This is a genomic window from Curtobacterium sp. YC1 (assembly GCF_016267665.1).
Taxonomy (GTDB): Bacteria; Actinomycetota; Actinomycetes; order Actinomycetales; family Microbacteriaceae; genus Curtobacterium.
Map to the genome: position 1 here is coordinate 1,198,767 of NZ_CP066341.1, position 230,686 is coordinate 1,429,452.

At 71.5% G+C, this 230,686-nt stretch carries 209 protein-coding genes, 2 tRNA genes, 3 rRNA genes, 3 pseudogenes and 1 riboswitch (2 of these 218 only partly in view); of the genes and pseudogenes, 142 read left to right on the forward strand and 75 right to left on the reverse strand.

Annotation, left to right across the window (positions count from 1 at the left end; translation table 11 throughout):
* A protein-coding gene (locus I8920_RS05710) for an MFS transporter (RefSeq protein ID WP_198658176.1) crosses the window boundary here: on the reverse strand, positions 1-700 show its 5' portion. It extends 530 nt beyond the left edge of the window; 700 of the gene's 1,230 nt are visible here — the first part of the coding sequence; it begins with the start codon at positions 698-700; the stop codon falls past the left edge of the window.
* Positions 697-1,230: an ArsR/SmtB family transcription factor gene (locus I8920_RS05715; protein ID WP_198658177.1), complete on the reverse strand. Its 534-nt coding sequence runs from the start codon at positions 1,228-1,230 to the stop codon at positions 697-699. The genes I8920_RS05710 and I8920_RS05715 overlap by 4 nt, the downstream gene beginning before the upstream one ends.
* A 260-nt stretch (positions 1,231-1,490) precedes the next feature.
* Here I8920_RS05715 and I8920_RS05720 point away from each other — a divergent pair, with 260 nt between their 5' ends.
* The 3 genes from I8920_RS05720 (at position 1,491) to I8920_RS05730 (ending at position 3,844) form a co-directional block, all read left to right on the forward strand.
* A complete protein-coding gene (locus I8920_RS05720; protein WP_198658178.1) occupies positions 1,491-2,411 on the forward strand; it encodes an ABC transporter ATP-binding protein in 921 nt (306 codons plus the stop codon).
* Complete coding sequence (locus tag I8920_RS05725) at positions 2,408-3,271, forward strand: ABC transporter permease (RefSeq protein ID WP_198658179.1); 864 nt, start codon at positions 2,408-2,410, stop codon at positions 3,269-3,271. Before I8920_RS05720 ends, I8920_RS05725 begins: the two co-directional genes overlap by 4 nt.
* Before the next feature lie 93 nt (positions 3,272-3,364).
* Positions 3,365-3,844: a hypothetical protein gene (locus tag I8920_RS05730; RefSeq protein ID WP_198658180.1), complete on the forward strand. Its 480-nt coding sequence runs from the start codon at positions 3,365-3,367 to the stop codon at positions 3,842-3,844.
* Between the two features lie 10 nt (positions 3,845-3,854).
* Here the strand turns inward: I8920_RS05730 and I8920_RS05735 are convergent, their stop codons facing one another.
* Positions 3,855-4,460: a dihydrofolate reductase family protein gene (locus I8920_RS05735; RefSeq protein ID WP_198658181.1), complete on the reverse strand. Its 606-nt coding sequence runs from the start codon at positions 4,458-4,460 to the stop codon at positions 3,855-3,857.
* Positions 4,461-4,606: 146 nt separating this feature from the next.
* Between I8920_RS05735 and I8920_RS05740 the strand changes: the two genes are divergently transcribed.
* From I8920_RS05740 to I8920_RS05750, 3 genes are all read left to right on the forward strand, one after another.
* Positions 4,607-6,529 carry a family 43 glycosylhydrolase gene (locus I8920_RS05740; protein ID WP_198658182.1) on the forward strand — a complete coding sequence of 641 codons (1,923 nt, stop codon included), beginning with the start codon at positions 4,607-4,609 and terminating at the stop codon, positions 6,527-6,529.
* 144 nt (positions 6,530-6,673) lie between these two features.
* Entirely contained in the window at positions 6,674-8,092 is a 1,419-nt protein-coding gene (locus I8920_RS05745; RefSeq protein ID WP_198658183.1) for a protein kinase domain-containing protein, read from the forward strand.
* Positions 8,093-8,421: 329 nt separating this feature from the next.
* Positions 8,422-8,643, forward strand: a complete 222-nt coding sequence (locus tag I8920_RS05750; RefSeq protein ID WP_198658184.1) for a PLDc N-terminal domain-containing protein — start codon at positions 8,422-8,424, stop codon at positions 8,641-8,643.
* A 6-nt stretch (positions 8,644-8,649) separates the two neighbouring features.
* Here the strand turns inward: I8920_RS05750 and I8920_RS05755 are convergent, their stop codons facing one another.
* Genes I8920_RS05755 through I8920_RS05765 form a run of 3 tightly spaced genes read right to left on the reverse strand, consistent with a single transcriptional unit; the run spans position 8,650 to position 10,635 of the window.
* Positions 8,650-9,135 (reverse strand): tetratricopeptide repeat protein, encoded by a 486-nt coding sequence (locus I8920_RS05755; RefSeq protein ID WP_198658185.1) that lies wholly within the window; start codon positions 9,133-9,135, stop codon positions 8,650-8,652.
* Positions 9,132-9,941 carry a PmoA family protein gene (locus tag I8920_RS05760; protein ID WP_198658186.1) on the reverse strand — a complete coding sequence of 270 codons (810 nt, stop codon included), beginning with the start codon at positions 9,939-9,941 and terminating at the stop codon, positions 9,132-9,134. Before I8920_RS05760 ends, I8920_RS05755 begins: the two co-directional genes overlap by 4 nt.
* Positions 9,942-9,951: 10 nt before the next feature.
* On the reverse strand, positions 9,952-10,635 hold the full coding sequence (locus tag I8920_RS05765; RefSeq protein WP_198658187.1) for a class I SAM-dependent methyltransferase: 684 nt from the start codon (positions 10,633-10,635) through the stop codon (positions 9,952-9,954).
* 200 nt (positions 10,636-10,835) lie between these two features.
* Here I8920_RS05765 and I8920_RS05770 point away from each other — a divergent pair, with 200 nt between their 5' ends.
* The 6 genes from I8920_RS05770 to rrf all read left to right on the forward strand — a co-directional run bounded on the left by I8920_RS05770 (position 10,836) and on the right by rrf (position 19,408).
* Positions 10,836-11,030 (forward strand): hypothetical protein, encoded by a 195-nt coding sequence (locus I8920_RS05770; RefSeq protein ID WP_198658188.1) that lies wholly within the window; start codon positions 10,836-10,838, stop codon positions 11,028-11,030.
* Positions 11,031-11,223: 193 nt separating this feature from the next.
* Positions 11,224-12,114, forward strand: coding sequence for a C40 family peptidase (locus tag I8920_RS05775; protein WP_198658189.1), 891 nt, complete (start codon positions 11,224-11,226; stop codon positions 12,112-12,114).
* 92 nt (positions 12,115-12,206) lie between these two features.
* Positions 12,207-13,439 carry a 23S rRNA (adenine(2503)-C(2))-methyltransferase RlmN gene (rlmN, locus tag I8920_RS05780; protein ID WP_198658190.1) on the forward strand — a complete coding sequence of 411 codons (1,233 nt, stop codon included), beginning with the start codon at positions 12,207-12,209 and terminating at the stop codon, positions 13,437-13,439.
* Between the two features lie 621 nt (positions 13,440-14,060).
* A 16S ribosomal RNA gene (locus tag I8920_RS05785) occupies positions 14,061-15,582 on the forward strand.
* 427 nt (positions 15,583-16,009) lie between these two features.
* Positions 16,010-19,135: ribosomal RNA gene (locus I8920_RS05790) — 23S ribosomal RNA — on the forward strand.
* A gap of 156 nt (positions 19,136-19,291) precedes the next feature.
* Positions 19,292-19,408: ribosomal RNA gene (gene rrf, locus I8920_RS05795) — 5S ribosomal RNA — on the forward strand.
* The 16S, 23S and 5S rRNA genes sit together here, the layout of an rRNA operon.
* Positions 19,409-19,514: 106 nt before the next feature.
* Here the strand turns inward: rrf and I8920_RS05800 are convergent.
* From I8920_RS05800 to I8920_RS05820, 5 genes are all read right to left on the reverse strand, one after another.
* Positions 19,515-20,150 carry a response regulator transcription factor gene (locus tag I8920_RS05800; RefSeq protein WP_198658191.1) on the reverse strand — a complete coding sequence of 212 codons (636 nt, stop codon included), beginning with the start codon at positions 20,148-20,150 and terminating at the stop codon, positions 19,515-19,517.
* Positions 20,147-21,352 (reverse strand): sensor histidine kinase, encoded by a 1,206-nt coding sequence (locus I8920_RS05805; RefSeq protein ID WP_198658192.1) that lies wholly within the window; start codon positions 21,350-21,352, stop codon positions 20,147-20,149. Before I8920_RS05805 ends, I8920_RS05800 begins: the two co-directional genes overlap by 4 nt.
* A gap of 53 nt (positions 21,353-21,405) precedes the next feature.
* Positions 21,406-22,215 (reverse strand): ABC transporter permease, encoded by an 810-nt coding sequence (locus tag I8920_RS05810; protein WP_198658193.1) that lies wholly within the window; start codon positions 22,213-22,215, stop codon positions 21,406-21,408.
* A complete protein-coding gene (locus I8920_RS05815) occupies positions 22,212-23,051 on the reverse strand; it encodes an ABC transporter ATP-binding protein (protein ID WP_198658194.1) in 840 nt (279 codons plus the stop codon). Before I8920_RS05815 ends, I8920_RS05810 begins: the two co-directional genes overlap by 4 nt.
* A 163-nt stretch (positions 23,052-23,214) precedes the next feature.
* Positions 23,215-23,787 (reverse strand): hypothetical protein, encoded by a 573-nt coding sequence (locus tag I8920_RS05820; protein WP_198658195.1) that lies wholly within the window; start codon positions 23,785-23,787, stop codon positions 23,215-23,217.
* Positions 23,788-23,924: 137 nt separating this feature from the next.
* Between I8920_RS05820 and I8920_RS05825 the strand changes: the two genes are divergently transcribed.
* Positions 23,925-24,857, forward strand: coding sequence for an NADP-dependent oxidoreductase (locus I8920_RS05825; RefSeq protein ID WP_198658196.1), 933 nt, complete (start codon positions 23,925-23,927; stop codon positions 24,855-24,857).
* A 193-nt stretch (positions 24,858-25,050) separates the two neighbouring features.
* Here the strand turns inward: I8920_RS05825 and I8920_RS05830 are convergent, their stop codons facing one another.
* Positions 25,051-26,070 carry a hypothetical protein gene (locus tag I8920_RS05830; RefSeq protein ID WP_198658197.1) on the reverse strand — a complete coding sequence of 340 codons (1,020 nt, stop codon included), beginning with the start codon at positions 26,068-26,070 and terminating at the stop codon, positions 25,051-25,053.
* 71 nt (positions 26,071-26,141) lie between these two features.
* On the opposite strand from I8920_RS05830, the gene I8920_RS05835 reads away from it, so the two are divergent.
* Entirely contained in the window at positions 26,142-27,056 is a 915-nt protein-coding gene (locus I8920_RS05835; RefSeq protein WP_198658198.1) for a hypothetical protein, read from the forward strand.
* A 213-nt stretch (positions 27,057-27,269) separates the two neighbouring features.
* Here I8920_RS05835 and I8920_RS05840 read toward each other — a convergent pair.
* The 8 genes and pseudogenes from I8920_RS05840 to I8920_RS05875 all read right to left on the reverse strand — a co-directional run.
* Positions 27,270-27,446, reverse strand: a pseudogene (locus I8920_RS05840) (NUDIX domain-containing protein); the annotation flags it as partial.
* Between the two features lie 70 nt (positions 27,447-27,516).
* Positions 27,517-28,131: a hypothetical protein gene (locus I8920_RS05845; protein WP_198658199.1), complete on the reverse strand. Its 615-nt coding sequence runs from the start codon at positions 28,129-28,131 to the stop codon at positions 27,517-27,519.
* On the reverse strand, positions 28,128-28,727 hold the full coding sequence (locus I8920_RS05850) for a hypothetical protein (RefSeq protein ID WP_198658200.1): 600 nt from the start codon (positions 28,725-28,727) through the stop codon (positions 28,128-28,130). The genes I8920_RS05845 and I8920_RS05850 overlap by 4 nt, the downstream gene beginning before the upstream one ends.
* 103 nt (positions 28,728-28,830) lie before the next feature.
* A complete protein-coding gene (locus tag I8920_RS05855; RefSeq protein ID WP_198658201.1) occupies positions 28,831-29,310 on the reverse strand; it encodes a DUF4395 domain-containing protein in 480 nt (159 codons plus the stop codon).
* Positions 29,307-29,771 (reverse strand): thioredoxin family protein, encoded by a 465-nt coding sequence (locus I8920_RS05860; protein WP_198658202.1) that lies wholly within the window; start codon positions 29,769-29,771, stop codon positions 29,307-29,309. Before I8920_RS05860 ends, I8920_RS05855 begins: the two co-directional genes overlap by 4 nt.
* 63 nt (positions 29,772-29,834) lie before the next feature.
* Positions 29,835-30,278 carry a DNA mismatch endonuclease Vsr gene (gene vsr / locus I8920_RS05865; RefSeq protein WP_198658203.1) on the reverse strand — a complete coding sequence of 148 codons (444 nt, stop codon included), beginning with the start codon at positions 30,276-30,278 and terminating at the stop codon, positions 29,835-29,837.
* A 161-nt stretch (positions 30,279-30,439) separates the two neighbouring features.
* Positions 30,440-30,958, reverse strand: a complete 519-nt coding sequence (locus I8920_RS05870) for a hypothetical protein (protein ID WP_198658204.1) — start codon at positions 30,956-30,958, stop codon at positions 30,440-30,442.
* A gap of 102 nt (positions 30,959-31,060) precedes the next feature.
* Positions 31,061-31,693, reverse strand: coding sequence for a hypothetical protein (locus I8920_RS05875; RefSeq protein WP_198658205.1), 633 nt, complete (start codon positions 31,691-31,693; stop codon positions 31,061-31,063).
* On the opposite strand from I8920_RS05875, the gene I8920_RS05880 reads away from it, so the two are divergent.
* From I8920_RS05880 to I8920_RS05890, 3 genes are all read left to right on the forward strand, one after another.
* The gene (locus I8920_RS05880; protein ID WP_198658206.1) at positions 31,677-31,895 is read left to right on the forward strand and encodes a DUF1653 domain-containing protein; all 219 of its coding nucleotides are present in this window, start codon (positions 31,677-31,679) and stop codon (positions 31,893-31,895) included. The genes I8920_RS05875 and I8920_RS05880 overlap by 17 nt on opposite strands.
* Positions 31,896-31,963: 68 nt before the next feature.
* Positions 31,964-35,458 carry a TM0106 family RecB-like putative nuclease gene (locus tag I8920_RS05885; RefSeq protein ID WP_198658207.1) on the forward strand — a complete coding sequence of 1,165 codons (3,495 nt, stop codon included), beginning with the start codon at positions 31,964-31,966 and terminating at the stop codon, positions 35,456-35,458.
* A gap of 207 nt (positions 35,459-35,665) precedes the next feature.
* Positions 35,666-36,523: a nuclease-related domain-containing protein gene (locus I8920_RS05890; RefSeq protein WP_198658208.1), complete on the forward strand. Its 858-nt coding sequence runs from the start codon at positions 35,666-35,668 to the stop codon at positions 36,521-36,523.
* A 32-nt stretch (positions 36,524-36,555) separates the two neighbouring features.
* On the opposite strand, the gene I8920_RS05895 is transcribed toward I8920_RS05890, so the two are convergent.
* The 3 genes from I8920_RS05895 to I8920_RS05905 form a co-directional block, all read right to left on the reverse strand.
* A complete protein-coding gene (locus tag I8920_RS05895) occupies positions 36,556-36,972 on the reverse strand; it encodes an SseB family protein (protein ID WP_198658209.1) in 417 nt (138 codons plus the stop codon).
* A gap of 91 nt (positions 36,973-37,063) precedes the next feature.
* A complete protein-coding gene (locus I8920_RS05900; RefSeq protein WP_198658210.1) occupies positions 37,064-37,834 on the reverse strand; it encodes an HNH endonuclease family protein in 771 nt (256 codons plus the stop codon).
* Positions 37,835-37,894: 60 nt separating this feature from the next.
* Positions 37,895-41,341, reverse strand: coding sequence for a DEAD/DEAH box helicase (locus I8920_RS05905; RefSeq protein ID WP_198658211.1), 3,447 nt, complete (start codon positions 41,339-41,341; stop codon positions 37,895-37,897).
* A gap of 123 nt (positions 41,342-41,464) precedes the next feature.
* Here I8920_RS05905 and I8920_RS05910 point away from each other — a divergent pair, with 123 nt between their 5' ends.
* A complete protein-coding gene (locus I8920_RS05910) occupies positions 41,465-41,662 on the forward strand; it encodes a hypothetical protein (protein WP_198658212.1) in 198 nt (65 codons plus the stop codon).
* Between the two features lie 106 nt (positions 41,663-41,768).
* Complete coding sequence (locus I8920_RS05915) at positions 41,769-42,755, forward strand: AraC family transcriptional regulator (protein ID WP_198658213.1); 987 nt, start codon at positions 41,769-41,771, stop codon at positions 42,753-42,755.
* A 43-nt stretch (positions 42,756-42,798) separates the two neighbouring features.
* On the opposite strand, the gene I8920_RS05920 is transcribed toward I8920_RS05915, so the two are convergent.
* A complete protein-coding gene (locus I8920_RS05920; protein ID WP_198658214.1) occupies positions 42,799-44,211 on the reverse strand; it encodes an amino acid permease in 1,413 nt (470 codons plus the stop codon).
* A gap of 123 nt (positions 44,212-44,334) precedes the next feature.
* Here I8920_RS05920 and I8920_RS05925 point away from each other — a divergent pair, with 123 nt between their 5' ends.
* Entirely contained in the window at positions 44,335-44,835 is a 501-nt protein-coding gene (locus I8920_RS05925; protein ID WP_198658215.1) for a DUF427 domain-containing protein, read from the forward strand.
* A 6-nt stretch (positions 44,836-44,841) separates the two neighbouring features.
* On the opposite strand, the gene I8920_RS05930 is transcribed toward I8920_RS05925, so the two are convergent.
* The gene (locus I8920_RS05930) at positions 44,842-45,174 is read right to left on the reverse strand and encodes a hypothetical protein (RefSeq protein WP_198658216.1); all 333 of its coding nucleotides are present in this window, start codon (positions 45,172-45,174) and stop codon (positions 44,842-44,844) included.
* Positions 45,175-45,264: 90 nt separating this feature from the next.
* Between I8920_RS05930 and I8920_RS05935 the strand changes: the two genes are divergently transcribed.
* From I8920_RS05935 to I8920_RS05945, 3 genes are all read left to right on the forward strand, one after another.
* Positions 45,265-45,645, forward strand: coding sequence for a DoxX family protein (locus I8920_RS05935; RefSeq protein WP_198658217.1), 381 nt, complete (start codon positions 45,265-45,267; stop codon positions 45,643-45,645).
* Entirely contained in the window at positions 45,645-46,091 is a 447-nt protein-coding gene (locus I8920_RS05940; RefSeq protein ID WP_198658218.1) for a DUF6264 family protein, read from the forward strand. Before I8920_RS05935 ends, I8920_RS05940 begins: the two co-directional genes overlap by 1 nt.
* A 96-nt stretch (positions 46,092-46,187) precedes the next feature.
* On the forward strand, positions 46,188-46,622 hold the full coding sequence (locus tag I8920_RS05945; protein ID WP_198658219.1) for a hypothetical protein: 435 nt from the start codon (positions 46,188-46,190) through the stop codon (positions 46,620-46,622).
* 4 nt (positions 46,623-46,626) lie between these two features.
* Here the strand turns inward: I8920_RS05945 and I8920_RS05950 are convergent, their stop codons facing one another.
* A complete protein-coding gene (locus I8920_RS05950) occupies positions 46,627-47,247 on the reverse strand; it encodes a hypothetical protein (RefSeq protein ID WP_198658220.1) in 621 nt (206 codons plus the stop codon).
* A gap of 389 nt (positions 47,248-47,636) precedes the next feature.
* The gene (locus tag I8920_RS05955) at positions 47,637-49,091 is read right to left on the reverse strand and encodes an APC family permease (protein ID WP_198658221.1); all 1,455 of its coding nucleotides are present in this window, start codon (positions 49,089-49,091) and stop codon (positions 47,637-47,639) included.
* Between the two features lie 98 nt (positions 49,092-49,189).
* Here I8920_RS05955 and I8920_RS05960 point away from each other — a divergent pair, with 98 nt between their 5' ends.
* The gene (locus I8920_RS05960) at positions 49,190-49,618 is read left to right on the forward strand and encodes a DUF6892 domain-containing protein (RefSeq protein WP_198658222.1); all 429 of its coding nucleotides are present in this window, start codon (positions 49,190-49,192) and stop codon (positions 49,616-49,618) included.
* A 13-nt stretch (positions 49,619-49,631) separates the two neighbouring features.
* Here the strand turns inward: I8920_RS05960 and I8920_RS05965 are convergent, their stop codons facing one another.
* Genes I8920_RS05965 through I8920_RS05975 form a run of 3 tightly spaced genes read right to left on the reverse strand, consistent with a single transcriptional unit; the run spans position 49,632 to position 52,294 of the window.
* A complete protein-coding gene (locus I8920_RS05965; protein WP_198658223.1) occupies positions 49,632-50,249 on the reverse strand; it encodes a uracil-DNA glycosylase in 618 nt (205 codons plus the stop codon).
* Positions 50,246-51,448: a glycosyltransferase gene (locus I8920_RS05970; protein WP_198658224.1), complete on the reverse strand. Its 1,203-nt coding sequence runs from the start codon at positions 51,446-51,448 to the stop codon at positions 50,246-50,248. Before I8920_RS05970 ends, I8920_RS05965 begins: the two co-directional genes overlap by 4 nt.
* A gap of 9 nt (positions 51,449-51,457) precedes the next feature.
* The gene (locus I8920_RS05975) at positions 51,458-52,294 is read right to left on the reverse strand and encodes a DUF429 domain-containing protein (RefSeq protein ID WP_198658225.1); all 837 of its coding nucleotides are present in this window, start codon (positions 52,292-52,294) and stop codon (positions 51,458-51,460) included.
* Between the two features lie 68 nt (positions 52,295-52,362).
* Between I8920_RS05975 and ligD the strand changes: the two genes are divergently transcribed.
* The gene (gene ligD / locus I8920_RS05980) at positions 52,363-53,385 is read left to right on the forward strand and encodes a non-homologous end-joining DNA ligase (protein WP_198658226.1); all 1,023 of its coding nucleotides are present in this window, start codon (positions 52,363-52,365) and stop codon (positions 53,383-53,385) included.
* Positions 53,386-53,388: 3 nt separating this feature from the next.
* Here the strand turns inward: ligD and I8920_RS05985 are convergent, their stop codons facing one another.
* The 3 genes from I8920_RS05985 to I8920_RS05995 form a co-directional block, all read right to left on the reverse strand.
* Positions 53,389-53,532 carry a hypothetical protein gene (locus I8920_RS05985; protein ID WP_198658227.1) on the reverse strand — a complete coding sequence of 48 codons (144 nt, stop codon included), beginning with the start codon at positions 53,530-53,532 and terminating at the stop codon, positions 53,389-53,391.
* Positions 53,529-53,690: a hypothetical protein gene (locus tag I8920_RS05990; protein ID WP_198658228.1), complete on the reverse strand. Its 162-nt coding sequence runs from the start codon at positions 53,688-53,690 to the stop codon at positions 53,529-53,531. The genes I8920_RS05985 and I8920_RS05990 overlap by 4 nt, the downstream gene beginning before the upstream one ends.
* A 138-nt stretch (positions 53,691-53,828) precedes the next feature.
* Entirely contained in the window at positions 53,829-54,872 is a 1,044-nt protein-coding gene (locus I8920_RS05995) for an ATP-dependent DNA ligase (protein WP_198658229.1), read from the reverse strand.
* A 78-nt stretch (positions 54,873-54,950) separates the two neighbouring features.
* On the opposite strand from I8920_RS05995, the gene I8920_RS06000 reads away from it, so the two are divergent.
* Entirely contained in the window at positions 54,951-55,994 is a 1,044-nt protein-coding gene (locus tag I8920_RS06000; protein WP_198658230.1) for an MBL fold metallo-hydrolase, read from the forward strand.
* 15 nt (positions 55,995-56,009) lie between these two features.
* Here the strand turns inward: I8920_RS06000 and I8920_RS06005 are convergent, their stop codons facing one another.
* The 4 genes from I8920_RS06005 to I8920_RS06020 form a co-directional block, all read right to left on the reverse strand.
* Positions 56,010-56,642, reverse strand: coding sequence for an FMN-dependent NADH-azoreductase (locus I8920_RS06005; RefSeq protein ID WP_198658231.1), 633 nt, complete (start codon positions 56,640-56,642; stop codon positions 56,010-56,012).
* 79 nt (positions 56,643-56,721) lie between these two features.
* Complete coding sequence (locus I8920_RS06010; protein ID WP_198658232.1) at positions 56,722-58,317, reverse strand: putative Ig domain-containing protein; 1,596 nt, start codon at positions 58,315-58,317, stop codon at positions 56,722-56,724.
* A 245-nt stretch (positions 58,318-58,562) separates the two neighbouring features.
* On the reverse strand, positions 58,563-60,416 hold the full coding sequence (locus I8920_RS06015; protein WP_198658233.1) for a hypothetical protein: 1,854 nt from the start codon (positions 60,414-60,416) through the stop codon (positions 58,563-58,565).
* A gap of 150 nt (positions 60,417-60,566) precedes the next feature.
* On the reverse strand, positions 60,567-61,469 hold the full coding sequence (locus tag I8920_RS06020; protein ID WP_198658234.1) for a LysR substrate-binding domain-containing protein: 903 nt from the start codon (positions 61,467-61,469) through the stop codon (positions 60,567-60,569).
* A 105-nt stretch (positions 61,470-61,574) separates the two neighbouring features.
* Between I8920_RS06020 and I8920_RS06025 the strand changes: the two genes are divergently transcribed.
* The 3 genes from I8920_RS06025 (at position 61,575) to I8920_RS06035 (ending at position 65,805) form a co-directional block, all read left to right on the forward strand.
* The gene (locus I8920_RS06025) at positions 61,575-65,033 is read left to right on the forward strand and encodes a proline dehydrogenase family protein (RefSeq protein ID WP_198658235.1); all 3,459 of its coding nucleotides are present in this window, start codon (positions 61,575-61,577) and stop codon (positions 65,031-65,033) included.
* Between the two features lie 149 nt (positions 65,034-65,182).
* Positions 65,183-65,623 (forward strand): VOC family protein, encoded by a 441-nt coding sequence (locus I8920_RS06030; RefSeq protein ID WP_198658236.1) that lies wholly within the window; start codon positions 65,183-65,185, stop codon positions 65,621-65,623.
* A 32-nt stretch (positions 65,624-65,655) separates the two neighbouring features.
* The gene (locus I8920_RS06035; protein ID WP_198658237.1) at positions 65,656-65,805 is read left to right on the forward strand and encodes a hypothetical protein; all 150 of its coding nucleotides are present in this window, start codon (positions 65,656-65,658) and stop codon (positions 65,803-65,805) included.
* Positions 65,806-65,959: 154 nt separating this feature from the next.
* Here the strand turns inward: I8920_RS06035 and I8920_RS06040 are convergent, their stop codons facing one another.
* Together I8920_RS06040 and I8920_RS06045 are read right to left on the reverse strand one after the other, a co-directional pair.
* On the reverse strand, positions 65,960-66,403 hold the full coding sequence (locus tag I8920_RS06040) for an acyl-CoA thioesterase (protein WP_198658238.1): 444 nt from the start codon (positions 66,401-66,403) through the stop codon (positions 65,960-65,962).
* Positions 66,400-67,008, reverse strand: coding sequence for a QsdR family transcriptional regulator (locus tag I8920_RS06045; protein ID WP_198658239.1), 609 nt, complete (start codon positions 67,006-67,008; stop codon positions 66,400-66,402). The genes I8920_RS06040 and I8920_RS06045 overlap by 4 nt, the downstream gene beginning before the upstream one ends.
* A 47-nt stretch (positions 67,009-67,055) precedes the next feature.
* On the opposite strand from I8920_RS06045, the gene I8920_RS06050 reads away from it, so the two are divergent.
* The gene (locus I8920_RS06050; RefSeq protein ID WP_198658240.1) at positions 67,056-68,249 is read left to right on the forward strand and encodes an acyl-CoA dehydrogenase family protein; all 1,194 of its coding nucleotides are present in this window, start codon (positions 67,056-67,058) and stop codon (positions 68,247-68,249) included.
* 115 nt (positions 68,250-68,364) lie between these two features.
* Here the strand turns inward: I8920_RS06050 and I8920_RS06055 are convergent, their stop codons facing one another.
* Complete coding sequence (locus tag I8920_RS06055; protein WP_198658241.1) at positions 68,365-69,840, reverse strand: phytoene desaturase family protein; 1,476 nt, start codon at positions 69,838-69,840, stop codon at positions 68,365-68,367.
* The gene (locus I8920_RS06060; RefSeq protein ID WP_232832839.1) at positions 69,837-70,733 is read right to left on the reverse strand and encodes a UbiA family prenyltransferase; all 897 of its coding nucleotides are present in this window, start codon (positions 70,731-70,733) and stop codon (positions 69,837-69,839) included. The genes I8920_RS06055 and I8920_RS06060 overlap by 4 nt, the downstream gene beginning before the upstream one ends.
* Positions 70,734-70,795: 62 nt before the next feature.
* Between I8920_RS06060 and I8920_RS06065 the strand changes: the two genes are divergently transcribed.
* Positions 70,796-72,001 carry a glycosyltransferase gene (locus tag I8920_RS06065; protein ID WP_198658242.1) on the forward strand — a complete coding sequence of 402 codons (1,206 nt, stop codon included), beginning with the start codon at positions 70,796-70,798 and terminating at the stop codon, positions 71,999-72,001.
* Between the two features lie 62 nt (positions 72,002-72,063).
* On the opposite strand, the gene I8920_RS06070 is transcribed toward I8920_RS06065, so the two are convergent.
* Together I8920_RS06070 and I8920_RS06075 are read right to left on the reverse strand one after the other, a co-directional pair.
* Entirely contained in the window at positions 72,064-74,139 is a 2,076-nt protein-coding gene (locus I8920_RS06070; RefSeq protein ID WP_198658243.1) for a S9 family peptidase, read from the reverse strand.
* Positions 74,136-75,032, reverse strand: coding sequence for a patatin-like phospholipase family protein (locus I8920_RS06075; protein ID WP_198658244.1), 897 nt, complete (start codon positions 75,030-75,032; stop codon positions 74,136-74,138). The genes I8920_RS06070 and I8920_RS06075 overlap by 4 nt, the downstream gene beginning before the upstream one ends.
* A gap of 113 nt (positions 75,033-75,145) precedes the next feature.
* Here I8920_RS06075 and I8920_RS06080 point away from each other — a divergent pair, with 113 nt between their 5' ends.
* Positions 75,146-75,955, forward strand: coding sequence for a GAF domain-containing protein (locus I8920_RS06080; protein WP_198658245.1), 810 nt, complete (start codon positions 75,146-75,148; stop codon positions 75,953-75,955).
* A 41-nt stretch (positions 75,956-75,996) separates the two neighbouring features.
* Positions 75,997-76,182, forward strand: coding sequence for a hypothetical protein (locus I8920_RS06085; RefSeq protein WP_111093138.1), 186 nt, complete (start codon positions 75,997-75,999; stop codon positions 76,180-76,182).
* An 84-nt stretch (positions 76,183-76,266) separates the two neighbouring features.
* Here the strand turns inward: I8920_RS06085 and I8920_RS06090 are convergent, their stop codons facing one another.
* Both I8920_RS06090 and I8920_RS06095 read right to left on the reverse strand, forming a co-directional pair.
* A complete protein-coding gene (locus I8920_RS06090; protein WP_198658246.1) occupies positions 76,267-77,298 on the reverse strand; it encodes an NADPH:quinone reductase in 1,032 nt (343 codons plus the stop codon).
* A gap of 194 nt (positions 77,299-77,492) precedes the next feature.
* Positions 77,493-77,855 (reverse strand): winged helix-turn-helix transcriptional regulator, encoded by a 363-nt coding sequence (locus tag I8920_RS06095; protein ID WP_198658247.1) that lies wholly within the window; start codon positions 77,853-77,855, stop codon positions 77,493-77,495.
* Between the two features lie 124 nt (positions 77,856-77,979).
* Here I8920_RS06095 and I8920_RS06100 point away from each other — a divergent pair, with 124 nt between their 5' ends.
* Positions 77,980-78,627 carry an NAD(P)-dependent oxidoreductase gene (locus I8920_RS06100; protein ID WP_198658248.1) on the forward strand — a complete coding sequence of 216 codons (648 nt, stop codon included), beginning with the start codon at positions 77,980-77,982 and terminating at the stop codon, positions 78,625-78,627.
* Positions 78,628-78,928: 301 nt separating this feature from the next.
* Here the strand turns inward: I8920_RS06100 and I8920_RS06105 are convergent, their stop codons facing one another.
* A complete protein-coding gene (locus tag I8920_RS06105; RefSeq protein WP_198658249.1) occupies positions 78,929-80,251 on the reverse strand; it encodes an MFS transporter in 1,323 nt (440 codons plus the stop codon).
* Between the two features lie 136 nt (positions 80,252-80,387).
* Between I8920_RS06105 and I8920_RS06110 the strand changes: the two genes are divergently transcribed.
* Positions 80,388-81,245 (forward strand): LysR substrate-binding domain-containing protein, encoded by an 858-nt coding sequence (locus tag I8920_RS06110; protein WP_198658250.1) that lies wholly within the window; start codon positions 80,388-80,390, stop codon positions 81,243-81,245.
* 340 nt (positions 81,246-81,585) lie between these two features.
* Here the strand turns inward: I8920_RS06110 and I8920_RS06115 are convergent, their stop codons facing one another.
* Positions 81,586-82,824: a hypothetical protein gene (locus I8920_RS06115; RefSeq protein ID WP_198658251.1), complete on the reverse strand. Its 1,239-nt coding sequence runs from the start codon at positions 82,822-82,824 to the stop codon at positions 81,586-81,588.
* 112 nt (positions 82,825-82,936) lie between these two features.
* On the opposite strand from I8920_RS06115, the gene I8920_RS06120 reads away from it, so the two are divergent.
* Entirely contained in the window at positions 82,937-83,911 is a 975-nt protein-coding gene (locus I8920_RS06120; protein ID WP_198658252.1) for an aldo/keto reductase, read from the forward strand.
* Positions 83,912-84,018: 107 nt separating this feature from the next.
* On the opposite strand, the gene I8920_RS06125 is transcribed toward I8920_RS06120, so the two are convergent.
* Positions 84,019-84,654 (reverse strand): NADPH-dependent F420 reductase, encoded by a 636-nt coding sequence (locus I8920_RS06125; protein ID WP_198658253.1) that lies wholly within the window; start codon positions 84,652-84,654, stop codon positions 84,019-84,021.
* 77 nt (positions 84,655-84,731) lie between these two features.
* Between I8920_RS06125 and I8920_RS06130 the strand changes: the two genes are divergently transcribed.
* The 4 genes from I8920_RS06130 to I8920_RS06145 all read left to right on the forward strand — a co-directional run bounded on the left by I8920_RS06130 (position 84,732) and on the right by I8920_RS06145 (position 86,572).
* Entirely contained in the window at positions 84,732-85,028 is a 297-nt protein-coding gene (locus tag I8920_RS06130; RefSeq protein WP_198658254.1) for a GNAT family N-acetyltransferase, read from the forward strand.
* 22 nt (positions 85,029-85,050) lie between these two features.
* Complete coding sequence (locus I8920_RS06135) at positions 85,051-85,512, forward strand: VOC family protein (protein ID WP_198658255.1); 462 nt, start codon at positions 85,051-85,053, stop codon at positions 85,510-85,512.
* A gap of 83 nt (positions 85,513-85,595) precedes the next feature.
* Positions 85,596-86,066, forward strand: a complete 471-nt coding sequence (locus I8920_RS06140) for a MarR family winged helix-turn-helix transcriptional regulator (protein ID WP_198658256.1) — start codon at positions 85,596-85,598, stop codon at positions 86,064-86,066.
* Positions 86,063-86,572 (forward strand): metallophosphoesterase family protein, encoded by a 510-nt coding sequence (locus tag I8920_RS06145; RefSeq protein WP_198658257.1) that lies wholly within the window; start codon positions 86,063-86,065, stop codon positions 86,570-86,572. Before I8920_RS06140 ends, I8920_RS06145 begins: the two co-directional genes overlap by 4 nt.
* Positions 86,573-86,651: 79 nt before the next feature.
* On the opposite strand, the gene I8920_RS06150 is transcribed toward I8920_RS06145, so the two are convergent.
* The 3 genes from I8920_RS06150 to thiM form a co-directional block, all read right to left on the reverse strand.
* Positions 86,652-88,310 carry a bifunctional hydroxymethylpyrimidine kinase/phosphomethylpyrimidine kinase gene (locus I8920_RS06150; protein ID WP_198658258.1) on the reverse strand — a complete coding sequence of 553 codons (1,659 nt, stop codon included), beginning with the start codon at positions 88,308-88,310 and terminating at the stop codon, positions 86,652-86,654.
* A complete protein-coding gene (gene thiE, locus I8920_RS06155) occupies positions 88,307-89,053 on the reverse strand; it encodes a thiamine phosphate synthase (protein ID WP_232832840.1) in 747 nt (248 codons plus the stop codon). Before thiE ends, I8920_RS06150 begins: the two co-directional genes overlap by 4 nt.
* A complete protein-coding gene (gene thiM, locus I8920_RS06160; protein ID WP_198658259.1) occupies positions 89,050-89,931 on the reverse strand; it encodes a hydroxyethylthiazole kinase in 882 nt (293 codons plus the stop codon). The genes thiE and thiM overlap by 4 nt, the downstream gene beginning before the upstream one ends.
* Positions 89,920-90,015, reverse strand: a riboswitch (TPP riboswitch). (Overlaps the previous gene by 12 nt.)
* A gap of 68 nt (positions 90,016-90,083) precedes the next feature.
* Here thiM and I8920_RS06165 point away from each other — a divergent pair.
* The 4 genes from I8920_RS06165 to I8920_RS06180 all read left to right on the forward strand — a co-directional run bounded on the left by I8920_RS06165 (position 90,084) and on the right by I8920_RS06180 (position 93,235).
* Positions 90,084-91,031 (forward strand): NUDIX domain-containing protein, encoded by a 948-nt coding sequence (locus tag I8920_RS06165; protein WP_198658260.1) that lies wholly within the window; start codon positions 90,084-90,086, stop codon positions 91,029-91,031.
* A 72-nt stretch (positions 91,032-91,103) separates the two neighbouring features.
* Positions 91,104-91,850: a phosphotransferase enzyme family protein gene (locus I8920_RS06170; protein ID WP_198658261.1), complete on the forward strand. Its 747-nt coding sequence runs from the start codon at positions 91,104-91,106 to the stop codon at positions 91,848-91,850.
* A gap of 72 nt (positions 91,851-91,922) precedes the next feature.
* Positions 91,923-92,870 (forward strand): J domain-containing protein, encoded by a 948-nt coding sequence (locus I8920_RS06175; RefSeq protein ID WP_198658262.1) that lies wholly within the window; start codon positions 91,923-91,925, stop codon positions 92,868-92,870.
* On the forward strand, positions 92,870-93,235 hold the full coding sequence (locus tag I8920_RS06180) for a hypothetical protein (RefSeq protein WP_198658263.1): 366 nt from the start codon (positions 92,870-92,872) through the stop codon (positions 93,233-93,235). The genes I8920_RS06175 and I8920_RS06180 overlap by 1 nt, the downstream gene beginning before the upstream one ends.
* 22 nt (positions 93,236-93,257) lie before the next feature.
* On the opposite strand, the gene I8920_RS06185 is transcribed toward I8920_RS06180, so the two are convergent.
* Positions 93,258-93,620 (reverse strand): RNA-binding S4 domain-containing protein, encoded by a 363-nt coding sequence (locus I8920_RS06185; protein ID WP_198658264.1) that lies wholly within the window; start codon positions 93,618-93,620, stop codon positions 93,258-93,260.
* Between the two features lie 77 nt (positions 93,621-93,697).
* Between I8920_RS06185 and I8920_RS06190 the strand changes: the two genes are divergently transcribed.
* Both I8920_RS06190 and I8920_RS06195 read left to right on the forward strand, forming a co-directional pair.
* A complete protein-coding gene (locus I8920_RS06190; protein WP_232832841.1) occupies positions 93,698-93,955 on the forward strand; it encodes a hypothetical protein in 258 nt (85 codons plus the stop codon).
* Positions 93,956-94,020: 65 nt separating this feature from the next.
* Positions 94,021-95,178 (forward strand): hypothetical protein, encoded by a 1,158-nt coding sequence (locus tag I8920_RS06195; RefSeq protein ID WP_198658265.1) that lies wholly within the window; start codon positions 94,021-94,023, stop codon positions 95,176-95,178.
* Positions 95,179-95,213: 35 nt separating this feature from the next.
* Here the strand turns inward: I8920_RS06195 and I8920_RS06200 are convergent, their stop codons facing one another.
* Complete coding sequence (locus I8920_RS06200) at positions 95,214-96,734, reverse strand: S1C family serine protease (RefSeq protein WP_198658266.1); 1,521 nt, start codon at positions 96,732-96,734, stop codon at positions 95,214-95,216.
* Between the two features lie 159 nt (positions 96,735-96,893).
* Between I8920_RS06200 and I8920_RS06205 the strand changes: the two genes are divergently transcribed.
* The 5 genes from I8920_RS06205 (at position 96,894) to I8920_RS06225 (ending at position 101,072) form a co-directional block, all read left to right on the forward strand.
* Positions 96,894-97,928: a FecCD family ABC transporter permease gene (locus I8920_RS06205; RefSeq protein WP_198658267.1), complete on the forward strand. Its 1,035-nt coding sequence runs from the start codon at positions 96,894-96,896 to the stop codon at positions 97,926-97,928.
* Positions 97,925-98,938, forward strand: coding sequence for a FecCD family ABC transporter permease (locus I8920_RS06210; protein ID WP_232832842.1), 1,014 nt, complete (start codon positions 97,925-97,927; stop codon positions 98,936-98,938). Before I8920_RS06205 ends, I8920_RS06210 begins: the two co-directional genes overlap by 4 nt.
* Before the next feature lie 205 nt (positions 98,939-99,143).
* Complete coding sequence (locus I8920_RS06215; protein ID WP_198658268.1) at positions 99,144-99,623, forward strand: FHA domain-containing protein; 480 nt, start codon at positions 99,144-99,146, stop codon at positions 99,621-99,623.
* Positions 99,623-100,327: a transcriptional regulator FtsR gene (gene ftsR, locus I8920_RS06220; RefSeq protein WP_198658269.1), complete on the forward strand. Its 705-nt coding sequence runs from the start codon at positions 99,623-99,625 to the stop codon at positions 100,325-100,327. Before I8920_RS06215 ends, ftsR begins: the two co-directional genes overlap by 1 nt.
* A gap of 184 nt (positions 100,328-100,511) precedes the next feature.
* The gene (locus tag I8920_RS06225; RefSeq protein ID WP_027465231.1) at positions 100,512-101,072 is read left to right on the forward strand and encodes a MerR family transcriptional regulator; all 561 of its coding nucleotides are present in this window, start codon (positions 100,512-100,514) and stop codon (positions 101,070-101,072) included.
* A gap of 445 nt (positions 101,073-101,517) precedes the next feature.
* On the opposite strand, the gene I8920_RS06230 is transcribed toward I8920_RS06225, so the two are convergent.
* A complete protein-coding gene (locus I8920_RS06230) occupies positions 101,518-102,330 on the reverse strand; it encodes a ParA family protein (protein ID WP_110892730.1) in 813 nt (270 codons plus the stop codon).
* Positions 102,331-102,390: 60 nt separating this feature from the next.
* Here I8920_RS06230 and I8920_RS06235 point away from each other — a divergent pair, with 60 nt between their 5' ends.
* The 3 genes from I8920_RS06235 (at position 102,391) to I8920_RS16280 (ending at position 106,589) form a co-directional block, all read left to right on the forward strand.
* A complete protein-coding gene (locus tag I8920_RS06235) occupies positions 102,391-105,801 on the forward strand; it encodes a pyruvate carboxylase (protein WP_198658270.1) in 3,411 nt (1,136 codons plus the stop codon).
* Position 105,802: 1 nt separating this feature from the next.
* Positions 105,803-106,306 (forward strand): peptide deformylase, encoded by a 504-nt coding sequence (locus I8920_RS06240; protein ID WP_198658271.1) that lies wholly within the window; start codon positions 105,803-105,805, stop codon positions 106,304-106,306.
* Positions 106,307-106,457: 151 nt separating this feature from the next.
* Complete coding sequence (locus I8920_RS16280) at positions 106,458-106,589, forward strand: hypothetical protein (RefSeq protein WP_263867599.1); 132 nt, start codon at positions 106,458-106,460, stop codon at positions 106,587-106,589.
* A 173-nt stretch (positions 106,590-106,762) separates the two neighbouring features.
* Here the strand turns inward: I8920_RS16280 and I8920_RS06245 are convergent, their stop codons facing one another.
* Positions 106,763-108,715, reverse strand: coding sequence for an AMP-dependent synthetase/ligase (locus I8920_RS06245; protein WP_198658272.1), 1,953 nt, complete (start codon positions 108,713-108,715; stop codon positions 106,763-106,765).
* Positions 108,716-108,836: 121 nt separating this feature from the next.
* On the opposite strand from I8920_RS06245, the gene I8920_RS06250 reads away from it, so the two are divergent.
* The 3 genes from I8920_RS06250 to I8920_RS06260 all read left to right on the forward strand — a co-directional run bounded on the left by I8920_RS06250 (position 108,837) and on the right by I8920_RS06260 (position 112,054).
* Complete coding sequence (locus tag I8920_RS06250; RefSeq protein ID WP_198658273.1) at positions 108,837-109,790, forward strand: ROK family glucokinase; 954 nt, start codon at positions 108,837-108,839, stop codon at positions 109,788-109,790.
* A gap of 64 nt (positions 109,791-109,854) precedes the next feature.
* The gene (locus I8920_RS06255) at positions 109,855-110,580 is read left to right on the forward strand and encodes a lysophospholipid acyltransferase family protein (protein ID WP_198658274.1); all 726 of its coding nucleotides are present in this window, start codon (positions 109,855-109,857) and stop codon (positions 110,578-110,580) included.
* Between the two features lie 88 nt (positions 110,581-110,668).
* Positions 110,669-112,054 (forward strand): class II 3-deoxy-7-phosphoheptulonate synthase, encoded by a 1,386-nt coding sequence (locus I8920_RS06260; RefSeq protein ID WP_198658275.1) that lies wholly within the window; start codon positions 110,669-110,671, stop codon positions 112,052-112,054.
* 171 nt (positions 112,055-112,225) lie between these two features.
* On the opposite strand, the gene pknB is transcribed toward I8920_RS06260, so the two are convergent.
* Both pknB and I8920_RS06270 read right to left on the reverse strand, forming a co-directional pair.
* Positions 112,226-114,277, reverse strand: a complete 2,052-nt coding sequence (gene pknB, locus I8920_RS06265; RefSeq protein WP_198658276.1) for a Stk1 family PASTA domain-containing Ser/Thr kinase — start codon at positions 114,275-114,277, stop codon at positions 112,226-112,228.
* A gap of 82 nt (positions 114,278-114,359) precedes the next feature.
* Positions 114,360-115,652, reverse strand: coding sequence for a LysM peptidoglycan-binding domain-containing protein (locus I8920_RS06270; RefSeq protein ID WP_232832843.1), 1,293 nt, complete (start codon positions 115,650-115,652; stop codon positions 114,360-114,362).
* Between the two features lie 172 nt (positions 115,653-115,824).
* Here I8920_RS06270 and I8920_RS06275 point away from each other — a divergent pair, with 172 nt between their 5' ends.
* Positions 115,825-116,181, forward strand: coding sequence for an Rv2175c family DNA-binding protein (locus tag I8920_RS06275; protein ID WP_198658277.1), 357 nt, complete (start codon positions 115,825-115,827; stop codon positions 116,179-116,181).
* Positions 116,182-116,256: 75 nt separating this feature from the next.
* Here I8920_RS06275 and I8920_RS06280 read toward each other — a convergent pair whose 3' ends face one another.
* Complete coding sequence (locus I8920_RS06280; RefSeq protein WP_198658278.1) at positions 116,257-117,375, reverse strand: polyprenyl synthetase family protein; 1,119 nt, start codon at positions 117,373-117,375, stop codon at positions 116,257-116,259.
* A 96-nt stretch (positions 117,376-117,471) separates the two neighbouring features.
* Between I8920_RS06280 and I8920_RS06285 the strand changes: the two genes are divergently transcribed.
* From I8920_RS06285 to I8920_RS06400, 24 genes are all read left to right on the forward strand, one after another.
* Positions 117,472-117,867 (forward strand): DUF3040 domain-containing protein, encoded by a 396-nt coding sequence (locus I8920_RS06285; RefSeq protein WP_198658279.1) that lies wholly within the window; start codon positions 117,472-117,474, stop codon positions 117,865-117,867.
* A gap of 1,140 nt (positions 117,868-119,007) precedes the next feature.
* On the forward strand, positions 119,008-119,439 hold the full coding sequence (mraZ, locus tag I8920_RS06290) for a division/cell wall cluster transcriptional repressor MraZ (RefSeq protein WP_198658280.1): 432 nt from the start codon (positions 119,008-119,010) through the stop codon (positions 119,437-119,439).
* A 106-nt stretch (positions 119,440-119,545) separates the two neighbouring features.
* Complete coding sequence (gene rsmH, locus I8920_RS06295; protein WP_198658281.1) at positions 119,546-120,505, forward strand: 16S rRNA (cytosine(1402)-N(4))-methyltransferase RsmH; 960 nt, start codon at positions 119,546-119,548, stop codon at positions 120,503-120,505.
* 1 nt (position 120,506) lies between these two features.
* Positions 120,507-121,229, forward strand: a complete 723-nt coding sequence (locus I8920_RS06300) for a hypothetical protein (protein WP_198658282.1) — start codon at positions 120,507-120,509, stop codon at positions 121,227-121,229.
* A 50-nt stretch (positions 121,230-121,279) separates the two neighbouring features.
* The gene (locus tag I8920_RS06305; protein ID WP_198658283.1) at positions 121,280-123,049 is read left to right on the forward strand and encodes a peptidoglycan D,D-transpeptidase FtsI family protein; all 1,770 of its coding nucleotides are present in this window, start codon (positions 121,280-121,282) and stop codon (positions 123,047-123,049) included.
* Between the two features lie 14 nt (positions 123,050-123,063).
* Positions 123,064-124,707 carry a Mur ligase family protein gene (locus tag I8920_RS06310; RefSeq protein WP_198658284.1) on the forward strand — a complete coding sequence of 548 codons (1,644 nt, stop codon included), beginning with the start codon at positions 123,064-123,066 and terminating at the stop codon, positions 124,705-124,707.
* The gene (locus tag I8920_RS06315; RefSeq protein WP_198658285.1) at positions 124,704-126,212 is read left to right on the forward strand and encodes a UDP-N-acetylmuramoyl-tripeptide--D-alanyl-D-alanine ligase; all 1,509 of its coding nucleotides are present in this window, start codon (positions 124,704-124,706) and stop codon (positions 126,210-126,212) included. Before I8920_RS06310 ends, I8920_RS06315 begins: the two co-directional genes overlap by 4 nt.
* A complete protein-coding gene (gene mraY, locus I8920_RS06320) occupies positions 126,209-127,312 on the forward strand; it encodes a phospho-N-acetylmuramoyl-pentapeptide-transferase (protein WP_198658286.1) in 1,104 nt (367 codons plus the stop codon). Before I8920_RS06315 ends, mraY begins: the two co-directional genes overlap by 4 nt.
* A gap of 4 nt (positions 127,313-127,316) precedes the next feature.
* Positions 127,317-128,852: a UDP-N-acetylmuramoyl-L-alanine--D-glutamate ligase gene (gene murD / locus I8920_RS06325; protein WP_198658287.1), complete on the forward strand. Its 1,536-nt coding sequence runs from the start codon at positions 127,317-127,319 to the stop codon at positions 128,850-128,852.
* The gene (gene ftsW, locus I8920_RS06330; RefSeq protein WP_198658288.1) at positions 128,815-130,074 is read left to right on the forward strand and encodes a putative lipid II flippase FtsW; all 1,260 of its coding nucleotides are present in this window, start codon (positions 128,815-128,817) and stop codon (positions 130,072-130,074) included. Before murD ends, ftsW begins: the two co-directional genes overlap by 38 nt.
* Positions 130,071-131,168, forward strand: a complete 1,098-nt coding sequence (gene murG / locus I8920_RS06335) for an undecaprenyldiphospho-muramoylpentapeptide beta-N-acetylglucosaminyltransferase (protein ID WP_198658289.1) — start codon at positions 130,071-130,073, stop codon at positions 131,166-131,168. Before ftsW ends, murG begins: the two co-directional genes overlap by 4 nt.
* Entirely contained in the window at positions 131,165-132,586 is a 1,422-nt protein-coding gene (murC, locus tag I8920_RS06340; RefSeq protein WP_198658290.1) for a UDP-N-acetylmuramate--L-alanine ligase, read from the forward strand. Before murG ends, murC begins: the two co-directional genes overlap by 4 nt.
* Positions 132,583-133,935 carry an FtsQ-type POTRA domain-containing protein gene (locus I8920_RS06345; protein ID WP_198658291.1) on the forward strand — a complete coding sequence of 451 codons (1,353 nt, stop codon included), beginning with the start codon at positions 132,583-132,585 and terminating at the stop codon, positions 133,933-133,935. The genes murC and I8920_RS06345 overlap by 4 nt, the downstream gene beginning before the upstream one ends.
* Positions 133,936-134,081: 146 nt before the next feature.
* Positions 134,082-135,245 (forward strand): cell division protein FtsZ, encoded by a 1,164-nt coding sequence (gene ftsZ, locus I8920_RS06350; RefSeq protein WP_198658292.1) that lies wholly within the window; start codon positions 134,082-134,084, stop codon positions 135,243-135,245.
* 7 nt (positions 135,246-135,252) lie between these two features.
* Complete coding sequence (locus I8920_RS06355) at positions 135,253-135,975, forward strand: YggS family pyridoxal phosphate-dependent enzyme (protein WP_198658293.1); 723 nt, start codon at positions 135,253-135,255, stop codon at positions 135,973-135,975.
* A 42-nt stretch (positions 135,976-136,017) separates the two neighbouring features.
* Entirely contained in the window at positions 136,018-136,605 is a 588-nt protein-coding gene (locus I8920_RS06360; protein WP_198658294.1) for a cell division protein SepF, read from the forward strand.
* Between the two features lie 70 nt (positions 136,606-136,675).
* Positions 136,676-136,972 (forward strand): YggT family protein, encoded by a 297-nt coding sequence (locus tag I8920_RS06365; protein WP_232832844.1) that lies wholly within the window; start codon positions 136,676-136,678, stop codon positions 136,970-136,972.
* Between the two features lie 186 nt (positions 136,973-137,158).
* Positions 137,159-137,845, forward strand: coding sequence for a DivIVA domain-containing protein (locus I8920_RS06370; protein WP_198658295.1), 687 nt, complete (start codon positions 137,159-137,161; stop codon positions 137,843-137,845).
* A 2-nt stretch (positions 137,846-137,847) separates the two neighbouring features.
* Positions 137,848-138,516, forward strand: a complete 669-nt coding sequence (lspA, locus tag I8920_RS06375; protein ID WP_232832845.1) for a signal peptidase II — start codon at positions 137,848-137,850, stop codon at positions 138,514-138,516.
* Entirely contained in the window at positions 138,513-139,442 is a 930-nt protein-coding gene (locus I8920_RS06380) for an RluA family pseudouridine synthase (RefSeq protein ID WP_198658296.1), read from the forward strand. Before lspA ends, I8920_RS06380 begins: the two co-directional genes overlap by 4 nt.
* Before the next feature lie 471 nt (positions 139,443-139,913).
* The gene (gene dnaE / locus I8920_RS06385; RefSeq protein WP_232832867.1) at positions 139,914-143,393 is read left to right on the forward strand and encodes a DNA polymerase III subunit alpha; all 3,480 of its coding nucleotides are present in this window, start codon (positions 139,914-139,916) and stop codon (positions 143,391-143,393) included.
* A 326-nt stretch (positions 143,394-143,719) separates the two neighbouring features.
* Positions 143,720-145,027 carry a histidinol dehydrogenase gene (hisD, locus tag I8920_RS06390; RefSeq protein WP_198658298.1) on the forward strand — a complete coding sequence of 436 codons (1,308 nt, stop codon included), beginning with the start codon at positions 143,720-143,722 and terminating at the stop codon, positions 145,025-145,027.
* 13 nt (positions 145,028-145,040) lie between these two features.
* Complete coding sequence (nrdR, locus tag I8920_RS06395; RefSeq protein ID WP_198658299.1) at positions 145,041-145,511, forward strand: transcriptional regulator NrdR; 471 nt, start codon at positions 145,041-145,043, stop codon at positions 145,509-145,511.
* A complete protein-coding gene (locus I8920_RS06400) occupies positions 145,508-146,584 on the forward strand; it encodes a quinone-dependent dihydroorotate dehydrogenase (RefSeq protein ID WP_198658300.1) in 1,077 nt (358 codons plus the stop codon). Before nrdR ends, I8920_RS06400 begins: the two co-directional genes overlap by 4 nt.
* Before the next feature lie 218 nt (positions 146,585-146,802).
* Here the strand turns inward: I8920_RS06400 and I8920_RS06405 are convergent, their stop codons facing one another.
* Positions 146,803-147,378, reverse strand: a complete 576-nt coding sequence (locus tag I8920_RS06405) for a DUF3043 domain-containing protein (RefSeq protein ID WP_225558499.1) — start codon at positions 147,376-147,378, stop codon at positions 146,803-146,805.
* 52 nt (positions 147,379-147,430) lie between these two features.
* On the opposite strand from I8920_RS06405, the gene I8920_RS06410 reads away from it, so the two are divergent.
* From I8920_RS06410 to I8920_RS06435, 6 genes are all read left to right on the forward strand, one after another.
* A complete protein-coding gene (locus I8920_RS06410; protein WP_198658302.1) occupies positions 147,431-148,882 on the forward strand; it encodes a dipeptidase in 1,452 nt (483 codons plus the stop codon).
* A 58-nt stretch (positions 148,883-148,940) separates the two neighbouring features.
* Positions 148,941-149,312 (forward strand): HesB/IscA family protein, encoded by a 372-nt coding sequence (locus I8920_RS06415; RefSeq protein ID WP_198658303.1) that lies wholly within the window; start codon positions 148,941-148,943, stop codon positions 149,310-149,312.
* Between the two features lie 292 nt (positions 149,313-149,604).
* Complete coding sequence (gene ctaC / locus I8920_RS06420; protein WP_198658304.1) at positions 149,605-150,507, forward strand: aa3-type cytochrome oxidase subunit II; 903 nt, start codon at positions 149,605-149,607, stop codon at positions 150,505-150,507.
* 11 nt (positions 150,508-150,518) lie between these two features.
* Positions 150,519-152,255 carry an aa3-type cytochrome oxidase subunit I gene (gene ctaD / locus I8920_RS06425; RefSeq protein ID WP_198658305.1) on the forward strand — a complete coding sequence of 579 codons (1,737 nt, stop codon included), beginning with the start codon at positions 150,519-150,521 and terminating at the stop codon, positions 152,253-152,255.
* Positions 152,256-152,259: 4 nt separating this feature from the next.
* Entirely contained in the window at positions 152,260-152,676 is a 417-nt protein-coding gene (locus tag I8920_RS06430) for a cytochrome c oxidase subunit 4 (RefSeq protein ID WP_198658306.1), read from the forward strand.
* A gap of 183 nt (positions 152,677-152,859) precedes the next feature.
* Positions 152,860-154,239, forward strand: coding sequence for a glucose-6-phosphate dehydrogenase (locus tag I8920_RS06435; protein ID WP_198658307.1), 1,380 nt, complete (start codon positions 152,860-152,862; stop codon positions 154,237-154,239).
* Positions 154,240-154,450: 211 nt separating this feature from the next.
* On the opposite strand, the gene I8920_RS06440 is transcribed toward I8920_RS06435, so the two are convergent.
* Positions 154,451-156,352, reverse strand: a complete 1,902-nt coding sequence (locus tag I8920_RS06440; protein ID WP_198658308.1) for a glycoside hydrolase family 15 protein — start codon at positions 156,350-156,352, stop codon at positions 154,451-154,453.
* A gap of 77 nt (positions 156,353-156,429) precedes the next feature.
* Positions 156,430-157,494, reverse strand: a complete 1,065-nt coding sequence (locus tag I8920_RS06445) for an App1 family protein (RefSeq protein ID WP_198658309.1) — start codon at positions 157,492-157,494, stop codon at positions 156,430-156,432.
* A gap of 136 nt (positions 157,495-157,630) precedes the next feature.
* On the opposite strand from I8920_RS06445, the gene I8920_RS06450 reads away from it, so the two are divergent.
* From I8920_RS06450 to holA, 13 genes and pseudogenes are all read left to right on the forward strand, one after another.
* A complete protein-coding gene (locus tag I8920_RS06450) occupies positions 157,631-158,278 on the forward strand; it encodes a TetR/AcrR family transcriptional regulator (RefSeq protein ID WP_198658310.1) in 648 nt (215 codons plus the stop codon).
* Positions 158,279-158,490: 212 nt separating this feature from the next.
* Entirely contained in the window at positions 158,491-159,417 is a 927-nt protein-coding gene (locus I8920_RS06455) for an ABC transporter ATP-binding protein (RefSeq protein WP_198658311.1), read from the forward strand.
* Positions 159,414-160,130, forward strand: a complete 717-nt coding sequence (locus I8920_RS06460) for an ABC transporter permease (protein ID WP_198658312.1) — start codon at positions 159,414-159,416, stop codon at positions 160,128-160,130. Before I8920_RS06455 ends, I8920_RS06460 begins: the two co-directional genes overlap by 4 nt.
* Positions 160,127-160,855, forward strand: coding sequence for an ABC transporter permease (locus I8920_RS06465; RefSeq protein WP_198658313.1), 729 nt, complete (start codon positions 160,127-160,129; stop codon positions 160,853-160,855). The genes I8920_RS06460 and I8920_RS06465 overlap by 4 nt, the downstream gene beginning before the upstream one ends.
* Complete coding sequence (locus I8920_RS06470) at positions 160,852-161,775, forward strand: ABC transporter substrate-binding protein (protein ID WP_198658314.1); 924 nt, start codon at positions 160,852-160,854, stop codon at positions 161,773-161,775. Before I8920_RS06465 ends, I8920_RS06470 begins: the two co-directional genes overlap by 4 nt.
* Positions 161,776-162,044: 269 nt before the next feature.
* Positions 162,045-163,457, forward strand: coding sequence for a cytochrome ubiquinol oxidase subunit I (locus I8920_RS06475; protein WP_198658315.1), 1,413 nt, complete (start codon positions 162,045-162,047; stop codon positions 163,455-163,457).
* Between the two features lie 15 nt (positions 163,458-163,472).
* Complete coding sequence (gene cydB, locus I8920_RS06480) at positions 163,473-164,477, forward strand: cytochrome d ubiquinol oxidase subunit II (protein ID WP_198658316.1); 1,005 nt, start codon at positions 163,473-163,475, stop codon at positions 164,475-164,477.
* Between the two features lie 10 nt (positions 164,478-164,487).
* Positions 164,488-166,143 (forward strand): thiol reductant ABC exporter subunit CydD, encoded by a 1,656-nt coding sequence (gene cydD, locus I8920_RS06485; RefSeq protein WP_198658317.1) that lies wholly within the window; start codon positions 164,488-164,490, stop codon positions 166,141-166,143.
* Positions 166,140-167,846, forward strand: coding sequence for a thiol reductant ABC exporter subunit CydC (cydC, locus tag I8920_RS06490; protein ID WP_198658318.1), 1,707 nt, complete (start codon positions 166,140-166,142; stop codon positions 167,844-167,846). The genes cydD and cydC overlap by 4 nt, the downstream gene beginning before the upstream one ends.
* Before the next feature lie 50 nt (positions 167,847-167,896).
* A complete protein-coding gene (leuS, locus tag I8920_RS06495; RefSeq protein ID WP_198658319.1) occupies positions 167,897-170,452 on the forward strand; it encodes a leucine--tRNA ligase in 2,556 nt (851 codons plus the stop codon).
* 136 nt (positions 170,453-170,588) lie between these two features.
* Positions 170,589-171,344 carry a ComEA family DNA-binding protein gene (locus tag I8920_RS06500; protein ID WP_198658320.1) on the forward strand — a complete coding sequence of 252 codons (756 nt, stop codon included), beginning with the start codon at positions 170,589-170,591 and terminating at the stop codon, positions 171,342-171,344.
* A gap of 620 nt (positions 171,345-171,964) precedes the next feature.
* A pseudogene (locus I8920_RS16365) lies at positions 171,965-173,473 on the forward strand (ComEC/Rec2 family competence protein); the annotation flags it as partial.
* A gap of 286 nt (positions 173,474-173,759) precedes the next feature.
* On the forward strand, positions 173,760-174,779 hold the full coding sequence (gene holA / locus I8920_RS06510) for a DNA polymerase III subunit delta (protein WP_198658321.1): 1,020 nt from the start codon (positions 173,760-173,762) through the stop codon (positions 174,777-174,779).
* A gap of 238 nt (positions 174,780-175,017) precedes the next feature.
* On the opposite strand, the gene rpsT is transcribed toward holA, so the two are convergent.
* On the reverse strand, positions 175,018-175,278 hold the full coding sequence (gene rpsT, locus I8920_RS06515; protein ID WP_017886662.1) for a 30S ribosomal protein S20: 261 nt from the start codon (positions 175,276-175,278) through the stop codon (positions 175,018-175,020).
* Positions 175,279-175,534: 256 nt separating this feature from the next.
* On the opposite strand from rpsT, the gene I8920_RS06520 reads away from it, so the two are divergent.
* On the forward strand, positions 175,535-176,701 hold the full coding sequence (locus tag I8920_RS06520; protein WP_198658322.1) for a pyridoxal phosphate-dependent aminotransferase: 1,167 nt from the start codon (positions 175,535-175,537) through the stop codon (positions 176,699-176,701).
* A gap of 155 nt (positions 176,702-176,856) precedes the next feature.
* Positions 176,857-178,704 (forward strand): translation elongation factor 4, encoded by a 1,848-nt coding sequence (gene lepA, locus I8920_RS06525; RefSeq protein ID WP_198658323.1) that lies wholly within the window; start codon positions 176,857-176,859, stop codon positions 178,702-178,704.
* Between the two features lie 94 nt (positions 178,705-178,798).
* On the opposite strand, the gene I8920_RS06530 is transcribed toward lepA, so the two are convergent.
* Positions 178,799-179,290, reverse strand: coding sequence for a hypothetical protein (locus tag I8920_RS06530; RefSeq protein ID WP_198658324.1), 492 nt, complete (start codon positions 179,288-179,290; stop codon positions 178,799-178,801).
* A 127-nt stretch (positions 179,291-179,417) separates the two neighbouring features.
* On the opposite strand from I8920_RS06530, the gene I8920_RS06535 reads away from it, so the two are divergent.
* On the forward strand, positions 179,418-180,065 hold the full coding sequence (locus I8920_RS06535) for a DUF1990 family protein (protein WP_198658325.1): 648 nt from the start codon (positions 179,418-179,420) through the stop codon (positions 180,063-180,065).
* Between the two features lie 65 nt (positions 180,066-180,130).
* Here the strand turns inward: I8920_RS06535 and I8920_RS06540 are convergent, their stop codons facing one another.
* A complete protein-coding gene (locus I8920_RS06540) occupies positions 180,131-180,823 on the reverse strand; it encodes an HAD family hydrolase (RefSeq protein WP_198658326.1) in 693 nt (230 codons plus the stop codon).
* A gap of 28 nt (positions 180,824-180,851) precedes the next feature.
* Here I8920_RS06540 and hemW point away from each other — a divergent pair, with 28 nt between their 5' ends.
* Complete coding sequence (hemW, locus tag I8920_RS06545) at positions 180,852-182,093, forward strand: radical SAM family heme chaperone HemW (RefSeq protein WP_198658327.1); 1,242 nt, start codon at positions 180,852-180,854, stop codon at positions 182,091-182,093.
* A 13-nt stretch (positions 182,094-182,106) separates the two neighbouring features.
* On the opposite strand, the gene I8920_RS06550 is transcribed toward hemW, so the two are convergent.
* A complete protein-coding gene (locus I8920_RS06550) occupies positions 182,107-182,514 on the reverse strand; it encodes a DUF4870 domain-containing protein (RefSeq protein WP_232832846.1) in 408 nt (135 codons plus the stop codon).
* Positions 182,515-182,603: 89 nt separating this feature from the next.
* Here I8920_RS06550 and hrcA point away from each other — a divergent pair, with 89 nt between their 5' ends.
* The 15 genes from hrcA (at position 182,604) to I8920_RS06625 (ending at position 198,227) form a co-directional block, all read left to right on the forward strand.
* A complete protein-coding gene (hrcA, locus tag I8920_RS06555; protein WP_198658328.1) occupies positions 182,604-183,623 on the forward strand; it encodes a heat-inducible transcriptional repressor HrcA in 1,020 nt (339 codons plus the stop codon).
* A 33-nt stretch (positions 183,624-183,656) separates the two neighbouring features.
* Positions 183,657-184,772 (forward strand): molecular chaperone DnaJ, encoded by a 1,116-nt coding sequence (gene dnaJ, locus I8920_RS06560; protein WP_198658329.1) that lies wholly within the window; start codon positions 183,657-183,659, stop codon positions 184,770-184,772.
* Positions 184,772-185,509, forward strand: a complete 738-nt coding sequence (locus tag I8920_RS06565; protein WP_198658330.1) for a 16S rRNA (uracil(1498)-N(3))-methyltransferase — start codon at positions 184,772-184,774, stop codon at positions 185,507-185,509. The genes dnaJ and I8920_RS06565 overlap by 1 nt, the downstream gene beginning before the upstream one ends.
* Before the next feature lie 38 nt (positions 185,510-185,547).
* Positions 185,548-185,901, forward strand: a complete 354-nt coding sequence (locus I8920_RS06570) for a histidine triad nucleotide-binding protein (RefSeq protein WP_198658331.1) — start codon at positions 185,548-185,550, stop codon at positions 185,899-185,901.
* The gene (locus I8920_RS06575) at positions 185,891-187,036 is read left to right on the forward strand and encodes a PhoH family protein (protein ID WP_198658332.1); all 1,146 of its coding nucleotides are present in this window, start codon (positions 185,891-185,893) and stop codon (positions 187,034-187,036) included. The genes I8920_RS06570 and I8920_RS06575 overlap by 11 nt, the downstream gene beginning before the upstream one ends.
* Complete coding sequence (ybeY, locus tag I8920_RS06580) at positions 187,033-187,494, forward strand: rRNA maturation RNase YbeY (protein WP_198658333.1); 462 nt, start codon at positions 187,033-187,035, stop codon at positions 187,492-187,494. Before I8920_RS06575 ends, ybeY begins: the two co-directional genes overlap by 4 nt.
* Before the next feature lie 3 nt (positions 187,495-187,497).
* Positions 187,498-188,820 (forward strand): hemolysin family protein, encoded by a 1,323-nt coding sequence (locus I8920_RS06585; protein WP_198658334.1) that lies wholly within the window; start codon positions 187,498-187,500, stop codon positions 188,818-188,820.
* Positions 188,817-189,755 (forward strand): GTPase Era, encoded by a 939-nt coding sequence (era, locus tag I8920_RS06590; RefSeq protein WP_198658335.1) that lies wholly within the window; start codon positions 188,817-188,819, stop codon positions 189,753-189,755. Before I8920_RS06585 ends, era begins: the two co-directional genes overlap by 4 nt.
* Positions 189,721-191,070, forward strand: a complete 1,350-nt coding sequence (locus I8920_RS06595; RefSeq protein WP_232832847.1) for a sensor histidine kinase — start codon at positions 189,721-189,723, stop codon at positions 191,068-191,070. Before era ends, I8920_RS06595 begins: the two co-directional genes overlap by 35 nt.
* A complete protein-coding gene (locus I8920_RS06600; protein ID WP_198658336.1) occupies positions 191,067-191,756 on the forward strand; it encodes a response regulator in 690 nt (229 codons plus the stop codon). Before I8920_RS06595 ends, I8920_RS06600 begins: the two co-directional genes overlap by 4 nt.
* A 143-nt stretch (positions 191,757-191,899) precedes the next feature.
* Positions 191,900-192,652, forward strand: coding sequence for an ABC transporter ATP-binding protein (locus I8920_RS06605; RefSeq protein ID WP_198658337.1), 753 nt, complete (start codon positions 191,900-191,902; stop codon positions 192,650-192,652).
* Positions 192,649-194,049 (forward strand): ABC transporter permease, encoded by a 1,401-nt coding sequence (locus I8920_RS06610; RefSeq protein WP_198658338.1) that lies wholly within the window; start codon positions 192,649-192,651, stop codon positions 194,047-194,049. The genes I8920_RS06605 and I8920_RS06610 overlap by 4 nt, the downstream gene beginning before the upstream one ends.
* A 522-nt stretch (positions 194,050-194,571) precedes the next feature.
* Positions 194,572-196,347: a 2-isopropylmalate synthase gene (gene leuA, locus I8920_RS06615; protein ID WP_198658339.1), complete on the forward strand. Its 1,776-nt coding sequence runs from the start codon at positions 194,572-194,574 to the stop codon at positions 196,345-196,347.
* A 237-nt stretch (positions 196,348-196,584) separates the two neighbouring features.
* On the forward strand, positions 196,585-197,433 hold the full coding sequence (gene recO / locus I8920_RS06620; RefSeq protein ID WP_198658340.1) for a DNA repair protein RecO: 849 nt from the start codon (positions 196,585-196,587) through the stop codon (positions 197,431-197,433).
* Positions 197,430-198,227: an isoprenyl transferase gene (locus I8920_RS06625; protein WP_198658341.1), complete on the forward strand. Its 798-nt coding sequence runs from the start codon at positions 197,430-197,432 to the stop codon at positions 198,225-198,227. Before recO ends, I8920_RS06625 begins: the two co-directional genes overlap by 4 nt.
* 17 nt (positions 198,228-198,244) lie before the next feature.
* Here the strand turns inward: I8920_RS06625 and I8920_RS06630 are convergent, their stop codons facing one another.
* Positions 198,245-199,225 carry a LysR family transcriptional regulator gene (locus I8920_RS06630; RefSeq protein ID WP_198658342.1) on the reverse strand — a complete coding sequence of 327 codons (981 nt, stop codon included), beginning with the start codon at positions 199,223-199,225 and terminating at the stop codon, positions 198,245-198,247.
* 70 nt (positions 199,226-199,295) lie between these two features.
* Here I8920_RS06630 and I8920_RS06635 point away from each other — a divergent pair, with 70 nt between their 5' ends.
* The 4 genes from I8920_RS06635 (at position 199,296) to I8920_RS06650 (ending at position 202,907) form a co-directional block, all read left to right on the forward strand.
* Positions 199,296-200,351 carry an aminotransferase class V-fold PLP-dependent enzyme gene (locus I8920_RS06635; protein WP_198658343.1) on the forward strand — a complete coding sequence of 352 codons (1,056 nt, stop codon included), beginning with the start codon at positions 199,296-199,298 and terminating at the stop codon, positions 200,349-200,351.
* Between the two features lie 108 nt (positions 200,352-200,459).
* Entirely contained in the window at positions 200,460-201,845 is a 1,386-nt protein-coding gene (locus I8920_RS06640; RefSeq protein ID WP_198658344.1) for a glycine--tRNA ligase, read from the forward strand.
* A 112-nt stretch (positions 201,846-201,957) separates the two neighbouring features.
* Complete coding sequence (locus tag I8920_RS06645; RefSeq protein ID WP_198658345.1) at positions 201,958-202,692, forward strand: DsbA family oxidoreductase; 735 nt, start codon at positions 201,958-201,960, stop codon at positions 202,690-202,692.
* Entirely contained in the window at positions 202,689-202,907 is a 219-nt protein-coding gene (locus I8920_RS06650) for a hypothetical protein (protein ID WP_198658346.1), read from the forward strand. Before I8920_RS06645 ends, I8920_RS06650 begins: the two co-directional genes overlap by 4 nt.
* A gap of 107 nt (positions 202,908-203,014) precedes the next feature.
* Here I8920_RS06650 and I8920_RS06655 read toward each other — a convergent pair whose 3' ends face one another.
* A complete protein-coding gene (locus tag I8920_RS06655; RefSeq protein ID WP_198658347.1) occupies positions 203,015-203,500 on the reverse strand; it encodes an aminoacyl-tRNA deacylase in 486 nt (161 codons plus the stop codon).
* A gap of 47 nt (positions 203,501-203,547) precedes the next feature.
* On the opposite strand from I8920_RS06655, the gene dusB reads away from it, so the two are divergent.
* From dusB to I8920_RS06705, 11 genes and pseudogenes are all read left to right on the forward strand, one after another.
* On the forward strand, positions 203,548-204,714 hold the full coding sequence (gene dusB, locus I8920_RS06660; protein ID WP_198658348.1) for a tRNA dihydrouridine synthase DusB: 1,167 nt from the start codon (positions 203,548-203,550) through the stop codon (positions 204,712-204,714).
* Positions 204,711-206,012 carry a deoxyguanosinetriphosphate triphosphohydrolase gene (locus tag I8920_RS06665; protein WP_198658349.1) on the forward strand — a complete coding sequence of 434 codons (1,302 nt, stop codon included), beginning with the start codon at positions 204,711-204,713 and terminating at the stop codon, positions 206,010-206,012. The genes dusB and I8920_RS06665 overlap by 4 nt, the downstream gene beginning before the upstream one ends.
* Positions 206,013-206,136: 124 nt before the next feature.
* Positions 206,137-208,056 (forward strand): DNA primase, encoded by a 1,920-nt coding sequence (gene dnaG, locus I8920_RS06670; RefSeq protein WP_198658350.1) that lies wholly within the window; start codon positions 206,137-206,139, stop codon positions 208,054-208,056.
* 1,043 nt (positions 208,057-209,099) lie between these two features.
* On the forward strand, positions 209,100-210,716 hold the full coding sequence (locus I8920_RS06675; protein WP_198658351.1) for an ABC transporter substrate-binding protein: 1,617 nt from the start codon (positions 209,100-209,102) through the stop codon (positions 210,714-210,716).
* A gap of 81 nt (positions 210,717-210,797) precedes the next feature.
* A pseudogene (locus I8920_RS16370) lies at positions 210,798-211,034 on the forward strand (ABC transporter permease); the annotation flags it as partial.
* Between the two features lie 183 nt (positions 211,035-211,217).
* Complete coding sequence (locus I8920_RS16375) at positions 211,218-211,883, forward strand: ABC transporter permease (protein WP_442873583.1); 666 nt, start codon at positions 211,218-211,220, stop codon at positions 211,881-211,883.
* Between the two features lie 2 nt (positions 211,884-211,885).
* Positions 211,886-212,881, forward strand: coding sequence for an ABC transporter permease (locus I8920_RS06685; protein ID WP_198658352.1), 996 nt, complete (start codon positions 211,886-211,888; stop codon positions 212,879-212,881).
* Positions 212,878-214,572: an ABC transporter ATP-binding protein gene (locus I8920_RS06690; protein ID WP_198658353.1), complete on the forward strand. Its 1,695-nt coding sequence runs from the start codon at positions 212,878-212,880 to the stop codon at positions 214,570-214,572. Before I8920_RS06685 ends, I8920_RS06690 begins: the two co-directional genes overlap by 4 nt.
* Before the next feature lie 148 nt (positions 214,573-214,720).
* Positions 214,721-215,650, forward strand: coding sequence for an ATP-binding cassette domain-containing protein (locus I8920_RS06695; RefSeq protein ID WP_198658354.1), 930 nt, complete (start codon positions 214,721-214,723; stop codon positions 215,648-215,650).
* On the forward strand, positions 215,647-216,645 hold the full coding sequence (locus I8920_RS06700) for a D-isomer specific 2-hydroxyacid dehydrogenase family protein (protein ID WP_198658355.1): 999 nt from the start codon (positions 215,647-215,649) through the stop codon (positions 216,643-216,645). Before I8920_RS06695 ends, I8920_RS06700 begins: the two co-directional genes overlap by 4 nt.
* 113 nt (positions 216,646-216,758) lie before the next feature.
* Positions 216,759-216,831: transfer RNA gene (locus tag I8920_RS06705), tRNA-Asn, on the forward strand.
* Between the two features lie 181 nt (positions 216,832-217,012).
* Here I8920_RS06705 and I8920_RS06710 read toward each other — a convergent pair.
* Positions 217,013-218,521, reverse strand: a complete 1,509-nt coding sequence (locus I8920_RS06710) for an ArnT family glycosyltransferase (RefSeq protein WP_198658356.1) — start codon at positions 218,519-218,521, stop codon at positions 217,013-217,015.
* A 55-nt stretch (positions 218,522-218,576) separates the two neighbouring features.
* Here I8920_RS06710 and I8920_RS06715 point away from each other — a divergent pair, with 55 nt between their 5' ends.
* On the forward strand, positions 218,577-219,065 hold the full coding sequence (locus tag I8920_RS06715; RefSeq protein WP_198658357.1) for a hypothetical protein: 489 nt from the start codon (positions 218,577-218,579) through the stop codon (positions 219,063-219,065).
* Between the two features lie 31 nt (positions 219,066-219,096).
* Here the strand turns inward: I8920_RS06715 and def are convergent, their stop codons facing one another.
* The gene (def, locus tag I8920_RS06720; RefSeq protein WP_198658358.1) at positions 219,097-219,672 is read right to left on the reverse strand and encodes a peptide deformylase; all 576 of its coding nucleotides are present in this window, start codon (positions 219,670-219,672) and stop codon (positions 219,097-219,099) included.
* A gap of 39 nt (positions 219,673-219,711) precedes the next feature.
* Between def and I8920_RS06725 the strand changes: the two genes are divergently transcribed.
* From I8920_RS06725 to I8920_RS06750, 6 genes are all read left to right on the forward strand, one after another.
* A complete protein-coding gene (locus I8920_RS06725) occupies positions 219,712-220,626 on the forward strand; it encodes a multidrug DMT transporter permease (RefSeq protein WP_198658359.1) in 915 nt (304 codons plus the stop codon).
* A gap of 158 nt (positions 220,627-220,784) precedes the next feature.
* On the forward strand, positions 220,785-221,996 hold the full coding sequence (locus I8920_RS06730; protein WP_198658360.1) for a glycosyltransferase: 1,212 nt from the start codon (positions 220,785-220,787) through the stop codon (positions 221,994-221,996).
* A 13-nt stretch (positions 221,997-222,009) separates the two neighbouring features.
* Positions 222,010-222,084: transfer RNA gene (locus I8920_RS06735), tRNA-Ile, on the forward strand.
* A gap of 7 nt (positions 222,085-222,091) precedes the next feature.
* Positions 222,092-223,216, forward strand: coding sequence for an AI-2E family transporter (locus tag I8920_RS06740; RefSeq protein ID WP_198658654.1), 1,125 nt, complete (start codon positions 222,092-222,094; stop codon positions 223,214-223,216).
* Positions 223,213-224,037 carry a DUF1684 domain-containing protein gene (locus I8920_RS06745; protein WP_198658361.1) on the forward strand — a complete coding sequence of 275 codons (825 nt, stop codon included), beginning with the start codon at positions 223,213-223,215 and terminating at the stop codon, positions 224,035-224,037. Before I8920_RS06740 ends, I8920_RS06745 begins: the two co-directional genes overlap by 4 nt.
* A 185-nt stretch (positions 224,038-224,222) precedes the next feature.
* Positions 224,223-224,723, forward strand: coding sequence for a DUF3145 domain-containing protein (locus tag I8920_RS06750; RefSeq protein ID WP_225558896.1), 501 nt, complete (start codon positions 224,223-224,225; stop codon positions 224,721-224,723).
* A 187-nt stretch (positions 224,724-224,910) separates the two neighbouring features.
* Here the strand turns inward: I8920_RS06750 and I8920_RS06755 are convergent, their stop codons facing one another.
* From I8920_RS06755 to aceE, 6 genes are all read right to left on the reverse strand, one after another.
* Complete coding sequence (locus tag I8920_RS06755) at positions 224,911-226,155, reverse strand: beta-ketoacyl-[acyl-carrier-protein] synthase family protein (RefSeq protein ID WP_198658362.1); 1,245 nt, start codon at positions 226,153-226,155, stop codon at positions 224,911-224,913.
* An 87-nt stretch (positions 226,156-226,242) separates the two neighbouring features.
* Complete coding sequence (locus tag I8920_RS06760; RefSeq protein WP_017886710.1) at positions 226,243-226,491, reverse strand: acyl carrier protein; 249 nt, start codon at positions 226,489-226,491, stop codon at positions 226,243-226,245.
* Positions 226,492-226,638: 147 nt separating this feature from the next.
* Positions 226,639-227,628, reverse strand: coding sequence for a beta-ketoacyl-ACP synthase III (locus tag I8920_RS06765; RefSeq protein ID WP_198658656.1), 990 nt, complete (start codon positions 227,626-227,628; stop codon positions 226,639-226,641).
* 62 nt (positions 227,629-227,690) lie between these two features.
* Complete coding sequence (locus I8920_RS06770) at positions 227,691-228,632, reverse strand: ACP S-malonyltransferase (RefSeq protein WP_198658363.1); 942 nt, start codon at positions 228,630-228,632, stop codon at positions 227,691-227,693.
* A 115-nt stretch (positions 228,633-228,747) separates the two neighbouring features.
* Complete coding sequence (locus tag I8920_RS06775) at positions 228,748-229,989, reverse strand: PucR family transcriptional regulator (protein ID WP_198658364.1); 1,242 nt, start codon at positions 229,987-229,989, stop codon at positions 228,748-228,750.
* Positions 229,990-229,996: 7 nt separating this feature from the next.
* Positions 229,997-230,686: the 3' end of a pyruvate dehydrogenase (acetyl-transferring), homodimeric type gene (aceE, locus tag I8920_RS06780; RefSeq protein WP_198658365.1), read on the reverse strand. Its footprint extends 2,055 nt past the window's final position; only the last 690 of its 2,745 coding nucleotides appear in the window; its start codon lies off the right edge, out of view; the stop codon is at positions 229,997-229,999.

The following is a 230,686-nucleotide window of genomic DNA, read 5'->3' on the forward strand; positions in this document are numbered from 1 at the left end:
GCACCGCGAACTGGGCGACCACCGTCCACACCCAGCGGCGTCCCGAGAACTCGACCCATCCCTCCCGGATGTCCGCGACCACCGACGGACGGGTGCCTCCGGGGGTCGCGGGTCGGCGCGGCAGCCGGATCCCGGCGTAGAGGGCGGCGGCGACGGCGAACCCGAGCGCGTCGACGGCCAGCCCCCAGCCTGCCCCGACGACCGCGACCAGGCCGGCGCCGGCGGATGCGCCGACGATCGTGCCGCCGTTGACGCCCAGCCGGATGACGGCGTTGGCTGGTCGGAGCAGGCTGTCGGGCACGGTCTCGGGCACCATGGCCGCCGTGGTCGGCAGGCTGACCGCGGCGACCGCACCGTTCAGCACGCTCAGGACGACGAGCAGCGGGATCGTGGCGGTGCCGGTCAACACGAGGGCTGCGACGGCGGCCTGCGTCAGCGCGGCGCCGATCGACGTCGCGACGAGCACCACGTCGCGGGGGAGACGGTCGGCGATCACCCCGCCGAACAGCAGGACGGCGACGTTCGCGACCGAGCGTGCCGCGACGACGAGGCCGAGGTCGACGGGGGAGCCGGTCAGGTCGAGCACGGCGAACGCCAGGGCGATGGGCGCGACGGCGTTGCCGACGATGCTCACCGTGCGGGCCGCGAGCAGCCAGCGGAACGGGGCGTGGCGGAGCACGCTGCGGGTCGACGTGCTCACGGTCGCCGCATCGGGAACATCGCGACGGTCATCGACACGGGGACGGTACCGGGCGTCCGCGGGCGCTGGGCGGCTGCGTGCAGCAGAGAGGAGGCCTGCCCGACGTGCTGCACCACGCGGCGCCACGTCTCGGGGTGCACCCACAGCTCGGCGTCCGTCGAGACGCCGGGGCCGGTCGTCCGCTGCTCCGATCGGCGTCGGAGTTCCTCGGCCAGGGCCTCGACGTACACGAGCTGGTCCTCGACGGAGACGTCGCCGGTGTCGGCCGCCGTCTGTGCTCCGACGTCGAACCGCAGCGCCGACGACTCGTGCCGGTACCGCTTCGCTTCGCCGCCACGGAGCCGGACGACCTCGACCACGGCGACCAGCCCGGCCCGTTCGAGCACGCGCAGGTGGTAGCTCGCGGTGGCCTGCGAGAGACCGAGCTCCCGTGCGGCCTCGGCGGCGCTCATCGCGGTGCTCGTCACCAGCGACAGCAGGCGGAGCCGGATCGGGTGGGCGGTGGCCCGGAGGGTCTGGAGGCTCGACATGCGCCCATGCTCGTGCGCCACGGTCTGCACCGTCAAACGGCCCTTTGGGGGTTGGCCGGGGTCGAGCTGCGCGACGGCCTTTCGCGCCCAGCGACACCTCACGGGCCGCGGCGCGCGTGAACTGTCGCCCAGCGCGAAACTCCGCGGGCCCAGCGCGAACCCCCGCGACGCCCAGCACCCCGCCCTCCTCCCGGAGACGACCGACATCTCCCCCCAGCGGCGGACGCGCCCACCGTCGGCCCGCCGGTAGCGTCGATGCCGTGATCGAAGTCGACCATCTCACCAAACAGTACGGTCCCAAGACCGCCGTGGACGACGTCTCCTTCGTCGTGCACCCCGGCAGTGTGACCGGCTTCCTCGGCCCCAACGGTGCCGGGAAGTCCACCACGATGCGCATGATCATGGGGCTCGACCGACCGACCTCGGGCACGGCCACCGTGAACGGGCAGCCCTACACGAGCTTCCGCGACCCGCTCCGTCAGGTCGGCGCCCTGCTCGAGGCGAAGGCGGTGCACTCCGGTCGCAGCGCCTACAACCACCTGCTGTCGCTCGCCGCGACGCACGGCATCCCGAAGTCCCGGGTGCACGAGGTCATCGACATGACCGGCCTGGAGTCCGTCGCGAAGAAGCGCGTCGGCGGGTTCTCGCTCGGCATGGGGCAGCGCCTGGGAATCGCTGCCGCACTGCTCGGCGACCCGAAGACCCTGATCCTCGACGAGCCCGTGAACGGCCTCGACCCCGATGGGGTGATCTGGGTCCGACAGCTCGCCCGCCGCATGGCCGCCGACGGTCGCACGGTGTTCCTCTCCAGCCACCTGATGAGCGAGATGGCACAGACCGCCGACCGCGTGGTCGTGCTCGGACGGGGCAAGGTCCTCGCCGACGCCCCGATCGCCGAGTTCGTCGCGGGCGGGGGAGCGAACGGCGGCGGCAGCCGTGTCGTCGTCCGCACCCCGGACCCACAGCGTCTGTTCGAGGCCATCGGTCCGAACGCCTCGGTGTCGCAGCGCGAGGACGGCTCCTTCCTGGTGGTCGGTCCCGACGCACCGACGGTCGGGAACATCGCCGCACAGGCCGGCGTCCCCCTGCACGAACTCACCCCGACCGGCGCGAGCCTGGAGGAGGCCTACATGGCCCTCACCCGCGACGACGTCGAGTACCGATCGGAGGGCGACCGATGAGCGCCACCACCTCGCCGACCACGCCGTCGACCCGGATGCACGGCTCGACCCACCTGTCGTTCCCGCACCTGGTGCGGAGCGAGTGGATCAAGCTGCGGAGCATCCGCTCCACGTTCTGGTGCTACGCGATCCTCGTGGTCGTGACCATCGGCATGGCCGCGCTGGTCGGTGCGAACACGAACACCGGCGGACAGGACATGCCGACGGACCTCGCCAACGGCACGGTCGTGAACGCGAACACCGTCGGCGTCCTGCTGTCCTCGCTCGTCGTCGGCGTGCTCGGCGTCCTCATCATCACGGGTGAGTACGGCACGGGCCAGGTCCGTTCGACGTTCACCGCCGACCCCCGTCGCACCGGCGTGATCCTGGCGAAGGCGACCGTCCTGGCCGTCACGACCTTCGTGGTCAGCGCCGTCGCCACCTGGATCGGCGTCCTCGTCTCGCTGCCGTTGCTCGGGGGCAACGGTGTCGACCCGGAGATCGGTGACCCCTCGGTCTTCATGCCGATCCTCGGCTCGTCGGTGTTCCTGACCCTGCTGGCGCTGCTCGCCTACGGCATCGGGCTGCTCGTCCGCTCGAGCGCCGGTGGCATCGCGATCACGCTCGGCCTCCTGCTGGTCGTGCCGACGGTGCTCGCGCTGATGAGCGGGCTCATGAACGTCGAGTGGCCGATGGACATCGCGACGTTCCTGCCGGACTCGGCCGGTGCCCAGCTCTACGCCTACTCGTACTCCGGCGCCAGCGATGCCGACACCGGCGGCGTCGAGCTGAACGGCTGGGGCGGCTTCGGAGTCCTCGCGGCCGAGGTGCTCGTCATCGGTGGCCTCGCCCTGACGGTCGCGCGCAGCCGCGACGTCTGACGCGACCACCCACGGCCGGGAGGCGCGGTGCCAGCCGGCACCGCGCCTCCCGTCGTTCGCGGCGCGGGTCCACCGCGTCACTAGGCTCAGCGCGTGCGTTCCGTCCCCGCCCTGCTCCTGCCCGCGATCGCGGGTGTGCTCCTGCTGGCCGGCTGCGCCGGCCCGCCCCCCGTCGACGAGGCCGCGCTGCACGCATGGGAGAAGCGGCAGATGGCCACTGAGTCGGACCACGAGCTCGGGGCGATGTACGCCCAGCAGTCCGCGGGGCAGGGGCCGACGGGCGATGACGACGAGCTCGACCGCGGCATCACGATCCGGTACGAGCATCCCGAGACGCTCGATCACCTGGAGTTCTCGTGCTTCGGGGACGGGCACATGAGCGGCTCGATCACGGTCGTGTCCGGTTCCACCTCGCGGAACCGCTGGATCGACCCGATGGCGTGCAGCGACGGGCAGCAGCGCATCGACCTGCACCGTGGCGAGCGTTCGGCCGTGGACAGTGTGTCCTTCAACGCGTTCGACAGCGACCGGGACAGCGCCTGGTCCGTCCGGGTGATCGGGCCCGGGGACTGACCCCGACGGCTCAGGACCGCCGGACGTCGTACCGGTGCAGGGTGACGCCGTTGTCGTAGCGCTGCTGCTCGACCAGGTCCAGCTGCACGAGCGGACGCCGCCCCGACACCGGCGGGTCGAACAGCGGCCGCCCGGCGCCGAGCACCGACGGGTGCGTGAAGAGCATCACCTCGTCGAGCAGTCCCGCGTCGAGCAGTTGACTCGCGATGCTCGGACCGGCCACGCCGACGTCGCCGTGTCCCGTCGCACGGATCGCGGCGAGCTCGGCCATGGCGTCACCGTCGCCGCCGATCACACGGGTGTCGTGATCGGCGGTCGTCCGGGTGCGGGAGACCAGGACCTTCGGCTGGTCGGTCCAGATCGCGCCGTACTCGCGCAGGTACGCCGGCATCGACTCGTCGTCGCGGGCGTCCGGCCAGAACGGGTCCATCAGGTCACGGACCACCCGACCCTCGACCGACAGGGTCATGGCGGCGGCCCGGCGGTTGAACTCCCGGTGCAGCGGTTCGTCGATCCGGATCCAGTCGGGGCCGTCCGGGCCGTCGTGCTCGCCGGGGGCCCGTTCGACGAACCCGTCGACGGAGACGTTGATCCAGTACACGAACCTCGCGGGCATGGCGGGACTCCTTCGTCGCACCGACCGGACGGAACCGGGCCGGACCGTGGCGGTCCGGTGCGGCCGAGCGTACGCTCGCGGACGTCGCCCGTCGACATCCGCAGTCCCTCCAGAGCACCTCCCTCAACGACGAGAGCAGGTCCGGCATGCGCCGATCGTCCACCGCACTCCTCGCCGTCGTGGCGTTCCTCGGCGTCGCGACCACGGGCCTCCAGGCCGTGCCAGCGGATGCGTCCGCCGTGCCGGGCGGGACGCCCGGGGCGACCACCACGTCGGCCGGGTCGTCCACCGGCGCCGACCGCCACGGCCGCGTCGCGCCGACCCACCGCAACCCGGTGGCCCTCGCGCTGCCGGACGGGCAGACGGCCGCGAGCTGCGCGGACCCGACGGTGATCCGCGGGGCCGGGCGCGACCGCAACTGGTACCTGTACTGCACCACCGACGCGCTCACCGCGACGGAGCAGAACCCGGACGGGTCGCTCGTGCAGCACGCGGTGCCGACGTACCGGTCCACCGACCTGACACACTGGACGTACGTGAACGACGCGTTCCCGACGAAGCCCGCGTGGGTCGGCGAGGCGAACGGGGTCTGGGCGCCGGACATCGTGTACCGGGCCGGCGAACGCGGGCGTCCCGGCACGTGGTTCCTGTACTACGCGGCGTCGGACACCCCGTCGGCGACGGGCCCCAACGGTGGCGGATCGGCCGTCGGCGTCGCGACGAGCTCGAGCCCGACGGGGCCGTGGAAGGACTCCGGAGGACCGGTCGTGGCGCCCCAGGCCGCACCGAACGGCGACGGGCAGCGGTGGGCATTCGACCCCGAGGTCATCACCGACCGCGGAGCGACCTACCTGTACTTCGGCAGCTACTTCGGCGGCGTGAACGTCCGTCGCCTCAGCGCCGACGGCCTGCGGTCCGACCCGGCGTCGGAGCGGCAGATCGCGATCGACAACCGCTACGAGGGCGCGTACCTGATGCGGCACGGCGGCTGGTGGTACTTCATGGGATCCGCCACCAACTGCTGCAACGGCGCGCTGACCGGGTACGGCGTCTTCGTCGCCCGGTCGCGCAGCCCCCTCGGACCCTTCGTCGACCGGGACGGCGTCGCGATCACCGCGACCCGGGTGGGAGGCACGCCCCTGCTCGCGCAGAACGGCAACCGGTGGGTGGGCACCGGCCACAACACCGTGGTCACCGACTTCGCCGGCCAGGACTGGATCATCTACCACGCGGCGGACCGCACCGACCCGACCTACGCGGGGCAGCCGACCTACACCAAGCGCCCCGCCCTGATCGACCCGCTCGACTGGCGCGGCGGCTGGCCGGTCGTCCGCGGCGGTGCCGGTCCGTCCGACTCGGTGCAGCCCGGCCCCGCCGCGCAGCCGGGGCAGCGTTCCGCGTACCGGCCGCGTCCGGTCCCGGACGACGTGCCCGGCCGGACCATCCGCAGCCTCTCCACCTCGTTCGACGGCACCACGCTGCCGCCGGCGCTCAGCTGGACGCGGGAGCCCGACGCCTCGACCTGGACCGTCGCCGACGGCACGTTCCGGTGGCAGACGCAGGACGCCGACATCCACCCGCCGCAGACGCCGCTCGCGTCGGTCCTGTCCGAACCGGCACCCCGCGGCGACTGGGTGGTCGAGACGACCGTCGGGGTCGACACTCCGGCGACGGGTGACGGCCGCAACTACGTGCAGGGCGGGCTGATCGTGTACGGGAGCGACGGCGACTACGTCCGGCTGACGTCGAACTCGATCTTCAACACCCGGCAGACCGAGTTCGGCAAGCAGGCGTCCGGGCAACCCGCCGGGGCGCCCAGCTACGGCAACATGGTCGTCGGTCCGGTCGGGGACACCACCACCCTGCGGATCGTGCACCGGGCCGTGGCGGGGGAGCACCGGTACACCGCGTACACCAGCCTGGACGGCCGGCACTTCGTCCGCGGTGGCACGTGGACGGCGGACCTCGGCAGCACTCCGCGGATCGGGCTCATCTCGCTCGGCGGGGCCGGGTTCACGAGCACCTTCGAGGACCTGCGCGTCAGCACGGTGGCCAACCACCGGCGCTGATCCCGCGCGGGCGGGCACCCGATCGCGGCGATCGGGTGCCCGCGTCCGGCACCCCCGCGCAGCCGCAGAACGACGGGTGCGTCCATCGTTCGCTCCGGGATGCGAAGATGCATCATTGCTGCCGGATCCGAGAACGAGGGTTGGATGACTCCGACGGAGGAACACGACGCGAGCGCGCCGCTGCTCGACGGGCGCTACCGCCTGGAACAGGCGATCGGTCAGGGCGGCATGTCCGTCGTGTACCGCGGCGTCGACGAGAGCCTGCACCGCCCCGTCGCGATCAAGGTGTTCCACGCCGGCATCGTCGACATCGCCCGGCAGGAAGCCGAGCTCGGCGTGCTCGCATCACTCGAGCACCACAACCTGGTCAGCCTGCTCGACGCCGGCGTCGTCCTGGGGGCCGACGGCAACCGGCAGCGGTACATCGTCATGGCCCTCGTCGTCGGGCAGGACCTCGAGGAACGCCTCGCCGTCGGCCCGCTGGCGTCGCGCCACATCGCCGAGATCGGCTACGACATGGCCGAGGCACTCGACTACATCCACGCCCACGGCGTCGTGCACCGCGACATCAAGCCGTCGAACATCCTGCTCGTCGACTACGGCAACGACTCGGACCGTGCCCGTGCGCGCCTGACCGACTTCGGCATCGCCCTCGCCGCCGGCGTCGAACGGCTCACCGCCGACGGCGTCACGACGGGCACCGCGGCCTACCTCAGCCCGGAACAGGCGCGCGGCGCCGACGTCGGACCGGCGAGCGACGTCTACTCACTCGGCCTCGTGCTGCTGCAGTGCTTCACCCGCCGCCGCGAGTTCCCCGGCTCGCTCGTCGAGTCCGCGGTGGCACGGCTGTCCCGCGACCCGGTGGTGCCCGAGCCGCTGCCCGACCACTGGAAGCAGCTGCTCCGGGCGATGACCGCGCAGGACCCCGCCGCCCGTCCGCTCGGAGCCGAGCTCGTGGCGCTGCTCCGCGACGTGGTGATCACCGAGACGGCCGCCGCCGACCACGTCGTCGACCCGTCCGCCGGTGCGGCGGCGGACGCCGCCACCGCGCGCGCCGACATCGAGCGGCCCGCAACACTCGACTCCCTGCCGGACGAGTCGCTGCAGCGCACGACCGCGATGGCCGCCCGCCTGTTCGACGCCCCGATCGCCCTGGTCGAGGTGCTCGACGAGGACCGCGAGTGGTCGCAGTCGTACATCGCCGAGGGCGTCGACGAAGCGGCGCGGAGCATCAGCTTCCGCAACGGGTTCGCACCGGTCCCCGTCCCCGTCGTGATCCCCGACGGCTCCGCCCACCCCGAGATGCGGAACAGCCCGCTCGTCACCGGTCCGCTCGGCATCCGGTTCTACGTGAGCGTCCCGCTCGTCAAGCACGACGGGTCGACGATCGGCACCCTGGCCGTGCTCGACACCCGTCCGCGTGAGGCCACCGAGGCCGACCTCGCCAACCTGCACGACCTCGCGGCGCTCGCCGTGTCCCAGCTCGAGATCCGGCAGGAGTCCCTCCGCACCACGAGCGACGCGCTGCCCCTCGCGCGTCCGGCGGGCGAGCGGACCGCCTGACGGGAGGCCCGGTGTCAGCCCGCACCGCGCCTCCCGTCCGGCGGTGGTCGCGCCCACCGCGCGCCGATGCCGTCCGCCGAGCGGTCACGGTCCGTCGCCCGGCGCGCTCCCGCGCGACGGCCTGTGGCCGCTCGACCACCTGCCGACGGTGTGTCCTGACCGCTCGCGGTGCCGTCGCCCGCTCCGCGGGGCGAGGTCGCGATCGCCTGACCCGTTCGCGAGCGCGACCGCCCGCGTCGTCAGTCGGACGGATGATGCGGACGGATCCGGGCTGGCCGTACTGTCGTCGATGTGGGCGACGACCGTCGCCGCGGAGAGGACTGCTCGTGTTGACGAACCTGTCGGGGGCACACACCGTGGTGCTCCTCGTGATGCTGGCGCTCGAGGCCGTGGCGCTGGTGCAGGTCTGGCGCGATCGACGGCGCACGCAGGTGGTCAAGGTGCTGTGGACGGTGCTCATCCTCGCGCTGCCCGTGGTCGGCGTGCTGGGCTGGGCCGTGAACTGGTTGCTCGGCAAGGCGGCGGACGCCCTGCAGCGCCGGAACGCCTGACGCGCGTCAGTCCTCCGTGAGGGCCGCAGCGTAGGCGCGGACGGACCGGTGGTAGCGGGGGAGCGTCGGCTCCAGGGCCTCGATCGCGACTCGGAGTGCCTCGGCGGACCGTCCCGCGCTGTGCAGGGCGAGCGCGAGGAACACCCGCGGTGCCGCTCCGGTGGCGGGGTGCTCCGGGGCGTCGCGGAGCATCGCGACGGCAGCGTCGGTCCGGCCCAGGTTCCGCAGCGTCGAGGCGTGCTGGACGACCATCCTGGCGGCGCGGTCCGGGTCGACGGAGTCCAGGCCGGCTGCGGTCGCAGCGGCGTACTGCACGTCGGCGTCGGCCTCGTGTCCGCCGGAGTCGAAGGCGCCGCCGAGCTCGAACGCGCCGAGTGCCGGGTGCGGGGCGTCGGCGGCGAGGTCGCGCATCAGCTCGATCCGCTGCTGGTCGTCGATCGTCTCGTCGTCCCACAGCGCCGCGACGCGTGACTCCCAGTCCCCGGTGCTCATCCGGCGAGGGTACCGCCGTCGGTGACCGTCGCGCGGAACGAACGGACCAGCGCTGCGCCGGGCTGCACGACGGCGGGGGAGTTCCACGCCAGGGCTGACCCGATCGCGGGGTACTCCTCGGCGCGGACGAACCAGGGGTCGTCGTGGTCGACGGCCTCGATCCGGATCGTCGCCGGGGCACCGCCGAACTCCGCCGACCAGGTGATCCAGGGCGCGACCGACCCGTGCACGGCGGCCTCGCCCTCGGCGTCGGCGGTCCGGACGACGACCGCGGTGCACTCGGGGAACCGCCAGAAGAAGCCGCCGTACCCCGCTCCGACCCGGCCGTTGCTGCCCGGACCCCCGAGGCGCACCGCGGTGTCGCCCGAGGTGCGGAACGATGACGACCAGGACAGCTCCCACCCGCCGGCGACCGCGCGCCACCGCAGCATGCGGTCCTCACGCAGGACGACCGCGCGGTCCGGGCCCAGCCAGACGAGCGCCTCGGCGGACGTCGTGCCGTGCCGCTCGGCGTGCACGACCTCGACCGAGCCGTGGTCGTCGCGCCGGACGTAGCCGAGCCCCTCGACGTAGGTCGGGCCGCCCCAGCAGTTCACGCCGTCGACGTCCGGGATCGCGACGCCGACGCCGCAGTGCCAGTCGTGGTCGGTCGGGTGGTGCGCGCTGACGACGGTGCCGGCGAGCGTCCGGACCGGGTGCAGGTACGGCCGAGGGGACGACGTCGCGGCCGAGCCGGATCCGTCACGCCCGACGGCGACCTCGACGCCGTCCACCACGAGTGCGAGTGTGCCGTCGTCGGTGCTCACGCCACCGACGCTACCCGCGCGTCAGTCGGGCGAGCACGACGCTGTCGAGCACCTCGTGCGGGTCACCCTCCGGCGTGGTCGCGGTGCGCGGCCGGACCTCGGCGACCAGCACGTCCCACCGGTCGTCGAGCTGCAGGGCGGCGAGGTCGTCGACGGGCGAGGGGAAGCGGTACTCGAGGAGCTCCGGCGGCAGGTCGTCGTGCGGGGGTGCGGCGTGCGCGGTGACGAGCAGGTGCCCACCGGCGGCGACGAACTCCGCTGCCCGGTGCAGGATGTCGGCTCGCGGGATCGCCACCGGCCACGACTGCAGGAACGACGCCGTCACCAGGTCGAACCGCGCGGCAGTGTCCCACCGTGCCAGGTCCGCGGCGACGAAGGCCACCCGGTCCTCCACCCCCGCGGCCACGGCGGCACGGGAGCCGCGTTCGAGCGCCGTCACCGACAGGTCGATCCCGGTGACGTCCCACCCCTGCTCGGCGAGCCACACCACGTCGCCGCCCTCACCGCAGCCCAGGTCGAGGGCCCGCCCCACCGGCAGCCCCCACGTCACCGAGGCGAGCACGGCGTTCACCCGCCCGGACCAGATGCCGTCGCGCTCGGCGTAGCGGGCCTCCCACCACTCGCGAGCGGACGGTGCGGAGGTGGGGTCGGTGGCGGCGGATCCGGCGGCCGTCCCGTCGTGATGGGTGTGCATGCACGTACTCCAGCGCACCTGCCGAGCCGCACCCAAGCGCTGTTGCCGACCCGGCAACAGGGCGCCGAGCGGCGCGGGCGCACGCCGAGCCTCCCGTCCGACCCGGCGAGCAGGATCCCGGCCGAGCCGAGCCCGCGCCGTTCGGCCACGGAACGCAGCTGCCCGTCCCTCAGCGCTCCGCACGCGTACCGTCCGGGGCGATGACCGATGCGCCCACCCCCAGCACCCCCTCGCACTACGAGTCCGCCGACGGCGTCGACCCGATGTCCGTGACGACCTACCGTCAGGTCCGCAAGGCCGTCCGCCGCGGGCACGCCCTGCCCACCGAGGAGGGCGAACCGTCCCTCACCGACCTCGTGAACGTACGGGGGAACAGGACCGACGAACAGCGCTGACGCCCGCGGCGGCAGGGTGCTCGTTCCTGTGACGAGCCGCAGGCAGACCCCGGCGCTGCCCAGCCGCCGGAGCCGCCGTGACCAATACGTTATCTTCCGGATCGCCGATCCTGACCCGGAAGGACCCATGGGACGCCACGCCCTGCCTGCAGCAGCCGAAGACCGTCAGCCCGCACGAGCGAACACGCACCCCGTGGCCGACACCGTGCCGCTGACGCCGGACGCGCAGCAGCTCCGTCCCCGTGGGCGCCGCGCAGCGTCCAGCCCCGCCGCTGACCGGTCGGCCGTCGACGAGCACTCGGCTCCGACACGTGCTCCGCGCACACAGCCGCAGCCGCGGCCCGTCCCGGTGCCCTCCGCCGGCGCCGCCGTCCTGACGCGGACCGCAACGCTGCGTGCCGAGCGCGCGACCGACCCCCGGCACGTCCGCCGTTCCGCCAACGCCAAGCGCGCGGCGATCCTGCTCGCACCGGCGCTCGCCGTCACCTCGAGCCTGACGCTCACCCTCCCCGCGAACGCCGACACCCTGCCGGCCGACACCCGGTCCGGCACGACCACGGCCCGGGCCGCGCAGACCTTCACGGTGGCGCACGACGTCCCGGTCCCCGTCGTCTCGACCGACGGCATGACGACCACTACCACCGTGGTGTCCTACCCGACGCTCGACCTGCGCTTCGGGGTCACCACGGCCCAGGCGCAGTCGGCGTTGTCCGCGGCGCTGTCCGCCGGCGGCGACCGCGCCACGATCGTGCAGACCGCCCTGCAGTACATGGGGGACCCGTACGTCGAGGGCGGCGCGAGCCACGACGGCATCGACTGCTCCGGACTCACGATGGTCGCGTACCAGGCCGTGGGGATCGAGCTCGCGCACTACGTGCCGACGCAGGACGCCACCGCGACGACGATCCCTGAGTCCGAAGCCCTGCCCGGTGACCTCGTCGTGTACGACGACGAGGACCACGTGGGCCTGTACCTCGGCCAGGGCCTCGTGCTCCAGGCACCGCACCCCGGCGAGGTCGTCGACATCGTGCCGATGTACTCGGCGGCGCACCACTTCGCCCGCGTCCTGCCCGCCGGCAGCTGACCGACGAACCGTCGCGCGGCCGTGACGGCGACCAGCAGGACCACCGGAACGGGGCGTTCCCACGCGCCACGGGCCTCCCGTATCCTGGAGTGATGGCTTCCGACACCCGCACCCCGTTCGAACAGCAGCAGTCTGCTCGTCCGCAGGTGCGCCCGCGCACCGAGGGCTGGAAGCAGGCGACGGACACCGACGGTCGTCCGCTCCTGCAGTTCGCGTCCCCGAAGCGGGGCAAGCCGCCCGTGCACCTGGCCGACCTGACGGCCGAGGAACGCGAGGCCCGCGTGAAGGAACTCGGCCTGCCCGGGTTCCGCGCCAAGCAGCTCGCGACCCACTACTTCCAGCACTACACGTCCGACCCGGCCAAGATGACCGACCTGCCCGCCGCCCAGCGCGAGCAGCTCGTCGCCGGGATGCTGCCGCCGCTGCTGACCGAGACGCGGCGACTGGCGACGGACAACGGCGACACGATCAAGTTCCTGTGGAAGCTGCACGACGGCGCCCTGGTCGAGTCGGTCCTCATGCGGTACCCGGGGCGGATCACCCTGTGCGTGTCGTCGCAGGCCGGGTGCGGCATGAACTGCCCGTTCTGCGCCACCGGCCAGGCGGGGCTGACGCGCAACATGTCCACCGCCGAGATCATCGAGCAGATCGTCCGGGCCAACGCCGCGATCGCCGCAGGTGAACTCGGGGGCGATCCCCGCAAGGGTGGCAAGGACCGCGTCGACGCCGAGCGGGTGACCAACATCGTGTTCATGGGCATGGGGGAGCCGCTCGCGAACTACAAGCGGGTGATGGACGCCGTGCGCCTGATGGTCGCGCCGCAGCCGATGGGCCTCGGGATGAGCGCGCGCGGGATCACCGTGTCGACCGTCGGACTCGTGCCGGCGATCAAGAAGCTGGCGGACGAGAACATCCCGCTCACCTTCGCGCTGTCCCTGCACGCACCCGACGATGAGCTCCGCGACGAGCTCATCCCGGTGAACTCACGCTGGAAGGCCGACGAGGCGATCGACGCCGCCCACGAGTACTACGTCAAGACGGGCCGTCGGGTCTCGATCGAGTACGCGCTCATCAAGGACATGAACGACCACGCCTGGCGTGCGGACCTGCTCGCCGAGAAGCTCAACAAGCGCGGCAAGGGCTGGGTGCACGTCAACCCGATCCCGCTGAACCCGACGCCGGGGTCCGTCTGGACCTCGTCGGAGGAGCACGTGCAGGACGAGTTCGTCCGTCGGCTCAACGCCGCCGGCATCCCGACGACCCTGCGCGACACCCGCGGCAAGGAGATCGACGGGGCGTGCGGCCAGTTGGCCGCAGCGGAGTAGGTCAGGACCGGGATCGCTCTCGATCCCGGTCGGGTCCGGTTCGTGTCCGGCTCGGTCGGGTGGGTCCGGTCCGGCGGTTCGTTCGTTCGTTCGTCCGGGAGGCACGGTGCGCGTTGGCACCGTGCCTTCCGTCGTTCCCGGGGCCGGTCGGGTGCCCGTGTGCGCCTCGATCCGCGTGTTTCCGGGGGAGTCGGGGTACGACACGCCCGGGATGTGGGCTGGCTTGGCGCTGGTGTTCACCTCTGCGTAAAGTAATCACTCGTTGCCGCTGAGGCGGAGAACGGAACGGCCGAGACGGTCACAGGGTTGAACCCCTGGGACGCAGTCCGGACGGGGTCCCGCTCAGGCAACCAACCCCTTGAACGGTCGGAGTGATTCGGCGTGTGTTCGGGTGGTGCAAGACGAATGCCTCTCTGGTGATGCTCGTGTTTCGGGTGGAGCGGGGAGTGCGTCTGGTCCTTGAGAACTCAACAGCGTGCACATTGTCAATGCCAATTTTATTGACCTCGTGCCTGGCCTTTGGGCTGGGTTTGAGACAATTCCTTTTGGATTGAAGATTGTCAGTAGACAGTCGACAGTCAGAATCAACTCGCTGACGCTTTCGGGTGTTGGTTGTAATTTTTTACGGAGAGTTTGATCCTGGCTCAGGACGAACGCTGGCGGCGTGCTTAACACATGCAAGTCGAACGATGATGCCCAGCTTGCTGGGTGGATTAGTGGCGAACGGGTGAGTAACACGTGAGTAACCTGCCCCTGACTCTGGGATAAGCGTTGGAAACGACGTCTAATACTGGATACGACTGCCGGCCGCATGGTCTGGTGGTGGAAAGATTTTTTGGTTGGGGATGGACTCGCGGCCTATCAGCTTGTTGGTGAGGTAATGGCTCACCAAGGCGACGACGGGTAGCCGGCCTGAGAGGGTGACCGGCCACACTGGGACTGAGACACGGCCCAGACTCCTACGGGAGGCAGCAGTGGGGAATATTGCACAATGGGCGAAAGCCTGATGCAGCAACGCCGCGTGAGGGATGACGGCCTTCGGGTTGTAAACCTCTTTTAGTAGGGAAGAAGCGAAAGTGACGGTACCTGCAGAAAAAGCACCGGCTAACTACGTGCCAGCAGCCGCGGTAATACGTAGGGTGCAAGCGTTGTCCGGAATTATTGGGCGTAAAGAGCTCGTAGGCGGTTTGTCGCGTCTGCTGTGAAATCCCGAGGCTCAACCTCGGGCTTGCAGTGGGTACGGGCAGACTAGAGTGCGGTAGGGGAGATTGGAATTCCTGGTGTAGCGGTGGAATGCGCAGATATCAGGAGGAACACCGATGGCGAAGGCAGATCTCTGGGCCGTAACTGACGCTGAGGAGCGAAAGCATGGGGAGCGAACAGGATTAGATACCCTGGTAGTCCATGCCGTAAACGTTGGGCGCTAGATGTAGGGACCTTTCCACGGTTTCTGTGTCGTAGCTAACGCATTAAGCGCCCCGCCTGGGGAGTACGGCCGCAAGGCTAAAACTCAAAGGAATTGACGGGGGCCCGCACAAGCGGCGGAGCATGCGGATTAATTCGATGCAACGCGAAGAACCTTACCAAGGCTTGACATACACCGGAAACGGCCAGAGATGGTCGCCCCCTTGTGGTCGGTGTACAGGTGGTGCATGGTTGTCGTCAGCTCGTGTCGTGAGATGTTGGGTTAAGTCCCGCAACGAGCGCAACCCTCGTTCTATGTTGCCAGCGGGTTATGCCGGGGACTCATAGGAGACTGCCGGGGTCAACTCGGAGGAAGGTGGGGATGACGTCAAATCATCATGCCCCTTATGTCTTGGGCTTCACGCATGCTACAATGGCCGGTACAAAGGGCTGCGATACCGTAAGGTGGAGCGAATCCCAAAAAGCCGGTCTCAGTTCGGATTGAGGTCTGCAACTCGACCTCATGAAGTCGGAGTCGCTAGTAATCGCAGATCAGCAACGCTGCGGTGAATACGTTCCCGGGCCTTGTACACACCGCCCGTCAAGTCATGAAAGTCGGTAACACCCGAAGCCGGTGGCCTAACCCTTGTGGAAGGAGCCGTCGAAGGTGGGATCGGTGATTAGGACTAAGTCGTAACAAGGTAGCCGTACCGGAAGGTGCGGCTGGATCACCTCCTTTCTAAGGAGCATCTGGCATCGCTTGCGGTGTCCAGGCGCCCGATTCGGACCGAACGTGTCCGACGGGTAGCTCATGGGTGGAACATTGACAGTGCAGTTGGGAGTGATGCTTCCGGTCTCAGTACGTCCTGCTTGCAGGGTTGGAACGGGTTGGGGTGGAGCTGCTGGCTGGTGCACGTTGTTGGGTCCTGAGGGACCAGGCTTCTCGGTCTGTGATGGACTGAGGGTTGAGCCGTGACTGGGACGGGTTCGTTCTGGTTGCTGGTTCTTCGTCGGGCCGGTGTGATCCTACCTGTGGGTGGGGGAGTGCTGGTGCCGATCGTATGTTGAGAACTACACAGTGGACGCGAGCATCTTTGATTCGCGTCATCCATGATCAGCCTTCGGGTTGTTGATTGGTGACGTTGGATCGCAATTTTAATCTTTGTGGTCAAGTTTCTAAGAGCAAACGGTGGATGCCTTGGCATCTGGAGCCGAAGAAGGACGTAGAAATCTGCGATAAGCCTCGGGGAGCTGATAATCGAGCTTTGATCCGAGGATTTCCGAATGGGGAAACCCCGCCAGGCGTTCTGCGACCTGGTGACTCCCGCCTGAATATATAGGGCGGGTAGAGGGAACGTGGGGAAGTGAAACATCTCAGTACCCACAGGAAGAGAAAACAACATGTGATTCCGTGAGTAGTGGCGAGCGAAAGCGGATGAGGCTAAACCGATCATGTGTGATAGCCGGCGGGCGTTGCATGGTCGGGGTTGTGGGACACGTCGCTCAGTTCTGCCGGACTGGGGCGGTTACAGCGCATCATAGTCGAACCGGTTTGAAAGCCGGGCCGTAGTGGGTGCCAGCCCCGTAGACGAAATGGTGTTATGGCCGGATGTGTATCCCAAGTAGCACGGGGCCCGAGAAATCCCGTGTGAATCTGTCAGGACCACCTGATAAGCCTAAATACTCCCAGATGACCGATAGCGGACAAGTACCGTGAGGGAAAGGTGAAAAGTACCCCGGGAGGGGAGTGAAATAGTACCTGAAACCGTTTGCTTACAAACCGTCGGAGCCTCCTTGTAGGGGTGACGGCGTGCCTTTTGAAGAATGAGCCTGCGAGTTAGTGATATGTGGCGAGGTTAACCCGTGTGGGGCAGCCGTAGCGAAAGCGAGTCTGAATAGGGCGTTTGAGTCGCATGTTCTAGACCCGAAGCGAAGTGATCTATCCATGGCCAGGTTGAAGCGACGGTAAGACGTCGTGGAGGACCGAACCCACTTCAGTTGAAAATGGAGGGGATGAGCTGTGGATAGGGGTGAAAGGCCAATCAAACTTCGTGATAGCTGGTTCTCTCCGAAATGCATTTAGGTGCAGCGTTGCGTGTTTCTCGCCGGAGGTAGAGCTACTGGATGGCCGATGGGCCTCAACAGGTTACTGACGTCAGCCAAACTCCGAATGCCGGTGAGTGAGAGCGCAGCAGTGAGACGGTGGGGGATAAGCTTCATCGTCGAGAGGGAAACAACCCAGACTACCAACTAAGGTCCCTAAGCGTGTGCTAAGTGGGAAAGGATGTGGAGTTGCACAGACAACCAGGAGGTTGGCTTAGAAGCAGCCACCCTTGAAAGAGTGCGTAATAGCTCACTGGTCAAGTGATTCCGCGCCGACAATGTAACGGGGCTCAAGCACACCACCGAAGTTGTAGATTTCGCACATTCGACAAGCCTTCGTGGTTCAGTCGTGCGGAGTGGTAGGAGAGCGTCGTGTGGCGAGTGAAGCGGCGGAGTGATCCAGCCGTGGACGCTACACGAGTGAGAATGCAGGCATGAGTAGCGAAAGACGGGTGAGAAACCCGTCCTCCGAAAGACCAAGGGTTCCAGGGCCAGGTTAATCCGCCCTGGGTAAGTCGGGACCTAAGGCGAGGCCGACAGGCGTAGTCGATGGACAACGGGTTGATATTCCCGTACCGGCGAACAACCGCCCAAGCTAATCCAGTGGTGCTAAGAGTCCTAACCCGGCTCACCGGATCCCTTCGGGGTGATGGTGTCCGGTCTAACGCTCGACCCCATGCTGGTGCGGTTAGCGTATGAACAGGTGTGACGCAGGAAGGTAGCTGAGCCAGGCGATGGTATCCGTAAGGTGATCCTGGTGTAAGGATGTAGGGCTGACGATAGGCAAATCCGTCGTCTGTGTGCCTGAGATCCGACGCGTACCCGTAAGGGGAAATCAGTGATCCTATGCTGCCGAGAAAAGCATCGACGCGAGGTTGCAGCCGCCCGTACCCGAAACCGACTCAGGTGGTCAGGTAGAGAATACCAAGGAGATCGAGAGAATCGTGGTTAAGGAACTCGGCAAAATGCCCCCGTAACTTCGGGAGAAGGGGGGCCGGACGCGTGACCGGACTTGCTCCGTGAGCGTTGAAGGCCGCAGAGACCAGTGGGAAGCGACTGTTTACTAAAAACACAGGTCCGTGCGAAGTCGCAAGACGATGTATACGGACTGACGCCTGCCCGGTGCTGGAAGGTTAAGAGGAAGGGTTAGCCTTTGGGCGAAGCTCTGAATTTAAGCCCCAGTAAACGGCGGTGGTAACTATAACCATCCTAAGGTAGCGAAATTCCTTGTCGGGTAAGTTCCGACCTGCACGAATGGCGTAACGACTTCCCAGCTGTCTCAACCGCGAACTCGGCGAAATTGCACTACGAGTAAAGATGCTCGTTACGCGCAGCAGGACGGAAAGACCCCGTGACCTTTACTACAGTTTGGTATTGGTGTTCGGAGTGGCTTGTGTAGGATAGGTGGGAGACTGTGAAGCGGGCACGCTAGTGTTCGTGGAGTCATTGTTGAAATACCACTCTGGTCACTTTGGATGTCTAACGTAGGACCCTGATCGGGTTCATGGACAGTGCCTGATGGGTAGTTTAACTGGGGCGGTTGCCTCCCAAAGAGTAACGGAGGCGCCCAAAGGTTCCCTCAACCTGGTTGGCAATCAGGTGGCGAGTGTAAGTGCACAAGGGAGCTTGACTGTGAGACTGACAGGTCGAGCAGGGACGAAAGTCGGGACTAGTGATCCGGCAGTGGCTTGTGGAAGCGCTGTCGCTCAACGGATAAAAGGTACCTCGGGGATAACAGGCTGATCTTGCCCAAGAGTCCATATCGACGGCATGGTTTGGCACCTCGATGTCGGCTCGTCGCATCCTGGGGCTGGAGTAGGTCCCAAGGGTTGGGCTGTTCGCCCATTAAAGCGGTACGCGAGCTGGGTTTAGAACGTCGTGAGACAGTTCGGTCCCTATCCGCTGCGCGCGTTGGAAATTTGAGAAGATCTATCCCTAGTACGAGAGGACCGGGATGGACGAACCTCTGGTGTGTCAGTTGTTCTGCCAAGGGCACCGCTGATTAGCTACGTTCGGACCGGATAACCGCTGAAAGCATCTAAGCGGGAAGCCGTCTTCGAGATGAGATTTCCATGCACCTTGAGTGTGAGAGGCTCCCAGAAGACTACTGGGTTGATAGGCCGGATGTGGAAGCGGGGACTAACGACCCGTGGAGCTGACCGGTACTAATAAGCCGAAGACTTGATAACACACTGATTTCCCGCACCTTGTGTGCGGGGCTCGCGTCCACTTTGTGGTTCCCGACAGACGATCGGGAATCAAACTGAATACACCGCTCCACCCACTTTTGTGTGGGTGGTAGCCGGGACAGCTTTGAGACCAGGCATCATCATGGTCGAGAGTGTTCCGGTGGTCATAGCGAGAGGGAAACGCCCGGTCACATTCCGAACCCGGAAGCTAAGCCTCTCAGCGCCGATGGTACTGCAAGGGGGACCTTGTGGGAGAGTAGGACGCCGCCGGACTTAACGTTGGAAACACCAGGGAACCCCTGACCAGTCATGGTCAGGGGTTTTCTGCGTTCCAGAGTGTTGATTGGAGCGCAGCTGCTCCTGATGCCCAGACTGCGGGTCAGCTGAGGAGGCCGAGCTCCATGGCACGGGTGACCGCGCGGGTGCGGTCGTTCACGCCGAGCTTCTCGAACACGTGACCGAGGTGCGTCTTCACCGTCGCTTCACTGAGGAACAGCGTGCGGCCGATCGCCGGGTTGCTGTTGCCCTGCGCCACGAGCCGGAGGACCTCGAACTCGCGCGGGGTCAGGGACGGGCCGGCCGGGGCTGCTGCTGAGGCTCCCGTTGCTCGGCGCACCAGGGCCGCTGCGGCTGAGGGGGCCAGTGCGGTCTCGCCTCGGGCAGTGGCGCGGACGCCGGCGAGGATCTCGGACTCCGGGGCAGCCTTGAGCAGGTAGCCCGTGGCCCCGGCCTCAATGGCGGCCAGGATCTGGTCGTCGGACTCGTAGGTCGTGAGTATCAGGACCCGGACACCGCGTTCCACCGCGAGGATTTCAGCCGTCGCCGCGTCACCGTCCAGCACGGGCATCCGGAGGTCCATGAGTACGACGTCGGGGCGCTCCCGCAGCGCCACCTCGACAGCGGTTCGACCGTCACTGGCTTGGCCGACGACCTCGATGTCGTCGGCGTCCTGCAGCAGGGCGACGATGCCCGAGCGGACGATCGGGTGGTCATCGGCGACGACGACGCGGATCACCGGGACACCGCCGACACGGAGTACGGCGAAGCGAGGAGCGCAGCGCCCGCTGCGGTGGGGAGGCTCGCGTCCATGACGGTGCCTCCGCCCGGGGTGCTCGTGATGGTGCAGGTGCCCCCAGAGAGCATGAGACGTTCACGGAGCCCTCGGAGTCCGTGCCCGGCAGTGGGGGCGCCGGTGTCGAAGCCGACGCCGTCGTCGGTCACGCGGACCCCGGTGCGTTCGAGGTCGTGGTCGTGGTGGAGGACGATCTGGACCGCGCTGGCGTTCGCGTGGGCCCGGATGTTCGCCAGGGACTCCTGGACGACGCGGAGCAGCACCACCTGGGCGTCACGGTCGAGCGGGACGTCGGTCGCATCGACCGTGGCCGGTGTTCCCGTCTCACGGGTGAAGCGTTCGGCGAGTCGGTGCAGGGACCCCGCGAGGCTCCCACTCGTCGCACCGGCCACGCCGGCGGCGATGAGGGAGCGGGAGTCTTCGAGGGCGGCGCGGGCCGATTCCTCGAGGACCGACAACCGCTCGTCGAGCGCCGCTCCGCGTCCGGAGGAGTGGTCCTTCCGGGCACGCTCGGTGAGCATGACGATGCCCGCCAGGTTCTGCGCGACGGTGTCGTGGATCTCACGGGCCAGTCGCTCCCGCTCGCTCGCGACGCCGGCGCGGCGGTGCGCCTCGGCGAGGGACTCCTGCGTGGCCCGGAGCTCGTCGATGAGCTGACGTCGATCCTCGGACAGGCGGGACACGCTCGAGATCCAGACGCCGATCGCGCAGGTGCCGACCAGGCTGATGCCCTCGACGAGCAGGGTGCTGACGAGGGCGTCCGGGCCGCCGGAGAATCTGCAGCCGATGCTGCTCGTGACAGCGACCGCGACCGACAGCAGAACCGCGGTGCGGACGCGCTCCGACTGCACCCACACGAGCGGGAACGCGATGCACTGCACGAAAGCCGTGTTCGGTGACACGGCGGGCAGCACGAGCGTGCCGAGGAGGACGAGCGGCAGGAACGCGGCTGCGGCCCGGGGCTCGTCGTAGCCGCGGTGCCCGTATGCGATGTACGCGACGACGAGGACCGCGACGACGACGTACGCCGGCCACCGCGTCGACCACGGTGACCATGCGAGCGCCGCGATGACCACGGTGAGGAGCATGGTGCCGGCGAAGAAGCCGTGCAGCCACCTGTTGCGCATCCACGCCTCACCGCTCATGAGCACAGCATCCCATCGATGCGGAGCCGCCGAGCGATTCTGCACAGGCCCCATCAGGAGTCCTTGCGGTTCCAGCGGAAGGTGAGGAGGCAGGCCACCGTGCCCAGGGCCAGCCATGCTGCCAACAGCAGGGCGCCGAGGCCGAGGTGCCACGCGCCTCCCGGCTCGCCCGAGGCGAACGTGTCGGGCAGGAAGACGGCGCGCATGCCGGACGCCATCCAGCGCAGCGGGAAGACGGAGGCGACGTCCTGCAGCCAGTCCGGCAGCTGCATGAAGGGCAGGTAGACGCCGGAGATGAACTGCAGCACCAGGACGACGGGGACGATCGTGGCCGTGGCGCGGCGGCCCTCGCGGGGGAGCGCGGAGATCGCGATGCCGAGGACACAACTGGTCGCGATGCTGAGGACCATAATGCCGGCGAAGACCCCCCACTTGTCGGCGTCGGTCGGCAGCTCGACGCCGAACACCAGGCTCGCCATCGCCAGCAGGAGCGCGGTCTGCACGACCGTCGTGACGAGCACCATGCCGATCTTGCCGACGAAGTACGACAGGACGGGGAGAGGTGTGCCGCCGAGGCGCTTCAGGGTGCCGTCGCTGCGTTCCCCGGCGATGTCCACGCCGAGCGACTGCGTGCCGGACAGCAGGATGCCCGTCGCGACCAAGCCGGGCAGGTAGTACGTGGCGTAGTCGACGTCGATCGGCCGGCCGTTCGCTGCGACGGCGCTGATCGGGTCGGCGTCGGCGAACGCGGCCGAGAACAGCGCCAGCATGACGACGGGGAACAGGAAGGTGAAGAAGACGGCGTCGGGGGCACGGAAGTACGAGCGGATCTCGTAGCCGATGCGGCTGGTCGCGGTCTTCATCGCTGGCCCACCATCCCGAGGTAGACGTCCTCGAGGGACGGGCGGATGACTTCGAGGTCGTGCATCGGCATGGTGCTGCTCCGGATCAGTGCGGTGGGGTCGGTCGTGCGTTCGTCGTGGTGGGTGCCGTCGTCGTCGTGCCAGCGGACCCGTGGTGTTCGGGCCTCGGTGCCGCCGATCTCGTCGATCGGGGCGAGGTCGAGGAGCTTCCCGTCGGCGATGACCGCTGCACGGTCGGCGAGCTGAGCGGCTTCGTCGAGGTAGTGCGTGGTGAGCAGGATCGTCGTGCCCTCGCGCTGCACCCGGTGGAGGAGGTCCCAGAACTGCCGGCGGGCCTCCGGGTCGAAGCCCGTGGTCGGCTCGTCGAGGAACAGGACCTCGGGCCGGCCGATGATCCCGAGGGCGACGTCGACGCGGCGGCGCTGGCCCCCGGACAGCTTGCTGACGCGGACGTTCCGTTGCTCGGTCAGCCCGGTTGCGTCGAGGAGTTCCTCGACGCTACGGTGCCGGGGGTAGAAGGTCGCGAAGTGGCGCAGTTGTTCGGCCACGGTGACGTTCGGGGACTCCGCGCTGGTCTGCAGCACGATGCCGATGCGTGCGTTGTGCCGGCGGTCGGGCCGGGCGGGATCGTGCCCGAGGACGCGGACCTCGCCGGCGGTGCGGGAGCGGTGGCCCTCGAGGATCTCGACCGTGGTGGACTTGCCGGCGCCGTTCGGACCGAGGATCGCGAAGGTCTCGCCGGGCTCGATCGTGAAGGACACGTCGTCGACGGCGACCGTGCCGGTGGCGTACTGCTTGCCGAGGTGGTGGACCTCGATGGCTGGGGTGTCGGGCATGGCTCCAGCCTGGCGGCTGGGTGCGATGCGGGGATCGACCGGTGCGGTGGTCTCGGCATCGTCCGATCGGGGGATGGTGCCGCCGGGGAAGGTGGTCCGGTTTCCGGCCCTGGCGGTTCTGGTTCGTGATCGTCGGGGATCGCGAACCGGAACCGTCACGACGTCAGTACTGCGGGCGGATCCGGTCGGACGGTGCCACGAAGCGCGCGCGGGGCAGGACCTCGTCGGGTTCGGCGGTCCGCACGCTCGTGACGAACGTGGCGCCACCGTGCTCGTAGGAACGGCGGGCGATGCCGTCGCGCTCGTCGATCACCAGCGTCGTGCGGAACGCCGGGTCCTCCTCGTGCTCGAAGGTCACCAGGATCGACTGCTCGCCGACGTGTTGCACGAGGACCGGGTGGAAGTCGTCCAGTGACCGACCCCAGCGGTGCATCAGGTCGGGCACGGCCATCCGGACCACGGGGGACGAGATCATGCTCCGGGCGAACGACACCTCGATCGGGCCGTCGTCGGGCTCGTGGAGCACGCCGCCGCGGTAGGAGACCGGCTTGGCGCGCTGACGGACGAGCGCCCAGGTCTGCGCGGCCTCGTCGACGTCGATGCGGAACTGCCAGTACTTCTGCCGGGACTCCTGGTGGAGGCCCTCGAGGACGTACCGGGCGGGACGGCGGAGGGCGGCGAGCTCCTCGGCGATCGCGGGACCGGCGGACCGGGTGAGGAGTTCGTCGAGACGCACGGTGCCAGCATGGCGCACCACGCGCCGTGGACGGGACTCCTGACGGGCTGGAGGCGCGGTGCGGGCTGGTGCCCGGCCTCCAGTCCGGGGGTGGCCGCGTCAGGTTGCGTCAAGCAACCGGCGCGTAGACCGGGATGATGCAGGTCATCGGAGTCGAAGAATTCGGAGGGCCCGAGGCCCTCGCCGTCCACGAGGTGCCGGAGCCGCACGCCGGCGCCGGATCCGTGCGGATCCGGGTGCAGGCGTTCGCCGTCAACCCCACCGACACGGGGGTGCGTGCCGGGCAGCGGGACAGCTCGCAGGCCTCGCCGCCGTACGTGCCGGGGATGGACGCGGCCGGCGTGATCGACGAGGTCGGACCCGACGTGTCCGGATGGGCCGTCGGTGACGAGGTCATGGCGATGGCGTTGCCGCTCAGCGCGCACGGGGGCGCCTACGTGCAGGAGCTCGTCGCGCCGGTGGGGTCGTTCACGCGGATCCCTCGCGGGACGTCTCTCCCGCTCGCCTCTACAGTGCCGATGAACGGGCTGACGGCGTTGCAGATCCTGTCGCACGCCTCGCTCGCGCCGGGGCAGACGCTCGCCGTGACCGGGGCTGCGGGGCTGCTCGGGAACTACGTGGTGCAGCTGGCGAAGGCCGCGGGGCTGACCGTGATCGCGGATGCAGCTGAGAAGGACGAGGCGCTGGTCCGGTCGCTCGGGCCGGACCACATCGTGCCTCGCGGTGATGAGTTCGCTGCCGCTGTCCGAGAACTCGTGCCGGACGGGGTCGATGCGCTCGCCGATGCTGCTGTGCAGCGGGCCTCGGTGGTGGACGCGGTCCGGGACGGTGGTGTGTTCTTCGACGTGCGGGGGTGGGAGGGCAACGGGGACCGGGGGATCGAGTTCGTGCAGGTGATGGTGTTCTCGGAGTACCGGTCGTTCGACAAGCTCGAGCAGCTGCGGCATGCGGTGGAGAGTGGGACGTTGACGCCGCGGGTGGCGGAAGTGCTGCCGGCTGCGCGGGCTGGGGAGGCGCATGAGCGGTTGGAGGCCGGGGGGACGCGGGGGCGGTTCGTGCTCTGTTGGTGAGTTGACGTCCGTGTGATGGACGGGAGGGGCGGTGCCGGTCGTCTACTCCGTCGACGCCCTCGATGTCCATGATCGTGTCGTCTGCGATGGTGTCGTCTGCGATCATGCCCTAGCGAGGTGGATGTTCGAACGATGGTCTCAGCGGTGTTCCGGCGGTTGACGGAGAGCACGTTCGGGCTGTGGATCGACGCGATTAGCTATGTCCGAAGCGCTCTCGATGCGCCGCGAAGTATCGACGAGACTCCGGGCGCGTTTGCCAGATGTCGACGACCCGCCCTCGCAGCTTCGCGCGCCAGTAGCTAAGCGCCTCCACGTCAGAGAGGTCCTTTGACTTCATCAATCGCCCTCGGTCGTCGACCCAGATCAGTCCGCGCTCGTAGAGTTCGTCGCACCCGAACTTGCAAGCAGCCATGGCGATCGCGGGGAGATCGTTCTTCTCGTCGTCGGAGCAATCTGAGCGCCGCTTGATGTGGGCTGCAACGAGGAACGAGGATGCCATGGACCTCCCGCACAGAGCGCAGACGCCCGAATCGCCTGGAAGAATCCACGTGCGCAGATACCGTTGTTCCAGCCGTCGCGTCGTCGTCACCTCAGCGTCGAGTTCGTCGAATCGACGGGCTATCGATGGATAATCGAACCCCCCGACGGGCCGGATGAGCGCTGCGGTGTCCTGATCGAGTAGTGCGAGGACCGGAACACTCACGTCCGTACCGTAGACATTGAACTCACGGGTGCCCAGGGCGCGCACTCGCGCTGACGCCTCGGCCATGTCGGCGTACGACAAACGCACTTCCACCGGATCAGTGAAGCTGAACATGAGCTCCCAGGGGCGCGCGTTCCCGTCTGCGCTGCGCTTCCGGGGCCAGAGTTCGTCAGCAAGGCTTTCACTGACCCATTTGTGGGTGATGGTCGCGGCGAGGTAGGCATGGTTCCCCCCGAGGAAGAAGATCGCGTCACCGTAACGGATCCGGTCCCACCGCGATCGCATCTGGCCTCGCTGTCCCGCCGTGGTGCCCCACATTGGTACTTGACCTGAGGGGTGGCTCCTCTCGAGCGAGCGCCGGTCGTCTGCGCCCAGGTGCGGCGCCCATCGAACGCGGTCGACCGGCTTGTACACGGTTCCATCCAGGTTCGTGCGTGCTGCTGGTCCGGCCGGCTGGAGAATCAGGTTTGCACGGTGAGTCGCGTCGAGGAGATCCGTGAGTTCTGGCATGAATACAGAATGTCTAAGAAATGTTCAGTTCGCCAACCGCACTCTCGTGTGACGGCGACGGTCGATTGCCGATGACGTGGAAGATCGAGGTCGGTCGGACGCTCCCGCGCCGGGAGCTCCACGAGATCGTGGGTGGAGGTAGTTGGCAGAACGGGATAGCGCCCGTTCGGTCGACGCCGGACATCCTTGTCTTCACCGACCCTGTCTCAGGTGCTGCTCACGGCTACGATCGCTTCGAAGGGTTGCGAGAGGATGGCACGTACGCGTACACCGGTGAAGGGCAGCGAGGCGATCAGCAGTTCGTCCGCGGCAATCGGATATTGCGAGATTCCGCTGAGGACGGCAGAGTGGTTCGGCTGTTCAGAACGTCAGGCCGAAACGCTACCTACGTCGGCCCGTTTACCTTGGGTGACCCTGCCTTTGACGTACGTCAGATACCGTCGTCGGACGGTCCGCTCCGTGCTGGAATAATTTTCAACTTGGCTCCCTTGGAAGACGCGGCTCTGGAACTCCTGCCGACCTATGGTCGCGAGGGCATCGCTCCGCTCGTCAGTGGGTGGTCAGCGCCTTCGTTCGATGACTACGCGGTCAGCCGGCAGCTGACTGGTGCAGAAACGCATGCATCGCGCGTCGAATTCGAGCTTCAAGCATCTTTCGGTCGATGGCTCACCTTTCGTGGAGACGAAGTCAAGCTCCTCGTGCTGGAAACTACCGACGGTGTCCTTCGACCTGATCTGTACAACGAGACCACTGGAGAAGTCATCGAAGCCAAGAAATCGGTAGCTCGGACCTACGTGCGCACCGCGATCGGGCAGGTGCTCGACTACGCTCATGTGGCACGCGCGAAGTCTTTGGATTTGGCACCCTCGATCCTTCTTCCGGGGCGCCCGGCGAACGACATCCTCGAACTCTGCCACTCGCTCGGGATCACCGTTTGGCACCCGGATACCATCGGCTTCGCGCGCCTTGAACCGTCTTGGTCCTGACGATGATGTGTTAGCCAGTCAGTCGTCGTCGTCGTTCAGAAGCGCATTGATCGCCCTCTGAGGTAGAGCCCAGTCCCTGTGGGCGAGCTCGCTACATCAACACCAGGCGATTTCATCGTGGTCGGTGCTCGAGGTAACGCTGAGTCGGCCATCGGAACTATTTGGCAGGTGAGGACGGTTGTCCCGTCGGAAGTGAGCGTTGTCCTGCGTCGATCATGTGCCCGATTTCGAGGTTGAGACCACGTTCTTCCAGAAGTTTCGCGCGGGTGCCTGTTCTGGGTTCTCGCCGTGCTGAGTTTTCCCTCCTGGGAGCTCCCAAAGGCCCGCAGCTGATCTGCTCGCAGCTCGGCGGCAAGCCGAATACCGCCCATCCGGGCGTCGGATGACGGCCGCTACGACTCGCGCCGCGGAGGTGCGTGGCGCAGTTGCGCTTTGTTGCTGCGCGCGGCGGCCTCCTCAATCAGCGCTGGCGAGCGGCTGCCTTGGTGGCCGCCTGTACGTAGCGTCGTGCAGCCCGCGACTGGCGGAGGAAGAGCGGGGTGAAGACGACGACCGCTACGAGGAGTGCGCCGCAGAGGATCCGACTGAAGACGCCGGAGAAGGGGTCGTTGCCGACGAGGTTCGGGAGCTGCGGGCCGATGATGCCGACGCCGAGCAGCAGGAACTGTCCGAGCGCGATCGGCTGGTAGGCGGCGCGGAGACGGGCGAGCTCGGACGCCCGTCGTGCGAGGTCGGAGTCGGCCGGTTCGATCGGGGCCCTGCTCGCGATCGCCTGCGCGAGCGTCTTCCGGCCGAATCGCGAGAGCCCATCGGTCGGCTTCTGCATCTGCGGAGTCAGGCGGAAGGTGGTGGCCAGGAGCGAAAACCCCCCGGCAAGTCCTCCGGCCGCCACGGTGCACCCGACGACCACGATGGGCCATTCCGGGCCCCGGCGCGCGTCTCCGAGCAGAGTTCCGACCACGACGCCCACCATCAGGCCGACGAGGGCTCCGGCCAAGATGATCCAGGCCGTCCAGCGCCAGGCGCGGCGGGCGATCGCCTCGGGCTTCTCTGCTGTCTCTGTGACGGTGGTCATGCGACGGAGACCGGAGCAGGCGCGCGGCGTTCGTTCTCGGCAGCGGTGGCTTCCGCGTAGCGCCGAGCTCGGCGGCCTCGGACGACCAGCAACGGCGCGACGAACACCACTTCGATGACGAAGAGTGCCAGGACGATCCGACTGAAGACCACGCCGCCGTCGCTGACCACACGAGCGAGTTGAGGAGCAGCGACCGTTGTGAAGAGCAGGAGGCCCTGCCCCAGGAAGATCCCGTTGAACATTGCGGTCCCGCGCGCGAGGGTGAGCGCGCGGTGCTGCAGTTCGGGGCCGGCGTCGTCCGCGAGCGGAACACCCGAGCGGATGGCGCTCGTGATGATCTTGCGACGGTCTCTCGTCAGGTCCTCGGTCGCCTGCGTGATGATCGACGACGCGCGTGCACTGGTTGGGAGCAACGAGAGCATCCCGGCCATGCCGACCAGCACGGCGACGCACGTGAAGATCGCCAGGGCGACGGTCCAACCGTCCTCGTGCCGCGAGGTTGCCCAACCTGCCACTACCCCCGCGACCGCGGCGATCGACACGACCAGGGCGGTACGACGCCACGCGCGCCGGATGATTCGTTCGTCTTCCCCCACCCGCTCACCCTACGGGGCGGGGCAGAGCCGTTTTCTGGAGCCGAGCACCCGTCGGACGCTCGCGGTGTTGTCGAGGTGCGGCGGGCCTCCAGGCCGGACGCCGTCAGGCGACGCCGCGCCGCGGACGGAAGACGCCCGCCCGCACCAGCCACACGTAGAGCAGGCAGCCGATGCAGACGTCGAAGACGGCGTTGAGGAACGCGGCGACCAGGGCGACCGCGGCTCCGATCGGCGCGGCGTACGGCACGCCGAGCAGCGCGAGGAGCAGGGCGACCGCGGTGACGAACAGGCCGACCTGCTGGGCGAAGGTCGGGGGTTCCGAAGCCTCGAGATCGGCGGGCGGGGCGAGGCGCGGGCGGACGAAGCGGCGGAAGAGGGCGCCGTAGGGATGGCGTCGGATGCCGGCGATGCCTCCGATGGCGAAGAGCACCACGATGACGGCGAGCAGGACGATGCCGACGGTGAACGTCTCGGGGACGAGGGTGAGGACGATCGTCGCGGCGAGCAGCACCGTGGTGATGGCGGCGCCGAAGCGTGGGGAGCGCGGGTCGATGCCGCGGGCGGGGTCGTTCGTGGTGGTCATCGGGACTCCTGGGGACCGGTGGTGCGTGTGACGAGGACGGTGTCGAGGGCTGCGGCGAGCTCGGGCGGGCGGGGTGGCCCGCCGAACCGCGTGTGGACGGATCTGTCGGCGGCGAGCAGCAGGACCGTCGGGGTCTGCAGGACGTTGAAGCGGGTCGCGAGATCGGGGCGTTCGGTGAGGTCGATCTCGAGTCGAGCGACGCCGTCGTGTCGGGCGGCGAGGGCGTCGAGGTGGCGGCGGGTGCCCGGGCAGCGGGCGCAGGTCGGGGTGGAGAACTGGACGAGGGTGGCGACGCTGCCGTAGTCGCTCTCCGGTGCGAGGCCGTCGGCACGTGGGACATCGGAGCTGATCTTGTGGCCAGCGGGTACAGCACGGCCGGTGCGTCGGCGCAGGAGCAGCCCAAGGACGGTCGCGAGTGCGAGGATCCCCACGAGGACGGCGACGGCGGTTCCGACGGTCATGCGGTGACGGTACGCCCGGCGGGTGACGACTCGGCGAACGTGACCGGATGTGACGCGAGCGCATCAGGGGCTGCTGCGGTCCTGGCAGGCGATGGAGGCCCAGCGATCGAGCTCGTGTTCGACGCGGTCGGCGACGGAGACGGCCTCGTCGTGTTCCCAGGACCGGATGACGCGCCAGCCCTCTGCGATGAGGATCGCCTGGTTGCGGAGATCACGCTGGCGGTTGGCGAGGAGCTTCCGACGCCACAGCTCGGCGTTCGCCTTCGGCAGGTGCGTGTGCTCCTCGCAGAGGTGCCAGAAGCAGCCGTCGATGAAGACCGCGATCCGGGCTCGGGGAAAGACGAGGTCCGGACGGACGCGGCACCGACGGCTCACCTGTCGGTCGACGAAGAACCGGCGGCCACGGCGGTGCAGCTCGCGCCGCACGGCGAGTTCCGGTGCGGTGTCACGTCGGCCGAACCGTGCCATGTGCAGTCGTCGCGCGTCGTCGGCAACCCAGGTCTCCATGTCACGACCATGCCGAGACACCGGTCGATGACGGCCGGGCGGCCCGGGGGCGGTGGACACCGTCGGCTCGGTCGTCGACTGTGGAGGAAGTTCCTGCGGTGCTGCTCGCGCTCGCCTGCCGCTCGACGGACCGTGTCGTCGCGAGCCACGGCGGGGCAGGCTTACTCGGGGATGCCGAGGCGCTCGCACTCCGCCCACTGTTCGGGTCGGCGCTCAGCGATCCACGCGGTGAACTCCTCGTACCCGCGGTAGATCGTGAAGACCATGAACTGCTTCTTCCTCCGGTCGTTCCACGCGGTGAGGCTGATGAACGTCGGTCCGCCGTTCGATTGGGATCCGTACCGCAGCGTGTGGATGTCGTCCACCTCGCGACGACGGAGACGGCCGAATCCGGACTTCACGTCGTAGTGCCGGTCGTACACGTCGATCCGGCCTGCGGCGAGTGCCTGTCCGAGCAGCCACATCGCCGCGCCGAGGCCGGCGAGGAAGCCGAACGCGGTGCTGTCGGCGCCCGGGGCAAACACCTGCTGCAGGACGATGCCGGGAACGCCGATGACGACCCCAGCCGCGCCGACGACGGTGAAGATCGCTCCCGGGAACCTCGGCCGCCGCACCACGAACAGCGGTGCCTCGTGCTCCTTCGTCGCGGTCCCGCCCCATGTGTTGATGCTGTCGCTCATCGTTCCCCCTCCGTCGGATACCGTACCGAACGGACGTCGCCCTTCCTCGGCCAGGACGGTGGAGGCGTCGGAGTGCGGCGCGGCTCAGCGTCAGAGTCAGAGTCAGCGCTCGCTGGATGCCGCGAGGTAGCGGCGGGCGCCTCGGATGTTCCGCCGGAACGAGATGCTGAAGCCGACGCACGCGACGATGATGGCGGCGACGAAGATGCGGCTGAAGCCGGCGCTCCAGGCATCGTCGCGGAGCAGGTTCAGGAGCTGTGGGCCCCCGATCCCGGCGAACAGCAACAGGGTTTGGGCGAGGGTGACCGGCAGGGTCGTGGATGCGACTCGCGCCGACTCGCGGGCCGGGAGCGCGAGATCGGAGTCCCGCGGTTCGATCGGGCGCCCCGAGTAGACGGCGCGGAGGATCGTGCGACGTTCGCGCTGGTTGAACGTCCGCCCTGGGGTCTGCATCTCGCGCCCGAGTCGAAAGGTCGTGGGCAGCAGGGAGAAGGCGCCGCCCAGTCCGCAGATGCTCAAGCCCATGCCGAGACTGGCAAGGATCCGTGTGGACGGCGGATCGCCGGTGGTCAGGAGCACGCCGGCGAGTGCGCCGATCACGAACCCGACGGTCGCGATCACGATGGTCCGGCGTCGTGCTCGTCGTACGGTGTCGTCCAGTTCCCTCACGCGGTCCACAGTACGGTGCGCCGGGTTTCCTGACCGTACGATCATGCGCATGAACAGCGATGTCACGCCCGGCCGGTACCGCCACTTCAAGGGCAACGACTACGAGGTGCTCCTGGTCGCCCGTGACGTCGAGACGGAGGAGCCGGTGGTCGTCTACCAGGCCCTGTACGGCGAGCACGGCCACTGGGTCCGCTCGCTCGCGGACTTCACGGCGCACGTGGCCCGTGACGGGTACGACGGGCCGCGCTTCGTGCCGGTCGGCGGCTGACAGCCCGAGCAACCGGTGTCGGCGCCCGCCCCTAGGCTTTCAGCGCACCGGAGAGCAAGGGGGAGCGCATGCAGATCGGCGTCAACGGGCACGTGCTGCTCAGCCCGAGTGACCTGAGCACGTGGGCGGCCTGCGAGTGGGCGTTCCTCCGCCGGCTCGACGCCAAGCTCGGTCGCGGCGGCCCCTTGCCCGACGAGCACGACGACATGCTCGAGCGCACCGCACGCCTGGGGGACCAGCACGAGCTCGACTACCTCGACATCCTCAAGCAGACCCGCGACGTCGTCGAGTTCGATCGCCCCACACCGCAGGACTACGCCCGAGCAGCCGCCGAAGCCAGAACGGCCTTCGAGACCGGCGCTGACGTCCTCTACCAACCGACCTTCCACGAGCCGCCCACGCCCGAGCACCCGGGGTTCATCGGGTTCGCCGACTTCATCATCCGCAACGACCGCGGCGAGTACGAGGTCTACGACACCAAGCTCGCCCGCCACGCGAAGATCAGCGCCCTGCTGCAGCTCGCCGCCTACGCCGAACAGATGCAGGCGCACGGCATCCCCACGGGCGAGCAGGTGCACCTGGTGCTCGGCGACCGGACGACGACCACGCACGAACTCGCCGACATCGCGCCGGTGTACCGGACGCAGCGCGCCGAGCTGCAGCGGGTCATCGCGGAGCGCCTCGGTGCCGACGAAGAACTCCACTGGGGCGACCCCCGCTACTCCAGCTGCGGCCGGTGCGCGATCTGCCAGACCCAGGTGCAGCAACACCGCGACCTGGTCCTCGTCGCCGGCATGCGCCTCGACCAGCGGACGAAGCTGATCCGGCAGGGGGTGCGGACGATCGACGACCTGGCGGAGCGCACCGCGGCCGTACCCGGCATGTCGCGGAGCACGCAAGATCGGCTGGTGCGTCAGGCGCGCCTCCAGACCGAGACCGAAGCCGATCTGGACGCGCACCGAGCGGTCGGACACCCGGCCATGCCGCGCTTCGAGGTCCTCGATCCGCGCGCGCTCGACGCGATCCCGGTGCCCGACGCCGGCGACGTCTTCTTCGACTTCGAGGGCGACCCGCTGCACACCGAGGACGGCGTGCACTGGGGCCTCGACTACCTGTTCGGCCTGGTGGACGACCAGGCCGCGTTCACGGCGTTCTGGGCGCACACCATCCGCGATGAGCGGGTCGCGCTCGAGCAGTTCCTCGCGTTCATCCAGGCGCGGCGCGAGCAGTACCCCGGGATGCACATCTACCACTACGCCCCGTACGAGCGGACGCACCTGCTGTCCCTCGCCGCCCGGCACGGCGTGGGCGAGGAAACCGTTGACGACCTGCTGCGGTCCGGGGTGCTGGTCGACCTGTACCCGATCGTCCGCAAGGCCCTGGTCGTCGGGAGCCGCAGCTACTCCATCAAGAAGCTCGAGCCGCTGTACATGGGGTCGGACCTGCGCGAGAGCGACGTCACGAACGCCGCCGACAGCATCACCGCATACGTGGACGCCATCGAGGAGCTCCGGAACGGCGATGCGGTGGAGGGGCAGCGGATGCTCGACCAGGTCGCCGACTACAACGCGTACGACTGCCGCTCGACGCTCCGGCTGCGCGACTGGCTGCTGTCGCTGCGGCCCCCGCGGCGCGAGGAGTCGAGCCAGCAGGACGATCTGCTGCCGCCGATCCCGGTCGAGCGCGAGCCGAACCCGGTGTCCACGGCGCTCGCCGCGGAACTCGACGACGTCGACGCCCTCGACCGCACGCCCGACCAGACCGCGTTGGCGCTCGCCGCCGCCGCGATCGACTACCACCGCCGCGAGGCCAAGACCTTCTGGCAGGACCACTTCGACCGCCTGCGCAACCCGGTCGACGACTGGGCCGACACCCGCGACGTGCTGGTCGTCGAGCGAGCGTCCGTCGAGCGCGACTGGGACACGCTGCCGCGTGCCCGGTCGCAGTCGCGAGAGCTCCGGTTGTCGGGGACGCTCGCGCCCGGTTCGCGGCTCCGGCCTGGAGGCACGCCCCACCTGGTCTACGACGACCCGCTTCCGCCGTCGGTCACCGCTCCGGCGCCGGGTTCGAAGGGTGCGTCGGCTCGCGCGGTCGTGCTGGACGCCTTCGACAACGGTCACGCGTTCGAGGTGATCGTGAAGGAGAGCCTGCCGGTCGGCGGTGGGGAGCCGCACCACGACGTCCCGGTCGCGCTCGCGCCGGCCGCCCCGCCGCGCGCGAAGCCCCAGCCCGAGGCGATCGCCGAGTGGGGGCAGGAGGTCCTCGACGCCCGGCCGTCGATGCTGCCCGACCCCGCGCTCGACCTGCTCCGCCGGGTGCCGCCGCGCGGTGCACTCGCTCCCGTGGCCGCCGACGACACCGTCTCCGCGGTGGTCACGACGCTGCTCGGGCTCGACCGCTCCTACCTGGCGATCCAGGGTCCTCCCGGGACGGGCAAGACGTACGTCGGCTCGAACGTCGTCGCGCGGCTCGTCCGTGAGCACGGCTGGCGGGTCGGTGTGGTCGGCCAGTCGCACGCGACGTCGGAGAACTTCCTGGCCTCGGTGGTCCGAGCGGGGGTGCCGGCCGACCGGGTGGTGAAGGTGCCGAAGTCCGGCGCGACCGAGGACGATCTCGAGGCCGCCGTGTGGACCCCCGTGAAGAACAACGCCGAGCTCGGTGCGTTCCTGTCCTCGTGTGCCGAGACGGGGACCGGGGGCGTGGTCGGTGGGACCGCGTGGACGTTCGCGAACGAGGGCACGGTCCCGCGGCGCTCCCTCGACCTGCTCGTCGTCGACGAGGCCGGGCAGTTCTCGCTCGCGCCGACCATCGCCTCCTCGGTCGCTGCGACGCGCCTGCTGCTGCTCGGCGACCCGCAGCAGCTCCCGCAGGTGTCGCAGGGGTCGCACCCCGAGCCGGTGGACCAGTCCGCGCTCGGGTGGCTGGCGGACGGCGAGCACGTGCTGCCGCCGGAGTTCGGCTACTTCCTCGCGCACACCCGCCGGATGGAGCCCGCGCTGACGGCGTCGGTGTCGGGGTTGTCCTACGACGGGCAGCTCAGTTCGATCGTCAGCGGGCGACACCTGGACGACCTCGACCCGGGCGTCCACCCGTTGCCGGTGGTGCACGCGGGGAACACGACGTCCTCGGCGGAGGAAGCCGCCCGGGTCGTCGAACTCGCACGGGGCCTGGTCGGTCGTCGGTGGGTCGACGGCGATGTGTCACGGGCGCTCACGGACGAGGACGTCATCGTCGTGGCGCCGTACAACGCGCAGGGGGCGCTCGTCCGCGAGGCCCTCGACCGCGCCGGACTCCGTGGGACGCAGGTGGGCACGGTCGACATGTTCCAGGGGCGCGAGGCCGTGGTGTCGATCACGTCACTGGCGGCGTCGAGCGCGGCGGACATCCCACGCGGACTCGACTTCCTGCTCATGCCGAACCGGTTGAACGTGGCGTTGTCGCGGGCGCAGTGGGCGGCGTACCTCGTCTACTCGCCGGCGCTCACCACGGGGCTGCCGCCGTCGATCGCGGGGCTGTCCCTGCTATCCCGCTTCATCGAGCTGGTCGAGCCGCCGGCAGCCTGACCGTCGTGGCGGTCGTCGTGGTCTCGGCCGGCGTCGTCCTCGGGGAGCAGGGCGGGTCTCCCCGAAGCGCCTGACGGTTCTGGTTCACAAACTCCGAGGATCGTGAACCAGAACCGTCAATGATCGGGAAACACGACCGCCCCCGCCGCGTCGTGACGCCAGAACGAGGGCTGGCCGGACGATCCACCGCCCTGGAACGGTGGAGGCATGGGGGAACACACGATCACCGCCGACCGGCAGCGCCCGAAGGGAACGGCCCCGCTGACCCTCCGCGCCCGGAAGCCCGGGTACGCCGTGATGCAGCAGTGTCTCGCGATCCAGGCCGAAGGCCCCCCGCGGACCGCCCGGCAGCGGTTCTGGGGCCACAACCCGCTCCGTCCCGAAGCCCGTTCCTGGTTCACGGGCGCGATCGGCGAGCGGCAGGTCGCGACGCAGCTGGAGCAACTCGGCCCGGACTTCACGGTCCTGCACGCCGTTCCGATCGGGACGGGCACCACGGACATCGATCACGTCGTGGTCGGTCCGACCGGCGTGTTCTCGATCAACACGAAGAACCACTCCGGTCACGCGGTCTGGGCGGGCGGACGCACGTTGATGGTGAACGGTCAGCGGACGCCGCACCTGCACCGCGCGCTGACCGAGGGGCAGCGCGCGACGTCCCTGCTGTCGGCGGCAGCAGGGGTTCCGATCCTCGTGCAGCCGATCCTGGTCGTCGCGGCCGCGGAGCTCCGGTTCGGCAAGAAGTCGCCCGCAGCAGTGATCCTCCAGCCCGAGCACGTGGGGAGGTGGGTCCGCGGTCTGCCGCGTGTGCACTCGGACGAAGCCGTGCGCTTCCTCTCGATGCTGGCCGAGGAACGGGGCACGTGGCACGTGGATGCCGTGGTCATCGACGACACCCTCCGCCACGTGCAGCGCTTCGAACGACTCGAACGCGAGATCGCCGACGCGCGCTCCCGTCGGAGCCTCATGCGCCGCGCTCGGGTCCTCGCGGTGCTGGCCGTTCCGGCGGGCGGTCTGCTCGGGTACTGGTGGGCGGTCGCCGCGACGGCGATGGCGGCTGCCTGACGACGGATGCTCCGAGCCGCAGACAGTCCGGGTCAGTCGTCGTCGGTCGGGACTCCGCCCTGCATCTGCGCCCGCATCTCGGCGAGGACGTCCGCGTGCAGGAAGTTCGCGTCGGCAGCACTCGTCGGGTCGACCACGATGCCGAACTCCTCGGGCAGTGCGGACACGAGCTCGGACATCGGCACCGGACGCCCCTCGTTGTCGGGCAGCCCGGCGGCGAGCTCGGCGGGGTCGGTGAAGACGGGCACGAACGGCTTGTCCCGGATGATCACGTGGGCGACGCTGCCGCCCTCCGGAATGCCCTCCGGCTTCCAGGGGACCCACGCCGCGCTGCGCAGGAAGCCCGCCGGCGAGGCGGCCATCCGCCGTCGGAGTTCGGCGGCCGCGCTCGGCGGCGCCTTGTCGACGCCGCGGCCGAAGGCTGATCCGTTCGTCTGATCGGTACTCACGCCAGCCATGCTGTCACGGTGAGCCAGCGGAGCAGGGTGAGCCGGGCCTCCAGGCCAGGACCCGCGCCCAGCAGTGACCGACCGCCCAGCGTCAGCAGGCGCCGAGCACCCGTACCATCGCGTCCCGCTCCGCCGGTGCGACCCACAGGCGGTACTTCGCCTTCACCGTGACCTGGTGCTCGACGTAGGTGCAGCGGAACGCCTTGTTCACGGGCAACCAGGTCGCGGCGTCGCCGGAGCCCTTCTGCGAGTTCGACCGCCCGTCGACCGCGAACAGGTTCATCGGGTCGTTCGCCAGCGCCTCGCGGGTGTCCTGCGACAGCTGCTGCCCGCCGGTGCGCCACGCGTTCTCGAGCGCGACGACGTGGTCGATCTGCACGAGCGTCGACGTCGTGTTGCCGCGGACGAAGTCGACGGTCGCGCCCGTGTACGGCGAGACGAGGATGCCGGTCAAGACCTTGCAGCGCCCCTCGCGCGTGATGCCGGTCAGGTCGCGGGCCAGCACGTCGTTGCGGGTGTCGCAGCCGTTGCGGTCGACGTCGAGCCAGGCGCTGCCGAACTGGCCGGTGCGGTCGTAGCCGGTGCCGGCCGCCTTGCCCTTGACGGGCAGGTCGGCGAGCAACGCGCGAGCGGCGGCTGCATCGGTGTCGGTGCCCCGGCTGACGGTCGGACTGGAGGCCCGGCTCGGCTCCGTCGATGCGCCCTGCGGTCGGCTCGTGGTCGTGTCCCGGGCGGCGGGCTCACCGGCGGCGTCGGGCCCCAGGGCGCCTGTGGCGTCGAGCGCGTACCCGCCGAGGGCGATGGCCAGGACGACGATGACGGAGGTCAGGGTGATGCGGCTGCGGCGTCGGCGGGACGTCATGCGGTGGGACTCCAGGTGGTGCGGGGCGGAACGTGGTGCGGCGTGGAACGGGCCGGCGGCTCAGGCCAGCAGGGAACGGATGTCGTCGGCGGTCAGGTCGTCGGCGAACAGGGCGTCGTCGTCGATCATCGTGGCGAACAGTTCGGCCTTCTTCGCGGCGAGGGCCAGCACCTTCTCTTCGATGGTGTCCTCGGCGATGAACCGCTGCACCGTGACCGACCGGGTCTGCCCGATGCGGTGCGTGCGGTCGACTGCCTGGGACTCGGCGGCGGGGTTCCACCACGGGTCGAGCACGAACACGGTGTCCGCCTCGGTCAGGGTGAGCCCGAACCCGCCGGACTTGAGCGAGATGAGGAACGCGGGCGCGGTGCCCTGCCGGAAGCGCTCGATGACCTCGGGGCGCTTGCGCGTGGAACCGTCGAGGTACTCGTACCCGATCGCTCGAGCGTCGAGGGCGTCCGACACCATGCGCAGGAACGAGGTGAACTGGCTGAACACCAGGGCGCGGCGACCCTCGGCGGCGAGCTGCTCGAGCTCGTCGAGCAGCAGGTCGAGCTTGGCCGAGGGGATCGGAGGTGCGGAGACGTCCGAGTCGCTCGGCGGCGACGACACCAGTGCCGGCGACAGCGCGAGCATGCGCAGCAGCGTCAGCGACCGGAAGACGATCATCCGGTTCTTCGACAGGTCGTCGATGAGGTCGAGGACCTTGAGCCGCTCCCGGTTCAACGTGCGCTCGTACAGCTCCCGGTGCGCGGGGTCGAGCGTGACGCGGACGACCTGTTCCTGCTTGGGCGGCAGGTCGGCGGCGACGGCCTCCTTCGTGCGCCGGAGCATGAGCGGCCGGATCCGTCGCCGCAGCCGCGCGGTGAGCTCCTGCCGGGCCTCGCCACGCAGGTCGGGGGAGGCGAGGGGCTTCACGTAGTCGTCGCCGAACCGGGTCCAGCTCGACAGCAGCCCGGGCGCGACGATGTGGAACAGTGCCCACAGGTCGGTCAGCCCGTTCTCGAGCGGGGTGCCGGTGATCGCGAACTTCACCGGTGCCTGCAGCTCCGACGCCACGCGGTGGGTCTGGGACTGCGGGTTCTTCACGAACTGCGCCTCGTCGAGCACGAGTGCCGACCACGGCAGGTCGGTCCACGCCTGGGCGTCGAGCCGCAGGAGCGCGTACGAGGTGACGACGACGTCGGCCTGCGACGCCGTCCGGGCGACGAGGCCCGGGTCCTTCAACGAGGTCGAGGTGACCGTGGCGACCCGCAGCGACGGCACGAACTTCGCCGCCTCGGCCGCCCAGTTGCCCACGACCGAGGTCGGCGCGACGACGAGGAACGGCGGCGCCGCGGGCTCGGCGGCACGACGGGCGGCGATCATCGCGAGCACCTGCAGCGTCTTGCCGAGCCCCATGTCGTCGGCGAGCACCCCGCCGATGCCGTGCGAGGCCAGGAACGACAACCAGGCGTACCCGGCGTGCTGGTACGGCCGCAGCTCGGCGTGCACGGTGTCCGGCACGGCGACGTCGCCCGGGGGAGTCGCCCCGAGCAGTCCGGCGGTGACGGCCTGCCAGCGTTCGTCGTGCGACGTCTCGTCGGCCAGCAGGTCGAACTCCGACCACAGTCCGGCGTGCAGCGGGGTCACGGCGATCGGCTGGTCCGGCTCCCACTCGTCCAGGTCGCGGGCTTCGTCGATGAGTTCCTTGAGCCGGTCGAACGCGGGGTCGGCGAGGGACAGGTACGAGTTGTCGACGAGCTTCAACCGTCGCTGCCGGCTCGCGAGCGCGGTGAGCAGCGGCGTGAACGGGATGTGCTTGCCGTTGACGCTGACGATGATGCCGAGGTCGAACCAGTCGTGCTTGTCCGACGGCATCGTCGTCACACGGATGTGCGGCCGTCCGCTCAACCGCTCGTAGTCGAGCCGCTCACCCTGCACCACCGTGCGGATGCCGAGCGCTGGGAGCTCCGGCAGCAGCTCGTTCGCGAACACCGCGACGTCGGCCCCGTCGATGGTGCCGTCCTGGAACCAGTCCAGTCCGCCACCCGGTCCCGTCGGCCGGTCGGGAGGCCCGGCCTGTGCCGCGTCGTCGGCCTGCGTCGCCGCCGTGGTCGGCTCCACCGCCGCGGCCGGGTCCGCCACGGGACCGGCGTCGGTGCCGGACGGAACGTCGGTGCCGGCCGGATCGTCGTCGTCCGCAGGATCGTCGGCGGCGCGGAGCACCGACAGGTCGGGGAGCGGTCCGTGCAGCGAGACCGGGTCCTTCCGACCGTCGACGTGCCAGCGCCAGTGCAGGTGCACCCGGTCGTCGGTGCGCGGCGCCCGGGCCGGTTCGAACGTCGCGGTGAGCACGAGTTCCGGCGGCGTGCGCTCGGGCAGCTCCACCGACCCGTCGGAGCTGACCAGGCCGAGGGCACCGCGCAGCCGGGGCGACCAGTCGGCCAGGAACTCGTCGACCTCGGCGTCCGGCACGGTGATGCGCGACCCCTCGAGCAGCATCCGGCGCTGGTCCGCCGGCACGGGCGCGGGTGTCGGAGCCAGGCCGACGGTGAAGTCGGGAGCCTCACGGAAGACGTAGACGCCGTGGTCGCCGATCATCCGCGCGGCTCCGGGCACGACGGGCCGGCCGTCGAGCACGGCGCTCGCCCCGATCACCACGGCGCCGTCGTGCCGCGCCACGTCGAGCAGCACCTGCGCCTGCTCGCCGAGGACCGCACCGCCCTCACGCTTGCCGGTGACGAACGCGATGTCGAGCGCCGCGGCCTGCCGGAGCAGCGGCCACAGCAGCGGGCTGCGGAAGTCGTCGAGGTGCAGCCAGTCGCTCTCGCCCGGCAGCCCAGCGAGCTGCCCGGCACGGTGCAGGGCCGCGAGCTGCAGGAACCAGGCGTGCTGGTCGGCACCGACGCCCAGGCGGTTCTGCGAGTAGGGGAGCGTGCCCCAGGTCAGCTGCCCTCGGACCCAGTTGCCGGCGTCGCTGCGGGTCACCGGGCGGACCCCGAGCCGGACGGAGCGCGACGGCGCCGGCAGCGCCCTGCCGGCCGCGCGAGCGCGGGAGGCGAGCCTGGCCGGGACCGCGTCACGCAACTCGAACTGCAGACCCATCCGCGTGCCCTGCGGGGTGACCGCCTGCTCGTCGTCACCGGCGAGGCGGGCGAGGTCGTGCCTCCAGTCCGACGGTGGCGGAGCCGGCGCTTCCGGGCGTGGGCCGGCGTTCGCGGCGAGTGCGCGGGCGTTGATGGTGAGCAGCGCGGCGGCCACGTGCTTGCAGTCGCCGCCGAGGGGACAGCTGCAGGTGCTCCGGACCGGGCGGACGAAGTCGCCACGGGCCGGGGTGGTGTCGATCCGCAACTCGTAGGGGTCGTCGGCGGTGCCGGAGACGGTCGCAGTGACCGTGCCGTCGTCGGTGTGCCAGGTGGCGTCGTCCACCAGGCCGGCCCGCACGACGTCGCGTGCACGGCCGAAGGTCTGCGGCCCGACGAAACGGATGACGTCGACGGCGTCGATCATCGGGGCTGCTGGCACGGACCCCATCGTGCCAGCCACCACCGACCATCCCGCACCGCCACCCGGGAGCCCTGTCAAGCGACAGGACTACCGTCCGGGGAGGACGCGACGACTGCGGTCCACGATGGATTGGACACGCTCATGCCGGACCGCCTGCACTGGGTGCACGACTCCGAGGACCACTGGAACGTGCTGCTCGACTCGGAGCTCGTCTGCGACGTCACGCGGAGCGCGCAGTACACCGTCGACTCGCCGGACCACTCGCTCGTCGGCGCGCACTCCTCGCTGGAGAGCGCCGCCGCCCAGGTGCACGGATGGGTGCGCTGGACCGGCCGTTAGGCCAGGGAACGAAGCTGGCTTGTCGGACGCGGTGACCCTCCCTAGCGTGGGGAGTACAGACCGCGTGCTCCCGCACCCTTCTGATCGAGCAGGGAGAGGAGTCCAGATGAGCGCCAACAGCACCGGGCCCGTCACACCCGCTCCCCGTGACACGCCTCCACGATCCCTCATCGCGGTCGCCGGGCAGGACACCGACTCCGCGATCAGTTCGCTCGCCGGCATGTACGCGGGCAAGGCCTGGTACTCCCGGCCCCTCGACCAGGACTACTGGTACAAGTACGTCGCCGTCGGTGACGACCAACTGAGCATCCGCCGCTCGCAGATGCACGGCTACCTGCGGGGCGACGTCGCCACCGAGGGCGAGGTCGTCGTGCAGTGGCTCGAGTCCGGGCAGGCCCGCGTCGACGTCGGCCGCGACGAGGTCCGCATGCGACCAGGGGTCCCCACGATGTTCCCCGTCGAGCGCCGCTTCGAGATGGAGTACCAGGACTGGGACCAGCGCCTGGTGCACCTGCGTCGGGACCTGGTGCTCGACGTCGCCGCCGAGGACCACCTTGTCGACGGCACCCTGACCTTCGACTGGCGGGCCGAGCCCGACGCGGCCGCGATCGGTGCGTGGCGGACGGCCGTGGCCGGTGCCGTCCGCGCCCTGCGCGAGGAGGGCGACCAGTCGCTCGCGTGGCACGAAGCGCAGCGAGGAGTCGCCCGCGCCCTGCTCCGGCTCTACCCGATGCAGGCCGAGCGCTTCCCCGCCGGGTACGGCACGCGGAGCGACGGCCGGCTGCGCGCGGCGGTCGAGTTCATCCAGGCGCACGCCCACGAGCCGCTGACCGTCGCGGACATCGCGACCGCCGCCGGGCTGAGCATCCGCGGGATCCAGGAGTCGTTCCAGCGCGCGTTCGAGCGCTCGCCGATGACGTACCTGCGCGAGGTCCGGCTGGGGCGGGTGCGCGACGAGCTCGTCGTGCTCGACCCGCACGCGACCTCGGTGGCCGACGTCGCGCGTCGGTGGGGGTTCGCGCACATGGGGCGGTTCGCGTCGGTGTACGCGGCGCGGTTCGGGGAGTACCCGCGGGAGACGTTGCGGCGCTGAGGGCCGGAGCGCGGCTGCGCCGCCGTCTCGCGCGGCGCTGTCGTCAGTCCTTCGCGGGCTTCGCCAACTCGCTGTGCCGCCGCGAGTAGCCGAAGTACACCCCGAGCCCGATCGCGAACCAGATCCCGAACCGCACCCACGTCTCCCACTGCAGGAACGTCACGAGCCACAGCGACGCGACGACACCGATGATCGGGATCACCGGCATGAACGGCAGCCGGAACTGGCGGTCCAGGTCGGGCTGCCGGTAGCGCAGCACGATCACGGCGGAGCAGACCACCACGAACGCCAGCAGGATGCCGATGTTCGTCAGCTCCGCGACGACGCCGATGGGCAGCACGCCGGCCAGGATCGCCGACGCGATGCCGAGGATCCACGTGACGCGGGTGGGGACGTGCCGCTTGGGGTCGGTCTTCGCGAACCACTTCGGCATGAGGCCGTCGCGGCTCATCGAGAACCAGACGCGCGAGGCACCGAGCATGAAGGTCACGAGGACGGTGACGATGCCGACGATGGCCCCGATCGCGATGACGTTCGCGACACCGCCGAGCCCGACGGACGCGAACGCCGACGAGAAGCCCGACGCCGGGTCGATGTCGGTGTACTTCTGCATCCCGGTGAGCACGAGCGTCGCCAGCACGTACAGCACCATCGAGATGCCCAGGGACAGCAGGATCGCCTTCGGCATGTGCTTGCGGGCGTCGGTGGACTCCTCGGCCGCGGTGGACATCGCGTCGTAGCCGAACACGGCGAAGAACACGGTCGCGGCGCCCGTCATCACGCCGCCGAACCCGAACGGGAAGTACGGGGAGTAGTTCGCGCTGTTGATGTGGAACACGCCGAGCACCACGATGAGCACGACCAGTGCGACCTTGATGCCGACGGCGACGAACTCGAACCGTGCGGCGCTGCGGATGCCGCGGGTGAGCACGAAGGCGGTGAGCAGGCACAGGATGATCGCGAAGACGTCGACGACGTGGCCGTCACCGGTGCCGGGCGCGCCGAGCATCCAGGCGGGCAGGTCGATGCCGAACTGACCGACCAGGAACCCGACGTAGCCGGAGATGCCGATCGCGACCACCGCCACGATCGCCGTGTACTCGAGCAGCAGGTCCCAACCGATGAACCAGCCGACGATCTCGCCGAGCACGGCGTAGCCGTACGTGTAGGCGCTGCCGGCCTTGGGGATGAGGCCCGCGAACTCGGCGTAGGACAGGGCCGCGGCAGCGCTGGCGACGCCCGCGACCAGGAAGCTGATGAGCACCGCGGGGCCGGCGACGCCGTTCGCCACGGTGCCGGCGAGCGTGAAGATGCCCGCGCCGATGATCCCGCCGATGCCGATCGCGGTGAGCTGCCAGAGGCCGAGGTGCCGTTTCAGGCCGCCCTCGCCCCCGGTCTCGTCGTCGATGGTGTCGATCGGCTTCCGTCGGAAGAGCGTTCGTGTCGTCGTCGTCACCCGCCCATGGTGCACCCGGCGGGCGATCGGCGCACGGTTCCATCGGACCGAGACGGGTCGGCACCGGAGCAGGACACGCCCGCCGTCCGGGCTGAGCGCAGGCAGAGGGCGTAGACGAGGTGCATGCGTCACCCGAAGCGGATCGAACCCGGCCCCGGACAGGAATCGGTCTGGGACTACCCCCGCCCGCCGGCCGTGCAGCCCGTGACCGACCGTGTGGTCGTCCGGCTCGGCGGCACGGTCGTGGCGGACACGACCGACGCCGTGCGGGTGCTCGAGACGTCGCACCCGCCGGTCTACTACCTGCCGGTCGCCGACATGGCCGAGGGCTCGCTCGTCCGCGCCGAGGGCTCGAGCATGTGCGAGTTCAAGGGCCGTGCGCGCTACTTCGACGTCGTCGGCGGTGACGGCACGGTCGCCAGCCGAGCCGCCTGGGACTACCCGACGCCCGAGCCCGGGTACGAGTCGCTGCGGGACCACGTGGCGATCTACCCGTCGGCGATGGACTCCTGCGAGGTCGGCGGCGAGGTCGTGCAGGCGCAGGAAGGTGACTTCTACGGCGGCTGGATCACGGCCGACATCGTCGGGCCGTTCAAGGGCGGGGCCGGCACCTTCGGCTGGTGACCCGCGTCAGCGGTGGGCGTACGGCGACCAGAACGGCGGCGGGAACGCACCACCCGTCACGATGACGAGCACCTGCCACACGAGCATCACCAGGCCGACGGTACCGATGACGATGCCCACCCACGCCCACACCCGCACCGCACGGCGACGCCCGGCGATCCGGAGCGCCCGCATCCCGCTCAGCACGCAGACCAGCCCGAACACCGCGCCGAGCAGCACGTGCCGCACCGTGGACTGCGCGGGGACGATGATGCCGAGGTAGAAGGCGAGCGGGGCGAGCAGCACCGCGACGGTCGCAGGTGCCGCCGGTGGTTCGTGGTCCCCTGCGGCAGCTCCCATGGGTCTGAATCTAGCGAGCAGACCGCGATCCGTACACGCCCGGGGAGCGTCGCGTGGGCGCACGGTCCGGCGAGCGGGCACCATGGAGGCATGCGCTCCTTCTTCCGCGTCCTGCTCGGCCTGGCACTGGTGTTCGCCGGCACCAGCCACCTCACGTTCGCGCGTCGGGAGTTCACCGCCCAGGTGCCCGACTTCGTCCCGCTCGACGAGGACACGACCGTGCTCGCGTCCGGGGTGGCGGAGATCACGCTCGGCTCGGCGCTCGTGCTCGCGCCGAAGCCGTCCCGTCGGCTGGTCGGCAACGTCGCCGCGCTGTTCTTCACGGTGATCTTCCCCGGCAACCTGTCGCAGTGGGTCAACCGTCGCGACGCGTTCGGTCTGGACACCGACGAGAAGCGCTTCGGCCGCCTGTTCGGCCAGCCGCTCCTCATCGCGCTCGCCCTCTGGTCGACGCGCGGCCGGCGTCCCTGATGGCTGGGTCGGCGGAGCGGACGGGGCCGTCGGCTGCGGCCGGCCCGGACCCGCTCGCGTCCGCTCCGGCGCGGTTCGGCCGGGAGGCCCGGCACCCCTTGGCCGGTCGTCGTCGCGTGGCCGACCTGGTCGCCTCCACGGCGCTGCTCGTCGTGCTCACGGTCGAGGCGCTGGCGGCGGGTTGGGGCATCAAGCTCCTGTCGCTGGCGTTCGTGTCGTGTGCGGCACCCGGGAACTCCTGCAACGCGGCGCTCGGTGACTCGGTCGTCGTCGCCGGTCCGATCCTGGTCGCGGTGCTGTTCGTGGCGACGCTCGTCGTGAGCGTGCTGCGGCTCGTCCGGCGCCGGCTGACGTGGCCGGTGGTGCTCGTCGGCATGGCGGCCGTCGTGGTGGTGTTCTTCGCGGCGATGCTCCTCGTCGACAGCTCGGTGTCGCGCGGCATCTGACCCGGCTCTCCTCCACAGGCAGCGCGGGTGCGGTGATCCGTCCACAGGAGTCCCGGCGCAGGTCATCGGCGGCGGCGGTCCGGCCACGCTGGGGGCATGCCTGACACCGACATGCTCGACCGTCTCATCCGAGAACCCGTCCGCACCGACGACGACGTCGTCCGACTCGTCACCGCCGTCATCGAACGGGCCATCCGACCACAGTGCTGGGTGCTCTTCCTCGACGACCGCGGGATGCCGATCCCGTTCCTGCTGCCGATCGCCGACCTGCCGGTCGAACCGGACGAGCACGTCGAGGACTTCGCGGCCCTGATCGCAGACGTCGTCACGCAGCTCGGTGCCGCCGACGTCGTGCTGGCGTGGGAACGCCCCGACGCCGACCGGCTCGCACCGGCCGACTGGGGGTGGATCGACGCGTGCGCGTGTGCCCTCGACGAGCAGTCCGTCCGGCTCCGCGCGCAGGTCGTCGTGCACACCGGGGGCACGGCGGTGATCGAGTTCGACGAGGGTGCGCGTGCGCTGGCCTCGTGACCGCTCAGCCCTGCGGGGCGATGTCCGGCACGGTCGCGCCGGTGAGTTCCTCGACGATCGCCTTCGCCTCGGGCCACGACTTCGCGTAGTGGTCCGGATCAGAGTTGACCTGCACCGCGTGCGCCATCTGTGTCGGGGTCATCGTCTTCCAGCCCGGGATCTTCACGAGCTTCGCGTAGAACATCGACGCCGCCGTGTACGGGTCCATCCGCTGTTCGTACGTGCCCCACGCACCGTTGTCGCGCTGCTGGAACAGGCCGCGGCTGTCCGGGCCGGCGGCGTCGCCGTGGTCCAGGTTCACCAGGCTCGACTCGCCGATCGCGGTCATCACCCCGACGGCCTGGGTGTGCGGCCCGATGCCCAGTGCCTGCGCCGCCCGGACGACGTGCGCGGCGTTCACCAGGCGGTCCTGGCAGAAGCCGCCGACGGGCCCGGCGGGCACGACCATGCCGCCCACGGTCTTCGCGGCGACGGCCGGGCACGCGGGCGTCGGGGTGGCGGCGCTCGACTTCGCGATGCCGGCGATCGAGTTGACCGCGATCACCACGAGGACGACCACGCCGATGCCGACCGCCACGACCCCGGCGCCGAACACCGAGGCGAGGGTGATGCCGACACGGCGCATGGCGGGACCTCTCGACGGGCTGGGCGGGTGCTGGACGGGCGGAGCAGGAAGAGCAGCACGAGCGTACGGGCACCTCCTGGGAACCGTGCGGCGGCCCGCCGTGGTCGCGGGGCGGGCGCCAGGGTGCGCCGGCGGTTGCTCGCCGCAGGGAGGGCAGATCCCCGACGACGAGTGACGGTCCTGGTGCACGAAGCGGGGGCTTCGCGAACCAGGACCGTCACGGGTCAGACGAGCGCGGCGATCAGCAGACGAGTCGGCCGTCGAGCGCGGGGATCAGCCGTCGCGTCGGTCGTCGCGGCGACGGCGAAGCAGGCGCCAGCCCCCGGCAGACAGCGACAGCACGGCGATCACCGCGATGACCACGGTCCAGATGACACTCGTCGCGTCCATCAGCCGTCGCGGCGGTCGTGCGGCGGCCGCTGCACCTTGGTCGGCTCGGTGACGAGGCCGGTCGGTGCCTTCTCGGCCTGCTTGCGGCCGTGCGTGAACCACGTGACGACCCAGAGCAGCACGCCCAGGGCCAGCAGCGCGCCGGCGATCTGGTACTGCTGCGGGTCACGTCCGGACGAGAACGGCAGCACCAGCCACAGGCACGTGATCACGCCGATCACGGGGATGATCACGCCGGCGCGGAAGTGCTTGTGGCCGACCCGGTCGCGCCGCAGCACCAGCACCGTGACGTTCACGACGGCGAACACGGTCAGCAGCAGCAGCGAGGTCGTGCCACCGAGCACGACGACGATGGGCGACTCCGGGTCGAGCGAGACCCAGCCGATCAGCGCGAGCGAGATGAGCGTGGTGAAGAAGATCGCGGTCGACGGGGTGCGGCGCGCGGGGGAGATGCGGGACAGGAAGCCCGGCAGCACACCCTGCTTGCTCATGCCGTACAGCAGTCGCGACGCCATCATCATGTTGATCAGGGCGGTGTTGGCGACGGCGAACATCGAGATGAACGGCAGCAGGTCGGCGATGGGGAAGTCCGGGGCGGCGGTCTGCACGACCGTCACGAGCGGGGTCTCGTTGCCGGCGAGCTCGCCGATCGGCACGACGGCCACGGCACAGATCGACACGAGCACGTAGATGACGGCCGTGATGCCGATGCCGGTGAGCATGACCTTGGGGAAGATGCGCGACGGGTCCTTCGTCTCCTCGGCCATGTTCACCGAGTCCTCGAAGCCGACCATCGCGAAGAAGGCCAACGAGGTCGCCGTGCTGATCGACAGCAGCAGGGACTTGTCCTCCGGCGTCTCGAACATGACCACGCGGGAGAAGTCCGCGTTGCCGCCGGCGATCGCCCAGAAGCCGATCAGGATCACCATGACGAGACCGGACAGCTCGACCAGCGTCAGCACGACGTTCGTCTTGACGCTCTCGCTCACGCCGCGGAAGTTGACGAGCATCACGGCGAGCATGAAGCCCATCGCGATGAGCATCACCACGCCGTTCGGCAGTTCGAGTCCGAACCCCGCGCCGAGGTTGGCCGCGAACGCTCGCGACGCCGTGGACGCCGAGGTGATGCCCGAGCACATGACGATGAACGTGACGATGAAGGTGACGAAGTGGATGCCGAACGCCTTGTGCACGTACAGGGCGGCACCGGCGGTCTGCGGGTACTTCGTCACGAGCTCCAGGTACGAGAACGCCGTCAGCAGCGCCACCGCGAAGGCGATGAGGAAGGGGAGCCACGCTGCTCCGCCGACCTCCGCCGCCACCTGCCCGGTGAGCGCGTAGACGCCGGTCCCCAGGATGTCGCCGATGATGAACAGCAGCAGGAGCTTGGGACCGAGGACCCTGCGGAGCTCGGGGGTCTCCGACTTCGGGTGGTCCGACTTGGTTGTGGCCATGCGTCACCCTTTCGTGTGCGATGCCTTGCTGTCCAGTCCCACAGGGAGGTTTCTCGCGATCGCAACACGGTGGTCCGGTGACGGATACGCTCCGGGCCATGGACCAGCAGTCGAACACCACCGAGGAGCCCATCGAGTTCGCGGACTTCAACGCGAAGCTCCTGGTGCTCGACGTCCTCTGCTACGACCTGGACGTCCTCGACCCCTACGACCCCGATGCCGAGGACGAGAGCGACGAGGACCTCGACGTCGACGGCCAGGACGACCGTGCCCGCGAGTACTACGACGACCTCGAACTCCTGCCGTCGCACCTGTCGTTGGTGACCGAGCTCACCGTCGACTCCGACCTCGAGGTGCTGCAGGACGTGCACCCGGGCTGGGACGGCTCCGACGACCGTTTCGACCCGCAGAACTGGGACGACCTGCTCGACCTGCCCGAACTCCGCACGGTGTACGCAGCGGCGCCGCTGCCGGCGCACGTCGCGGAACGCCTGGCGGCCAAGGGCGTCGAGGTCCGCTCCGCCTGACCGGCGCCGGGGATCACCGGGACAGCGCGTGCAGCTGCTCGGTGAACTGCCTGGCCCCGCCCTGCGCGGGGTGCCGCACCGCCACCGCGTCGATGCCGGCGAGGGCGAGCGCACCCTGCGCCTTCCGACCGACCGCGACGACCCGCACCCGATCGGCGCCGCCGAGGGCCTCCACGAGGGCGAGTGCGACCGGGGCGCCGGCCCGGACCTCGGCCGGTCGGGGCGTGCGGTTCGTCAGCCGGTCCGGGGCCACGAACGGGTGGTGCGGGAAGATCGCCCACGCCACGGGCAGCGGGCCGGTCCACCCCTGCAGGGCAGCGTGCACGACCCGTGACGACGCCTCCCACGGCGCGGTCGGCTCGGGCGGGACGCGGTACTCCGGCCCGAGCTCCCGCATGCTCGTGAAGGGGATCCCGGTGTTGGTCATGCCGCGCCAGCCCGGGGCCTCGGCCACCAGCACGGTGTCCGCCGTCGGTGCGAGCCGCTCGAGGTACCGCGACAGGTTCGTGCGGCGCAGGCGCCCCTCGTCCGAGCGCACGTCGTACAGGGCCTCGGCGTCGGGCTCGACCGGCACGGCGTCGAGCGCCTCCCAGAACCGGACGAACCGGTCGCGCCCGTCCGGATCGCTCACGAGCGACCGAGCACCCGGTGGTAGACGTCCTCGAGTCCGGCGGCGGACCGCTCCCAGCTCAGGCGCTCCGCGTGCTCCCGACCCGCCGCGGCCAGGGCAGCCGCGTAGGGGCCGTCGGTCAGGATCCGCTCGATCTCCGCGGCCCACACCCCGGGATCACGCGACTCGAGCACGACGCCCGTCTCGCCGTCGACCACGGCCTCACGCAGCCCCCCGGCAGCGGCGGCCACGACCGGCACCCCGGAAGCGGACCCCTCGAGCGCGACGAGTCCGTACGTCTCGGAGTGCGACGGCACGAGCACGGCTGCCGCGCCACGGAACAGGAACGCCAGGTCGGCGCGCGACTGCGGTCCGATGAAGGTGACGCGGTCGGCGATGCCGTGCGCGGCGGCGAGCCGACGCAGTTCGTCCACGTAGTCGCCCGCCTCGCTCGAGGCGTCACCCGCGATCACCAGGGTGGGGCGGGCCTCCAGGCTGATGCCGGCGATCGCCTCGATCGCCAGGTCCAGTCCCTTCAACGGCTGGACGCGGGCCGCCGCGACCACGTAGGGGGTGGCGGCGCGGCGCGCGCCAGCCGCAGCCGGGCGGAAGACGGACCCGTCGACACCCGGCGGCACGATCCAGGTGCGAGCGGTGTCGCCGCCGAGCCGGGTGCGGACGGTCGACGCCTCGGCCTCGGACACCGCGACGACGGCGTCCGACTCGCGGGCGAGCCGTTCCTCGCCCGCGATGCGACCGGCCGACTCGGGGCGCTCGCCCTCGGACAACGGCGTCGCGGGGTCAGCGGCGATCGAGTGGAAGGACTGCACGTGGGGGAGGCCCCGCTCGCGGGCGACCGGCAGGGCGGCAGCACCGGAGAACCAGTGGTGGGAGTGCAGGACGTCGAACGGGCCGAGCTGTTCGAGCCCCTGCCGGAACGGCTCGATGAACGCGTCGTGCTCGCCCTTCGGCACCGGCTCGGCCGGGCCCGCGGACAGGAACCGCAGGCACACGCCCGGCACGAGCGACACGGAGTCGGGCTGCGTCGGTGCGGAACGGCGCGTGATGATGTCGACGTGGTGGCCCCGGTCGGCCAGGGCCTCGGCCTGGTGCCGGACGACGACGTTCATGCCGCCGACCTCGCCCGACCCCGGTTCGTCGCCGGGGGAGGTGTGCAGCGACACCAGCCCGATGTGCAGGGGTTCGGTCGTGGCGCTCACCGCTCAACCCTAGCCGCGTGGCCCCCGCTGCGACGGGCGCGCCGGCGCCACGATGACGGGCCGGCGGCCCGTCTCGTCCAGCGTGTCGGTGTGGAGGTCCGGATCGCCTCCCAGGATCTGCACGCGCCCGTCGCCGTGTCGCTCCCAGAACGCGGCGGTCCAGGCGCACAGCGCGCCGTCGAGCAGGTCCTCGCGGTGCTTGTGCGTCGGGCCGTGCAGCACCGACGGGTCTGCGAGCGCGCGCGTCAGCGGGTGCGAGTCGAGCAGCAGCGGTGGGTCGAGCGGCGTCCCGCGCAGCCGCCGGACCAGCTCGTCGAAGGCCTCGGCACGGCGGGCCCGGGCCTCGGCCGCGGGGATCTTCAGGTCGAGGCGCTTGTAGCGGGGACGTTCGACGTCGTAGCCGAGCTCCTCGACGCCGACCAGGGTCGTGTACGGGTAGCACTCGAACATCGCCGGACCGGTGCGTTCCCGCATCGCCTCGGTGCTCGACACGTACCCGACGCCGTGTTCCGTGAGCGCGTCGAGCAGTCGGGCGCCGGCGCTCGCCGCGGACGCCAGGTTCGTCGGGTTGGCGGCGACCTTCCACCGGCCGTAGCGCTGCCCGACCTGGCGTTCGGCCTCGCGGATGCCGGTCGGGTTCGTCACGACGAGCGAGGCGTCGACGGCGACCAGGGTGCGCGGGCCCAGGTGCCCCACGATCCAGTCGGTCACCTCGGCGACCCCGCGGGCCCAGCCGGCGTCGGTGATCGTGCCGTCGTGGTCCATCGCGACGAGCCCGGTCTCGTTGGGCGCGCGGGTGGGGGAGCCGAGGCCCCACGCCAGGTCGATGCCGAGGTACGCGTTCACCACCTCATCCTGCCGCCCGACAGGGCGGGCCTGGGGCCTGCCGCGGTGACGCGTGTACGGTCCGTCGCATGGCGAGTGAAGCGACGGTGCTGACCGTGCCCGGCCCCGACGGCGACCGCGAGGTCCGGATCAGCAGCCCGTCGCGGGTGCTCTGGCCCGAGGCGGGGATCACCAAGCGCGACCTGGCCGAGTACCTCGTCACGGTGGGCGACGCCTTCGTCCGGGCGAACGGCGGCCGGCCGATCTCGCTGCAGCGGTTCCCCGGAGGGGTCGACGGCGAGCAGTTCTTCTCGAAGAACCCGCCGAAGGGCGCCCCCGACTACGTCCGCTCCGTCACCGTGACGTACCCGAGCGCCCGCTCCCACCCGCAGCTCGTGATCGACGAGCCGGCGGTGGCGGTGTGGGCAGCGCAGATGAACACCGTCGTGTTCCACCCGTGGGCGTCCCGTGCCGAGGACAGCGACCACCCGGACCAGCTCCGCATCGACCTCGATCCGCAGCCGGGCACGGACTTCTCGGACACGGTGCCGGTGGCGCAGGAACTCCGCAGGGTCCTCGACGAGGTCGGCCTGTCGACGTGGATCAAGACGAGCGGCAACCGTGGCCTGCACGTGTTCGCGCCGATCCGTCCCGAGTACGAGTTCCTGGACGTGCGGCACGCGGTGATCGCCGCGGCGCGGGAACTCGAGCGTCGGATGCCCGACCGGGTGACGACCGCGTGGTGGAAGGAGGAGCGGGGGCAGCGGGTCTTCGTCGACTTCAACCAGGCGAACCGTGACCGGACGATGGCGGGTGCCTACAGTCCGCGGGCACTCGCGCACGCGTCGGTGTCGACACCGATCACCTGGGACGAGCTGCCCGCCGCCGACCCGACGGCGTTCACGGTGCGGACCGTGCCCGAGCGCCTGCAGACGGTCGGCGACCCGTGGCAGGACATGCACGCGGAACCGGCGAGCATCGCCCCGTTGTTGGCGTGGTGGGAGCGCGACCTGACGAACGGCGCGGGGGAGCTGCCGTTCCCGCCCGACTTCCCGAAGATGCCGGGGGAGCCGCCGCGTGTGCAGCCGTCCCGGGCGAAGAAGACGAGCTGAGCGTCAGGAGGCGGTGCTGACGTCCCGCTGACGGTCCTGGTCCTCGACGCGCGTGGTGTGCGTCGGGAGACCGATGCTCGCGGTGTGCAGCCGGGTCAGCCGCGACCACGTGCCGCGGTGGACGTCGGTGATGCCGTCGACGATCACGAGCCGAGCCCGATCGTGACGAGGGCGAGTGCCGTGGCGGTGACGCCGGCGATGGCGCTCACGATCGCGCTGAGCTGCAGGGCGCGCTGGCGCCGTGCCTCGCGGACCTCCGTGAAGGGAGTCCGCCGATCGTGGCGGACAAGCGTGCTGGTGCTCATGTCGATCCCCTCCGATCCCTGGGCGTCCGGGTTGACGCCTGTGCTGCTGCGATCATCCTGGCACGACTTCGCTAGTTCGGCTAACTATGTTCCGTCGAGAGCGGCAATCGGACAGCCCTCCGCTGCCGGTCCCTCCCTTCAGGAGAGGACGTCGTGCAGGTCGTACGCCCTCGGCACCTCGAGCTGTTCGAAGCCGCACGACCCGGCGTCGCGGTCCGGCCGCCACCGCTCGAACTGCACCGTGTGCCGGAACCGGTCGCCCTCCATCTGGTCGTACCGCACCTCGAGCACCCGCTCCGGCGCCAGCCGGACGAAGGACGTGTCGCGACCCGACGAGAACCGGGACCGTTCACCGTCACCGGTGACGGGCCTCCCGTCCGCATCGCGGAGCACGACGGGGTCGAGCTCGTCGACCAACGCGGCCCGGCGCTTGTCCGAGAAGGCGGAGACGCCGCCGACCTGCCGGAGCTCGCCGTCCTCGTCGTAGAGCCCGACGAGCAGCGAGCCCACGCCGGAGCCGCTCTTGTGCACCCGGTACCCGATCGCCACGACGTCTGCGGTGCGGTGGTGCTTGACCTTGAGCATCGAGCGCTTGCCCGGTTCGTAGGGCCGCGCGCGGGGTTTCGCGACGACCCCGTCCAGGCCGGCGCCCTCGAAGGTGGTGAGCCACTCACGCGCGAGGTCGACGTCGAGCGTCGTCCGGGTGACGAAGAGCGGGTCCGTCATGTCGGCTCCGAGCTGCTCCAACCGCTCGCGCCGCTCGTCGAAGGGCAGGTCGACGAGGTCCTGGCCGTCGACGGCGAGCAGGTCGAACGCGACGAACTGCGCCGGGGTCTCAGCGCTGAGCTTCGCGATGCGCGAGGCCGCGGGGTGGATGCGCTGCGACAGGGCCTCCCAGTCGAGGCGTTCGGCACCCGGTGCGCCCGAGCGCAGGATGACCTCGCCGTCCAGCACCACGGGGTGGTCGCGTCCGCCGAACTGGGCGCGGAACGCCTCGACCAGCTCGGGGAAGTACCGGGTCAGCGGCTTCGCGCCGCGACTGCCGATCACGACGTCGTCGCCGTCGATGGTCACGATCCCGCGGAAGCCGTCCCACTTGGGTTCGTACCGCAGACCGCCCTTCGTGCTGTCCGGGTCGGGGACGGTGGCGACGGCCTTGGCGAGCATCGGTGCGATCTCCATGTCTCGTGTCTACTCGTCGGCGCGGTGCGGGATCGTGAGCAGCAGCCGTGCGGGACCCGCGTCGGTAGGGTGAGCAGCGTGACGACCGTGCCCCCACCGGCGACGCCGGCACCGGAATCGATCAGCCCCGTGCAGGCCGCAGCGCTCCGCGACGGTGTGCTGCCGCCCGTCGAGCAGGTCCGGCCGGGCATCTGGACCTTCGCGGTGCCGTTCCGCTCCGGCGTCCCGGACGCCACCCTGGTCTACGTGGTCGAGGGGTCGGACGGGTCACTCGCCGTGATCGACCCCGGGTGGACGGCCGACGGAGGACTGCGCGAACTGCGGGACGGGCTCGGCGCGATCGGCCGCTCCCTCGACGACGTGTCGCTCGTGGCCGTGACGCACCTGCACGCCGACCACCTCGGCGCCGCGGCAGCGATCCGCCGTGCCACGGGCGCCCGCGTCGCGATGCACGGGCTCGAGGTCGCCGCCCTCGAGCACGAACGCGCCGACGCGGAGCGCACCGATTCGGACATCGCGACGTGGGGCGTCCCCGAGCACCTGCTCGCGGGCGTGGTCGAGGCCTGGGGGAGCGGCCGACGGGTCGGGATGGGCCGGATCGAGGCGCCGTACGCCGACCTGCTCCTGGCCGACGGCGACCTGCTGCCGATCCCGGGTCGGACGATCCGCACGCTCTGGACCCCGGGCCACACCACCGGGCACGTGTGCTTCGTCGACGAGGCCGACGGGCTGCTCTTCACGGGCGACCTCGTGCTGCCCCGGATCAACTCCGGCATCGGGCTCGGCGGTCGGTCCGACACGAACCCGCTCCGCGACTACCTGGCGTCACTCACACGGCTCGAACCGTACGCCGACCTGGAGGTCTGCCCGGGGCACGAGTACCGCTTCCGTGACGTCGTGTCGCGCGCTCGGACGCTCGCTCGGCACCGCGAGGAGCGGTCACGGCACGTCGCCGCGGCGCTCGACGCGCTCGACCACCCGACGCTGTTCGACGTTGCGTCCCGCGTGCCGTTCAGCGGTGGGATCGAGTCGATGACCGGCTTCCTGCTGGCGAGTGCTCTGACGCAGACGGCCTTCCACGCCGACCTGCTCGGACGTGCCGACGAGGTCCGGCGCGTCTGACGGTCGCCGCCGGGGTCAGCCGAGGGTCGTGGCGAGCCGCTCGATCGTCGTCCGGGCGTCGGCGAACTCGGCCGCGGCGTGTCCGGCGAGCGGCGCGAGGTCGGGCAGGCGGTCGGCGAGCGTCGCACTGACGGTGACCGGGTAGAGCTTCATGCCGAGCGCGGTGCCGAGCACGATGTGCAGGACGGGGGAGCCGTGGTCCCAGTCCTCGGTGGGGGTGCCGGCGTCGTAGGTGCCACCACGGCTGACGACGGTGACGACCGGCTTGCCTGCCAGGGGCTGCACGCCGCCGGTGAGGACACCCGGGATGTGGACGCGGTCGATCCACGCCTTGAGGGTCGAGGGCACCGTGTAGTTGTAGAGCGGGGCCCCCACGACCACGACGTCGGCGGACAGCAGCTCGTCGATGACCTGCTGGCGGAGCGCCTCGGCCTCCGGCGCGACGGACTCCTCGGGCGTGCGGTCGGCGGCGGCCCAGTGCAGCGCCGACGTCTCCAGGTGGGGGAGCTGGTCGACGTGCAGGTCCCGGCGCACCACCGTGTACTCCGGTCCGCGAGCGCGCCAGGCGTCGGCGAAGGCCGCGGTCAGCGCACGCGAGCGCGAGTGGGACAGGTCGGCCGAGGAGTCGATGTGCAGCAGCGAGGGCATGCGGCCACGCTACCGGCGCGGACGCGGAACGGCCCCGCCGTCCCGAAGTGGGACGACGGGGCCGCTCGGTGTGCAGGTGTCAGCGCTGGGTGCGGCGACGACGTGCGAAGCGGGCGCCGATGAGGCCGGCACCGGCGACGAGCAGGCCGAGGGCCCACGGCAGGGCGTCGGTGGTGTCCGAGCCGGTGTAGGCGAGCTGGCCGCCGGTGTTCACCGGAGCGACCGGGGCCGCTGCCGGCGCGGCCGGGACCGGCGCGACGACGGCCGCCGCGGTCGGCCGGACGTCCACGGCGAACGACGTGTCGAAGTCGCCGGCGGTGACGGTCAGGTTGTGGATCGAAGCGTGCGGGAAGGTCACGTCGACGAAGCCGAAGTCACCGATCTCGGGGTCGACGGCGATGACGTCCGAGGCCACGTCGGAGGTGACGGTGGGCAGGATCGCCTCGTCGTCCTCATCCAGGATCTGGTTGCCGTAGCGGTCGACGAGCAAGCCGGTCACGACGAGCGTCCCGCCCTGCGCGATGGTCGGCCGACCACCCTCGACCTCGGTGCCGCTGTACCCGCCATCGCCGTCACTGGTCATGGTCGTCGTGTAGATCTTGCCGTCCGGGTCGATGACCCAGGTGGTGCGGGTGCTGGTGTCCTCCTCGTCGAAGTCGAACACGCCGGCGCGGTCGGTCGTGTAGACGAAGAGGCCCAGCGGTGCCGCGGCCTCGACGTTCAGCGAGACGTACTGCGTGGTCGTCTCGGTGCCGCTCGTCGCGGTGATCGCGAAGGTCCACTCCGAGGCGTCGGTGGTGACGCCGCTGAGCTCGCCGGTCGATGCGTCGAAGGTCAGGCCGTCGGGGAGCTGGTCCGCCGGCGTCATCCCGTCCTCGGGGAACTCCTCGGCGTACTCCGCGTCCTCCTCGGAGAACCAGTCGATGCTGTAGGTCGGCTCCGGGGAACCCTGCGCGCGGAAGGTGTGCGTGAAGGCCTCGCCTGCGCCGGTGAACAGCACGAGCGGGCTGTCCTGCGTCGCGCCGACCTTGGTGGGCTGGCCGTCCTCGCCGAGGAACGCCGGGGTCTGCGTGACGGCCGCGGTGGCCTGCGAGGTGACGGTGCTGGTCTCGGTCGCGCCGGGCAGCGTCCCCGTGACGGCGACGGTGATGGTCTTGCGCACGTCGGTGGCTGCGACGCGGTAGGTCGCGGTCTTCGACAGGACGGTGCCCGCCTGGTCGGTCCACATGTACTTGTAGCCCTGCTCGTCGTCGAAGCCGGTGACGACGGCGCTGAGGAGCGTGCCGACCTTCGCGGCGCCCTCGATGGTGACGGTGGCGTCCGCGGCGGCCACGGCGACGTCCGGCTTCGCGGTCTCGGTCGGCTTCGGGGCCTCGGCAGCCGGCGCAGCGGGCTCCGGCGCGACGGGCTCGTCGGTGACCTCCGGTGCCGGGGTCTCCTCGACGGGAGCCGGGGTCTCGGGCGTGGTCTCGGCGGGCGGGTCGGTCGGCGTCGGCGTCACGTCGCCGTCGGCCGGCATCGGCGTCTCGACTGCCGTGACCGGCTGCGTCGTGTCGACCGGCTCGGCGTTGGCGGCGGTCGCCGTCATGATGCCGAGGCCGGTGGTCAGGCCGACGAGTGCGACGGTCGTGCCGACGGCGCAGGCGCGACGGACGGTGGAGGTGCTGCGGTGCACGGGTTCCCCCCAGGGGTTCGGGTCCGGTCGGGTACCGGATCTTGTGAATCTGCCGAGAATGTCGGCGTTCTCGGATCGTAGCGGTGCCGGGTGGCGGCCCAGGGCTGGTTGGCCGGTTTGTGACCAGAGCTGGGGGTGCGTGCGGGAAGCCGCAGGATCGTTCGTCTCGCTGCGGGTCGCGCACGGACGGACGGGAGGCGCGGGGCGGGCCCGCCCCGTGCCTCCCGTCCGTCGGTGGTCGCGTCTCAGGCGCGACGGCGCAGGCGGTGGACCAGCAGGCCGACCCCGGCGGCGAGCAGGGCGAGGGCCCACGCGAGCGGGCCGGAGGTGTCCGCGCCGGTGTACGCGAGGTGTCCGCCGTCGGCCGTCGGGGTGGTGTCACCGACGGTCGCGATCGAGGGTCGCACGTCCACGTCGAACGTGGTCGCGACCTCGCCGAGGGCGACCGTGATGGTGTGCGGCGATGCGTGGGGGAACCCGACGCGGGGTTCCCAGTCCCCGTGGGGCAGGGTGACCTCGTCGCTGGCGACGCTGCTCGTGACGACGGGCTGCGCGCCGTCCGACTCCCGCGTGCTGTTCCCGAACGCGTCGAGGGCCCTCACCCGGACGACCATCGTCGACCCCTGGGCCACCGGGACGGCGTCGACCGGGATCGACTCCGAGCTCTCCGCGAAGACCTCGCGCAGGCCGTCGGCGTCGCGGAGCCACGCCTTCGGGGAGCCGATGGTCCCGACGAGGAGGCTGAGCTCCTCGGTGGCCGCCGGCCGGATGGACAGGTGGACGTACTGCGTGGCCGCGCGTGAGCCGTTCATCGCCATGACCTGGAAGTCGTACTCGCCGGCCACGGTCGGGGCGCCGCTCAGGACCCCGCTCGTGTCACCGACCTCGAGGCCGAGCGGAGCGGTCGGGTACTGGTTGTCCGGGACGGGGAACGCCGTCGGGCCGGTCAGCAGGACGTAGTGCAGCTCCTTCGACGACCCCGTCGCGGTGAAGGTGCGCTCGATCTCCTCGCCCGCTGTCGTCTCGATCCGGATCGGGGACTCCGGCGTCGAGGGCTCGGTGAACGTGATGGTGTCCGGCGCGGCGGGTTCGTCGGTGTCCTCGGCGCCGACCACGACCTCGAACGACGTGGACACGCCCCCTTCTGAGACCGTCAGGGTCCGGGTGCCGGGCCCGCCGAAGGTCACGGTGTTCGAGGAGTCCCCGTCGTTCCACACCGCCGCGTCGGCGTCGTCCGTGCTCGTGACCGTCGAGCGGGGGTACTCCGGACCCGGCGTGGTCCGGTTGCCCCACTCGTCGACTGCGAGTCCGGCGAGCTTCAGCGGGGTGTCCTCGGCGACGGGGACGCTCGGCACGATGCGGACGCGACCCTGACCGGCGGCCTGCTCCCAGATCGTGCCGTCGGTCTCGACCTGCCACATGCCCTCGTAGTACGGCGTGGCGACAGCGAAGGTGACGCCCACGGGGTCACCGGGGGCGACCGTCAACGCGACGTACTGCGTGACTTCGGTCGAGCCGCTCCGGGCGACGACCTGGAACCGGAAGGTGCCGGCCTCCTTCGGGTCGCCGCGCAGGACGCCGCTGTCGACGTCGACCCGGTAGTCGGAGGACGGGGCGTCCTGGATGGCGTAGTCGACGGTGCCGTCGCCGCCGGTCGTCCGGAACGCGTGCGTGAAGGGCGTACCGCTGGTGGCCGTGAGCTCGATCGGGTCCTCCGCGGTCGAGGACTCCGTGAAGGCGAGGTCGCTGCCGTCCTCAGCCCCGGCGGTCGGGTCGTCCGCGGGTGCCGCGGGTTCCGTGGGCGCGACGGGTGCCGCGGGCTCCGCGGGCGTGGTGGGCTCTGGAGCCGCGGTCTCGGGGCCGGCGGCCGGCGTCGGGTCGATGGTCGGGCCTCCCGACTGCTCGTCGGTGTCGACCGTCGTGACGGGCCCGGCGGGCGCAGCCGACGCACCGGGTGTCGCCGAACTCGTGGCCGCCGTGGGCTCGGCGGCCACGGCGGTCGTGGCGCCGATGCCGAAGGCCGACGACGCGGCGACGACGGCGACGGCGGCGCCGATCGCGGCGACCCGTCGCGTGGTGGAGGTGCAGGGCTGGTTCATGGGATCCCCCTCGGATGCCGGTCGGGGCACCGGGAGGCGCCCTCATCCAGGAGGTGTCGGCGGCGCCGCGATCCTGACGCTCGCCCAGGTCTCGATCCGGTCACGGCGTCGACACCACCGCCACCGCGACGGGCGGGTGGGCGCCGTAGATCAGTCGCCGACGGCTGCCGCCGCCCGTTCGAGCGCATCGCGGAGTGCCCGGACGGCCGGTGACGACGAACCGGCGGCACGGACCACCGTGAAGATCGTCCGGCGGGGGCGCTCCGGCAGGTCCAGCAGCCGGCAGGTCGTCGTCCGACCGGTCCACATCAGGTCCGGCATGAGGCTGACGGCGTTGCCCGACTCGACCAGGCGGATCTGCGTCTGCAGGTCGGCGGTCTCGTACCGCACGTCCGGCTCGAAGCCCCAGCGCCGGCACACCTGCTCGGCGAAGTGGCGCGACGCCGTGCCCCGCGGCTCCATGACCCACGGCATCGCTGCTGCATCGTCGAGCGAGGACACCGGCAGCAGCGCGGTCTCGAGCGGTGGCAGGGCCAAGCGGACGGCGTCGGTCGTCAGGTCGGAGCGGTCGAGCCCGGACAGGTGCGGTGCAGCGTGCGCGGGGTACTGCTCGGCGATGACCATGTCGAAGTCGCGCGCCCACGTCTCGTTGAGCGCGGTCTCCGGTTCACGCTGCACCATCTCGATCCGCACGTCCGGGTGCTGCGTCGCCATCTCGTGCAGGGCACTCGGCATGAGGGCGAGCGCCGCGGACTGGAACACCGCGACCCGAACCCGGCCCTGCACCGACGGCAGGGTCTCGGCCACCTGCGACTGCGCGTGCTCCAGCACGTCGAGCACCTGACCGGCGGCGGCGACCAGCACCTCGGCCTGCGGGGTGAGCTGCAGCCGCCGGCCGGCCCGCCGCAGGAGCTGCACGCCGGCCTCCCGCTCGAGGGCGCTCAGCTGCTGCGACACGGCCGACGGGGTGAAGTTCATCGCCTCGGCGACGGCCGCGATCGTGCCGCGGATGGACAGCTCGCGCAGGAGCACGAGGCGGCGGACGTCGAGCATGCTCCGACGCTAGCCGGGTCACGGCCGGAACGGTAGCGCAACTGAACGGTACCCATCAGGAACGCTCACTTCCGCTACCGCATCCCGGACCTCCACACTGATCCCATGACGACGTTGTACGAGCACCCCGCCACCGACCACGACGCGCTGGCGGACCAGTCCGTCGCACTCGTCCGCCAGTGGCTCGCCGAGGCCGAGTCGTACCCGGTCGACGGCTCCGCGAAGCAGCTCGCCGGCGTGCTCGCCGACCCCGCCGGCCTGGACTTCGCCGTCGGGTTCGTCGACGGCGTCGTCCGCCCCGAGGACCTGTCCGTCGCCGCCCGCAAGCTCCGGCAGATCGCGCCGGACGCCCCTGGGTTCCTGCCCGCCGCGCTGCGAGGACTCGTGCGCCTCGGCGGCGGCATGGCCCCGGTCCTGCCGACCGTCGTCGTGCCCATCGCCCGACGGGTCCTCCGGGACATGGTCGGACACCTCATCGTCGACGCGACCGACTCCAAGCTCGGCCCGGCCATCGCGAAGATCAAGCGCGACGGGGTCCGTCTCAACGTCAACCTGCTCGGCGAAGCCGTCCTGGGGGAGCGCGAAGCCGCCCGCCGCCTGGAGGGCACGCACAAGCTGCTGGCCCGCGACGACGTCGACTACGTGTCGATCAAGGTCTCGTCCACCGTGCACCCGCACTCCCCGTGGGCGTTCGACCACGCGGTCGACGACATCGTCGAGCAGCTCCGCCCGCTGTTCGCGCGCGCCGCGGCCGCCACCCCCGCGAAGTTCATCAACCTCGACATGGAGGAGTACAAGGACCTCGACCTCACCATCGCGGTCTTCACCAAGCTCCTGGACGAGCCCGCGTTCCTGCACCTCGAGGCCGGCATCGTCCTGCAGGCCTACCTGCCCGACGCGCTCGCCGCGATGCAGCACCTGCAGGAGTGGTCCGCGGCCCGCCGCGCCCGTGGCGGAGCGGGCATCAAGGTCCGCCTGGTCAAGGGCGCCAACCTGCCGATGGAGCAGGTCGAGGCGTCCGTCCACGGCTGGCCCCTCGCCACCTGGCACACCAAGCAGGACTCCGACACCAACTACAAGCGCGTGCTCGACTGGGCACTCACCCCCTCGCGCGTCGAGAACGTCCGGGTCGGCGTGGCCGGGCACAACCTGTTCGACGTCGCGCACGCCTGGCTGCTCGCCGGGGAGCGCGGGGTGCGGGACGGCATCGAGTTCGAGATGCTGCTCGGCATGGCGCAGGGCCAGGCGGCGGCCGTGAAGAACACCGTCGGCTCGCTGCTGCTCTACACGCCCGTCGTGCACCCCGGCGAGTTCGACGTCGCGATCGCGTACCTGATCCGCCGCCTGGAGGAAGGCGCCTCGCAGGACAACTTCATGTCCGCCGTGTTCTCCCTGGTGTCCTCGCCGCCGCTGTTCGCCCGCGAGGAAGCCCGCTTCCGCGCGTCGCTCGAGCCCCTCGCGCAGCCCGGCGGACTCGACGCGCCGCCGTCGCACCGCGTCGCCGACCGCTACGCCGCCGTCGGCCGCCCCGGCCCCGGTCACTTCGAGAACACCCCGGACAGCGACCCGTCGGTCGGTGACGTCCGCTCCTGGGGCGCCGCGATCACGGACCGGATCGCGTCCTCGACGCTGGGTGCGTCGGCCGTCCGGGAGGCCCGGGTCGATTCCGCCACACAGCTCACCTCGGTGCTCGAGCGTGTCCGCGCCGCCGGTGCGGTCTGGGGCAGCTGGTCCGGCGCAGCCCGCGGCGCCGTGCTGCACGCCGTCGGCGACGCACTCGAAGCGAACCGGGCAGCCCTGATCGAGGTGATGGCGTCCGAGACGGGCAAGACCATCGACCAGGCCGACCCCGAGGTGTCCGAGGCGATCGACTTCGCCCACTTCTACGGCTCGCTCGCCGCCTCGCTCGACGAGGTCGACGGTGCGACCTTCACGCCCGCGGCGCTGACCCTGGTCGCGCCGCCGTGGAACTTCCCGGTCGCGATCCCCGCCGGCTCGACCCTCGCCGCGCTGGCCGCGGGGTCGGCCGTCGTGCTCAAGCCCGCGCCGCCCGCAGGGCGCTCCGGCGCCGTGCTCGCCTCGGTGATCGAGACCGCACTCGACGCCATGGGTGCGCCGGCGGACGTGCTCGCCTTCGTGCAGGTGGCGGAGGACGAGCTCGGGCAGGAGCTCATCGCGTCGCCGATGGTCGACCAGGTCATCCTCACCGGCGCCTACGAGACCGCCGAGCTCTTCCGCTCGTTCCGCCCCGACCTGCCGCTGCTCGCCGAGACCTCCGGCAAGAACGCGATCATCGTCACCCCGTCGTCGGACCTCGACCTCGCCGTGAAGGACGTCGTCGCCTCGGCCTTCGGGCACGCCGGACAGAAGTGCTCGGCCGCGTCGCTCGTGGTCATGGTCGGCTCGGTCGCGAAGTCCAAGCGCTTCCGCAACCAGCTGCTCGACGCCGTGTCCTCGCTCACCGTCGGCTACCCGACCGACCCGTCGACCCAGATGGGCCCGGTCATCGAGCCGGCATCGGGCAAGCTGCTCAGCGGCCTGACGACGCTCGGCGCGGGGGAGTCCTGGGCCGTCGAACCGAAGCGCCTCGACGAGACCGGCAAGCTCTGGAGCCCGGGTGTCCGACAGGGCGTCCGCCGCGGCTCGGAGTTCCACCGCACCGAGTACTTCGGCCCGATCCTCGGCATGATGACCGCCGACACCCTCGACGAGGCCATCGACATCGTCAACGAGGTCGACTACGGCCTGACCTCGGGTCTGCACTCGCTCGACCCGGCCGAGATCGGCACGTGGCTCGCGCGCATCGAGGCGGGCAACCTCTACGTCAACCGCAGCATCACGGGCGCGATCGTCCGCCGCCAGCCGTTCGGCGGGTGGAAGAAGTCGGCGGTCGGTGCGGGCACCAAGGCCGGTGGGCTGAACTACCTGCTCGGGCTCGGGTCGTGGACGCCGGCTGTTGCGACCGGGGGCTCGGCCGTCTCGGCACCGGTCTCGGCGTTCGTCCGGGCCGCCGGGGTGACCTCGGACGTGCTTGACCGCTCGCTCGCGTCGGACGAGCAGGCGTGGTCGACGCTGTTCGGCACCGCGACGGACGTCTCGGCGCTGAGCGCGGAGCGGAACATCGCCCGCTACCTGCCGTTCCCCTCGGTGCAGGTGCGGCTGTCCTCCGTCGACGAGGACGCCGTCCCGGAGCTCGTCCGCGTCGTCGCGGCTGCGCTGCGTGCCGGCACGACGATCGACGTCTCGACGGCGGCGACGCTGCCGTCGTCCGTCGCGTCGGCGATCCGCTCGCTGCCGATCGTCCGGTCGCTGTCGCAGACCGTGTCCGACGAGTCCTTCGCGAGCTCGATCGCGTCGGGGCCGTCGACCCGGGTCCGGCTCGTCGGCGGGGACGCCTCGGCGCTGACCACCGCGATCGGTGGACGTCCGGACGTCGCGGTGTACGGCGGCCCGGTGACCGAGGCCGGGCGCCTCGAGATCCTGCCGTTCGTCCGGGAGCAGGCGGTGTCGATCACGGCGCACCGGTTCGGGACGCCGAACCACCTGACCGACGACCTGATCTAGCGGACTGCACAGTCCGGTCCCGCCGGCCTGTCCGGTCCCCGCACCGTGCGGGAGCGCTCCGAGGTGGCGGGGGTTGCGTCGGGTGCGCGCCGCGACCACGGCGCGCACCCGGCGCCCCTGCGTCGGGTCGATCGACGAGGAGCCCCAGCATGACCGAACCCTTCGCCCGCCCGACCGCGCTCGCCCACGTGCGGGTGACCGTGACCGACATCCACCGCAGCAAGGCGTTCTACCAGCAGCTGCTCGGCACCGAGCCGGCCATCGACTTCAGCGACCAGGTCGACGAGCCCGGCGTCCGCGAGGACCGCGAGCGCTTCTACGGCGGAGCGGTGTTCCGGCTCGGCGACCAGGTGTTCGGGCTCCGGCCGGTCGCCCCCGCGGGGCAGACCTTCGACCCGGACTCGGTCGGCCTCGACCACGTCAGCTTCGTCGTCGGGTCCGTCGACGAACTGCACGCGGCCGCCGCACGGCTCGACGCCGCCGGGGTCGAGCACGGCGAGGTGACCGACCTCGGCGACGCCGGCATGGTGATCCTGTCGGTGCAGGACCCGGACGACATCAACCTCGAGCTGGCGGCCCTGAAGGGTTGACGAACGACGCCGACGGCCTCCACGATGAGCGCATGCGCATCGTGGAGGTCATCGGGCGGGGGATCGGGTCCGTCCTGCGGACGATCGGGGCCGTGATCGGGACGCTGAACGGTGCGAAGCCCGCCGGCGACGACCTGGCGGCTCGGCTGCTCCGGCCCCGTCGGGACGACCACCGGCCCTGACCCGGTTCGGATCCGGCTTGCACAACCGAAGTGCTCCCGAACCGCACGATCGCCTGGTTCGGGAGCACGTTGGTTGTGCGGCGGCGCGGGCCGGCGCGGCGCAACGCGGGCCGGCGCGACGGATGGGGCGCAGGGCGGTGCGCTCGGCGGCGGGTCAGTCGGCGGCGGCGGGCTGCGACGCGACCATCGAGCCGGTCACGAGCTCGCGCAGCGACTCGGGCAGGGGGACCGGACGGCGGGCACCCTCGCGGTCGATGATGACGTGGACGAACTCACCCGTGGCGAGCAGGGCACCGTCGGACTGGCGGAACAGGCCGAACTCCCACGACAGGCTGGTGTTCCCGAGGTGCTTCGAGCGCATCCCGACCTCGATGACGTCCGGCCAGACCGCGGACTCGACGAAGTGGCAGCTCGACGACACCAGCACGGCGATCCACTCGGACGAGAACGGGTCGAGCCCGGCGACCTCGCGGAACCAGTACGTCGACGCGTTGTCCATCGCCGAGTAGTAGATCGTGTTGTTGACGTGCCCGAACATGTCGTTGTCGTTCCAACGGGTGGGGTAGTCGCGGCGGAACGGGTACTCGTCGATGGTCATCGGTCTCCGATCGGTGGTGCTGGTGTGGAGCGCGTCGTGTCGGGCCGCAGGACGTACTCGAAGGCCGCACGGGCTCGGGCGGGGTCGGGGGCCTCGCCCGAGATGAACTCGGCGTAGGTGAACGATTCGGAGATCCGGACGAGCAGTCGAGCGAGTTCCTCGGCCGACAGCGGCGCAGGGTCGAACGTACCGGACGACTCCTGCTCCTCGATGAGTGCGGTCACCCGGCCGACGAACCGGCCCTGCACGTCGCTGTCCGAGGTCGTCAGCAGGCGCATCGCCCGCGCCGGCTCGCGGGTCAGGAACGCTCGGAAGTAGGGCGCGTCGATCAGGTCGGCGGTGAAGCGGTCGAGCACGGCGACGAGCCGCTCGGCACCGGTCGACCCGGTGACGTCTGCGGCGCGGGTGGCACCGTCGAGCGTCGGCACGGCGAGGGACCACAGGATCTCGGACAGCAACCGGTCACGGTTGCCCACCCACCGGAACAGCGACGTCCGGTCCACGCCGAGCGCGGCAGCCAAGGCGCCCATGTCGATCCGGGAGCCGGCGATGAAGGTGTGACGGGCCTCCCGGAAGGCGCGCAGCGCAGAATCCGATGTGTACACGCGACCCTCCCTTGCAACGTTTTCGAGAATGATGCATCGTTGGTTCCATGTCAACGACGGCGCTCCCGACGACCCTGCTCGAATCGGACTTCTACGGCTTCCAGCAGCAGCTGACGGAGCCGGAGCGGGCGTCCATCGGACGGCTGCGCGAGTACCTCGAGCGCGAGGTCGCGCCCATCGCCGACGAGTACTGGGCGCGTGCCGAGTTCCCGACGCAGGTGATCGCGCCGCTGGCCGAGCTCGGCATGTACGGACCGGGTGTGCCGCTCGTCCGGCAGTTCGAGAACTCCGCCGTGTACCGCGGTTGGGCGGCGCTCGAGCTCGGGCGTGTCGACGCGAGCGTCGCGACCTTCATCGGCGTGCAGTCCGGCCTGGCGATGAACTCCATCGCGGTGGGCGGCAGCGACGAGCAGCAGCGCGAGTGGCTGCCGCGCATGGCCGCGGGCGAGGTGATCGGGGCCTTCGGGCTGACCGAACCGCTGTCCGGCAGCGACTCCGCACGTGGACTGCGCACGACGGCCCGGCGCGAGGGCGACGAGTGGGTGCTCGACGGTGAGAAGCGGTGGATCGGCAACGCCACCTTCGCCGACGTCGTCGTCATCTGGGCGAAGGACGTCGCCGACGAGCAGGTGAAGGGCTTCCTCGTCACCACGGACACCCCCGGGTTCACCGCGACCAAGATCGAGGACAAGATCGCGCTGCGCGGCGTGCAGAACGCCGACATCGTCATGCAGGGCGTCCGCGTGCCCGAGGCGCGGCGGTTGCAGCGGGCGACGTCGTTCCGCGCGACGGCCGAGGTGCTCCGCCTGACCCGCACCGAGGTTGCCTGGCAGGCGATCGGCATCGCGGTCGGGGCGTACGAGGCGGCGCTGTCCTACGCACGTGAGCGGATCCAGTTCGGCAAGCCGATCGCGTCGCACCAGCTCGTGCAGGACCTGCTCGTGAAGTCGCTCGCGAACATCACGGCGTCGATCGCCCTGTGCACGCAGGCCTCGGCGATGCAGGACAGCGGTGCCGGGGGCGACGAGCACTCGGCGATGGCCAAGGCGTTCGCCACGGCGAAGATGCGCGAGACCGTCGGGTGGTGCCGCGAGGTGCAGGGCGGCAACGGCATCGTGCTCGACAAGGGGGTCGCGCGGTTCTTCGCCGATGCCGAGGCGATCTACTCGTACGAGGGGACGCGGGAGGTCAACACCCTGATCGTCGGGCGGGCGATCACCGGGCAGGCCGCGTTCGTGTAGCGGTCGGCCGGGGGTTCGGTCGGGCCGGGGCCGAGCGGTCCGCTGGTCCGTGTCAGGCCGTGGTCGCGGTTCGCTGGTCCGTGTCAAGCCGGGGCGAGCGGTTCGCTGACCGCCGTCAGGCCGGTGTCGACTTGAGCAGCCGGTTCACCGCGATCATCGCGCCGCCGACCACCGCCGGGACGCCGCCGCCGGGGTGCACCGACGCACCGACCCGCCACAACCAGGGCCGCCAGGGGTCGTTGTACGAGGGCCGGTGGAACGGCCCGCTCAGCCACGGCGGCCGGGCAGCACCGTAGAGCGCACCGTGCGGCTCGCCGCCCTCGCCGTAGTACTGCGGGTCGAGCACGACCTGCTCGTCGAGCAGGTCGGTGAGGGGACCGTCGAGTCCCATCGCCCGGGAGACACGGTCGACCTCGCGCCGCACGAAGGGGTGCTCCGCCGTGTAGTGACCGCCGTCGGCGGGGGCGGTGAGCAGGATCCCGACGGTGCTGCGCGGGTTCGGGTACACCTCGCCCGCGCGGTACTGGTTGACGAACACCATGGTGTCCGCCGGCTCGTCGCCGGCCTCGAGGCTGCGGTGCAGCGCGGCGGGCTTGGTCGGGAGCATGACGCTGTGCGCGGCGAGGTGCGCCGGCAACTCCTGGCGCAGGACGCCGTACACCGCGACGGCCGAGCAGGACAGGGTGCGGGGGCGCAGGCGGGGGAGCGGCGGGATCCGCGACGGGCCCGTCAGCGTGGTGAGCCGATCGGCGTCCACGGCGCTGACGACGAGGTCGGCCGGGTACCGACCGGCTTCGGTGGTGACCCACCCGCGCTCGATGCGGGTGACGGTCTCGCCGGTGCGCACCTCGGCTCCGGCGGCCTCGGCCAGTCGACCCAGCGCGAGCACGATCTCGTAGATCCCGCCGCGTGGCACCCAGGCCCCGGTCTCGGCCATGATCGCCGGCATGCTCGCGTAGAGGGCGGGGGTGCGTGCGGGAGAGACGCCCGCGTTGAGGGTGTGGATCGCGATGATCTCGCGGAGCCCGTCCGGCAGCCACGGCAGGCCGTCCAGGTAGGCACGTGTCGTGAGGCGCGACCCGTAGACGGCCAGCAGCCGACGGAGCGCCGGGAGGGCCGCGCGGTCGAGGGGGTCGGCGAGCAGCAGCTCGGTCACGTCGTCGGCGAGGGGCGCGTGCAGGTCCGAGAACCGGCGCCAGGCGGGGTACCACGGGTGGTCGGGCGCGACCGGCAGCGAGGTCTCCTCACCGTCGTGGTAGTAGCGTCCCACCTCGGGCATCCGCACCAGGTCGAGGTGGCCGTCGTCGCGAGTGCGGTCGCCCGCTCCCGCACCCCCACCCACGCCGGCACCTGCGCCTGCGCCCGCGCTCTGGCTCTCGCCGAGTCGCCGCAGCAACTCGTCCCACACGGCGGGGAACGTCATCAGTGACGGGCCGGTGTCGATCCGGTCCGCACCCAGGTGGATGCGCCGGCTCTTGCCGCCGAGCTCGGTAGAGGATTCGAGCAGGGTGACCCGGTGGCCAGCGTGTGCGAGCAGCGCGGCGGCGGTCAGCCCGCCGATCCCGCCCCCGACCACGACGATGCGGCTCACGAGCGGCCTCCCAGCACGATCGACACCATGAGGAGCACCCCGACGAACGATCCCGCGATGTACGGGAAGGCGACCGACAGACGGTACAGGCGGTGACCGGTCTCCGGCGTCGGGTCGCGCAGCAGGGACACCACGAGGATGCCGGCGATGAGCAGGTTGACGGCGGCCACGGGCACGCTCACCACGGCGAAGAGTGCCGTGGACACGATCCACCAGGCCCCGCTCCACCACGCCGTCCCGCTCGCCCCGAGCCGGACCGCGGTGGTGGTGATGCCCGCATCGCGGTCCTCCACGATGTCCTGCACCGCGTCGAAGGCGTGCTTCGCCACACTCCACGCCATCAGGCCGACGGCGGCCGGCCACACCGGGGTGACCGAGAGTGCCGCGGGGACGATGACCAGCGGCAGTGCGTACGCGGCGTTGCTCAGCGAGTCGAGGAACGGTCGCGCCTTGAAGCGCAGCGGTGGTGCGGAGTAGAAGACGAAGACACCCGCGTAGAGCAGGATCACCGCGTTCGCGAGCGGCGGCAGTGCGATCGAGAAGTACACGAGGAACGGCACGTTGACGACCGCGACGGCCCAGGCGATGAGCCGCACCTCGGACTGCCGGATCCTGGCACCCTCGATGGATCCCTTGCGGGGGTTGGCAGCGTCGGTGTCCTGGTCGTAGATGTCGTTGACGCCGTAGATGAGCAGGTTGAACGGCAGCGTGAGCCACAGGATGAGCGGCAGCGCCCGGACGTCGAAGAGCGTGCCCGTGAGCCACACGGCGACGAGTCCGGAGCCGATGGTGTTGATCCACAGCACCGGGCGAGAGATCAGCAGGAGCCGGCGCACGGCCGGTCCGATCCTGGACGGCGCGGTGCGCGGCATCCGCTCGAGGCCGTCAGTCACCCGCCCGAGCGTACCCGGCCGACGGTGAGGCCGGACGCCGGCTTCCGCGCCACACTGGTCGGATGCGCATGATGCTGCTCACCGCCGGCACCCGTGGCGACGTCGAGCCCTTCGCCGCACTGGCGCGACACGCCCTGTCCCGCGGACACGAGGTCCGGCTGGCGCTTCCGGACGACGCGGTCGCGCCCGAGGGCGTCGACAGCGTGCGCCTCGGTCTGGACGCGCACCGGGTGCTGTTCCCCACCCGGCGCACCCCTCGGGCGCTCGCACACCACCTGCGCACCGAGGTGCGTCCCGCGATGCGGCGGATGCTCGCGGCCGCGGTGCGGGAGAGCGTCGCGTTCGACCCCGACGTCGTGGTGCACCACCCGCTGATCCTGAGCGCGCCGATGGCGGCGGACGCGCTCGGTGTTCCGCGCGTGCTGGTGGAGTTCGCGCCCGTGGCCACCCCGAGTCAGCGCTTCCCCGCCGCCGGCGGCCCGACGGCGACCCGGGACCTCGGCCCGCGCAACCGGTCCACCTACGCCGTCCCGCGCGCCGTCGCCCGTCTCTTCGACGCCGACGTGGCGCGCGCCGCCGCCGAGCTGCCGAGCGGTCGTCGTCCCGCCCGGCGGTCGCCGTCACGGGCGACGCTCATGGCCGTGAGTCCCGCGTTGCTCCCGCGGCCCGACGACTGGCCGGAGCGGGTGCACCAGACGGGGGCCTGGTACGAGGAGGAGCCGGCGGCGTCACCCGATCCCGAGGTGAGCGCGTTCCTGCGGGCCGGCCCCTCCATCGTCGCCTCGTTCGGATCCATGGCGACGGGGACGGCGCGGGACGCCTCGGCTCGAGGGTCCACGATCGTCACGGCGGCCCGCACGCACGGCCTCCGGGTGCTGCTCGTCACCGGCGCGGGCGGCCTCGCGCTGCCGGCCGAGCGCCGTGGCCCCGACGTGCTGACGGTGCGGTCGACGCCGTTCGACGCGGTGCTGCCGAGTGCGACGCTCGCCCTGCACCACGGCGGGGCCGGCACCGCGCACGCCGTCGCCCGGGCCGGCGTGCCCGCGGTCGTCGTGCCCGTCACCGCTGACCAGCCGTTCTGGGCCGCCCAGCTGCACCGACAGGGGGTGGCCGCCGCACCGGTCCCGCTGCGTCGCATGTCGGCGGGCACGCTCGAACCCGCGATGCGCGACGCCCTGACCCGCCGCGACCGTGCCGCCGACGTGGGGCGACGGATGCGCGGAGAGCACGGGGTGGAGCGGGCGCTCGACGTACTCGAGGCGCTCTGAGCCGTGCTCGCGGAGACGGGCCGGGAGCGTCGGCGGTTCCTCCTCCGGTTCGGGTCTGCCACTCAGCCGAGCAGCTCGGGTCGCTGCCAGTCCTCGTCGAGCACGTGCTGCCCGAGGAACGCGAACACCGTCTCGTACCAGACCGTCGCGTGCTGCGGGGAGAGCACCCAGTGGTTCTCGTCCGGGAAGTACAGGAACCGGTGCGGCATCGAACCGTCCGGCGCCGCGTGGTGCTCGGCCAGCTCGGACCAGAGCCGCAGCCCCTCGCCGATCGGCACGCGGTAGTCCTTGTCGCCGTGGATCACGAGCATCGGTGACGAGATGTCGGCGACGAACCGGTGCGGGTCGTTCGCCGCGATGCCGTCCGCGTCGAAGATCGACGACCAGTACTGCGACGAGTCGGTCGTGCCGTTGAACTGGTCGAGCGCCCACAGGCTCGCGTGGGTGACGATCGCCCGGAACCGGTCGGTGTGGCCGGCTACCCAGTTCGCCATGTAACCGCCGAACGACCCACCCATGGCAGCCGTGCGGGTCTCGTCGACGTCCGGCCGGGCCTCGACCGCGTCGGTGATCGCCATCAGATCGGTGTACGGCGCCTGCCCCCAGGCGTTCCACCCGCGGTTCACGAAGTCGAGTCCGTAGCCGGTCGACAGCGCGGGGTCCGGCAGCAGCACGGCGTACCCGCGGGCCGCGGCCAGCATCGGGTTCCACCGCCACGACCACTGGTTCCACGAGTTCAGGGGCCCGCCGTGGATCCAGAGCAGCAGCGGGTGTGGTCCGTCGCCGTCGGGCACGACCAGCCAGCCGCGCACGCGGGCGCCGTCGGCGACGGTCGTCTCGACTTCCTCCAGGTGCGCGGGGACGTCCGGCAGGGGCGCCGGCGTCGCCAGCGTGGCCACGGTGCCGTCCGATGCGATCCGCACCGGGTGCATCGGCGCCGCCCAGGAGGCCCGCAGCGCGACGACCACGCCCGTCGCCTCCGCCACGCGCAGGTTCGAGTACGCCCATTCGTCGTGCGTCAACTGCTCGACCGCGCCGCCGTCGAGGGGGATCCGGAAGACCGGCGCGCGGCCGTCCTGGTCGGCGACGGCGAGCAGTGCTCCGTCGCCGTGCTCGAACACGAGCTCGCTCGTCCAGCGGTCCCAGTCGGTGGCGACGCGGCGGGCGTCCGAGCCGTCGATGCCGGCGACCCAGACCTCCTGCTGGTTCGCGCCGGCGGGTGTCGACCGGACGGTCCGTACCCAGGCGATCGTCCGGCCGTCGTGGCTGAGCGCGGGCAGTTCGTGGTCGACGTCGACGTCGTCGAACAGCACCGTGCGGTCGCCGCTGGACAGGTCGATGGTGACCAGCGTCGAGCGGTCCCCACGGGCCTCCCGGACGCCCACGGCCGCGAGCAGCACCGATCCATCGGGGGTGAGTGCCCCGCTGACGTGGTCGAGCGACCTGCCGGGAGCCGGCGTGCGGTCGACCGGCTGCTCGGGCGCGACGGCGTCGGGCGTCGAGCCCGCCGCCGTGACGGGTCCGGGCACGAGTTCGAGGGTGAGGACGTGGGTCTGGTCCGGCCCGAGGTCGTGGTCCCAGTACCGCACCGGGTAGGTCTCGTGCAGGATCGCGCGGACCTTCTTGTCGGTGCGGGCCTTCCGGAGCTCGGCGTCGGCGTCGAGCACCGTCGCGGCGTCGGTGCCGGCGCCGGGGAGCAGGTCGGCGGTGAGCGCGACCACGTCGGCGGCCGCCGCGGTGGCGAGCACGCCACCCACGCCGCCGGCCAGACGGGTGAGCGGGCGGGCCTCGCCGCCGGTGGACGGCAGCACCCAGAGTTGGGCGGTCTCGAGCTCCGCAGCCCCGGCGTCGGGACGGGCGGAGACGAACAGCAGGTCGCCGGTGCGGGTGAAGGCGATGCCGCCCTCGCCCTTGGCGGAGCGGGTGAGGCGCACCGGGCGTCCTGCCGTGTCGCCGGTTCCGCCGCTGTCGCCGGTCGGTGTCGCGGGCACCTGCCAGATCGAGCGACGGTACCCGGTGCGGTCGTCGTCGAGCGTGCTGACGGTCAGGGCGACCCGCGTGCCGTCCGGGTCGATGGCGATCCCGTCGACGCGGGGGAGCGCGATGTACTGGTCGAGGTCCGAGAAGGGCGTGCTCATGCGTCCACCCCCACCAGGTCCTCGGCCCAGAACGCGGCGATCTGCTCCGCGACGGCGGCTCCCTGCGCGCGTCCGGCCTCGGCCGACGGCGCCTGCGTGGCGAGGGAGAGCGAGTTCGTGCCGAAGGCCTGCTGCGACGCGCTGTCCGCCACGACGACCTCGACCGACGAGCCGCCGGCGCGGAGGGCCTCCACGGCGACGTCGAGCCACGGCCCGCACGGCGACGGACCCTCGGGCCCGCACGCGATCACCAGGACGCGCTCGTGCCCCGCTGCCGCGTCGGCGTTGGTGCCGGAGCGCACCCCGCCGTCGACGTAGGGTCGGCCGTCGATCGTGACGGGGGTCCAGACGAAGGGCACCGAGCAGCTCGCGGCCACGGCCCGGGGGAGCGGGACGCCGTCCGCCGCGGTGAGGAGCCGGAAGGTGCCGTCGGTCGCGTCCACCGCGGTGACGGCCAGGGCCTTCGCTGGCCACTCGGTCGAGGGCAGGGTCTCGCCGAAGGTCGCGGTGCGTTCGTCGTCGCTCTGCCCGCCGACGACCTGCTGGGCTGCGCGTCCGAGTCGTGCTCGGGCGTCCTGTTCACCGGTCGCGCCCTGCAGTGCGGCACCGATGTGCTGCTGCACGGCTTCGACGTCGATGGGTGCGGGTTCGACGTACGTGGTCGGTGCCGGGGTGTGCTGCTGGTCGAAGGCCTGCTGCACGGCGCCGTTCCGGACGAACGCGCCCACGACGCTGCCGGCGCTCGTGCCGACGACCAGGTCTGCGGCGTCGAGGTCGACGCCGGCGTCCTGCAGCGCGGAGAGGACGCCGACTTCCCACGCGATCCCGGCGACACCTCCGCCACCGAGGACGAGGGCTCTGGATCCGGGAACGGGTGTGGTGACGTCGGTCATGCGTCCTGCTTACCAGTTGCGTGCGACGGGCCGGCGCAGGCCGTCAGGTCCTGTGGAGAGCCCACCTGTGGACAACCCCGTCCGCGTCGGTGGCGTGACCTAGCGTCGAGGGCATGGGGCAACAGCGTTCAGGACGGGTCGGCACGGTCGTGTGGCCGATCGTGGTGGCTGCTGCGCCCACCGCGGCGTTCCAGCTGCCCAACCTGTTCGTCACGCCGGCGGTCCGGCTGTCGCTCGTCGCGTTCGGACTCGTCGTGCTCGCCGCAGCCGTGACGGTGCAGGTGGTGCGGACGCGGCGCAGCGACGCTGCGCGGGCGGTGGCCGAGGACAACGCGACCGCGGCTGAGCTCGAGCAGTCGACGGCGGTCCGGTACGCGTTCGGCCAGATCGCCACCCGGCTCGTCCGGTTCGCCGAACTGCCCCGGTCCGAACGCCACGGCGAACTCTCCGTCGTCGCCGACCGCGTCGCCGTGGCCCTGGCCTTCTACCTGCTGCCGAAGGTGCCCGACGTCCGCGCCAACGTGTACCAGCTGTCCACCGATCTGCGCGCGCTCGAGCCGATCGGTCACGGGGGTACCGGCGACACCGCCGGGGTCTTCCGAGCGGGCACGCCCTACGGCGACCGCAACCTCGAGTGGGTGCTGGTCGGGGGATCACCCCGGATCGTCGGCGACCGCTCCGCCGACGTCGACGTCGACCAGGACCTGCCGGGCTTCGAACCGCGGTACACCTCGTACGTCTCGGTGGTGATCCGGTCCGACCAGTACTCGTTCGGCATGCTCACCGTCGACTCCCCGGTGCCCGACGCGTTCACCGACCTCGACGCCAAGGTCATCGCGATGATGGCGTCGTTCATGGCCGTCGCGTTCTCGTTGACCTACTCGTTCCCCGAGCGCGACCGCGATCTCAGGAAAGGCCCGTGATGCTCACACGCTCTGTCGGACGCTCGACGTACCATGCCCCCATGACGACCGTGAACCCTGCTCCGCCGTCGTTCGGGCGTGCCCGGATCTCATCACCGAACTGGAACGACACCACCACCGACGCCGACTACGAAGACCTCGACGTCATCGCCGCCAACATCGAGCGCGAGCGCGCTGCAGCCCGACTCCGGGTCACCGCAGCCATCGCTGCGCGTCTGGGTCGCTGACCCCTCCCGCATCGTCCACGACGAACGGCTCCCACACGTGTGTGGGAGCCGTTCGTCGTCCGTGCAGCGTGTGCCGGAGCCGGACTACGGCGCTTCGGTGACGTCGATGAGCACCTTGCCGACCGTGTCCTGCTCGACGGCGTCGTGTGCCGCGGCGGTCTGCTCGAGCGTGAACCGGGTGAGCGGCAGGCCGGCGTCCTCGCCGACGGGCAGGACCCCGTCGCGCAACGCGGCGGTGACGTCCTCCGCGGCGGCCGCCAGGGCCTCGTCGCCGATCGTGTAGAGCAGCAGGAACTGGTACCGGGCGTTCACGCTCATGTTCGGGCGGATCGGCAGGCTCGCCTCGTCGCCGCCGTTGTTCGCGTAGATCGAGACGACGCCGTGGTTCGCCAGGACGTCGGCGACCAGCGCGGCGTTCTGGGGGATCGACACCTCGACGACGATGTCGACACCGTCGGGCGCGACGGACCGGATGCGCTCGGCAGCGTCGTCCTGGTGGTAGTCGACGGTGTGGTGGGCGCCGGCTGCGGTCGCGAGCGCGGCCTTGGCGTCCGAGCTGATCGTCGTGATCACCGTCGCGCCGGCCCAGCGGGCGAGCTGGATGGCGGCGTGTCCGACGGCTCCGGCGCCTCCCGCGACGAGCACGGTGAAGCCGTCGAGGGCTCCTGGCTCGAGTCGGGCGGGGCCGTTCTCGTGGGTGGTGAGCGCCCGGTGCGCCGTCATCGCGGGGACGCCGAGCGAGGCGCCGACGTCGAACGAGACGCCGTCGGGCAGCGGGACCACCCGCGACTCGGGGACGACCGTGTACTCCTGCGCGGTGCCGGTGGGACGGGATGCCGCGGCCATGAACAGCCACACGCGGTCGCCGACGGCCAGGCCCTCGACGCCCGGGCCGACGGCGTCGACGACACCGGCGCCGTCCTGGTTCGGGGTGATCTCGGGGAAGGGGAGGCCGTCGCCGTACGTGCCGCCCGCACGGGCCTTCCAGTCGGTCGGGTTGACGCCGGAGACGACGACGCGGACCCGGACCTCGCCGGTGCCGGGTTCCGGGGTGTCCCGTTCGACGAGTTCGAGGACGCTGCTGTCACCGGGCTTCGAGTAGACGATCGATCGCATGCTCCCAGGCAACCACTCGGGGCCGTCGGGGATTCCGAGTGCGGGAGGTCGAGGTCCGTGCGGCACATCGTGAGCAGGAATGGTCGGGTGCGCGCCGCCGACCCGACCATTCCTGCTCACGAAGCGTCGCCGGCCCGCGCGGCCCGACCCGACCGACCCGCCCGCCAAGCCCGCGCCGTCCGCCCGCCCGCGCCTCAGCGCGAGTCGTACCCCTCGCGCGCCGTCGCCACGTCGGGCATGTGCGTCGTCGCCCAGTCCTCGAGCGGCACGAGCACGGTGCGCAGCGAGCGGCCCAGGTCGGTGAGCTCGTACTCGACGTGCGGCGGGATCTCGGGGAACACCGTCCGCGTCACCATGCCGTCGCGTTCCAGCGCCCGCAGGGTCTGCGTCAGCATCTTCTGCGAGACGCCCTGCACCCGGGCGGCGAGCGCCGAGTACCGTGCGGGACCGTCGGCGAGCGCACCGATGGTGAGCACGCTCCACCGGTCGCCGATGCGGTCGAGCAGCTGTCGACTGGGGCAGTCCGCCGCGTAGGGGCTGTACTCGAGAGCCGACATGGAGTCCTCCGTCACGCACTGTCAGGTGCCTACTTACTGATAGAGAGTAACTCTTGTACGGTGAGTGTCAACGCCCGGCCGGTACGAGCACTCGCACCGCCCACCGCTCCACGAAGGGAACACCATGACCAACATCGTCGTCTTCGGAGGCACCGGTTACGCCGGCTCCGCCATCACCCACGAGGCCCTCTCGCGTGGCATCACCGTCACCGCGGTCGCCCGCGACACGAGCAAGCTCGAGCCGGCCGACGGCCTGACCCTGGCGCAGGGTGACGCGTTCGACGCCGACTTCGTGTCCGAGGTCACGAAGGGCGCCGACGTCGTCGTCGTCTCGCTCCACGCCGTGCAGGCGGACGGCAGCGAGCTCAAGGACAAGTTCCAGCACTTCGTCGACGCCGCCGCTGCGACCGGTGCTCGGCTCGGCATCGTCGGCGGTGCCGGTTCCCTGCGCGTCGCCGAGGACGGGCCCCGCCTGTTCGACACCGACGGCTTCCCGGACGCGTTCAAGGGCGAGGCGAAGAGCCACGCGCAGATCCTCGACGCCCTCCGCGCCTCGGACACCGAGGTCGACTGGTTCTACGTGAGCCCCGCCGCGGCCTTCGGCGGCTACAACCCCGGCGAGCGTCGCGGCACCTACCGCACCACCGACGAGGTCCTGCTCACCGACGCCGAGGGCAACTCCGACATCTCCGGTGCCGACTACGCCATCGCCTTCGTCGACGAGATCGTCACCCCCGCGCACCACCAGACGCGGTTCGGCGTCGCCTACTGACGCAGTTCGGCTCCACTCCGCACAACCGAGGTCGCCCGGAACCACGCGAACGCGTGGTTCCGGGCGACTTCGGTCGTGCGCCGTTCCGCAACCCCGCCGCGCCGCCACCCCCCGGCGCGACCAGCGGGCGGACGGGAGGCACGGGGCGGGGCCGCCCCGTGCCTCCCGTCCGGTCCGTGCCGCGCCCGCGCCCCGTTGCGGGCGTCGCGCCCCCGTGTGTCGGGGCGCGACGCCCGCAACGGGGAGCGACGCGTCGGCCGCGACCCGCGCGCAACGCGCAGGCGGCGCCCGCGCCCGCCGCTCAGTGCGCGACGATCGCCGGCACCGGCAGGTGGTGGCGCATCCGGACCGACAGGTGCAGGCCTCCGCGGCGGGCCAGCACGACGGCGATCACGGCCGCAGCCGCAGCGGGGACGCCGCCGGCGACCATCATCCCGACGTGTGCGCCGAAGTGGTCGACGACCTGGCCCATGATCGGCCCGCCGATCGCCTGTCCGCCGAGCAGCACCAGGACGTAGAGCGACATCACGCGGCCACGGATCGCCACGTTCGACGACAGCTGCACGAGCGAGTTCGAGGCCGTCATGAACAGCAGCTGTGACATCCCCACGGCGACGAGCGCCACCGTGAACGGCGCGATGGCCGGGATCGACCCCGAGACGACGAGGAGCACGCCCGTCCAGAACACCCCGCCGACGATGGTCCGCAGCCGGACGACCGCTCGTCGGGTGGACAGCAGGGCCCCGGCCAGGGCGCCGACCGCGACGGCCGAGTTGAAGACCCCGTAGCCGCCGGCACCGACGTCGTAGACCTGTGACGCGAAGGCGGACAGCAGCACGGGCATCGTCAGCGCGAAGACCGAGAAGAACGCGACGAGGATCACCGGCACGATGATCGTCGGCTTCGCCACGGCGTAGCGCAGGCCCTCCACCAGCTGACCCTTGCCGCGTGGGGCCGGGGGTGTGCGGTGCAGTTCGGAGACCTTGAGGAACCCGAGGGTCACGACGACGGCGACGCACGCGATCGCGTTGACGCCGAACGACCACCCCGCGCCGACCGCCACGAGCAGGGCGCCGGACAGCGCGGGGCCGATCATGCCGCCCAGCTGGAACACCGACGAGTTCACGCTGATGGCGTTCCGCAGGTGCTGGTGCCCGACGATCTCGGTGACGAACACCTGCCGCGCCGGGTTGTCGACGACCGTGACCATGCCGACCAGGAACGCGATCACCCAGATGTGCCAGGCCTCGACCACGCCGGCGAGGGTCAGCACGGCCAGCAGCGCGGACAGCACCGCGAAGGCGCCCTGCGTGATCATCATGAGCGCACGCTTCGAGAACCGATCGACCAGCACGCCGCCGAGCAGCCCGAACAGCAGCATCGGCGCGAACTGGCACGCCACGGTGATGCCGACCTGCGCCACCGACCCGGTCAGCTGCAGCACGAGCCAGTCCTGTGCGATGCGCTGCATCCACCCGGCGGTCATCGCGACCAGGTTCGTCGCCGTGAACAGCCGGAAGTTCGGCACGGACAGGGCGATGAGCGTGTGGCGCCAGGGTGGCCGGGTGGTCTGGACGGGGAGCGGTTCGGTGGGCGGTGGGAGGGTCGTCGGTGACGCACTCACGGTGTGGGGTCCTCCGGACGTCGGCGTGGATCTGGTACCCCATCGAAACTACGTGGTCGCGCGTCATTCGACACCCCTATGGTGGCTATCACTCCATTGCGATGTCGAATGAGGTCGCACCGACGGAAGGCGCGACGTGCTCGATCCGGTCCTGTTGCAGACGTTCCTGGCCGTGGCGGAGACGGGCAGCTTCACGCAGGCGGGCGCCCGGCTCGGCATCAGCCAGCCGACGGTGTCGCAGCACGTGCGTCGGCTCGAGACGGCGGTGTCGCGCACCCTGGTCGCACGGGACACCCGCGGCGTCGCACTGACGGACAACGGTGATGCGATGGCCGGGTTCGCGCGGACGATCCTCGCCGCGCACGCCACAGCCGACGCCTACTTCTCCGGCGCCGCGACCCGCGGGCGGCTGCGGTTCGGGGCGGCCGACGACCTGGCCATCACGCAGCTGCCGCGGATCCTGCGGGACTTCCGTCGGCTGCACCCGCAGGTGAACCTCGAGCTCACGGTGAACCAGTCGGCTCCGTTGCTCCGCCGCGTGCACGCCGGACAGCTCGACCTGGTGTTCATCAAGCAGACCGCGGGGGAGTCCGCCGAGGGCACCCGGGTCGCCACCGACCAGATGGTGTGGATGGCGCAGGACGGCATCGCCCTCGAGCCCGGGGAGCCCGTGCCGCTCATCGCCTACCAGGCGCCGAGCATCAGTCGGCAGATGGCGATCGACGCGCTCGAGGCCGCCGGCCGCACCTGGCGCATCACCTGCAACACCCGCGACGTCAACGGGGTGCTCGCCGCGGTGCGCGCGGGCATCGGCGTGGCGGTGTTCCCGCACTCGCTCATCCCGGCGGACCTGGTGAAGGTGTCGCAGCGGCTCGCGCTGCCGGACCTGCCCGCGGTCGACTACGTCCTCATCGCGAACCCGACGGTGCAGCGCGAGCCGATCGACGCGCTGACGAACGCGATCCTGTCGCGCGGGGTCGTCCGCGCCGTCTGAGCCGCGGTCGGGTCGGGCGCCCACGTGGACGCGACGCGGGCGTGGGCACGGCGTGGGCGCGGGCGCGGGCGCGGGCACGGGCACGACGCCGGCGTGGTGCTTCGACGCCGCCGAGTCACCGAGTCACCGAGACGCCGCTGTTTCCGGAGGCGTCTCGACGGCGGGGCGGCGTGTTGCTGAGACGACGGCGTGTTGCCGAGACGCCGGCGTGGTGCTTCAGCGCCGCGGAGTCAGCGAGACGCCGCTGTTTCCGGAGGCGTCTCGACGGCCAAGCGGCGTGTTGCTGAGACGACGGCGTCTCGCGACAAGAGAGGGGACCTCGACGCCGCCGCCGCCTCCGCTACGGCGCGAGCGTCGGGGTCGTGCCGGTCCCGGTCAGGTCCGGCAGCGTCACGCCCGCGAGCGGCAGGAGCGCAGCGGCCACCGCCCAGAGCAGCACCAGCGTGCCCACCCCGCCGAGGACCGCACCGAGCAACCCGACCGGCCGCTGCCACGTCGCCAGGGGGTTCCGCACGGTGGCGATGGAGAGCACCAGCGCGAGCACGCCGAGCACCAGGCCGACACCGTGCACGGTCGTCGGCGTGGTGAACCACCAGGCCGCGAGTCCGATCGTCGCGGCTCCGGCGACGGCGCCGAGCACCGCGCCCGGCGTCACGCCGACCAGGGGGCGTCGGTCCGGCGTCGCGGCCGACGTGGGCTGCTCGATCGCCTCGGTCGGGAGGCCCGGGTCGGCCCCGGCGGACACGTCCGGTGCCACGGACGGTGCGACCGGAGCCACGGGCGGCCGGGTCGCATCGGGTGCGGTCGGAGCTGCCGACGCGGACGGGGCAGCGTGCAGGACGGCGTCGAACGAACGGGTGGGCGGGGTCGGCGCGGGCTTGGCTGCCCGCTGGTGTGCGAAGCGTCGGGGCGTGCGGTAGCCGATCGGGCCGACGGGCTCCGGCTCGGTGCCCTCGACGACGACGTGCTCGAGTCCGGGTACCGAGAACCGCGGCTGTCCGGCGCCCGGCGCGATCGGTGCGGCGGGCGGGACGGGCGGAGCGGGTACGACGGGCGCAGCGGTCGGCGCCGGACGGGCGGACTGCGCCACGACGGCGGGCTCGACCGGCACCGCGGGGACGACCGCGGCGGGAGCAGGGACCACCGCACCGTCCGCCGGGGTGCTGGCCGCGTCGCCGGTCGTCGGCTCGGGGGCGGCCGCGGGGCCCGCGGTCACCGGGGACACCGGCATGGCGAGCGCCGCGCCGGGGGTGATCGCCGCCGGGGGAGCCGCCGGGTTCTCGAACGGCACGGTGTGCACGTTCGGCGACATCGGCGCCGGGGGAAGCAGGTCCTCCTGCGGCGGGTAGTCGGGGGCGGGGGCGTCGGCCTCCACCAGGGACGCGATGGACGCGGGCACCGCGGACGACGCGACCGCGGTGGTCGGCACCGGCGCCGCGTGGGCGGCGTGCGTCGGGGCGGGGGTGGGGCGTGCCTCCAGGCCGGTGTCGGCGGCCTGAGCGACGGGCGCGACCTCGTCGACGGGCGGTGCGGTGACCCAGGCCGGGACGGGTCGGCGCGGGCGGTCCGAATCCAGCATGCGATGCGATGCCACTGCGGCGCTCCTTCCGTCGACTGATCCTCGTCAGTTGTACCGGCAACCGCTGAACGTGACGCAGCCCCAGTTCCGGGGTCGCCGGTACGGTCGGGTGATGACCGGAATCGAACACCGTCCCCTGGGGCCCTCGGGGCTCGTCGTCTCCACCGTCGGCCTCGGCTGCAACAACTTCGGGCGGCCGGGCACCGCGTCCGAGTCGCAGGAGGGCACCGACGCCGTCGTGCACGCGGCGCTGGACGCCGGCGTCACCCTGTTCGACACCGCCGACATCTACGGTGGCGCTCCTGGTATGTCCGAGGAGATGCTCGGCCGGTCCATCGCCGGTCGCCGCGACGAGGTCGTCCTCGCCACCAAGTTCGGCATGGACATGCAGGGCGCCAACGGCCCGGACTGGGGCGTCCGCGGGTCACGGCGGTACGTCCGCCTTGCCGTCGAGTCGTCCCTGCGTCGCCTCGGTACGGACTGGATCGACCTGTACCAGATGCACCGCCCCGACGACGTGACCCCGATCGAGGAGACGCTGTCCGTCCTCGACGACCTGGTGCGCGAGGGCAAGATCCGGTACGTCGGGCACTCCAACTTCGCCGGGTGGCAGATCGCCGAGGCCGAGCTCACCGCCTCCATAGCGGGGACGACGGCCTTCGTGTCCGCGCAGAACGAGTACAGCCCGCTCGCCCGCGCCGCCGAGGCCGAGGTGCTGCCTGCCGTGCGGGCGTACGCGCTCGGGTTCCTGCCGTTCTTCCCGCTGTACAACGGCCTGCTGACCGGCAAGTACACGAAGGGCGGCGGACCTGCCGACGGACGCCTGTCGACGTCGAAGCCGCAGCTGCTCGAGGACGCTCCGTGGGAGGTGCTCGAGGACTACCAGCGCTTCTGCGACGAGCGCGGCGTCACCATGCTCCAGGCGACCTTCGCGTGGCTGCTCGCCCAGCCCGGGCTGTCGAGCGTGATCGCCGGGGCGACCAAGCCCGAGCAGATCCGGCAGAACGTCGAGGCCGGCACGACGTGGACCCCGAGCGAGGACGACATCGCCGACATGACGGTGCTGTTCGACCGCGCCGTCGCCTGAGCCGAGGGTGCCGCGCGAGCGGCCCGGCGGATGCTGACGGTGCCGCTCGACCGGTGGGAGCGGCCCGACGCGTGTCGACCGGGCCGCTCGATCGGCGTGAGCGGGCGCTACCGCGTGGCGACCGCCAGGGCGTCGCGCAGCTCGGCGGCGGTCAGCCGCGGGCCGTAGCCGGGGGTGTCCCGCTGGATGGGCCAGCCCTCGGCGAGGGGACCGGCGTCCACGACGTCGAACCCGAAGGCGTCGATGAGGTCCGTGACGACCTGCTTCGCCGCCGCGTCGTCACCCGCGACCACGAGGGCACGTCGGTCGGGGGTGCCGGCGGGGGTCGCGTGTCCGGTCAGGTCCGCCGCGCCGATGTGGTTGAAGGCCTTGACCACGTGGGCGCCGGGCAGGTGGTCCTGCAGCAGCTCCGCCGTGGTCGTCGACTCGTCGTCGAGGGCGGCGATGTGGCCGTCGCGCTCCGGGTAGTAGTTGTTCGTGTCGATGACGACCTTGCCGACCAGGGGCTCGACGGGGATCGTCTCGATGGCGGCGAGCGGCGTCGTCACGATGACGACCTCGCCCGCGGCGGCCGCCTCGTCACGGGTGCCCGCTCGGGCGCCCTCGCCGAGTTCCGCGACCAGGTCGGTCAGGGTCTCCGGGCCGCGGGAGTTCGCGATCACCACCTGGTGACCGTTCCGCACCGCGAGCCGTGCGAGCTGGGATCCGATGTTGCCTGCGCCGATGATGCCGATCGTTGTCATGGTGTCCCTGCAACGCGGTGGGGCGTGCTGCATTCCCGGTGGGGCGTACTCGCGCCGCGCGGAGCATGATGGCGGGCATGGACCACGAGTTCCGCGACGAGACCGACCAGGACCGCTACGCGATGTACGTCGACGGCGAGCTCGTCAGCGTGCTCGACTACCGGGTCAACGGCGACGCCGTCGCGTTCCCGCACACCTACACGGTGCCGAAGCACCGCGGCCACGGCTACGCGGCGGAACTCGTGGAGTACGCCGTCGCCGACGTCGAGGCGACCACCACGAAGCGCATCGTGCCGATGTGCTGGTTCGTCGGCAAGTGGTTCGACGAGCACCCCGAGAAGGCAGACCTGCTCAGCCGCGGCGCCGCGGACTGAGCTCCGGACGAAGGGGCGCGACATGCCCACCATCACCCCGTTCCTCTGGTACGACGACCAGGCCGAACAGGCGGCCGAGCACTACGTCGGCCTGTTCCCCGACAGCCGTGTCGACAGTGTCAGCCGGATGCCGGACGGCCGCGCGCTCGTGGTCGAGTTCACGCTGCTCGGTCGGCCCTACCGGGCGATGAACGGCGGTCCCGGGCACCCGCACACCGACGCCGTGTCGTTCCAGGTCGACGTGGACACGCAGGACGAGCTCGACCGGGTCTGGGACGCCCTGCTCGCCCACGGCGGCAGCCCGATGGCGTGCGGCTGGCTGCAGGACCGCTGGGGCCTGGCATGGCAGGTGACGCCGTCGATGCTCGGCGACCTGATGAGCGGCTCCGGGGACCCGGCCGCCAACCAGCGGGTGTTCGACGCGATGGTGCAGATGGTGAAACTGGACATCCCCGCGCTGCAGGCGGCCGCATCGGGACGCTGACTCCCCGGTCCGCGTACCCGCCGGTATGGTGACCGCAGGAACAGACCGCCGGCCGGCGCCGGCGCAGACAGGCTGGAGCGATCATGGACCACCCGAGCTCCGAGGGTCGGGACAGCGACGTCAGCCGCGCCTACACCGAGCTCGCCCGGATCACCCGCCGCGCGAGCATCCGCGCCCGCGGCTCGGACGAGGTGCTGAGCGTCGTCGACCAGTCGCTCGTCGACTTCGTCGTGCAGCACCCGGGGTGCATGGCCATCGACATCGCCCGGTACCTGCGTCTCAACCGGTCGACGATCTCGCGGCAGCTGTCCGGGCTGCTCGCCGCCGGGCTCGTCCGCACCACCGAGGGCGGCAGCGGCAACGCGAAGCCGCTCGAGGCCACCGACGCCGGTCGCGCCGCACTGCAGCGATCCGTGCAGCTGCACCGCGACGCGCTGCACGAACGGCTCGCCGACTGGTCGGACGACGACGTCGCACTGCTGGCCGGTCTGCTCGAACGACTCGGTGCCGCCGACGAGGCCGGACTCCCGATGCCCGGGCCGACGCAGCCGTGACCACCTCGTTCGTCCTGCTGTCGGACACCCACCTGCCCAAGCGCGCGAAGGACCTGCCTGCCGGACTGTGGGCCGACATCGACGCCGCCGACCTGGTGGTGCACGCGGGGGACTGGGTGGACATCGCCACGCTCGACGCCGTGCAGGGGCGATCCCGCCGGTTCGAAGGGGTCCGGGGCAACAACGACGGACCCGCGTTCGACGACCGGCTGCCCCTGGTGGCACGGTTCGTGGTCGAGGGGCTCCGCTTCGCCCTGGTGCACGAGACCGGCGCGGCGACCGGACGGGAACGCCGGATGGACGCCGCCCACCCGGACACCGACGTGCTCGTCTTCGGGCACTCGCACATCCCGTGGGACACCGTGGCGCCGTCCGGCATGCGGCTGCTCAACCCCGGGTCGCCCACGGACCGCCGCCGGCAACCCGACCACACCTGGATGCGCGGCACCGTCAGCGGCACGGACCTGACCGTCGACCTCGTGCGGTTGCCGCCCGCTGCGCGCTGAACCGCCGGTGCCGCCCGGTGCGGGACCGAGACCCGGCTGAGCGGACGTTCCTCGGGTCCGCAGACCCGAGGAACGTCCGTCAGCGCGAGACGCGGGCCGCGCGGCCGGCCGGGCCGCCGTCGGCCGCCGGAGCTCCGCCGCCGGCCGGGCCGCCGTCGGCCGCCGGAGCTCCGCCGCTGGCCGCCACGCCCTCCGTCGGCATCCGGAAGAAGGCGAGCTCCCACTCGACCGAACGGCGGGACGCCCGTGCCATCCGGCCCCGCTCCTCGGGCGTCACCGCGGCCGCGAGCTCCTCGACGAGCCGGGTGGCCTCGGCGCTCGCCGCGGCGAACCCGGGGTCCCCGTAGGCGGTGATCCAGTCGGCGAAGGCGTGCCCCTCCGGCGCTGCGCCGAGCTGCGACCCGACCCAGGCGTAGACCCGGAAGCACGGCAGCACCGCGGCGGCCAGGACCGCGGCCGAGCCGGTGTCGGCAGCGGCCTGCAGGTGTGCGAGGTAGCCGGCGCACGTCGGGTGCACCGGATCGTCGGCGTGGGTGCCGGCGAGCCGTCGGTGGTGCAGGTCGCGAGCCTCGTCGGCGCACCCCTGCGCCGCCGACGCCCAGAAGGCAGCAGCAACACCGGTGTCCGCAGCAACACCCTCGTCAGCCCCGCCAGCGCCGGCGAGCGCCGCCAGGTGCCGCTCGTACGCCCGCAGGTAGTGCACGTCCTGCGCCAGGTACCCCGCGAACACCTCCGCCCCGAGCGTCCCGTCGCGCAGCCCCACCAGGAACGCGCACGCGATCGTCTCCCGCAGCACGTCGGCGGCGTCTGCCCACCACACGTCCGTGTACGACAGCGTCGGCAGCGCGGCTCGCGCCGACGCCCCGTGGTCGATCGGCCCGGCACCACTCCCGACCGACAGTGCGTCGGCCCCGCGCAGTGCCACCGTGAGCCACTGCTTCGCCACCCCGACCGCGAGCTCCCAGTCACCGTGCCGAGCAGCCAGTGTCGCGATCGCGCTCGACAGTGAGCACCCCGTGCCGTGGGTGTTCGTCGTGGCCACACGGGGAGCGGAGAAGACCCGCACCGACCCGTCCGGTGCGACCAGCAGGTCGTCGGAGGTCGGCCCGTCGTCGTGCCCGCCCTTCGCCAGCACGAGCACGTCCCACCGCGCCGCCACCACCTGCGCGGCCGCCAGCGACGACGAAGAAGACGCCGACGCAGCCGACGACCCCGCCGACCCAGCAGACGCCGACGACGCACCCCCAGCACCCCCAGCGACCCCGGCACCCCCGGCACCCCCACCGCTCCCGGCCAGCTCCACCAGCACCCCGAGCTCGTCCCGGTTCGGCGTGACCAGGTCGGCGAGCTCGAGCAGGTCGGCCATCGCGGCCGAGGCGTCCTCGTCCAGCAACCGGTCACCGCTCGTCGCGACCATCACCGGGTCGACCACCACCACGGCCGGCCGGTGCTCCCGCAGCCAGTCGGTCACCACCCGCACCACGGGAGCGGTGCCGAGCATGCCCGTCTTCACCGCGTCGATGGTGACGTCGTCCGACACCGCGTCGAGCTGCTCGCGCAGGAACCCGACGTCCGGCACGTGCACCGACCGCACCCCGTGCGTGTTCTGGGCGACGAGCGCCGTCACGACCCCCATCCCGTACCCGTCGTGCGCGGCGATCGCCTTCAGGTCCGCCTGCATCCCGGCCCCGCCCGTCGGGTCGGTGCCGGCGATGCTCAGCACCCGCGGCACGCTCATGCGCCCGCCCCGTGCTGCGCGGACCCGGTCTGGAGGCGCGGCGCACCCTCCGGCGCCCACCCCACTCCCGCCCCGTGGTCGGCTCCACCGCCCCAGGCCGCCACGTACGCCGCCGCGGCGGATCCGGGGTCGGCTGCGGCGCAGATGCCCGACACCACCGCGACGCCCGCGGCACCGGCGGCGCGCAGGGGGTCGACGTCGTCCAGGGTGACCCCGCCGATCGCCACGCACGGCAGGTCGGTCGCGGCGGCGAGCCGGGCGAAGCCGTCGTGGCCGAGCGCCGGCGGGTGGTCGGCCTTCGTCGCCGTGGGGTGCACGACCCCGACGCCGAGCAGGTCGACGGTGCCGCGGGGGAGCCGCTCGACGGCCGACAGGTGCCCGAGCGTGTTCGCGGTGAGGCCCACGTGCGCACCGGGGCCGAGCAGTGCCCGGGCCGCGGCGACCGGCACGTCGGACTGCCCGAGGTGCACGCCGGCGACCCGGTGCCCGTCCCGCCGGGCAACGAGGGCGACGTCGAGCCGGTCGTCGACCACGACGGCGGCACGGTCGCCCACCGCCCCGGCCACGGCGACGGTGAGCGCGAGCAGGTCCCGCGCCGACGCGTCCTTGTCGCGCACCTGCACGATCCGCACCCCGGCCTGCACCGCGGCCCGGACGACGCCGAGCACCCCGACGCCGTGCCGGTCGGCCAGGGCTCCGTCGGTCACCAGGTAGACGCCGAGGTCGCGCCGCTGCCCGGTCACGCCGGCACCGCCGCGGACTCGACGGTGATCCGGGCCGTCCGCACGACCTGCTCCGGGGTCAGCGACGCCAACCGGTCGAGGAACAGCGGCTGGAACGAGCCGGGTCCACCGGCCTCCTGCGCGGCGAGCTCCGCGGCGATGGTGTGCACCGCGGTGGCGGCGACCGCGGCGGCTCCGGCGTCGTCCGGCGACACCGCGGTGAACGCGGCGACCACCGCTCCCAGGGCGCAGCCGCCCCCGGTGATGCGCGTCAGCAGCTCGGTGCCGTTCGCGACCCGGACCACGCCCGTCGCCGGGGCGACCAGCAGGTCGACGGGACCGGACACGGCCACCGCGTCCACGAGCCTCCCGTCCTGACCCGGAACCGGACCCGGATCGGAACTCGTGACGGCGGCGATCGCAGCGGCGCGGGCGTCCTCGGTGCCCGCGGTGCTGTCGACCCCGCGACCACCGGCCGAGGCGCCGAGCAGCGCGAGCACCTCCGACGCGTTGCCGCGCAGCACCGTCGGGTGCATCGCCAGCAGGTCGCGGGCCAGCGCCGTCCGCACCGGGAGCGACCCGACGGCCACCGGGTCGAGCACCCAGGGCGTCCCGGCGTCGCGGGCAGCGGGCACCGCTTCGAGCGCGGCGACCCGCGGTTCGGCGTGCGGGGTGCCCGTGTTCACCAGCAGGGCGTCGGCGACCCGGGCGAACGGTCCCGCCTCCGTCGCGACGTCGACCATCGCGGCAGAGGCCCCGAGCGCGAGCAGCACGTTCGCCGTGACGTTCTGCACGACGGTGTTCGTGATGCAGTGCACCAGCGGGGCCCGGGCGCGCACGGCCTCGAGCAGTTCGGCGGTCCGGTGGCCCCAGTCGTGGGTGGGCGCAGCGTTCTCCATGGACGATCCCTTCGCGAGTACGAGCTCGAGCAGGTTCGACGGGTGTGATCTCAGCCGCTGGTTGCGGCACCCCGTGTCTCGGGCGACACCGTACACGACGTCCGGTGACGACTCCGAGGCCGGGTCCGAGCACCGTGTGCCAGGGTTGGACCGTGCCAGACTCGACGCCTCCCGGGCCGCCACCCGGCCCCCGCGACCCCGGCGACGCCTGGGCGATCGGTCCGGACGGCACGAAGGCGTGGGGACGCTTCGGCGCCGCGGGCCTGCTCGTCGACGACGGCGCCGGACGCGTGCTGCTGCAGCACCGCGTCGAGTGGAGCCACCACGGGGGCACCTGGGGCATCCCCGGCGGCGCCCGCCACCAGCACGAGGACGCCGTGACGGCCGCGCTCCGCGAGTCCGCCGAGGAAGCCGGCGTGCCGGACGACGCCGTCGACCTGCGCCACACAGCCCTGCTCGACCTGGGGTTCTGGACCTACACGACGGTGGTGGGGCGCGCCTCCCGGCCGTTCGAACCGGTGATCGCCGACCGCGAGAGCCTCGCGCTCTCGTGGATCCCGATCGACCAGGTGGACGCACTCCCGCTGCACCCGGGGTTCGGAGCGTCGTGGCCGGCGCTCCGCGCCGTGGTGACGACCACGCCGCACGTCGTCGTCGACGCCGCGAACGTCGTCGGCAGCACGCCGGACGGCTGGTGGAAGGACCGCGCCGGTGCCGCCTCGCGTCTGCTGTCGTCGGTGACGGCGCTCGCCGCGGACGGGGTCGAGTCGTCGCTGCTCGACCTGCCGTTCGCCCGGTGGTGGCCGCGCTGGACGGTGGTGCTCGAGGGCGAGGCACGTGCAGCGTCCGACCCCGAGGCACGCGCAACAGCCGACCCGGAGGCACGAGCAGCCGCCGTCGAGGTGGTGCGCGCTCCCGGCTCCGGCGACGACGCGATCGTCGAGGCCGCACGACGCGCGGGTGACGCCGGCGACGGGCCGGTCGTGGTCGTGACCGCCGACCGGGAGCTCCGCGCGCGGGTCGAGTCGTCCGGCGCGGCTGTACGTGGACCGGGGTGGCTGCGCGAGCAGACCGACGCACGGAGCCGCCTTCCGCACTGACCGGGACAGCCCTGGTCGGTGCCGGTACGCTGGCGGTCCGTCAACGGAGACGCACACCCCCAGGAGGATCCCGTGGAGCGCATCACCAGGGCCGACGACCGCGTCCACCGCCCCGCAGGGCCGTGGACCCCCACGGTGCACCGGCTGCTCGCGCACCTGCACGAGCAGGGCTTCGTGGCCGCGCCGGAACCCATCGCCCTCGGCGACGCCCTCGAGACGGTGTCGTTCGTGCCCGGGGTCGCGGGGGAGTACCCCTGGACCGAGGACGTCGCGAGCGAGGCTGCCCTGGTCACCAGCGCCCGGCTGCTCCGGCAGTTCCACGACGCCGCCGCCACGTACCCGCGCGAGGACACCGCGGACGTCTGGTCGCAGGCCGACCGCGCCCCGGTCGAGACGATCGTGCACGGCGACTTCGCCCCGTACAACTGCGTGTACGACGGCATCGCCGCCGTCGGACTGATCGACTTCGACACCGCGCACCCCGGGCCGCGCGTCTGGGACGTCGCGAGCGCCGTGTACCGCTTCGCGCCGTTCACCACGGGCGCCGTCGAGGGGGCCACCGCGCCCCGGCTCGACGACCGCCTGGCACGGGCCGCGGAGTTCTGCCGCGCCTACGACCTCGACGCCCGGTCGCGCGCGGTCCTCGTCGAGACGATGATCGCGTCCCTCGTGGCCCTGGTCACCACGATCGAGCACGAGGCGGCCGCCGGCAACCCGAAGTTCCTCAGCGACCTGCGGCACGGGCACGCGGACCTGTACCGGGCCGACGTGGCCTACCTGGAGCAGCACGCCGACGCCGTCACCGCCGCCGTCGCCTGACGCCGACACCCAGTCCACACGCAGGGCGCTCGCGGCGGACTCCGACACCGCCTCGGGTAATGTCGCAGGGCCATGACCGACAGCCCCGCCGACGCGACCCCGTACGAGGTGCTCGGCGTCCCCGCCTCCGCCGACGACGACACCCTCCGCCGCGCCTACCGGCGTGCGGCCCGCGAGTCCCACCCCGACCTCGGCGGTGACGCCCAGCGGTTCCGCCGGGTGCAGCTCGCCTGGGAACGCATCGGCACCCCCGCGGCCCGCCGCGCCTACGACGTCGGTTCCCGCGGGTACGCCGGCCAGACCGCCTCCGGTCCGTCCGCTGCGTCAGCCGGGAGGCCCGACACCGGTCGCGACGCCTACGCACCTCCGGCAGCGCGCCGCGACTCCCGCCCCCGGGCACGGTCCCACGGACATCCCGGCGGTCGCTCGCGCGAGGTGTTCCTGCAGGCGGAGCGCGAGTGGGTCGGGCTCGGCGACCCCATCGAGGACCCGTACGACCCCGCCCTGATCCGCTCCGCACCGCGACACATCCGGCGGCTGCTCGCCGAGGCCCTCGCCGAGGAGGCCACCGCCGCCATCGTGTCCGACATGGGCATCGGCGTCACGGTGTGGCACGACCTGGACGCCGGGTCCGAGGGCAAGCTCGACCACGCCGTCCTGACCCCGAGCGGACTCTGGGCGGTCGAGTCCATCGACTGGGGCGCCCCGGTGCGCGTCGAGCACGGCGAGGTCGTGGGGGAGACGCTCGCGGCGGGGGAGCGTCCGGTCAAGGAGCTCGTCCGTGCCGCCCGGGCCGTGCAGAAGCAGACGCGCGTGCGGTTCACCGGGCGACTGCTCGTCGTGCCGGACGCCGCGGTCGACGGGGACGTGCAGCTCGTCGGCTCGCCGAAGAAGCCGACGGCACTCGTCGTCCGCCGCAGCGCGCTCGCCCAGGTGCTCAACGGCGTGTGGTCGCCGGCCGGCTCGGTCGACGTCTTCGACATCCGCGACCGGCTGCAGCAGACCGTCCGGTTCGTCTGATGCCGGAGCCGGTCGTCATCGAGGTCGGCGGGTGGGAGCACGAGTGCTGTGGCCTCGCGGTCGAGATCGGCGACGTCAGGGAGTACTGGGTCGTGTCCGCCGACGGCGCCCGGCGGTTCGCGGAGGTCCGGCACGACGCGGCCAGGACCCAGTCGATCCGCGGCCGGGTGGTCGAGCTGTACGCCTTGGGCGTCGGCGGTCGGGTCGCGATCGAACGGCTCCCGAGCGGCTCGGCGCTGTGCGGCAACGACGAGGACGACGACGGGCACCTCGAGGCACGGTGGACCGGGCAGCCGATCGAGGTCGAGTGGGACGGCGAGACGGCGTTCGAGGTCGTCGTCGACCCGTACGGCAAGCGGCGCTGAGCGGTCCGGAGCCGCAGGGCGGTCAGTACCCGCGGAGCTTCTCGAGGTCGCGGCGCTCCCGCTTGCTCGGGCGTCCCGCGCCGCGCTCGCGCACCGGCACGAACCCGGCCTCCTCCTTGGGCAGCCGCGGCGGGGTCCGGTCCTCGAAGTGCTTCGCCGCCTCGGGGGCACTCGTGCGCTTCAGGATGATGCCGGTGACCACGACGATCCGGTCGAACCCGTTCTGCCGGACGCGGACCTCGTCACCGGGGCCGATCGGCTGCGCGGGCTTCGCGCGCTCCCCGTTCACCCGGACGTGCCCGGCCTTGCACGCGGCGGTCGCGGCGGAGCGGGTCTTCGTGATCCGCACCGCCCAGATCCAGCTGTCCACGCGCGCCTTGGCCATCCCCTCACTCTAGGCCGCCCGTCCCCGCGGTCCCCCGGTTCCGCGGTCGGTCGGGCCCGCCGTCGTACGCTGACACGGTGACCACGGGTGAGCAGGCTGCGATCGCGCGGGCCCGTGGCCTCGGGGTGCTGCACGACGCCGTGATCGGCGACCGGCTGGTGGTCCGCGCACACCAGGGCGACGGCGCACAGGACGCCCTCGGTGACCTCGTCGCGCGGACGGCCGACACCGTGACGATCGCCACGCGCCGCGGCCCCGTCGCGGTCCGGCTCGCGGACGTCGTCGCCGCGAAGCGGGTCCCACCGCCCCCGCCGCCTCGCGCCCGTCGTCGCTGACCTCGCGCCGTGCCACCCCGGCGAGCCGCCGCACCGCGCGCACGCCCCGCCCGTAGCCTCGGACCATGGCAGTCCCCGTCCCGCTCGGCACCGAGGACCGCACCGCCCGCCTGACCCTCCGCCGCCCGGACCACTGGCGCCGCGAGGACACCGCCCAGGCGGACCTGCGCGTCACCGGCGACGACGTCGTCCTCACCGTCCGCTCCCGTCCGAGCGACCGCGCGATCGGCGACGAGAACACCGGGCTCCTCGCACGACTGCCCGGTTCCGTCGACGGTCTGCTGCTGGTCGGCTGCGACCCCTGGACCACCGCGGGCGCCCCGGCCCGACTGGTCGAGTACGTGCGACCCGACGAGGGCGGTGACGTCGCCGGCACGCACCTGCTCTTCGTCACCGGGCGGCACCGTGTCGACCTGACCATCGAACGTCCGCTGGCCCGACTGCTCGCGACCGACGAGCTCGTGCTCGCCGTCCTCGAGAGCGTGCGTGCCGCCGAGCCGGTCCCGGTCCGCCCCGAGCGCGACCTCGAACCCCTGCCGGCCCCCGGGGCGGCTCCCGTGCTCGACGGGCCCCGTCTCAGCGCAGCGGCCGTCGGGACGCTGACGAGCCTGGCGGGACGGCGGTGGGACCCCACCCTGCTCCGCACAGCCGCGGGCCGGGAACTCATCGACGCGGGCCTCGTCGGCCGCCTCGGCACCCTGCCCGAGGCGACCCAGGCCCTGCTCGAGCCCTGGCAGGGCGACGCCCAGCCGGTCACGCTGGAACAGCACCTGCCCGACGGAGGCGCGTCGCGCCTCCAGGCCTGGTCGCAGACCGTCGTCGACGGGACGGACGAGGCGGGATCCGTGGTCGCGTCCGTCACGCCGGACCGCGTGGTCGCGCTGGCGGCCGGGAGGCTCGGCATCGGTCCGACGTGGACCTTCCCGTTCCGCACGGGGTCGCTGCCGGCGCACCTGCTCGGGCGGAAGCTCGCCGGAGGGGCGGACGCCCCGGACCTGCCGGCGTCGATCGTCGAGGCGGACCCGCGGCTGGCGCGGTTCTGGGCGGCGCCCTGGACGGTCTCGTACCTGCGGCGTCCGAGCCGGCCGAACCCGGTCACGATCGTGCGGGCCGAGGGGCAGGGGTTCGCGCGCGTGGGGACGACGACGGCCGGGGAGACCGCCTTCCGGACGGACTCCCCGGCCAACGTGTACCGGTCGGTGGTGCGGGCGCTGCTGGGCTGAGCGGGGTACCGCGGGGCTGCGCGTCCGCTCTCCGCTCAGGCTGCGGGTCCGGCGGTCAGGGTGACCGTGACGGTCTTCGCCGCGCCGGTGGTGTCGGTGTAGTGCACCACGACCTCGTCGCCGACGTCGTGCGACTGCACGACCTGGGTCAGCTGGTCCGAGGTCGTCACCGCCGTGCCGTCGATGCTCGTGATGGTGTCCCCGGCGACCAGCCCGGCGCGCGCGGCACCGGAGCCCTCGACCGTGCCGGCGACGGCGACGCCGCCGGTGGCACCGGTGGTGCCGCTCACCTGTACCCCGAGGAACGCGGGGAGCCCGATGGTGATGGTGTCCGACGCCTCGCCGGCCAGGATCTTCTGCGCGATCGTCTTCGCCGTCGCGATCGGGATGGCGTAGCCGGTGACGTCCGCGCTGCCCGAGGACGCCGCGGTCGCCATGCCGACGACCTCGCCCTCGCTGTCGACGACCGGCCCGCCGGAGTCACCCGACACGATGTCCGCCGCGACCTCGATCAGCCCCTGCAGGGACTCGGTGCCCGTGCCGGACTCGCTCTGCACCTGGATGTCCTGGTCGGTGGCCGTGACGGTGCCCTCGGCGGCGACCAGGTCCCCGGTGCCCTCGGCGTTGCCGACGTCGGTCACGGTGTCACCGACCGAGGGGTCGCCGTCGTCGTCGAGCGTGACGGTGGACAGCCCCGAGGCGTCGCGGAGCTTCAGCACGGCGACGTCGTTCGTGGCGTCGGCACCCACGACGTCGGCGGTGTACTCCTTGCCGGTGGTCTCGTCGGTGACGACGATGCTCGTCGCGCCCTGGATGACGTGGTTGTTCGTCAGGACGGTGCCGTCCGAGGTCAGGACCATGCCCGTGCCGGCGGCCTGCGACGAGCGGTCGTAGCCCAGGACGGTGTTGATCGTCACGACGCCCCGCTTCTGGGCGGCGGTCGCCGCGGTGGCCGCTGACGGGGCCGTGCCGGTCCCCGTGCCGTCGGTGCCGTCGGTGCCGCCGCTCGTCCCGGTGCCGTCGCCGGGCACGGTGAAGCCGTTCGTGCCGTCGCCGAAGTCGGAACCCGTGTCGGTGCCGGTGCCGGAACCGGAACCGGTGCCCGGCAGGGTGGTCGTGCCCTGGGACTGGCTCGACGTCTTGGTGGTGCCGTGCGACGACAGCCCGAACGCCGTCCCGCCCGCCGCCCCGACGATGGCGAGGGCCGCGACGCCGGCGCCGATCGCGAGCCCGATGCGACGAGGACGCCTGCCGGTGACCCCGGCGTGGTCGGCCGAGGCCGCGGCGGTGGCCCAGCCCTGGTTCGCGCCCAGCAGTGCCGGGCTGCCGACCAGGAACGGGCCACGCCCGTCCGGCGCGTAGGCGTAGGGGCCGGATCCGTCGGGCCCGTACAGGTACGGACCGGTGCCGTCGAACGCGTAGGCCGAGCGCAGGGTGGCCCGATCGGCGTGCGGCGCGTCCCAGGGGGTGCCGGGCGCCTGCTGCTGCGCGGACCCGGTGCGGGCGGTGCCGTTCTCGTCGTGGTCGGCGGCGGCGGGGTTCGGGGTCTCGTTCATCGGTGTTCTCCGGTCGTTCCTCGGCGGCCCGGTCGGGCGTCGATGGCAACCAGTACAGGGCGGTTCCCCATGACGAGCCTATGAACGCACCAAGTGCCGGCTCCGGGCTTGCTCGGGGGACGCCGTACGAGGGCGGGGGTTAGGGTTGCCTCACTCCTCATGCGTCCCGCCCCGTCCACGCCCCCGGCCCCCAGCCCCGTCTCCCGACTCGTCGGAGCGACCGTGCTGTCCGTCGTCGTCCTCGTCGTGGCGTGTGCCCTGTCGATCGCGTTCGGGTCGCGGCCGATCCCGCTCGGCACCGTGTTGGACACCGTGCTGCACCCGGGGCGCAACGACGAGGTGGGGCTCATCGTCTTCGGCAACCGGGTACCCCGCACCGTCGTCGGGCTGCTCGCCGGATCGGCCCTCGGTGTCGCCGGCGCGGTGATGCAGGGCGTGACCCGCAACCCCCTGGCCGACCCGAGCATCCTCGGGATCAACTCGGGCGCGACCCTGGCGATCGTGACCGGCATCGCCCTGTTCGGCGTGAGCGGCACCGCGACGTACCTGCCGTTCGCCTTCGTCGGTGCCGCACTCGCGGCCCTGCTCGTCTACGGCGTCGCCGCGGCCGCCCGCCGCGGGTTGTCGCCCGTCGGCCTCGCCCTGTCCGGAGCCGTCGTCGCCGCCGCGCTGTCCTCGGTGACCACGGCGGTGCTCGTGACCGACCAGAGCCTGCTCGACCAGCTGCGCTTCTGGCAGGTCGGCGCGCTCGCGGGCAAGGACCTGGCGACGGCCGGGGTGGTCACCGTCCCCGTGCTCGTCGGCCTCGTCATCGCGTTCGCCCTCGGCCGGTCGCTCAACACCCTCGCGCTCGGTGACGAACTGGCGGCGTCGCTCGGGCAGCGGGTCGTGCTCGTCCGCGCCGTCGGCGGGGTCGTCGCCGTGCTGCTGGCCGGATCGGCCGTCGCCGCAGCCGGCCCCGTCGCGTTCGTCGGCCTCGCCGTGCCGCACGCGGTCCGCCGGCTGAGCGGGCCGGACCACCGGTGGACGATCCTGCTGTCGGCGATCGTCGCCCCCGCGCTGCTGCTCGTCGCCGACGTCGTCGGGCGGCTCGTCGCGTACCCGGGGGAGCTGCAGGTCGGCATCGTCACCGCGCTCATCGGCGCACCAGTGTTCATCGCACTGGTCCGGTCGCGGGCGGTGCGGGGACTGTGAGCGGCGTCCGTCGCCCGACCGGCCCCCGACTGACCGCGCTCCGCCGCGAGGCCGTCGTCCTCGTCGCCGTCGTCGCCGTGATCGCGGTGCTCGTGCTGGTCGGGCTCGGCGCGGGATCGATCCCGCTGTCGCCGGGGCAGGTCGTCGCGGGCCTCGCCGGGCAGGGCGACCGGATCTCCGACTTCGTCATCGGACAGCTGCGCGGCCCCCGGGTCCTCGGCGCGGTGCTCGTCGGCGGCAGCCTCGGGGTCGCCGGCGCCATCGTGCAGAGCGTGGTGCGGAACCCCATCGCGAGCCCCGACGTCATCGGGGTCACCTCGGGTGCGAGTGCCGCCGGCCTGACCGCCATCGTGCTGTTCGGAGCGTCCGGCGGCACGTTGTTCTCGGTCGTGCTCGTCGGTGCCGTCGTGGTGTCCACCGTGATCGCGGCGCTGGCCTGGCGTCGGGGCATCACCGGCAACCGCGTCGTCCTGGTCGGCATCGGCGTCGCCGCCGTGTGCTTGAGCATCACCGGGTGGATGCTCACGAGCGGGTCGGTCACGCAGGCCGGCACCGCGCTGCTCTGGCTCTCGGGCAGCCTGAACGCCGTGGACCGCGACCTGGTCGGCGTGCTCGGCGTCGCGTTCGTCGTGCTCCTGGTGCTCGCGCTGCTGCAGTCCGCGCGCCTGCAGGTCCTGGGCCTCGGCGACGAGGTGGCTGCGGCGCTCGGACTCCGGCCGGACCGGGCGAAGGTGCTGCTCCTGCTGACCGCTGTGTGCATGACGGCCGCCGCCGTCGCGACCGCCGGCCCGGTGTCGTTCGTGGCGCTGATGGCCGCGCCGATCGCCCGTCGGCTGGTCGGCGGGGGCCGGGTCGCGCTCGCCCCGGCGGCCGCGGTCGGTGCCGCGATCACGCTCGGCAGTGACCTGATCGCACAGTTCGCGATCCCCGGCAACGCTCTGCCGGTCGGTGTCGTCACCGGCGTGGTCGGTGCGCCGTACCTGCTCTGGTTGCTCGCGCGCGGACGCTGAGCCGGTGCCCTGCGCCCGGCGGGACCCCCACCGGACGGGAGGCGCGGTGCGGCCGCGCCACGCGCCTCCGGTGGGTCCGTCCGCGCCGCTCGCGCGTGGCTGCGCGTTCGCGGATCGCGGAAGTCTCTCCACAGTCCCCGATCGGGGCTGCCGTTCCGGCCCTCGTTTCCGATACGCTGATGGGCCAAGAGGAGGAGGTCCACCGATGCCAGATCCAGTGGTCCCGCAGCCGGGCGGTCAGAAGACCCCGGAGCAGCGGCTGGTCGACACCACGCTGACCTTCAGCATGGACATGGGAGCGGCGCTCACCGCCGAGTCCGGTGTCTCGAGCGAAGAGCGTGACGCCGTGAACGCCCTGCCGTCCGGCTCGGCCTTGCTCGTGGTCCGCCGCGGCCCGAACGTGGGCGCGCGGTTCCTCCTCGACTCCGACGTCACGACGGCCGGTCGGCACCCCGACGCCGACATCTTCCTCGACGACGTCACGGTCTCGCGCAAGCACGCGCAGTTCCTGCGCCACGGCACGAGCTTCAGCGTCAAGGACAACGGCTCGCTGAACGGCACGTACTTCGACGGTGTGCGCATCGACGAAGCGCTGCTCACCGACGGCGCCGAGGTCCAGGTCGGCAAGTTCCGCCTCACGTTCTACGCATCCCGGGTCGACCTGGCGCGCCTGGCGAACGCGTAGTGGCCGCACGGTCCGCTGCGGCCCGGGCGGGGTCCGCGGCCCCGGACCTGCTCACGATCGGGCAGGTCCTCGCTCGCCTCAAGCCCGAGTTCCCGGACCTGTCGAGCTCCAAGCTGCGGTTCCTCGAGGAGCGCGAGCTCGTCACCCCGATCCGCACGGCCAGCGGCTACCGCAAGTTCTCCGCCGCCGACGTCGAGCGGCTCCGGGTGATCCTGGGCCTGCAGCGTGACCACTACCTCCCGCTCAAGGTCATCAAGGACTACCTTGCCGACCTCGACGCCGGTCGCGAGCCCGTGCTCCCCGGCGGTGGCGACGCGCCCCGCCCCTCGATCCTCGGCCGGGAACGCCGCCACACCCGCGACGAGACCGTCCGGGCCGCCGGCGCCTCGCCGATGCTGCTCGCCGATGCCGTCTCCGCATCACTGCTCCCGGCGACGGAGACCTACGGCGACGACAGCGTGTCGGTGCTGAAGGCACTGGTCGAGCTGCAGCGCACGGGCATCGAGCCGCGGCACCTCCGCACCCTGCGCAGCACCGCCGAGCGCGAGGTCGGACTCATCGAGTCGGCGCTCATGCCCGTCTCGCGCCGTGGTGACGCCACGTCCCGGGCCAAGGCCACCGAGCTCGCACGCGAGATCGCCGGCCACCTCGAGATCATCCGGTCGAACCTCATCCGCCAGGCCATCGGTCGTCTCGACGCATGACGCCGGCGGGTGTCCCGACGGGGGTTGTGTGTCGGTGGTTCGGGCGTATCCTCGACACGCCGGACGCGCCGGGTCGGATGTCCCGCGCGGGAGCGGTCGGAGTCGCTACCGTGGACCTCGGAACAACTCTCAACCCGTCGTTGAAGCTTCGGGTGGGAGCTCGATCGTCGTGGAAGGCAAGCTCATGAGTGGGAACGACACCCCTGGCACCGAGTCTGATGTGACCCGGTACGACCTCGGGCTGCTCTTCACCGATGGTCTGCCCGAGCACGACGAGCAGAACGGCTACCGCGGCACCGTCGCCGCGCGCGCAGCCGGCATCTCGTACCGTCAGCTCGACTACTGGGCCCGTACCGAACTCGTGCAGCCCACCATCCGCGGGGCCGCCGGCTCCGGCTCGCAGCGCCTCTACGGGTTCCGCGACATCCTCGTGCTCAAGCTCGTCAAGCGCCTGCTCGACACCGGCATCTCCCTGCAGCAGATCCGCACCGCCGTGAACCAGCTGCGCGAGTCGGGCGTGTCCGACCTCGCCCAGACCACCCTGATGTCCGACGGCGCCTCGGTCTACCTGTGCACCTCGGACGACGAGGTCATCGACCTGGTGTCCCGCGGCCAGGGCGTGTTCGGCATCGCCGTCGGCAAGGTCCTGCGCGAGGTCGAGAGCTCCCTCGTCGAGCTCGACGCCACCGCTGCGGCGGACCCCTCCGACGAGCTCGCCGCTCGTCGCGCTTCCCGCGCTTCCTGACCAGGTTCTCGTCCCGCGGCTCGGCCCGGGTGGTCACGAACCGCCGTGCGCGCGTCGCCGACTGGTCACGGGCTGTCGGCTGCGACCTTGCCGTCCGACAGTCGGTGACCGCTCGGCGGACGTGAGTGGCGTGTCGTGACCGCTGGGCGAGCCGGACCCGGGCGCGTCTGCCGGGGGCGGGGTGCGCCTCCTGGCAGTCGGCGCGTGGCCACGAACCGTCGCGTGCGCGTCGCCGGGTGGTCACGAACCGCCGTGTGCACGTCGCCGACTGGTCACGGGCTGTCGGCTGCGATTTTGCCGTCCGACAGTCGGTGACCGCTCGGCGGACGTGAGCGACGTGTCGTGGCCGCACCGCCACAACGAGCTGAGGTCGCACTCCGGCCCAGTACCGGCAGTCGGTACTGGGCCGGAGTGCGACCTCGACGTGTCGCGACGGGCGTGCGAACTAGGCGGCGCCGCCGTCGGCGTAGGGGCCGATCTTGCCCGTCCGCATGATGCGCTCGAGCAGCTGGTCGAAGTTCTTCGCCATCTCCTGCGCGGACTCGCCGGGCCACACGTGCAGCGGCTTCGCGGCACCCTGCGCCTGCTGCAGCGACGTGCGCTCCGGCAGCTGCGGGGAGAGCACGAGCGGGCCGAACATGTCCCGGAGCTCCTTGATGCGGAACTGGTGCTCGAGCGACTGCACGCGGGCACGGTTCACGATGATGCCGAGGGGCTGCAGGCGGGGGGAGAGTCCGCGGCGGATCTCCTCGATGGCCCGCAGGGCACGGTCGGCGGCGGCGACGGAGAACAGGCCGGGCTCGGTGACGACGGTCACGCGGTCGGACGCAGCCCACGCGGTGCGGGTCAGGGCGTTCAGCGACGGCGCGCAGTCGATGAGCACGAGCTCGTAGTCCTGCTCAACGTTGGCCAGGGCCTCTTCGAGCTTCCAGATGTCGCGGATCGAGGGGTGCGGCCCGTCGAAGTTGATGGCCGAGGGCGATCCGACCATCACGTCGATCTTGCCCTGGGAGCCCTTCGTCCAGCCCGAGGGGGCGATCGCCTGACGGACGATCTTCTCCTTCGGGTTCTCGAGGACGTCCGCCACGTTGAGGTGGCCGGCGAGGTTGATGTCGAGGCCGGTCGAGACGTCGGACTGCGGGTCCAGATCCACCACCAGCGTGCGCAGTCCCTTGGCGAACGCGGCCGAGGTCAGGCCGAGCGTCACCGTCGTCTTGCCGACACCACCCTTGAGGGAGCTCACGCTGAGTACATGCACGATCAGCAACGTTACCGCCACTAGGGTTGTCTCACCTCAACCCGGGCTGAAAGGGACGTCGTGTTCAGCAAGATCCTGGTCGCGAACCGTGGCGAGATCGCCATCCGAGCCTTCCGTGCCGCGTACGAGCTGGGGGCGCGCACCGTCGCCGTCTACCCGCACGAGGACCGCAACTCCCTGCACCGGTTGAAGGCCGACGAGGCCTACCTCATCGGGGAGCGGGGCCACCCCGTCCGCGCCTACCTGGACGTCTCCGAGATCATCCGCGTCGCGCGCGAGTCGGGTGCGGACGCGATCTACCCGGGGTACGGGTTCCTGTCCGAGAACCCGGAGCTCGCCGCCGCGGCCGCCGCGGCCGGCATCACCTTCATCGGGCCGGGCGAGCACGTGCTCGAGATGGCCGGCAACAAGGTGACCGCCAAGGAGCACGCGATCGCGGCCGGCGTGCCGGTCCTCGCGAGCACCCCGGCGAGCCGGGACATCGACGAGCTGATCGCCGGTGCCGACGCGATCGGCTTCCCGGTGTTCGCCAAGGCCGTCGCCGGCGGTGGTGGCCGTGGCATGCGCCGGGTGGAGACGAAGGACGAGCTGCGCGCCGCCCTCGAAGCCGCCATGCGCGAGGCCGACAGCGCGTTCGGCGACCCGACGATGTTCCTCGAGCAGGCCGTCATCCGTCCGCGGCACATCGAGGTGCAGATCCTCGCGGACGCCTCGGGCACCGACGACGGCACCATCCACCTGTTCGAGCGGGACTGCTCGGTGCAGCGGCGCAACCAGAAGGTCGTCGAGATCGCCCCCGCGCCGAACCTCGACCCCGCGATCGCGCAGGCACTGCACCGCGACGCCGTGGCCTTCGCCCGGTCGATCGGCTACGTGAACGCCGGCACCGTCGAGTTCCTGCTCGACACCGAGGGCGAGCGCGAGGGGCAGCACGTCTTCATCGAGATGAACCCGCGCATCCAGGTCGAGCACACCGTGACCGAGGAGGTCACCGACGTCGACCTCGTGCAGTCGCAGATGCGCATCGCAGCGGGGGAGACCCTGGCCCAGCTCGGGCTGTCGCAGGACACCGTCGCCGTGCACGGTGCGGCCCTGCAGACCCGCATCACCACCGAGGACCCGACGCAGGGCTTCCGTCCGGACACCGGTCGGATCAGCACGTACCGCAGCCCGGGCGGCGCGGGGGTGCGGCTCGACGGCGGCACGGTCGCCACCGGCGCGCAGATCAGCCCCCACTTCGACTCGATGCTCGCGAAGATGACGTGCCGCGGGCGGGACTTCCCGGCAGCGGTGGCCCGGGCGAAGCGCGCCCTCGCCGAGTTCCGCATCCGCGGCGTGAGCACGAACATCCCGTTCCTGCAGGCCGTGCTCGAGGACCCGGACTTCGCCCGCGGTGACGTCTCGACGAAGTTCATCGAGGAACGCCCGCAGCTCTTCGGCGGGCACGTCTCGAAGGACCGCGGGACGAAGGTCCTCACCTGGCTCGCGGACGTCACGGTGAACAAGCCGAACGGCGAGCGGTCACCCCTGGTGATCGACCCGAGCGCCAAGCTCCCCGCGGTCGACCTGTCGGCGCCGGTGCCCGAGGGGCAGCGCGTCCGTCTGCTGGCGATGGGGCCGGCTGCGTGGTCGAGGGCCCTGCGCGCCCAGACGGCCCTCGCCGTGACCGAGACGACGATGCGCGACGCCCACCAGTCGTTGCTCGCCACCCGCGTCCGCACGAAGGACCTGGTCGCCGTCGCCCCGCACGTCGCCCGGCTCACCCCGCAGCTGCTCAGCGTCGAGGCCTGGGGCGGTGCCACGTACGACGTCGCGCTGCGGTTCCTCGGCGAGGACCCGTGGGAGCGGCTCGCCTCGCTGCGCGCGGCGATGCCGAACATCCCGATCCAGATGCTCCTGCGCGGTCGCAACACGGTCGGCTACACGCCGTACCCGACGGAGGTCACCGACGCCTTCGTCGCCGAGGCCGCCGCCACGGGCGTCGACGTGTTCCGCGTGTTCGACGCGCTCAACGACGTCAGCCAGCTGCGTCCCGCCCTGGAGGCCGTGCTCGCCACCGACACGGCCGTCGCCGAGGCGGCGCTCTGCTACACCGCCGACCTCCTCGACCCCGCCGAGGACCTCTACACGCTCGACTACTACCTCCGCCTGGCGGAGCAGATGGTCGAGGCCGGCGCGCACGTCATCGGCATCAAGGACATGGCCGGGCTGCTCCGCGCCGGTGCGGCCGAGAAGCTCGTCACCGCCCTGCGGGAGCGCTTCGACCAGCCCGTGCACGTCCACACGCACGACACGGCCGGCGGACAGCTCGCGACCCTGCTCGCCGCCTCGCGCGCGGGTGCCGACGCGGTCGACGTCGCCGCGGCCCCGATGGCGGGCACGACGAGCCAGCCGAGCATGTCGGCCCTGGTCGCCGCCCTGGCCCACACCGAGCGCGACACCGGCCTGTCGCTCGACGCCGTCGGCGACCTCGAGCCGTACTGGGAGGCCGTCCGCCGCGCGTACGCCCCGTTCGAGTCCGGGCTGGCCGGTCCGACCGGGCGCGTCTACAAGCACGAGATCCCCGGCGGACAGCTGTCGAACCTCCGGCAGCAGGCGATCGCGCTCGGGCTCGGCGACCGGTTCGAGCAGGTCGAGGACTGGTACGCCGAGGCGAACCGGATCCTCGGGCGCCCGACCAAGGTCACGCCGTCGTCGAAGGTCGTCGGCGACCTCGCGCTGCAGCTCGCCGCGGTCGGCGCCGACCCGGTCGACTTCGAGCAGAACCCCGACAAGTACGACATCCCGGACTCCGTCGTGGGGTTCATGGCCGGCGAGCTCGGCGACCTGCCCGGCGGCTGGCCCGAACCGTTCCGGTCGAAGGTGCTGGCCGGCCGTGACGTCCGGGTCGAGATCACGCCCGTGCCCGACGACGAGCGGGACCACCTCCGCACGCCCGGACCGGAACGGCGGAGCGCGCTGAACCGGCTGCTCTTCCCGCAGCCAACCCAGCAGTTCGCCCGGGCCCGTGAGCAGTACGGGGACCTGTCCGTCGTGCCGACCGTCGACTACCTGTACGGGCTGCGCCCCGGTCAGGAGCACACCGTGCCGCTCGGCAAGGGCGTCGACCTGCTCGTCGGTCTCGAGGCGATCGGCGAGGTGGACGACAAGGGCATCCGGACGGTCATGGCGACGATGAACGGGCAGCTCCGCCCGATCGCCGTCCGCGACCGTTCGGTCGAGGTCGAGACGAAGGCGGCCGAGAAGGCCGATGCGTCCGACCCGAAGCACGTGGCCGCGCCGTTCTCCGGCGTGGTGACGCTCAAGGTCGCCGTCGGTGACGTCGTCCAGGCCGGTCAGGCCGTGGCGAGCATCGAGGCGATGAAGATGGAAGCGGCCATCACGGCGCCCGTTGCGGGCACCGTCGGCCGTCTCGCGATCCCGGTGACCCAGCAGGTGGACGCCGGCGACCTCCTGGTGGTGCTGCAGTAAATTGACCGTCCGTCCCATCCGCCTGTTCGGCGACCCCGTCCTCCGCTCACCGTCCGACCCGATCCGCCCCGAGGCGCTCGGTTCCCCGGGCGTCCGTGACCTGGTGCAGGACCTCATCGACACCGTGCAGGAGCCCGGCCGCGCCGGCGTCGCCGCTCCGCAGATCGGCGTCGGCCTCCGCGCGTTCTCGTACAACGTCGACGGCGAGGTCGGGTACGTGCTCAACCCCGAGCTCGTCGAAGTCTCCGGCGAGCCCGAGCTCATGGACGAGGGCTGCCTGTCCGTCCCGGGGCTCGGCTACCCGACGCGCCGGTACCCGCACGCCAGGGTCCGCGGCGTCGACGTCGACGGCAACGAGGTCGTGCTCGAGGGCACCGGGCTCATGGCCGAGGCGCTGCAGCACGAGTGCGACCACCTCGACGGCACCGTCTACGTGATGACGCTCGACCCCGAGGTGCGGCGGCAGGCCCTGCGGGACATCCGCGCGCAGGACTGGTTCCACTGAACGGTCCCACAGCCTCCGGTGCCGCAGCTGTGCGCTCCGGGAACGCTGCTGGTGACACCCCCACGGGGGATTGTCGCTCCGTCCTGACGAGGAGGTACCGTGCTGCTGTCGGCCTCCCACCGACACCCCTTCCCACCCCCAGGACTCCCGCATGACCAGTCAGAACGACGAGCTCAGCTCGCACCGCACCCGCACCAACCGCCGTCCCGCCGAGACCTCCGTCACGACCGGGTCGACCGCCGTCCTCGACGCTCCCGCGACGGAGCAGTCGCAGGAGGCCTGAGCACCGCAGGCGCCCCCGGCGCCCGGTGGACCGCCTGGAGGCCCGGATCCCGTCCGTCGGACGTGATCCGGGCCTTTCCCCATCGGCACGGCCGACCCGCCGCTGGCGCGGCGCGTCGGAACCGGCGACGTGGGCCCAAGCGGTTGCGGCCAGGGCGGTCGCGGCCAGGGCCGCTACGAGCGGTTCCGGCGGCGACCCTCGACGACGGGCGTCGCCGTCGTCTGGACCTTCGACCCGGAGTAGATGTGGTCGACGTCGGCGGCGAAGTCGCGCAGGATCACCGACCGCTTGATGGTCAGCTTGGGCGTGAGGTGTCCGGAGGCCTCGGTGAGCTCGGCGTCGAGGACGGTGAACGACCGGACCGACTCGGCGCGGGACACCCGCCCGTTGGCGACGTCGATCGCCTCCTGCAGTGCGGACAGCACCCGCTCGTCGGCTGCGGCCGCGCGCGGGTCCAGCGCCGGCGTGATGCCGCGGGACTCGCACCAGCCAGGCAGCATCTCGCGGTCGAGCGTGACGAGCGCGGCGACGAACGGCTTGCCCTCGCCGACGACCACGACCTGCCCGACCAGCGGGTGCTCGCGGATGCCGTCCTCGAGCGGCGCCGGGGCGACGTTCTTGCCGCTCGCCGTGACGATGAGCTCCTTGGCGCGACCGGTGACCGTCAGCACGCCGTCGGCGTCCAGGCGGCCGAGGTCGCCCGTGCGGAACCAGCCGTCGGCGAAGGCCGCCGCGGTCGCCTCGTCGTTCCGCCAGTACCGGTCGAACACGTCCACGCCGCGGATGAGGATCTCGCCGTCGTCGGCGGTGCGCACCTCGACCCCGGGGAGCGCACGGCCGACCGACCCGATCCGCAGTTCGCCGGCACGGTTCACCGTCGCGGGGGCCGTCGTCTCGGTCAGGCCGTAGCCCTCGAGGATGTGGACCCCGATCGAGCGGAAGAAGTGCGACAGCCGGGGGGACAGGGGCGCCGAACCGCTGATCGCGTACCCGACGCGGCCGCCCAGGGCGTCGCGGAGCTTCGCGTAGACGAGCCGGTCGAACAGCCGGAACCGCAGGCCGAGCAGGAACGGCACGCGTCCGGCGGCCACCGCCTCGGAGTGCGCCACCGCGGTCGCCGCAGCGGCGCGGAAGATCCGTCCCTTGCCGCCCAGGTCGGCCTTCTGCTCGGCGGAGTTGTAGATCTTCTCGAACACGCGGGGCACCGCGAGCAGGAAGGTCGGGCGGAACGTCGACACCGCCCGCATCAGGTCCTTCGTGTCCGGCTCGTGGCCGACGAGCACGCCGGCGTGCACCGACATGACGGCGATGAACCGGGCGAACACGTGGGCGAGCGGGATGAAGAGCAGGGTCGAGGCGCCGTCGGCGACGACCTCGGGCATGGCCTCGGTGGCGCCCTCGACGGTGCCGGTGAAGTTGTCGTGCCGCAGGACGCAGCCCTTCGGCCGTCCGGTGCTGCCCGAGGTGTAGATGATGGTGGCGTCGTCGTGGCCGTGCACGTCGGCGGTGCGGGCGTCGAGCTCCTCGTCGGTGACGTCCTCGCCGAGCCGCACGAGGTCGTCGAGCCCGCCGCCGTCGATCGTCCAGTGCTGTCCGAGCGCGGGCAGGTCGGGCGCGATCGAGGCGACCCGGCGCGCGTGCTCCTCCTGCTCGACGACGATCGCGACGGCCTCGGAGTCGGACAGCACCCAGCGCACCTGGTCCGGGGAACTCGTCTCGTACACCGGTACCGAGACGAGGCCGGCGGTCCACACGGCGAAGTCGACGAGGGTCCACTCGAGTCGGGTGCGGGACAGGATCGCGACGTGGGCGCCCGGGGCGAGCCCGGCGGCGACGAAGCCCTTCGCGATCCCACGGACCCGCGCCAGCGTCTCCGCCGCGGTGATGGGGGTCCAGGCGTCACCGTGCCGCTGGGCCAGGATCGGACGGTCCGGCGTCAGGCGGGCGCGGTCGGCGAGCAGCCGCGCTGCGGAGCCGTGGTCGGGGGCGACGGGACCCGCCCCGTGGGGTGCGGCGTGCCTCCCGGCCGACGTCCCGGTGCCGGCGGCGGCGCTGCCGACCGGGCTGGTGTCGGCGGCGGCGCTGCGGGTGGAGGCGCTGCTGCGTGCAGGACGCTGATCGTTCACGGTGACTCCCTTGTCTGCCGATTCGACTCGAGTGCCCCTCGACGTGCGGGGGCACCGCCAGCATAGGACGCGTCACCCACGCGTTCCGCGACTTCGCGGTGAACCGGTAGGCTCGTTCCTCGTGCACGCCATCGGAATCGACATCGGGGGCACCAAGATCGCGGGTGCGGTCGTGACGGAACTCGGCGAGATCGTCGCCGAGGACCGCGTGGCCACCAACGCTGCGGACCCGAACGCCATGCTCGACGACGTCGTCTCGATGGTCGAGCGACTCAGCTCGCTCCACCAGGTCGGCGCCGTGGGGGTCGCCGCCCCCGGGTTCATCGACGCCTCGCAGTCGATCGTCTACTACACGCCGAACATCCGGTGGCGCAACGAGCCGCTCCGGCAGAAGCTGCAGCAGCGCCTCGGCGACCTGCACATCACGGTCGACAACGACGCGAACGCCGCGGGCTGGGCGGAGTTCCGGTTCGGTGCCGGTCGCCTGGTGTCCGACATGACCATGCTCACCATCGGCACGGGCGTCGGCGGCGCCATCGTGACCGAGGACCGCCTGTTCCGCGGCGGCTTCGGCACCGGCGGCGAGATCGGTCACCTGCGCATCGTGCCGAACGGTCTGCCCTGCGGCTGCGGCGCCCGTGGCTGCATCGAGCAGTACGGTTCCGGCCGCGCCCTGCAGCGCATGGCCAACGACGTCGCCGACGCCGGCGGCATCGGCTCGGCCCTGGCCGACGCCCGCGCCGAGAACGGCGGCGAGCTCGACGGCAGGATCGTCGGCGACCTCATCCTCGCCGACGACCCGGGCGCGCTCGCGGCCCTGCGTCGGCTCGGTCGGCACCTCGGCGAGGCCTGCGCCTCGCTGTCGGCGGTGCTCGACCCGCAGCTGTTCGTCTTCGGCGGCGGTGTCGCCAGCGCGGGGGACCGACTGCTCGACCCGATCAAGCAGGCCTACCTCAACAACCTGCCGGCGCGGGGCTACCACCCCGAGCCGGACTTCGTCATCGCCGAGCTCGTCAACGACGCCGGCGTCGTCGGCGCGGCCGACCTCGCGCGCATCCACGCCCGCACGGCGTAGGGTCGGGCGCCACACCACCCCGGGTCACCCACCACCTGGACCTTCTCACCACCTGGAGTCGTCGATGACCTACTGGCTGCTGAAGAACTTCGTGCTCGGCCCGCTCATCCTCACCCTGTTCCGGCCGTGGGTGGTCGGTCGCGAGCACGTGCCGACCTCGGGGCCGGTCATCTTCGCGTCGAACCACATCTCGTTCATCGACTCGGTGATCCTGCCCGCCGTCCTCGACCGTCGGCTGTCCTTCCTGGCGAAGAGCGACTACTTCACCGGCCGCGGCCTGAAGGGCTGGGCGACGAAGACGTTCTTCAACGCCATCGGGCAGCTCCCGATCGACCGTTCCGGCGGCAAGGCCTCCGAGGCGTCGCTCCGCACCGGCCTGCAGGTGCTGGCGCGCGGCGAGCAGCTCGGCATCTACCCCGAGGGCACGCGCAGCCCGGACGGCAAGCTCTACCGCGGCCGCACCGGCATCGCCCGGATGATCCTCGAGGGCCGGGTGCTCGTCGTGCCCGTCGCGATGGTCGGCACGCGTGAGGTCCAGCAGATCGGCCAGAAGTTCCCGAAGATCAAGCGCGTCGGCGTGGTGTTCGGCAAGCCGCTCGACTTCTCGCGCTTCCAGGGCTTCGAGACCGACCGGTTCATCCTGCGGAGCGTCACGGACGAGGTCATGCACGAGCTCGCCGGCCTGAGCCGCCAGGAGTACGTCGACGTCTACGCCACGAGCGTCAAGGAGCGGGCCAGCTCCGCGCGCGAGGCTGTCATGCGCGAACGGAAGACGACGCCTGCACGTTAGGCTCTGAGGGTCCCGGTACCCCGCCGGGGCGCCCGTCGTGCCGGTCGTCGGCACCGGGCCGCACGCACAGAACACCGAGGTAACGCCCGTGCCCGAGTCGACCGACCCCGTCGCCCTGCAGGATCCGGACGCGATCGAGGGGCTCGACCACTGGCGGACGCTCCCGATCAAGCAGCAGCCGACCTGGCCCGACCCCGTCGCGGCCGAGGCCGCCTCGGCCGAGATCGCCGCCCTGCCGCCGCTGGTGTTCGCGGGCGAGGTCGACGAGCTCCGCCAGCGGCTCGCCGCCGCGGCCGAGGGCAAGGCGTTCCTGCTGCAGGGCGGCGACTGCGCCGAGACCTTCGCCGGCGCCACCGCCGACTCGATCCGCGACCGCGTCAAGACGATCCTGCAGATGGCCGTCGTGCTGACCTACGGCGCCTCGACGCCCGTCATCAAGATGGGCCGGATGGCCGGGCAGTTCGCCAAGCCGCGCTCGAGCGACTTCGAGACCCGCGGCGACGTCACGTTGCCCGCCTACCGCGGCGACATCGTGAACGGCTACGACTTCACGCCGGAGAGCCGCCAGGCCGACCCCCGGCGCCTGGTGCAGGGGTACCACACGGCTGCGTCGACCCTGAACCTCGTGCGCGCCTTCACGCAGGGCGGGTTCGCCGACCTGCGGCAGGTGCACTCGTGGAACCAGGGCTTCGCGTCGAACCCGGCGAACGCCCGCTACGAGCACCTCGCCAAGGAGATCGACCGCGCGATCCGCTTCATGGCTGCCTGCGGCGCCGACTTCGAAGCGCTCAAGCACGTCGAGTTCTACGCCTCGCACGAGGGCCTGCTCATGGACTACGAGCGCCCGATGACCCGCATCGACTCGCGCTCCGGTCAGGCGTACGACACCTCGGGGCACTTCATCTGGATCGGTGAGCGCACCCGCGACCTCGACGGCGCCCACGTGGACTTCCTGTCGCGCGTGCGCAACCCGATCGGCGTCAAGCTCGGCCCGACGACGAGCGTCGACGACATGAAGGCCCTGGTCGACAAGCTCGACCCGGAGCGCGAGCCGGGGCGACTGACGTTCATCACCCGCATGGGTGCCGGCAGGATCCGCGACGAGCTGCCGAAGCTGCTCGAGGCGATCAAGGGCATGGACGCCAACCCGCTGTGGGTCACCGACCCGATGCACGGCAACGGCCTGACCACGCCGACCGGGTACAAGACCCGCCGGTTCGACGACGTCGTGGACGAGGTCCTCGGCTTCTTCGAGGCGCACCGCCAGGTCGGCACGTACCCGGGCGGCATGCACGTCGAGCTCACCGGTGACGACGTCACCGAGTGCCTCGGCGGCTCGGAGCACATCGACGAGGCCACCCTCGCGACGCGCTACGAGTCGCTCTGCGACCCGCGCCTCAACCACATGCAGTCGCTCGAGCTCGCGTTCCTCGTGGCCGAGGAACTCGGCGCACACCCGCACGTCCGCCCGTAGCGGCTGCACCCACCGGACGGGAGGCGCGGTGCCAGCCGGCACCGCGCCTCCCGTCCGTCGTGTGTGCACGTTCCGGGCCCGCCCCGAGTACCGGCGTGCCGGACGGCCCGCGCGTCCGGCGGCACGAGACGTGTCGGCCGAGGGGAGCGTCGGTGGCTGCTGCGCGGCGGCCTACTGGTCGTAGGACAGGGTGATGGTGTCGCCGCGGCGCACGGTCGCACCGGCGCCCGGGTCGGTGCCGGTGACGGGCAGCGAGCCCTTCCAGTCGTAGAAGCCGCACAGGATGTTCGTGCAGTCCGGCACGCTCACCTGGAGCCCCAGCCCCTCGAGCGTCGCGGTGGCGTCGTTGATGGTCTCGCCGACGACGCCCTCCTCGGGCACCGTGATCGGGGCCGGGCCCTTCGACACGACCACGTCGACCGCCGACCCGCGCACGGCGGGGGAGTCCGCCACCGTCGCCGAGACGACCTGGCCGGACGGCACGCGCTCGTCGTAGTCCTCGGACCGGGCGCCGAGGACCAGCCCGACCTCGTCCAGGGCGGCCGAGGCCTCGTCGACGGTCTTGCCGACGACGTCGGGCACCGGGCCGAGCGACACCGTCAGGGTGATCCGTCCGGTCTCGCCGTACGCCTGCACCGACGTCAGGTCGAGCGCCTTGCCGCCCGGGGCCCGACCGGTCGCCGCGATCACGGTGTCCTTCGGGGCGTCGGCGGAGAACTGGTAGCGGTCGTCCTGCAGCGCGAAGTCGTCGTCGAGCGCCGCGGTCACCGTGGAGACCGGCTGCCCGACGATCGCCGGCAGCGTGATCATCCGCGGGCCCTGGGACACGACGAGCTGGACGGACGTGCCCTTCCGGACCTCGCGTGCCGCGGCGGGCTCCGTCGTGGACACCTGCCCCTTCGCGACGACGGCGTCGAACCGGGATCCGGTCGTCGACGCCGCGTGCAGGCCCTGGGCTTCGAGCAGCTGCCGGGCCTGCGAGACCGACTTGCCCGTGACTTCCGGGATCCGGACGTTGCCGCCCGGTCCCGGTCCGAAGTACCAACCGATGCCGGCCGCGACCACGGCGAGGGCGACGACGACGGCGAGCAGCACCCAGCCGCGACGACGCCGCTTGGCCGACTGGTCGGCGAGCCGCTGGCCGGCGGGCGAGAGCGCGCCCGGCTGGGAACCGGTGCGACGGGGGCCGGGAGGGGCGTTCCGGCCGCGCGCCGGGGCCCGGCCGCGGTCGGCGTGGTCGATGACGGCGGTCTCGTCGGCGGCCGGGGACGCCGGAGCGGCGGCGCTGCTCGCGCCGGCGACACCGCCGGTGCCGTTGCGAGACGGGAGGATCGCGGTCGCGTTCTCGGGGCGCAGCACGGCCGTGCGGTACTGGCCGGTCGCCCGCTGCTGGTTGCCCGCCATGTGGTCGAGCATCTCGCGGGCGTCGCGGGGACGGTCCTCGGGGTCGCGCGCGGTCGACCAGGCCACCAGCTCGTCGAGCTCGGGTGGCACCCCGTCGACGGCGGCGCTCGGGGCGGGGACGGAGTCGTTGGCGTGCTGGTAGGCGATCTGCATCGGCTGGTCGCCCTTGTAGGGCTGCTCGCCGGTGAGCATCTCGTACAGCATGATGCCGAGCGCGTAGATGTCGCTGCGGGAGTCCGCCGAACCGCGCGTGACGAGCTCGGGGGACAGGTACGCGATGGTGCCGAGCAGTGCGGCGCCGGTCGCCGTGTTCGCGGTCGTCGCCCGCGCGAGCCCGAAGTCGCCGAGCTTGATGCGGCCGTCGTCGGCGAGCAGGACGTTCTCGGGCTTGAGGTCGCGGTGCACGATGCCCGCGCGGTGCGCCGACGCCAACCCGGCGAGGACGGCACGCAGGATGTCGGTCGCCTGTTCCGGGGTCAGGGCGTGGTGCTCCTGCAGCAGGTCCCGCAGTGTGATGCCGGGGATGTACTCCATGACGATGTAGGCGATCTCGCCCTCGGCGCCCTGGTCGTACACGCCGACCAGGTTCGGGTGCGACAGCCGCGCGGCGGAGCGGGCCTCCTGGATGAACCGCTCGCGGAACGCCTGGTCGTCGGCCAGGTGCCCGTGCATGATCTTGATCGCGACGCGTCGCTCGAGGCGGACGTCGGTCGCCAGGTACACGGTCGCCATGCCCCCGCGCGCGATGCGGGAGCGGACGCGGTACCGCTGATCGATCATGCGACCGATCATCGGGTCCGTGGCGGCGTTGGTGCTCATCGGCGGCATTCTACGAACCGAGACCGGGGCGGACCGCACCGGCGCACCGGCCGTGACCCAATCTCGATCTTCCGGATGAGGGTCAGAGCGTCGCGAGCCAGCCCTGGGCGGCGCTCGCCCAGTTCGCGTAGGCCTTGGGGTAGGCCGAGAGCTGGACGGCCTGGGCCGCGTCGGTGATGCTCATCGACGACCACCGGGGCACGTCGAGCAGCCCGCGGGTCTTACCGGCGTTCGGGTTGCTCTGCCCGCCGAAGAACAGCTTGGTGGCGTACGTCGGGTCCTGCAGCTGGCGCGCGGTGCCCCAGCCCTGGCTCGGACGCTGCTGGAACAGGCCCACCGAGTCACGGTCGCCGTGCGACAGGTTGCGCAGGCTCGACTCCTGCATGGCCGCTGCCAGCGCCACGACGATGCCACGCTCCGGCACGCCGAGGGACCGGCCGACGGCGACGATGGTCGCGGCGTTCGCGCGCTGTTCGGCGCTCAGCCCGACCGCGCCGCTCACGGCTGCGCCGGACGCGGCCGAAGCGGCGGTGGTGCGCGACGAGGACGGGATCACGAGGGTCTTGCCGGCGTAGATCGTGCTCGTGTACGACAGGCCGTTCGCCGACAGCAGCGACGCGACGGACACCCCGTTCGAGGCAGCGATCGAGCCGACGGTGTCGCCGGAGCTGATCGTGACGCTGGACTTCGCGGCCGGGGCGGTGGGGGTCGCGGGGGAGGCGGTGGTCGAGACGGCTGCGGCGGCCGACGTGCCGTGCGGCACCCGGAGCGTCTGGCCCGGGTAGATCACGCTGCGCTGGGACAGGTCGTTCGCCCGCAGCAGCGCCGAGGTCGACACCCCCACCCGCGACGCGATGCCGGAGACGGTGTCGCCCTGCTTCACGTGGTAGCTCGAGGTGCCGGAGCCGGTCGAGGCGGTCGACGTCGACGCCGTGCGCACCGAGGCCGTGGTCACGGCGGGCGTGGAGGCGAGGTGCAGCGTCTGACCGGGGTGGATGATCGTGTTCCACCCGAGGCCGTTGCGCACCAGGACCTCCTGCGCCGACAGACCGAAGCGGGCGGCGATCGAGGACACCGTGTCGCCCTGGCGCACGGTGTAGGAGGTCGGCGCCTTCGTCGTCGCGGCGACGGTCGTGATCGTGGTCTGCGCGGGGCGGGCGACGGCGGTGCCGAACACCGGGCGGTCGCCGAGGTTGCGGTCCTGGTCGACGTGGCGCTTGTGGTTCGCGTCCGCGTCGTCGTGCCGTGGCTCGGCGTGCGCGACGGGTCCGGTCAGGCCGGCGGTCACCGCGATGGTGCCCGCGAGGACGATGGGCATCGTGGCGAAGCGGGCGGATCGTGCGCGCCGGGCGTCTTCGTCTGCAGCGTGGTCCACGGGTCTCTCCTGATCTCGACTGCGCCGTGCGCGAGCGTGCGCGCACTCACAGGTGGCACAACGCTGGCATGGCGTGATTCCCAAGTCAACCAGAGAGTCGGATGTGATGGATGTGACCAATGTTGTGCACGGGGCGGCGCAACTCCCCGGTCCGCTCTGGCAACATGGGCGTGTGAGTGCCGAACCCACCGACGACCTGACCCTCTCCGAACGCTGGCTGACCGTCCCCGAGCTGGTGGACATGTTCAGCACGAGCCCGGGGCGGATCCACCGGCTCTTCGAGCAGAAGACCCTGCTCGCCGCGCGCGTGGGCGGTGTCCTGCGGGTGCCGAGCGAGTTCATCGAGGACCGCGAGCCCCTGCCCGAGCTCCGCGGCACCCTGATCGTGCTCGGCGACAACGGCTTCACCGACGACGAGGCCGTGCGCTGGATGCTCACGGTCGACGACGCGATGGGCACCACGCCGATCGCGGCCCTGCGCGCCGGCCGCAAGGCCGAGGTGCGTCGCATCGCCCAGTCGCTGCTCTAGTCGCGACCCCCCCCCCCGACGGACGGGAGGCGCGGTGCCAGCCGGCACCGCGCCTCCGTCCGTCTGCTGGTTCGTCTAGGACGACCGGCGGCTGACCGTGTCGGCGAGCGACGCGAGCTGCTCGCGTGCCGACGGCGACAACGGCGACGCGTCCAGCGCCGCCTTCGCACGCTGCACGTGCCGGTCGATCGAGCGCTCCACCGCTGCCACGGCGCCGGACTCGGTGAGGGTCGCGCGGAGCATCTGCACCTGTCCCTCGTCGAGGTCGGGGTCACCGAGCAGCTCGTCGAGCAGCTGGCGCGGACCGTTCGGCAACGCCTTGCGGGCCGAGGCGATGAGGACGGTGCGCTTGCCCTCGCGCAGGTCGTCGCCCGCTGGCTTGCCCGTGACCTCCGGGTCGCCGAACACGCCGAGCATGTCGTCGCGGAGCTGGTAGGCCACGCCGAGGGGCAGGCCGAAGGCGCGCAGGCCCTCGAGCTGCGAGTCGCTCGCGCCGGCGACCAGGCCGCCGATGACGAGCGGCGCCTCGATCGAGTACTTCGCCGACTTGAAGACGATGACGCGCTGGGCGCGGAGCAGGTGTTCGGACTCGTCGGTGACGGGCCACGCGGTCTCCTCGTGCACGTCGAGGTACTGGCCCGCCGTGACGTCGAGGCGCATCGCGTGGAACTCCTGGCGGACGATCCGGGCACGGACCGGGTCGAGGAGCGCGAGGCCCTCGTCGAAGACCGAGTCGCTGAGCGCGAGCAGCAGGTCACCGAGCAGCAGCGCCGCGTTCGTGCCGTACTGACCGCGGTCGCCGACGAACCCGGAGTCCTCGTGCAGCGACTCGAACCGGCGGTGCGCTGCCGGGCGCCCGCGGCGGGTGTCCGAGCGGTCCATGATGTCGTCGTGCACCAGGGCCGCGGCGTGGAAGACCTCGAGCGCGGCCGCGACGGTGACGATCGCCTCGGCGGTGGTCTGACGGGAGCCCTCGGCCAGCGGGTCGAACGAGCCCGAACGGCCCGCCACCGACTGCCATCCCCAGTAGCAGAACAGCGCCCGGAAGCGCTTGCCGCCGGACAGCAGGTCCCGGGCGTACTGGTCGAACGGGGCGAGGTCGGGGCTGATCGCGAGCAGGCGTTCCCGTTGCTCGTCGAGTGCCCGGTCGATACGCGCCGATACGAGGTCCACTAATCGCGTACTCTCAGCCACGATCCCTACCCTAGTGGAGTGGTCGAGGCATAGAATCGGCCCACTCAACCCGCGTTTCCCAACCCCGCGTCGATCCCAAGAACAGAGGGAACCAAGATGCCGCTCTCGGAACAGGAGCAGCGCCTTCTCGAAGAGATGGAGCGCAGCCTCTACCAGAACGATTCCGATTTCGTGGCGCGTGTCACACGTCGACAGGGCCGTCCGACGTACACGGTCATCACACTCGGAGTCCTCGGCGCACTCGCCGGTGTCGCCATCGTCATCGTCGGCCTGGTCATCAAGGCGCCGCTGCTGGGCATCCTCGGCTTCGTCGTGATGCTCGCCGGCGTCCTGTTCGCCCTGCGACCCGGCATGCGGGCGCCCAAGGCGAAGCCGGCTCGTCCGGGCAGGCCCTCGTCGGGTCGTCCGTCGCGGCCGTCCTCCGGTGGGGGCGGCGGTTCGTTCATGGACCGTATGAACGAGCGCTGGGACAAGCGGAACGACCAGAGCTAGCGCGCTCCACATCCCTGTACGGGGTCGGCCTTCGGGTCGGCCCCGTTCTGCGTTCCCGGGGGTGGGGTGGGGGCGGTTCGGGTGCGGGGTGCGCGCTGCGGTTGCGCGGGGTTGTGCGACGCGCCGTCTGGTGTGCGTCGAGGTCGCACGAACTGTCGCCCGACGGCCGCGCGAGCGACTGACGGTGCGACCTCGGCGGGGCGCGTGCGGCGTGTCGTGACCGGTCACTGACTCGACGTCGAGCGCGGCGCTGCCCGGGGGAGTCTGCGGTCGACGTCGGCCGGAGGCCTTCGCTCCACGCGGGAGTCGGCCGCCGTCGTGCCACGCTGTGCCGCGCCGTGGATGGGTCGTCGAGGTCGCGAGACACGCCGTCTGGTGACCGTCGAGGTCGCACGAACTCTCGCCTGAGATCGGCGGGAGCGACCGATGGTGCGACCTCGGCGGGGCGCGGGCGGGGTGTCGTGACCGCTCGCCGAACCCTTCTCGACCGGGTTGACCGGGTTCGCCGGGGTCGACCGGGCGGGATCTGCGGTCGACCTTGGCCGGGTGACCTCGGGTAGCGCCGGCAACGAGCGTCGCCGCGCCGCGCCCTGCGCGGACGCTGAGGTTGCGCGACATGCCGCCTGCTGGACGCCGAGGTCGCACGACGTGTCGCCTCCGGCCGGTGGGAGTGATCGATCGTGCGACTTCGGCGGGGCGTGGACGGGGTGTCGCGACCGGTCGCGCAGAGGCAGGCCGACGGGGGAGACGCGACCGCCTGGTCTGGTGCGGGCGGCGGCGGGGGCGGGGCGCGCCTCCCGGCCGGGGTGGAGGGAAGCGGGCCGCACCGGGGCGAGCCGCCCGGGAATCGTCGAGATCGCACGAAGGACCGAGGGCGCCCGTGCCAGCGGATGCAGCTCGGCGCGCCCTCGGGGCGCCCGGCGGCTGCGAAAGTCCTCCACTTTCCTCCACGGGTGCTCCTGCGCTGCAGATCCGCGTCGTTTCGGCGCTCCGATGCTGTCTGAACGGGCGCGCATTCCTCAGGAAGGCCCCCAGTACGGGTGTCCGAGGGCGAAAAGGGAGTGAACACCTGGGCAGGGGGAGGGGAGTGGAGTAAAGTGGGGTTCGCAACGGTCCGGTGGAGCGGAGGGGAGGCCCGACGTGCTGCTCGGTACCCATGCCCCGAAGCTCGACGAGAAGGGTCGCGTGATCCTCCCCGCCAAGTTCCGGGACGAACTGTCCGGGGGACTCGTGATGACCCGCGGGCAGGAACGCTGCGTCGTCGTCTTCAGCGCCCGGACGTTCGAGGAGCTCCACGAACGCATCCGGACCGCTCCGATGACGTCGAAGCGCACGCGTGACTACATGCGCCTGTTCCTCTCGGGGGCCAGCGCCGAACAGCCCGACAAGCAGAACCGCGTGACGATCCCGCAGAACCTCCGTGAGTACGCGGGGCTCGAGCGGGACCTGACGGTCATCGGCAGCGGTGACCGTGCCGAGATCTGGTCGACCTCCGCGTGGGAGGCCTACTACGCCGAAGCCGAAGAGGCATTCGCCGACAACGACGAGGAGGTGATCCCGGGGATCTTCTGATCCGCGGATCGGGACTCCCAGCCGTGAAGCCCTGACATCACTTCCCCGGTGTCAGGTCGCATGGATGGGGATCCGGACCCACGGCCCAGGAGACGAGGGGCTGCACATGGCCGAGGACGAGACTCCGAAGTTCCCGCACACACCGGTGATGCTCGAGCGCATCGTCGACCTCTTCACGCCGACGCTCGAGGGCCCGGGCAAGGTCGTCGTCGACGCGACGCTCGGGATGGGCGGGCACTCCGAGGGGCTGCTCGAGCGGTTCCCGGAGCTCACGCTCATCGGGCTCGACCGCGACACCGACGCCCTCGGGATCGCCGGGGACCGGCTCGCCCGGTTCGGCGACCGTGTCCGGCTCGTCCACACCGTGTACGACGGCATCGCCGAGGCGATCGAGGGCGAGGGGTTCTCGCGCGTGGACGGCGTGCTGTTCGACCTCGGGGTGAGCTCACTGCAGCTCGACCGGGCCGAGCGCGGCTTCGCCTACAGCCAGGACGCCCCGCTCGACATGCGGATGGATCGGACCGAGGGGCAGACCGCCGCCGACGTCCTGGCCACCTACGACGAGGGCGAACTCCGACGCATCTTCCAGCGCTACGGCGAGGAGAAGCTCGCCGGCCGCTACGCACGGGCCATCGTCGAGCGCCGGGCCACCGCGCCGTTCGAGATGTCCGGTGACCTGGTCCAGGTGCTGCACGACGCCACCCCGGTCGCGATCCAGCGGCAGGGACACCCGGCGAAGCGCGTGTTCCAGGCGCTCCGCATCGAGGTCAACGCCGAACTCAGTGTGCTCGAGCGGGCGATCCCCGCCGCCCTCGACGCCATCGCCGTCGGCGGTCGGATCGTCGTCGAGTCGTACCAGTCGCTCGAGGACCGCATCGTCAAGCGGGCACTGGTGCAGCGCACGACGTCGAGCGCCCCCGCCGGACTGCCGGTGGAGCTGCCCGAACACGCTCCCACCTTCTCCCTGATCGTCAAGGGCGCCGAGCTGGCCGACGAGGCCGAACGCGCCGCCAACCCCCGAGCAACCCCCGTGCGCCTGCGCGCGGCCGAGCGGATCCGGAACTGACATGAGCACGAACCTCGCACTCGTCGACCCCGCCGTCGTCCCGTCGCGGGCCCCGCGCCCCGATCGTCAGCAGCGCCCGGAGCTCGTCGAGGTCGCACCCTCGGCGGCCCAGCGCCGTGCCCGGCCCCGCATCGGGTACGCCGTGGTCGCCGTCGCGGCCCTCGGCATCCTGCTGCTGGCCCAGCTCGGCATCAGCATGGCGCTGAGCCAGGGCGCCTACACGATCGACGCCCTGTCGGCGGAGCAGACGGGCCTGTCCCGCACGCAGCAGTCGCTCTCCGAGGACCTCCGCGTGCTCGACTCGCCGCAGAACCTCGCCCGCAACGCGCAGGCCCTCGGCATGATCGCCAACTCCACTCCGGTCTACCTGGACCCGGAGACCGGCCGCGTGTACGGCACGCCGACCCCGGCCAAGCCGGACGAGGCAACGGCGTCCACCGACAACCAGGTGCCGAACTCGCTGCTCGACGGCGTCCCCCTCGCCACCCAGCGGGGCGGCGCGGGCGGCAGCGCCGACGCGGGCACCGGCACGGGCACCAGCGCCGACGCGAGCACGGGCGCCGCCGGCAGCACCGCCGCGACCGGCGCGACGGGCAGCAGCACCGCCACCGACGACGCCGCCGCGTCTGGGAAGACGAGCGGCGCCAGCGCGTCGGACGAGGCTTCCGCGAAGTCGTCCGTAGAGTCCGACGCGAACCCGCTCCAGGCGCCCTCGACCCGGTGACCCGCGGGGCCGCCACACCCTCAGCACCACCCCGGGAAGGACCGCACCGCGTGACGAAGACGATCCGCAACCGCCGGCTGCGCTACAGCATCGTGATGATCGCCGTGATCGCACTCGTCGGTGCGTTCGTGGTCCGGCTCGTCGACATCCAGGTCGTGCAGGCCTCGGCGCTGAACGAGCAGTCGAGCCAGAAGCGCAGCATCCCCGTCACGATCTACGGCACCCGCGGCTCGATCGTCGACCGCAACGGCACCGCACTCGCCGACAGCGTCACCCGCTACAACATCACCACCGCACCGCGGCTGGTGAAGAAGTTCGCCGGCAAGCTCGGTGGCACCCGCGTGAAGCAGGTGAGCGTCGACGCCGCGCTCTCCGCCCTGGCCGAGGCGTCGGGCGGCGACGTCGACACCATGCGCAAGAACATCGCGGCGAACCCGCGGTCGGACTTCGCGTACCTGGTCAAGGGGCTCGACGTGAAGCACTACGAGGCCGTCACCGACCTCGGCATCCCGTGGGTCTACAAGGAGCAGCAGGCCTCGCGGGTGTACCCGACGGGGGCCACCACCGGCAACCTGACCGGGTTCATGGGCACGGACGGCGCCCAGGCGGGGTTGGAGTACTCCTACAACCAGTGCCTCGCCGGCAGGAACGGCTCGCAGACGTACGAGCGCGGTGAGGACGGCGTGCAGCTGCCCGGCAGCAGCGTGACGAAGAAGCAGGCCAAGGACGGCGGCACGCTCCACACCACGATCGACAGCGACCTGCAGTACATGGCCGGGCAGACCATCGCGTCCGCCGCCAAGGAACTGCAGGCCGAGTCGGCGACGGCCACCGTGACGAGCGTGAAGACCGGCGAACTGCTCGCGGTCGCCGACTACCCGACGGTCGACCCGAACGACGTCGACGCCACCACGGACAAGGGTGCCTTCGGATCGCGTGCGCTCACGGCGTCGTACGAGCCCGGCTCGACCATCAAGGCCGCCATCGCCGCCGCGCTGATCGACCAGGGCAAGTCGAGCCCCACCGACCAGGCCGTCGTGCCGTACTCGCGCACGTTCCCCTGGGGCGGGAAGATCCAGGACTCGGAGTTCCACGAGACCGAGAACCTGACGCTCACCGGCATCCTGCAGAACTCGTCGAACGTCGGCATCACCGAGCTCGGAGCGCGGCTGTCGACGCAGCAGCGCTTCGACTACATGAAGAAGTTCGGGCTGTTCGAACCGGAGTCGGCGATCGACTACCCGGGGCAGCCGGCCATGGACTACGGCACCAGCCCCGACTGGGACCAGCAGACGAACATCAACTCGATGTTCGGCCAGGGCATCTCGACGACCGCCGTGCAGGTCGCGAGCGTGTTCCAGACGATCGCCAACGACGGTGTCCGGATCCCGCTGCACTTCGTCAAGGGCTGCACGACCGCCGACGGCAAGACGATCGACGCGCCCGACGTGCAGAAGCAGCGCGTCGTCTCCGCCCAGGCCGCGACCCAGGTCACCGGCATGCTGCAGAGCGTCGTCACGGGCGGCACCCTGGTGGGGATGAAGCCTATCTCCGGCTACAACATCGCCGCGAAGACGGGTACCGCCGAGGTGGCCGAAGGGGCCGCCGGGTACGGCGGGCAGCGCATCACGTCGGTGGCCGGAATGGCACCCGCCGAGGACCCCCAGTATGTTGTCACGGTGACGTTCACGAAGCCGCAGACCAACAAGTGGTCCAGCGGAGCGGCTCCGGCGTTCCGCACTCTCATGTCCCAGGTGCTCGAGAAGTACCGAGTAGCCCCCTCCGCGTCCGAGGCGAAGCTCTACCCGTCCACGTGGTGAGGAAGAAGGAACACTTGTCCGCACGGATCCCCCCGGTCCTCCGACCCGAACACCCGACCCCGAGGGCCGTCGCCGAACTCGCGAACGCGTTCGGTCTGCGCGTCGTCGGCTCCGTCGACGGCGCCGAGACGACCGGTGTCACGCTGAGCGCCGCCGAGGTGCAGCCGGGCGACGTGTTCGTCGGCGTGCACGGCGCGAACCGGCACGGCGCGGAGTTCTCCGCCGAGGCCGCCGAGCGCGGTGCCGTCGCGGTGCTGACCGACGACGCCGGCGCGGAGTCCGCCCGGGCGGCCGGCCTGCCGGTGCTCGTGGTCGACGACCCCCGCGCCGCACTCGGTGACGTCGCAGCCTGGGTGTACCGCACCCACCCCGACGAGGCCACCGACCTGCCCCAGCTGTTCGCCGTCACCGGCACGAACGGCAAGACGAGCACCTCGTACATCCTCGAGGGCATCCTCAAGCAGCTCGGCCTGGTCACCGGCCTGAGCTCGACCGCCGAGCGCCACATCGGCTCGCTCAGCGTCACGAGCCGTCTCACCACGCCCGAGGCGTCCGAGATGCACGCGCTCCTCGCCCGGATGCGCGAGAGCGAGGTGCGCGCGGTCGCCGTCGAGGTGAGCGCCCAGGCCCTCAGCCGTCACCGTGTCGACGGCATCGTCTTCGACGTGGCGGCCTTCACGAACCTGTCGCACGACCACCTCGACGACTACGCCGACATGGAGGAGTACTACCAGGCGAAGCTCCCGCTGTTCCAGCCCGAGCACGCCCGCCGCGGCGTCGTCTCGCTGGACACCGACTGGGGCCACCGCGTGGTGCAGGACTCCCGCATCCCGGTGACCACCATCACGGTGCACCCCGAGGTCGAGGCCGAGTGGCACGTCGACATCGTCGAGGCGCACGCCGCCTACACCGAGTTCCGCCTGACCGGCCCCGAGGGTCGGGAGCTCACGACCCGTGTGCCCCTGATCGGCTGGCACATGGCGGCGAACGCCGCGCTGGCGATCGTCATGCTCGTCGAGGGCGGCTTCGAGCTCGGCGCGATCGCGCACGCGCTCGAGTCGGGTCACCGCCGCTACCCGGACGAGGAAGACTCCGAGCGCGACGGGGAGTCCCGCCGTGTGTCCGCCATCGAGTGCTACCTGCCCGGGCGCACCGAGCGGGTGTCCGGTGAGCACGGCCCGAGCGTCTACGTCGACTTCGGCCACAGCGCCGACGCGTTCGAGAACACGCTCGCCGCCGTCCGCCAGTTCACGCCGGGCAAGGTCCTCATGCTGTTCGGCGCCGACGGTGACCGCGACACGACCAAGCGCGGCGACATGGCCCGCGTCGCCGCCGCGGGGAGCGACATCCTCGTCGTCACCGACCACCACCCGCGCTTCGAGGACGCCGCGTCGATCCGGAAGACCCTGGTCGACGCCGCCCGCGAGGCGTACCCCGACCACGAGGTCCACGAGGTGAGCCCGCCCGAGGCCGCGATCCGCGCGGCCGTCGGCATGCTCGGCGAGGGGGACTCGATCCTCTGGGCCGGCCCCGGGCACCAGGACTACCGCGACATCCAGGGCGTCCGCACGCCGTACTCCGCCCGTGACGAGGCCCGCGCGGCCCTGCGCGAGGCCGGCTGGGAGCCGAACGCCGGCCCGGCGGAGGACGTCCGATGATCGCCATGACCCTCGCCGAGATCGCCCGCGCGGTCGGCGGCGAGCTGATCGGCGGCGCCCAGGCGACCGACGTCGCCGAGCCCGGCGACCTCGTCGTCGACGGCTCGGTCGAGACCGACTCCCGCCTGGTCCGCCCCGGCAGCGTCTTCTTCGCGCTGCCCGGCGAGGTCACCGACGGCCGCCACTTCGTGCCCGCTGCGACCGAGGCCGGGGCTGCGCTCGTCATCACGCCCGAGCGTGTGGAGACCACCGCGCCGCAGATCGTCGTGGCCGACGGCTACGCGGCCCTCGCCGCGCTGGCCCACGACGTCGTCGCACGGGTCCGGGCGAGCACCGCCGATCGCGTCGACGACGCCGGCAACCCGGCGCCGCTGCGGGTCGTCGGCATCACGGGCTCGAACGGCAAGACGAGCACGAAGAACATGCTCCGCACGATCCTCGAGCAGCAGGGCGCCACGATCGCGCCGCAGGGCTCGTTCAACAACCACGTCGGCGCGCCGATCTCGATGCTCCGCATCACGGACGACACCCGCTTCCTGGTGGTCGAGATGGGTGCGAGCGGCGTCGGCCACATCGCGAAGCTCGTCTCGATCGCCGAGCCGGACGTCGGCGTCGTGCTCAAGGTGGGCCTCGCGCACGCCGGTGAGTTCGGCGGGATCGAGGCGACGCAGCGCGCGAAGTCCGAGATGGTCACCGACCTGCCCGCGACCGCGACGGCCCTGCTCAACGTCGACGACGACCGTGTCGCGTCGATGCGCGACCTGACGGTCGCGCACGTGGTCGGGTTCGGCACGTCGGCCGAGGCCGACTACCGCATCTCCGGCATCGAGACGGACCGCAGCGGCACCCGCTTCACGCTCGCCGCGCCTCCCGTCCGCCCCGGAGGTGACCGTCCGACGGACGCGACCCTGTCAGGAGGCCCGGAGCAGGTGGACGTGCGCCTCGCGATCCTGGGTGAGCACCACGCCATGAACGCGTCCGCCGCGCTCACGGTCGCCCACCTGTGGGGCGTCCCGCTCGCCGCCGGCGCCGCGGCGCTCGCGTCGATGACGCGTGCCGAGCGCTGGCGCATGGAGCTGCTCCAGGGCGGCCCCGAGGGCGTCACCGTGATCAACGACGCGTACAACGCGTCGCCCGACTCCACCGCGGCTGCGCTGCGGACCCTGGCGCAGATCGTGCGTCCGGGGGAGCGGACCGTCGCCGTGCTCGGTGAGATGGCCGAGCTCGGCGAGTTCTCGACGGAGGAGCACGACCGCATCGGTCGGCTCGTCGTCCGGCTCGGCATCGGACAGCTCGTGGTCGTCGGCCGCGGCGCGATGGCGATCCACCAGGCCGCCACCCTCGAGGGATCGTGGGACGGCGAGTCCGTGTTCATCGAGGACGTCGACGACGCCGTCCCCGCCGTGCAGGAGATGCTCCGCCCCGGCGACGTCGTCCTCGTCAAGTCCTCGAAGTCCGCCGAACTGCGATTCCTCGGCGACCGCCTCGGAGGTGTCACCGAATGATCGCGCTCCTCGTCGCCGGCGCTGTGTCGCTGGTGTTCACGCTGCTGCTCACCCCGTTCTTCATCAAGCTGTTCCACCGCCTCGGCTGGGGACAGTTCATCCGTGACGACGGTCCGCAGTCCCACCACACCAAGCGCGGGACCGCCACGATGGGTGGCATCGTCCTCATCATCGGTGCGGTCATCGGGTACTTTGTCGGGCACCTGGTCGGCCGTGACTCGATCACGCTGTCCGGCCTGCTCGTGCTGTTCCTGATGGTCGGGCTCGGGTTCGTCGGCTTCATCGACGACTTCCTCAAGGTCCGGCGCCAGCGGAGCCTCGGGCTCGGCGGGTGGGCCAAGGTCCTCGGTCAGGTCATCGTCGGCGTCATCTTCGCCACGATCGCCCTCGTGGTGCCGACGTCGAACGGCAAGCCCCCGGCGTCGACCATGATCTCGGCGATCCGCGACGTCCCGTGGCTCGACTTCATGGCGCTCGGCACCGTGATCGGCACCGTGCTGTTCCTGGCGTGGATCGTCCTGCTGACGGTCTCGACCTCGAACGGCGTCAACGTGGCGGACGGCCTCGACGGCCTGGCCACCGGGTCGAGCATCCTGGCGATCGGGTCGTACGTGATCATCGGGTTCTGGCAGTCGAACCAGATGTGCGGCGGCGCGCGCCTCGATGCGAAGACCGCCGACGCCTGCTACACCGTGTCGAACCCGCTCGACCTCGCCGTGGTCGCGGCGGCGGTCTGCGGTGGCCTGATCGGCTTCCTCTGGTACAACACCTCGCCGGCGCAGATCTTCCTCGGCGACACCGGTTCGCTCGGGCTCGGCGGTGCACTGGCCGGTCTCGCGATCCTCAGCCGCACCGAGCTCCTGCTCATCCTGATCGGTGGTCTGTTCTTCATCGTCACCGGCTCGGTCATCCTGCAGCGGGCGTACTTCAAGATCACCCACGGCAAGCGGATCTTCCTCATGAGCCCGCTGCACCACCACTTCGAACTGAAGGGGTGGGCAGAGGTGACGGTCGTCGTCCGCTTCTGGATCATCGCCGGACTCTTCGTCGCAGCGGGGGTCGGCCTCTTCTACCTCGAATGGATCGCACGCGTTGGTTGACCCGGTGTCCTCGCCGTCCCGTCTCTCGTCCCTCGACAGCTGGTACGCCGAGGGGTGGAAGGGACTGAACGTCGCCGTCCTCGGCCTCGGCGCGACCGGGTTCTCGGTCGCCGACACGCTCGTCGAACTCGGCAGCGACGTGACGGTGTACTCGACCGACGCGCCCGCCGACAGCGTCGAGCTGCTCGACGTCATCGGCGCCCGGTTCGTGCAGACCCCGCTCGACGTGGTGCCGGACGCCCTGGTGCAGCAGGCCCCCGACGTCGTGATCGTCTCGCCGGGGCTGCCGCCGCACAACGCGACCGTCCAGTGGTCGGTGACGAACAGCACCGTCTGGGGCGACATCGAGCTCGCCTGGCGTGTGCGCGACAAGGTCGTGCGCGGCCCCGTCGCCGCGCCGTGGATCACCATCACCGGCACGAACGGCAAGACCACCACCACCCAGCTCACCACCGCGATGTACGAGTCCGGTGGGCTGCGCGCGGTGGCGTGCGGGAACATCGGTGTGCCGGTGCTCGACGTGGTCCGCGACCCGGTGGGCTACGACGTCCTGGTGGTCGAGCTGTCCAGCCACCAGCTGCACTACATGGCCGACTCCGGGGACGGTGCCGTGGTGCCGCTCGCCAGTGCCTGCCTGAACATCGCCGACGACCACCTCGAGTGGCACGGCTCGGCCGAGGCCTACCGTGCCGCGAAGGCCAAGGTCTACGAGCGCACCGTGATGGCGTGCGTCTACAACACCTCCGACGAGGTCACCCGGCACATGGTGCAGGAGGCCGACGTGGTCGAGGGCTGCCGCGCGGTGGGCTTCACCCCGGGCGTCCCCGCTCCGGGCGACGTCGGCATCGTCGAGGACGTCCTGTGCGACCGGGCCTTCACCGAGGACCGCCGGAACAGCGCGCTCGAGCTGTCGACCGTCGCCGACCTCGAGACCGCGGGGCTCGCGAGCCCGCACATGACCATGAACGTGCTGGCCGCCGCCGCCCTCGCGCGCGCCGGTACGGTCCAGCCGAGCGCCATCCAGGCCGCCGTCCGGGGGTTCCGGGCCGACCACCACCGCACCGAGCTCGTGGCCGAGGCCGAGGGGATCGCCTGGGTCGACGACTCCAAGGCGACGAACCCGCACGCCGCCACGGCCTCGCTCGCCTCGTTCGACACCGTCGTGTGGATCGTCGGTGGCTTGTTCAAGGGCGTCGACATCGACGGCCTGGTCGAGCGCTTCGGGCCGGGCGTGCGCGCCGTCGTCGTCATCGGGACCGACCGTGGCCCCGTGCTCGAGGCATTCGCGCGACACGCGTCCGCGGTCCCCGTGCTCCAGGTGGAGACGACCGACACTGATCAGGTCATGCGCGAGGCGGTCCGGCATGCCGCATCGGTCGCGAGGCCGGGCGACACGGTCCTCCTCGCTCCGGCGGCGGCATCGTTCGACCAGTTCGGCTCCTACGCCGACCGGGGGCGTCGTTTCGCGGCCGCGGTCCACGAACACCTGGGAGGAGAAGTCGATGGCGACGACACCGACGGATCTTCCGAACAGTCGTAACGGCGCGTCGCCGCAGGGCGGACGCCGGGCCAACGGCGCCTTCGTCGCCGTCAAGAACGTCTTCGTCGCCGAGTCGACCACGTTCTACACGATCCTCGGCGTGACGCTGTTCCTCGTCGTCTTCGGCGTCGTGATGGTGCTGTCGTCGTCGAGTGTCGAGGAGTACGCGGCGACCCACGACTTCTTCGGTGCGGCGTCCCGCCAGGGGCTCTACGCCGTGGTGGGCGTGCCGCTCATGCTCGTGGCCAGTCGGGTGCCCACCCGCGTCTGGCGCAAGTGGGCGATGCGGCTGCTCGGCGCGGCCCTGGTGCTGCAGCTGCTCGTCTACACGCCGCTCGGCATCGACATCCAGGGCAACCGGAACTGGATCAAGATCGGGGAGTCGTTCACCGCGCAGCCCTCCGAGGTCGTCAAGCTCGGTCTGGTGCTCGGCATCGGCGCGATCATCTACGTCAAGCGCGACAAGCTGGACGACTGGAAAGAGGTCTTCGTCCCGGTCGGGATCGCCGCCCTGCTGTCGCTCGGCCTCGTGATCCTCGGTGGTGACCAGGGCACCGCGATGGTCATGGTCGTCCTGGTGTTCGGCGCCCTGTACCTCGGCGGCGTCCGCGGACGGCACCTGCTCGTCGGTCTCGTCACGATCGCCGTGCTCCTGCCGTTCGTGACGATGGCGTCGGCGTCCCGCTCCACACGCATCAGCGCCTGGCTCGCCGGCTGCACCGACACGAGCCAGTACCAGGACATCTGCTGGCAGCCGGTGCACGGTATGTGGGCGCTCGCGTCCGGCGGGGTCTTCGGCGTCGGCCTCGGCAACTCCAAGGCGAAGTGGTCCTGGCTGCCCGAGGCGGACAACGACTACATCTTCGCGATCATCGGCGAGGAGCTCGGCCTGGTCGGCGCCGTCGTCGTGCTGGTCCTGTTCGTCGTGCTGGCCATCGGGATGATCAAGGTGATCCGGCAGTCCCGCGACCCCTTCGTCAAGACCGTCACGGGCGGCATCCTGGCGTGGATCATCGGCCAGGCGCTCGTCAACATCGCCGTCGTGCTCGGCCTGCTGCCGGTGCTCGGGGTGCCGCTGCCGCTCATCTCGGCCGGCGGCTCGGCGCTCATCATGACCCTCGTCGCGATCGGCGTGGTGCTCTCCTTCGCCCGCGACCTGCCCGGGCGGAACGACCCCGCCACGACGAACCGACTCCCCACCACGAACGGACCCCTGCGGTGAGCAAGTACCTCTTCGCCGGCGGCGGCACCGCCGGCCACGTCAACCCCCTGCTCGCCGTCGCCGACCGGTTGACCGAGCGGGAGCCCGACGCCCAGGTGCTCGTGCTCGGCACCGCCGAGGGCCTCGAGTCCCGGCTGGTGCCGATGCGCGGGTACGAGCTGTTGACCATCCCGCGGCTGCCCTTCCCCCGGAAGCTGAACGCGAACGCCCTCCGCTTCCCGCAGCGCTTCGCCGCGGCGGTCAAGCAGACCGAGCGGATCATCCGGGAGCGCGAGATCGAGGTGGTGCTCGGCGTGGGCGGCTACGCGGCCGCCCCGGCCTACATCGCCGCACGCCGGACCGGCACCCCGATCGTCGTGCACGAGCAGAACGCGAAGCCCGGGCTGGCGAACCGCCTCGCCGCGTTCCTGACCCGGCACGTCGGCCTGACCTTCTCGAACACCCGGCTGCGCAACGGCCGTGTCGTCGGCATGCCCCTGCGCCGCGAGATCGAGTCGCTGGACCGCCGGGCCGTGCGTGCCGAGGGCCTCGCCGAGTTCGGCCTCGACCCCGACCGCCCGGTCCTGCTCGTGACCGGCGGCTCGTCGGGCGCGCGGAGCATCAACCGGACGATCAACACCTCGGCCGCCGCCATCGTCGGCGCCGGGTGGCAGGTCCTGCACGTCGTCGGCGCCGCGTCGGACATCGGCCCGAGCGACCTGGACGGGTACCACGTGCTGCCCTACTGCGACCGGATGGACCTGGCCTACGCCGCGAGCGACTTCGTGGTCTCGCGATCCGGTGCCGGCATGGTGTGCGAGCTCACGGCGGTCGGCCTGCCGAGCGTGCTCGTGCCGTACCCGGTCGGCAACGGCGAGCAGCGCCACAACGCGCAGGACGTCGTCGACGCCGGGGGAGCCGTCCTGGTGGCCGACGGGGAATTCGACCAGGACTGGGTGACGTTCCAGCTGCTGAGCATCCTGCAGGACCGCTCCCGCATCGCGGACATGACCGTGCGGGCGGGCAGCGTCGGCCACCGCGACGGCGCCGACCGGATGACCGACCTGGTCCTCGACGCCGCGAAGCAGGCCCCCAGCACCACGGAGGAACCATGACCATCAAGCCCGACCTGACGCAGCCGATCCCCGACGACCTCGGCACCGTGCACTTCGTCGGCATCGGGGGCTCGGGCATGAGCGGCATCGCACGGATGTTCCTCGCCGCCGGGCACCGGGTGACCGGGAGCGACTCCCGCGAGACCGAGACGACGGGCACCATGCGCGACCTCGGTGCGACGGTCCACATCGGCCACGACGCCGCGAACGTCGGCGAGGCGGACACCCTCGTGGTGACGAGTGCGCTCTGGCCGGACAACCCCGAGCTCCTCGAGGCGCAGCGCCGCGGGCTGCCGGTGCTGCACCGCTCGCAGGCCCTCGCCGCGCTCATCGCCGATCACCGCCTGGTCGCGGTCGCCGGCGCGCACGGCAAGACCACCTCGACGGGCATGATCGTCACCGCGATGGTCGAACTCGGGCTCGACCCGAGCTTCGTGAACGGCGGCGTCATCCAGTCCCTCGGCACGAGCTCGGCCCCGGGATCGAGCGACCTGTTCGTCGTCGAGGCGGACGAGTCCGACGGCTCGTTCCTGCTGTACGACGTCGCCGTGGCCCTCGTCACCAACGTCGACGCCGACCACCTGGACCACTACGGCAGCGAGGAGGCCTTCACCGAGGCCTTCGTCGAGTTCGCCGCGAAGGCGAGCGAGCGCGTCGTCATCTCGAGCGACGACGCCGGCGCGAAGACCGTCACGGCCGGCATCCGGCAGCGCCCGGACGCCCCCGAGGTCGTCACCTTCGGCGAGGCCGCCGACGCGGACGTCCGCATCGAGGGCATCACCGAGGCAGCCGGGGTCGAGGTCGACTTCCGTGCCGCGGGTGAAGCCCACCACCTGACCCTGCGCGTTCCCGGTCGGCACAACGCGATCAACGCGGTCGGCGCGTTCGCGGTCCTGACCGGTCTCGGCGTCAGCGCCGCCGACGCGATCCGCGGACTCGAGGCGTTCGGCGGCACCCAGCGCCGCTTCGAGCTGCACGGCGTCGAGCGCGGCGTGTCCGTCTACGACGACTACGCCCACCACCCGACCGAGGTCGCGGCGGCGCTCAAGGCCGCCCGCAACGTCGTCGGCGACGGCCGCATCATCGCGATCCACCAGCCGCACCTGTACTCGCGCACCCGGCTCATGGCCGGCGACTTCGCGAAGGTCTACGAGGAGCTGGCCGACCACACGGTGGTGCTCGACGTCTACGGCGCCCGTGAGGACCCCGAGCCCGGCGTGACCGGCGCCCTGGTGCAGGAGCGCTTCGCCGACCAGTCGCGTGTCGAGTTCCTGCCCGACTGGGACGACGCCGCCGCCCGTGCGGCCGCGATCGCCCGGGACGGCGACATCATCATGACCCTGAGCTGCGGCGACGTGTACCGGATCATCCCGCAGGTGCTCGGTGCGCTCCAGGACGACGGGGCGCAGGCTCGGTGAAGCGTCCGGAGGGGTTCGACGAGGGGGACGCCCGCCAGGACGTCCCGGCCGAGGCCGCTGACGCGCCCCGGCAGCGTCGTGGTCCCTCGACGCCGCGGCTGCCGTTCCGCGGTCGCGCCGTCGACGCCCAGGAGGCCCGCCCCGCCGCCGACGAGTCGGCTGCGGTCGACGACGACCCGGCTCCCACCACGCCGGACGGCGGTCCCTCGGCAACGCGCCCCCGCACGGTCGATGCGCCCCCGAGTGTCGGGGCGCGACGACCGTCGGCGGGCGCAGATCCGTCGACCGACTCGGCCGGGTCGACCCGCGACCGGGTCGGTGCCCTCGCGGGTGCCGCCGGACGACGTCTCGGCACCGGCTTCGGCGTCGTCGCGGACCGGCTCCGGGAGTACACCCCGAACGAGGACCACCGCGACCCGGAACACGAACGACGTGCGGCGGAGCGCCGGAGCGCGACGGGCGGTGCAGCCGACCACGACGCCACCGTCACCGACGTGCTCGACGCGGGTGGTGCCTCCCGGCCGGAGCAGTCGACGGGGACACCGATCGGCGCCGGAGTGCGTGCGGCGGAGACCGCCCGCGAGGCGCGCGTCGCCAAGCGGCGTCGCCGCCTGCTCGAACGGGCCGAGGTCCGCCGGTTCACACGGCGCAGCCGCCACCGCCGAGCGGCGTGGATCACGGCGGCGAGCGTCGTCGTGGTGCTCGGTGCGTCGATCCTGGTGGCGGTGTCGTCGCCGCTCATGGCGCTCCGCACGATCGAGATCGAGGGCACGGAGCGCGTCGACGAGACGGCACTGCGGCAGGCCCTGTCCGACCAGATCGGGACCCCGCTGGCCCGGCTCGACTTCGACGCGATCAAGCGCGACATCGCCGGGTTCCCGCTCATCGAGAGCTACGTGACCGAGGAGGCGCCGCCGCACACCCTCGTCGTCACCGTGACCGAGCGCACGCCGGTCGTCGCGGTGCGTTCCGGGCGGTCCTTCGACCTGGTCGACCCGGCGGGCATCGTCGTGCAGTCCGCGCCGGAACGACCGGCCCGCTTGCCCCTCGCCGACATCGCCCGCGCCCGGCTCGGGTCGTCGAGCTTCCGCACGATGACCGAGGTCGTGCTCGCGCTGCCGTCGACCGTCCGGTCGCAGGTGACCCGCGTGTCGGGCTCCACCGCCGACGACGTGACCCTGACCCTGCGCGACCGCTCGACGGTGGTGTGGGGGAGTCCGGACGACTCGCCGGCCAAGGCCGCGCTGCTCGCGGCACTGGTGCAGGACCACGAGGCGCGGAACCCCGGCGTCGTGGTCGAGTACGACGTGTCCGCGCCGGACAACGGCGTGATCCGCGCGAAGGACTGATTTGCCGGACCTGATCGACGACACGCGGCGTGGCGGGGCGACACTGCGCCGAACGCACCCGTAGCGTCGAAGCCAGCACCACATCTACCAGCATTGCCCCTGAACTTCAAGTAGAGGTTGAGGGTTCGACCGGAGGCCTGACTGACGTGACCACGAACCACAACTACCTCGCCGTCATCAAGGTCGTCGGCGTCGGCGGCGGCGGCGTGAACGCCGTCAACCGCATGATCGAACTCGGCCTGCGGGGCGTGGAGTTCATCGCGATCAACACCGACGCCCAGGCCCTGCTGCTCAGCGACGCCGACGTCAAGCTCGACGTGGGCCGCGAGATCACGCGCGGCCTCGGTGCCGGCGCGGATCCCGAGGTCGGCCGTCGTGCCGCCGAGGACCACGCCGAGGAGATCGAGGAAGCCCTCGCCGGGGCCGACATGGTGTTCGTCACGGCCGGTGAGGGTGGCGGGACCGGCACGGGTGGTGCCCCGGTCGTCGCACGCATCGCGAAGTCCATCGGCGCGCTCACCATCGGTGTCGTCACGAAGCCGTTCAGCTTCGAGGGCAAGCGTCGCCAGTCGCAGGCCGAGAACGGCGTCGCGGGCCTCAAGGACGAGGTCGACACGCTCATCGTCGTGCCGAACGACCGCCTGCTCGAGATCAGCGACCGCGGCATCTCGATGGTCGAGGCGTTCGCCACCGCCGACCAGGTGCTGCTCGCCGGTGTGCAGGGCATCACCGACCTGATCACGACCCCGGGTCTCATCAACCTCGACTTCGCCGACGTCAAGAGTGTCATGCAGGGCGCCGGTTCCGCGCTCATGGGCATCGGTTCGTCCCGTGGTGCCGACCGCGCGATCAAGGCGGCCGAGCTGGCCGTCGCGTCGCCGCTGCTCGAGGCCTCGATCGACGGCGCGCACGGCGTGCTCCTGTCGATCCAGGGTGGCTCGAACCTCGGCATCTTCGAGATCAACGACGCCGCCCGCCTGGTGCAGGAGGCTGTCCACCCCGAGGCGAACATCATCTTCGGTGCCGTCATCGACGACACCCTCGGCGACGAGGTCCGCGTGACCGTCATCGCCGCGGGCTTCGACGGCGGCGAGCCGGCGCAGCAGCAGAAGGAGCGCCGCTCCAGCTACGTCGACCCGGGTTCCGAGGCAGCGGCTCCGGTCTCCGCCGCGTCGACCGGTGCGATCGAGGACTCGACCTCGTCGACCCCCTCGTGGGCCTCGCAGGAGCACCAGCCGCCGGTGCAGCGCGCCGCCGACCCGGCGTTCGACGACGACGACGAGCTCGACGTCCCCGACTTCCTCAAGTAACCGTTCCATGGCAGGTGATCCGCGCCTCCCGTCCTCGTCACCAGACGACGGACTGGAGGCGCGTCTCGCGTCCGTCAGGAGCAGCATCGCCGACGCGGCGCGGCTCGCGGGCCGCAGCCCCGACGAGCTGACGCTCGTCGTCGTGACGAAGTACCACCCGGCCGCGCTCGTGCGCGAGCTGGCCGCGCTCGGCGTCACCGACGTGGGGGAGAACCGTCACCAGGAGGCACAGGCCAAGGCGGCGGAGCTCGCCGACCTCGGGCTCACGTGGCACTTCGTCGGGCAGCTGCAGTCGAAGAAGGCGCGGCAGGCCCGCCGGTACGCGCACGTCGTGCAGTCGCTCGACCGCGAGTCCGTCGTCGACGCGTTCGCTCCGACCGAGGCCGAACCGGCGCCGCCGGTCATCGACGGCTTCGTGCAGGTGAACCTGACCGACGACCCGGGCCGCGGGGGCGTGCAGCCGGACGCGGTCGAGGCGATGGCGGAACGGGTGCTCGCGACCGGGACGATCCGGCTGCGGGGCGTGATGGCCGTCGCGCCCCTCGACGAGGAACCCCGTGCGGCCTTCGCCCGGCTCCGCGCGATCTCCTCGCGCGTCGTGTCGCTCGATCCCGGCGCCACCGACATCTCCGCCGGCATGAGCGGCGACCACGCCGAGGCGATCCTCGAGGGCGCGACACACCTGCGGATCGGTACCGCAATCACGGGAAACCGGCCGGTCGCGCCCTAGCCTCGTTGCAGGGCACCCACGAGCACGAACCCCGGAGGAACCATGGCCAACCCGCTGAAGAAGACGATGGTCTACCTCGGCCTCGCCGATGAGGAACTCGACTACGAGGAAGAGCAGCAGCAGGCCGCCCCGGCGCGCCAGCAGGCTGCGCCCGCACGACAGCCGGCCGCTGCCGCCCCGGACGCGACCCCCGCCGAGCAGCAGGAGGCCCCGGCCCCCGCAGCGGCGGCCGCTCCCGCAGCAGCACCGGCCACCCCCAAGACGCACACCCACCAGCGCGGCGCCCAGGTCACTCCGCTCCGCCGCTCGCACACGACCGCACAGAAGGCGACCCCGGTCCAGGAAATGAACGAGATCCTCACCGTCCACCCGCGCGAGTACAAGGACGCCCAGTCCATCGCCGAGAGCTTCCGCGACGGCATCCCCGTCATCATCAACCTCTCGCAGATGACCGAGGGTGACGCCCGGAGAATGATCGACTTCGCCTCGGGGCTGTCGCTCGGCCTGTTCGGCAAGATCGAGCGCGTCACGAACAAGGTCTTCCTGCTGTCGCCCGCCCACGTCGCAGTGAGCGGTGAGCCCGCTGAGGTAGAGTCCGACATCGAGGCGAACTTCTTCGCCCAGTCCTGAGCCTTCCCGGCCCACCCGCCCTTGAAGGTCGTCGCCCGACGGCCCTCGACCGAGACGAGCGAGCCCCATCGTGTCCGTGATCCTAGGGATCGTCTCCCTTGCTCTCCTGCTCTACTTCTTCGTGATGTGGGGCCGGTTCGCCCTGGACCTCGTGCAGAGCGTCAACCGGGCCTGGCGGCCGCGTGGTGGGCTGCTCGTGGTCTCGGAGTTCGTCTACACGATCACCGACCCGCCCATCCGTGCGGTCCGACGGGTCCTCCCGCCGCTCCGCCTGGGGCCCGTCGCACTCGACTTCGGCTGGACGATCGTGATGCTCGTCGTCATCATCGCCCGTGTCGTCGTCGCGTCGATCGCGGGCCGGGTCTGAGCGGACTTCGGTCCGCGACACGCGCCACGCCAGCGGCATGGTCACGGTTCCGCCCCATCGTCGGTGTACGGTGGTCGGGATCGATGCTCGCCCCGGTGATGCATCCGCACCGCACGGCACGACTGGTACATTCGGTCGCACCGCACGCGGTTCCACACGTTCAGCAGTTCTATTGAGGTGACGGCAATGGCTTTGACGCCGGAAGACGTAGTCAACAAGCGGTTCCAGCCGACGAAGTTCCGCGAGGGCTACGACCAGGACGAGGTCGATGACTTCCTCGACGAGGTCGTCGTCGAGCTCCGTCGCCTGACCGCGGAGAACGACGAGCTCCGCCAGCGCCTGCAGGCGGTCGAGACGGCCCCGCAGCCGGCGCAGGCCGAGCAGCCGGCCCCCGCGGCCGAGCCCGAGCCGGAGCCCACCCCGGCCCCCGTCGAGGCAGCTCCGGAGCCCGCTCCGGTCGCGGCCGCCGCACCGGCGACCACGGTCCCGGCCGACGAGGACACCGAGGGCACCACGAACCTCCTCACCCTGGCCCGTCGTCTCCACGAGGAGCACGTGCGCGAGGGCATCGAGAAGCGCGACGCGCTCATCGCCGAGGGCACCGCGCAGGCCGCCCGCCTGGTCTCCGAGGCCGAGGCGAAGCAGCGCCAGATCATCGCCGACACCGAGAACACCAACCGTCAGCGTGTCGCGGTGCTCGAGCAGGAGCAGCGTCAGCTCGAGGGCAAGATCGACGAGCTCCGCACCTTCGAGCGCGACTACCGTGCGCAGCTCAAGAGCTACATCCAGGGGCAGCTCTCCGAGCTCGACTCCTCGGGCGAGCAGTCCGGTCTCACCCCGGCGCCGGCTTCGGCGCAGGGCTTCGGCAACTGACGTTGTCGCGACCAGCATCACCAGCGAAGGTCAGTGTCCGCGCGATCGCGGCACTGGCCTTCGCCGCTGTCGTGGTGGTGGGACTCGACCAGGTCGCCAAGGCGCTGGTCGTCGCGAACCTGCCCTACGGTGAGCCCGTCCCGGTGCTCGGCAGCGCGCTGCAGTTCCTGTACGTGCGGAACCCCGGAGCGGCGTTCTCGTTCGCGGTGAACATGACCTGGGTCTTCTCGGTCATCTCCGCCGCCGTCGTCGTCGCGATCATCGTCTACTCGCGCCGCATCCGCTCGATGTGGTGGGCGATCGTGCTGGGCATGCTGCTCGGCGGTGCGCTCGGCAACCTGATCGACCGGCTCTTCCGTGAACCCGGGTTCGCTCGCGGGCACGTCGTCGACTTCATCTCGACACCGTGGATGATGCCGGCGATCTACAACATCGCGGACTCGTTCATCTGCATCAGCATGGTCGTCTTCGTGCTGCTGGTGATCCTCGGCGTGAACCTCGACGGCACCCGCACCCTGTCGGCCAAGCGGCAGGCCGAGGCCGACGCGGCGGCGCCGCTGGACGGCGGGGCCGCGTTCTCCGCCGAGCAGGCCGACGTCGCCGAGCCGCACCGCGCCTCCCGTCCGGACGACCGCGACCGGCGCGACACGCTGGGACACGACGCCACGTGACCGAGTCGCGTGCCCTGCCCGTCCCCGACGGGCTCGCCGGTGAGCGTGTCGACGCCGCCATCGCGAAGCTGCTCGGGTTCAGCCGGTCCTTCGCGGCCGACGTCGTCGCCGCCGGCGGCGTCCGCGTCGACGGGGTGCCCGTCGACAAGTCGGACCGCCTGCACGCCGACTCCTGGCTCGAGGTCGAGTGGAGCCCGAAGGAGCCGCCGCGCATCGTCCCCGCCGCCGTGCCGGGCATGACGATCGTCCACGACGACGAGGACATCGTCGTCGTCGACAAGCCCGTCGGGGTCGCCGCGCACCCGTCGCCCGGGTGGGACGGCCCGACCGTGCCCGGTGGCCTGGCCGCCGCCGGCTTCACCATCGCGACGTCCGGGGCCGCCGAGCGGGCCGGCATCGTGCACCGGCTGGACGTCGGGACCTCCGGCCTGATGGTCGTGGCGAAGACCGAGCTGGCGTACACGCACCTGAAGCGCGCCTTCAAGGAGCGCACGGTCGAGAAGGTGTACCACGCGCTCGCGCAGGGTCACCCGGACCCGACCTCCGGCACCGTCGACGCCCCGATCGGCCGCCACCCGTCGAGCGACTGGAAGTTCGCGGTCACCGCGGACGGCAAGCCGAGCGTCACGCACTACGAGACCCTCGAGGCCTTCCGTGCCGCGACCCTGCTCGAGGTGCACCTGGAGACCGGTCGCACGCACCAGATCCGGGTGCACATGGCCGCGACCCGGCACCCGCTCGTCGGGGACACCATGTACGGGGCCGATCCGGTGCTGGCGGCGGAGCTCGGTTTGACGCGGCAGTGGCTGGACGCCGTCCGGCTGGGGTTCGCACACCCGCGCACAGGGGAGTGGGTGTCGTTCGAGGCGTCCTACCCCGACGACCTGCAGTGGGCGCTCGAGCGGATCCGGGGCGCGTCGGCCTGACGCGGCGGCGCGGCGCTTGGCGCGCGGCGCTTGGCGCGCCTGGCCGAGTGCGTCGAGGTGGCGCGTTCTGTCGCGCTCGGCGCTGCCGCGCGACGTGTCGTGCCACCTCGGCGGGCGGCTTGCGTCGTGTCGTGGCCGCTCGGCGTCGCGCCCCGCGCGCGGCGCGCGCCGATGCCGGCCTGGAGGCGCGTGGCGGGGCCGGCCCGTGCCTCCCGTCGGGCGCGTGCTCCGCTGAAGTCGCACGTGCGCTCGCACCGGGCGCGGGTGTGCGGCGTGTCGTGCTACCTCGGCGTCGGACCCGGCCGCGGCGCGCCCGACGGCCTCACGTCGGCGGCCCGCACACACGCCGCCGCGCTCCGTGAAGTGGGTGGTCGCGGGTAGGCTGTTCCCACCCCGCAGACCGTACGAACCGGAGGTTCCGTGTCGGATTCCGACTCCTTCGTCCACCTGCACGTGCACAGCGAGTACTCGATGCTCGACGGTGCCGCCAGGCTCTCCGACCTCGTGGCGGAGACCGCCGCGCAGGGCATGCCCGCGGTGGCGGTGACGGACCACGGCAACATGTTCGGCGCGTTCGAGTTCTGGAAGGCCGCGAAGGCCGGCGGCGTCAAGCCGATCATCGGGACCGAGGCGTACATCACGCCGCGCACCCACCGCTCGGACAAGACCCGTGTGCGCTGGGGCGACGGCGGCGGGGACGACGTGTCGGGTGCCGGGTCGTACACGCACATGACGATGTTCGCCGAGAACACGACCGGCATGCACAACCTGTTCCGGCTGTCGTCGAAGGCGTCGCTCGAGGGCTACTACTTCAAGCCCCGCATGGACATCGAGCTGCTGCAGGAGTACCACGAGGGGATCATCGCCACGACGGGCTGCCCCTCCGGCGAGATCCAGACGCGGCTGCGCCTCGGGCAGTACGACGAGGCCCGACAGGCAGCGGCGGACTACCGCGACATCTTCGGCAAGGAGAACTACTTCGCCGAGGTCATGGACCACGGCCTCGAGATCGAGCGCCGGATCATGACGGACCTCATCCGCCTGGCGAAGGACCTCGACATCCCGCTGGTCGGCACGAACGACCTGCACTACACGCACGCCCACGACGCCAAGTCGCACGCCGCGCTCCTGTGCGTGCAGTCGGGGTCGACGCTGAACGACCCGAACCGCTTCAAGTTCGACGCCGACGAGTTCTACCTGAAGACGCCCGCGCAGATGCGCCACGTCTTCCGTGACAACCTCGAGGCCTGCGACAACACGCTGCTCATCGCCGAGCGGTGCAACGTCGAGTTCGACACCGCCGCCAACTACATGCCGAAGTTCCCGGTGCCCGAGGGCGAGACGGAGCACTCCTGGTTCGAGAAGGAGGTCGCGAAGGGGCTGGAGTACCGGTACCCGGGCGGCATCTCGAAGGAGGTCCAGGAGCGCGCGGACTACGAGGTCGGCATCATCAACCAGATGGGCTTCCCGGGCTACTTCCTGGTGGTCGCCGACTTCATCAACTGGTCGAAGAACAACGGCATCCGGGTCGGTCCGGGCCGTGGCTCCGGTGCCGGTTCGATGGTCGCGTACGCGATGCGCATCACCGACCTCGACCCGATCCGGCACGGCCTGATCTTCGAGCGATTCCTCAACCCGGACCGCGTCTCGATGCCCGACTTCGACGTCGACTTCGACGACCGTCGCCGCGGTGAGGCGATCAAGTACGTCACCGAGAAGTACGGGTCCGAGCGCGTCGCGCAGATCGTCACGTACGGCACCATCAAGGCGAAGCAGGCGCTCAAGGACTCCTCGCGGGTGCTCGGGTTCCCGTTCGGCATGGGTGAGAAGCTCACCAAGGCGATGCCGCCGCCCGTGATGGGCAAGGACATCCCGCTCACCGGGATCTTCGACAAGGACCACCCGCGGTACAAGGAAGCCGTCGACGTCCGCACCGTGGTCGAGACCGACCCCGAGGCGAAGACCGTCTTCGACACCGCGCTCGGCCTCGAGGGGCTGAAGCGCCAGTGGGGCGTGCACGCCGCCGGCGTCATCATGTCGAGCGACCCGCTCATCGACATCATCCCGATCATGAAGCGGGAGCAGGACGGCCAGATCGTCACGCAGTTCGACTACCCGGCAGCGGAGTCGCTCGGCCTGATCAAGATGGACTTCCTGGGGCTCCGCAACCTCACGATCATCAGTGACGCCCTCGACAACATCAAGACCAACCGCGGCACCGAACTCGACCTCGAGACGATGGGCCTCGAGGACCCGGAGGCCTACGCCCTGCTGCAGCGCGGCGACACCCTGGGCGTGTTCCAGCTCGACGGCGGCCCGATGCGCGGTCTGCTGCGCCTGATGAAGCCCGACAACTTCGAGGACATCTCCGCGCTCATCGCCCTGTACCGTCCGGGGCCGATGGGTGCGAACTCGCACACGAACTACGCGCTCCGCAAGAACGGCGAGCAGCCGATCACGCCGATCCACCCGGAGCTCGAGGAGCCCCTCAAGGACATCATCGGCACGACCTACGGCCTGATCATCTACCAGGAGCAGGTCATGGCGATCGCGCAGAAGGTCGCGGGGTTCTCCCTCGGCCAGGCGGACATCCTCCGCCGCGCGATGGGCAAGAAGAAGAAGTCCGAGCTGGACAAGCAGTACGCGGGCTTCCAGCAGGGCATGAAGGACAACGGGTACTCCGACGCGGCGATCAAGACGCTGTGGGACATCCTGCTGCCGTTCTCCGACTACGCGTTCAACAAGGCGCACTCGGCGGCGTACGGCGTGGTGTCGTTCTGGACGGCCTACCTCAAGGCGCACTACCCGGCCGAGTACATGGCGGCGCTGCTGACGAGTGTCGGCGACGCCCGCGACAAGCTCGCGCTCTACCTGAACGAGTGCCGTCGCATGGGCATCCGGGTGATGCCGCCGGACGTCAACGAGTCGATCGGCTTCTTCGCCGCCGTCGGCGACGACATCCGCTTCGGCATGGGCGCGATCCGCAACGTGGGCTTCAACGTCGTCGACGACATCGTGAAGGCCCGCACCGAGAAGGGCGCCTTCGAGTCCTTCCACGACTTCCTGCGCAAGATCCCGATCTCGTCGGCGAACAAGCGCACGGTGGAGTCGCTCATCAAGGCCGGTGCGTTCGACGAGTTCGGCGACACCCGACGTGCCCTGGTGGAGATCCACGAGGGTGCCGTCGAGGGTGCGGTCAAGGTGAAGCGCGACGAGGCCAACGGCAACGTCGGCTTCGATTTCGACTCCCTCTTCGCCGAGGTCGCCGAGGATGCCCCGAGCGCCGCGGTGTCCCAGGTGCCGGACCGCCCGGAGTGGTCGAAGCGCGACAAGCTGGCGTTCGAGCGCGACATGCTCGGGCTCTACGTGTCCGACCACCCGCTCGCCGGGCTCGAGATCGAGCTCGCGAAGCACCAGTCGATCACCATCGCCGACCTGCTGACCGCCGACGACTCCATCGAGGGCGAGACCGTCACCGTGGCCGGCCTGCTGACGAGCGTGCAGCACCGGGTGGCGAAGTCGAGCGGCAATCCGTACGGCATCGTCCAGATCGAGGACTTCGGCGGCGAGATCGGCGTCATGTTCCTCGGCAAGACGTACCAGGAGTTCGGTCCCTCGCTCGTGGCCGACTCGATCGTCGTGCTGCGCGGCCGTGTGAACGTCCGAGACGACGGCAAGGCCCTGCACGCGGTGAGCATGTTCCAGCCGAACGTCGGCGACGCGATGGGCTCCGGCCCGCTCACGCTGTCGCTGCCCGAACGGCAGGCGACCACCACGACCGTCACGGAACTCGCCGCCGTGCTCGGCCGGCACCGGGGCGAGACCGAGGTGCGGCTGAAACTGCTCAAGGACGAGGTCGCGCGGACCTTCGAGCTGCCGTTCCCGGTCAACCTGACGCCGGACCTGTTCGGGGAGCTGAAGAGCCTGCTCGGGCCGCGCTGCCTGGTGTAGCAGGAGGCGTCGACGGCCGTCACCGGTTCGACGTGGCGCGCGGTGGGCGACGAGTCCCGTCCGCGGCGCGCCGGTCGGGAGGCCCGGTGCCGGTCCGGCAGGCCGGTGCGGCTCCGCACCGGTCGGGAAGCCCGGTGCCGGTCCGCCGCGCCGGTCCGGTTGCGCGCACGGCTGGGGAGCGGACCGCGATCTGCCGGTCGTGCGGGTCGCCGCCCGCGACCCGCACGGCCGCGAACCGGTGCGCGCCTGTGGAGACCGTCGCGTTCCTCCACACCGGCCCGTGTGCACGCCGTCGTGCAGACCTCCGCCGGTACGCTGGAGCCCTCATGATGCAGCGAATCGACCTCCGCGGCGGCCTCCCCGCCCGTGCCGAACTCCTCCGACTCATGCCCCGTGCCGTGGGCGACGTGTCGCACGCGGTCGATGCCGCGCGCGAGCTCGTCGAGGACGTCCGACACCGGGGCGCCGCGGCCCTGCACGACCAGGCCGAGCGGTTCGACGGGGGAGCCCCCGCGAACGTCCGGGTGCCTGCTGCCGAGATCGCCGCCGCCGTCGCCGGGCTCGCCCCCGAGCTCCGCGCAGCCCTCGACGAGGCGATCCGCCGCGTGCGGGCCGCGAGTGCCGCGCAGATCCCTGCCGGGTCCGTGACCACCCTGGCCGACGGCGCCGAGGTGCACCAGCGCTGGCAGCCGATGCGCCGCGTCGGGCTCTACGTCCCCGGTGGCAAGGCCGTCTACCCGTCGAGCGTCGTGATGAACGTCGTCCCGGCCCAGGCAGCCGGGGTGCGGTCGATCGCCCTCGTGTCCCCGCCGCAGCGCGACCACGGTGGCGCGGTGCACCCGACGATCCTCGCCGCGGCCGGGCTGCTCGGCATCGACGAGGTCTACGCGATGGGCGGCGCCGGAGCCGTCGGCGCCCTGGCGTACGGCGTCGCCGAGATCGACCTCGAGCCGGTCGACCTCATCACCGGTCCGGGCAACAACTACGTCGCCGCGGCGAAGCGTCTGGTGCGCGGCGTCGTCGGGATCGACTCCGAAGCCGGGGCGACCGAGATCCTCGTGATCGCGGACGACACGGCCGACGCCGGGTTCGTCGCCGCCGACCTCATCAGCCAGGCCGAGCACGACGAGCAGGCGGGCAGCGTGCTGGTGACGACGTCACCGGCGTTCGCCGATGCGGTGGAGGCCGCCATCCCGGAACGCACGGCGGTGCTCGGGACGGCTGCGCGCCTCCAAACCGCCCTGGACGGACCGCAGTCCGCCGTGGTCCTGGTGGACTCGCTGGCCGACGCCGCGACCGTGAGCAACGCCTACGGGCCGGAGCACCTGGAGATCCAGACGGCCGACGACGACGCGGTCCTCGCGGACATCGACGCGGCCGGCGCGGTCTTCGTCGGACCGAGCACGCCGGTGAGCCTCGGGGACTACCTGGCCGGGTCCAACCACGTGCTGCCGACCGGTGGACAGGCTCGGTTCGGCTCCGGGCTGTCGGCGTCGACGTTCCTGCGCCCGCAGCAGGTCATCCGCTACACGTCGGACGCGCTCGCGCAGGTCGCCGACCACATCGTGGCGCTGTCCACCGAGGAACAGCTCCCCGCGCACGGGGCCGCCGTGACGGAGCGGACGAACCGCTAGCCTGGGGAACGACATGTTCTGCCCCTTCTGCCGCCACCCGGACTCCCGCGTCGTCGACTCACGGACGAGCGACGACGGAACCTCCATCCGCCGTCGCCGCCAGTGCCCCAACTGCGGGCGGCGGTTCTCGACCACTGAGACCGCTTCGCTCAACGTCGTGAAGCGCAACGGCGTCACCGAGCCGTTCAGCCGCGACAAGATCGTCTCGGGCGTGCGCAAGGCGTGCCAGGGACGCCCGGTCACCGACGGAGACCTCGCCGTGCTCGCGCAGCGTGTCGAGGAGACCGTGCGGTCGTCGGGGTCGAGCCAGATCGACGCGAACGACATCGGCCTGGCGATCCTGCCGCCGCTCCGCGAGCTCGACGAGGTCGCCTACCTGCGGTTCGCGAGCGTGTACCAGGCCTTCGACTCGCTCGAGGACTTCGAGGACGCCATCGGCCAGCTCCGTCGTGACCACCACGCGTCGGCCGGGACGAGCGCGTGAGCGACCTCGGCGAACGGGCGGTCCGCGGCGGCTACGCGGTCGTCTTCCGGTCGGTCTTCGCGAACATGGACCCCGAGCGGGCGCACCACCTGGCGTTCGCCGTGATCGCCGCGTTGCCGCGCGTGCCGTTCCTCGCCGGCATCGTCGAGCGGTACTGTCGCCCGGCTGCCGCCGACGGCGTCACGACGATGGGGATCCACTTCCCGTCGCGCTTCGGCCTGGCCGCCGGCTTCGACAAGGACGCCCGCGGCATCGCCGGGCTCGGCCTGCTCGGGTTCGGCCACGTCGAGGTCGGCACCATCACCGCCAAGCCGCAGCCGGGCAACGAGCGTCCGCGGCTGTTCCGGCTCATCGGCGACCGCGCCCTGATCAACCGGATGGGCTTCAACAACCACGGCGCCGCTGCCGCCGCACGTCGCCTCGAGCGCGCCCGCCGCAACCCCGGTCGGCCCGTCATCGGCGTGAACATCGGCAAGAGCCGCGTCGTCGCGGTCGAGGACGCCATCGACGACTACCTCGAGTCCACCCGACGCCTCGCGACGTTCGCCGACTACCTGGCGGTCAACGTGAGCTCCCCGAACACGCCCGGGCTGCGCGGCCTGCAGGAACTCGACCAGCTGCGGCCCCTGCTGTCCGCCGTCCACGGCGCCGCCGGCCGGACGCCCGTGCTGGTCAAGATCGCGCCGGATCTGACCGACGAGCAGATCGACGCGATCGCCGGCCTCGCGGTCGAACTCGGGCTCTCCGGTGTGATCGCGACGAACACGACGATCGACCGGTCGGGGTTGCAGACGCCGAGCGCCGACGTCGAGGCGATGGGCGCCGGCGGCCTGTCCGGAGCCCCGCTCGCGGGCCGGTCGCTCGAGGTCCTGCGCCGCGTCCGCGCTGCCGTCCCGGAGGACTTCTGCGTCATCGCCGCCGGGGGAGTCACCACGGAGCAGGACGTGCAGGACCGCATCGAGGCCGGGGCCACCCTGGTGCAGGGCTACACGGCGTTCCTCTACGAGGGGCCGACCTGGGCAGCGCGCATCAACCGCCTGCGGCGGCGACGGGCGCGACGCGCGGCGCGGTAGACGCGACCACCTGACGGACGGGAGGCCCGTGGCGACACCGCCACGGGCCTCCCGTCCGTCGTGGGGGCGCGCCCACGGCCGCTTCGTGAGCAGGAATGGTCGGGTGCGCCGTGTCCACCCGACCATTCCTGCTCACGGAGCACGAGCGGGTGAGCAGGTGCGGGAACGACGGAGCGCCGCCCGACCGAGGTCGAGCGGCGCTCCGTCGAGGCCGGGTACTACAGCGCGGGGTACTCGCCGCGCCGGACCTGGGGCTTCGGCAGGCGCAGGAACCGCAGCTGCCACGCCCGCGTGAGGATGTAGAGGAACGTACCGCGCTGCATCTCGCCGAACTTCGCGGTGAGCTTGCGGCGGAGCGACAGCCAGAGCACCACGCAGTCGATGATGAAGAGCGCGACGAACGCCCACACCAGCAGGAGCGAGTACGACGCCACGACGGTCTGCGCGGCGGCGAACCCGACGATCAGGAACAGCACGAGCACCGGCATCATGACCTCGCCGACGTTCCAGCGGGCGTCGATCCAGTTGCGGACGAAGCGGCGCTGATCGCCGCGGTCCTTCGCGGGTAGGTAGCGCTCCTCGCCGTTCGCCATGCCCACACGGGCGCGCTCGCGCTCGGAGTTGAGACGCGCGCGGGCAGCCTTCTTGTCGACGGGGGTGCCGCCGACGAGGGGACGACGGTTCGCGGCCTCACGCTCCCGGCGCGACGGCGTCGGCCGACCCTTGCCCTGCTCGAGGAGTTCCTCCTCGGACGGGTTGACGGTCGTGTTGGTCTTGGGTGCTGCCTTCGCCACGGTGCGTTCCTGACTGCGGTTGCGTGCTGGATCGTCCTCTAGATTACGGGACATGACCGACACCGACCAGCACAGCACCGCGACCGACCCCGCACTCCTCGACGCCCTGCGCGAACAGGTGCAGGGGGCGTTGCCGACCACGATCGCCGACCTCTCCGCGCTGGTGCGCCTGCCGTCCGTGTCGTGGTCGGCGTTCGACCCCGCGCACGTGCGAGCGAGCGCCGAGGCCGTCGCGGACCTCGCGCGCTCGACGGGGGTCTTCGGGGCGGACGACGTGCGGATCGTGCGGTCCGCGGTGTCCGGCGCGACCGCCGACGTCGCCGAGTCGGACGCCGAGGCGGAGCTCGGCCAGCCGGCGGTGCTCGCCGTCCGTCCGGCACGGAACGGCAAGCCGACCGTCATGCTCTACGCGCACCACGACGTGCAGCCGCAGGGCGACGACGCCCTGTGGGAGACGCCGCCGTTCGAGCCGACCCTGCGCGGCGACCGGCTGTACGGGCGCGGCGCCTCCGACGACAAGGCCGGCGTGATGACGCACATCGCCGCGCTCCGCGCCGTGCACGCGCAGTTCGGTGACGACCTCGACCTCGGGGTGGTCCTGTTCGTCGAGGGCGAGGAGGAGTTCGGCTCCCGTTCCTTCCGCACCTTCCTGCGCGAGCAGAAGGAGCACCTGGCGGCGGACGTCATCGTCGTCGCCGACAGCGACAACTGGTCGACCGAGGTGCCGTCGATCACCGTCTCGCTGCGCGGCAACGTCACGTTCAAGCTCACCCTGACGACCCTCGAGCACGCGAGCCACAGCGGGATGTTCGGGGGAGCGGCCCCCGACGCCATGATCCCGATGGTGCGCCTGCTCGCGTCGCTGCACGACGACGCCGGCTCGGTCGCGGTCGACGGTCTCTCGTCGTACGAGGCGGACGTCCCCGAGCGGACCGACGACGAGCTCGCCACCGACGCCGCGCTCGTGCCCGGGGTCCAGCCCATCGGCACGGGTGCCGTGCTCTCGCGCATGTGGTTCCAGCCGTCGATCACGGTCACCGGCATGGACGTGCCGAGCGTGGCGAACGCGTCGAACACGCTGCTGCCGACCGTGTCCGCCCGCGTCTCGGTGCGCGTCGCGCCCGGGCAGGACGCCGAGCAGGCCTTCGCGGCCGTCGAGCGCCACCTGCGCGAGCACGTGCCGTTCGGCGCCCGCCTGGAGATCAGCGAGCCCGACAGCGGCGACGGCTTCCTCGTCGACACGGCCGGCTGGGCCGTCCAGGAGGCCCGGACCGCCATGCGCGAGGGCTGGGGCAACGAGGCGGTCGAGCAGGGCATCGGCGGCTCGATCCCGTTCGTGTCGGACCTGGCCGCCGAGTTCCCGGAGGCCCAGATCCTGGTCACTGGTGTGGAGGACCCGGACACCCGCGCGCACAGCCCGAACGAGTCCCAGCACCTCGGCGTCCTGCACCGCGCGATCGTGTCCGAGGCGATCCTGCTCGCCCGGCTCGCGACCCGCAGCTGACGGTGCTTACAATCGACGCCAGGCGCGGTGAACGGCACCGCCCGGAGGGAGACGCGCGATGAGCGACACCATCACCGACGACGCACCGGCGACCGAGGTTCCGTCGCACGGCGTGCTCCTGAGCGACGCCGCCGCCGGCAAGGTCGCCAGCCTGCTCGAGCAGGAGGGCCGCGACGACCTGCGCCTGCGCCTCGCCGTCCAGCCCGGCGGCTGCTCGGGGCTCATCTACCAGCTCTACTTCGACGAGCGTCTGCTCGACGGTGACACCACCGCCGAGTTCGACGGTGTTGAGGTCGTCGTCGACAAGATGAGCGTGCCGTACCTCGACGGCGCGACCATCGACTTCGAGGACACGATCCAGAAGCAGGGCTTCACGATCGACAACCCGAACGCGCAGGGCAGCTGCGCGTGCGGCGACAGCTTCCACTGATCGTCCGTCGATCCGACACGCGAGCGGGGAGTGACCGGTGCGGTCGCTCCCCGCTCGCGTTCGTGGGGCCGGACACGCCCCGCGGGAGTGCGGTGTGACCGGGTCCGACGGGGCCGTTCCCGGTGCGGATCGGGGCCACTGGCGTGGCGTGTGTGCGCGAGCGGTGGCGAGCTGCGAGTAAGCTAGGAGTGTTCCAATCAAGCTGGGAGCCAGCACCGCGTCGCCTCTGTGCGGCACACCGTCGCACTCGACGGGCTGACCTCCGAGCTCACGTCTTTTGCGAGAGGTAACAGTGCGTTCGAATCGCCGTATACGTTGGGCGGCCGTCCCGGTGGCCGTCGGTCTGGTCATCGCACTGGCTGGCTGCACGCAGCAGCAGATGAACGGATGGCTCCCCGGCACGGAGGAGACGAAGGACGTCACGAACCACACGAGCAGCGTCGTCGGCCTGTGGACGACCAGCTGGATCGTGCTCCTGGCCGTCGGCCTCATCGTGTGGGGCCTGATCATCTGGGCGGCGATCGTCTACCGCCGGCGGAAGGGTCAGACCGGCCTGCCCGTGCAGATGCGGTACAACATGCCGCTCGAGATCTTCTACACGATCGTGCCGCTGATCCTGGTGCTCGGCTTCTTCGCCTTCACCGCGAAGGACCAGGCCGCCATCGAGCAGCCGTTCGAGGACCCCGACGCCACCGTGCACGTGTACGGCAAGCGCTGGGCGTGGGACTTCAACTACATCAACAAGGACAACCCCGAAGAGAGCGTCTACTACCAGGGCATCCAGGCCCAGGAAGAAGAGGACGCCAACGGGGCGATCGACGAGTCGCAGCTGCCGACCCTCTACCTGCCGCAAGGCAAGAAGGTCGCGATCGAGCTCTCCTCGCGCGACGTCGACCACTCCTTCTGGGTCATCGACTTCCTGTACAAGAAGGACATGCTCCCGGGCAAGACCAACTGGGAGTACTTCATCCCGCAGAAGCTCGGCACCTACCAGGGCAAGTGCGCGGAGCTCTGCGGTGAGTACCACTCGCTGATGCTCTTCCAGGTGAAGGTCGTCACGCCGGCCGAGTACCAGGAGTACCTCGACACCCTGAAGGACCAGGGCAAGGTCGGTCTGCTGGGCGACGAGTACAACACCAACAGCAACGAACCGAACAACAAGGCGCCGGTCGAGGCGTCCAGCGAGAACAAGTAGGGGCTCGTCAGATGACAACGTCACTCGTCGGCCAACCGACCCAGACCTCGACGCCGGACTTCCAGGCGTCGAAGGTGGGCCGGAAGGGCAACATCGTCGTTCGGTGGATCACCTCCACCGACCACAAGACCATCGGGTACATGTACCTGATCGCGTCGTTCATCTTCTTCCTGCTCGCAGGTGTGATGGCCCTCGTGATCCGCGCACAGCTCTTCGAGCCCGGCCTGAACGTGGTCGCGACGAAGGAGCAGTACAACCAGCTGTTCACGATGCACGGCACGATCATGCTGCTGATGTTCGCGACGCCGCTCTTCTCGGGCTTCGCGAACGCGATCATGCCGCTGCAGATCGGTGCGCCAGACGTCGCCTTCCCTCGACTCAACGGCTTCGCGTTCTGGCTCTACCTGTTCGGGTCGCTCATCGCGGTCGGTGGCTTCCTCACCCCGCAGGGCGCCGCCTCGTTCGGTTGGTTCGCCTACGCGCCACTGAGTGACACGACGTTCACACCCGGCCTCGGCGGGACGCTGTGGGTGTTCGGCCTCGGCATGACCGGGTTCTCGACCATCCTCGGCGCGGTGAACTTCATCACCACGATCATCACGATGCGTGCGCCTGGTCTGACCATGTTCCGCATGTCGATCTTCACGTGGAACACCCTCGTGACGGCGCTGCTCGTCCTGATGGCATTCCCGGTCCTGGCGACCGCGCTGTTCGGCCTCGGGCTCGACCGGGTGTTCAACGCCCAGATCTTCAACCCGGCCAACGGCGGTGCCCTGCTCTGGCAGCACCTCTTCTGGTTCTTCGGGCACCCCGAGGTCTACATCATCGCGCTGCCGTTCTTCGGCATCGTCTCCGAGGTCTTCCCGGTGTTCAGCCGCAAGCCGATCTTCGGGTACAAGACCCTCGTCTACGCGACCATCTCGATCGCCGCCCTGTCGGTCACCGTGTGGGCACACCACATGTACGTCACCGGCGGTGTCCTGCTGCCGTGGTTCTCCCTCATGACGATGCTCATCGCGGTCCCGACCGGCGTGAAGATCTTCAACTGGGTCGGCACCATGTGGCGCGGCTCGGTCACGTTCGAGACCCCGTTGCTCTGGGCGCTCGGCTTCCTCATCACCTTCACGTTCGGTGGTCTCACCGGTGTGATCCTGGCGTCGCCGCCGCTCGACTTCCACGTGTCCGACTCGTACTTCGTGGTCGCGCACTTCCACTACGTGGTCTTCGGGACCGTCGTGTTCGCGATGTTCTCCGGCTTCTACTTCTGGTGGCCGAAGTGGACCGGCAAGATGCTCAACGAGCGCCTCGGCAAGATCCACTTCTGGCTCCTGTTCATCGGCTTCCACACCACGTTCCTCATCCAGCACTGGCTGGGCGTCATCGGCATGCCGCGTCGCTACGCGACCTACCTGCCGAACGACGGCTTCACCTGGATGAACCAGCTGTCGACGATCGGCTCGATGATCCTGGCGATCTCGTTCCTGCCGTTCATCTTCAACGTCTACGTGACCGCTCGGAACGCACCGAAGGTCGCCGTGAACGACCCGTGGGGCTACGGCCGCTCGCTCGAGTGGGCCACCTCGTGCCCGCCGCCGCGCCACAACTTCACGTCGATCCCGCGCATCCGTTCGGAGTCCCCGGCCTTCGACCTGAACCACCCCGAGGCCGGTGTGCCGATCGGCGTGGGTCCCGCGAAGGACGCTCCGGATGCCCCGACCTACGACGCCGCGAAGGGCGAGGTGAAGTAACGCCATGCGCGCCAACGTCAACCTGTTCTGGATCCTCTTCGGGTTCTTCATCGTCGCCGATGCGGCGTACACGATCTGGGCGTACATCTACTACGGCCGGCCCGAGTGGGTCGGTACGGTCGCCATCGGCCTCACCGGGATCATGTCCGCGTTCATCGCGTTCTACCTGGCGAAGGTCATGGGCTCCCAGGGCGGCGTGCTGCCCGAGGACCGCCCGGACGCCAACATCGAGGACGGCGACGCCGAGCTCGGGCACTTCAGCCCGTGGTCGTGGTGGCCCATCCTGCTGGCCGCCGCGGTCGGCGTCTGCTTCCTCGGCGTCGCCGCGGGCCTGTGGATCGTCCCGATCGGCCTCGTCCTCGTGACGATCACCCTGGTCGGCTGGGTCTACGAGTACTACCGCGGCAACTTCGGGCACTGACCCGGCGCTGCAGCGCACCGACACTTCGGGCGGCACCAGAACGGTGCCGCCCGAAGTGCGTCCAGGTGACGATCCCCGGTACCGATCCGGAACAGACGATCTCCGGTACCGATCCGGAACAAACGGTCCCGCCCGCGACTTGACTGGAGCGGACCCCCACAACAGCGAAAGGAGTCACCTCAGGTGACCGACAAGCGCACCCTCATCATCTTCGGCGCGACGGGCGACCTCGCCTCCCGCCTGCTGCTCCCCGGCCTCGGCACGTTCCTGCAGAGCGGCCGCGCCGTCCCCGTGCAGTTGATCGGCACGGGCCGCAGCGAGCGCAGCCCCGAGAAGTGGAAGGACATCGTCACGCAGTCCTTCGCGTCGCAGGACGTCGCGGGCCCGGAGGTCGACGCCACCCTCGCGTCGACGCAGTTCATCCAGGGCGACCCGACCGACCCCGAGCACCTGAAGGCCCTGTTCGCCGCGGCGGACGCCGACGCCGAGCCGATCCTGTACTTCGCCCTGCCGCCGCAGATCGCCTCCGACATCTGCGAGGCGCTGCAGCAGGTCGAGCTGCCCGAGGGCACGACCCTCGCGTTCGAGAAGCCCTTCGGCACCGACGTCGCGAGTGCCGAGGCCCTCAACGAGACCGTCCTCAAGCTCGTCCCCGAGGACCGCGTGCACCGCACCGACCACTTCCTCGGTCGCACCACGGTGCTCAACATCATCGGCCTGCGCTTCGCGAACCGTCTGTTCGAGCCGATCTGGAACGCCGAGAACATCGAGAAGGTCGACATCTTCTACGACGAGACCCTCGGTCTCGAGAACCGCGCCCAGTACTACGACGAGGCCGGCGCGATGGTCGACATGATCCAGTCGCACCTGCTGCAGATCCTCGGTCTGGTCACGATGGACGCCCCCGCCGCGATCGACTCGGTCGAGTTCCGCTCGTCGCTGGCCCGTGCGCTCCGTTCGACGCGCCTCAAGGGCGACGACGCCACGGTCGCCTCCCGCCGTGCCGTTTACACGGCCGGCACCATCGACGGCAAGGACCTGCCGTCGTACCAGGACGAGGACGGCGTCGACCCGTCGCGGCAGACGGAGACCCTCGCCGAGATCTCGGTCGAGGTCGACACCGCCCGTTGGGCCGGCGTCCCCTTCACGCTGCGCTCCGGCAAAGCACTCGGTGCGAGCCGCAAGGAGGTGCTGATCACCTTCAAGCCGGTCACGCGCCTGCCCTCCGGTCTGTCCGGTCGGCCGAAGACCGACACGCTGCGCATCGTCCTCAACCCGGACGAGATCGAGCTGACGGTGTCGGCCAACGGTGGCGGCAACCCGTTCGAGATGGGCCAGGTCACCCTGTCGTCGTCCTTCGCGGACGGCGAGCTCACCCCGTACGGCGAGGTCCTCAACGGGATCTTCCACGACGACCCGCTGCTCTCGATCCGCGGTGACGTCGCCGAGCGCTGCTGGGAGATCGTCGCGCCGGTCGTCGACGCGTGGAAGGCCGACGAGGTCCCGCTCGAGGAGTACCGCGCTGGTTCCCGTGGCCCGGCCGACTGGGAGTCGTCGTCCTGACGGACGCACGTCGCGCGCCCTGATCGCGCGCCCCTGACGGACGGGAGGCCCGGTGCCAGCTGGCACCGGGCCTCCCGTGCGTCGTGGAGTCGCCACCAAGGCACCGCACGACGCCGTCGTGTCGTCGAGACGCCGCCGGATCCGGCGGCGTCTCGACGCTTCCGAGGCGTCGCGTGATGACGACGGCGTCGTCGCGAGTCGGCGCGACGGTTCAGCCGGGGGAGCCGGCCCGCTCACCGGCACCGGTCCACGACCGCGTCCCACCGTCGTGCACGGCCAGCCGGGTGCGGTGCCCGACGGCGCGGCCCCTGGACCGCTCGATGGCGTCGGCGGCCGACACCAGCGTCAGGTGCGACAGCACCTGCGGCGTGTTGCCGATGTGGTGCCCGGTGGCCACGTCGATCTCCTCGGACAGCATGCCGACGTCGTTGGCGGAGGCGACGAGCACCTCCATCAGGCGTTCGGCGTCGTCCACCCGCCCCGAGGCCGCGTACTGCTCGACCAGCCAGAACGAGCACGCCAGGAACGGGTGCTCGCTGCCGGACAGCCCGTCGAACCCGGCAGCGGTGCGGTAGCGCAGGAGGAGCCCGTCGGGTCCGGTCCGCAGGTCCTGCTCGATCGCGGCGACGGTCCCGGTCATCCGCGGGTCGTCAGCGGGCAGGTACCCGATCTGGGGCAGGACGAGCAGGCTCGCGTCCACCTCGTCGGTGTCGTAGTGCTGCCGGTAGCAGCCCCGTTCGGCGTTCCAGCCGTGTTCCTCGATCTCCGCCCGGACCTGCTCGCGGAGTGCGCGCCAGCGGTCGACCGGGCCCTCGAGTCCGAACTCCTCGACGGCGGCGACCCCGCGGTCGAAGGCGGCCCAGATCATCGCGCGGGAGTGCGTGAAGTGCCGACGCGGTCCCCGCATCTCCCAGATCCCGTTGTCGGGGTCCTGCCAGTGTTGCTCGACGTGCCCGAGCAGGGCGCGCTGCAGTGCCCACGAGTCGGCGTTCTCCTCGACGCCGAGCTCGCGGGCGTCGTGCAGGGCCGCGAGGACCTCGCCGAAGACGTCGCCCTGGTACTGCTCCGAGGCGCCGTTGCCCACCCGCACCGGGGTGGAGCCCGCGTAGCCGGGCAGCTCCGGGAGCTCCCGTTCGGGCAGCTCGCGCTCCCCGGCGATGCCGTACATGATCTGCACGTCCCCGGGGTCGCCGGCGATCGCGCGGAGGAGCCAGCCCCGCCAGTGCGTGGCCTCCTCGCGGTACCCGTGTGCGATGAGCGACGCCAGCGCCAGGGACGCGTCACGGAGCCACACGTAGCGGTAGTCCCAGTTGCGTTCGCCACCGGGGTCCTCCGGGAGGCTCGTGGTCGCGGCCGCCACGACGCCGCCGGTCTCGCCGTGCGTCATGGCCCGCAGGAACACGAGCGACCGCCGCGTGGCCGCGGTGAACGGCCCCGCCGCCTGCACCGGGGCGATCCAGTCCGTCCACCACGACCTGGTCTGCTCCAGGGCGGCGTCGACGTCGAGCGGCGCCGGCGGTTCGCGGTGGGAGGGGTACCAGGTGAGCACCGTGTCGACCACGTCACCGTCGTGCACCGTCGTCGTCGCAGTGTGTCGGTGGTCGTCGGCCCGGAACCGCGGACCCCGCACGACCACGGACCCGGGCCCGGCGGTCGCCACGAGGGCCGGTCCGCCGTCGTCGCCGACCTGGCGGATCCACGGCAGTGCACGGGCGTAGTCGAACCGGATCCGGAGTGTCTGCCGCATCCGCACGGTGCCGCGCAGCCCGCGGACGCGCCGGACGATCGACGGTCGGTGCGCCCCGACGGGCATGAACTCGGTGACCTCGACGACGCCCTCCGCGGTCGTCCAGATCGTCGAGAGCACGAGGGTGTCGCCGTCGTAGTGGCGGTCCGCGGTCGCCTCGTCGTCGACGGGACGGAGCGTCCAGTGCCCGTGCTCCTCGGTGCCGAGCAGCGAGGCGAAGGTGGACGGACTGTCGAACCGCGGCAGGCACGCCCAGTCGATCGTGCCGTCGCGCCCCACCAGCACCGCGGTCCCGGTGTCACCGATCAGCGCGTGGTCCTCGATGCGGTTGCGGGGCGCGGGTGCACGCCGGGTCTCGGTGCTCATGGCCCGATCGAACACCCGCGGCCCGAGCGTCGCGCTCCCTCGTCGTCCTCGGCGCCGAGGACGTGCTGAAGGGTCGTTCAGGCCGGGTCGGAGGCGTCGGCCTCGATGATCCCGACGCGGGCGAGCTCGCTCCACAGTCCGGCACCGTCCGGGGCGTAGACCCACGGGGCGGACGAGTCGCGCGAGCGCTCCTGCGCACGGGAGCGACCACCGGCGAGCACGGCCTCGCTCGTGGAGAGCTGCCGGATCGCGACACCGGCGACGTTGTCGGGGTGTTCGCGCGAGAAGTCGCCGTACAGGGTCTCGTCGTGCTGGCCGTCGTCGCCCACGAGCAGCCACCGCACGTCGGGGAAGTCCTTCGCCAGGCGGCGCAGGTTCTCCTGCTTGTGGAGCTGGCCGCTGCGGAAGAACCGGTCGTGCGTGGGGCCCCAGTCGGTGAGCAGCAGGGTGCCCGAGGGGTACATGTTGCGCGACAGGAAGCGCCCCAGGGTCGGTGCCACGTTCCAGGCGCCCGTCGACAGGTACACGGTCGGCGAGCCGGGGTGCTGCGCGAGGATGCGTTCGTACAGCACGGACATGCCAGGCACCGGGCGTCGCGCGTGCTCGGTGAGCACGAAGGAGTTCCACGCGGCGAGCATCGGGCGGGGGAGCGACGTCACCATGACGGTGTCGTCGATGTCGGACAGCAGGCCGAAGCGGGTGTCCGGGTGCACCACGAAGACGTCCGCCTCGACGTCGCGACCGCCGCCGGCCGACAGGCGCACCGTGCGCCACCCCGGCTCGAGGTCGATCGGCACGATCGTGTCGACCACGCCGCCCCGGTCGGTCTGGACGACGTGGGACACGCCGCCCGCGGTCACGGTGACCTCGGCGTGGTCGACGGCGACGCTCGTGAAGCTCCGCCACCCGCGCACGCCGGCGTAGGAGACGTCGGACGCGAGCCCCCGTCGGGTCAGCAGCACGCGGCAGAGGATGCGCACCCATCCGGGCGCACCGTAGCCGGTGTAGGGGACCACCGTCGGGACCAGGCCGCGACGGCGCGCGCGTTGCTCGCGGAACTCCTGGACGGCGTCCTCGATGCGGGCCGCGCGGTGCAGGAGCGGCTCGGCCAACGACGGCTCGTGGGGCGTCGGGTCGGGCATGCGGCAATCATCCCACGCGCGCCTCCGAAGTCCACGCGCCGTCGGTCGTGGTGAGTCGCAGCCACGTTCCAGGCGGTCTCTGCGAGAGTTGTCCCGTCACACCAACGAACCGCGCTGGAGCGCAAGAGGAGAACACGTGCTCGTCACCGAGGTAACGAACGCTCTGCCGGGGGGATCATCACTGCTCAGGAACGAGCCGGTCCAAGCCCGCAGTTCGGCGCGCCTCGCCGGCCTCCTCGACGCCGCTGCCGCGGTCATCGACGAGATCGGGTTCGAACGGCTCACGACCGCCATGGTCGCCGAGCGGGCCGGCGCGTCCATCGGGACCGTCTACCGGTACTTCCCCGACCGGATCGCCGTCGTCGAGGCACTCGCCATCCGCTGCACCCAGCGGCTGGCCGAGCGGTTCGTCGAGGCGCTCGACGCCAGCGGCGCCGCGACCTGGCAGGACGCCAACGACGCCCTCATCGACGTCACCGCCGAGATGTACCGCACCGAGCCCGGCTTCCGTGCGATCCGCTTCGGCGACGCTGCGGACACCGGCACCGGTGACGCCGAGGACCGCATGGCGGCACTCGGCAGCGCTGTCGGCCAGATCATGCGCGACCGCTTCGGGCTGCCGGACGACGAGCGGACCGCGCGCGCGTGGGTGGTGCTCGCCGAGTCCGGTCACGCGGTGCTCGCACGCGCGCACCGCGACCGGTCGAACCCCGACACCGCGCTCATAGAGGAGTACCGCCGGATGAACCGCGCCCACCTGGAGTCGGTGATCGCCGCCTCCTGACCGCCGCGACACGCCGCGATCCGATCCGAACGCCCGCGTCCTCCGAACAGGAGGCGCGGGCGTCGTCGTCCCCACCGCTCGCGCGGTCGCACTGCGGTCCACACCCTGGAGGCAGTCCGGCAGGCGCGTCACGGACCGTCACACCGAACCGATGTCGGCCTTCGCGGGTACTCTCGTGCGGAGTCGGGCTACCTCCGAACAGAAGGGCACCCATGATCGAGTTCCGCTCGGTGCGCAAGACCTACCCGGACGGTACGACCGCGGTCGAGGAGTTCGATCTGGTCATCCCTTCCCGCACCACCACCGTCTTCGTCGGCTCCAGCGGCTGCGGCAAGACGACGCTGCTCCGGATGATCAACCGCATGGTGGATCCCACCTCCGGCTCGGTCGAGATCGACGGCTCGGACGTCGCCGGGGTGAACCCCGTGGAACTCCGCCGCAGCATCGGTTACGTCATGCAGAACTCCGGGCTGCTGCCGCACCGCAAGGTCGTCGACAACATCGCGACCGTCCCGCTCCTCACCGGGGTCTCCAAGGCCGACGCGCGGCAGCGTGCCCTCGAGCTGATGGACACCGTCGGGCTCGACCGCGGCTTCGCCGACCGGTACCCCGCGCAGCTCTCCGGTGGGCAGCAGCAGCGCGTCGGCGTCGCCCGCGGGCTGGCCGTCGACCCGAACATCCTGCTCATGGACGAGCCGTTCGGCGCCGTCGACCCCCTGGTCCGCAACGACCTGCAGGAGGAACTCATCCGTCTGCAGCGCGAGCTCGGCAAGACCGTCGTCTTCGTCACGCACGACATCGACGAGGCGTTCAAGCTCGGCGACCAGGTCGTCATCCTCAAGAAGGGCGGCGAGATCGCCCAGCAGGGGACCCCGGCGCAGATCCTGGCCGAACCCGCCGACGAGTTCGTCGCGAACTTCATCGGGGTCGGCCGCGGGCGCCGCGCCCTCCGCGTGGAGCAGACCCCGACCGGCCCGGTCGTGGTCGACGGCGAGGGACGCGCAGCCGGCGTCCTGACCGGACCGGTCACGGTCGTCGACGCAGCAGCCGCGGTACCGCAGTCCGGTACCGGTGCAGCAGAGGCCGGAGCGCCTGACCGCGCTCCGGGTGCTCCGGCGCAGGGTGGGGGCATCCGGTGAAGTGGGTCCTGTCGAACCTCGACACGATCGGGGACGACACGGTCTCGCACCTCGCGATCGCCATCCCGCCGATCATCATCGCGTTCGTGCTCTCGATCCCCATCGGTTGGCTCGTGGTCCGGCTGCAGCGCCCCGGTGGCTCGCGCCTGGCCGCGGGCGTCGGCAGCAGCATCGTCACCGTCGCCGGGCTCCTGTACGCGATCCCGTCGCTCGCGCTGTTCGTCGCGTTGCCCGGCATCATCGGCACGGGCCTGCAGGACCCGATCAACGTCGTCATCAGCCTGACGCTCTACGGCCTCGCGCTCATGGTGCGCTCCACCGTCGACGGCCTGACCTCGGTGGACGCCGCGACGAAGTCCGCCTCGACGGCGATGGGCTACTCGGCGGCGCAGCGGTTCTTCCGCGTCGAGCTCCCGCTCTCCGGCCCCGTGCTGCTGGCCGGCCTGCGGGTCGTCTCGGTGTCGACCATCTCGCTCACGACCGTCGGCGCGGTGCTCGGCATCCAGAGCCTCGGATCGCTGTTCACCGACGGCCTCGCCCGCGGGATCTTCGAGGAGATCCTCTCCGGCATCGTCATGGTGCTCGTGCTCGCGTTCGTCCTGGACGGCCTGCTCGTCCTGCTCGGTCGGATCGTCATGCCGTGGACGAAGCGTGAGCCCCGCGGTCGGCGTGCCTCGCGCCGGGTGCTCCAGCGCGCGGAGGTGGCCTCGTGATCATCGGTCAGGCGTTCGGGTGGGTCTTCGACCCCACGAACTACACGGGCTACAACGCCATCCCCGGTCGGCTCTGGGAGCACGTCTGGATCACGCTGCTCGCGGTGTTCCTCGCCTCGGTCATCGCGGTACCGATCGGCTACGCCATCGGCCACACCCGTCGCGCGCGCGGCTTCTCGATCGCGGTCTCCGGCGGCATCCGTGCCCTGCCGACGCTCGGCGTGCTGTCGCTGTTCGGGCTGCTGCTCGGCATCGGGCTGCAGGCGCCGCTGCTCGCGCTCGTCGTCCTCGCGATCCCGTCGGTGCTCGCCGGCGCCTACTCGGGCATCGAGTCCGTCGGGCCGGTCACGGTCGACGCCGCGAAGGCGCAGGGGATGACCGGGTGGCAGGTGCTGTGGAAGGTCGAGATCCCGCTCGGGTTGCCACTCCTGATCGGTGGCCTCCGCGCCGCGGTCCTGCAGGTCGTCGCCACGGCGACGCTCGCCGCCTACGTCGGCGCCGGTGGCCTCGGCGGCTACTTCTTCCTCGGTCTGAAGACCCAGGACTACGCCGAGATGCTCGGCGCCTCCATCCTCGTGATCGCCCTCGCGATCGCGTTCGAGATCGTGTTCGCCGTCCTGCAGCGGGCGGCGGTGCCGAAGGGCACCGCCGACCCGTCGGACCGGCGGCGCCAGGGGTCGCGCGAGCGGGCCCGCAATCCCATCCCGGAAGGAAATCCATCGTGATCACAGCAAAGATCCGTGCCGGCGCCGCAGCAGCGCTCGCACTGGGCGTCGCCGCAGCCCTGACCGGCTGCGCGTCGAGCGACCCGCTCGACGACGGCGCCAGCGCGTCCTCCGACTCGAAGACGATCGTCGTCGGCTCGCAGCAGTACTACTCGAACGAGATCATCGCCGAGCTGTACGCCCAGGCGCTCGAGGCCAAGGGCTTCGACGTCGAGCGCAACTTCAACATCGGGCAGCGCGAGGTCTACGTCCCGCAGCTCGAGAAGGGCAAGATCGACGTCATGCCCGAGTACAGCGGCAACCTGCTGCAGTACTTCGACAAGGACTCGGACGCCAAGACCGCCGACGAGATCGACGAGGGCCTCGAGCAGGCGCTGCCGGACGGCCTCCGCGTCCTCGACGAGGCCGAGGCGACCGACCAGGACAGCTACACCGTGACCAAGGAGTTCTCCGAGGACAACGACGTCACCAGCCTGGCCGACCTCAAGGACGTCAAGGAGAAGCTGACGGTCGGCGCGAACTCCGAGTTCCAGACGCGCCCGTACGGGCCCGAGGGGCTCGACTCCGTGTACGGCGTGCAGGTCGGCTTCAAGTCGATCGAGGACTCGGGCGGTGCCCTGACGGTCAAGGCACTCAAGGACGACACGGTCCAGCTCGCCAACATCTACACGTCCGACCCGAGCATCAAGGCGAACGACTTCGTGTCGCTGGAGGACCCGGAGAACCTGATCCTGCCGCAGAACGTCATCCCCGTGGTGTCGGACAAGGTGGACGAGCAGGCCGCCGACGCGATCGACGCGGTGAACGAGAAGCTCACGGCGGACGCGCTCATCGACCTCAACACGAAGAGCACGGTCGACAAGGAGAAGGCGTCGCAGATCGCCGAGGAGTTCCTGAAGGACGAGGGCCTCGTCTCGTAGTCACACCCCTTCCACACGACAGGCGTCGGGCATCTGCCCGGCGCCTGTCGTCGTTCCCGGCCCCGTCCGCGCAGCACATCCGTGCCGCACGGTTGTGCCGTGCACGGGGTCTGCACGTTCGTGCACAGATCGGTTCTACACGTTGTCGAACGCTGTCCGGAAGCGCTACCGTGGAGGAGTCCCGAGGCTGTGACACCTGAAGTATCCGATCCACAGGAAGCTACTGACGTGCACGAACAGCGCGCGGCGACCCGGCTGGGGAACGCCGCATGAACGACCTCCTCGATCCCCTCCTGCTGTCGCGGTGGCAGTTCGGTCTCACGACCATCTACCACTTCCTCTTCGTCCCGCTGACGATCGGCATGGCCGCGGTCGTGGCCGTGTTCCAGACCGCCTGGTACCGGACCGGTCGCGCGCACTACCTGCAGCTGACGCGGTTCTTCGGGCGGATCTTCCTGATCAACTTCGCGATGGGCGTCGTCACCGGCATCGTGCAGGAGTTCCAGTTCGGCATGAACTGGTCGAACTACTCGCGCTTCGTGGGCGACGTCTTCGGAGCGCCGCTCGCGCTCGAGGGCATCCTCGCGTTCTTCTTCGAGGCGGCGTTCATCGGCGTCTGGATCTTCGGCTGGGACCGCCTGCCGAAGGGCCTGCACCTGGCGAGCATCTGGTGTGTCAGCGCCGGCACGATCATGTCGGCGTACTTCATCATCGCCGCGAACGCGTTCATGCAGAACCCGGTCGGCTTCGCGATGAACGAGGCCAAGGGGCGCGCGGAACTGACCGACATCTGGGCGGTGCTCGGCAACAAGGTCGCCCTGGCGGCGTTCCCGCACACGCTCTTCGCCTGCTTCATGGTCGCCGCGGCGGTCATCATCGCCGTCGCCGCGTACCACCTGGCCCGGAACCAGAACCTCGAGACGATGATGCCGGCGCTGAAGTTCGGCATGTGGACCATGCTGGCGGCCGGCGCGCTCACCGTCCTGACGGGCGACCAGCTCGGTCTCACCATGGTCGAGACGCAGCCGATGAAGATGGCGGCGGCCGAGGCGCTCTACAACACCGCGACCGGCAAGGACGCCTCGTTCTCGATCTTCACGCTCGGCACCCCGGACGGCGTGCACGAACTGTTCTCGATCCGGGTGCCGTACCTGCTGTCCTTCCTGTCGACGCACACCTTCAACGGCACCGTCGAGGGCATCAACGACCTGCAGGCGCAGTACACCGAGGTCTACGGCCCCGGCGACTACAAGCCGATCATCTGGGTCACCTACTGGTCGTTCCGCTGGATGATCGCCCTGGGGATCGGTGCGGTGCTGGTCTCGGTGGTCGGGCTCTGGCTGACCCGCAAGGGCCGGTTCCCCACGCAGCGCTGGGTCTGGCGCGTCGCCACCTGGACCGTGCCGCTGCCGATGGCCGCGATGATCGTCGGCTGGATCTTCACCGAGATGGGCCGCCAGCCGTGGCTCGTGTTCGGTCTGCTCCGGACGGAGGACGGCGTCTCGCCCAACGTGACCGGGCTCGAGGTGCTCATCTCGCTGCTGGTCTTCACCCTGATCTACGGCGCCCTGGCGGTCGTCGAGTTCAAGCTCATCAAGAAGGTCGCCCAGGAGGGCCCCGCCGACCCGGCAGAGGTCGACGAGGAGACCGGCGAGGTCAAGCACGAAGTGACCGTGTACTGAAATGGATGCTGTCTGATGGATCTCCCCGTCCTCTGGTTCGCGATCGTCGGCGTGTTCTTCGTCGGCTACTTCGTCCTCGACGGATTCGACTTCGGTGTCGGGATGTCCCTGCCGTTCCTCGGCAAGGACGACACCGACCGTCGGGTCCTGATCAACACCATCGGCCCGGTCTGGGACCTCAACGAGACGTGGGTCATCGTCGCCGGTGCCTGCCTGTTCGCGGCCTTCCCGGAGTGGTACGCGACGATGTTCTCCGGCTTCTACCTGGCCCTGCTGCTCATCCTCGCCGCGCTCATCGCCCGCGGGGTGTCGTTCGAGTACCGGCACCAGAACAAGCACCTCGAGTGGAAGCGCCGCTTCGACCTGATGATCGTCGTCGGCAGCGCCGTTCCCGCGTTCCTGTGGGGCGTCGCGTTCGGCAACGTCGTCCGGGGCATCCCGATGGACGCCGACCACAACTACACCGGCACGCTGTTCGACCTGCTCAACCCGTTCGCGCTGCTGACCGGCGCTGCGACGCTGCTGGTGTTCTTCACCCACGGGGTCGTGTTCGTCGCGCTCAAGACCGACGGCGAGATGCGTCAGCGGGCCATGCGGCTGGCGACGCGGGCCGGGATCGTGACCGTCGTGGTCGGCGCAGCGTTCCTGGTGTCCATGGCGTTCGTCCGCGCCACCCCGGCGTCGCTCGTGCTCTCCGTCGTCGCGGCCGTCGCGCTCGTGCTCGCCGTGCTCTGCAACGCCTGGGGCCGGGAAGGGCGCGCGTTCACGCTGATGGCCCTCACCATCGCCGCGGTCGTCCTGGCGATGTTCACGGCGATCTTCCCGGACGTCATGCCCGCCTCGAACGACCCGGCGAACAGCCTGAACGTGTACAACGCCTCGTCCGGCTCGTACACGCTCACCGTGATGAGCTGGGTGGCGCTGATCTTCGTGCCGCTGGTCTTCGCGTACCAGGCGTGGACCTACTGGGTGTTCCGCAAGCGCGTCTCCCGCGCCCAGATCACCGCGGCCGCGCACTAGGCGGCCGACGGTGAAGCCCCTCGACCCCCGACTCCTGCGGCTGTCCCGGACGGCGCGCGGCTCCATCGTCGCCGCCGCCGGCACCGGGCTGCTGCGGACGATCGCGACCATCGGGATCGCGTGGGGGATCGCCGCTGCGGTCACCCTCGGGGTCGACGCGGTCGGGGACGGCTCGGTCCCGGTCGCCTTCGGGCAGTCACTGGCGTTCCTCGGCGGCGCCTTCGCACTGCGCGCGGTCGCGGCCTGGGCGACCGACGACCTGGCAGCGCGTGCCGCGGCGACGGTGAAGAGCGAACTCCGGACCGCGGTGCTCGCCCGCGCCGCCGAGCGTGGCCCGTCCTGGCTCGCCGGCCGGTCGAGCGCCGGGTTCGCGACGACGCTCGGGCCGGGGCTCGACGCGCTCGACGCCTACTTCGGCCGGTACCTGCCGCAGCTCGCGTTGACCGCGATCGCGACACCGGCGCTCCTGGTCGCGATCGCGCTGGGCGACCTGACGAGCGGGCTGATCATCCTGTTCGCCCTGCCGGTGATCCCGGTGTTCATGATCCTGATCGGGCTGGCGACGCAGGCCCTGCAACGGAAGCAGGCGGACGCACTCGCGAAGCTCGGCGGTGCGTTCCTCGAGGCCGTCGAGGGGCTCGCCACGCTCAAGGTGTTCGGACGCGCGCGCCGCCAGGTCGGTCGCATCGGCACCGTCACCGACGAGTACCGACGGGGGACGCTCGGCGTGCTCCGGCTGTCCTTCGTCAGCGGGTTCGCACTCGAGCTCGCGGCGAGCCTGTCCGTGGCGCTCGTCGCGGTGTCGATCGGCATCCGCCTGGTCGACGGGTCGCTGGGACTCGGCGCGGCGATGTTCGTGCTCGTCCTCGCCCCCGAGGCGTTCGCTCCGATCCGCCAGGTCGGCGCCGACTTCCACGCCGCACAGGACGGCGTCGAGGCATCGGGTGCGGTGCTCGACGTCCTGTCCGACGCCGACACCGACGCCGCCGGTCCCGCGTCGGCCGCGGCCACCGTGCCCGCAGCGACCGCCCTGACCGTGCGGGGCCTGACCGTCCGACGGCCCGACGTCGTGATCGGTCCGTTCGACCTGCACGCCGGACCGGGCACGGTCGTGGTGCTCGCCGGGCCGAGCGGCTCGGGCAAGTCGAGCATCATCGCGGCGGTCCGGGGTGTGCTGGCCAGCGAGGGGGACGTGCTCCTCCCCGGCGCCGCCGGCACCACCCCCGCCGAACGGATCGCCTGGGCGGACCAGCGACCGCGACTCGTCCGCGGGACCGTCGCCGAGAACGTCGCGCTCAGCCCCACCCCCGACGACGCCGACGTCCGGACCGCGCTGCGCGACGCCGGGCTGCCGCTGGAGCCGGACCTCGAGGTCGGCGCCGGTGGCAGCGGCCTGTCCGGCGGGCAGGCGCAGCGCGTCGCCGTCGCGCGGGCCCTGTACCGGGCCCGGCGCGCGCAGACCCCCCTCGTGCTCCTGGACGAGCCGACCTCCGCGCTCGACGCCGAGGCCGAGGCCCGCGTCGTCGCGACGATCCGCGGACTCGCCGACGACGGCGCCGTCGTCGTGGTCGCCAGCCACCGACCGGCGGTCGTCGCCGCCGCGGACGTCCGTGTCGACGTCGCCCCGGACGGATCCGTCACCGTGCGACCGGGGGTGCGCGCATGAGCCGCCGGACGGCGGTCGGCCGGGAGGCCCGTGGTGCGTCCGTCCTGCGGCTCGCCATGCCGCACGGGGCCGGTTGGGCGAAGGCGGTGGCGGCCGGGTCGCTCAGCGCCCTCTGCGCGGTGGCGCTGCTCGCGGCGAGCGGGTACCTCATCACCCGGGCCGCCGAGCACCCGCCGATCCTCTACCTCACCCTCGTGATGGTCGGCGTGCGGGCGTTCGCGCTCGGGCGTGCGGTGCTGCGGTACGTCGACCGACTGGCCGGACACGACGCGTCGTTCCGGCAACTCGCCGTGGTGCGCACGGAGATGTACCGACGGCTCGCATCGGTCGCGCCCGCGGGGCTCGGGCGCACCGGGCGCGGCGACCTGATGACACGACTCGTCACGGACACCGACCGGCTGCAGGACCTGCCGATCCGGGTCGTGGGCCCGCTCGTGTCCGCGGTCGTTGCCGCCGTGCTGTCCGTGGTCGCGGTCGCCCTGGTGTCGGTGCCGGCGGCGCTCGTGCTGGTCCTCGCACTCGCGGTCGCGGCCCTGGTCGGATCGGTCGCCACGACGGCGATCGCGGAGCGCTCCGAGCGCGAGACCGCGGCCGACCGGGGTCGGGTGGCCGACCTGGTGCTCGACACGGTCCGGACGCTGGACGTCTTCGCCGCCTACGGCACCCTGCAGGGACGGCTCGCCCACATCGCGCGGCTCGACGCCGCGGTCACCCGGGCCGTGCGGCGCCGGAGCGCGGTGGAGTCCCTCGTGGGTGCCCTCGTCGGGCTCGTCGGCGGCGGTGCCGTCATCGGCGTGCTCGCCGTCGCCGCCCCCGCGGTGGTGTCCGGTGCGCTGCGCGGTCCGCTCTGGGCCCTCGCGGTCTTCGTGCCGCTCGCGCTGTTCGAGGTCGTCGGCAGCGTGCCGCTCGCGGTCCTCACGTTCCGTCGGGTGCGGGCCGCCGCCGACCGCGTGGAGGAGATCGTGCCGACCGAGGTCCCCGCGGGGATCGTCGCCGAGCCCGACGAGGACGCGGACCCCGCCGCGCTCGTGGTCGACGGTCCGGTGACGGTCGCCGTGCGCGACCTGACGGTGCGCTGGCCTGGGGCCGACCGTCCGGCGGTCGACGGCGTCTCCTTCGACCTGCACCCGGGCGAGGTCGTCGTGCTCGCCGGACCGAGCGGCGCGGGGAAGAGCACGCTCGTCGACGCGCTCCTCCGGTTCGTCGACCACCGGGGCTCGTACACGCTCGACGGCGTCGAGGCCCGGACCATGCACCCCGACGCCGTGCGCGCCCGGATCGGGCTCATCGAGCAGGACCCGTTCGTGTTCGACCAGTCCGTGCGCCAGAACCTGCTGTTCGCGCGCGACACGGCGACCGACGCCGAACTGCTCGCCGTGCTCGACCGCGTGGGACTCGGCAACTGGGTCGGACGGCGCGGTGGGCTCGACGCCCCCGTGGGGGAGCGCGGCGCCCTGGTCTCCGGCGGGCAGGCGCACCGCCTGGCCCTCGCCCGTGCGCTGCTGCACGCGTTCCCGGTGCTCATCCTCGACGAACCGACCGCCGACGTCGATCCGGACCTCGGTGCGGCGGTGCTCCGCGACCTCGTCACGACCGCCCGCGCCGCCGGGCGCACCGTCGTGATCGTGTCGCACGTGCCGGTGGCGCCGGACCTGGTCGACCGCACCCTGCGGATGCGGGACGGACGCCTGCTCGCCGGGTGAGCCGACAGGCGGACGCGGGGCGGGCCTCCCGGCTTGTATCGTTGAGGACCGTGACCACCGAGCAGCACGCCGAGGACCCGAACGCCTACGACTTCCGTCGTATCCAGGACAAGTGGCAGCCCCGCTGGGAGGAGCTCGGGCTCTTCACCACGGACCTCGACGACACGCGTCCGCGCAAGTACATCCTCGAGATGTTCCCGTACCCCTCCGGCGACCTGCACATGGGGCACGCCGAGAACTGGGCGCTCGGCGACTTCGTCGCGCGCTACTGGCGCCAGCAGGGCTTCAACGTGCTGCACCCGATCGGCTGGGACTCCTTCGGGCTGCCCGCCGAGAACGCGGCGATCAAGCGCGGGGTCGACCCGAAGGAGTGGACGTACGCGAACATCGAGCAGCAGAAGGCGTCGTTCAAGCGCTACGCGCCGTCGTTCGACTGGACCACCGAGATCCACACGTCCGACCCCGAGTACTACAAGTGGAACCAGTGGCTGTTCCTGAAGATGTACGAGAAGGGCCTGGCGTACCGGAAGGACAGCTGGGTCAACTGGGACCCGGTGGACCAGACGGTGCTCGCGAACGAGCAGGTCCTGCCCGACGGCACCTCGGACCGCTCCGGCGCCGTCGTCGTCAAGAAGAAGCTGACGCAGTGGTACTTCGCGATCACGAAGTACGCGGACCGGCTGCTCGACGACCTGAACCAGCTCGAGGGCCGGTGGCCGGCCAAGGTCATCGCGCAGCAGCGCAACTGGATCGGCCGCTCCGTCGGCGCTGACGTCGACTTCGTCATCGAGGGCCGTGACGAGCCCGTCACGGTCTTCACCACGCGCCCGGACACGATCCACGGCGTGACGTTCCTGGTGGTCGCGCCGGACTCCGACCTGGCGAGCGAGCTGGTCGCGTCGGCGCCCGACGACGTGCGTGCTGCGTTCACGGACTACCTGACCGCGACGCAGAAGACCTCCGAGATCGACCGGCAGAACGCCGACCGCCCGAAGACGGGCGTGCCGCTGGGCCGGTCCGCGATCCACCCGCTGACCGGTGAGCGCCTGCCGATCTGGGCCGCCGACTACGTGCTCGCCGACTACGGTCACGGTGCGGTCATGGCCGTCCCCGCGCACGACCAGCGCGACCTCGACTTCGCCCGGGCGTTCGACCTGCCCGTGAAGGTCGTCGTCGACACGAACGCCGCCGTGACCGGGGCGATCCCGGTCATCCCCGAGGGTGCGACGCTCGACGACTTCGACGTGCCGACCCTCGACCCGGTGGCCACCGGCGAGGCGCTGACCGGCCAGGGCCGGATGATCAACTCCGGTCCGCTCGACGGCATGTCGAAGCAGCACGCCATCACGGCGGCGATCGCCCTGCTCGAGGAGCGCGGCACCGGCCGTGCCGCCAAGACCTACCGCCTGCGCGACTGGCTCATCTCGCGCCAGCGCTTCTGGGGCACCCCGATCCCGATCATCCACGGCGCCGACGGCACGGAGCACCCGGTGCCGCTCGACGAGCTGCCGGTGCGACTGCCGGACACCGAGGGGCTCGACCTCAAGCCGAAGGGCACCTCGCCGCTCGGCGGTGCGACCGACTGGGTGAACGTCCCGAACCCGGTCGACGGCACCCCGGCGCTCCGCGATACCGACACGATGGACACCTTCGTCGACTCGTCGTGGTACTTCCTGCGCTTCCTGTCGGCACAGGACGACACGCAGGCGTTCGACCCCGCAGCTGCGCGCCGCTGGGCACCGGTCGACCAGTACATCGGTGGCATCGAGCACGCGATCCTGCACCTGCTCTACGCCCGCTTCGTCACCAAGGTGCTGTTCGACCTGGGCTACCTCGACTTCACCGAGCCGTTCTCGGCGCTGCTCAACCAGGGCATGGTGCTGTCCGGCGGGTCGAAGATGTCGAAGTCGAAGGGCGGTGTCTCGCTCGGTGACGAGCTCGACGCCAACGGTGTCGACGCCATCCGCCTGGTGATGGGCTTCGCCGGCCCGCCGGAGGACGACATCAACTGGGAGGACGTCTCGCCGTCCGCCTCGGCTCGGTTCCTGGCCCGTGCGTACCGCCTGGCGCTCGACGTCACGTCGTCGCGGGACGCCGTGTGGGCCGACGGTGACCGGGCGCTCCGTCAGGTCACCCACCGGTTCCTGGCCGACGCCCCCGGGATGATGGAGTCGTTCAAGTTCAACGTCGTGATCGCGCGGCTGATGGACCTGGTGAACGTCACCCGCAAGGCGATCGACAGCGGCCCAGGTGCCGGCGACCCCGCCGTCCGCGAAGCCGTCGAGACGATTGCGCTCGGGCTGGCCGTGTTCGCGCCGTACACCGGCGAGGAGATGTGGGAGAAGCTGGGCTACGAGGCCACCGTCGCCACGTACGGCTGGCGGAAGGCCGACCCGACGCTGCTCGTGCAGGAGACCCTGACGGCCGTCGTGCAGGTCAACGGCAAGGTGCGTGACTCGTTCGAGGTGTCGAAGTCGATCGAGGCGGACGAGCTCGAGCAGCTCGCGCGGTCGTCGGCGAACGTGCAGCGGTACATCGGTGACCGCGAGATCGTGAAGGTGATCGTGCGGGCGCCGAAGCTCGTGAACATCGCGATCAAGGGGTAGCGGGCGCCGTCGCGCGCGGCGTCTGCTGGTGCCGTCGCCCGCGGCGTCCCTCCACAGCAGGGGCGGTCGCGGCGACCGTCCACGGGCGTGACCCTCGGAGCCCGGCCGACCGGCCGGGCTCCGTAGCGTTCCGGGCATGTCGTCGCCGTCGTCTCCTGGACCGTGGTGGTCCCGTCTCGCGTTGTCGCCGCGGGCTGCCGTGGTGCTGGCCGCTGCCGTGGTCGTGGTCGCCGTCGTGGTGGTCCTGGCCGGCGCGCTGGCCGCGGGTGGCGGGGGCGCGGGCGGTGTGGTGGTCCGTGGTGCCCCGACCGCCGGGCCGGGTGGTGCGACGGGTACGCCGTCCCCGACTGCCGGTGCCGGCGCTCCGTCGACCCAGGGTGGCGGCGGCGGTCCCGACGCGGGGCGCGTGGTGGTGCACGTGCTCGGGGCGGTGCGACGCGGGGGCGTGGTCGAACTCCCGGCAGCGACCCGCGTGGGTGACGCGATCGAACGGGCCGGCGGAGCCACCGACGACGCCGACCTCGACCGGCTCAACCTGGCCCGGGTCCTGACGGACGGCGAGCGGCTGTACGTGCCGCGGGTGGGGCAGCAGGACGTACCCGAGGCGCTCGGCCCGGTCGCCGGGGGCGCCACCGCCGGGTCTCCGGACGCGGCGGCGGTCGGCGGCAGCGGCGGCGGTGCTGCCGGTTCCGGGACACCGGCCGTCGTCGACCTGAACACCGCCGACCAGGCCGCGCTCGAGAGCCTGCCCGGTATCGGCCCGGGGCTGGCCGCACGGATCATCGCGTGGCGTGACGAGCACGGTCGGTTCGCCGCGGTCGAGGACCTGCTCGACGTCAGCGGGATCGGCGACGGGCGGCTCGCCGAGCTCCGCGACCGGGTTCGGGTCTGAGGGGGACCGCGGTGCAGCTCGCGCCGAGTGTGGTCGACCTGCGGGTCGCGGTGCCTGTGGCGGTCGCCTGGGTCGTGGCCGCGCTGCTCGTCGGGCAGCCCGGTGCGGCCGCGACGGGCGGGGGCCTCGCGGCCGTCCTGGTCGTCGTCAGCGGCGTCGTGCTCGGACGGCGGCGGTCCGGGGCAGTGGCGGTCGTGGCCGGCCTGGTGTTCGTGGCGGCGGCCCTGTCCGCGCTGCTCGCGGTGTCGGTCACCGTGGGGGAGTCCCGTCGGGCACCGGAGCCGGTGCGCGCCCTCGTCGCCGGTCCGGAGGTCAGGAGCGTCGACGTCGAGGCCGTGCTGACCCGCGACCTCGCGCCGGGTGACCGGTCGGTCACCGCAAAGCTGGTGCGCGCGGGCGACCTCGACGATCTTCGTGTGCCGGTCCGCCTCGTCCCCGACGTGCACGGTGACCAATCTGGGGTCGTGCTGCCCGCCGGTGCCCGGGTCGCCGGGGCCGCGGCCCTGCAGCGGGACGGACCCGGCTCGACGACGGCCTTCGTGGTGTTCCTGCGCGGGACGCCGTCGTCGGTGCCGCCCGACGGCCTGCTCGCCGCCACCGACACCGCGCGGCGGGCCTTCGTGCAGGCCACCGCGGATCTGCCGCAGCCCGGCGCGGCACTGCTCCGCGGGCTCGCGATCGGCGACCGATCCGGACTCGACCCCGGGACCGAGTCGGCCATGGAGACCTCGGCGCTGACCCACCTGACGGCGGTGTCCGGATCGAACTGCGCCGTGGTGGTGGGCCTCGTCGTCGTGGTCGGACGGGCGTGTGGCCTGCCACGCGGCGTCCGGGCCGCGCTGGCCGTCGTGGTGCTGCTGGTGTTCGTCGTGCTCGTGCGGCCCGATCCCTCGATCGTGCGGGCGGCCGTGATGGCGATCGTGGTGCTCGTCGTGCACCTCGTCGGCCGACCCGTCCGGGGCGTGCCGCTCATCGCCCTCGCCGCGGTCGGCATGCTCGTCGCCGACCCCTGGCTCGCGCGGTCGTTCGCGTTCGCCCTGTCCGTGCTCGCCACCAGCGGGATCGTGGTGCTCGGACCACCGCTCACCGAGCTGCTGGCGCGTCGCCTGTGGACGCCCGTGGCGGCGGCGCTGGCGATCCCGGTGGCGGCCCAGGTGGCGTGCTGGCCGGTCACGATCCCGCTGTCGGCGGCGCTCCCGACCTACGCGGTCCCGGCGAACCTGCTGGCGGAGCCGTTCGCACCGGTCGTCACGGTGATCGGGCTTGCCGCGTGCGCACTGGCTCCGGTGTGGCCGCCCGGCGCGCAGGTGCTCGCGGCCGTCGCGTGGGTCCCCGCTGCCGCCGTCGGGGCCGTCGCGCACGGGGCCGCCGCCCTGCCGTACGCCTCCGTACCCTGGCCGGCCGGGGCGCTCGGGGTCGCCGCCGCCGTGCTCGTGTGCGGCTGCGTCGCGACGGCCGTGCTGGTCCGGGGTCGTGCAGGATCCCGCCTGCTGCTCGCCGCGGCGACGGTGGTCGTGATCGGCGTGGCCGCGGTGACCGTCCCCGTGCTCGTGGTCCGGGGGACGGTCCCCGACGACTGGTCGGTCGCGGCGTGCGACGTCGGGCAGGGCGATGCCGTGCTGCTCCGCGGCGACGACGCCGTCGGGCTCGTGGACACCGGTGACGACGAGGAACGGCTCCGTGCCTGCCTGGACCTGCTCGGGGTCACACGGATCGACCTCCTCGTGCTGACGCACTTCGACCGCGACCACGTCGGAGCGGTGGGCGCGGTGTCGGGCATCGCCGAGACCGCCCTGGTCGGCACCGTCGGCCGCGCCGCGGACGCCCGGGTCGTCTCAGAGCTCCAGCGTGCCGGGGTGGACGTGCGGACGGCCGACGACCGCGCCTCCGGTGTCCTCGGGTCACTCGCCTGGCGCGTGGTGTGGCCACGTGCCGGCGACCCCGACTCCGGCAACGACGCGAGCATCGTGCTGGTCACGGGTCCGCCGGAGGGGGAGCGGTGCGACGCCTGTCTGACCGGGGTCTTCCTCGGTGACCTGGGGGAGTCGTCGCAGCGCGGTCTGCGCAGCGCCGGCGCACTGCCGACGGCACCGATCGACGTCGTCAAGGTGGCGCACCACGGCTCGGCCGACCAGGACGCACAGCTCTACCGGGACCTCGCCGCGAGGGTCGGCCTCATCGGCGTCGGGGCGGACAACACCTACGGTCACCCGACGCGGTCGGCTCTCGGGGTGCTGGAGGCCGCCGGCACGGTGCCGCTCCGCACGGACGAGCGCGGCACCGTGGTGCTCGCCCGGTCCGGCGTCGACGAGGTGCGGGTCTGGACGGAACGCACGCCGTCGGCGGCCGCCCGTAGGATCGTCGGAGCACGACTCGACCCGGCACCGTCCGGGCCGGCACCACCGGAAGGACCCCATGGCCGCCAAGAAGCCCGCGCGCGCCGCCGCGAAGATCGACCAGGTCCCGTGGTCGGGCATCCGTCCGGCCCCGGTCGTCCTGGTGACCGGGCCCGAAGCGTTCCTGGCCGACCGTGCCCGCGGTGTGCTCAAGGACCTGCTGCAGGGCGAGGACCCGGCGCTCGAGGTGCACGACCTCGAGGCGGACCAGTACGCCCCCGGCCTGCTCGCCACGCTCGCCAGCCCCTCGCTGTTCGGGGAGCCCCGGCTCGTGCAGGTCACGAACGTCGAGAAGTGCACCGACGCCTTCATCACCGAGACGATCTCGTACCTGCAGGCCCCCGCCGACGACGTCACGCTGGTGCTGCGGCACGGCGGCGGTATGCGCGGCAAGAAGCTCCTCGACACCATCCGCAGCGGGGTCGGCGGTGGCGTCGAGGTGCTGTGCGACGAACTCAAGCGCGAGACCGACCGCATCGACTTCGTGAACGCGGAGTTCCGGGCCGCCCGGCGCCGGATCGCGCCCTCGGCGGTGCGGACCCTCGTGGCGGCCTTCGCGGACGACCTGGCCGAGCTCGCAGCGGCGTGCCGGCAGCTCCTGGCGGACGAGGCCGAGGAGATCACCGACAAGGTCGTCGACAAGTACTACGGCGGACGCGTCGAGACGAACGCGTTCAAGGTGGCGGACATCGCGCTCGCGGGGCGGTCAGCACCGGCGATCGTCGAGCTCCGGCACGCCCTCGCCACGGGTGAGGCACCGGTCCCGATCGTCGCGGCGTTCGCGAGCAAGATCCGCACGATGGCGAAGGTGAGCGCCTTCCGAGGCCCGAGCGGCCAGGCTGCCTCCGCGCTCGGCATGGCACCGTGGCAGGTACAGCGTGCCCAGCGTGACGTGGCGGGCTGGAGTGAGTCCGGCCTGGCGAACGCGATCATCAGCATCGCCGAGGCCGACACCGCGGTGAAGGGTGGCTCCCGCGACGCGCACTACGCGCTCGAGGTGATGGTCCGCACCATCGCCCGACGCGGCGAGCCCCGCTGAGGCGACCCGCGCCTCCCGGCCGTGGCGACCCGGCCGCCTGTCCTGCTGGTCGTCGCATCGCTCGGCGGCATCTCGTGAGCAGAAGTGGTCGGGTGCGACCTCGCGACCCGACCATTCCTGCTCACGAAGTGCCACACGCGCACGCACCCCGCGCACGCACCCCCGCACGCGCCCCGCACACGACGAAGGCCCCGCACCAACGGTGCGGGGCCTTCGTGCAGACCGGAAGGTCAGTGCGTCAGAGCGACGAGACCTTCTTCGCGATGGCCGACTTGCGGTTCGCGGCCTGGTTCTTGTGGATGACACCCTTGCTCACGGCCTTGTCGAGCTTCTTCGACGCGAGGGCCAGGGCGGCAACGGCCTTGTCCTTGTCACCGGCGGCGACAGCGTCGTTGGCGCGACGGATGTGCGTCTTGAGCTCCGACTTGTACGCCTTGTTGCGCTCGGTGGCCTTGAGGTTGGTCTTGATGCGCTTGATCTGCGACTTGATGTTCGCCATGAACTGCTCCTGCTCGTCTCGTACGGGTGGGCGCGACCGCAGGGTAGAGGGGCCCTTGGTCGCATCGCGTTCCACCCGTGGGCGGGGAACGCGGAAGCCAGCCACCAACACTACCAGGCCCGGGGGCCGCCACCAAAGCACGAAACGCCCGACCCCGGAGGCCGCCCCCAGAGCACGGAGCACCGCCGGATCCGCGAGAGCCCGCGGCCGGCCCCCGCGAAACTCCACCGCAACACTGAGCGGATACCGTGGCGGCATGCCCTCCCTCGCGTCTCGGATCGACACCGTCCCCGCCTCCGGCATCCGCAGGGTCTTCGAGCAAGCCGCACTGCTGCAGTCGAGCGGCACCGACGTGACGATGCTCGTGATCGGCGAGCCGGACGTCCCGGTGGCACCGCACATCGGCGAGGCCGCCCGACGGGCGTGGACCGAGGACCGCACCGGCTACACGCCGAACGGGGGCATTGCACCGCTCCGCGAGGCCGTGCGGGACAAGCTGCGCCGCGAGAACCGGATCGAGGCCGACCTCGAGCAGATCTGGATGACGATCGGGGCGACGCAGGCGCTGTTCCAGGCCATGACGCTGACCCTGAGCCCGGGCGACGAGGTGCTCGTGCCCGATCCCGGCTACACGACCTTCACGATGAACGCCCACATCATCGGGGCGACCCCGGTGCCGTACCGGCTCGAGCCGCAGCACGGGTTCGAGCCCGACCTGCAGGCGCTCGAGGCGACCGTCACCGAGCGCACCCGGGTGCTCGTCGTGAACTCGCCGTCGAACCCGCTCGGCTCGGTCTTCGGCGAGGACACGCTCCGAGCACTGCTGGCCTTCGCGAAGCGGCACGACCTGTGGGTCATCAGCGACGAGGTCTACGAGTACTTCACCTACGGCACCCGCCACGTCAGCCTGGCAGCCCTCGACGAGGACGACCGGGTCTTCTCCGCCTTCTCGCTGAGCAAGACGTACGCGATGACGGGCGTGCGGGTCGGCTACCTCGTGACGCCGAAGGGGCTCGGTCCCACCATGCGCACCACGCAGGAGGCGATGATCAGCTGCGTCGCCGAGCCCGACCAGTACGCGGCCCTCGCAGCCATCGTGGGGGACCACTCCGCGGTGCGCGACGCCCGGGAGCACTACCGGGCCAACCTCGACGTGGCGAAGGAGACGCTCGACGCCGCCGGCATCCGCTACCTCGACCCGCGCGGGGCGTTCTACCTGTGGGTCGACGTGTCGCACGCGTCGGACGGGGACGTCGCCGCGTGGGCCCTGGCGTTCCTGCAGCGCGAGCACGTCGCCGTCGCACCGGGCAGCGCCTTCGGCCGCACCGGCGAGGGCTGGATCCGCGTGTGCCTCGCAGCCACCCCGGACGACCTCCGCCGCGGTCTCGGCGCCCTGCCGGCTCCGGCACACGCGACCGTCTGACGGACGGGAGGCACGGTGCGGGCCCGCCCCGCGCCTCCCGTCCGCCCTGCACGACGGCCAGGGCGGTGACCGGCCTCCACAGGTCGGCCGCGGGTGCGCGCGTCGGCGTGCAACCGTGGGAGACTGGTCCGACCGTCCGACCCACCTGAGGAACCGTGAGCCCACAAGCATCCGCTCCGCTCGAGCCCGCCGCGACCCCGGCCGACGCGATCCGCAACTTCTGCATCATCGCGCACATCGACCACGGCAAGTCGACGCTGGCCGACCGCATGCTGTCGATCACCGGCATCGTCGAGGACCGCGCGATGCGTGCGCAGTACCTCGACCGCATGGACATCGAGCGCGAGCGCGGCATCACGATCAAGTCGCAGGCCGTCCGCATGCCGTGGGAACTCGACGGCGAGACCTTCGCACTCAACATGATCGACACCCCCGGGCACGTCGACTTCTCGTACGAGGTGTCCCGGTCGCTCGCGGCGTGCGAGGGCGCGATCCTGCTCGTCGACGCGGCCCAGGGCATCGAGGCCCAGACGCTCGCGAACCTGTACCTGGCGCTCGAGAACGACCTCGAGATCATCCCGGTCCTCAACAAGATCGACCTGCCCGCGGCCGACCCGGACAAGTACGCCGCCGAGCTCGCGCAGCTCATCGGCGGCAAGCCGGAGGACGTCCTGCGCGTCTCCGGCAAGACCGGGGTCGGCGTGCCCGAGCTCCTCGACCTGGTCGTCCGTCGCGTCCCCGCGCCGGTCGGCAACGTCGACGCCGCGCCCCGCGCGATGATCTTCGACTCGGTCTACGACAGCTACCGCGGCGTCGTGACCTACGTGCGCATGATCGACGGGTCGATCCAGCCGCGCGAGAAGGTCCAGATGATGTCGACGAAGTCGACGCACGAGATCCTGGAGATCGGGGTGTCGAGCCCCGAGCCGAAGCCCACGAAGGGGCTCTCCGTCGGCGAGGTCGGGTACCTGATCACCGGCGTCAAGGACGTGCGGCAGTCGAAGGTCGGCGACACCGTCACCACCGCGCAGAAGCCCGCGACCGAGCCGCTGCCCGGCTACACGGACCCGAAGCCGATGGTGTTCTCGGGCCTGTACCCGATCGACGGGTCGGACTACCCGGACCTCCGCGACGCGCTCGACAAGCTCAAGCTCTCCGACGCCGCACTGGTCTACGAGCCCGAGACGTCCGTGGCGCTCGGCTTCGGCTTCCGCTGCGGGTTCCTCGGGCTGCTCCACCTGGAGATCATCACCGAGCGACTCAGCCGCGAGTTCGGCCTCGACCTCATCACCACCGCGCCGAGCGTGGTCTACGAGGTCACCAACGAGGACAACTCGGTCACCGAGGTCACGAACCCGTCCGAGTTCCCCGGCGGCCGGATCGTCGAGGTCCGCGAGCCGATGGTGCGTGCAGCGATCCTGGCGCCGAAGGACTACGTCGGCGCGATCATGGAGCTGTGCCAGTCACGGCGCGGCTCGCTGCTCGGCATGGAGTACCTCGGCGAGGACCGCGTCGAGATCCGCTACGAGATGCCCCTCGGCGAGATCGTGTTCGACTTCTTCGACCAGCTGAAGAGCAAGACGCAGGGCTACGCGTCGCTCGACTACGAGCCCATCGGCGACCAGGCGGCCGACCTGGTGAAGGTCGACATCCTGCTGCAGGGCGACCAGGTCGACGCGTTCAGCGCCATCGTGCACCGCGACAAGGCGTACGCCTACGGCACGCTCATGACCGAGCGGCTGCGCAAGCTCATCCCGCGCCAGCAGTTCGAGGTGCCGATCCAGGCCGCGATCGGTGCCCGCATCATCGCCCGCGAGAGCATCCGCGCCATGCGCAAGGACGTCCTGGCCAAGTGCTACGGCGGTGACATCACCCGCAAGCGCAAGCTCCTCGAGAAGCAGAAGGAGGGCAAGAAGCGCATGAAGACCATCGGTCGGGTCGAGGTCCCGCAGGAAGCCTTCATCGCGGCGCTCTCCGGCGACGTCGAGGAAAAGAAGAAGTAGTAGCGCCGGACGCGCAGCGCGTTTCGCGCTGAGCGACAGCTCACGCACTGCGACCGCCGAGATCTGTCGGTGAGCGCGAAAGCTCGGCACCGGTTCAGCGGGGCCGCGCGGCCCGCGTCCGCAGGGCGGCCAGGCAGAGGGCCGGGAGGCTCGCCACGGCCAGTCCCGCCAGTGCGGTCCGCAGGATGGCCCAGCGCGCAGCCGCGTCGAAGTCGGTCTGCTCGCCGGAGGCGATCCCGGCGACGACGGCGCCCACCACCATCGCGAGGGTCACGACACCGAGGACCGACGGCAACCGTGGCACCGCGCGCCGGGACACCGCCGAGACGAGCGCGGCTCCGAACAGCAGGACCCCGGCTCCGGCGGCACTCGCCCCGACGGCCGCGATGACGTTCGCCGTGTCGAACCCGTCCCACGTGCCCGGCGCACCGGTGGCGTACCGCGCGGGGGACGCCGCCGCCGCGGTGGTGGCGTCGACCAGCGCGCGGGCGGACGCCGCCACGCCGAAGGCGACGAGGGTGAGCACGGCGAAGGCGACGGTCCGGCGGTCGACAGACCGCGGGCGGGTGGGGGTGGAGCGGGGCACCCGCTGACGATAGCCGCGGGCCGGATGCTTGTCGGGCCTCCAGTCCGGGGCACACGCGATCCGGACGACCCTGCCGGAGCCGTCCCGCGGTTCGGCCCGGGGCGGTCGGCCCAAGTAGCATGGCGGCATGAGCATCCGCGGCAGCTACCGGACCGCCCTGACGTACGGAGCCGTGGGTGCGACCCAGGCGCCGGACCTCATGACGTACCCGCCGGAGGGCTTCACCCCGTCGGAGTCTCGCTCCCGCATCGGCCACGGCGACCAGCGCTTCGAGACCGCGGTCACGCAGACCCTGACCTGGCAGATCCAGGAGCGCAGCGGCATGCGCGTGCACGTCGAGGAACAGCCCGATGACGACGAGGTCCGCTACAACCCGGTGACCTTCGACGACGCCGGTGTGCCGATCGCGCCGGCCTCGATCGGGACGCCCCGGGTCGAGAAGTTCGCGCCGGACGGCACCCCGCTCGTCACGGCGGGCACGAGCGCGACGCTGACGATGCACGCGTTCGGGCAGACCGTGCAGGCGCCGGTGCGCGTGGTGTCCATCATCGACGAGCACGACCGCAAGGGGTTCGCCTACGGCACGCTCGAGGGGCACCCGCTCTCCGGCGAGGAGTCGTTCGTCGTCGAGCGCACGCCGGACGGGTCGGTGTGGCTGCAGATCCGGCAGTTCTCGCAGCCGGCGAGCCGGAAGTGGCGGTTCGTGGCACCCCTGGTGCGACGGCAGCAGAAGGTGATGGCGGAGCGGTACCTGGCGGCGTTGCGGGGCGACTAGGCGTCGCGGCGGCCGGTGTCGCTGCTGGTGCTCGTGCCCGTGTGGCGGTCGCGCGCGCTCGCCGGTCAGCGGAGCGGCGGGAGTGCGGCGATCGCGTCCTCGATGAGAGTGGCGTCCTGTCGGCAGTCGCGGGCGATCGTCACCGCGTTCGTGTGCCGGAGCGCCTCGACGTCGTAGACGCCGGTCGCGACGGCCAGGAACGGGATGCCCGCGGCGTCGGCGGCCTCGCCGTCGCGCGGGGTGTCGCCGACGATGACCGCCCGGGTCCCGGCGAGCTCTGCGGCTGCACGACGCGTCACGCCCGCGCGGTCCACCTCGGTGTCGCCGAAGTACGAGTGCTCCCAGTCGAACAGGTCGGGGTCGAAGCCCGCCCCGGTGAGCTTCACCCGGGCGCGGTACGCCGAGTTGCCGGTGAGCAGGCCGTTGCGCCACCCGAGATCGGCGAAGCGCGACAGGAGCGCCTTCGCACCGGGGACCGGACTGCGGTGGTCACCCGAGGCGTGCCGCTCGGCGGTCAGGTCGCGCAGGTGCCGGCCGACCGTGGGGATCAGGTCGTCCTCGAGCTCGTGGGCCCGCACGTGCTCGGCGATCAGCCCGGCGTCGGTCCGCCCGTGCTGGTGCCCGACCCGGAGCGTCAGGTCGCGGCCGACCGCTCGCTCCAGCGCGAGGTGGTACAGGTTGCCCGGGGACGACGCGTTCATCACGAGGGTGCCGTCGATGTCCCACAGGACCGTGGTGGGGACGGGGTGGTGCTCCATGGCTCCATCATGACGGACAATGGAGTCCATGCCGAGTGCTCTCCCGATCGCCGATCCAGCGCCCGCGGACGGGCTCATCGTCCCGCGTCCGGGCGGGGCCTCCGGTGGGGCACCCGCGGTGGGCGACGTGCCGTTCGGCGTGTACGTGCACGTGCCGTTCTGCCGGGTCCGCTGCGGGTACTGCGACTTCAACACGTACACGGCGTCGGAACTGCGCGGGGTCCGGCGCGACGACTACGCCGGCCACGCCGTCCGCGAGATCGAGTGGGCCGCGACCGTGCTCGACCGCTCCGGGGTACCGCGGCGACCGGTGTCGACGGTGTTCTTCGGCGGCGGGACGCCCACCATGCTGCCGGCGTCGGACCTGGCGATGATCCTCCGGGCGATCGACGACACCTGGGGCATCCTGCCGGGGGCCGAGGTCACGACCGAGGCGAACCCCGACTCGGTCGACGCCGCGTCACTCGAGACGCTGCGCGCCGGCGGGTTCAACCGGATCAGCTACGGCATGCAGTCGGCGGTGCCGCACGTGCTCGCGACGCTCGACCGCACCCACGACCCGCTCCGGGTACCCGTCGTCGTCGACCTGGCGAAGCAGCAGGGGCTCGACGTGTCGCTCGACCTCATCTACTCGACGCCGGGGGAGTCGCTCGACGACTGGCGCACCTCGCTGGACGCCGCGATCGCCTGCGAGCCCGACCACGTGTCGGCGTACTCGCTCATCGTCGAGGACGGCACCGCGATGGGCCGGATGGTCGCCCGCGGTGAACTGCCCGCTCCCGACGACGACCTGGCGGCCGACATGTACGAGCTCGCCGACCAGGTGCTCGGGGACGCCGGGTACTCCTGGTACGAGGTGTCGAACTGGGCGCGCGGCGACGCGCACGCGAGTCGCCACAACCTGTCGTACTGGAAGGGCCACGACTGGTGGGGCGTCGGCCCCGGTGCGCACTCCGCCGTCGCCGGCACGCGCTGGTGGAACGTGAAGCACCCGGCCGCGTACGCGAACCGGGTGCTGTCGGGGGAGTCGCCGGCCGCCGGCCGCGAGACCATCGACGACGAGACCCGCTACGTCGAGCGCCTGCTGCTCGCGGCCCGCGTCCGCGGGGAACTCGCCACGAGCGAGATCCGCCAGGAGGCCCGTGGTCGGGTCGCCGGGCTCATCGCGCGTGGGCTGGTGGACGGCTCGGCCGCGGTGCGGGGACGGATCGACCTGACGCTGCAGGGTCGCCTGCTCGCCGACGCGGTGGTGCGGGAGCTGCTCGACTGAGCGATCGTGCCGACTACTGCTTGATGAACTCGATCGACAGGGGGTAGCGGTAGAACTGGCCCTGGTTCGCGGCGATCGCGGCCATGATGCCGAAGACGAGCGTCAGGACCACGATCAGCGGGAGCAACACCGCGCCGATCAGGACGACCGTGAGGAGTCCCGAGACGACGTAGGCGATGCCCATCGTGATGTGGAAGTTCAGCGCGACCCGGGTGTGTTCGCGGATGAAGTTGCCGCGGTCGCGCAGGACCAGGTACGCCACCAGGGGCGCGACGAAGTTGAAGAAGATGCCGCCGATGTGGGTCAGCGTGGCCCAGAGGCGCTGGTCCTCCGGTCGCATCTGCTGCGGCGGGGTGTACCCGCCCGGGTACTGGGGGCCGTTCGGGTTCTGCGGGCCACCGGGCTGCTGTCCGTAGGTCATGCCCGAAGCGTATCGGGGGAGCAGCCGTGCGGGCGTAGGATCAGCAGTCGACACGTCCGAGTGCCAGTCCGACCGGGAAGGAGACGCTCGTGGTCAGTGAACGCAGCCTCGAGGTCCTGAAGGCGATCGTGCGCGACTACGTGGCGTCGCGCGAACCGGTCGGGTCGAAGACCATCGTCGAGCGGCACGCCTTCGGGGTCAGCGCCGCGACGATCCGCAACGACATGGCCCTGCTCGAGGACGAGCAGCTCATCGCCGCCCCGCACACGTCGTCCGGCCGGGTCCCCACCGACAAGGGGTACCGCGTCTTCGTCGACCACCTCGCGGGTGCCCGTCCGCTCTCCAGCGCGCAGCGGCACGCGATCGAGACCTTCCTCGGCGCCCCGAACGACCTCGACGAGGTGCTCGGGCGCACCGTCCGGCTGCTCAGCCAGCTCACGAACCAGGTCGCCCTGGTGCAGTACCCCTCGATGGTGCGCGCCCGGGTGCAGCACGTCGAACTCGTCCGGCTCGGCGACGCGCGTCTGATGGTGGTGCTCATCACCGACACCGCCCGGGTCGAGCAGCGTGTGGTCGAGACCGACGTGCCGCTCGACGAGCCCTCGCTGTCCGAGCTCCGGTCCGTCGTGAACGGCGCGACCGTGGGCCTCCTGCTCCAGGACGTCCCGACCGCACTCCGGGCGGTGCCGCAGCAGCTCCGTCCCGACGCCCAGACCCTCGGCGGAGTCGTCGTCGCGACGCTCATCGAGCAGGTCGCGGCGAACCGGCAGGACCGCCTGCTCATGGCCGGGGCCGCGAACCTGGCGAAGAGCGAGCAGGACTTCTCCGGCGGCCTCTTCCCGGTGCTCGAGGCGATCGAGGAACAAGTCACCCTGCTCCGGTTGTTCGGGGAGATGCAGGTGGACGACATCGCGGTGGCGGCCCGGATCGGTGCGGAGAACGCCGAGTACGGGCTCGACGCCACGAGCATCGTCGCCGGCGGCTACCTGGCCGGTGGCGAGGTGGCCCGCCTGGGCGTCCTCGGACCGACCCGGATGGACTACGGGACGAACATGGCGGCCGTCCGCGCCGTCGCACGGTACCTGTCCAAGCTCCTGGGCGAACATTGACCGACCGACCGAACCCAACCGACTGAGGGATACGTGGCAGACCACTACGACGTCCTCGGCGTCCAGCGAGACGCCTCCGATGCCGACATCAAGAAGGCCTACCGCCGGCTGGCGCGCGAGCTCCACCCGGACGTGAACCCGGCCCCCGACGCCGCCGAGCGCTTCAAGGACGTGACGCACGCCTACGACGTGCTCAGCGACCCCGAGCAGCGCCGTCGGTACGACGCCGGCCCGCAGGCCGACAGCCCGTTCGGCGGTGGCGCGGCCGGCTTCAGCGACATCTTCGACGCCTTCTTCGGCGGCGGCGGTGGTGGCGGTGGACGCGGGTCGGGCCCGCGCAGCCGTGCCGAGCGCGGCCAGGACGCCCTGCTCCGCATCGAGGTCGACCTCGACGAGGTCGTCTTCGGCACCCACAAGGACGTCGAGGTCGACACGGCCGTGCTGTGCGAGACGTGCCACGGCTCGTGCTGTGCCCCCGGCACCAGCCCGCGCACGTGCGACATCTGCGGCGGGTCCGGGCACATCCAGCGCCAGGTCCGCTCGCTCCTCGGCAACGTCGTGACGAGCGCGCCGTGCGGCACCTGCCGCGGGTACGGCACCGTGATCCCGAGCCCCTGCCCGACCTGCCAGGGCCAGGGCCGCGTCCGCGCCCGACGCACGGTCCCGGTGGACGTCCCCGCCGGTGTCGACTCGGGTCTGCGCCTGCAGATGCCCGGTCAGGGCGAGGTCGGCCCGGCCGGTGGTCCCTCGGGTGACCTCTACCTGGAGATCCGCGTCCGCCACGACGACGTCTTCAGCCGTGACGGCGACGACCTGCTCGCCACGCTCGAGGTCGGCATGACCGACGCGGTGCTGGGCACGACCACGACCATCGACGGGCTCGACGGCCCGGTCGAGCTCGAGATCCGTCCAGGCGTGCAGAGCGCCGACGTGCTGGTCATCAAGGACCGCGGCATCACGAAGCTGCGCGGGAACGGCCGCGGTGACCTGCGGGTCGGCGTGCAGGTCGTGACCCCGACCAAGCTGTCGCACAAGGAACGACAGCTGGTCGAGCAGCTCGCGAAGTCGCACAAGACGACGGCGCCCCAGCTCGCCCGGTTCCAGCAGGGCATGTTCGGCAAGCTGCGCGACCGGTTCTTCAACCACTGATGGCCTCGCTCTACCTGGTCGACTCGCTCGACGGCGTGGCCGTCGGCGGCACCGTGCCGCTCGACGGCCCCGAGGGTCGGCACGCCGTGACGGTGTCGCGGGTGCGCGTCGGCGAACCGCTGCGCATCTCCGACGGCCGCGGCACGGTCGTCGCCGGCTCGGTCGCCGAGGTGGGGCGGGACACCCTGACGCTCGCCGTCGAGACGGTGTCGGTCGACCCGGCGCCGTCCCCGTCGCTGACGCTCGTCCAGGCGCTCGCGAAGGGCGGACGCGACGAGATGGCCGTCCAGGCGGCCACCGAGGTCGGCGTCGACCGGGTGGTCCCGTGGGCCGCCGCACGCAGCGTCTCCCGGTGGGACGGCGCGAAGGTCGAGAAGGGCCGTGCACGGTGGGCGGCGATCGTGCACGAGGCGGCGAAGCAGGCCATCCGCTCCCGGGTGCCGTCGGTCGGAGCGCTCGTCACCACCGGGCAGCTCGTCCCCGCCCTCGGCGAGGGCACCACGGTCCTCGTGCTCGACCCCACCGCGACCGTGCGGCTCGCGAGCTGGGAACCTCCGGCGGACGTCGAGGACATCGCCCTCGTGGTCGGTCCAGAGGGCGGCATCGACACCGCCGAGCTCGACCGGCTCGGAGCGGCCGGTGCCGTCCGGGTGCGGCTCGGCGACAGCGTCCTGCGCACCTCGACGGCGGGTCCTGCGGCGCTCGCTGTCCTGCAGGCGCGACTGGGCCGCTGGTGAGCGGGACCGGCGTCACGGGTGCGTCCTACGATGGAGGCATGAGCACCAGCGAGCCCAGCGTCTTCTCGAAGATCATCGCGCGCGAGATCCCGGCCACCGTCGTCGCCGAGGACGACCGTGTGATCGCGATCGAGGACATCGCGCCGAAGGCACCCGTCCACGTGCTCGTCGTCCCCAAGACCGACCAGTACGCGAACGTCTCCGAGCTGGCGGCGGGGGACCCCGAGCTCCTCGCCCACGTGGTCGCCACCGCGCAGCGCATCGCCGACGAGCGTGCGGGCGGCCAGTTCCGACTCGTCTTCAACACCGGCGAAGCCGCCGGTCAGACCGTGTTCCACGTGCACGCGCACGTACTCGCAGGCGAACTGCAGGAAGGCACCCTTGCCGGATAACGAACCAGTACACCCCGCCGCCGCCGACGACGACCAGCCCGTCTCCGTCTCCCTCCAGGTGGACGGCATCGCCATGGTGCAGCTGCTCGGTCCCCAGGACCGGCTGCTGAAGACCGTGGAGCGGCAGTACCCGGGCGTCCGGGTCGTCGTCCGCGGCAACGAGGTCACCCTGACCGGACCGGACCGCGACGTCACCCGTGCGAAGGCGCTCGTCGACGAGCTCGTCGGCATGGTCCGCCGCGGGCAGGAGATCGGCCCGGCCGACATCCCGATGTCCGCCAGGATCCTCGACGACGACCGCAGGCCGTCCGACACGTTCGGCACCCCGATCGTGTCGAGCCGCGGCAAGTCCGTCCGCCCGAAGACCGACGGGCAGCGCGCCTACGTCGACGCGATCGACGAGCACACCATCACGTTCGGCATCGGTCCGGCCGGCACCGGCAAGACCTACCTGGCGATGGCCAAGGCGGTCCAGGCGCTGCAGCGGCGCGAGGTGAACCGGATCATCCTGACCCGGCCCGCGGTCGAGGCGGGCGAACGGCTCGGCTTCCTGCCGGGCACGCTGACCGACAAGATCGACCCGTACCTGCGCCCCCTGTACGACGCCCTGAACGAGATGATGGACCCCGAGCTGGTGCCGAAGCTCCTCGCAGCCGGCACCGTCGAGGTCGCTCCGCTGGCGTACATGCGCGGTCGCACCCTGAACGACTCGTTCGTCGTGCTCGACGAGGCGCAGAACACCACGCCCGAGCAGATGAAGATGTTCCTGACGCGTCTCGGGTTCGGGTCGAAGATGGTGATCACCGGCGACATCACCCAGGTCGACCTGCCCGGCAACGTGTCGGGTCTGCGGCTGGTGACCCGCATCCTCGACGAGGTCGAGGACATCCACTTCGCCCGCCTCGGCAGCGAGGACGTCGTGCGGCACACGCTGGTCGGCCGCATCGTCGACGCCTACACCGTGTACGACGAGGAGCGCCTGGCGGAACAGGCCGGGCAGCGACCCGGCGGCCGGGGGACCGCTCCGGTCGGCAACCCGGACGGCGCCAACCGCGCCGAGCGCCGCGGACGCCCGCCGCAGGACCGCCAGCGGTCCCCGTACCCCCAGAGTGACGCCCGAGGAGGCAACCGGTGAGCATCGAGCTCAACAACGAGTCCGGCGTCGAGGTGGACGAGGCCGCGATCCAGCGCCTCGCTGCGTTCGCGCTCGACGCGATGCACGTGCACGCCGACGCGGAACTCGCGATCGTCCTGGTGGACGAGGGCGCGATGGAGCAGCTGCACGTGCGGTGGATGGACGAGCCCGGTCCGACCGACGTGCTGAGCTTCCCGATGGACGAGCTCCGGCCCGGCACCGAGGACGACCCGACCCCCGCCGGCCTGCTGGGCGACATCGTGCTCTGCCCGCAGGTGGCCGTGGAGCAGGCGAAGACCGCCGGGCACTCGAGCACCGACGAGATGCTGCTGCTCACCTGCCACGGGATCCTGCACCTGCTCGGGTTCGACCACGCCGAACCCGACGAGAAGGCCGAGATGTTCGGGCTGCAGGGCGAGATCCTGACCGCCTTCGCGGCGCAGCACCGAGGGCGGTAGCGCATGGTCGTCGTCGCCGGACTCCTCGCGGTGGCACTGGTGCTCGTCGTGCTCGGCGGGCTCCTCGCCGCGAGCGACGCCGCGCTGTCCGTCGTGTCCCGGGCCGACCTCGAGGAGATCGCACGGGGCAACAAGCGCCGGCGCGCCATCGAGGCGATCGCCGACGACGTGGGTGCACACGTCAACGCCCTGAACTTCTTCCGGGTGCTGGCGGAGACGGCAGCCGCCGTGCTCGTCACGATCGCCCTCGTCCGCGCCTTCGACAGCTGGTGGCTCGCGCTCGTCCTGTCCGCGGCGATCATGACCGCGGTGTCCTTCGTGCTCGTCGGGTCCAGCCCGCGCAGCGTCGGCCGGGCACACGCGGAACGGCTGCTCGGCGCGACGGGCGGGCTCGTCCGTGCCGTCCGGATCGTGCTCGGACCGCTCGCCGGCCTGCTCGTCCGCATCGGCGACCGGGTGACACCCGGCCGTGGGCGGAGCGCGTCGACCGTCTCCAGCGAGGAGCAGTTGCTCTCCCTGGTCGACGAGGCCACCGAGAGCAACGTGCTCGAGGACGAGGACCGCGACCTCATCCACTCGGTGTTCGAGTTCAGCGACACGCTCGTCCGCGAGGTCATGGTGCCCCGCACGGACATGCTGACCGTCGACGGCACCGACACGCTCGCCGCCGGCATGGAGCGCTTCCTCGCAGCCGGGGTGTCGCGGATGCCGGTGACCGGCAAGGACAGCGACGACGTCCTCGGCGTCCTGTACCTCCGCGACGTCGCCCGTGCACTCTACGAGCGACCGGGCGCCGGCGCCGAACCGGTCACCGCGCTGCTGCGCCCGGCCGAGTTCGTGCCGGAGTCGAAGGCCGCCGACGACACCCTCCGGCACATGCAGGTCGCCAAGAACCACCTGGTCCTGGTGGTCGACGAGTACGGCGGCGTCGCCGGGCTCGTGACCATGGAGGACCTCATCGAGGAGCTCGTCGGGGACATCTCCGACGAGTACGACCGCGCGGTGGTCGACCGGGTCGAGGTCGAGACCGGGGTGTGGCGCATCTCCGCCCGCCTGCCGATCGACGAACTCGGCGACCTGTTCGGCATCGAGCTCGACGACGACGACGTCGACACCGCGGGCGGCCTGCTCACCAAGGAGCTCGGGCACCTCGCCGTCTCGGGTGACACCGTGACCGTGTCCGGCGTGGTGCTCACCGCCGACCGCGTCGAGGGCAAGCGCCGCCACCTCATCACCGTGCTCGCCGAGCGCACCCACGCGCTCGCGGACGTCGAGGACGCCTTCGACGACGCCGACCACTCCACGACGGGAACCCAGCACGCATGACCGACGCCGACACCGCCCAGGTGACCCCCGCCGAGCCCTACCGCGCGGGCTTCGTCTCGTTCGTCGGGCGCCCGAACGTGGGCAAGTCCACGCTGACGAACGCGCTCGTCGGCGAGAAGGTCGCGATCACCTCGTCGAAGCCGCAGACCACCCGCCGTGCCATCCGCGGGATCGTGCACCGGCCCGACGGCCAGGTCATCATCGTCGACACCCCGGGCGTCCACCGGCCCCGCACGCTGCTCGGCGAGCGGCTGAACGACCTGGTGCAGTCCACGCTCGGCGACGTCGACGTGATCGGCTTCTGCGTCCCGGCGAACGAGCCGGTCGGTCCGGGCGACCGCTTCATCAACGACACCCTCGACCAGTACCCGCGGGCGAAGAAGATCGCCATCGTCACGAAGATCGACCGGACGTCGAAGGACGGCGTCGGCGAGCAGCTGCTGGCCGTGTCGAAGCTGCGCGACTGGGACGCCGTGGTGCCGACGTCCGGCACGAAGGGCATGCAGCTCGAGGACCTCCTCGGCGTCATCACCTCCCTGCTGCCCGAGTCGCCGCAGCTCTACGACTCGAGCGCCGTGACCGAGGAGACCGACGAGGAGCGCATCGGCGAGCTCATCCGCGAGGCCGCGCTCGAGGGCGTCCGCGACGAACTGCCGCACTCGCTCGCCGTCGTCATCGAGGACGTCGTCGAACCCGACGAGGACGACGACCCGGACGGCCCGCTGCGCATCTTCGCGAACCTGTTCGTCGAGCGCGACAGCCAGAAGGCGATCGTGATCGGCCGCAAGGGGGAGCGCCTGAAGGACGTCGGCTCGCGCGCACGGACCGAGATCGAGTCGCTGCTCGGCGGTCGGCACGTCTACCTCAACATCCGCGTGAAGGTCGCCAAGGAGTGGCAACGTGACCCGAAGCAGCTCGGACGCCTCGGCTTCTGACGACCCGGCGTCGGGCGCGACGAGGGTCATCCGGGCGGCGGACGCGACGACCGACCACGCCCCGTACCGTGGACGGGTGTTCCGACCCATGATGCGCGCGCAGGTGCTCACCGACCTCGTGATCGCCGTGCTGCTCGGCGGACTCGTGGTGGTCGCCGGCGCCCGGGGGCTCGAGAGCCCGCTCGCGATCGTCACCGTGGTCGGGATGATCGCCGCACTGGCCCTCCGCCGACTGTCGCCGGCGCTCGCCCTGACGGTGGCGTGGGCGTTCGCGGTGTTCCAGATGGTCACCGGGCAGGAGCCCGACCTGTCGAACGCCTTCATCGCCGGCGTCATGTTCACCACGAGCGCGTACGGCAGCCGACGCGTGCGGCTGGCCGGGCTCGTCTCCGCGATCGTCGGCTCGGTCACGGCGGCGCTGTACATCGGGATCGACGACTACCGGAACCGGCTGACCTTCGAGACCGCGTCGACCCCCGCGCAAGAGGCCGTGCAGGTCACCGTGTCGTACTTCGCGGTCGTCCTGATGCTGCTGCTCCTGCCGTGGCTCGCCGGCCTCGTGGTCCGCACCCGACGTGCGGCGAGCATGAGCCGCGAGGCCCAGCTGCTGGCCGAGCGCGACGCAGCCCGGGCCGACCGTGCCGTCGCGGTCGAGCAGGAGCGCGTGCGCATCGCCCGGGACATGCACGACATCGTCGCGCACTCGCTCGCGGTGGTCATCGCGCAGTCCGACGGCGCACGGTACGCGCTCAAGGCCGACCCGGCGGTCGCCGACCAGGCCCTCAGCACGATCTCGGCGACGGCGCGACGCGCCCTGGGCGACGTGCGCGAGCTGCTCGGTGCGCTCCGGCACGAGCAGGGGACCGTGCCCACGCCCGAGATCGACGACATCGACCGCCTGATCGCCGACATGCGGCAGCTCGGCCTCGACGTCCACGTGGAGCGCGAGGGCGACCCCTCCGGCCTGCCGACGACGACACAGCTCGCCGTGTACCGGATCGTGCAGGAGAGCCTGACGAACGCGTACAAGCACGGCGAGCCGGGCAGCCCGGTCCGCGCCGCCCTGACCTACCGTCCGGACACCGTCGAGATCGCCGTCGTGAACCGCCGTGCCGACGACGGGTCACCCGGGCCGGGCACAGGCCACGGGCTCGTCGGCATGCGGGAGCGCGCCGTCATGACCGGCGGCACGATGACGGCCGGAGCGCGTGGCGACGACTTCGAGGTCGCCGTTCGCATGCCCGCCGTCCCGGCCAGCGGCCAGGTGCCCCGTGGCCGCATCACCCAGACCGAGCAGGAGCGAACCGCCCGATGACCACGACCCCGCCGTCCGACCAGCCGATCCGCGTCGCCCTCGTCGACGACCAGGCGCTCTTCCGCACCGGCATCCGGATGCTCATCGACTCGCAGCCCGACCTGCAGTTCGTCGGCGAGGCCGGTGACGGCGCCGAGGGCGTCGAACTCGTCCGTCGGACGCGACCGGACGTCGTGCTGATGGACGTCCGGATGCCCGTCATGGACGGCATCACCGCCACCGGCCGCATCGTCGAGCAGTCCGGCGCGGACGGCGCGAAGGTCCTCGTCCTGACGACGTTCGACTTCGACGAAGCGGCTGCGAAGGCGATCCGTGCCGGTGCGAGCGGCTTCGTGCTGAAGGACGCCGACCCCGAGTTCCTGCTCGCGGCGGTCCGCACGGTGCACGCCGGCACCGCAGTGTTCGCAGCATCGGCCACGCGGGAGCTCCTGCGGCGCTACGACGACTCGGTCGGCCGTGCCGCCGCGGTGCCGCCGGCCTTCGCGGACCTCACGCCCCGCGAGCGGGAGATCTTCGACCTGGCGGCCCGCGGGTTCAGCAACAGCGAGATCGCGCAGCACGAGTACGTCAGCGAGGCGACGGTGAAGACGCACATCTCGCGGGTGCTCACGAAGCTCGAGCTCCGGGACCGTGTGCGGCTCGTCGTGTTCGCGCACGAGCACGGACTGGTCACGAAGGGCGACTGACCCGGCGCACCCGACGGTTCCGGGTGCGCGGTTCGGCGTCATCCGGAGGGATGACCCCTCCACACGGAACCGAGCCGACCGGACGATCCACAGGAGCCGTGGGATCGACGCGGGGCGGGCCTCCTGGCCGTCATCGTGGATGCATGACCAGCAGCCACGCTCCGATCATCCGCCTCGACCACGTCTCCAAGCACTACGGCGACGCCGCCCGTCGTGTGACGGCGCTCGACGACGTCAGCGTCGACATCGGCGCGGGGGAGTTCACCGCGGTGATGGGGCCCTCGGGGTCCGGCAAGTCGACGCTCATGCACGTCGCCGCGGGACTCGACGCCGTGTCGTCCGGACACATCCACATCGACGGCGTCGACATCACGAGCCTCGGCGACAAGGAACTCACCGAGCTCCGCCGCCGGCGACTCGGGTTCGTGTTCCAGTCGTTCAACCTCGTGCCGACCCTCGACGTCAGCGAGAACATCCGGCTGCCGTTCCTGCTCGGCGGCCACAAGCCCTCACGGGACGAGACGGCGTGGATCGACCGGCTGGTGGACATGCTCGGGCTCGGGAACCGCCTGACGCACCGGCCGCACCAGCTGTCCGGGGGCCAGCAGCAGCGCGTCGCCATCGCTCGCGCGCTCGCCTCGCGGCCGGCCGTGGTCGTCGCCGACGAGCCCACCGGTGCGCTCGACTCCCGCACCGGGCGCGACGTGCTCGCGATCCTGCGTGGTGCGGTCCAGGAGTGGGGCCAGAGCGTCGTCATGGTGACGCACGACCCGGTGGCGGCCGCGAACGCCGACCGAATCCTGTTCCTCGCCGACGGCCGGATCGTCGCCGACCGCCCCGCGATGGACGCCGGCGCCATCTCCACCACGATGCTCGGGATGGAGGCCGCGGCGTGAACGGCATCCGTTCGTTCGCCCCCACGGTCCTCGTCGCCGCGCTCGGCACCACGTTCGGCTCCGCTCTCGTCATCGCGCCCGGCATCGTGGCCGAGGCGCTCGGCGCGACCGGGTTCGCCGATCTCGGGCCCGTCAAGGCGATCCTGTCCGTGATCGGGTGGCTGTTCCTCGGCATCGCGCTGTACGTCGGTGCGATCGTCACCGCGAACACCTGCGCGACCCTCATCGCCGGGCAGACGCGGATCATCGCGCTGCAGCGCCTGGTCGGTGCCACCGGGGCGGCCCTGCGCGCCCGGATCACCCGGACCGGCCTGGCGGTCGGTGTGCTCGGCGGCCTCATCGGCGCCGTCGTCGGCACGGGGCTCTCGGCGCTCTTCGTCCTGGTCCTCCGCGGCAACGGATTCCTGCCCGACACCGACTACACCCTGGTGCCGTGGGAGCTCGTGCTGCCGGTCGTGGCCGTCGTGCTCGCCACCTGGGGTGCGTTCGCGGTCGGCTCGCGTCGCGTCCTCACCGTCACCCCGCTCGAGGCGTTGTCGTCCAGCGTCGAGCCCAGCCACGACGACGTGCGGTCCGGCCGGGCACGCAAGGTCTGGGCCATCGTGCTCATGGCCGCCGGTGCCGTGCTCATGCTCCTCGGGCTCGCGGCGAGTGTCGTGTCCCCGGTCGCGGTGCTGCCGGCGGCCCTGGGCGGGTTCGTCTCCTTCGCCGGGGTCGCCGTCGGGGCGACGGTCGTCATGCCGCCCGTGCTGCAGCTCATCGGCCGGATCGGGTCCGGCGACCCCGTGGTCCTGCTCGCCGGTCGCAACGCGATGCGGGCACCCGGTCGGTCCTCGCGGGCGACGATCGGCCTGGTGATCGGCGTGACGCTGCTCGTGACGTTCGCGGTGGCGCTCGGCATCATGCAGCAGGTGCTCGAGACCCAGTTGCAGCGCCTGGGCGACGGGCAGACCACGCCCGAGATGCTCGAGCAGCAGCGGGACTTCTTCGTCCAGGTCAACGCCGTCGTGAGCGTCATCGTCGGGTTCTCGGCCGTCATCGCCGCCGTCGGTGTCGTGAACGCCCTCGCGCTCGGCGTGCTGCAGCGCCGCCGCGAACTCGGTCTCCTGCGTGTGCTCGGGCTCACCGGGGCGCAGGTGCGGCGCATGATCGTCACCGAGGCCGTGCAGATGGTCGTCGCGGCGGTCGTCTCGGGGCTCGTGCTCGGGGTCCTGTACGGCTGGGTCGGCGGGCAGACGCTGCTCGGGTCCCTCGGTGCCCCGGTGACGCCGGTCCTGCCGCCCCTGACGATCGCGATCGTCGTGGTGGGCGCGCTCGTGCTCGCCGTGGTCGCGACCATCGCCCCGGTCCGCCGCGCGATGCGCGTCCCGCCGACGGAGGCCCTCGCGGTCGACTGACGCGTCGCCCTGGGCGCACCGCGTGACGGACGGGAGGCCCGGTGCCAGCTGGCACCGGGCCTCCCGTCCGTCGTCGCTCGCGGCACTGCCCCGCCGCCCGTGCCCGCCGAGGTGGCAGGGTGCCGCCCGCGCCCGCGCCCGCGCCCGCGCCTGCGCCCGTGCCCGCGCCCGCGCCACACCGCTCGCTTCCGCTGAGGTGTCACCACCTGTCGCCCGACCGGCCCTCGGGCGACGCTTCGTGACCCCTCGGCGCAGCACCGACGGCGTGTCTCGACCGCTCGGCGCGCCCCTCGATGCGCCCCTCGGTGCACCGCTCGACAGCCCGCCCGATGCCGCCCGACCCCCGCCGCGTCACACGCTTGCGACAGCCTGGTACACCAGTGCTACCGTGGACGCGATGTACTCGGCGCACCTCCTCCTTCGCTGCCGCGACGAGGCCTGACACACCGGCCCACCTCGTCGCGGAGTCCGTCGTGGCCGCCTCACCCAGAGCACACGAACACGCGACGAAAGCGACGAACGATGCAGAACACGCAGCAGCCCTCCGGCATGCCGATCCACAAGTACGTCCCCTTCCACGAGCAGATCACCGTCGACCTGCCGGACCGCACCTGGCCGACGAAGCGCATCGACAAGGCTCCGCGCTGGTGCGCCGTCGACCTGCGGGACGGCAACCAGGCCCTCATCGACCCGATGGACGCCGAGCGCAAGCGCGGGATGTTCGACCTGCTCGTCGGCATGGGCTACAAGGAGATCGAGGTCGGGTTCCCGAGCGCCTCGCAGACCGACTTCGACTTCGTCCGGTCGCTCATCGACGACGGCGCGATCCCCGACGACGTCACGATCCAGGTGCTGACCCAGGCGCGCGAGCACCTCATCCAGCGCACCTACGAGGCGATCGACGGCGCGAAGCAGGCCATCGTCCACCTGTACAACTCGACGAGCATCGTGCAGCGTGAGGTCGTCTTCCGCACCGACGTGCAGGGTGTCGTGGACATCGCGGTCGCCGGCGCGAAGCTCTGCAAGGCGGCCGAGGCGACGCTGCAGCACGACACGACGATCTACTACGAGTACTCGCCGGAGTCCTACACGGGCACCGAGCTCGAGGTCGCGAAGGAGATCTGCAACGCCGTGCTCGAGGTCTTCCAGCCGACGCCCGAGCGCAAGGTCATCATCAACCTGCCGGCGACCGTCGAGATGGCGACCCCGAACGTCTACGCCGACTCGATCGAGTGGATGTCCCGCAACCTGGCGCACCGCGAGGACGTCATCCTGTCGCTGCACCCGCACAACGACCGCGGCACCGCCGTCGCCGCCGCCGAGCTCGGCTACATGGCCGGGGCCGACCGCATCGAGGGGTGCCTGTTCGGCAACGGTGAGCGCACCGGCAACGTCGACCTGGTCGCCCTGGGCATGAACCTGTTCACGCAGGGCATCGACCCGGAGATCTCGTTCGCCGACATCGACCAGGTGAAGCGCACGGTCGAGTACTGCAACCAGCTGCCGGTGCCCGAGCGCCAGCCGTGGGCGGGCGACCTCGTCTACACGGCCTTCAGCGGCTCGCACCAGGACGCCATCAACAAGGGCTTCGAGGCGATGAAGGCCAAGGCCGCCGCCGCCGGCAAGGACATCGACGAGATCGAGTGGGCGGTGCCGTACCTGCCCGTCGACCCGAAGGACATCGGCCGGTCGTACGAGGCCGTCATCCGCGTCAACTCGCAGTCCGGCAAGGGCGGTGTCGCGTACCTGCTCAAGACCGACCACGCCCTCGACCTGCCCCGCAAGCTGCAGATCGAGTTCTCCGGCGTCGTGCAGCGGCACACCGACACCGAGGGCGGGGAGTTCTCGTCGCAGCGTATCTGGGACGTGTTCCAGGACGAGTACCTGCCCGCGTCGGTCGACGACGAGAAGTGGGGCCGCTACGAGCTCACCAAGACGGCGACGTCGAGCGACTTCGACGGCACGACCTCGCTGTCCGTGGCGCTCCGCGTCGACGACGGCTCGGTCACGGCCGAGGCCGTCGGCACCGGTCCGATCGACGCCTTCCTCAAGGTGCTGGCCGAGCAGGGCGTCCAGGTCACGCTGTACGACTACTCGGAGCACACGATGAGCGCCTCCGGTGACGCGAAGGCTGCGTCGTACGTCGAGCTCGACGTCGACGGCGTGCGCCTGTGGGGCGTCGGTATCGACGCCGACATCTCGACGGCGTCGCTCAAGGCCGTCATCTCCGCGGTGAACCGCGCGGTGCGCGCGGGTGCCGCCGCCGGCGCCGACGCGCCGGCGCTCGTCTCGGCCTGAGATCGCGACCAGGCCGGGAGGCGCGGTGCGGGTCCGTCCCGCACCGCGCCTCCCGTCTGTGCGCACCTCCACCTCTGACGCACGACGCCGTCGTGTCGTCGAGACGCCGCCGGAAGTCGCGGCGTCTCGACGAGCACACGGCGTCGGGTGGAGACGACGGCGTCTCGTCGCAGCGACCGAACCCAAGCCGCCACCCGAGCCGCACGCGGTGTCGGCGGAGCGGGGGATACTGGGGGCATGCCGCTGTACCGGGACGAGTGCGTCGTGTTGCGCACCCACAAGCTCGGTGAGGCCGACCGCATCGTCACGATGCTCTCGCGGCAGCACGGCAAGATCCGCGCGGTGGCCAAGGGCGTGCGGCGGACCGCGTCGAAGTTCGGTAGCCGGCTCGAACCGTTCATGGTCGTCGACGCGCAGTTCTACGAGGGCCGGTCGCTCGACATCGTCACCCAGGCCGAGTCGCTCGGTGCCTACGGAGCCCAGATCGTCGCCGACTACGGCGCCTACACGGCCGCCAGCGCGATGGTCGAGACCGCCGACCGCCTGAGTGAGGCCGACGCCGGACTGCAGCAGTACCTGTTGCTCGTCGGGGCCCTGCGGTCGTTGTCCCGCGGGGAGCACCACTCCAGCGCGACCCTCGACTCCTACCTGCTCCGCGCCATGAGCATCGCCGGGTGGGCGCCCTCGTTCAGCGACTGCGCCGTGACGGGGGAGCCCGGCCCGCACTCCGCGTTCGTGGTGCAGCTCGGTGGGGTCGTCGCCGACCGTGCCGCCCCGCCGGGGACCCCGCGCCTCGACCCGGCGACCCTCGGCGTGCTCGGCTCGCTGCTCGCCGGCGACTGGGCGAGCGTCGACGCGACGGACGAGCGCACGCGTTCCCGGGCCTCCGGCGTGGTCGCGGCCTACGCCCAGTGGCACCTGGAACGATCGCTCCGGTCCCTGCCGCACGTCGACCGGTCCGAGCACCCGCTGCCCGTCCCGCAGCACCACGGCGGACCCGAGGCCACGGCGCGCGCGGTGGCCTCGACCCCGGCGCCGGCTGTGCCCGAGCCCGATCCCGCTGCCGAAGGAGCCCCCACCGCATGAGCCCCCGCCGCCCCGACGACGTCGAACCGTTCCGCCCGATCGACTGGACCGGTGAGACGCCGCCGGCGATCCCGGCCCGGTTCGTCCCGGAGCACGTGGCGATCGTCATGGACGGCAACGGTCGGTGGGCGAACGGCCGCGGGTTGACGCGCATCGAGGGGCACAAGGCCGGCGAGGCCTCGCTGCTCGACGTCGTCGCGGGTGGGATCCAGATCGGGGTGCGGCACATCTCGGCGTACGCGTTCTCGACGGAGAACTGGAAGCGCTCCCCGGAAGAAGTGCGGTTCCTGATGGGCTTCAACCGCGACGTGATCCGTCGTCGTCGCGACCAGCTGCACGAGTGGGGTGTCAAGGTGCGGTGGGCCGGCCGGCGTCCGCGGCTGTGGCGGAGCGTCATCGACGAGCTCGAGACCGCCGAGCGGATGACGGCGGGCAACGACGTGCTGACGCTGACGATGTGCGTCAACTACGGCGGTCGGAACGAGATCGTCGACGCCGTGCGGGGCATGGCTGAGGACGTCGCGGCCGGACGCCTCAAGCCGAGCCAGGTCACCGAGAAGGCCCTGGCGAAGCGGCTGTACGTGCCGGAGATGCCCGACGTCGACCTGTTCCTCCGCAGTTCGGGGGAGCAGCGCACGAGCAACTTCCTGCTGTGGCAGTCGGCGTACGCCGAGATGGTGTTCCTCGACCGGCTCTGGCCGGACTTCCGTCGCACGGACCTGTGGGGGGCGATCGAGGAGTACGCGCGCCGCGACCGTCGCTACGGCGGCGCGGTCGACGCACCGACGGCGTAGCAGCAGCCGGACCGGGCTCAGCGCGGCAGCGGCCCGTCGAGCAGGTGTGCCGCGGACCGCACCGCGTCGAGCGCCGCCCGGATGCTCGGCACACGCTCGGCCCCGCGGGCCACGACGACCTCCACGCGCCGGGCCAGGTCGTCGTCGACCGGGTCGACCCGGACCCCGGCGGGGATCACCGTCGTGTCGAGCGCCAACCGGGGGAGCAGCGCCACCCCGAGTCCGGCGGCGACGAGCCCCACCACCGCCGCCGCGTTGTCGGTCTCGAGCACGATCTCGGGGACGAAGCCGGCGGTCGCGCACGAGGCGAGCAGGTGGCCACGGCACCGCGGGCAGCCACCGATCCAGCGCGCCTCGCGGTGCGACGCCAGGTCCACCGTGGCCGAGCCCGCGCCGCCGCCCGTCCCCGCGCTGCGCACCCCAGCGAGCGCCGCCCCCGCGGCACCGCTCGCTCCGACCGACGTCACCAGCGCGAGCGGATCCCGACCGAGGGCCCGGGTGACGAGCGCCGGGTCCGGAGCGGCTCCGACCTCGTCACCGACGTACGTGAAGGTCAGGGCGACGTCGACCTCGCCGGCGCGCAGGAGCTCGAGCGCCTCCGGCGGTTCGACCTCGACGTAGGTGGTCGTCACGCCCGGGGCCGTGGCCGCCAGCCGGGCGAGCACCGCGGGCACCAGGGCGGACGAGGCGCTCGGGAACCCGGCGAGCCGCACCCGTCCGCGGGACAGGCCCCCGACGGCGTCGAGGTCCTCGCGTGCGGCGGTCAGCGCGGCCTGCACGTGCAGGGCGTGGTCGGCGAGCACCTGCCCGGCGTGGGTGAGCGTGGCACCGCGTCCGCCACGCAGCACCAGGGCGTGCCCGAGTCGCTCCTCGGCGCGGGCGAGCAGCTGGCTGACCGCCGGTTGGCTCGACCCGAGGGCCGCGGCGGCGCGGGTGATCGACCCGCCGTCGGCCACGGCGCGCAGGACCCGCAGCAGCTGGGGATCGATCTCGTCCATCACGTGATGTTATCGCCCGTACAACGAACCGGCCCTGGCGTGATGGGCCGCGAGGCGCGACGCTGGCCGCATGGACTCCTTCCCCGGCGGCCGCGGGTACCTGGCGGCGTGCACCGCAGGCCTGCCGACCCGCGCGACCCTCGCTGCACAGCGGGCCGACCTCGACGCGTGGTCCCGCGCCGAGACGACCCCCGCGCACTACGGGGCGCTCGTCGAGCAGGGGCGCGCGCGCTTCGCCGAGCTGGTCGGCGTCGGAGCCGAGCACGTGGCGACGGGCTCGCAGACCTCGGTGATGGCCGCGGTCGTCGCCGACGCCCTGCCCGACGGTGCCGAGGTGGTCGTCCCGGACGGCGACTTCAGCTCGGTCGTGTTCCCGTTCCTCGCACAGGCCCACCGTGGCGTCCGGGTCCGGAGCGTCCCGCTCGACCGGCTCGCCGCCTCCGTCGGACCCGACACGGCCCTCGTCGCGTGGTCCGCCGTGCAGTCCGCCACCGGCGTGGTCACCGATCCGGGCCCGGTCGTGGCCGCCGCCCGCCGCGTCGGCGCCCTGACCCTGTGCGACCTGACGCAGGCCGCCGGCGTCCTGCCCGTCGACGCCGCTCCGTTCGACGTGACGCTCACCCACGCGTACAAGTGGCTCTGCGCGCCTCGAGGGGTCGCCTTCATGACGCTCTCCGACACCGCGCTCGGTCGGCTCCGTCCGGTGCAGGCCGGGTGGTACGCCGGTGCCGACGTGTGGTCGTCCTGCTACGGCCCCGCCATGCACCTGGCCGACGACGCGCGTCGCTTCGACGTCTCGCCGGCCTGGCAGGCGTGGCCCGGCGCCGTGGCCGCGCTCGAACACGCCGTCGCGCTCGACCAGCAGGCGGTCTGGAGGCACGCCACCGGTCTCGCAGACCGGCTGTGCGACGCCCTCGGGTCGCCTCGGCAGGGCGACGGGCAGGCGATCGTGACGTTCCCCGACGCCGACGGGTCGGCGCTCCGCGCGCTCACCGCCGCGGGGCTGACGGCCTCCGGCCGTGCCGGGCGCCTGCGGATCGCGTTCCACCTGTGGAACGACGAGTCGGACGTGACCGCCGTGGCGGACGCGCTGGTCGGGGTGGGGGCGAGCGCCCCGCGGGCGTGAGCGCGGACGGCGGGGGGCGGGGCGGGCCTCCCGGCTGACGATCGCCGGTAGTCTTGCCCGGACCGTTTCCGCACCGAGCACCCAGCTCGGCGACCTCTGGAGCACCCTTTGGCACAGCCCTCCCGTCTCGACAGCGTCATCGCCCTGGCCAAGCGCCGCGGCTTCGTCTTCCAGTCGGGTGAGATCTACGGAGGCTCCCGCTCCGCGTGGGACTACGGGCCCCTCGGTGTGGAGCTCAAGGAGAACATCAAGCGCCAGTGGTGGCAGCGGTTCGTGCGCGGACGCGGGGACATGGTCGGCCTCGACTCCGCCGTCATCCTGCCCCGCAAGGTGTGGGAGGCCTCCGGGCACGTGGCGACGTTCACCGATCCGCTGGTCGAGTGCCTGCACTGCCACCACCGGTTCCGCGAGGACCACCTGCTCGAGGCGTTCGAGGCGAAGAAGGGCCGCGCCCCCGAGGGCGGCATGGCCGAGATCGCCTGCCCGAACTGCGGCACCCGCGGCGAGTGGACCGAGCCCCGTGAGTTCTCCGGCATGCTCAAGACCTACCTCGGCCCGGTCGAGTCGGAAGAGGGCCTGAACTTCCTGCGCCCCGAGACCGCCCAGGGCATCTTCGTGGACTTCGCGCAGGTCGTGACGACCAGCCGCATGAAGCCCCCGTTCGGCATCGGTCAGGTCGGCAAGGCGTTCCGCAACGAGATCACGCCCGGCAACTTCATCTTCCGCACGCGCGAGTTCGAGCAGATGGAGATCGAGTACTTCGTGCCGCCGGCCTCGGCCGAGGAGCACTACGAGCAGTGGATCGCCGACGCCGTCGCGTTCTACACCGACCTCGGCATCGACCCGGAGAACCTCCGCCGCTTCGACGTGCCGGACGGCGAGCGGGCGCACTACTCCGACGCCACCGCCGACATCGAGTACCGCTTCGGTTTCACCGGCTCGGAGTGGGGCGAGCTCATGGGCGTCGCGAACCGCACCGACTTCGACCTGAACAACCACATCGAGGCGTCCGGGCAGGACCTGCGGTTCTTCGACCAGGCGGCCAACGAGAAGTACGTGCCGTACGTCATCGAGCCGTCGTTCGGCCTGACCCGTGCGCTCATGGCGTTCCTGCTCGACTCGTACCACGAGGACGAGGCCCCGAACGCGAAGGGCGGCGTCGACAAGCGCACCGTGCTGCGCCTCGACCCGCGCCTGGCGCCCGTGAAGGCCGCGGTCCTGCCGCTGTCGCGCAACGAGCAGCTGTCCCCGGTCGCCCGCGGCCTGGCCGACGACCTGCGCAAGAACTGGAACGTGGACTTCGACGACGCCGGTGCCATCGGCCGTCGCTACCGTCGCCACGACGAGATCGGCACGCCGTTCTGCATCACGGTCGACTTCGACACCCTCGAGGACAAGGCCGTGACCGTGCGCGAGCGCGACACCATGGGCCAGGAGCGCGTGGCGCTCGACCGGCTGCAGGGCTACCTGGCCGAGCGGCTGCTCGGCGCGTAGGCGGTCCCGCTCCGCACGACCGAAGTCACCCCGAACCACGCGATCGCGTGGCGCGGGGTGACTTCGGTCGTGCGACGGGAATGCGCGCCGCACGCGCGCGTTGGGGATGAGCATGAACGACTCCGTGAAGGTCGATGTCTGGTCGGACATCGCCTGCCCCTGGTGCTACATCGGCAAGCGCAAGTTCGAGGCCGGCGTGGCCGCGTTCGGTGCCTCGTCGGACGCCCGGCCCGTCGAGGTCGAGTACCACTCCTTCGAGCTGAGCCCGGACACCCCCGTCGACTTCGAGGGCACCGAGGCCGAGTTCCTCTCCGGCCACAAGGGCATGCCCGTCGACCAGGCGCAGCAGATGCTCGACCAGGTCTCGGCGATCGCCGCCTCGGTCGGCCTGCAGTACGACTTCGACGCCATGCACCACACCAACACCGTCAAGGCGCACCAGGTCATCCACCTCGCCAAGCAGCACGGCAAGCAGCTGGACATGGTCGAGCGCCTGTTCACCGCCTACTTCGAGCGCGGTGAGCACGTCGGGCAGGACGCCGCGCTGGCGGACCTCGCCGCCGAGGTCGGGCTCGACCGCGACGAGGTCCTCGCCACCCTGCGCGACGACTCGCAGCTCGCGGCCGTCCGCGCCGACCAGGCCCAGGCGCAGGCGTACGGGATCAACGGCGTGCCGTTCTTCGTCATCGACGGCAAGTACGGCGTCTCCGGCGCGCAGGACCCGTCGGCCTTCGAGCAGGTCCTGTCGCAGGTCGTCGCGCTCCGCGAGACGACGCCGGACGAGGTCGCGGCCGCGACCGAGCGCGCTGCGGACGACGCGAGCGCGGACGTGGCGGCGACTCGATGACCGGCGCGACGATCAGCGACCAGGGCGCGGTGCGCCTCCAGGCCGTGACGTCGGTACCGTCCGTGCCGGACGCGCTCACCGGCCTGGAGGCCCGCCCCGCGTTGCTGACGCTCGTCACGTCCGGCGGTGCGCCGGTCTGCGAGGGTGATGCGTGCCTGATCGACGCCGGCGCATTCGCCGGCTCCGAGGGGGACTGGACCGAGGTGCCGGACTGACGTCCGTCGCGCCTTCCCGCTTCCGCGCCCCCGTGCGGTCGTCGCGCCCCGACTCTGCGGGGCGCGACGGCTGCGCAGGGGCGCGACCCGTCGGTCGTCGGGACCGGTCAGCCGCGCTGCGGTTCCTCGTCGGTGATGTCGGCGACGGTCGCGCCGTACGCGGCGACGAGCGCATCGGCGTCGACGAAGGCGCTGGCGCCGTGCCGGCCGGCGCCGAGCGCGACGCGACGGCCGAGGATGCGCTCGTCGGCGTAGACGGGCAGGTCGCCGGTCGCGCCGATCGGCGTGATGGTGCCGCGTTCGTAGCCGGAGGCCTCGAGCGCCGTGGCGGCGTCGGGCATCGAGAGCTTGTTGACGCCGACGACGGTGCGGAGCTTCTTCCAGGCGATGCTCCGGCCGCCGGGCACCAGGGCGAGGAGGAACCCGCCGTCGTGCCGCTTGACCACCAGGGTCTTGACGATGTCGCCCGGTTCGATGCCGAGCAGGCCGGCAGCCTGCTCCAGGGAGTCGGCGGCCGGGCGTTCGACGACCTCGACCGGCAGGCCCCTGGCGGCTGCGTCGGCGTCGAACCTGGTGATGGCGTCGGTCGTCATGTGGAGAACGCTACCGTCGGGCACCGACGTGGGAGGATGGGACCGGTATGACGATCACAGAAGCGCCCGCGTCGCGAGTCGGCGGCCCCCTGCGCATCGGCCCCATCGAGGTCGACGTGCCGGTCGTGCTCGCGCCCATGGCGGGCATCACGAACATGGCGTACCGGCGGCTGTGCCGCGAGTACGGCGCCGGACTGTACGTGTGCGAGATGATCACCTCGCGCGCGTTGGTCGAACGCACCCCGGTGTCGATGCAGCTCATCCAGCACCACGAGTCGGAGTCCCCGCGCTCGATCCAGCTGTACGGCGTCGAGCCGAACACCGTGGCCGAGGCGGCGTCGATCCTGGTGGGCGAGGACCGAGCCGACCACATCGACCTGAACTTCGGCTGCCCGGTGCCCAAGGTCACCCGCAAGGGTGGCGGAGCGGCGCTGCCGTGGAAGCTCGAGCTGTTCCGCGAGCTCGTCACCAAGACCGTCCGCGCCGCCGGTGACGTCCCCGTCACCGTGAAGATGCGCAAGGGCATCGACGAGGACCACCTGACCTACCTGGACGCCGCCCGCATCGCGCGGGACGCCGGTGTCGCCGCGGTCTCGCTGCACGCCCGCACCGCGAACGAGCACTACTCCGGGCACGCCGACTGGTCGGCGATCGCCACGCTCAAGGAGACGGTGACCGACATCCCGATCCTGGGCAACGGTGACATCTGGTCGGCTGCCGACGCCCTGCGGATGGTCGACGAGACCGGCGCCGACGGCGTGGTCGTCGGGCGCGGCTGCCTCGGTCGTCCCTGGCTCTTCGGCGACCTGGCCGCGGCGTTCCGCGGTGAGGGGCTCCGGTACATGCCGTCCCTGGGCGAGGTCGCCGACGGGTTCCGCCGGCACGCCGAGCTGCTCGTCGAGTTCTTCGGGTCCGAGGAGCACGGCTGCCGCGACATCCGCAAGCACGTGGCCTGGTACTTCAAGGGGTACCCGATCGGCAGCGACGTCCGGTCCGGCCTGGCCATGGCGTCGAGCCTGCAGGAGATCGACGACCTGCTCGGCCAGCTCGACCACGACGCGCCCTACCCGGGTGCCGACGCCGAGGGGCCGCGCGGTCGTGCCGGTCACCCCAAGCGCACCGCCCTGCCCGACCGCTGGCTCGAGTCCCGCGACGTCGACAGCGAGTTCCGCAAGGTCCTGGCCGCCGCCGAGCTGCACCACAGCGGCGGATGAGCGCCACCGCCTCGTACGGCCCGGCCGACGCCGAGCGCTGGCTCCCCGAGGAGCACGGCAACCGCCGATCGGACTTCGCCCGCGACCGCGCCCGGCTGCTGCACTCCAGCGCCCTGCGCCGCCTGGCCGCGAAGACCCAGGTGCTCAGCCCGACCGCCGGGCTCGACTTCGCCCGCAACCGCCTGACGCACTCGCTCGAGGTCGCGCAGGTCGGTCGCGAGCTCGCCGACTCGCTCGGACTCGACCCCGACGTGGTGGACACCGCGTGCCTGGCGCACGACATCGGCCACCCGCCCTTCGGGCACAACGGCGAGACCGCCGTCAACGCCTGGGCCGCCGGCATCGGGGGCTTCGAGGGCAACGCGCAGACGCTCCGGCTGCTGACCCGACTCGAACCGAAGGTCTACGGCCCCCGCGCCGGCGTCCCCGGCGGCGCCGACCGCCCGTACGGCCTCAACCTGACGCGTGCGTCACTCGACGCCAGCTGCAAGTACCCGTGGCCGGCCGCCCAGGGCGTGTCCGAGTCGTCGTCCGGCCGGACCAAGTTCGGCTTCTACGACGACGACCACGACGCCTTCGCGTGGCTCCGTGCCGGTGCGCCCCGGCGTCAGCGGTGCATCGAGGCGCAGGTGATGGACCTGGCCGACGACATCGCGTACTCGGTGCACGACTTCGAGGACGCCGTCGTCGCCGGGTTCATCGACGTGGCAGCCCTGGGCGACCGCGTCGGCGAGAACGACATCGTCACCGCCATGCACGCCTGGGTCGGCGACGACCTGAGCCGTGACGAACTGCTCGAGGCCTTCGACCGGCTGCGGGCGCTGCCGCTGTGGATGACCTCGTACGACGGCTCCCGGCGTGACGCCGCCCGTCTGAAGAACCTGACGTCGCAGCTGATCGGGCGCTTCGCGCGCACGGCGACGGCGGCCACCCGCGAGTCCTACGCCTCGGGGTCGCTCGTCCGGTTCGCCGCCTCGGTCGTCACCCCGCCCGAGATCATCGGTGAGATCGCAGTCCTCAAGGGCATCGTCGCCGCGTTCGTGATGACCCACGGCGACCGGCAGCCGGTGTACGAGGACCAGCGCCGGGTGCTCACCGAGCTCCTCGACGCCCTCGCGGCGACGGGACCGGCCGACCTCGAGCCGGGCTTCGCCGCCGATTGGCACGAGGCCGGTGACGACGCCGGCCGACTGCGCGCCGTGGTGGACCAGGTGGCGAACCTGACGGACCAGGGCGCCTTCGCCTGGCACAAGCGCCTGGTGGTCGGTGACCGTGATCCCGTCCACATCGCGGTCTGACGTGACCGCGCCGGCAATGGTCCCGTCCACATCGCGGTCTGACCTGACCGCGCGGGCCGTGGTCTCGTCCACATCGCGGTCGGACCGGTCCGCCAGCGTCGCCCCCACGAACTAGGATCGAGGGGTGGCTGGCAGGATCGCGCGGAACGACATCGACGAGGTCCGCTCGCGTGTCAACATCGCCGACGTCGTCGGCGACTACGTCACGCTGAAGCACGCGGGCGTCGGGTCGATGAAGGGGTTGTGCCCCTTCCACGACGAACGCTCCCCGTCGTTCCACGTCCGCCCGCAGGTCGGCCGGTACCACTGCTTCGGCTGCGGCGAGGACGGCGACGTCTTCAGCTTCATCATGGCGCAGGACCACACCACCTTCGCCGAGGCCGTCGAGCGCATGGCCGCGAAGATCGGCTACACCCTCCACTACGAAGAGGGCGACGGCCCCCGCACCGACTACAACACCCGGGCCCGGCTGATCGCCGCGAACGAGGCCACGCTCGAGTACTTCACCTCGCAGCTCACGACCGCCGCCGCCGATCCCGCCCGCCGGTTCCTGGGGGAGCGCGGCTTCGACCCCTCGGCCGCCCAGCACTTCGGTGTCGGCTTCGCGCCGAAGTCGTACGACATGCTCAAGGACCACCTGCGCGGGCGCGGCTTCACCATGGAGGAACTCATCTCCGCCGGCCTGGTCAGCCAGGGCGACCGGTCGCCGTACGACCGGTTCCGCGGGCGGCTGATGTGGCCCATCCGCGACGTCACCGGCGCCACGATCGGGTTCGGTGCCCGGCGGTTGCTCGAGGACGACAAGGGCCCGAAGTACCTCAACACGCCCGAGACGCCGATCTACCACAAGAGCCAGGTGCTCTACGGGCTCGACCTCGCCCGCCGCGAGATCTCGAAGCAGAAGCAGGTCGTCATCGTCGAGGGCTACACCGACGTCATGGCCTGCCACGTCGCCGGGGTCACCACCGCGGTCGCCACGTGCGGCACGTCGTTCGGCGTCGACCACATCAAGGTGCTGCGGCCGATGCTCGGCGACCTGGCCGGCGCGGACCCGAACGCCAACGGCGAGGTCGTGTTCACGTTCGACCCGGACGAGGCCGGGCAGCGTGCGGCGTCCCGCGCCTTCGCCGAGGAGCAGCGCTTCGCCGCGCAGACCTACGTCGCCGTGGCCCCCGGCGGGCTCGACCCGTGCGACCTCCGCCTTGCCCGCGGCGACGACGCCATCCGCCGTCTGGTCACGAACAAGCGGCCGATGTTCGAGTTCATGATCCGCCGCACGCTCGACGGCCACGACCTCGAGACCGTCGAGGGGCGCGTCGGTGCCCTCCGCGCCGCCGCCCCGGTGCTCGCCGGCATCCGCGACCGCTCGCTCACCCAGGGCTACGTCCGCGAGCTCGCCGGCTGGCTCGGCATGGAGATCCCCGAGGTGCGCCGGTCCGTCGAGACCGCCCGGCGTCGTGCCGGCTCGCCAGGCCAGGACGACCGGTCTGGAGGCCCGGGGCGCGACGGTCGCGCCGGTTCCGCCGACGACGGGTCGGGTGTCACCGACGAGCCCGTCGCCGGGATCCGCTCGTTGCCGAACGACCCCATCAGCCGCATGGAGCGCGACGCCGTGATGGCGATGGTGCAGCAGCCGACGTCCGTCGGGGCGCCGCTGCTCGGACTCGCCGCGTCGGCCACGTTCTCGACGCCGATGCTCGCCGTGGTGCGGGACGCCGTGGTCGCGAACGTCGACGTCATCGGCGCGGGGGACTGGCTCGACCGGCTCCTCGCCGACGTGCCGGCGCCCCTGCGCACCCTGACGCACGAGCTCGCCCTCGCGCCGATCCCCGCGCGCAACGCCGACGACCTGGCGGCCTGGTCCCGCAGCATCGTCGTGGCGCTGGTCGAGCGTGACCTGCTCGCCCGCAAGGCGTCGTTGCTCGGGCAGCTGCAGCGCGCGGACCCGCACGAGCAGGCCGAGCGACGCGCCGAGATCCAGCGGCAGCTCGTCGACATCGACGGGCAGCGGATGCGGTTGCGCGCCGACGCCGAGGCCTCCTAGCCCGCCTCGAGCCAGGTGCGCGAGGGGCAGGGCGTGCCGCCTGCCGGGCGTCGAGTGGTCGCAGGGCGTCAGTCGGGCGCGACGTGGCTGACGGCACGTGACCGCTCGGCGTGGGGCTGGCGGCGTGTCGTGACCGGTCGGCAGGCGCGAGTGGCGGGCGGACGCGGGGCGGGCCTCCCGTCCAGTGAGCGTGCGGTGCCGGGACGCGCCCCGTATCAGGCGTCGAGTGGTCGCAGGGCGTCGGCTGGGCGGCGTCCGGCCGACTGCACGAGACCGCACGGCGTTGGTTGGGCGGTGTGTCGTGACCAGTCGGCGTGGGCGAGGGGCGGGCGGACGCGGGGCGGGCTTCCCGGTCGGGGTGTGTGCGGTGCCGGGGCGCGCCCCGTGTCGGGCGTCGAGTGGTCGCAGGGCGTCGGCCGGGCGGGGTCCGGCCGACTGCACGTGACCGCACGGCGTTGGTTGGGCGGTGTGTCGTGACCAGTCGGCAGGCACGATTGGCGGGGCGGACCCTCGGCGGGCCGCCCGTCCAGGGAGCGTGCGGTGCCGGGACGTGCCGCGTGTCGGGCGTCGAGTGGTCGCAGGGCGTCGGCCGGGCGGGGTCCGGCCGACTGCACGTGACCGCGCGGCGTGGGGCGGCCGGTGTGTCGTGACCAGTCGGCGTCGGCGAGTGGCGGGGCGGACGCGGGGCGGGCCTCCCGGCCGGGTGCACGAGGTCGCACGACGCACCGTCGGCGCACCACCGAAGTCGCACTCCGTCACGCCAACCGGCAGCCGTAGGGGGCCGAAGTGCGACCTCGGCGGCGAACGTGCCCCGGCAACCCTGCACGTTGCACGGCGCAACTTTCGTGCGCGACGCGCCGCTCAGCAGTGGCGGAATCATGCAGCATGCGACGCCCTCGTGCATTACAGCGGTGTAAACAAAACGCCTCCCGGGTCGAGAAGTTCCGTGACAGGGTGATACCAATGAGCGTTCCTGGCCGGTCACACAGTCGATCCACCGCCGGCCCAGGACCCTTGCAATCACGACCAGAGAGGCAGCGGACATGGCATCCGTGACCAAGTGGGGCAAGCGCGGCATCGCGCTCGGCGCCGGAGCAGCGGCGACGGCGCTGGTGCTCACCGGCTGCGCGAGCAGCAGCGTGAGTGACACCGAACTGAACGGCCTGAGCATCGGGACGACGGACAAGGTGACGTCCCTCGACCCGGCCGGTTCCTACGACAACGGCTCCTTCGCCGTGCAGAACCAGGTCTTCCCGTTCCTGATGAACACGCCCGTGGGCAGCCCGGACGTCGAGCCGGACATCGCCTCGAAGGCGGAGTTCACCGACCCGACCACCTACGAGGTCACCCTCAAGGACGGTCTGAAGTTCGCGAACGGCAACGAGCTGACGTCGAGCGACGTCAAGTTCTCGTTCGACCGCGAGCTCAAGATCAACAACGAGAACGGCCCGCAGTCGCTGCTGGCCAACCTCAAGAGCATCGACACCCCGGACGACACGACCGTGGTGTTCAACCTCGACCACGCCGACCAGACCTGGCCGCAGGTGCTCTCGAGCCCCGCCGGCCCGATCGTCGACGAGGACGTCTTCTCGGCCACCGAGCTCACCAGCGCCGACGACATCGTCAAGGGCAAGGCGTTCGCCGGGCAGTACGAGATCACCTCCTACAAGGAGAACGACACGATCCAGTACAAGGCCAACAAGGAGTACGACGGCCTCCTCGGCAAGGCGAAGACCGACGAGGTCACCGCCAGCTACTACACCAAGGAGACCGACCTCAAGCTCGCGGTGCAGGAGGGTGACGTCGACGTCGCGTACCGCTCGCTCACGCCGACCGACATCGCGGACCTGCGCAAGGACGACTCGCTCGAGGTCACCGACGGCCCCGGTGGCGAGATCCGCTACGTGGTCTTCAACCTCGACACGCAGCCCTTCGGTGCGAAGACGGACGACGCCGACGAGGCGAAGGCCCTCGCCGTGCGCCAGGCCGTCGCCGACGTGGTCGACCGCGCGTCGATCGCCAAGGAGGTCTACAACGACACCTACTCGCCGCTCTACTCGATGGTGCCGGACGGCCTGACGGGTGCCGCGAAGCCGTTCGAGGAGCTCTACGGCGACGGTGACGGCGGCGCGGACGTCGACAAGGCGAAGAAGACGCTGGCCGACGCCGGTGTCACGGGCAAGGTCACGATCGACCTGCAGTACTCGCCCGACCACTACGGTTCCACCTCGGACGACGAGTACGCCGCGATCAAGACGCAGCTCGAGAACTCGGGCCTGTTCACCGTGAACCTGCAGTCCACGGTCTGGACGACGTACTCGCAGGAGCGCGTGAAGGACGCCTACCCGGTGTACCAGCTCGGTTGGTTCCCGGACTTCTCGGACGCCGACAACTACCTGTCGCCGTTCTTCTCGAAGGACAACTTCGTGCAGAACCACTACGACGACGCCGAGATCCAGGACCTCATCGCCGCCGAGCAGCAGGAGTCCGACGCGGACGAGCGCGCCGACCTGATCGAGCAGGCGCAGGAGCGTGAGGCCACCCAGATCTCGACGCTGCCGCTGCTGCAGGGCAAGTCGGTCGCGGTCGCCTCGAAGGACGTCAAGGGCCTGACCCTCGACTCCTCGTACAAGTTCCGCTACGCCACGCTCAGCAAGTAACACCCATCGGACACCAGGGGGCGTTCCCACGAGGAACGCCCCCTGGTCACGTCCACGAAAGGCATCCCCACCGTGACCCTCATGCCACCCGAGGCGATCGAGTCGGAGCCCACGAAGCCGCAGGCACAGCGCAGTGCCAAGAACGGCGGCGGGCTCGGCCGGTACATCCTCGTCAGGTTCCTCCTCATCTTCCCGACCGTCTTCATCCTGGTGACGCTCGTGTTCTTCCTGATGCGCGTCATCGGGAACCCGATCACCGCGTCGGTCGGCGGTCGGCTCACGCCGTCTCAGCTCCAGGAGCGCCTCGCCGCCGCCGGGTACGACCGCCCGGTGATCGTGCAGTACTTCGAGTACCTCGGCAACATCCTGCGCGGGGACTTCGGCACGACGTCGACCGACAACCGGCCGATCACCGAGGTCATCGTGACGTACGGCGGCGCGACCGCGGAGCTCGTGTTCTACGCGCTCATCGTCGCGCTGCTGCTCGGCATCCCGCTCGGCATGCTCGCCGCGTACCTGCGCGACAAGTGGCCGGACGTGCTGTTCCGCGCGCTGGCGATCCTGACCTACGCGACGCCGGTGTTCTTCGGCGGCCTGCTCCTCAAGCTCGTCTTCTCGGTGTGGCTCGGCTGGCTGCCGCTCGGCGACCGCGCGTCGACCCGGGTGTCGCTGATCCTCGACAACATCCCCGGCGCGACGGGCATCTACCTGATCGACGCCCTGCGGACCGGGAACGCGCAGGTGATCGGCGACGTGCTGTCGCACGCGGTCCTGCCCGCGCTGACGCTCGGCCTGCTGACGGCCGGCATCTTCCTGCGGCTCGTGCGCGCCAACATGATCGGTTCGCTCGGCTCCGAGTACGTCGACGCGGCCCGCTCGCGCGGCGTCCGGGAGGCGCGGCTCGTCCGCACGCACGCGTTCCGTCCGGCGCTGGTCCCCATCATCACCGTGATGGGTCTGCAGATCGCCATGCTGCTGGGTGGGTCGGTGCTCACCGAGACCACCTTCGGCTGGCGCGGGCTCGGGTTCGAGCTCAACCAGTACCTGTCCGCCCGCGACTTCGTCGCCGTGCAGGGGATCGTCGCGATGCTCGCCGTGATCGTCGCGGTGACGAACTTCGTCGTCGACGTCGTCGCGGCGGTCATCGACCCGAGAGTGAGGTTCTAGCGATGGCCGACACCTCGCTCGTCGACCGCCACGAGCCGTTCTGGAAGCGGCTGCCCGTGGTGGTCCAGCTCCGCAAGAGCACCGGCTGGCAGCGCGGCATGCTCATCACCGGTGTGGTGATCTGCGCGCTCTACCTGATCGTCGCCCTGGCGGCACCGCTCATCGCCCCGTACGGATTCGGCCAGCTGCAGGGCGCCGACGGCCAGAGCTTCCCGCGCACCGGCGCCCCGAGTGCCGAGCACATCTGGGGCACGACCGTCGGCGGCTTCGACGTGTTCAGCCGCGTCGTCTACGGCGCCCGCACGGCCGTCCTCGTGGTGATCGTCGCGGTCATCGTCTCGATCACCATCGGTGTCCTGCTGGGCATGGTGTCCGGGTACCTGGGCGGCTGGCTCGACCGGACGCTGGTCGTGGTGGCGGACGCGGTGTACGCGTTCCCGTCGCTGCTGCTCGCGATCGTCGTGTCGATCGTCATCTCCGGCGGCAACTCCAGCTACGCCGGCGGCATCGTCGCGGCGGCGATCTCGATCACCGTCGTGTACATCCCGCAGTACTTCCGGGTCGTGCGGGCCGAGGCGGTGCGCCTGAAGAACGAGGCGTTCGTCGAGTCCGCCCGGGTGCTCGGCACCCACCCGTGGCGCATCATGACGCGCCACGTGCTGCGGAACTCCACCCGCTCGCTGCCGCTCATCCTGACGCTCAACGCCAGCGACGCGATCCTCACCCTCGCCGGGCTCGGCTTCCTCGGGTTCGGCATCGGCCCGACCGCCGGCGCCGAGTGGGGCTACGACCTCAGCCGGGCGCTGTCCGACGTGGCGTCGGGTGTCTGGTGGACCGGCGTGTTCCCCGGTGTCGCGATCGTCGTGCTCGTGCTCGGCGTGACCTTCATCGGCGAGAGCCTCAACGACATCTCGGACCCCCGTCTGCGCGCGCGGCGCCGGCTCAAGCAGCTGGTGTCGCGGAAGCAGGCGGCCAGCACGGAAGGGGCGGCCGCATGACGGACGCAACTCAGCGCCTCCAGGCCGACGGCGGGACGCCCGTGGCGGTCGTCGACGACCTGACCGTCACGTTCGCCACCGACGGCGGCGCCGTCGAGGCCGTCAAGGGCGTCAGCCTGGACGTCCGGCCGGGCGAGGTCCTGGCCCTGGTCGGCGAGTCCGGTTCGGGCAAGTCGGTCACGGCGCGCAGCATGCTCCGGCTCATGCCGGAGACGGCGACGATCGGCGGCGCGGTCTACCTCGACGGCACCGACGTGGTCAGCGTCGGGTCGGCGAAGCTCCGCGAACTCCGGGGCACGGCCGGCGCGATGGTGTTCCAGGAACCGTCGACCGCGCTCAACCCCGTCTTCACGGTGGGGTGGCAGATCGCCGAGGGCCTGCGCGCGCACGGCGGCGTGTCGAAGAAGGAGGCGCGGGCCAAGGCCATCGACTACCTGCGCCGCGTGGGCATCCCCGACCCGGAGACCCGCGTCGACCACTACCCGCACCAGTTCTCCGGCGGCCAGAAGCAGCGTGTCGTCATCGCGAGCGCGCTCGCCCTCGAGCCGAGCGTGATCATCGCCGACGAGCCGACCACGGCGCTCGACGTGACGGTGCAGGCCGAGATCCTCGACCTGCTCCGGCGCTGCCGCGACGAGTTCGGCGCGGCGATCGTCGTCATCACCCACAACATGGGCGTCGTCGCCGACCTGGCCGACCGCGTCGCCGTGATGTACCAGGGCGAGGTCGTCGAGGAGGCCCCGGTCGCGCAGCTGTTCGCCGCGCCGCAGGCCGACTACACGAAGCGTCTGCTCGCCGCCGTGCCCCGGCTCGAGGCGTCGACGGGCACCGCCCGCCGTGCGGCGATCACGACCGACGTGGAACCCCTCGTCAGCGCGAAGGGCCTGGAGATCGAGTACCCGGGTCGTCTCGGGGCGCCGGCGTTCCGTGCGGTCAAGGGCGTCGACCTGGACATCCGCCCCGGCGAGGTCCTCGGCCTGGTGGGGGAGTCGGGCTCCGGCAAGACCACCATCGGACGGGCGATCGCCGGACTGACGAGGATCACCGGCGGCTCGCTCGACGTGCTCGGCACCGAGATGCTCGGCTACAAGGAGCGGGACTTCAAGCGGCACCGCAAGGACATCGGGTTCGTGTTCCAGGACCCGGCGACCTCGTTCAACCCGCTGCTCACGATCGCCGAGTGCGTCGCCGAGCCGCTCGTCGTGCACGGCGTCGCCTCGGGTCCGCGTGCGGCCCGCAAGCGCGTCGACGAGCTGCTCGAGGCCGTGCAGCTGCCGGCGGCGTACGGCGACCGGTACCCGCACGAGCTCTCCGGCGGCCAGCGGCAGCGGGCCTCGCTCGCACGGTCGCTGGCGCTCCGGCCGAAGCTGCTCATCGCCGACGAGCCGACCAGCGCGCTCGACGTGTCCGTGCAGGCCCGCGTGCTCGAGCTCTTCCTCGAGCTCCAGCAGGACCTGGGCTTCGCGTCGCTGTTCATCAGCCACGACCTGGCGGTCGTGGGCGCGCTGTCGGACCGCATCGCCGTGCTGTACCGGGGTGACCTGGTCGAGACCGGCACGACCGCGCAGGTGCTCGGCAGCCCGCAGCACCCGTACACGCAGCGCCTGCTGGCGTCGCTGCCGGTGCCGGACCCGGCGGAGCAGGCGGAGCGACGGCGTACGCTGGAGGAACTGGAGCGCGCCGGGTCCTGACCCGACGGCACCCGCCCTGGAGGCCCGACCAGCGTCGTCGACGCTGGTCGGGCCTCCAGGGCGGTCGTCTCCACTGCTGTACGCACGACGGTCCTGCCACCGCGGCCCGTCGCGAACCGCCGCCAGGGGGCGGCGTGGAAGGGGACCCATGATCGCGGTCAACGGACCGGCGGTCGTCGCGGACGACGTGTCGATCGAGTACCGGGGCGGACGGGGGGCGGAGCCGATCCGGGCGGTCGACGGGGTGAGCCTGACGGTCCGACAGGGCGAGATCCTGGCGCTGCTCGGCGAGTCCGGCTCCGGCAAGTCGACGTTCGCCGCCGCGCTCGCGGGGCAGCTCGGCTCGCACGGCGAGGGCGAGGGGGCCCTGCGCCGGCACATCGTCGGCGGTGAGCTGACGGTGCTCGGGCAGAAGACCCGCGGGCTCCGACCGTCGTCGCGCAAGGCGGAGCGGCTGAGCGGCCGCATCGGCTACCTGCCGCAGGACGGCGCCGACCGGCTCAGCCCGGACCTGACCGTCGGTGAGGCCGTCGCCGAACCGATCTACGCCCGCGACCGCCGGTTCGACCGCAAGGAGGCCGGGCTCATCGTCGCCCGGCTGCTCGACGCGGTGCACCTGCCGCTCGGCGTGATGCGCCTGAACACGTGGGAGCTGTCGAGCGGGCAGCGGCAGCGCGTCGCCCTGGCGAAGGCCCTGGTGCTCGAGCCGCAGCTGCTCGTCGCCGACGAACCCGCTCGCGGCGTCGACGTGCTCGTGCGTCAGTCGGTGCTCGAGGCGCTCGCGACCCTGCAGCGCGGTCGACAGTTCTCCGCCGTCGTCGTGTCGAGCGACCTGCGCGAGGCCCGCGCCCTCGCCGACCGCGTCGCCGTGATGGCCGACGGGCGGATGGTCGGCCTCGGCACCTTCGACGAGGTCCTCGACAACCCCGTCGACCCCTACGTGAAGACGCTCGCGTCCACCGCGGCCCGCGGTGTGAAGCGGCGCCCGACGACCAGCACGGCACGCCGTTCGACCGCACCCCGACGGCCCGTCGCCGCCGGCGCCGCCCCCCGGACCGACCGGCAGGAGACCCGGTGAGCGCCGCCCGCGGCCACCGCGCCGTCGTCCCGGCGTCGAACGCAGCGCTGCCGGTCGACCCGCCGCAGGCCGGACCCGTCGCGGTCCTGCCGGAGCCGACGGACCTGCACGTCACGGCCGTGACCGAGGCCGGCGGCACCGTCGCTCCGCTCGACACGGACACCCGCGGCATCGTCTGGCTCGACGCCCAGGACGCCGACGGGCTCGCAGAGGCCCTCGACGCCGCGCCCGCGGTCGGCTGGGTGCAGCTGCCGTTCGCCGGCGTGGACGCCTTCGCGCACCTGATCGCGTCGCACGGCGACCGCGTGCTCTTCACCTCGGCGAAGGGTGCCTACGCGGAGCCCGTCGCCGAGCACGCCCTCGCCCTGACCCTCGGCACGCTGCGGGTCCTGCAGAAGCGTGCCCGCGCGTCGTCGTGGGCCACCGAGCCCGAGGGGGTCTCGCTGTACGGCCGGAACGTCGTCGTCATCGGCGCGGGCGGGATCGCCGTGGAGTACCTGCGGCTGCTCGCCCCGTTCGACGTCGACGTCACCGTGGTGCGCCGCTCAGCCGACCCGGTGCCCGGTGCCTCGCGCACCGTGACGACCGACGAGCTGGACGACGTGCTGCCCGACGCCGACGTCGTCATGATCGCGGCGGCCATGACCTCCGGCACGGCGAAGCTGTTCAGCGCGCGGCAGTTCCGCATCATGAAGCCGTCCGCCCGGCTGGTGAACATCGCCCGCGGCGGACTCGTCGACACCGACGCACTCGTCGACGCCCTGCGCACGGGCGAGATCGCCGCCGCCGGCCTGGACGTGACCGACCCGGAGCCGCTGCCCGACGGGCACCCGCTGTGGTCGGAGCCCGGTGCGATCGTCACGCCGCACCAGGCGGACACCCCGGAGATGGTCGCGCCCCTGCTGGCCGAGCGGGTGCGCCTGAACACCGCGGCGTTCCTGGACGGCAGCGGCGACGGGTTCGTCGGCGTGGTCGATCCGGAGGCGGGCTACTGATCCGCCGGTCCGGCGACGGCGCGCCCGGGCGGCGTGTCCGATGCGGTGGTGGGCGTCCGGGTGCTGCTATGCTGTTACCCGTTGTTCGCACGTCATTCGCCAGCGGACAGTGATCCTCGATAGCTCAATTGGCAGAGCAGCCGGCTGTTAACCGGCAGGTTGTTGGTTCGAGTCCAACTCGGGGAGCGTCAGGCCCCCACTCCTCGGAGTGGGGGCCTTCTGCGTTCCCCGTCTGCTTGGGAAGACAGCGGCGTGTTCGTTGCACGCCGCCCCGTGCTCGAGACGCCTCCGGATCCGGCGGTGTCTCGACCGTTCGGGGCGTCGAGGGACGACGCCGGCGTGTGCGTGGGACGCCGGCGTGTGCGCGTCAGCGGTTGTCGAGTTCTTCGGGCTCGATGCTGAGGGTGCCGTCGCGGTCGTTGTCGTTGATCACGCCGGTCTTCGTGACGTACACGTCCAGGTAGTCGAGCCGGAAGTGCTCGAGCTGGTCGTCGTACTCCGACAGGAACGTCCGGACCTGCGGCGGCATGGCACGGCGGTCGTCGTGCCCGACGACGACGGCGTCGAACGGGCCGAACTGGGGCTTCTGCGTCCCGCGGTCGCCGAAGTAGATCCGCCAGGTGTTCGCGCTGAAGCGGGCGAAGAGGACGTTCTCGTCGTCCTTGCCCCGCACCTGTAGTGCTTCGCTCAGCATCGCGACACCGCTCGGCCGGGTCTGCACGACGGCGACGCCGAGCCGCACGACCGGGACCAGCAGCGCGGCGACGAGCACGACCGCCGCGATGCGTCCGACCGGCGGACGGACGGTGGCCAGGCGCCCGTACCCGATCGCCGCCAGGGCGATGATCAGCGGCATCCACGCGTCGTAGTAGTAGGGGAGTGAGACGTTGGCGACGATGACGTAGAAGACGAGGAAGACGCCGAGGGCGATGCCGAGGTACGCGACGAGCCGGTCCGGTCGGACGGCGAGGGCCGCGACGACCCCGACGGCCAGGACGGAGAGCAGCAGCCAGCCCGTTCCGTCGGCGAGGAAGGCGAAGTTCGCCCACCACGGCGCCGTCGGCCAGACGGTCCCGAGGATGGTCGTCGGGTGCCCGTGCGCGTTCTGCTGCGCCTGGAAGCGGAGCATCTGCCCGATCGCGCGGAACAGCCCGACCGGCAGGTACACGACCACGAAGACGACCACGAAGGCCACGCCGCCGTACAGCGCGCCGACCCCCAGGTCCCGCCAGCGACGGAACAACAGCGGCAGTGCGCCGATCGCGAGCACGAGCACCGCGGTCGACACCTTGGACGTGACGGACAGGGCGAGGAGGGCTCCCGCGGCGGCGACCCACCACCGGTTGCCGGTCCGCATCCACGTCCACGCAGCGGCGAGCGACGCCACAGCGAAGAAGACCATGAGCGGTTCGAGCATCGCGAAGCGGTCGATGCGGACGCCGATGACCGAGCCGGCCTCCGCCCACGTCGCCCCCGACCCACGGGGGGTCAGCCACCAGAGGCCGGCGGCGACGAGCCCCGTCCAGAACCCGAGCTCGCGACGCAGCCAGAGGAACAGGACGGCACCGGTCCCGAGCACCGCTGCCGCGGCGACCAGGCGGGGGCCCAGCGGACCCTGTCCCGCGAGGAGCTGCGCCACACCGTAGACGTACTTGGCGAGCGGCGGGTGCTCGAGGTTCAGCGAGAAGTCCCCGTGCACGTAGGCCCAGCTCGCGCGGAGGTACACGAACTCGTCGTTCACGATGGTCGGTCGGCCGAGGTGCCACGTGGTGACGAACACGGCGGCCAGGGCGACGACCACGAGGGCCGTCACACGGACGGTGCGGGGGTGCGGGCGGGGGATGGGGGCCTCCAGGCTTCGGTGCTGCGCGTCCATCTTCGCAGGAGCCGCCGTGCGGGTCGTGTGCGGCTGATGCTGTTAGCGTTCACAGGTGCTCCGTTCCCGCTCCGCCCGCCTCGCGATGCTCGGCGTCGTGGTGGCGGTGACGGCGGGGCTCACCGGGTGCAGCGGCGCGGGTCCCGACACCGACGGCACCGAGGACCCGACGAGTTCCGGCACGGGCGTCGGCCCGGGGGCGTCGCCGGTGGTGTTCGCCTTCGTGTGCGACGGCGACGGGCAGGACGGGGCGACGTACACGACCTACTCGGCGGTCTGGGAGGCTCGACGGTCGTCGTGCACGGCCAAGCGGCTCACCGGGTCGGTGCCGTCCTCACAGCAGCAGGCGGCGGTCGACGCGGCGCGCGGCGACGCGACCATGGTCGAACTCGCCGGGGTCTGCGCCGAGCGCGGGGTCGCACCGTGGACGGCGTCGGTGACCGACGCCGTCGCCGCGCACGTCGCGGCCGGCCTGCTGCAGTACTGCCCCGGCCACCCGGAGGTCGACCGTCTGCGCGACGCGTCGGCGGCGTACCGGGGATGACCCGCGCCTCCAGGCCGTCCGCTCGCGCGCGTCAGCCCTCGGGGTGGTCGCGCCCCGGCAGCCAGGACTGACCGGGGCCGCCCCAGCTGCTCTTGCGGATCGCCTTGGCGACCTGCTTGCCGTACGGGTGCACCAGGCGGTCGGCGTAGAGCCAGCCGTCCAGGTGGTCGTACTCGTGCTGGAAGATCCGGGCCAGCCAACCGTGCGCCTCGACCTCGAACGGCGTGCCGTGCTCGTCGACGGCTCGCAGCAGGGCGCCCTCGGAGCGGCGGAGCGGGAACCGCTCGCCGGGGATCGACAGGCAGCCCTCGGACTCGTCGTCCTCGTCGAGCTCCTCGACCGACTCGGGGACCGGGGGCGTGGTCCACAGCACGGGGTTCACGGCGGCGCCCCGGTGCAGGACGTCGTCGTCGTCGGTCCAGGAGTACACGAACAGGCGCTTGCCGACGCCCACCTGCGGTCCGGCCAGGCCGACGCCGGGGGCCAGGTCCATGGTCTCGAACATGTCGGCGACGAGGGTGCGGAGGTCGTCATCGAACGCGGTGACCTCGGCTGCACGCTCGTGCAGGACGGGTTCGCCGGTGATGCGGATCGGGAGAACGGCCATTCACCCAGGTTATCCGGCGGGGGACGGTAGCCTCGACGCGTGACGACGGACCTCCAGCTGCCCGACGCCGTGAGCAACCTCACGCCGTTCCAGGCGCTGATGATCCCGGTGGCGCTCATCGGTGCGGTGTTCCTGTCGCTCGGGGCGCAGTTCCAGAGCCGCGGGGTGCAGCGGGTCGAGGCACGTCTCGGTCGTCAGTCGAAGGGGCTGAGCGTCCGGCACGTCGTCGGGCTCGTCTCGAGCGGCTACTGGGTGCTCGGCACGCTCATGCTCGGCATCGCGGTGGTGCTCCAGCTCGTCAGCATCACGTTCGCCCCCCTGATCGTCGTGCAGCCCCTGGGCGCCGTCGCCCTCGTCATCACGACGTGGTTCTCGTCGCGGTCGTCCGGGGTGCCCCTGGGTCGTCGAGCGAAGCGCGCCGTGTGGACGTGCATCGTCGGTGTCGGGATCTTCGTGGGGATCGCGGCCTTCGTCGGGCACGAGAGCGCGATCACCCGGCAGCAGCTCGTCACCGTCCTGGTGATCCTGGCCGTCGTGCTGGTGCTCGTGCTGGTGTCGTTCCGGGTGGTGGCGAAGCACCGCAGTGCGCTGTACTACATCGTGGGCGCCGGGGTGCTCTACGGGTTCGTGGCGACGCTGGCGAAGGTCGTGCTGAACCGGTTCGTGAACCACACCTTCGACTGGCTCACCGTGCTCGCCATCGTCGGCGTGGTCGTCGCGGCGTCGCTCGGTGGGTACTTCGTGCAGAACGCGTACTCGAGCGGCTCGGCCGACCTCGTGATCGCGGGGTTGACGGTGATCGACCCGATCGTGGCGGTCGGCATCGGCGTCGTCGTCCTCGGAGAGGCGGCGGGAGCGCCGGCGTTCGCCGTCGCCGGGTTCGTGGTCGCGGCGGCGATCGCGATCACGGGTGTGTTCCTGCTCGCCAAGCACCACCCCCAGACGCGCAGCTGACGCCGCCCGGAGCGGAACCGGCGCGGCGGGGCGGCCGCTGCGCGGTGCGCAGCGCCCGGCGACGGCCGCCCTCATCCGCGCGGCTGACGCGACCGCCGATCCTGGTGCGATAGCGTCGCTGCCGACCAGCAATCGCCCACGAGAGGACGAACTCCGCCGTGTCAGGAGACGCCACCACCGCCACCGCCGGACCGACGGGTGCGACGGGCGGCCACCGACCGCTGCGCGTGCTGATCGCCGCGGACACCTTCGCGCCGGACGTCAACGGTGCGGCCACCTTCGCCGAGCAGCTGGCCGTCGGGCTCGCCGAGCGCGGGCACGAGGTCCACGTCGTCGCCCCGGCCTCGAGCCGTCACCACGGCACCTTCGACGAGGTGCACCACGGCGTCACGCTCGTCGTGCACCGGCTGAAGTCCTACAAGTGGCCGCTGCACCCGTGGCTCCGGTTCGTGTGGCCGTGGAGCGTCCGCAAGTGGACCGCCCCGATCCTCGACGCCGTGCAGCCCGACGTCCTGCACATCCAGTCGCACGTGGTCATCGGCCGCGGCATCGTGCACGAGGCGAACGACCGCGGCATCCGGGTCATCGCGACGAACCACTTCATGCCGGAGAACCTGCTCGAGTACACGCCGTTCGGCAAGTGGACGCTGCCCCTCGCGCTGAAGATCGCGTGGAGCGACGCCGCCAAGACCTACCGGCTGGCGGACACCATCACCACGCCGACGAACCTGGCCGCCGACTACCTGCGCAAGGCCATCGCCGGGCAGCAGGTGCTCGCGATCTCGTGCGGCATCGACGCGTCCCGCTACGTCGCCCGCGAAGGACGCCCGGTCGGCAACGACATCGTGTTCGTGGGTCGTGTGGCACCGGAGAAGAACCTCGACGTGCTCGTCCGGGCCCTCGCGGTGCTGCCCGCCGAGCTGGCCGCGACCCTGACCATCGTCGGTGACGGCGAGATGATCCCGAAGCTCACCGTCCTGGCGAAGGAGCTCGGCGTCGAGGACCGCGTGCGCTTCCTGGGCTTCGTCTCGGACGAGCGCAAGCAGCAGGCCCTGACGAACGCGACGGTGTTCGCGATGCCGTCGACCGCCGAGCTGCAGAGCATCTCGTCGCTCGAGGCGATGGCGTCGGGCCTGCCGGTCGTCGCGGCCGACTCGATGGCGCTCCCGCACCTCATCGACGGCAACGGGGCACTGTTCCGCCCGGGCGACGTCGAGGACCTCGCCGCGAAGCTGACGGGCGTGCTGACCGCGCCGGACGACGAGTACGTGGCGCTGCGCGAACGCAGCCTGACGATGATCGAGGCACACGACATCAACCGCACGCTCGCGACGTTCGAGGCGCTGTATCGTGGGGAGCCGGTGGCCTGACGGTCCCCGGCGAGGGGCGGTAGCCAAGCTGGTCAAGGCAGTCGGCTCATAACCGAACGATCCGCGGGTTCGAGTCCCGCCCGCCCCACGTGCATTTGCCAAGGAAGCGCGACACCTCGCAGGACGACCACGCACCGACCCCGAACGTCACGTTCGAGGTGACCCGGGGCGGTACCGGCGTGCGCGTCAACGCCTTCCGCATCGGGTTCATGGGTGCCATCGGCGTGCTCGTCGCCCTGCTCGCCGGCTCGATCGTCGGCCAGCTCAGCACGGTCCTGGTGTACATCGGTGTCGCGCTGTTCCTGGCGCTCGGCATCGACCCGCTCGTGTCGTTCCTCGAGCGCTTCATCCCGCGGTGGGCGGCGATCACCATCGTCGTGGTGGGCGTGCTCGGCGGGTTCGCCGGCATCGTGTTCGCCGTCGTGCCGGTCCTGGTGGAGCAGGCGTCGAACCTCATCCAGAACTTCCCCGAGATCGTGCGGGACATCTCGCAGCAGCCGTGGGTGCAGGACCTGTCGAAGCAGTTCGCGGGCTCGTTCGACATCGACCACGCGCTGCAGTCGCTGCAGGCCTTCGTCGAGAAGCCGGGCAACCTGCTCAGCGTCGGCGGCGGCATCCTGGCGGTCGGCAGCGGGATCCTGTCCGGGGTGACCGGCGCGCTCATCGTCATCATCCTCATGCTGTACTTCCTGGCGTCGATGCGGGGCATGAAGCGCGCGGCCTACCGGTTCGTGCCGGCGTCCCGCCGTCAGAACTTCATCGACGTGAGCGAGCAGATCACCCAGGCGGTCGGTCGGTACGTCGTCGGCCAGGTGTCGCAGGCGCTCATCAACGGCATCCTCAGCCTGGTGTTCCTGCTCATCATCGGGGCCCCGCTGCCCGTGCTGCTGGCGTCGTTCGCGTTCCTCGGCTCGCTCATCCCGCTCGTCGGCACGCTGGCCGCCGCGATCGTGATCTCGCTGCTGTGCTTCTTCGCGTCGCCGGCCACGGCCCTCGCCGCCGCGATCTACTACCTCGTCTACATGCAGGTCGAGGCCTACCTGATCTCCCCGCGCATCATGTCGCGTGCGGTCCAGGTGCCCGGAGCGCTCGTGGTCATCGCCGCGGTCGCCGGCGGCACGATCGGCGGTGTGCTCGGCGCGCTCGTCGCGCTGCCCGTCGCGGCATCGGTCATCATCATCGTGCAGAAGGTCATCTACCCCCGTCAGGAGCAGGCGTGACGGACACGTCAGCGGCCCGGTCCGCCGAGCACGCCGAGCAGCGGGACGCGTGGGCACGCAGTCCCCGGGGGCCGCTCGCCCTGGTGAACGCGCAGCACGTCGACACCCCGCAGCCGGTCTGGCCGGTGCCGGGGACGTGGGCGCCCGCGGTCGGTGGCCTCACGGTCACCGCCGAGGCGGGCGACGGCGTGCTCGTCGACGGGGTCCCGGTCGACGGGACGGTGCTCGTGGCCGGCGACACGGCCGTCGTGCCCTCCACCGTCGCCTTCCCGGACGGGTTCGCGGGGACGGTGAACGGGGACACCCTGCGCGTCTGGGACCCGGCATCGGACGCGATCGCCCGCTTCGCGCGCATCGCCCGGTTCGACCACGCCGACGGGTGGGTCCGGACCGGCCGGTACGTCCCGCTGGTGGGCGACGACCTGGAGGCCCGTGGCGGCGTCCTCGACGCAGCCGGCGACGCGCTGCCGGTCGCCGGGCACGTCGAGACGACCGTCGGCGACGCGACCGTGCGTCTGCTCGCCGTCCGGTCCGCCGCGTTCCGCGGAGCACCGCGCCTGCAGCTCATCGTGCAGGACGCCACGAGCGCCCTGCCCGAGGACGACCCCGACAGCTCCTACTCGATGGGGCGGTTCCTGTACCTCGACGACCCCGGGGCCGAGGCGTCGGTGGAACTCGACTGGAACCTGCTGGTCCTGCCGCCGTGCGCGTTCTCGTACCAGTACGCGTGCCCGATCCCGCCGGAGGACAACCGCCTGACGGTCGCCGTCACGGCGGGGGAGCGGCACCCGGTGGACACGGACGGCGCCGTCCTGCACTGAACCGTCCGGCACCGTGCGACGTGAGCCCGGTCGTTCCGTCCTTGCCGTTCCCAGCACGGGCGCTGCATAATGGGCGTGTCCTGTCGGGACACCACAATCGCACACCGATGGTTCCGTGCCCTCCGGGGTCAGGAGCCTCCGCACCAGGTCGATGGGGAAGTCGCACCTGACGTATCGGAGGAACCGTGAACGGAACGACGACAGGAGTGCTCTACGTGCACTCCTCACCCCGCGCGCTCTGCCCGCACGTCGAATGGGCAGCAGGTCGCGCGATGAACCGCGCCGTGAACTTCTCGTGGCTCGACCAGCCGGCGCAGGACGGTGCACGGCGGACCGAGTTCACGTGGACGGGTGCGGTGGGCGCCGGTGCCGCGATCGCCTCGGCCCTGCGCGGGTGGGAGCACCTGCGCTACGAGGTGACCGAGGAGCCGACGGCCGAGTCGGACGGCGGCCGGTGGATGCACACGCCCGACCTCGGCGTCTTCTACGCGCAGACCGACGTCACGGGCAACATGGTGATCCCGGAGGACCGCGTCCGCTACGCGATGGAGGTCGCCGGGAGCAACGCCCTCGAACTCCACCGTGAGCTGCGGCTCGCCCTGGGCCAGGCGTGGGACGACGAGCTCGAGCCCTTCCGGCACGCAGCCGAGGGCAACCCGGTCGTCTGGCTGCACCGCGTCGGCTGACCCGCGCTCCGCGCACCCGCGCGTGGTGCGGACCTTCGCGCTCAGCGACACTTCACGCGGTGGGCGGCGCGTGGACTGTCGCTGAGCGCGAAACGACGGCGGCGACTCCGACCGCTTGCCCGACCACCGGGACGACGGAAGCCCGCCCCGACGACGCGGGACGGGCCTCCAGACCGGGTGCTGCGGATCAGGCGCTGCGGAACGCGACCACGGCGTTGTGGCCGCCGAAGCCGAACGAGTTGCTCACGGCGAGCAGGTCGCCGTCGGGCAGTGCGCGCGGCTCGCGCGCGACGTCCATGACGATCTCCGGGTCCTGGTCGTTCAGGTTGATCGTCGGCGGGGCCACCCGCTCGTGCAGGGCGAGGACGGTGAAGACCGCCTCGATCGCACCGGCACCACCGAGCAGGTGCCCGGTGGACGCCTTGGTCGCGGACACCACGACGTCGTCGAGGTGGTCGCCGAAGACGCGGCGCATCGCGTGGTACTCGGCGACGTCGCCGACCGGGGTCGAGGTGGCGTGGGCGTTGACGTGCACGACGTCCTCGCGGCTGGCGTCGGCGTGCTCGAGGGCCGTGATGACGGCACGGGCGGCCGCGCTGCCCTCGGGGTCCGGCGCGGTGATGTGGAAGGCGTCGGACGTGATGCCGGCACCGGCGACCTCGGCGTAGATCGTCGCGCCGCGGGCCTCGGCGTGCTCCTTCGACTCCAGGATGAGCGCGGCGGCGCCGTCACCCAGGACGAAGCCGTCGCGGGTGACGTCGTACGGGCGCGACGCGGTCTCGGGGGAGTCGTTGCGACGCGAGAGCGCCTGCATGGCGGCGAACGCGGCCAGGGGCAGCGGGTGCAGCGCGGCCTCGGCGCCACCGGTGATGACGATGTCGGCGTCGCCGTCGGCGACGTGGCGGTACGCCTCGGCCAGCGACTCGGTCGAGGACGCGCAGGCCGACAGGTAGGTGCGGGCACCGCCGCGGGCGCCGAACTCCATCTCGATGGCGGCGGCCGGGCCGTTCGCCATGAGCATCGGGACCGTCATCGGCAGGACGCGACGCGGGCCCTTCTCACGCAGGGTGTCCCAGGCGTCGAGCAGCGTGTTCACGCCGCCGATGCCGGTCGCCCAGTCGACGATGAGGCGCTCGGGCACGACGGACTCGGGGTCGATGCCGGCGTCGGCCCAGGCCTCGCGCGCGGCGACGAGCGACAGCTGCGACGACGGGTCGAGACGCTTCGACTCCGGGCGCGTGAGCTGGTCGGTGAGGAACCGACGCGCCTGGCCGGCGAACTCGACGGGGAGTTCGAGCTCGGCGTAGCGCGGGTCCTCGATGCGGGTGATGCCGGACGTGCCGGCGAGCAGCGCGTCCCACGTCCCCCGGGCGGTCGCGGCGAGGGGTGAGATCGCACCGATCCCGGTGACGACGACGGTCTTCTTGGTCATGGAACGACGTGCTCTTTCGTTGGGGTGAACAAGATGAGCGCCGCGGCCGACGGGGGTCCGCTGGCCGCGGCGCTCAGGAAGCTCGTGTCAGGCCTGGGCCTTGACGATGTAGTCGACCGCGTTGCCCACGGTCTTGAGGTTCTTGACCTCTTCGTCCGGGATCTTCACGTCGAACTTCTCCTCGGCGTTGACCACGATGGTCATCATCGAGATGGAGTCGATGTCGAGGTCGTCGGTGAACGACTTGTCGGCGGCGACGGTGTCGGTCGCGATGCCGGTCTCGTCGTTGATCAGCTCGGCCAGGCCGGCGAGGACTTCTTCGTTGGACAGGGCCATGAGTTTCTCCTTGAGGGGGGTGTCGTTTGACCGTGGACCAGCCTAGGGCACGCGGGGTCCGGGTGCTCGGAAGCTGGTCGGGGTGGTCGCGGGTGCGACCGACGACGAACGCGGTGCGGCCGGGTGGTCGCGGTGCGTCCGGGGTGGCTAGGGGAGCACGACCACCTGCGCGCCGAACACGAGTCCGGCGCCGAACCCGATCTGCAGGGCGAGGCCGCCCGACAGGTCCGGGTGCTCCTCGAGCAGGCGGTGTGTGGCGAGCGGGATGCTCGCGGCGGAGGTGTTGCCGGTGGTGGTGATGTCGCGGGCGATCGTGACCGTCTCGGGCAGGCCGAGCTGCTTCGCGAACTCGTCGATGATCCGGATGTTCGCCTGGTGCGGCACGAAGGCGGCGAGGTCCTCCGGACGGACGCCCGCGGTCTCGAGCGCCTGACGCGCGACCTTGACCATCTCCCAGACGGCCCAGCGGAACACGGTCTGGCCGGCCTGCCGCATGGTCGGACGGGGTGCCCCGGCCTCCCACTCGTTGTAGGTCGCGGTCATGCCGATGGCGTCCCACTTCGAGCCGTCGGATCCCCAGATCGTGGGGGCGATGCCGGGGAAGTCGCTCGGGCCGATGACGGCGGCACCGGCCCCGTCACCGAGCAGGAACGAGATCGAGCGGTCGGTCGGGTCGACGACGTCGCTGAGCTTCTCGGCCCCGACGACCAGCACGTGGTCGGCGAGTCCGGACTTGATGAACGAGTCGGCCTGGGCGATGCCGTAGGCGTACCCGGCGCAGGCCGCGCTGATGTCGTACGCGGCGGCGGGCGTCGCGCCGATGCGCTCGGCCAGCAGCGACGCCATCGACGGGGTCGCGACGGTGTGGGTCACGGTGCTGACGAGCACGACGCCGATCTGCGACGGGTCGATGCCCGCCTTCTCGATCGCCTCACGCGCGGCGGCCTCGGCGAGGTCGACGGCCTCGACGTCCTTGCCGGCACGCTTGCGGGTCACGATGCCGGTGCGCTGCCGGATCCACTCGTCGGACGAGTCGATCGGGCCGACCAGGTCGTCGTTCGGCACGACGTGCTCCCCGCGCGCGGCGCCGAACGCCAGGATGCGGGTGTACTCGTGGCCGCGGCGCTGCTGGAGCATCGGGCGTGCGGTGGGGTCGGCCTGGAGGCCCGTGGCGGCGTCCGTCGACTGGGGGGCGTCGGTCATGCGGTTGCGTCTGCTTCCTGGCCCGCGCGCTGCAGCAGGTCGATCGCTGCGGGCAGGTCGTCGGGGGTCTTGATCGCGACGGTCGGCGTGCCGCGGAGTCCGCGCTTCGCCAGGCCGACGAGGGCACCGGCCGGTGCGAGCTCGATGATGCCGGTCACGCCGGCGGCGGAGAAGGACTCCATGACCGCGTCCCAGTGCACGGGGCTCGCGATCTGCTGGACCATCAGGTCGACGAAGCGGCGGCCGTCGTCCACCCGGGAGCCGTCGGCGTTCGTCCAGATCGGCAGCGTCGGGTCCTGCACGGCGGCAGCGGCGGCGACCGGTGCGACACGCTCGACGGCGGGGGCCATGTACCGCGTGTGGAACGCGCCGGCGACGGCGAGCGGGATCACACGGGCCTTGGCCGGCGGGTCGGCGGCGAGGGCCGCGATCGCGTCCGCTGCGCCGGCGACGACGGTCTGGCCGCCGCCGTTGTGGTTCGCGGGGACGAGCCCGTGTGCTTCGAGCGCCGCGGCGACCGCGTCGGCGTCGCCACCGAGGACGGCGGCCATCGACGTCGGCTCGAGCGCGGCGGCGTCGGCCATGGCCCGGCCGCGCTCGGCGACGAGGGCGACGGCGTCGGTCGGCTCGAGGACCCCGGCGACCGCGGCGGCGGTGAACTCGCCGACCGAGTGTCCGGCGACCCCGCCGACCAGGGCGCGACGGCCGTCGGCGAGCAGCGCGTCGGCGGTCACCAGGCCGGCGGCGACGATGAGCGGCTGCGCGAGGGCGGTGTCCTTGATGGTGTCCGCGTCGGAGTTCGTCCCGTGCTCGGCGAGGTCCACGCCGATCGACTCGGACCACTGCCCGACGCGTTCACGGACGGCGGCGTCCTCGAGCCAGGGGGCGAGGAAGCCGGGGGTCTGGGAGCCCTGTCCGGGCGCGACGACGACGATCACCGGACAATCCTGTCGGTCCGACACCGCGGGGTCCGTGTGGGCTTCCCACACGAAACCGCCGCCGACGTTGTCGGGATCGTCATCACCCGCGGTTCACCGCCGGTTCCCTGGGGGTTCACCGCCGAGGAGCGACGCGCCGGCGTCCCGTGGCCGACTCGGACATCGCGCCGAGGATGAGCGCCGACTGCACGATGAGGGCGTCGCGGGCGTGCGTGGCGTCCCACCCGATGATGTCGGCCACGCGCCGCAGGCGGTACCGCACGGTGTTCGGGTGCACGAAGAGCTCGCGTGCGGTGGCCTCGAGCGACCGGCCGGTGTCCAGGTAGCACCACAGGGTCTGCAGGAGCTCGGTGGACTGGTCCTTGAGGGGCACGTAGATCCGTTGCACCAGGGCAGACCGGGCGAGCGGGTCGCCGGCCAGGGCACGTTCGGGCAGCAGGTCGTCGGCCAGGGCCGGACGCGGGACCCCGCGCCAGGCCCGCGCGACGGCGAACCCGGCGAGGGCGGCCTTCGCACTGGTCGAGGCGTCGACGACCCCCGGGACCTCGTTGCCGAGCACCAGGTGCCCCTCGCCGAACAGCGGTTCGAGGGCCTGCGCGATGGTCGTGAACGAGACGGGTTCCTCGCCCTCGGGCACGTCGTCCCGCGGGGTGGACCGGCCGATCACCACGACGAGCCGAGCGCCCTGCACGCCGACGAGCACGTCGGCGTCCAGGTGCCGGGCGGTGCGACGGACCTGGTCGACCTCGAGCTGCTTCGGGGCGGTGCCGACGAGCACCGCGACCTCGCCGTGCCCGTGCCAGCCGAGGGCGGCGATGCGGGACGGCAGTTCGTCGTCGTACTCACCCGACAGGATCGAGTCGACCACGAGCGCTTCGAGCCGGGCGTCCCACAGGCCGCGGGCCTCGGCCGCGCGGGCGTAGACGTCGGCGGCGGCGAACGCGATGTCCCGCGAGTACTTGAGGATCGCCTCCTGCAGCATCTCGTCGTCGGCGGCGCGTTCCTCGACGACCGTGACGACCACGCGGATGAGCTGCAGGGTCTGCTGCAGGCTCACCGAGCGCAGGAGTTCCCGCGGTGCCGAACCGAACACGTCGGCCGCGGCGATCCACGGCGTGGACGCGGTGCCCTCGAGCCAGCTGATGAACGAGGTGATGCCGGCCTGGGCGACCAGCCCCACCGCGGAACGACGGCCCGGGGGCATCTCGCTGTACCAGGGGAGGGTGTCCTCGAGCCGCTTGATGGTGGCCGTGGAGAGCTCACCGGACACCTGACGGAGCCAGGAGAGCGCACGCTCCCGCGCGCTCTCCTGGCTCTGCGCCGGCTTGTCCGGCGAGTCCGGTCGGACCGTCGTCACTCGCTGATCAGCTCTCGCCGCCCGCGCTGCCGGTGGTGCCGGCGGTCACGTCGTGCAGGCGGTACTTGTCGATCGCCTGCTGGACGAGCGCGTGGTCGACCGTGCCCTGCTTCGCCAGCTGCTGCAGCGTCCGCACGACGACCGAGGGGCCGTCGATGTGGAAGAAGCGGCGTGCGGCGGGGCGGGTGTCGGAGAACCCGAACCCGTCGGCGCCGAGCGTGGCGTAGTCACCGGGGACGAACGGGCGGATCTGCTCCTGCACGGCGTGCATGAAGTCGCTCACCGCCACGACCGGGCCCTGGGCGTCACGGAGACGCTCGGTGACGAAGGGCGTGCGGGGCTGCTCGTTCGGGTTGAGGAACGCCTGCTGCTCGGCGGCGACACCGTCGCGGTACAGCTCGCCCCAGCTCGTGACGCTCCAGACGTCGGCGGACACGCCCCAGTCCTCGGCGAGGAGCTGCTGCGCCTCGAGGATCCACGGCACCGCGACACCCGAGGCGAGCAGCTGGGCCTTCGGGCCGTCGTGCTCGCTCGGCTTGAGCAGGTACATGCCCTTGAGGATGCCGTCGACGTCCACGCCCTCGGGCTCGGCCGGCTGCACGAGCGGCTCGTTGTAGACCGTCAGGTAGTACATGACGTTCGGGTCGTCGTGCTTCGGCGAGCCGTCCTCGTTCGTGCCGTACATGCGGTCGAGGCC

Bases quoted from the DNA above. Each gene is read 5' to 3' on its own strand.
- I8920_RS05715 (WP_198658177.1), bottom strand. From the start codon at position 1,230: ATGTCGAGCCTCCAGACCCTCCGGGCCACCGCCCACCCGATCCGGCTC.
- I8920_RS05725 (WP_198658179.1), top strand. From the start codon at position 2,408: ATGAGCGCCACCACCTCGCCGACCACGCCGTCGACCCGGATGCACGGC.
- I8920_RS05735 (WP_198658181.1), bottom strand. From the start codon at position 4,460: ATGCCCGCGAGGTTCGTGTACTGGATCAACGTCTCCGTCGACGGGTTC.
- I8920_RS05740 (WP_198658182.1), top strand. From the start codon at position 4,607: ATGCGCCGATCGTCCACCGCACTCCTCGCCGTCGTGGCGTTCCTCGGC.
- I8920_RS05745 (WP_198658183.1), top strand. From the start codon at position 6,674: ATGACTCCGACGGAGGAACACGACGCGAGCGCGCCGCTGCTCGACGGG.
- I8920_RS05755 (WP_198658185.1), bottom strand. From the start codon at position 9,135: ATGAGCACCGGGGACTGGGAGTCACGCGTCGCGGCGCTGTGGGACGAC.
- I8920_RS05765 (WP_198658187.1), bottom strand. From the start codon at position 10,635: ATGCACACCCATCACGACGGGACGGCCGCCGGATCCGCCGCCACCGAC.
- I8920_RS05770 (WP_198658188.1), top strand. From the start codon at position 10,836: ATGACCGATGCGCCCACCCCCAGCACCCCCTCGCACTACGAGTCCGCC.
- rlmN (WP_198658190.1), top strand. From the start codon at position 12,207: ATGGCTTCCGACACCCGCACCCCGTTCGAACAGCAGCAGTCTGCTCGT.
- I8920_RS05805 (WP_198658192.1), bottom strand. From the start codon at position 21,352: ATGAGCGGTGAGGCGTGGATGCGCAACAGGTGGCTGCACGGCTTCTTC.
- I8920_RS05810 (WP_198658193.1), bottom strand. From the start codon at position 22,215: ATGAAGACCGCGACCAGCCGCATCGGCTACGAGATCCGCTCGTACTTC.
- I8920_RS05815 (WP_198658194.1), bottom strand. From the start codon at position 23,051: ATGCCCGACACCCCAGCCATCGAGGTCCACCACCTCGGCAAGCAGTAC.
- I8920_RS05825 (WP_198658196.1), top strand. From the start codon at position 23,925: ATGCAGGTCATCGGAGTCGAAGAATTCGGAGGGCCCGAGGCCCTCGCC.
- I8920_RS05830 (WP_198658197.1), bottom strand. From the start codon at position 26,070: ATGCCAGAACTCACGGATCTCCTCGACGCGACTCACCGTGCAAACCTG.
- I8920_RS05835 (WP_198658198.1), top strand. From the start codon at position 26,142: ATGACGTGGAAGATCGAGGTCGGTCGGACGCTCCCGCGCCGGGAGCTC.
- I8920_RS05845 (WP_198658199.1), bottom strand. From the start codon at position 28,131: ATGACCACCGTCACAGAGACAGCAGAGAAGCCCGAGGCGATCGCCCGC.
- I8920_RS05855 (WP_198658201.1), bottom strand. From the start codon at position 29,310: ATGACCACCACGAACGACCCCGCCCGCGGCATCGACCCGCGCTCCCCA.
- I8920_RS05860 (WP_198658202.1), bottom strand. From the start codon at position 29,771: ATGACCGTCGGAACCGCCGTCGCCGTCCTCGTGGGGATCCTCGCACTC.
- vsr (WP_198658203.1), bottom strand. From the start codon at position 30,278: ATGGAGACCTGGGTTGCCGACGACGCGCGACGACTGCACATGGCACGG.
- I8920_RS05870 (WP_198658204.1), bottom strand. From the start codon at position 30,958: ATGAGCGACAGCATCAACACATGGGGCGGGACCGCGACGAAGGAGCAC.
- I8920_RS05880 (WP_198658206.1), top strand. From the start codon at position 31,677: ATGAACAGCGATGTCACGCCCGGCCGGTACCGCCACTTCAAGGGCAAC.
- I8920_RS05885 (WP_198658207.1), top strand. From the start codon at position 31,964: ATGCAGATCGGCGTCAACGGGCACGTGCTGCTCAGCCCGAGTGACCTG.
- I8920_RS05890 (WP_198658208.1), top strand. From the start codon at position 35,666: ATGGGGGAACACACGATCACCGCCGACCGGCAGCGCCCGAAGGGAACG.
- I8920_RS05900 (WP_198658210.1), bottom strand. From the start codon at position 37,834: ATGACGTCCCGCCGACGCCGCAGCCGCATCACCCTGACCTCCGTCATC.
- I8920_RS05910 (WP_198658212.1), top strand. From the start codon at position 41,465: ATGCCGGACCGCCTGCACTGGGTGCACGACTCCGAGGACCACTGGAAC.
- I8920_RS05915 (WP_198658213.1), top strand. From the start codon at position 41,769: ATGAGCGCCAACAGCACCGGGCCCGTCACACCCGCTCCCCGTGACACG.
- I8920_RS05925 (WP_198658215.1), top strand. From the start codon at position 44,335: ATGCGTCACCCGAAGCGGATCGAACCCGGCCCCGGACAGGAATCGGTC.
- I8920_RS05930 (WP_198658216.1), bottom strand. From the start codon at position 45,174: ATGGGAGCTGCCGCAGGGGACCACGAACCACCGGCGGCACCTGCGACC.
- I8920_RS05935 (WP_198658217.1), top strand. From the start codon at position 45,265: ATGCGCTCCTTCTTCCGCGTCCTGCTCGGCCTGGCACTGGTGTTCGCC.
- I8920_RS05940 (WP_198658218.1), top strand. From the start codon at position 45,645: ATGGCTGGGTCGGCGGAGCGGACGGGGCCGTCGGCTGCGGCCGGCCCG.
- I8920_RS05945 (WP_198658219.1), top strand. From the start codon at position 46,188: ATGCCTGACACCGACATGCTCGACCGTCTCATCCGAGAACCCGTCCGC.
- I8920_RS05950 (WP_198658220.1), bottom strand. From the start codon at position 47,247: ATGCGCCGTGTCGGCATCACCCTCGCCTCGGTGTTCGGCGCCGGGGTC.
- I8920_RS05955 (WP_198658221.1), bottom strand. From the start codon at position 49,091: ATGGCCACAACCAAGTCGGACCACCCGAAGTCGGAGACCCCCGAGCTC.
- I8920_RS05960 (WP_198658222.1), top strand. From the start codon at position 49,190: ATGGACCAGCAGTCGAACACCACCGAGGAGCCCATCGAGTTCGCGGAC.
- ligD (WP_198658226.1), top strand. From the start codon at position 52,363: ATGGCGAGTGAAGCGACGGTGCTGACCGTGCCCGGCCCCGACGGCGAC.
- I8920_RS05990 (WP_198658228.1), bottom strand. From the start codon at position 53,690: ATGAGCACCAGCACGCTTGTCCGCCACGATCGGCGGACTCCCTTCACG.
- I8920_RS05995 (WP_198658229.1), bottom strand. From the start codon at position 54,872: ATGGAGATCGCACCGATGCTCGCCAAGGCCGTCGCCACCGTCCCCGAC.
- I8920_RS06005 (WP_198658231.1), bottom strand. From the start codon at position 56,642: ATGCCCTCGCTGCTGCACATCGACTCCTCGGCCGACCTGTCCCACTCG.
- I8920_RS06015 (WP_198658233.1), bottom strand. From the start codon at position 60,416: ATGAACCAGCCCTGCACCTCCACCACGCGACGGGTCGCCGCGATCGGC.
- I8920_RS06020 (WP_198658234.1), bottom strand. From the start codon at position 61,469: ATGCTCGACGTCCGCCGCCTCGTGCTCCTGCGCGAGCTGTCCATCCGC.
- I8920_RS06025 (WP_198658235.1), top strand. From the start codon at position 61,575: ATGACGACGTTGTACGAGCACCCCGCCACCGACCACGACGCGCTGGCG.
- I8920_RS06030 (WP_198658236.1), top strand. From the start codon at position 65,183: ATGACCGAACCCTTCGCCCGCCCGACCGCGCTCGCCCACGTGCGGGTG.
- I8920_RS06035 (WP_198658237.1), top strand. From the start codon at position 65,656: ATGCGCATCGTGGAGGTCATCGGGCGGGGGATCGGGTCCGTCCTGCGG.
- I8920_RS06040 (WP_198658238.1), bottom strand. From the start codon at position 66,403: ATGACCATCGACGAGTACCCGTTCCGCCGCGACTACCCCACCCGTTGG.
- I8920_RS06050 (WP_198658240.1), top strand. From the start codon at position 67,056: ATGTCAACGACGGCGCTCCCGACGACCCTGCTCGAATCGGACTTCTAC.
- I8920_RS06065 (WP_198658242.1), top strand. From the start codon at position 70,796: ATGCGCATGATGCTGCTCACCGCCGGCACCCGTGGCGACGTCGAGCCC.
- I8920_RS06070 (WP_198658243.1), bottom strand. From the start codon at position 74,139: ATGAGCACGCCCTTCTCGGACCTCGACCAGTACATCGCGCTCCCCCGC.
- I8920_RS06075 (WP_198658244.1), bottom strand. From the start codon at position 75,032: ATGACCGACGTCACCACACCCGTTCCCGGATCCAGAGCCCTCGTCCTC.
- I8920_RS06080 (WP_198658245.1), top strand. From the start codon at position 75,146: ATGGGGCAACAGCGTTCAGGACGGGTCGGCACGGTCGTGTGGCCGATC.
- I8920_RS06085 (WP_111093138.1), top strand. From the start codon at position 75,997: ATGACGACCGTGAACCCTGCTCCGCCGTCGTTCGGGCGTGCCCGGATC.
- I8920_RS06090 (WP_198658246.1), bottom strand. From the start codon at position 77,298: ATGCGATCGATCGTCTACTCGAAGCCCGGTGACAGCAGCGTCCTCGAA.
- I8920_RS06095 (WP_198658247.1), bottom strand. From the start codon at position 77,855: ATGTCGGCTCTCGAGTACAGCCCCTACGCGGCGGACTGCCCCAGTCGA.
- I8920_RS06100 (WP_198658248.1), top strand. From the start codon at position 77,980: ATGACCAACATCGTCGTCTTCGGAGGCACCGGTTACGCCGGCTCCGCC.
- I8920_RS06115 (WP_198658251.1), bottom strand. From the start codon at position 82,824: ATGCTGGATTCGGACCGCCCGCGCCGACCCGTCCCGGCCTGGGTCACC.
- I8920_RS06120 (WP_198658252.1), top strand. From the start codon at position 82,937: ATGACCGGAATCGAACACCGTCCCCTGGGGCCCTCGGGGCTCGTCGTC.
- I8920_RS06125 (WP_198658253.1), bottom strand. From the start codon at position 84,654: ATGACAACGATCGGCATCATCGGCGCAGGCAACATCGGATCCCAGCTC.
- I8920_RS06130 (WP_198658254.1), top strand. From the start codon at position 84,732: ATGGACCACGAGTTCCGCGACGAGACCGACCAGGACCGCTACGCGATG.
- I8920_RS06135 (WP_198658255.1), top strand. From the start codon at position 85,051: ATGCCCACCATCACCCCGTTCCTCTGGTACGACGACCAGGCCGAACAG.
- I8920_RS06140 (WP_198658256.1), top strand. From the start codon at position 85,596: ATGGACCACCCGAGCTCCGAGGGTCGGGACAGCGACGTCAGCCGCGCC.
- I8920_RS06150 (WP_198658258.1), bottom strand. From the start codon at position 88,310: ATGAGCGTGCCGCGGGTGCTGAGCATCGCCGGCACCGACCCGACGGGC.
- thiM (WP_198658259.1), bottom strand. From the start codon at position 89,931: ATGGAGAACGCTGCGCCCACCCACGACTGGGGCCACCGGACCGCCGAA.
- I8920_RS06175 (WP_198658262.1), top strand. From the start codon at position 91,923: ATGACCGACAGCCCCGCCGACGCGACCCCGTACGAGGTGCTCGGCGTC.
- I8920_RS06180 (WP_198658263.1), top strand. From the start codon at position 92,870: ATGCCGGAGCCGGTCGTCATCGAGGTCGGCGGGTGGGAGCACGAGTGC.
- I8920_RS06185 (WP_198658264.1), bottom strand. From the start codon at position 93,620: ATGGCCAAGGCGCGCGTGGACAGCTGGATCTGGGCGGTGCGGATCACG.
- I8920_RS06195 (WP_198658265.1), top strand. From the start codon at position 94,021: ATGGCAGTCCCCGTCCCGCTCGGCACCGAGGACCGCACCGCCCGCCTG.
- I8920_RS06200 (WP_198658266.1), bottom strand. From the start codon at position 96,734: ATGAACGAGACCCCGAACCCCGCCGCCGCCGACCACGACGAGAACGGC.
- I8920_RS06205 (WP_198658267.1), top strand. From the start codon at position 96,894: ATGCGTCCCGCCCCGTCCACGCCCCCGGCCCCCAGCCCCGTCTCCCGA.
- I8920_RS06215 (WP_198658268.1), top strand. From the start codon at position 99,144: ATGCCAGATCCAGTGGTCCCGCAGCCGGGCGGTCAGAAGACCCCGGAG.
- I8920_RS06225 (WP_027465231.1), top strand. From the start codon at position 100,512: ATGAGTGGGAACGACACCCCTGGCACCGAGTCTGATGTGACCCGGTAC.
- I8920_RS16280 (WP_263867599.1), top strand. From the start codon at position 106,458: ATGACCAGTCAGAACGACGAGCTCAGCTCGCACCGCACCCGCACCAAC.
- I8920_RS06255 (WP_198658274.1), top strand. From the start codon at position 109,855: ATGACCTACTGGCTGCTGAAGAACTTCGTGCTCGGCCCGCTCATCCTC.
- pknB (WP_198658276.1), bottom strand. From the start codon at position 114,277: ATGAGCACCAACGCCGCCACGGACCCGATGATCGGTCGCATGATCGAT.
- I8920_RS06285 (WP_198658279.1), top strand. From the start codon at position 117,472: ATGCCGCTCTCGGAACAGGAGCAGCGCCTTCTCGAAGAGATGGAGCGC.
- rsmH (WP_198658281.1), top strand. From the start codon at position 119,546: ATGGCCGAGGACGAGACTCCGAAGTTCCCGCACACACCGGTGATGCTC.
- I8920_RS06300 (WP_198658282.1), top strand. From the start codon at position 120,507: ATGAGCACGAACCTCGCACTCGTCGACCCCGCCGTCGTCCCGTCGCGG.
- I8920_RS06315 (WP_198658285.1), top strand. From the start codon at position 124,704: ATGATCGCCATGACCCTCGCCGAGATCGCCCGCGCGGTCGGCGGCGAG.
- mraY (WP_198658286.1), top strand. From the start codon at position 126,209: ATGATCGCGCTCCTCGTCGCCGGCGCTGTGTCGCTGGTGTTCACGCTG.
- ftsW (WP_198658288.1), top strand. From the start codon at position 128,815: ATGGCGACGACACCGACGGATCTTCCGAACAGTCGTAACGGCGCGTCG.
- murC (WP_198658290.1), top strand. From the start codon at position 131,165: ATGACCATCAAGCCCGACCTGACGCAGCCGATCCCCGACGACCTCGGC.
- I8920_RS06355 (WP_198658293.1), top strand. From the start codon at position 135,253: ATGGCAGGTGATCCGCGCCTCCCGTCCTCGTCACCAGACGACGGACTG.
- I8920_RS06360 (WP_198658294.1), top strand. From the start codon at position 136,018: ATGGCCAACCCGCTGAAGAAGACGATGGTCTACCTCGGCCTCGCCGAT.
- I8920_RS06370 (WP_198658295.1), top strand. From the start codon at position 137,159: ATGGCTTTGACGCCGGAAGACGTAGTCAACAAGCGGTTCCAGCCGACG.
- dnaE (WP_232832867.1), top strand. From the start codon at position 139,914: ATGCTCGACGGTGCCGCCAGGCTCTCCGACCTCGTGGCGGAGACCGCC.
- hisD (WP_198658298.1), top strand. From the start codon at position 143,720: ATGATGCAGCGAATCGACCTCCGCGGCGGCCTCCCCGCCCGTGCCGAA.
- nrdR (WP_198658299.1), top strand. From the start codon at position 145,041: ATGTTCTGCCCCTTCTGCCGCCACCCGGACTCCCGCGTCGTCGACTCA.
- I8920_RS06410 (WP_198658302.1), top strand. From the start codon at position 147,431: ATGACCGACACCGACCAGCACAGCACCGCGACCGACCCCGCACTCCTC.
- I8920_RS06415 (WP_198658303.1), top strand. From the start codon at position 148,941: ATGAGCGACACCATCACCGACGACGCACCGGCGACCGAGGTTCCGTCG.
- ctaD (WP_198658305.1), top strand. From the start codon at position 150,519: ATGACAACGTCACTCGTCGGCCAACCGACCCAGACCTCGACGCCGGAC.
- I8920_RS06430 (WP_198658306.1), top strand. From the start codon at position 152,260: ATGCGCGCCAACGTCAACCTGTTCTGGATCCTCTTCGGGTTCTTCATC.
- I8920_RS06440 (WP_198658308.1), bottom strand. From the start codon at position 156,352: ATGAGCACCGAGACCCGGCGTGCACCCGCGCCCCGCAACCGCATCGAG.
- I8920_RS06445 (WP_198658309.1), bottom strand. From the start codon at position 157,494: ATGCCCGACCCGACGCCCCACGAGCCGTCGTTGGCCGAGCCGCTCCTG.
- I8920_RS06455 (WP_198658311.1), top strand. From the start codon at position 158,491: ATGATCGAGTTCCGCTCGGTGCGCAAGACCTACCCGGACGGTACGACC.
- I8920_RS06475 (WP_198658315.1), top strand. From the start codon at position 162,045: ATGAACGACCTCCTCGATCCCCTCCTGCTGTCGCGGTGGCAGTTCGGT.
- cydB (WP_198658316.1), top strand. From the start codon at position 163,473: ATGGATCTCCCCGTCCTCTGGTTCGCGATCGTCGGCGTGTTCTTCGTC.
- cydC (WP_198658318.1), top strand. From the start codon at position 166,140: ATGAGCCGCCGGACGGCGGTCGGCCGGGAGGCCCGTGGTGCGTCCGTC.
- I8920_RS06500 (WP_198658320.1), top strand. From the start codon at position 170,589: ATGTCGTCGCCGTCGTCTCCTGGACCGTGGTGGTCCCGTCTCGCGTTG.
- holA (WP_198658321.1), top strand. From the start codon at position 173,760: ATGGCCGCCAAGAAGCCCGCGCGCGCCGCCGCGAAGATCGACCAGGTC.
- rpsT (WP_017886662.1), bottom strand. From the start codon at position 175,278: ATGGCGAACATCAAGTCGCAGATCAAGCGCATCAAGACCAACCTCAAG.
- I8920_RS06520 (WP_198658322.1), top strand. From the start codon at position 175,535: ATGCCCTCCCTCGCGTCTCGGATCGACACCGTCCCCGCCTCCGGCATC.
- I8920_RS06535 (WP_198658325.1), top strand. From the start codon at position 179,418: ATGAGCATCCGCGGCAGCTACCGGACCGCCCTGACGTACGGAGCCGTG.
- I8920_RS06540 (WP_198658326.1), bottom strand. From the start codon at position 180,823: ATGGAGCACCACCCCGTCCCCACCACGGTCCTGTGGGACATCGACGGC.
- hemW (WP_198658327.1), top strand. From the start codon at position 180,852: ATGCCGAGTGCTCTCCCGATCGCCGATCCAGCGCCCGCGGACGGGCTC.
- I8920_RS06550 (WP_232832846.1), bottom strand. From the start codon at position 182,514: ATGACCTACGGACAGCAGCCCGGTGGCCCGCAGAACCCGAACGGCCCC.
- I8920_RS06565 (WP_198658330.1), top strand. From the start codon at position 184,772: ATGGCCTCGCTCTACCTGGTCGACTCGCTCGACGGCGTGGCCGTCGGC.
- I8920_RS06570 (WP_198658331.1), top strand. From the start codon at position 185,548: ATGAGCACCAGCGAGCCCAGCGTCTTCTCGAAGATCATCGCGCGCGAG.
- I8920_RS06585 (WP_198658334.1), top strand. From the start codon at position 187,498: ATGGTCGTCGTCGCCGGACTCCTCGCGGTGGCACTGGTGCTCGTCGTG.
- era (WP_198658335.1), top strand. From the start codon at position 188,817: ATGACCGACGCCGACACCGCCCAGGTGACCCCCGCCGAGCCCTACCGC.
- I8920_RS06600 (WP_198658336.1), top strand. From the start codon at position 191,067: ATGACCACGACCCCGCCGTCCGACCAGCCGATCCGCGTCGCCCTCGTC.
- I8920_RS06605 (WP_198658337.1), top strand. From the start codon at position 191,900: ATGACCAGCAGCCACGCTCCGATCATCCGCCTCGACCACGTCTCCAAG.
- leuA (WP_198658339.1), top strand. From the start codon at position 194,572: ATGCAGAACACGCAGCAGCCCTCCGGCATGCCGATCCACAAGTACGTC.
- recO (WP_198658340.1), top strand. From the start codon at position 196,585: ATGCCGCTGTACCGGGACGAGTGCGTCGTGTTGCGCACCCACAAGCTC.
- I8920_RS06625 (WP_198658341.1), top strand. From the start codon at position 197,430: ATGAGCCCCCGCCGCCCCGACGACGTCGAACCGTTCCGCCCGATCGAC.
- I8920_RS06630 (WP_198658342.1), bottom strand. From the start codon at position 199,225: ATGGACGAGATCGATCCCCAGCTGCTGCGGGTCCTGCGCGCCGTGGCC.
- I8920_RS06635 (WP_198658343.1), top strand. From the start codon at position 199,296: ATGGACTCCTTCCCCGGCGGCCGCGGGTACCTGGCGGCGTGCACCGCA.
- I8920_RS06645 (WP_198658345.1), top strand. From the start codon at position 201,958: ATGAACGACTCCGTGAAGGTCGATGTCTGGTCGGACATCGCCTGCCCC.
- I8920_RS06650 (WP_198658346.1), top strand. From the start codon at position 202,689: ATGACCGGCGCGACGATCAGCGACCAGGGCGCGGTGCGCCTCCAGGCC.
- I8920_RS06655 (WP_198658347.1), bottom strand. From the start codon at position 203,500: ATGACGACCGACGCCATCACCAGGTTCGACGCCGACGCAGCCGCCAGG.
- dusB (WP_198658348.1), top strand. From the start codon at position 203,548: ATGACGATCACAGAAGCGCCCGCGTCGCGAGTCGGCGGCCCCCTGCGC.
- I8920_RS06665 (WP_198658349.1), top strand. From the start codon at position 204,711: ATGAGCGCCACCGCCTCGTACGGCCCGGCCGACGCCGAGCGCTGGCTC.
- I8920_RS06675 (WP_198658351.1), top strand. From the start codon at position 209,100: ATGGCATCCGTGACCAAGTGGGGCAAGCGCGGCATCGCGCTCGGCGCC.
- I8920_RS16375 (WP_442873583.1), top strand. From the start codon at position 211,218: ATGCTCGCCGCGTACCTGCGCGACAAGTGGCCGGACGTGCTGTTCCGC.
- I8920_RS06685 (WP_198658352.1), top strand. From the start codon at position 211,886: ATGGCCGACACCTCGCTCGTCGACCGCCACGAGCCGTTCTGGAAGCGG.
- I8920_RS06690 (WP_198658353.1), top strand. From the start codon at position 212,878: ATGACGGACGCAACTCAGCGCCTCCAGGCCGACGGCGGGACGCCCGTG.
- I8920_RS06695 (WP_198658354.1), top strand. From the start codon at position 214,721: ATGATCGCGGTCAACGGACCGGCGGTCGTCGCGGACGACGTGTCGATC.
- I8920_RS06710 (WP_198658356.1), bottom strand. From the start codon at position 218,521: ATGGACGCGCAGCACCGAAGCCTGGAGGCCCCCATCCCCCGCCCGCAC.
- def (WP_198658358.1), bottom strand. From the start codon at position 219,672: ATGGCCGTTCTCCCGATCCGCATCACCGGCGAACCCGTCCTGCACGAG.
- I8920_RS06755 (WP_198658362.1), bottom strand. From the start codon at position 226,155: ATGACCAAGAAGACCGTCGTCGTCACCGGGATCGGTGCGATCTCACCC.
- I8920_RS06760 (WP_017886710.1), bottom strand. From the start codon at position 226,491: ATGGCCCTGTCCAACGAAGAAGTCCTCGCCGGCCTGGCCGAGCTGATC.
- I8920_RS06765 (WP_198658656.1), bottom strand. From the start codon at position 227,628: ATGCTCCAGCAGCGCCGCGGCCACGAGTACACCCGCATCCTGGCGTTC.